The sequence below is a fragment of the Paenibacillus sp. AK121 genome, from assembly GCF_019042715.1.
Taxonomy (GTDB): Bacteria; Bacillota; Bacilli; order Paenibacillales; family Paenibacillaceae; genus Paenibacillus; species Paenibacillus polymyxa_C.
The window spans coordinates 57,672-288,357 of sequence record NZ_JAHPJM010000005.1; the positions used below are offsets into that span (position 1 = coordinate 57,672).

The window sequence follows — 230,686 nt, forward strand, 5'->3', positions numbered from 1 at the left end:
TCTACGAAATTATTGAAAAGACCCCTTGAAAAGTAGCTCCCAGCCCTTTATATTCGATGTACATCCAAGTTTTTGAATACACCGATGAGGTTTGTTGGAATTGTAAAGGAGATGCACGTATGCTTTTGGAGCCACTCGGCTTTTTATTTTTTTCTACACTGGAAGGAGTAGCTGTTTTTGCGCTGATTTTAAGTATCTTTAAAGTTAGAATGACTCCCTATCTATGGCAGGCTATTTTTGTAAACCTGATTATGAACCTGCAAAGCTATTTGCTCCGAGAGGAATTTTCACTTTCATATTTGGTACCTGTCATTAATATGCTACTTTTTATTTTTTTACTTGCTACGGTGGTGAAGATCCCGATTGTTTGGTCAGGTATTATGACAGTTACCGGTTATTTTGCATATGCCGTTATTCAATCGGTACTCCTGAAGGCTATGTTCGGTAACCTGCCGATTTCTGAGCTGCAGAACGGGTCCTTGAAGGGCTATCTGTTACAAGTGGTTAGCGCAGCAACAGGACTACTTATTTCATTTATATTGTATCGAAAAGAGATCGGCTTTTCCCCAAATTTCAAAAAGCTTAAGTTCAAAGAGGAATATGGCATTGTTATTACCTTGATAATTCTGTCTCTCATTTCAACCTCTATTGTGCTTTACTATAGCGAAGTATGGTTGAGTATGATATTTTTTGCACTGGTATCGGGATTTTTTATCTACTATGCAGTCGGAAAGGAATACCGAGATGATTGAAACGATGGCCTTCAAACTTGCTAACCAGATTAAACGTATTGTGCCTGATCATCCGGCCTCCGTCCCAGTGCTTAAATACGCACTCGCTCTCATTCTGAATGCGTCTATGATCATCTTGTTGACACTATTCGCCTCATTCTTCACGGGGCGGATGGTAGAAGCTGCAACGATTCTCGTTGCTTTTGCTTTGCTGCGCCAAGTATCTGGTGGTATTCACTTGAAAACGGGTATGGCATGTGTGTTGGTGACCTCTGTAGCTTTTACATACATATCTTGCATTTCCTTAAATAATGGGTTGACAAACCTGTTTACCGGAATCGCGCTCATTCTTGTTTTATGCTTTGCCCCGTCCAGAATTGAAAAGCAGTCGCGCATTCCAGTCCGGTTTTATCCCCTCTTGCGATTGTTATCCTCCTTGCTTGTATGTACAAATTTTGTTATTGGTTCTTCTGTAGTGGCTGTTGCTTTTTTGCTTCAAAGCCTAACATTGATTCGGGGAAGGAGGTGAGTGGAATGATGAAAAAAGTAGTATACGGGTTAGCCACATCGTTGTCTATGTTTGCGACATTTGCTGTATCGGTGGCAAGTTATGTGTATGTTTATCAAGGGGATACACCCGAAGAACTGCTGAAATAAGCAAAATGCAGATTAGAAAAAATAATACATAAAGCTGCTTTAAAGCAGCTTCTTTTTATGCAAAAAAACAGGCGCTCTACGAAAGAGCGCCCGAATGGGAGAGGAGAAACCGGACGAAGAGCTTATGGGGAAACGTAAGTCTTCTCCGCGGTTGTCTACGACATTGGTTGAATGCCGATATCCTAAGGATGCCCAGGAGATGGTTTTTTATACCTGCTTCATCACTAAGTTTTTCAAACGGCGGTGCATGTGGTACGATAACGTCATAATCTTTATATGGTTATGAACACATATAGAAAATAGGTGAGTTTCAGCGTGAGAGTGGTATCGGGTAGTGCCAAAGGAAGGCCGTTAAAGGCAGTTCCCGGCACCGGGACGCGACCGACCACGGATAAGGTCAAGGAAGCGCTATTTAGCATGATAGGTCCTTATTTTGATGGAGGAGTCGCGCTTGATTTGTTTGCTGGCAGTGGCGGCCTGGGGATAGAGGCGCTTAGTCGGGGAATGGACAAGGCAGTTTTTATTGATATGGAATCCAAAAGCATTGATGTCATTAAAGAAAATTTGCGAAAAACTGGATTGGAAGGAAAGGCAGAAGTGTTCCGCAATGATGCCGGACGAGCGCTCAAGGCGCTGGCAAAACGTGGAGCTCTTTTTGATGCTGTTTTTCTGGACCCGCCTTATCGTCTCAAGCACGGGGATGAATTGATGAGCCGCATGGCAGAGTTGGACTTGCTTCGTTCAGGTGCAATCATCGTGCTGGAGTATGAATCGGGACATGAGTATCCGATAAGTTTCGGACCGTTTGAACAGGTTAGAAAAGCGGTCTATGGTGAAACGGCGTTATCCATTTATCACTTTGCAGATGATGCTTTGTCAGACGCCGAAGGACATACAGAAGCCGAAGGGGGCAAATTCGGCATCACCGAATCAGACGGGGAGGACCATCATGATTGAGCACAAACCACGTGTTGCCGTATATCCGGGAACCTTTGATCCCGTGACGATGGGGCATCAGGATATTATTCAAAGAGCGGCCCGACAGTTTGATTTACTGATTGTCGCGGTTCTTAACAATATTAGTAAAAATCCGCTGTTTTCACTTGAGGAGCGAATGGAGCTGCTGCGGACGGTAACTCGCGATATTCCGAACGTTGAAGTGGACAGCTTTCGTGATTTGACAGCTAATTATGTACGTCAAAAAGGGGCTCAGGTTATTGTCAGAGGAATCCGGTCAGTGACCGATTTTGAATATGAGCTGCAATTGGCCTCTACAAATCATAAGCTGAACCCGGATGCGGAAACGATCTTTATGATGACCAATCCGGCTTATTCATATCTGAGTTCCAGTATGGTGAAGGAAATTGCGCATTTTGATGGCAAGGTCGTAGATCTGGTGTCACCAGAGGTGGAAGACGCACTGCGTGCCAAGGTTAGCGCGAATCGCGGTGGCTCCACCATGAAGTCATAAAGGAAACGGCGAGCAGAGCAAGTATAATCGTACTTAGAAGTACGACGGACAGTACGGTCAGTTGCCAGGGGTACATGGATGTTCCTTCTATTTGTGTTAATAAACTGCTGGCTCTGACCATGACAGATTGTACACCAGAGTCATTTACACTTTCCGAAAAAGAAGATACAGAACTGCGACTGATGTAAGCAGGAATTGTATTACTGACAATGTGGCTAAGCGGAGTCCATACCGCCAAGGTCAGTCCAAAAGCAATGATCCCATGGAGCACTCGTGATAAGGTGAAGGTGATGCCCTTGTCGGAAGGTCTGGTGACGGCGGTAATTTGAAGCCAGCCGCACAAGCCGCCCCAGCCCAACACAGCGCTGATCAGCGCTGCTTGTGTACGGAGATCGTTGGGCAGACGGCTGATTTCATAGGAACCCAGATGGATTTCCATCCAGGCAGGCCACACCATAGAAAGCGTCCCTTGACCTGAGTATAGGGTCAGCAGCCGAATCAGTACGGAAAAGAAAATAATGAATCCACCTGTCACCATCAGCGTCTGTACAGCATGGGATACGGTTTCGCCTAACAGTTTTCCAAAACTGCGACCGTCCCGTTCTTTGGCAGAGCGGGTAGCTTCCCATGCGGATCGGATCAGGGAGGTGGTAGGGCGGGAAACAGAAGCGCGCCGGATGGCAGCTGGCGTTTCCCGTTTTTTCGATTTTCTGGACGATTCAGGTAATCTGGCTGTGATCCAGCCTGCCAGCAGCCCAGAAATCCAGTGAACGGCAAGTAACAGCCCACCTACAGCAGCATTGTGCAGCAGTCCTGTGCCAATGACGAGCAGGATCGTAATCGGATTGCAGAAATGAGCGATAGCGGTCAGACGTCGAAGCTGAAGCGGGGTCATATCCTCCTGCTGTGCCCATTGGCGTACCGCTTCCGCAGCAGCCGGGAATCCCGCAGTTAGGCCGAGGGCCAACACCCAGCCGCTTCGTCCCGGCAGCCGAAACCAAAATCGCATGAACGGCTCCAGCAGAACACCTAGACCATGTACCAGACCAAAGGCGATGAGCATTTCAGATAGCATCAAAAAGGGCAGCATGGCCGGGAAAATAATGCTCCACCATAACTTAAGCCCCTGGGTAGAGGCTTGAAATACTTCTTCTGGTGAGGCGACAATAGCCACTACAAGCAAAATGGCTCCGAGGCCAAGCAGCAAGGTTGTCCAATAAGGAGCAGGGCGGGCTTCCTTTTGCATCAAAGAGTTCACCTCTCATAAATATACTAAGGAGAGTCGGATGCTGTCTCCAGCGTTTATTCACGTTCATTGTCTGGGTAGAGGTTGCTCGTACACGTTGTCGTAAACAATGTATGCTTTTTTGGAAGGCTTGAGAACAGGTGGTGCAAAGGCACTTGGGTAAGATAGGAGAAGTTAGGCTGCAAGGGGGAGAAGCAATGATGCAAATTAACCGGAAAAGAGCCTTTTTTACAACCGGTTATGTCTTAATACTGGCTGCAATGGTCTATGTGCTGGTTTATATGCCAACCCCTTATCTGATCTATGGACCAGGTGGGGCAAACGAGATCAAACCGATGGTTAAAGTACAGGAAGGGGATAGCAGCGAACGGGGGAGTTTTATGATGACGACGGTATCGGCGAGATATGCCAATGTCATCATGCTAGCTATGTCCAAGCTGGACAGCAACTCGGAGATTCAGCGCAAAGAGGATCGTCTGCATGGCAGAAGTGAAGATGAATATGCAGCAGAGCAGGTATGGTATATGGGGGATTCCCAATCTTCCGCGATGGAGGCTGCCTATACCCGTGCTCATGTTCCCTATCGCATTGTGCCGGATTATGTGTATGTATTTAAGGTTCCGGGACCAAACAGCGTGTTTGAGCCCGGAGATGAAATATTAGAGTTGAACGGTACGAGGGTAACTGATAATCATTCCATTCGGAAGGCCTTGGAGGATGAGAAACCGGGAACGCTGGCTAAAGTGAAGCTAAAGCGCGATGGAAAGTTGCTGGCAGTGCAAGCTCCATTAACAACCATCACGGACAGTGAGACGGGAAGAGAACGTTCCGGGTTTGGTGTCAGTATTGCCACGGTACAGAAGGTAGAGCCGAAGGATGGACGTAAAACGATTCATTTTACATCCACGGATGTCGGTGGTCCTTCAGCAGGTTTGATGTTTACTATGGAAATCTATAACCAGCTGACACCAGGTGACTTAAGTAAGGGATATCGTGTAGCCGGTACGGGTACTATTGATAAGGACGGTCAGGTTGGAGCGATTGGTGGTGCCAAGTATAAAATTGTCGCTGCTGACCGTCAGGGCGCGGAATTGTTTTTCGTCCCGGCAGATAATTATAAAGAGGCAAAAGCCAAAGCAGAGCAAATCGGAACCCAGATGAAGCTTGTCCCGGTTCGCAAGCTTGGCGATGCGCTGAATTATATGGAAAAGCTGCCTATTAAACCATAACGGGGGGCCGCAAGTAATCAGCATACATGTGACGGATGGCGGGACGCGGCATCCCGGCTGCATGTATGGCGGCGGCGGCAGTATCCCAGTCCAGATGGGCATGTGACCCGGCAGACGGCTTGACCCATACTGGCAGGGCGGCTGTGTCTTTCATTTGTGCCAGCAGCTTGCGTCCAGCCCTGTTAAAGCCGAGCACGCGGATATAGCCGGGACCTTTCGCCAGCTCAGCGGGAATCATATCGGCTTTGGCATGATTCAGCAAAATATGTGTACACATTCGCTGAAGCTTCGTACGAGTATAGCGTTTTGTCTTGACAGCGGCAAACAGAGCCTCCACAGAGGGCTGGGGCAGCGTGTACAGCGATTGCTGCAGACGGTGCTCCAGTCCTTCGGTGACCTCGTGCAGCTCCGCCAGCTGCTGCGGGCTCCGCGTGATCAGGGCGTTCAGCAGTGGCTGGCAGAACGCTTCCCAATGCAGCGGCGCGTGTTCTTCTTGCCACTCGCGCTGCAAAATCTCCAGGGTCGCCGCAGGTACGTACGGCGATGCGGCCTCCGGCCCGCCGTCCAGCAGTAGACGGCGGATGGCCGTGGCGCTGGCGATGACTCCGTCCGCAGGCGCCACGGCTTCATGGTAGCCCGATCCCGTGCGGGCTACCGTGAAGGGCTTGATCGTGCTGCCCAGTCGTTCCAGCGCAATCAAGTAATGCAGCCCCAGCGTATTGTTGGGCTGTTGCATAAGAGCGGCGAGCGCAGCGCCGTCCGCTCCTTCGGCCGCCAGCGCGGCTGCGGCTCCCGCGTAGGCGGCGGGATAGCTCGCGCCCTTGCTCAGGCGCTGGGCGATGCCGGCCTTGAGTTCGGCCGGCTCTGCCGCCAGCACGCGAGCCAGCGTGTGCAGCGGTGCGATGTCTCCGCTCTCGCTGCCGAAGCAGAGCGCGTCGACGATGCCCGTCGCGCACAGCAAGGTCACCGCGCCGCGGGCAAACCATTCTGCGGGCTGGACAGCATAGGCTACAGGCAGCTCCAGAACCAGGTCTACGCCCATGGCGAGTGCCATTTCGGTGCGCGACCATTTGTCTGTAATCGCGGGTTCGCCCCGTTGAAGGAAGGGACCACTCATCACAGCCACCGTGCGCTGTGCACCAGTGATACGAAGAGACTCCTTCCAGTGATGGACATGTCCGTTATGCAGGGGATTATACTCTACAATGATACCGAGTGTTTTCAAAACTGTATGTCGGCTCCTTTCTTTAGTAGCTTATTTGATAACTATTTTGAGTGGTTTACTACCAGTGAATGCATGTTTTCAGGGCAGCTATCTGGTATTTCATCATGCACTTCAACAAGACCATTGAGACCTAGAGCAAAAAGCTTTATACTCGCATTATTGTACACGAAGAGTGGCGGGGGTACGAATACTCACAGGTACATGATGAATACAACACATTTTTTCATCCGCATAGATCTTACCGAACCATTGGAAAACTAATGGATTTGTAAGTGGTGTAAAGTGAAAGGTGTTGACAAACGACTCGATCAGTCGTTATAATAATTTTTGTTTGTTTGGAGTGATAGTGATGCAACTATTTTTTCGCAAAGTAGCAACAAGTGACGGTCCCTTTCCTATCCGTGAATCTCTTAATGTGAGTGAATTGGTGGATGATCGTGCTGATGTTACAGCCGTTTCCCCGCTGGAGACCGACTTGGTCGCCGTTAGTCTGGGCCAAGGCTCGATGAGTGTGGAAGGCACGTTGACCGCAGGTCTGGACATGCTTTGCTCACGCTGTTTGAGCCCGATGCACGAGGATTTGAAAATTGAATTCCGTGAACGGTTTAAGCAAACCTCATCTTCAAGTGTTGAAGAGGAGGATGAAGATGGCGATTTTATCGCAGTGACGGAGGATTCCTTCGACATTGCACCGTATTGTGAAGAACTGTTTGTACTGCATGTGCCGTTTGCGCCTGTATGCAGTGAGGATTGTCAGGGCATCGCGCCAGCGGCCGGACAAGACTGGAGCCTTGGCTCCGACGACAGTAACGATAGTGATACGGAAAAGATTGATCCGCGTCTGGCAGGGCTTAAGGATTTTTTTAAATGAGAATTGAGTTCAATTCTGAAAAAAATCATCATCCGCTTGTGCCGGGAAGTTATTGAACCGATACGTGGATGTTGCATGCTTGATTCACCGGCTGTAAGATCATTGTCTTCTGGCATTTTCTTTCGGTCTTGAATGAGATAAGAAGTCATACCCGTTATGCGGGGTTGATCTGTTTAAGGAGGTGGGAATAATGGCAGTACCTCAACGGAGAACATCCAAAACTCGTCGCGACAAACGTCGTACTCACTTTAAACTGGAAGTACCAGGTATGGTGAAATGCTCCGAATGTGGCGAATTGAAACTTGCTCACCATGTGTGCAAAGTTTGCGGAACGTACAAAGCTAGAGAGATCATCTCTCAATAATGTCCGATAAGCGGATTCTTTGGAATATTCGCAGAGAAAGTAGCGCTTCACTACAGTGAGGCGCTACTTTTTTTATCAGCATGCTTTCTTTTTGCGTCAGCATGCTATATACTGTTTTAGTACCAGGTTCTAAGAAAGAAGGGCCTAAGAGGTTCCTTTATACATACAAGAAGACAAACCGGCTTGAAGTTTAGCCGTTAGAACGTAAAGTAACCTGAACTGTCGGCTGAACGGCAGTTTACTGTAGGGAAAGGAGGCGTCACTGATATCGAACGTTTGCCGAAGAGACAGAGACAGCAACGGCTGACTCAATTAATTGATGATAATCCGTTCGTGACGGATCAGGAATTGACAAGACAGCTGAAGGTAAGCATTCAGACCATTCGGTTGGACCGGATGGAACTGGGGATCCCGGAATTGCGGGAGCGGCTAAAGCTGATGGCTGAGCGCTCCTACGATCAGGTTCGTTCCTTGCCTTTACATGAAGTAATTGGGGACATCGTTGATCTCCAGTTGGATCGAAGTGGTATTTCGATTTTTGAAATTAAAGAGGAACATACTTTTTCACGCACAGGCATTGCACGAGGACATTATGTGTTTGCGCAGGCCAATTCATTGGCCGTTGCCGTAATTAACGATGAGATAGCATTGACCGCTTCAGCGGATATTCGCTTTGTTCGTCCGGTTCATTTGGGTGAAAAATGTATTGCCAAGGCATATGTACGCTCAAATCCAGAACAAAAAGGAAAGGCCAAAGTGGAAGTGTTTGCCTACGTAGGAGAAGAAATGGTGTTCCAAGGCAACTTTGTCATTTATCGCTCCACGGAGGAAGAGTATAGCGAAGGAGGAAGTCAGCATGCGGATCGCCATTGATGCCATGGGGGGAGATAATGCTCCTGAGGCGACAGTAGAGGGCGCGTTATCTGCGGCGGCGGAATGGAAGGATACAGACATTACGCTGGTTGGTGACCGGGAACGGATTGAATCGGTTTTGAACGGCAGGGCGCTGCCGACGAACCTCACCATTCGCCATGCGTCCGAAACGATAGATGCGCAGGACGAGCCTGTAAAGGCAGTGCGGCGTAAAAAGGATGCCTCAATGGTCGTAGCGGGTCGAATGGTTAGAGAAGGTGAAGCGGATGCCATGATATCCGCAGGTAATACAGGCGCTCTGATGACTACAGGATTGCTAGTGGTTGGAAGAATGGAGGGCATTGAACGTCCGGCTCTCGCGCCGATGATACCAACGATTGATGATCAAGGTATACTGGCGCTGGACTTGGGGGCCAATATGGATGCCAAGCCTGAACATCTTGCCCAGTATGCACTGATGGGGAGCTTGTACCGTCAGAAGGTTCACGGATTGGCTTCTCCAAGAGTGGGTCTGCTGAATGTTGGGACTGAAGCAGGAAAAGGCAATGAACTGACAAAATTGGCATTTCCACTTATTGAGCAGTTACCTGTCAATTTTGTGGGGAATGTTGAATCCCGAGATGTGTTAACCGGAAATTGTGATGTATTGGTGTGTGACGGATTCGCCGGAAACATTATGCTAAAATCGCTAGAGGGAACAGCCGGAGCGATATTTTCTCTCCTTAAAGAGCAGTTTACCAAATCTTTAAAGACCAAGCTTGCAGCGGCCTTGATTATGCCTGAACTTCGGGGTCTGAAGGGGAAACTGGATTATAAAGAGCACGGCGGGGCTCCTTTGTTGGGGTTGAGCGGACTCGTCTTAAAAAGTCACGGTTCGTCTGATGGCATTGCCGTCAAAAATGCGGTAAGGCAGGCTCGTACGGCCTTGCAAAACCGGTTGGTGGAAAGTATATCCAAGGAAATCAGCAGGAAGTGAGTGACGATATGAATAAATTACGGCCGGTTGGTGTTATCGGAACAGGGAAATACGTACCTGAGAAAATTCTGACCAATAAAGATTTGGAAGAAATCGTTGAAACAAGTGATGAGTGGATTGTTAGCCGTACAGGGATTCAGGAGCGCCATATTGCTGCTCCAGAGCAGGCTACATCTGATTTGGCTTATGAAGCAGCAGTTAAGGCGTTGGAGTCTGCGGGTATGACGGCACAAGATCTGGACCTGATTATAGTAGCTACGGTTACACCAGATATGGCATTTCCGTCAACTGCTTGCATTCTTCAGGACAAGTTGGGGGCCAAAGGCGCAGCGGCTTTCGATTTGTCTGCTGCATGCTCGGGTTTTGTGTACGGGCTGGCTACGGCAACGAGTTTCATTAAGACAGGTATTTATAACAATGCGTTAATTATTGGTGCAGACTGCCTTTCCCGGATTACAGATTATACTGACCGCAACACCTGCGTTCTTTTCGGAGATGGAGCAGGAGCTGTAGTGATTGGTGAAGTACCTGAAGGTAGAGGATTCCAATCCTTTGATCTGGGGGCTGAAGGCGCTGGAGGCACCTTGCTCAAGTTGGAAGCTGGGGGCTCACGTTTGCCTGCGAGTGCGGATACACTGGAAAATAAACAGCACTATATTTACATGAACGGACGCGAAGTGTTCAAGTTCGCGGTTCGCGTTATGGGAACAGCAACGGTTGATGTGTTGGAGAAAGCTGGGATGTCCAAAGACGACATCGATCTGTTCGTTCCGCATCAAGCCAATATCCGAATCATCCAATCCGCAATGCAACGTTTGGATTTGCCAGAGGAAAAGGTAGTTATTAATGTTAATAAATATGCGAATACATCCGCAGCATCTATTCCTCTCGCTCTTGTGGAAGCAGCTGAGGAAGGCCGCATGAAGGAAGGCGACCGTATACTAATGGTGGGCTTTGGCGGCGGTTTGACCTGGGGTGCGTCGGTTCTTATCTGGTAATTAAGTGGCAGTTTTGATATAATATTGAATTTGTCTGGTGTTTTACAGAAGAAGCATTGGATACAGAGAGGTGCATGCACGATGGGCAAAACGGCATTTATATTTCCCGGTCAGGGTTCACAAGCTGTAGGTATGGCTAAAGATGCTTATGAAGCAGTTCCAGCTGCAACAGAAGTATTCCGTAAAGCGGACGAACGTTTGGGTTTCGCGCTAAGCACACTGATATTTGAAGGGCCTGACACAGCCTTGAAGCAAACATCCAATACGCAGCCTGCACTGTTAACGGCGAGCATTGCGTTGTATGAAGCGTTCAAGGAAAAGGGCATCCGCCCTGATTATGTGGCTGGGCACAGTCTAGGAGAATACAGTGCGCTAGTGGCTTCCGGTGTTCTCACATTTGAGGATGCAGTTGAGACTGTTCGTGCACGTGGTCAGTTTATGGAGCAGGCCATTCCTGATGGACAAGGCGGGATGGCTGCTGTGCTGGGAGCTGATCGTGAAGCATTGGCAGCATTGTGCCGTGATATTACGGAGTCTGGCCAACTGGTTGAATTGGCCAACATCAACTGTCCCGGACAGATTGTTGTATCCGGTACAAAGGCGGGTGTAGCTGCCGTCGCTGAACGTGTGAAGGAAGCAGGCGGTAAGCGTGCTATTACTTTGGAGGTCAGCGGACCTTTTCATTCGTCATTGATGAAGGAAGCGGCGGACAAGCTCTCCGGTAAATTGGAGACTGTGAAATTTGCTGAAGCCCAGATTCCGGTTGTGACCAATGTGACAGCAAAACCTGTACGTGAGGGAAGTGAAATTCGCCAACTGTTGGTGGAACAGGTCTATTCTCCGGTACTATGGGAAGACAGCGTAGCATGGTTACTGGAACAAGGTGTGGACACCTTTGTTGAGTTTGGACCGGGAAGTGTTTTGACCGGACTGGTTAAAAAGATTGACAAAACGGTTAAGCTGTATAACATGAGTAGCCTGGAGTCGTTTGCTTCTATAACAGAAGCCCTGGAAGCCCGCTAAAAGTATTAATGATTGCCTTTACGGGTTAAATACTTGCAAGGGAGGACTATGATGTCTAAGCCATTGAGTGGAAAAACAGCGCTGGTTACGGGAGCGTCGCGCGGAATTGGCCGTAGTATCGCACTGGCGCTGGCTGAAGCAGGGGCTAATGTCGCAGTAAATTATGCTGGTAGCGAAGCGGCTGCGACTGAGGTAGCAGAGCTGATTCGTGCCAAAGGTGTAGAAGCTATTACAGTTCAGGCTAATGTGGGACGTGCTGAAGAAGCTGATCAGTTGATCAAGGATGTAATTGGCGCTTGGGGCAAGATTGATATCCTGGTGAATAATGCTGGCATAACAAGAGATAATTTAATCATGCGGATGAAAGAAGAGGAATTCGATCAGGTGATCGAAACGAATCTTAAGGGTGTGTTTAATTGTCTCAAGGCGGCCACACGCCCAATGATGAAGCAGCGTTCTGGACGAATTATCAATATCTCTTCCGTTGTTGGTGTACTTGGTAACGCAGGACAAGCCAACTATGTCGCTGCTAAAGCGGGAGTGATTGGTCTTACTAAATCCTCTGCTAGAGAGCTTGCCTCAAGAGGAATTACAGTGAACTGTGTGGCTCCTGGATTCATTGATACTGAAATGACACAGGTGCTGGCTGATGATTTGCGTGACAATATGCTTAGCGGTATTCCGCTGGCCCGTCTTGGACGGCCTGAGGAAATTGCAGATGTGGTGCTATTCTTGGCCTCGGATGCTTCCTCATATATGACGGGCCAGACTTTGCATGTGGATGGCGGCATGTATATGTAGTTCTTGTTGCCAATCCGCATGCCCCGATGGAGAGTAGTTAATGAAAACTCTCTTCTATGGCATTTTAATTGTAATTTTCGTATAATACCATAAGGAGGAGGTGAGCCGGATGTCCGATGTATTGGAGCGCGTAAAACGCATTGTCGTTGACCGTTTGGGAGCCGACGAAGCCGAAGTTACACTTGAAGCATCTTTTAAAGATGATTTAGGCGCTGATTCTCTCGATGTAGTTGAATTGGTTATGGAATTGGAAGATGAGTTTGATATGGAAATCTCTGATGAAGATGCAGAGAAAATTACAACTGTAGGTGAAGTTGTGAAGTACATACAATCTCATACCTAATTCATGTCATCAAAAGTCCCGTTCTGTTACAGGCGGGACTTTCTCCTAATTATACAGATTGAACTAAAGACGGAATTGTCGCGTGTTTTTGACTTCATCTCAGCTTCACTTCGTCAAGGGCTGAGTATAATGCGGCATTACTAACTTTAGTTGATTCTATATTATTTTTGTACACAAGCGTGTGCGAACTAAAAATACAATTTGCAGTAGACATAGAGGTGATTATCTTTGAAACAACGTGTTGTCATAACAGGAATGGGTGTAATCACTTCGCTGGGACAGGATTTGAACACACTATGGGATAATCTGATGGCTGGAAAATCTGGTATCAGTAAAATCGAAGCTTTTGATACAAGTGAATACACTACGAAAATAGCCGCTTCCATTAAAGATTTTAATCCAGAGGATTATATCGATCGTAAGGATGCGCGTAAAATGGACCGCTTTGTGCAGTTCGCGGTTGCTGCTAGTAAATTGGCGCTTGAGGACAGCAAACTCGTAATCGGAGAGAATGTGGATGCTGAGCGTGTTGGTGTATCTGTTGGTTCTGGTATTGGCGGATTGGGCACTTGGGAAGATCAGCATAATGCACTGATCGAAAAGGGACCTAAACGCGTAAGCCCTTTCTTCATTCCGATGATGATTGCTAATATGGGTTCCGGTCAAGTTTCGATCTCACTCGGTGCTAAGGGTCCCAATACATCGCCAGTTACGGCTTGTGCCACAGGTAGTCATGCTATCGGTGATTCCTTCCGCATGATTCAGCGCGGTGACGCTGACGCTATGATTTGCGGCGGTGCCGAAGCAACGATTCGTCCGATTGGTATTGCTGGATTTTGCTCCATGCGAGCGATGTCCACACGTAACGATGAGCCGGAAAAGGCAAGTCGTCCATTTGATACCGAACGGGACGGATTTGTTATGGGCGAAGGCTCTGGTGTACTGATTCTGGAATCGTTGGATCATGCTTTGAAGCGTGGTGCACATATTTACGGCGAAGTGATTGGCTATGGTCTTTCAGGCGATGCCCATCATATGACGGAGCCTGATCCAGAGGGAGCAGCACGCTGCATTAGAATGGCGATCCGTGATGCTGGATTGAATCCTGAAGATATCGATTATATCAATGCACATGGTACATCTACGCCGGTTGGTGACAAATCGGAGACGGAAGCAGTTAAGAAAACGCTTGGAGAGCATGCCTATAAGGTAGCGATCAGTTCAACCAAGTCGATGACAGGGCATCTTCTGGGTGCAGCGGGAGGCGTTGAAGCCGTAATTTGTGGTCTTGCGCTCCAACATCAGACAATTCCGCCAACAATTAATTTGGATAATCAAGACCCGGCTTGTGATCTTGATTATGTACCTAATAAGCCGAGAAAAGCGGAACTGAATGTGGTTATGTCCAATTCCTTTGGTTTTGGCGGTCACAATGCTACGGTTATTCTAAAAAAATATGAAGCGTAAGGGGTCAGTTCGTTGAGTGGAGACTTGAAGCAATTACAGCAGAAACTTCATATTCAATTCAACAATCGGCAGCTTCTGAAGCAGGCTTTTACGCACGCTTCCTACGTAAACGAACATCGGTTCAGTCAGCATGCAGATAATGAGCGTCTGGAATTTCTGGGTGACGCTGTTCTGGAACTGACGGTGTCTGAGCAATTGTACAATCAGTACCCTAACCGGCCCGAAGGCGAACTAACCAAGTTGCGTGCAGCTATTGTCTGTGAGCCTTCTTTGGTGAAGTTTGCTGTCGGGCTTGAGTTTGGGCAGTATGTATTGCTTGGAAAAGGTGAAGAGCTGACAGGCGGACGTACTCGTCCTGCTCTGTTGGCTGATGTGTTCGAGGCGTTCGTAGGCGCGCTTTATTTGGATCAGGGTCTGGAAGCCGTCCGGTCGTTTCTAGAACGTTATATTTTTCCTCAAATTGTATTAAACGGTAAGCTTCAGATGAGTGATTTCAAAACAGAGCTTCAGGAACTGACGCAGCATCATAACATGGGGATGCTTGAATACAAGATTGTCGAGGAACGCGGACCTGCCCATGAACGCGAGTTTGTAGCCGAGGTATATATGGACAGCGAACGGCTGGGGGCAGGTACAGGACGCTCCAAAAAGGAAGCTGAGCAGCAAGCGGCGGCAGTTGCTTTAAACCGTTTGAAGCTGGCGGAATCGTAATCGGTACCTGAGCGGCCCGAACGGGTGACGCAAGCAGAGGACACAAAGTAAGAGCAAAGGGCAGTCCGCGGGGAGTCCCGGCCCATAATGGCGAATGGACTGCGTTTTGCTCTTTTTTCGTGGCTTTACTGCTGTAAAGTGAACGTCGATACTGTGCTTTTTTCAAATTAGTCTTATGCTACAATAAGGATAATTCAATCAATCAGGTCAATGAAGTTGTACAAGCATATTTGAATGTTAGAGGTGAGATTGAGCATGTTTTTAAAGCGCATTGAGCTGGCGGGCTTCAAATCGTTTGCAGATAAAACGGAAATGGAATTTGTCCGCGGCATTACGGCAGTCGTCGGACCCAATGGGAGTGGAAAAAGTAATATTTCCGACGGAATTCGTTGGGTGTTGGGCGAACAGAGTGCCAAATCACTGCGTGGCGGCAAGATGGAGGACATTATTTTTGCAGGTAGTGATGCTCGTAAGGCTGTTAATTACGGTGAAGTATCACTTACGCTAGATAATGAAGATCAGGCATTGCCTCTGGATTTTGGTGAAGTGACGGTAACGCGACGTGTGCATCGGAGTGGGGATAGTGAATATTTCATTAATCGTCAATCATGCAGACTTCGGGATATTACTGAGCTGTTTATGGATACAGGGATTGGTAAAGAAGCTTATTCGATTATTGGGCAAGGACGTATTGAAGAAATTTTGAGTACCCGATCTGAGGATCGACGGGGTATTTTTGAGGAAGCCTCGGGTATCGTAAAATATAAATCACGTAAAAAAGATGCAGTTCGCAAGCTGGATGAAACAGAGCAAAATTTGCTGCGTATTCACGATTTGGTCAGTGAACTAGAGGATCAGATTGGACCTCTTAAGGAGCAGTCTGAAAAGGCGATTCATTTTAAAGAGCTGCGCAGTGAATTAAAATCAAAAGAAATTTCGATGTACGTCCATCAAATTGAACAAATTCATACTTCATGGAGCGATGCGACTTCCAAACTAGCTTTGTTGCAGCAAGAGCAGCTTCAGTTGTCTACAGTAGTGTCCCGCCATGATGCGATGCTGGAAAACGATCGTAATGAATTACGGCAGCTGGAAGAGCAAGTAGAACGTCTGCAAAAGGATCTGCTGCAATACAGTGAAGCTACGGAAAAAAGTGAAGGATACGGTGAATTGCTCAAAGAGCGCACACGCAATTTGGAGGCCAATCGGGAACAATTGATCTTATCCCTCAGCACAAGTGAATCACGGCATTCCGAACGCAAAAGCGAACTGGATCAGCTGAACGAAAAGCTGTCAGCGCTGAATGTAGAGCTGGACGAGTTGCGTGCGCGTCTGTCTGATGAAGAGGCCAAACTGATTGGCGTCACAGGTGGAATCAGCCAGGAGCAGGAAGAAAGCCTAAAGGGTGGTCTGCTGGAGCTGATGAATCAGATGGCGCAGGCGCGTAACGAAATTCGTTATACCGACCAACAGAAGGAAGCGTTGGAACGCCGAGTGAATCGCGTCAGTGATGAATCCGGCAAATGGGAAGCCCAAAAAGTCGAACTTGAACAGCGCAAAAAAGGGTTGGAAGCGACGATTCAGAAGCTGGGACAGGAAATTAGCAGTTTGCGCAGTGGCTATATTCAGGGAAGTGAACAGTACCAGGCCCTGCAAAAACTACTGGAAGAAAACCAGGGCACGGTTCGTAAATGGGAACAAAAACGTGAGGCTCAAATTTCACGGCGAGATACGATGAAAGAAATGCAGGATGACTTTGACGGCTTCATGCTCGGAGTTAAAGAGGTGTTAAAGGCTTCACGCAAAGGAACTTTGCACGGTGTGCATGGAGCAGTAGCGGAGCTGATTCGGGTACCTGAGCATTTAGAGCAGGCGATGGAAACCGCTTTGGGCGCTTCAGTTCAGCATATTGTGATGGAAAATGAATCGGTATCCAGACAGGCGATCAGTTTTCTAAAGCAACGTCAATTGGGCAGAGCGACATTCTTGCCTATGGACGTTATCCGCCCGCGTCAGATTGGTGCTGGAGAACGTCAAATTGTGGAAAGCGCAGAAGGCTTTGTCGGGATCGGTGCAGATCTTGTTCAGTACGATGATCGATATGCCGGAATCGTAGGCAGTCTCTTGGGGAATGTGGTCATTGCCCGTACGCTGGAAGATGCCAATCGTATTGCGGCCCGTTGTCAATATAGATATCGTGTTGTCACGCTGGAAGGCGATGTTGTCAATGCAGGTGGTTCCATGACTGGGGGGAGCCAGTTCAAGAAAAATGCTAATCTGCTGGGCCGTAAACGTCAGCTGGATCAGTTGGATCAAGACATTCTAGACACGGAACAGCAAATTGCCAGGTTGCGCCAGAGTGCAATAGATACCAAACGACAGTTGGAGGAGACACAGACCCGTCTGGATGAATTGCGCCAGGGCGGCGATGTGAAGCGGACCGAAGAGCAGCAGATGGCAATGGAGCTCAAACAACTTGAGCATGAACTTCGTCATGTTCTGGAGCAGGTAGCTGCGTCTGGCCAGGAGAAAAAAGGCTTTGACCAGGAAATCAAGGAGTTGGAAGCTTCCCGTGCAGAAGCACTGGTAAAGTTGGCTGCGCTGGAGGAAGAAGAGAAGAAAACGCATCAAGCCATTCACGCTGCCGAATTTGCGCGTAAAGCGAATGAATCAGCCAAAGAGCAGTTGCAAGGAGAGCTCACCAATCTCAAGGTAAGAGAAGGCAAGCTGGACCAAGAGCGCTTTTCATTGGAAGAGCAGATTCGCAGACTGCGTGGGGATTATGATACCCTTGGTAAGGATTCAAGACAAAACAAGACCTTGCTTGCTTCCATCGAAGCGGATTTGCTTACCAATGAGCAGGAGACCGTGAAACAAATTGAGAATCTCAATCAATACCGTTTGAAAAAGGAAGAAGCTGCAGAGCAATTGGAATTCAAACGGGCTGCACGCAGCAGCTTGTCCAAAAAACTGGAAGCTGCTGAGAATGACACAAAAGAACAGCGAATTCAGCTTAAGTCGGTGGAGGAACTGCTTCGCCAAACAGAAATTGGAGTAAACCGACTTGATGTGGAACTGGAAAATGTTTTGAAAAAATTAAGTGATGATTATGAACTCAGCTATGAGCTGGCCAAGCAGCGTTACCCTATACCGGAAGATATTGAAGGTACGCAGAGTGAGGTGGAAAGGCTCAAACGCGGGATATCTGCGCTGGGTGAGGTCAATCTGGGTGCTATTGAGGAATACCAGCGTGTACATGAGCGCTATACGTTTCTTGATGAGCAAAAGTCTGATTTGGTAGAGGCCAAGACAACGCTCTATCAGGTTATTCGTGAAATGGATGATGAAATGTCCAAGCGCTTCAAGACCACGTTCGATGCGATTCGTCGCGAATTTGGAACGGTTTTCTCCAAGCTGTTCGGAGGCGGACGTGCAGACCTTGTGTTGCTTGATCCGGAACGTTTGCTGGAGACGGGCATTGACATTGTAGCCCAGCCTCCAGGCAAAAAACTTCAAAACTTACAGTTGTTGTCAGGCGGTGAACGGGCTCTAACAGCAATGGCTTTATTATTTGCCATTTTACACGTTAAACCTGTTCCATTCTGTGTACTCGATGAAGTAGAGGCAGCATTAGACGAAGCAAATGTGGTGCGTTTTGCTCAGTATTTACGGGAATTCTCAGAGCAGACACAGTTTATCGTAGTTACACACCGTAAAGGCACCATGGAAGAATCCGATGTGCTGTACGGGGTTACGATGGAAGAAGGCGGGGTTTCTAAACTCGTATCTGTCAAGCTGGACAACGATGAAGCTGAGATTGCCTGACATCAAATAACATACTTTCAGATCAACGGAGGGAATCCATGAGTTTCTTTAGAAAATTGAAGGAAAGCATCGCAAGTAAAACGGAATCGGTCACAAAGCAGTTCAAAGACGGTTTAGAAAAAACACGTAAAGGTTTCGTCGAAAAAGTAACGGACCTGATGATTCGCCGTAAAAAAATTGATGAGGAATTTTACGAGGAACTGGAAGAAATTCTGATCGGAGCGGACGTAGGCGTCAATACCGTTATGAACCTCATTGAAGACTTGCGGGGAGAAGTGAAAAAACGCAAAATCGAGGATGCGTCCGAGTTACAGCCTGTACTGTCGGAAAAGCTGTCTGAGTTGCTGCGGGGGAATGACAATAGTCAGCTCAAAATGAATCCAGACGGGATTACGGTCATTCTATTCGTAGGCGTCAATGGAGTCGGAAAAACAACGACCATTGGCAAGTTGGCTCATCGTTTTAAACAAGAGGGCAAAAAAGTATTGTTGGCTGCTGGAGATACATTCCGGGCGGGCGCGATTGAACAGTTGGAGGTTTGGGGCCAACGGGCAGGTGTAGAGGTCATCAAACAGCAATCTGGTTCTGATCCAGCTGCGGTTATGTTTGATGCCGTACAGGCTGCCAAGCAGCGTCAAGTAGATGTTTTGTTATGCGATACAGCAGGACGTCTTCAAAATAAAAGCAATCTAATGGAAGAATTGAACAAGATTTTCCGCGTTATCCAGCGTGAAATTCCAGACGCTCCTCATGAAGTGTTGTTGGTACTTGATGCGACGACTGGACAAAATGCACTTAACCAAGCCAAGCTGTTTGGTGAGAAGAGCGGCGTAACCGGTCTGGTACTGACAAAATTGGATGGAACAGCAAAGGGCGGGATTGTTGTTGCTATCCGTCAGGAATTGAATTTGCCTGTTAAGCTGGTGGGCTTAGGTGAAAAAGTGAATGATCTTCAACCGTTTGATTCAGAACAATTTGTTCATGCATTGTTCGCCGGTTTGATCCAAGAAGAGGCTGTCGAAGCTGGCGAGGAAGAGCAGAACTAATCCGTTTGATTAGACTTGCTTATAAGTCTGGGACTAAGCAGTGCTCCTGTTGCCGCGTAAGTCCGCCCAATTGTATAATGAAAGCAAAAGGTTTGACGATGCCGGATAAATTTCTTGTATAAAAATATTACTCAGGAAGCCGGGTGAAAAACGATGGCAAACACCTATACTTATTCCCGCCGGGAAGAAGTAGCTAACGCGATTACACATGGTATTGGAGCCGTTTTAAGTGTAGCAGCGCTTGTGCTACTCATTGTTTTTGCTAGCATGAAAGGAACTGCTTGGCATGTCGTAAGCTTTACAATTTACGGGATTACAATGCTGTTGCTGTATACCAATTCCACGTTGCTTCATAGCCTGCGTGAAGGAAAATTGAAGGATTTGTTCGAAATATTCGATCATTCTTGTATTTACCTGTTCATTGCAGGTAGCTACACCCCTTTTATGCTCGTTGCCTTGCGAGGTACTCTGGGATGGACGCTATTTGGAGTGATTTGGGGGATCGCTTTGTTTGGTGTACTGTTCAAGGCGTTCTTCACCAAACGCTTCCTGTTTATGTCTACTGTGTTTTACATTATAATGGGCTGGCTCATTACAATTGCCTGGAATCCCCTGATGGCCATTGTTCCCGCCGGAGGGATGACGCTATTGTTCGTGGGTGGTCTTATGTATACGCTGGGCACGATTTTTTATGTGTGGCGGGCATTTCCATATCACCATGCGATCTGGCATCTGTTTGTTTTGGCAGGCAGCATACTTCATTTTCTGGCTGTTCTGCTGTATCTTACTCCAGTAAGGGTTTGAGTGAGAGGGGCAAAAAAGTCGATCTATTCTCCCGTTTAAGGGCAGTGGATCGGCTTTTTTTTGTATGACAAGGGATAACGCTTGACATCTTCTTTTCTTTTATGTATGATAAGGAACGTTGAAAAGAACTGTAAAGTGTTTTTCCTTGACGATGGAGGTATACACGATGAGTCAGGAGAATCGGCTGGAAAAGACAAACCGGATTAACCGACTGTTTGACTTCTATGAACCTCTACTTACAGAGAAGCAACAGATGTTTTTAAAATATTACTTCCATGATGATTTTTCTTTAGGGGAAATTGCATCGGAATTTCAAATTAGCCGTCAGGCAGTCTATGAACATATTAAACGTGCTGAACAGGTATTAGAAATGTATGAGGAAAAGCTTGGATTGCTAAGTAAGCATGAACGTAGAATCCAAGATTTAGAGGAACTGAATGCGACATTATATGATGCATTCGGAAAAGTTGGTAAGCCCGATAAGGATACATTGCAACATGTCCAACAAATTGTAAATCGCCTGCAGGAATTGTAGGATATATAAATGAAGAACTAACAACCCTGGTAGACAAGGAGGTGCGAAAGTATGGCATTTGAAGGATTATCGACTCGCTTGCAAAATGTATTCAGTAAATTGCGCGGCAAAGGAAAAGTGTCTGAGGATGATGTAGCTCAGGCGATGCGTGAAGTGCGATTGGCTTTGCTTGAAGCGGACGTTAACTTCAAGGTTGTAAAGGACTTTATTGCCAAGGTAAAGGAGAAATCCGTTGGTAAGGAAGTGATGGACAGCTTTACGCCAGGCATGGTCATCATCGACATTGTAAACAAGGAATTGACCGAGTTGATGGGTGGCAGTCAGGCTAAGCTTGCCAAAGCAAACAAACCGCCTACAGTCATTATGATGGTGGGTCTCCAGGGCGCAGGTAAGACGACGACGTCAGGTAAACTAGCGAAGTTGTTGCAAAAGCAAAACCATCGTCCATTGCTTGTAGCTGGTGATATTTACAGACCTGCCGCGATCAAGCAGCTTCAGATTCTCGGTGAGCAGATTAACGCACCTGTATTTACATTGGGAGATCAGACAAGCCCGGTGGAAATCGCAAAACAGGGTTTGCAGCATGCTAAGGATAATGGTAATGACTATGTTATTATAGATACTGCCGGTCGTCTTCATGTTGATGAAGAACTGATGGAAGAGTTGCGCCAGATTCATACTAATGTCAAGCCGGATGAAGTTCTGCTGGTTGTAGATAGCATGACAGGACAGGATGCAGTTAACGTTGCGGAGCACTTTAACAATAGCCTTGAGTTAACGGGAGTTGTACTGACAAAGCTGGACGGCGACACTCGTGGGGGCGCGGCCTTGTCGGTTAAAGCTGTGACAGGATGCCCGATCAAGTTTGCTACATTGGGTGAAAAGCTGGATGCAATGGAGCCATTTCACCCTGAGCGGATGGCTTCACGGATTTTAGGCATGGGTGACATGCTGTCCCTGATTGAAAAAGCGCAGTCCAATATCGACGCGGATAAGGCGAAGGAAATGGAACGGAAAATGCGCAATGCCGAGTTTACTTTCGAGGATTTTCTGGAGCAAATGGATCAGGTTAAGAAGCTTGGCCCAATCGACCAGATTCTCGATATGATTCCTGGTATGGGCAACATGAAGCAAATGAAAGACATCAAAGTGGATGACAAACAGATGGGCCGGATTGAGGCTATCGTTCATTCGATGACTAAACAGGAAAAGCAAAACCCAGACATGATTAATCATAGTCGTCGCAAGCGGATTGCTGTAGGCAGTGGAACATCGCTGGCTGAGGTAAATCGTCTCATTAAGCAATTTGACGAAATGCGCCGTATGATGAAGCAGTTCTCAGATATGATGGGTCCTAAGGGTGGCAAAAACAAGGCTCTGAAACAGCTGAAGAGTATGGGCAAAGGTATGAAGTTTCCTTTCCGCTAAAAGGTCGATAGGCCTTTGGAGTTATAGGATAGCAATATACAGTCTACTTTTTGAAGGAGGTGAATTTTCGTGGCAGTTCGTATTCGTCTGAAACGTATGGGTGCACATAAAGCTCCTTTCTATCGCGTCGTGGTATCTGATTCCCGTTCCCCGCGTGACGGTCGTTTTATCGAAGAAATCGGTTACTACAACCCTATTACAGTACCAGCGGTTGTAAAAATTGATGAAGATAAAGCGCTGAAATGGTTGCAAGATGGTGCACAAGCATCCGACACTGTTCGCAACTTGCTTAGCAAAGCGGGCGTGTTGAAAAAGTTTCATGAGCTTAAAACACAGAAATAAGGTGCTGATACGGAGGGTCAACCATGGAAGAATTAGTGATAATCATTGCTAAGGCTTTAGTCGATCATCCGGATGATGTGACCGTGAAGACCTTGGAGAAGGATCGACTTGTAGTGTATGAACTTAGTGTACATCCTGAGGATGTGGGCAAGATCATTGGCAAGCAGGGACGTATCGCCAAGGCGCTTCGCACTGTGGTTGCATCAGCAGCCGTTAAGATGGATAAACGGGTTACCGTAGACATCATATCTTAAAGATATACGAAAGTGGGTTAGGATGTATGTCCTAACCCTTTTTCGTACATGATGAAGATGATATGGAGCGGAGCCGATTATATGCAGGAGGAACACGATGCAGCAAATGTTTAATGTCGGGAAAATTGTGAATACACATGGAATTCGCGGTGAGCTAAAAATATTAACGACAACTGATTTTCTTGAGGATCGTTTTGCCAAAGGCAGCGAGCTATTGATTGTTCCAGCAGATGGCAAAGCACCGATTCCCGTAACTGTAGAAACAGCTCGTTTTCAAAAAAATATGGTTGTCGTAAAATTTAAGGAATATCACAACATCAATGATGTTGAGAAATATAAAGGTACTTTGTTAAAGGTCTCTGCTGAACGGTTAGGAGAATTGGAAGAAAACGAGTTTTACTTTCATGAAGTAGTCGGTATGGAAGTAGTAACGGAAGACGGAACTAAGCTCGGTGAGGTAAAAGAAATTTTGACACCGGGAGCGAATGATGTATGGGTAGTCCAAATGCCTAAAGGTAAGGAACTGCTATTGCCGTATATAGAGGATGTTATTTTGGATGTAAACGTGCGCGAAAAACGGGTTACAGTACGATTAATGGAAGGTCTGCTGTAATGCGGGTGGATGTACTGACCCTGTTTCCAGAGATGTTTGATGGCGTTTTTAATGCAAGCATTCTGGGAAAAGCAAGGGATAAGGGGATTGTATCACTGCAAGCGGTTAATTTTCGCCAGTATGCCGGCAACAAGCATGGGCAAGTGGATGATACGCCCTATGGTGGTGGAGGCGGCATGGTTTTGAAGCCAGACCCTATTTTTGCTGCCGTGGAAGCGCTGTTGGATAAATCAGAGCAATCAACATTTGAAGCTGCCGTTGAAGGTATTGGAGATGAAGATGCCGAACATAACGCAGACATAAAAACTCCGCGTATTATTTTGATGTGTCCACAAGGAGAGACTTTTACGCAAAAAAAAGCGGAAGAGCTTGCCAAAGAGGACCATCTTATTTTTATATGTGGACATTATGAGGGTTATGATGAGCGTATTCGAGAGCATCTGGTGACGGATGAGCTTTCGATCGGAGATTATGTATTGACTGGTGGCGAGCTACCAGCCATGGTCGTCATTGATAGTGTGACACGGTTGTTACCAGGAGTGTTGGGTAATGAAACGAGTGCGGTAACAGATTCGTTTAGTACAGGACTGTTGGAATACCCACATTATACTCGGCCTGCTGAGTTTCGGGGCTGGAAAGTGCCGGATGTACTCTTATCAGGGCATCATGTCAATATTGACTCTTGGAGACGACAAGAGGCGTTACGTCGTACGATGGAACGTCGACCGGACTTGCTGGAACAGGCTGAACTGACAAGCAGGGAGCGCGCGTGGATTGAGGAGCAGCACCAATTGGACAGTTCGAGGGACAAGCGATAAAGCACTATTAACATGAGTGGATTTGAAAGCAGGCAGGGACCTGTTTTATAATGAAGTCAATTAAATAATGTTTGGTCAAATCCCTTTTTGTTGTTGCAATGCGGTAACCTCCATGATACAATACATCTGTTGTGTGTAATACGGTGGTCCTCTGTGGATGATGAAGGAAACGGAAGAGTTTCCAGAAGAAACATGAACACCTGTACGGAAGGAGGGAGTCATAGATGAATATCGTCCAAGCGATTACTGAAGAACAACTGCGTAAAGATCTGCCTAACTTTCGTCCTGGTGACACTTTGAAAGTGCACGTGAAGGTTATCGAGGGAACTCGTGAGCGTATCCAGTTGTTTGAAGGTGTAGTAATTAAACGCCGTGGTGGTGGAATCAGTGAGACTTTTACAGTTCGTAAAATTTCTTACGGTGTAGGTGTGGAAAGAACTTTCCCGCTTCATTCCCCAAAAATCGATAAAATCGAAGTGGCTCGCCGTGGTAAAGTGCGTCGTGCGAAGCTTTATTATCTTCGTGAACTGCGCGGTAAAGCAGCGAGAATTAAAGAAATTCGTCGTTAATACAACGAATAACGAAAGGGGCTTGGTTACAAGCTCCTTTCGTTTTTTCTACGTACATAGGGAACTGTGGATTATTGACCGTAAAGAGAGGACAGTGAGCTATGGAGCAAGAAGTAGGACAAGGAGCTGTGCAGCAGCCAACTGATCAGGATGGTACGCCCAAGCGTAAACCAAAAAATGAGATTTTTGAGTGGCTCAAGGCCATCATTATTGCGTTAGTGCTTGTCTTTTTAATCCGCTGGCTTCTCTTTAAGCCTTTTATTGTGGATGGTCCGTCAATGCAGCCTAACTTTCATACCGGAGAACGCGTCATTGTAAATGAGATTTTGTATGATTTTCGTGCTCCTAAACCGGGTGAAGTGATTGTGTTCCATGTCCCGGAAGAAAAAAGAGACTTCATCAAGCGCGTCATTGCCGTTGCGGGTGATACGGTCAAGGTAGAAGGTGACACGATTACAGTAAATGGTAAGCCGATCCAAGAACCTTATCTCAAGGCTCCTTTGGAAGAAGCACATCAAAATGGCGAACTTTACAACAAGTTTACCAATTTTCCAAATGAAAAGTTTAAGAATGGAAAAGTGCCAGAAGGGCATATTTTTGTTATGGGCGATAACCGTTCCAATAGTACAGACAGTCGGATGATTGGATATATTGATTTGAAGGAAGTCGTGGGCCGGGCTGATGTCATTTTTTGGCCTGTGAAGGATATGCAGTGGATTAACCACTAGAAATAACTAATAAGCAGCATAGCTGCCGTAATCCTAACTATGACCCCAAGGGTGAAAGTAGGAGTTACGCTCAATGGGGTGATGACGGTGACGATTCAATGGTTTCCTGGTCATATGACCAGAGCGCGCCGCCAAATTGAAGCAAAATTAAAGCTGATTGATTTGGTTATTGAGCTGATTGATGCTCGGTTGCCGCTTTCCAGCCGAAATCCAATGATTGATGATATTTTGCAAGGCAAGCCGCGAATGATTATTTTGAACAAGGCAGATTTGGCGGACCCTGTAGTATCACAGCAATGGATTGCCTACTTTAAGGAACAGGGGCATGTAGCCTTTCCAGTAGATGCCACGACAGGGACGGGGCTCAAAGAAATTCCGGTTCAGGCCAAGCTGTTGCTTAAGGAAAAAATAGACCGGCAGATTTCGAAGGGAATGAATCCGCGTCCTATACGTGCTTTGATTGTCGGTATTCCGAATGTCGGCAAATCGACATTGATCAACCGAATGGCAGGACGTAATATTGCAGCTACGGGTGATCGCCCCGGAGTAACGAAGGCACAACAGTGGATCAAGACCGGAGAAATTGAATTGCTGGATACACCAGGTATTTTGTGGCCTAAATTTGAGGATCAGAACGTGGGCTATCGTCTAGCAGTTACAGGCGCGATCAAGGAAGAAATTTTAAATGTAGAGGACATTGCCTTTTTCGCGACAAAATATCTTGTTCAATATTATTGGGATGCCATGGCAGAACGTTTTGAGCTTACCGAACGCCCTGAGGATACAGAAAATCCAGATGATGTTGTGAACGTTATGGAGGCTATCGGACGTAAGCGTGGCTGTATTGTTAGTGGTGGACGTGTAGATCTCGAAAAGGCGTCAAAAATTATTTTGCGTGAGCTACGTGCAGGGAAGCTGGGACGATTCAGTTTAGAAGCACCATATTGATAGAGCTGGTACATCTGATACAGAACATTGCATTTTGTGGCAAGGAAGAACCTTCCCCATCTCTCCGGAGAGGAGGAAGGTTTTTTGGTATGTAAAGGTAGATAGAAAAGGGTTTTGAACAGTAGAGGTCTGTGGTAAGCTGAATTCAATTGTTAGAGCTACGGCATGATGAAGCTTAAACTACGTAAAGATGGGCAGGTATTGAATATGGAAGCTAAAGAGAACGCAGTAAAGGACATGCTGCACTATGAAAAAAAATGCTGGGAACAATCTTGTGAGCGGATTGCAGGTATTGACGAGGTAGGGCGTGGATGTCTGTTTGGAGATGTTGTGGCGGCAGCAGTCATTTTACCAGTTGGTGAGTTATTGGAGGGGGTAGACGATTCCAAAAAATTGACGGACAAGAAAAGAGAAGCCTACTACGAACTGATTATGGAGAAGGCGATTGCTGTAGGAGTTGGTCATGTAGACGCGCGGATGATTGATGAAATCAATATTAAACAAGCGGCTCGTTTAGCTATGAAAAAGGCTGTTGAGGCTTTACATGTGTCTCCTGATTATTTACTTGTGGATGCAGAAAAGGTAGATGTACCTATTCCTCAGCTATCCATCATTAAGGGAGATGCGAACAGTCAGTCTATTGCGGCAGCTTCTATCATTGCCAAGGTGACTCGTGATCGGCTATGCAAAGGTGAATGGGATGCGAAATATCCGGAATATGGGATTGGTATACATAAAGGTTATGCTACCAAGTTGCATAGAGAACAAATTTTGGCGCTAGGGCCTACAGAAATGCATAGACGCAGCTTTTTAGGCAATTTGTTGACTGAGCAACCAACGTTGTTTGATCTGTAGATACTTATTATGAATCAGGACAATACCGATATAAAGTATATCTAATATTACAGACCCTTTTGAGTAGGGGGAGAGTGAGAGGAGGGGCGATATGAACATCGGATCTGTATTCCGGGGATTACTTGGAGATGTGAAGGCGGGAGAGGCGAAAAAACTTGATATGCAGCCAGGCCAGGTCGTAAGAGGAGTCGTATTAAAGGTGTCTGAGGACGGCGACGAGGCTGTATTGCAAATACAGGGTTCTCAAGTCAGGGCAAAGCTGGAGACCCCTCTTCAACCTGGACAGACTGCAACGTTTCAGGTACAACCGGCTTCTTCCAGCGGAATGACTGTGCTTAAGCCTCTGAATGATGCTGCCAATATGCCACAGCAAACCGTAGCGCTGACAGACGTATTGGAATCGGTGGGACTGCCGGATACAGCTCAAAACAGGGAGCTTATACAGGCAATGCAAAAGAATGGTGTGCCGTTGACATCGGAAAATGCGGCTTCTTTGCAAGAAGCCTTGTCGAAGCAAAGCGGCAATGTACAATTGGGAACGTTTGTGCAGGCAGCGGCAGTTGCCTTTCAGCGGGGACTTCCATTAACGGCCGAAAGCATAAATGGATTGCGTCAAACAATGTTTGGGCCTCCTTTAAATGATTTGTTGTCATCGTTGGAGCAAGAACTTGAAGCGGTGTTAAAGCAGCAAGGACAGGGAACGCCTACTGACCGTTCAGTAGGGGAAGCAACCACAATAAAAAGCACTGACCGAACGTCAGTTAGTCCAACAGGCACTTCTTCTGTGGTGATTGCAGAGGGACAGGAAGGCCAAGCTTTAACATTGTCCAAGGATGCTTCTGCCTCTGCTGCTACAAAACAGGCAGAAACAGGACAACAAGTCACAGGCGGCAAGGAATTGTTAAAAGGGACTCAGGCAGCCAATCTCGCTGCTACAGTAAGCGAAGCGAGTGTTTTGGCTACAGATTCGGATACTTCGGCGGGATCTACTGCATTTGCATCCAACGGGACTGCTTCAGAAAAACCGCAAGCAGTTAGCGGGCGAGGAGCGACAGTGGTATTGGATGCTGGTGCCAATGCGCCTGAATCGGGCGCTGCTGATGCATTAAACGGCTCCCGCGTCAAAGCGGAGCAACAACAGCAAGCCACTGCGGCAGGTACGCAGCTTAAGGATGCCGATGGTGCTCCAACCCCGGCCACGGCAGAGTCTACGGGGACGAAGTCTGCCTTAAACGCAGTCACGGCAGACCGTCCTTCCGCACAGCAAGCCGCTGGCTCTACGCTACCATCCGCGACGAACAACGCTACTGTGCCAGAGGCGCCGCTCCAGCGGCTGCGCCTCCTGCTGCAAGAGCTACGTGCAGCAGTGCCACCCGAACTGAGCACGGCTGCGCCAGATCAGTCCTCAGCAGAGGTAGCGCAGCCAGCGGCTGGCGCTTCGCGGACTGCGGATGCCGCTGCTTCTCAGTCTGCGGCGCCCAGCATGCAGCTCAGCCCCACGGAGGATCCGTGGGTAGGCCGTGTGCTGAAGCTGCTCGGTGCAGAGCACGAGCAGCAGGTACACCGCTCGACTGCGCAGCTCGCGCAAGGGGCAGCGGCACGTACGGAGCCGCCTGAGGGAGTGTTGCAGACGCTGCCGGGTTTAGCGGCTACGACAGACAACTCCGTGACAGCGGCCGCAGACACCGTTAAAGGGGCGCTACTACAGCTAATGAGCAGCGACGACCTGCCGCCCGCTTTGAAAGAGGCGGCTCAGCAGGTTGTACAGCACCTGACAGGCCAGCAGCTGCTGCTAAATACAGACCGAACGGCGCCTTTTGCACAAGTGCACATGTTTATACCGTTTATTGGACCGGACGGTCGCGAAACAGCTACAATCCAGATTCAGTCCCGCCGTGGCAAGCGCGGAGAGCTGGATGCCTCCAACTGTCGACTTTGGTTTGATTTGGACATGAAGGGACTTGGTCCGACGCTGGTGGATGTGCAGGTTGTAGATCGGATTGTAAGTCTCAAGCTTCATAATGATCAGGAATGGGCGGCTTCGCTATTAACGAGTGGGCGTGAGTCCATTCGTACCGCGCTGGAGTCGCTAGGCTACCAACTTCTAACACTGCGTACCGAGCCTATGCCCACAAGGGCTGAACAGAGCAGCCCCGCCTCTTCAGAGGTACAAAGCTATGTGCCTCAGCCGTACAAAGGAGTCGATCTTAAAATATGAAAGAGCCCTTGGAATCTCCTTCTCCTTCCATGAAGAAGGCGGTCGCCCTTAAATATACACCTGGTGAGAGCGAAGCGCCGATCGTCGTTGCCAAGGGGAGCGGCCGCATTGCGGATAGCATTTTGGAAAAAGCCAAAGAACATGGTGTTCCTGTTCAGGAGGATGCTGCGCTGGTTGAAGTGCTGTCCAAACTTGATTTGGACGAGCAAATCCCTGCTGAACTCTATCAGTTGGTAGCAGAGGTGCTAACCTATATATATCAAATGGATCGGCTTGCTCCAAGGGATGACTGGTGATGGGAAATGAAATGAAGACTAGAGGCAAGGACCAGCGGAAAGCCAAAGGAGCGATGGGCGAAGAAGCCGCGGCTTTGTTTTTAGAAAACTTGGGTTATCGTATCTTGGAGCGCAATTGGCGATGCCGTAGTGGAGAAATAGATCTGATTGCCAAGCAGGAGCACATACTCGTATTTATTGAAGTACGTAGCCGAAGCAGCTCTAAATATGGAACACCAGCCGAATCAGTTACTGCACGTAAAATAACCCAGGTTCGCCAAACAGCCGCAGTATACTTGCATATGAACGGAATGGGAGAATCTCCAATCCGTTTTGATATGATTTCTGTACGATTATCTGCTGAAACGGCTGTTGTTACGGACCATTTTATAGATGCCTTTTAAAAAAGTAAGAACTTCTTTGGATGTTGGAACACAGGACTGAATTCATATGTACAGGTTGACAGAAAGGAAAGCTGCAGGTATATTTTATTGAGAATAGTTATCATTTTCATTCTATAATGAATATCTAGTCGTTGTACCTGTGAAGGAGGATTTACGTGACAAAGCATACCTTTAGTGAACATGTCATAGATGTAATTCAGGAACGCCGGACGATTAAACGATTTAAACCTGACTCTATCCCGGTAGATACGATTAAAGAACTACTGAACGTCGCTGTATGGGCTCCTAATCATAAAATGCGTGAGCCGTGGCGTTTTCTGTTGTTTGCTGGTGAGGGACGGAAAAAGCTTGCAAAAGCCATTGCAGCCGATATTGGTAAAGACAACAAGTTTGAGAGTGGAATTCTGCACAACCCGATTCAGCTTTTAGTGGTGATGGAAGAAGATCCGCGTCAAGCGGTTTGGGATGAGGATTTTGCAGCAGTCAGTGCGCTTGTTCAAAACTTTATGCTTGCTGCATGGAGCAAAGGGATCGGAACGTTTTGGGTGACAAAACCATTTCTGTATTCGCCTAAATTCCGTGATTGCTTGGGAATTCAACCAGGTGAGAAGGTAATTGGAATGATATATGCAGGCTATCCTGAAGTTATCCCGGAATCAAGACCACGTACTCCAGTAGCCGATAAGCTAACCTTAATTGACAAATAATCTGTCCGCAGATAAGCTTAGTTGAGGATTTGAAATTAGGGTTGAGAGCTAATTTAGAACATTATATTTGCAATAAATGAAGATTTGGAAGCACCTTTTTTCATATAGGCAATGATTCCCGAGAGGGACATTTCAATATGAGGAGAGGTGCTTTTTTGATATGTATGGAAAATTACATGAAGCTTGTCTATATGGATAGATGGCGTTCGGACCGGACGGCCAAGCGACCAATCAAAATTGTACTGCCAATGAACAAGTCATAATCCATTCCTATGACCATTATCCCAAGCAGAGCATATACCGTTGCGTGAGCAAGAAGCGCTGATCAGTAATAATGGAGGATTACAGCGATGTATTGGGTCAGCTACACGCCAAACGTGCGTTAGTTATCGCTGCAGCAAGAATGCATAATATTCTGCTGATCCATAAAAGCGTCAAATTTACGGTCAGCGGATCTTCTCCAATCGTGCAGCTCTCGGTAATTCTATTCGTTCTCACGGAGTTCCTTGATCTTCATTTGTAGCGTGGCAATCCGCTTGAGCAGCTCTCCGTCGTTTTTCGTTCGCTCACTTCAATCAAGTTTTAGACCATAGCCCTGACATCGCGGGGCTTTTTTTATTGCCTAGTGATAAAGATAGTCACTTTTTCCAATCCGTTTGTCTGTTTCGATTCTATAAAAACTAGCATATTCTATATTATCAAAAAAGAAGGGAAGTTGATTCGAATGGGAAAAGTAAATTCTTCTAGAAAAATTCTGAAACCTACGCGTCGCCTAAGAACTAAAGCAGGTACCGCATTCATTTTTAGTCTCAACAATGTAGGTCCGAATTTGTTCCAAAGTCGCTTGAACCTGGCTGGGTTTGTTAATTCCTCAAGTAGGGTACTTGTCTCGATCACGGAAATTGGTATTTTTGGCGGTCAAGTTAAGCCGTTTCAAGGAGCTGCTACCATGACGATCCATAACGTCGTTCCGCATGACGACGGTATAGTAATTGTACGTGGGAATACTGGCTGGGGTAGTCCCCTCAATATACGACTTTCAGTCGTGGTTTTCTAATCGTTCAGACCTGCTGAACGCACTTCTCACGGGTGAAAACTGAAAACTCCCGCCACTACGCGGAAATAAAATGTCGAATTCGGGCAGCGTACAGAGCAAAAAAAGTCCTGACATCTCAGGATTTTTTTTGTTCCTTCAATTTCTCATCAGACTTACCTAGCCTTCATTTTCTTCTCTTCGCGCCGACCCAAAGGGAGACGGCTTACTTGTCTTCTTTTTTAGAGTTACATCATCGTGGAAAGTAAACTCGACAATACATCGTTCCTGATAAATTTTAAATTGATAGTATTTATGAAATTATAAGAAAATCACAAATGTGCTTAATAGAGCCTACAAGAAAAAAAGTGATCTCCCGCCGAAAGGAAAACTGCTTAGTATCGCCAAATCTTTGATATTGCTTAGTTTTTCAATGCGTGACAATGTATCATGATATCCTTCTTATGGGACCGCCGGGTTGTTAAAAACGATGCTCATCCGCAGGAGAGCCCTTGGAACCTTCTTCTCCTTCCATGAAGAAGGCGGTCGCCCTTAAATATACGCCTGATGAGAGCAAAGCGCCGATCGTCGTTGCCAAGGGGAGCGGCCGCATTGCGGATAGCATTTTAGAAAAAGCCAAAGAACATGGTGTTCCTGTTCAGGAGGATGCTGCGCTAGTTGAAGTGCTGTCCAAGCTTGATTTGGGCGAGCCCCGGAATCAAGACCACGTACTCCAGCAGCCGATAAGCTAACCTTAATTGACAAATAATCTGTCGTCAGATAAGCTTAGTTGAGGTTGAAATTAGGGTTGAGAGCTAAATTTAGAACATTATATTTGCAATAAATGAAAATTTGGAAGCACCTTTTTTCATATAGGCAATGATTCCCACAGAGGGACATTTCAATATGAGGAGAGGTGCTTTTTTGATATGTATGGAAAATTACATGGAGCTTGTCTATATGGGATAGATGGCGTTCTGATCGAAGTTGAGACTGATTTGTCCAATGGCTTGCCTCAGACCGCGATTATCGGATTGCCGGATTCAGCGATTCGAGAGGCAGTAGAGCGTGTGAGAGCAGCAATCAAAAACTGCGGTTTCAAATATCCGTCCCAGCGTGTCACGATTAACTTAGCTCCTGCAGATTTGCGTAAGGAAGGCTCATCTTTCGATCTTGCTATCGCTTTAGGCTTGCTGACAACCAGTGGACAGGTTGTCTTACCAGTAGGGGAACGAACGCTGTTTATTGGCGAGCTGGCACTGGATGGCAGCATTCGTCCTGTAAATGGGGTGTTGTCTATGGTTGATCTGGCCAAGCGAGAAGGATTCGATTCCGTGCTGCTTCCTCAAGAAAACGCAAGCGAGGCTCGTCTAATTGCGGATATACGTATTTACGCTATACGCCATCTGGTGGATCTTATCCCGGTTAATGATCATGCACAAGGCACCCCGGACGGCCAAGTGACCAATCAAAATTGTACTGCCAGTGAACAAGTTATAATCCATTCCTATGACCATTTACCCCGAGCAGAGCACATACCGTTGTGTGAGCAAGAAGCGCTAATCAGTAATATGGAGGATTACAGCGATGTATTGGGTCAGCTACACGCCAAACGTGCGTTAGTTATCGCTGCAGCAGGAATGCATAATATTCTTCTTATGGGACCGCCGGGTGCTGGAAAAACGATGCTCATCCGCAGGTTGCCCTCGATCCTGCCGCCTTTGACTGAAAAGGAGTCGCTAGAAGTGACCAAGGTATACAGCGCAGCAGGAAAATGGAAGGACTCATCGACCCATCTCATGCATGTTCGTCCCTTCCGTGCGCCTCATCATACAATCTCTGCTGCTGGCTTGGTGGGCGGAGGAGGCATACCCAAACCAGGAGAAATCAGTCTTGCACACCGAGGGATTTTATTTCTGGATGAGTTGCCTGAGTTTAGCCGTCATGTACTAGAAGTGCTGCGGCAGCCTCTGGAAGACCACCATGTTACAATCAGTCGTTCACGTGCAGTGTTTAAGTATCCGGCGCATTTTTTACTTGCAGCTTCTTTGAATCCGTGTCACTGTGGCTTTTTCGGTAATAACACGGAACATCAGCGCTGTACCTGTTCACCTGCAGCAGTAGCTCGATACCGCTCACGTATTTCCGGTCCATTGCTGGATCGAATTGATCTTCAGCTTGAGGTATCACAACCGAAGGATTGGCGGGAGGAAAAAGGATCACTGTCGTCTGCTGATATGAGAAAGCAGGTGTTGGCTGCTCGAGCAATACAAATCCGCAGATACAGCAAGCTTCCTTTTTCATGGAATAGTGAGCTGTCCGGTCAGATGCTGCGTAAATATGCGGTTTTAGAACAAAATGCAGCGGAGTTGCTTGACCAGACGATGGATGCACTTGGTTTAAGCATGCGTGCGTATGATCGAATTCTCAAGCTGTCCCGCACCATTGCAGACTTACATGAGTCAGAGAAAATTACGACTTCACATGTGGCTGAAGCTATTCAATACCGCCAGATGGATAGAGCAAATTCCAATTTTCCCGAAATGTAAAAAGGCGATAAAATAGCAGATACAGTACATCATTTTTATGAAAAAGTTTTTCCAAAGGGTATGTATACGAGAGAAAACGGAAATAAGGACAAAAAAAAGCTCCAGGCAAAAAGACCTGGAGAAGCAAAAAAGATTATGACAATAGTGATTATACTATGAGTATATCAATTTCGTATATACGATTATGCATCATCTCCCATGTTACTTGATGGAAAAACAACAAGCCCCTCGACCAATACGGTTGAGGGGCTTGTTGTGAAATTTATTCTAACTCTATGTTACAAAACGTTCAGCTTGACTTCAATATTACCGCGGGTAGCGCGGGAGTATGGACATTGTTCGTGTGCGCCTTCCACCAGTTTTACCGCAGTTTCATGATCAACGCCTTTGACCAGAACGTCGAGGTTTACTCCGATTCCGAAGCCGCCGTCTTCGACTTTGCCAAAATGGACCGTAGCTGTGACTTCGGTACCTTCATGTTTAACACGTTGCATGCGAGCGACCATATTTAAAGCACTGTCAAAGCAAGCAGAATAGCCTGCTGCGAATAGCTGCTCTGGATTCGTACCTGTACCGCCGGCGCCACCCATTTCTTTTGGAGTATCAATATCTAAACGAAGTTCAGGGGAAGAAGACTCGATATAACCGTTACGTCCACCAACTGCTTTTACTGTTGTTTCATACATTTTTTGTTGAATGGTCATCATAATCCAATCACTGCCTCTCGCTCAATTTGTATTTTACACAATTTAATTTATCAAAATAATTATTTTTTGTAAAGTATTTTATGCAATTAGAATGTACTTTGCTATATAATGTGCTAAAATAATGACGAAAGTAGGTGACTAGACAGCATGGAAAACAATTCCAATGAACACGCGGCTTTGAAACTTGATAATCAGTTATGCTTTGCCATATATGCATGCTCCAGAGAGATTACAAAGCTGTACCAGCCTTATCTGGAAAAGCTTGGTGTAACGTACTCGCAATATTTGGTACTTATCGTGCTCTGGGAACGTGAAGAGTGTACAGTGAAGGAATTGGGTGAGGCGTTATATTTGGATTCCGGCACACTAACTCCACTATTAAAGAGGTTGCAGAATGCCGGGCTGATCGATCGGAAGCGTTCCACTCAAGATGAGCGTAAGGTGCTGATTTCTTTAACCACAGAGGGAAGAACGTTGCGGGATAAAGCCCTGTCTGTACCAGGATGCATACAGGAAAAAACAAGTATGACTCATGATCAATTTGGGTCACTTCTGCTTCAGTTTAATGATCTGCTCGATCGTGTTCATCAAGCGAATGTACAAATTGAAAAATCATAACAGGTACTTTCGGTTGCTCTTGTGAATTTACGGAATGAGTTGTTCTTAACTGAAAGAAAAAATGCTATTTAAAGTCTAATGAAATAAAGTGCCTCTCATGCGGATTAGGTAATCCCATTTTGTGGAGGTGCTTTTTTGTGTGAATTTGTATTAAAAAGCAAAATCCAATAATATCCAAACATTCGATTTTGGGAATGATAATGATATCAAAATACTGTAATTCATGAGGTTGAATTATAAGGAAAGCGTTTTAAAAACATGTTACAATGATGTAGGTTTAGTATAGATTTCCTTGTGAACCGCCCTTGTTGCAGTCATGTTGATAGGAGGATTCCAGAATGAATATCCATGAATATCAGGGTAAAGAAGTATTAAAGCAGTACGGAGTGGCTGTACCGAACGGCAAGGTTGCCTACACGGTGGAAGAAGCCGTTGCTGCGGCAGAATCGCTTGGAAGCGCTGTTACGGTCGTAAAAGCACAAATTCATGCTGGTGGACGCGGTAAAGCGGGTGGCGTAAAAGTTGCCAAAGGCTTGGATGAGGTGCGGACTATTGCTTCTGAAATTTTGGGTAAGGTGCTAGTGACACATCAGACCGGACCTGAAGGTAAAGAGGTCAAACGTCTTTTGATTGAGGAAGGCTGTGATATTCGCAAAGAATATTACGTAGGCGTTGTCGTGGATCGCGCGACTGGACGCATCGTATTGATGGCCTCCGAAGAAGGCGGTACGGAAATCGAGGAGGTGGCTGCGGCTACTCCGGAGAAGATTTTTAAAGCAGTTGTTGATCCAGCAATTGGGCTTCAGGTGCATCAAGCTCGTAAGCTGGCGTATGAGATTAATATTCCCAATGAGCTGGTGAATAAAGCGGTCAAGTTTATGCTGGCGCTTTACGAAGCTTTTGTGGACAAGGACTGTTCGATTGCAGAAATTAATCCCCTAGTCGTTACGGGTGATGGGAATGTACTGGCGCTGGATGCCAAATTGAATTTCGATTCTAATGCGTTGTTCCGTCACAAGGATATTTTGGAATTACGTGATTTGGATGAAGAAGATGAGAAGGAAATTGAGGCATCTAAATATGATCTAAGCTATATCGCTCTGGACGGAAATATTGGCTGTATGGTCAATGGTGCGGGGTTGGCAATGGCCACGATGGATATTATCAAATATTACGGTGGTGATCCGGCCAATTTCCTGGACGTTGGTGGCGGTGCAACGACGGAAAAAGTAACCGAAGCGTTCAAAATCATTTTGTCCGATCCGAAGGTAGAAGGTATTTTCGTCAACATTTTCGGCGGGATTATGCAGTGCGACATCATTGCGAACGGCGTCGTGGAGGCTGCCAGACAGTTGGGGCTGACTCGTCCGCTTGTTGTCCGTCTTGAAGGGACAAATGTTGAGCTCGGCAAACAGATTTTAGCGGAATCCGGTTTGAATATTGTGGCAGCCGATTCCATGGCCGATGGTGCCCAAAAAATCGTTGAACTTGTTCAATAGCCTGTTTGCATTCCGATATGCCGAATAAACGATAGGGGATGTGAAGATCGTGAGTATTTTGGTCGATAAGCATACAAAGGTGATTACACAGGGGATTACGGGAAAAACGGCGTTGTTCCATGCCAAAGGTGCACTTGATTACGGTACACAGATGGTAGGTGGCACCTCTCCAGGTAAGGGAGGCACCGAGGTAGAAATTACACTGGAAAACGGACAACAGGTCAAACTGCCAGTGTTTAACACAGTAAGCGAAGCCAAGGAAGCTACGGGCGCAACTGCTAGCGTCATTTATGTGCCGCCGGCTTTCGCAGCGGATTCCATTTTGGAGGCTGTGGATGCGGAACTGGACCTCGTGATTTGTATCACAGAGGGGATTCCGGTACTTGATATGATCAAGGTCAAACGTTTTATGGAAGGTAAAAAAACCGTTCTGATTGGCCCTAACTGTCCGGGCGTTATTACGCCAGGAGAGTGTAAGATTGGTATCATGCCAGGTTACATTCATCTGCCTGGTCATGTAGGCGTTGTGTCACGTAGTGGTACTTTGACCTATGAGGCAGTGCATCAGTTAACCACTCGAGGTATAGGTCAATCTTCAGCGGTTGGTATTGGCGGTGACCCGGTTAAAGGTTCGGAATTCATCGATATTTTACATCGCTTCAATGAGGACCCCAACACTCACGCTGTCATTATGATCGGAGAAATCGGTGGTACAGCTGAGGAAGAGGCTGCCGAGTGGATCAGGGATAATATGACGAAGCCAGTCGTTGGTTTTATCGGTGGTGTGACTGCGCCTCCAGGCAAACGGATGGGGCATGCAGGCGCCATTATTTCTGGCGGAAAAGGAACGGCAAAAGAGAAGATTGCAACGCTTGAAGCCTGCGGGATCAAGGTGGCACCGACTCCTTCCGAAATGGGCTCGACACTGGTAAGTGTGTTGGAAGCACGTGGCATTTTGAACTTGTGTACGACACATTAAATCGTGTTTCTTCATTAATATACAGGCTGTAAATCAACATCGAAATTTGCTGCTGGCTAGTGTATAATGAAAGAAAGGTAAGCAACCTTTTTATCTTCTGAAACAGGGGATGAAAAGGTTGCTTTTTTTTGCGTTGAGACAGGCTTGTCAGGGAAACGCTTGCAAAATGATCCGTTGTGCCACAAAATAAGGAAGGGTTCGCTCTTCCATGAATGGGGGAACCACAGTTTGGAAGAAAGATGGCTTTTATTAGGTCTACATGAGTTAGAGGGAATCGGAAGAAGAACTATTCAGCGTATTTGGTCGAGTGATTATCGATTGCATGAGCTACTGCATTTTAGCGAACAAAAGTGGATTGAGATAGGCTTAAGTCCCACACAGGCACGCATTGCGGCACAGTGTTACGATGAAGAATGGGTGCATGAACGATATCAGCGAATTCAATCCAGTGATATTGGTATGATAACTTATGTGGACGAAGATTACCCCTTATTAATGAAGGAAACAGTTGACCCTCCTTGGGTAATGTATACAAAAGGGGATAAATCACTTTTGCACACATGTTCTGTAGCCATGGTAGGAACTCGCGTTCCTACTGCGTATGGTCGTAGAGCAGCGGAGATACTAACAGAGGAATTATGTAATGCTGGGATTACAGTGGTTAGTGGATTGGCGAGAGGGATTGACAGTATTTGTCACGAAACAGCCCTGCGCCAGGGAGGCAACACGATTGGTGTACTTGGAACAGCAATTGACCAAATTTATCCTCCCCAAAATGCCTCTTTGTTTGCAGAGATGGCTAGTAAAGGTCTAATCGTATCGGAGTATCCTCCAGGTACGAGGTCTCATCCCGGGATGTTTCCACAACGTAATCGCATTATTGCCGGGTTAACGAAGGGGACGCTCGTTGTAGAAGCAGACGCTAGAAGCGGTTCCTTGATTACAGCGGATGCTGCGCTGGAGGCAAATCGAGATGTGTTTGCTGTTCCTGGACCCATTACGTCACCGAAGAGTAAAGGCACGCTGAACTTGATTAAGCAAGGAGCCAAAACGGTCACTGAAGCTTCGGATATTATTGAGGAGTATGAAGCAGATTTGCGTACAAGGCAGGTTTCTTCATACAATAGAGAACAGAGTCTTAATCTTAAGAAAGTCTCCAAAGCATCAGAAAGTGAGACTTCTGAGGAAAAGCGCGTAGTGCTGCTGCTGGAACAAGGAACCATGACACTGGATGAACTGCTTGATGCTACGGCATGGGATTTTGGACTTTTACACGCAGTTCTGTTATCGTTAATCATAAAAAAAAGGATCGCTCAGCTAGCGGGCACAAAATACAAGCTTATTTAGTCATTGTTTTTGTCAAATCCTTAGTTAGTAAATGCGTAAAATTCAATTTTAAACATAGGTGGAGGGAAATTAGCGTTTATTCGCATCGCGGATTCCTACTCCTTCCCCACTTCCTGAAATGTGTTGAATTTATAGCTCGTATTAACGAACTATAGCTCACCACATTTCAGGAAGTCTATCATATTCATGTGTGTAATTGAGAGGAGGAAGAGCCTATGGCGGATTCACTCGTCATCGTGGAATCGCCTTCCAAGGCGAAGACGATCGGCAAATACTTAGGCAGCAAATATATCGTCAAGGCTTCCATGGGTCATATCAGGGATTTACCTAAGAGCCAGATCGGTGTAGAGGTTGAAAATGATTTTAATCCCAAATATATTACCATTCGAGGTAAAGGCTCAATACTAAAAGAGTTAAAGGATGCCCGAAAAAAAGTAAAAAAAGTATATCTGGCGGCTGACCCGGATCGCGAAGGCGAGGCTATTGCTTGGCATCTGGCGCATGCGCTGGAACTGGACGATACGGCGGATTGTCGTGTGGTGTTTAATGAAATAACGAAGCAGGCTGTCAAAGATGCTTTTAAAACCCCCCGCAAGATCAACATGGATTTGGTCAATGCGCAGCAGGCACGACGGATATTGGATCGGCTTGTCGGTTATAAAATAAGTCCATTGCTCTGGAAAAAGGTAAAGAAGGGTCTGTCTGCTGGGCGTGTACAGTCGGTTGCAGTGAAAATTATTCTGGACCGGGAAAACGAGATCAATGAGTTTGTACCGGAAGAATACTGGACGATCACAGCTAAATTAGCTATTAAAGACAGCACTTTTGAAGCGAAATTCCATAAGCTACACGGCGAAAAGAAAGAGCTCTCTAGCGAAGCGGATGTACAAGAAGTGTTAGAAGCTATCGGAAAATCGTCTTACAAGGTGCGCGATGTGAAAGAGAAGGAGCGTTTACGCAATCCGTCTCCTCCATTCACAACAAGTTCCTTGCAGCAAGAGGCGGCTCGAAAGCTCAACTTCCGGGCATCTAAAACGATGTCTGTAGCGCAGCAGCTGTATGAGGGTGTGGATTTAGGAAAAGAAGGGACTGTGGGTCTGATTACGTATATGCGTACGGATTCCACACGGATCGCCACTTCGGCTCAAGAGGAAGCGAAAGAGGTCATCGTTCAAAAATATGGCGAAGATTTTGTGCCTGAAAGTCCTCGTCAGTATTCAAAAAAGTCGGCTAATGCTCAGGATGCGCATGAAGCGATTCGTCCAACCTCCGCCTTGCGTGATCCGGAAACTGTTAAGCCTTTTATGAGTAGAGATCAGTTCCGATTGTACAAACTGATATGGGAACGTTTTATGGCGAGTCAGATGGCTTCCGCTATTATGGATACTTTGTCCGTTGATATTGAAGCAGGCGAGGCGATATTCCGAGCAGCCGGTTCAAAGGTTCGCTTTCCAGGCTTCATGAAAGTGTATGTGGAGGGGAATGACGACGGTAAAACCGAAGAAGATAAACTGTTGCCGCCACTCCAACCCGGCGATAAGCTGAAAAAGGAATCGGTTGAACCAAAGCAGCATTTTACACAACCGCCTCCTCGCTATACGGAAGCACGACTGGTGAAGACGCTGGAGGAATTGGGTATAGGACGCCCGAGTACGTATGCACCGACGCTGGAAACCATTCAGAAGCGCGGTTACGTCGCTATTGAGGAGAAGAAATTCTTCCCTACCGAGCTGGGAGAGTTGGTCATCGAGCAGATGGAAGAATTTTTTCCAGAGATTCTGAATGTAGAATTTACAGCCAATATGGAAGGTGATCTTGACCACGTCGAAGAAGGCGAAGGTGATTGGGTCAAGGTGTTGAGTGACTTTTACGAGTCATTCGAGAAGCGTCTGGAAGTGGCTGAAGAAGAAATGAAAGAAATTGAAATTAAGGATGAAGTATCCGACGTCATCTGTGACAAGTGTGGCAGCCCCATGGTGTATAAGCTGGGCCGCTTTGGTAAATTTCTGGCCTGCTCTGCTTTCCCGGATTGTCGTAACACCAAGCCAATTGTCAAGGATATCGGGATGAATTGTCCTACATGCGGTGAGGGACATGTCGTCGAACGACGAAGTAAAAAAGGACGTGTCTTTTACGGATGTGACCGTTACCCAGAATGTGATTTTGTATCCTGGGATAAACCGTCCATTAAGCCTTGTCCAAGTTGCAGTGGCCTAATGGTCGAAAAACGTACTAAACAGGGAACGAAGCTCAACTGTACCGTCTGCGATCACAGCGAAATGCTGGAAGAGAGCGATGAGAGTGTAGAGACTTCTTAAGAACAAAGATAGCAGGGGGATTTAAAAGTGAGTGAACTACAAAAGGTAACGGTCATCGGAGCAGGTTTGGCGGGCAGCGAAGCTGCCTGGCAAATTGCAAGCCGTGGAGTGCCAGTTAAGTTATATGAAATGAGACCGGTTGTAAAAACACCCGCGCATCATACGGATAAATTTGCCGAATTAGTATGTAGTAATTCCTTGCGCGCGAACGGTCTGACGAATGCAGTAGGCGTACTGAAGGAAGAGATGAGAATATTAAACTCTTTGGTTCTGAGTGCGGCAGACCGCCATGCTGTTCCGGCTGGTGGGGCATTGGCAGTGGATCGTGATGGATTTTCCGGTCATATTACAGATACGCTTCATCAACATCCTTTGATCGAGGTCGTTAATGAAGAACTCCAGGAACTCCCGCAGGACGGTATCGTGGTCGTTGCAACGGGACCATTAACTTCTCCAGCTTTGTCAGAACAGATCAAAACGCTGATGGGAGAGGAATATTTTTATTTCTACGATGCGGCAGCTCCGATTGTAGAGAAGGACTCCATCGATATGAGCAAGGTCTATCTGGCTTCCCGTTATGATAAAGGAGAAGCAGCTTACTTAAATTGTCCCATGAACGAAGCGGAATTTGATGCTTTCTATGAGGCCTTGATTACTGCTGAGGTGGCACAAGTCAAGGAGTTCGAAAAAGAAATCTACTTCGAAGGATGTATGCCTATCGAAGTAATGATGCAACGTGGGAAACAAACGGCATTGTTTGGACCGATGAAGCCTGTAGGCCTCGTAAATCCACATACAGGAGAACTACCCTATGCAGTTGTTCAGCTTCGACAAGACAACGCTGCAGGTACGCTATATAATCTGGTTGGTTTCCAGACTCACCTCAAATGGGGGGAGCAAAAGCGTGTGTTTTCAATGATTCCGGGACTTGAAGAGGCAGAGTTTGTACGTTATGGCGTGATGCATCGCAATACCTTCATTAATTCTCCACAGCAGCTTCACCCAACTTATCAGTTCAAGGGAAGAAGTAATCTATTCTTTGCCGGACAAATGACTGGTGTAGAGGGTTATGTAGAGTCGGCGGCCTCAGGTCTGCTGGCTGGTATAAATGCGGCACGAGCAGCACGTGGGCAGGAAATGTTCGTATTTCCTGCGGAAACGACACTAGGCAGCATGGCACGATATATTACAACTGCTGATTTCAAACATTTCCAACCGATGAATGCAAACTTTGGTCTGCTTCCAAAGCTGGAGACACGCATTCGTAACAAAAAGGAAAAAAATGAAGCTCTCGCTAATCGCGCGTTGGAAAGTTTGCGCGGTTATATCAACCAAACGGGAGTTATGTCAACAGAAGTACAGGCATAAGGATGAAGGAAAAGGAGGAGCGCGTTATGGATATGTCCTTTCATGCTACCACCATCTGTGCTGTACGCCATAATGGCAAAGGAGCTATTGCGGGTGATGGGCAGGTAACGTTCGGCAACAGTGTTGTGATGAAGCAAACGGCTAAAAAAGTGCGCAGATTGTATCGTGGGCAGGTCGTTGCGGGATTTGCGGGTTCGGTGGCCGATGCTATCACATTGTTTGAAAAGTTTGAAAATAAGCTGGAGGAACATCACGGCAATCTTCAAAGGGCTGCTGTAGAACTGGCCAAAGACTGGCGGCAGGATCGTGTACTACGCAAGCTGGAAGCGCTGATGATTGTGATGGACTCATCCGGGATGCTGCTCATTTCTGGAGGCGGAGAAATTATTGAACCTGACGATGATGTGTTGGCCATTGGCTCAGGTGGTAATTTTGCATTGGCAGCTGCCCGTGCTTTCAAACGTCATGGCTCTGGTATGGAAGCAAAGGACATGGCACGGGAAGCGTTAGAGGTTGCTTCGGAAATATGTGTGTATACGAACAGTCAGATTATCGTGGAAGAATTGTAAGTCGGCTCTGAGTATTCAAGGGTGGAGGAGTGCAAAATGAATAATCAATCGTTGACGCCCAGACAAGTGGTATCCGAGCTGGATAAGTATATTGTCGGACAAAAGGAAGCTAAAAAATCAGTTGCTGTTGCCTTGCGTAATCGTTATCGGCGTAGTAAACTGCCGGATGATATTCGGGATGAAATTGTGCCTAAAAATATTTTGATGATCGGACCGACAGGTGTGGGTAAAACTGAAATTGCACGTAGACTTGCACGGCTCGTGGGAGCTCCTTTTGTCAAGGTAGAGGCCACCAAATTTACAGAAGTGGGTTACGTCGGTCGTGATGTAGAATCCATGGTGCGGGATCTAATGGAAACCTCTATCCGTATCGTCAAGTCGGAACGAACAGAGAATGTGAAAGACAAAGCGGAGGACATGGCAAATGAACGGATTGTCAATATCCTTGTACCTGCAGAAAAGTCAAATAAATCGCAACGTAATCCTTTTGAAATGCTGTTTGGCAATAACACAGGGACTTCGGTAGAAGAAGAACCACCACAACAGGACGGAACCTTAGCAGAGAAGCGACGCAAGGTTAAATTTGATCTGTTGTCCGGTAAGCTTGAGGATGATGTCATAGAGATTGATGTGGAGGATACCGCACCCAATATGCTCGATATGTTTGCTGGGCAAGGGAATGAACAAATGGGTATGAATATGCAGGAGATGTTCGGAAGTTTCCTTCCTAAGCGGACGAAGAAGCGCAAGCTACCAATCAAGGAAGCTCGCAAGGTACTGATTCAAGATGAAGCAGCCAAGTTGATCGATATGGATGATGTGATTCAGGAGTCTGTGAAGCGTGCTGAGCAATCCGGTATTATTTTTATTGATGAAATAGATAAGATTGCCAGCCAAGGCAAGGGAAGTGGCCCTGATGTGTCGAGAGAAGGAGTCCAGCGCGATATTTTACCTATTGTCGAGGGCTCTACCATTATGACCAAATACGGCCCGGTAAGAACAGACTACATTCTGTTTATTGCTGCTGGGGCTTTTCATGTGGCTAAACCGTCAGACCTGATCCCAGAGCTTCAAGGTCGTTTTCCAATCCGTGTGGAGCTAAGTAGTCTGACCTTGGATGAGTTTGTGTCGATATTGACGGAGCCTAAAAATGCGCTGACCAAGCAATACACCGAGTTGCTCCGCACCGAGGAAATAGAAGTCGAATTTTCTGCGGAAGCGATTCGTGAGATCGCTAGTATTGCCGAGTCCGTTAATCGCAACACCGAAAATATCGGCGCACGGCGTTTGCATACCATCTTAGAGAAGCTACTGGAGGATCTGTCATTTGAAGCCCCGGAGCTTACATTGGATCGTATGATCATTACCCCGGAATATGTGCGTGAGAAGCTGGGAGATATTGCCCAAAACAGGGACCTTAGTCAGTATATTTTATGAACAGGGTGTCTAAAAATAGGGTGTGTGGTCCAGAATAACACTATCTTGCACCGTCGTTTAGTCCTAGACACAGGTTAAGTTGATGATTTTTCTGTCTATTCCAAAAGTAGGACGTATAATCTTTTACAGGTGTAAAGTGCTAAGAAAACATTCATTTTCTTGAAAAAAACCTGAAAAATTTAACATTTTATGCATCTAAAGCCCTCTTTTTTAAAAAAGATAGGGCTTTTTTCTTATTGTAATTAGGTCCCAACTCTACGAAACTTAGAATATATGACAGAAAGTTAAGATTTTCTACTTAAGACCTAAAAGAAATGTATAATTATGAAATTTTATTGTCGAAAAAAAGTGAAAAATCTTGTTTTATTGAATCTTACTTTGGAGTAGACGCTGGAGGGAGGAGCTAAATGAATCTGCTGGGTGATGTAAGCTTTCAAAAGCTTCAGGCAGGTGTACAGGCGGCCAATACGAGACAACGTGTGATGGCCGATAATATTTCCAATGCGGATACCCCGTATTTCAAGCGTTCGGAGGTTTCATTTGAAGAACTGCTTCAGCAGCAAATGGGCGGTGATGTCACGCCACTGCGTGGAAAAGTAACCAATTCAAGACATTTTCAAATAGGACCTGTGAACTCCATTCCTGATGCCACGGTCACTAAAGATGGGTACTCAGTCATGAATAACAACATGAACAACGTAGATATAGACAGAGAAATGAGTCTTATGGCTGAAAATCAACTAAGATATAATACCTACATCCAAGAAATTAATGAGCGCATCAAAATGATGAGAACAGCGGTAGAAGGGAGATAGGACGAGGTGAAGATTAACAACGGCTTTGATATTAGTGCATCTGCTCTTACGGCCCAACGGTTGCGGATGGACGTTATATCGAGCAACATTGCCAACGCAGAGACAACTCGGGCGAAGGTGGAGAATGGACAAGCAATTCCATATCGAAGAAAAACGGTTGTTTTGGAGCCGAACCAATCTGGCTTTGCCGATGTTTTGAAGGCTCAAATGGAAGGAAGTAGTACAAGCGCCGCTGGCGTTAAAGTTTCGCAAATTCAGGAAGATCAGTCACCTTTGAAGCCAGTGTACAATCCGGGTCATCCGGACGCTGATAAAGATGGCTATGTATATATGCCTAATGTAGACATAATGAAAGAAATGGTCGACATGATTTCCGCAACACGCTCATACGAAGCCAATGTAACAGCTCTGAATGCTTCAAAGGCGATGGTTTCCAAAGCGCTTGAAATCGGTCGCTAAGTTCCAGGACTACTAACTACTTAATAGGGAGAGTAAAACATGATTCAGAACGCCATGTTTAACGTACAGACACCGGTAATACAGCAGATTCAATCGCCTAACAATGAGTTGACGAAAGCGACGCCTTCCGAATCCTTGAAGGATTTTGGCTCCTTCCTAAAGGATGCTCTCAATGAAGTAGGGCAGCAGGAAGCCGCTACACACCAGATGTCCGACCAATTCATGGCAGGCAAAGTTGATGTGGATCAGGTCATGATCACTTCACAACAAGCGCTGCTTTCCCTGCAGCTTACTACACAGGTCCGAAACAAAGCGATCGAAGCCTATCAGGAGATCATGCGTACACAGATGTAAAGTGAGGGTTTAGCAAAGTTTCGGATGGGGTGACGGAGTGAACGAGAGAATCGCCCAATACCGGGATAAGATTTCCGGGTATTGGAATAATTTCAGCAAAAAACAGAAGATATTACTTGTTTCGACATTAGCATTCATCATTATCGCCATTGTAGTGCTAACGATGCAGTTTACCAAAACTGAGTATGAAGTGGCCTTCCAGGATCTAAATGCAAATGATGCCGCTGGGGTCATTAAATATCTCGATTCTGCGGGTATACCGTATCAGCTTAATGCTGGTGGGACACAAATTTCAGTCCCAACCGCAAATGCAGATAAGGCGAAGGTAGATGTTGGGTCTCAAGGCCTGATACAGAAAGGGTCAATCGGCATGAGCGCCTTTGACCAGTCCTCCTCGGCCATAGGTATGACGGAGAACGAGTTCAATGTGAAGTACAATAACGCATTGAACGGCGAAGTACAGCAACTGTTGGAACGGATGGATGGTGTCCAAAGCTCCAAAGCTGTCATTAATATGCCAAAGGAAAATATCTTTGCCGGACTTGAAGAAAAGGACAAAGCATCTGCTTCGGTTCAAATGGAATTCGAACCTGGCTTTACCCCCAATCAACAAGCGATCGACGGATATTTTAACCTGGTAAAAACGGCTGTACCGAATTTGCCAGTAGAAAATATTACGATCACGAATAAGGAATATGAGTTGATTCCAACGGCCAAGGGCGGCCAAGGTGGACTCACAAGTGGTGTTCAGGAAAACATGGCTCTACAGAAGAAGTTTGAGAGCGATGTAAGGAATAATGTTCAACAATTTTTGTCGAAAATTGTTGGAGACGACAAGGTAAACGTGCTGGTTATGTCCCAGCTAAATTTCGACAAAGTAACATCAAAGGAACAAATGGTCACACCTGTTGACCAAACGAAAATGAAGGGTATTGAAATTAGTGCCCAACAAATCCAGGAAAGTTATACGGGTAGTAGTGGACAAACCGGAGGAGTTGCAGGGACAGGAACGCAGGATGTCCCGGGTTACCCTGGAGGAGCCAATTCCGGTAATACCAGCTCGGATAAGAGCTCAAGTACGATTAACTACGAAGTTAACCGAATTGCAAGGGATATTATCCAAAGTCCATACACTGTAAAAGATTTAACCATTAATGTAGCAGTTGAACCACCAACAGGTCAGCAAACGTTGGATACTGCAACTCAGACAGCAATTCAAAATATTTTGGTTAATATTGTAAGAGCATCACTGGCGAATTCCGGTACTACTTTTACAGACGCTGATTTGGCTAAAAAGGTTTCAGTGTTCTCGCAAGCTGCTCCGGCGCCTACGAGTACCAATACATTCTTTTCAGCTTCCAACCCGTGGATGTGGGGCATCGGAGCTGCAGTTCTGGCACTGTTGGCGGGTGTAATCTTCTTCATCGTACGCAGCCGTCGTAATCAGGAAGAAGAGTTGGATGAAGAATTGCAACTCATGCCAACGCCGACGGAATTCCCGTCCATTACCATGGAAAGTGTGACAAATGAAAGTCAAGTGCGTAAACAGCTTGAAAGTCTGGCGAAAAAGAAACCCGACGAATTCGTCAATCTGCTTCGTACATGGCTGGCTGACGAATAGAGGTGAGTTCATTGGCAAAGGCAAGCAGTCAAGGTTTAACGGGAAGACAGAAAGCAGCTATTCTTTTGATCACAATGGGGCCAGAAGTATCTGCTCAAATTTTCAAGCATTTGCGTGATGAAGAGATCGAGCAACTTACATTGGAAATTGCCAATGTACGGAAGGTCGATGCCATTGAAAAGGACTCCATTATGGCCGAGTTTCATCAAATTTGTCTGGCTCAGGAGTACATTTCCCAAGGCGGTATTAATTACGCTAAAGAAATATTGGAAAAAGCGCTTGGATCGCAAAAAGCAGTTGAGGTCATTAACCGTTTGACAGCGACATTACAGGTGAGACCTTTCGATTTTGCTCGTAAGGCTGATCCGAACCAAATATTGAATTTTATACAAAATGAGAATCCGCAAACCATTGCTCTCGTGCTTTCATACTTGCAGTTTGAGCAAGCGGCGGCAATTCTATCGTCCTTACCACAGGAAAAGCAGGCAGATGTGGCCCGGCGTGTTGCTGTCATGGACAGTACATCTCCGGAGGTCATCTCTCAAGTGGAGAGAGTATTGGAGCAAAAGCTCTCGGCAACTGCAACGCAGGATTACACGAATGCAGGTGGTATCGAGTCTATCGTTCAGATTTTGAATGGCGTAGACCGCGGAACCGAGCGTACAATTCTCGACTCGCTTGAAATTCAAGACCCTGAACTGGCTGAGGAAATCAAGAAAAGAATGTTCGTATTCGAGGATATTGTCAATGTGGACAACCGGTCCATTCAACGCATTATCCGCGATATCGACAATGCAGACTTGCAATTGGCACTTAAAGTGTCCAGTGAAGAAGTACGCGATGTGATTTTCCGAAATATGTCGAAACGTATGGCAGAAACCTTCAAAGAGGAAATGGAGTACATGGGACCGGTGCGGCTGCGTGATGTGGAAGAAGCACAAACACGTATCGTTTCAACGATCCGCAGATTGGAAGAGGCCGGTGAGATTATAATCGCACGCGGCGGAGGAGATGACATCATTGTCTAACTTGATTAAATCTTTCCAATATGTGCCTGTAGAGGCTTTGAAAACGATTGATGTGGCACATACGTACGTGCCAGAAACGACGGATGAAGAAATCACAACTGAATATGCGGAGCCAGAGCCTCAGCGAGATTATGAGGCAGAACGGCTCCGAGATGAAATGTTGAATGATGCTAAGGACTTTGCCGAACGTCAGGTACGCGAGGCGGCTGAAGAAGCGGAACGAATGCTTCAGGAAGCACAGCAGCAGATTGAAGATTGGTGGCAGGAACGACGCGAGCATGACGATCAGTTGATTCAGTCGACAAAAGCAGATGGATTTCAACAAGGATATGAAGAAGGCCAGAAGCTGGCTGAGGCTGAGCTTCAGACGAAATCGGAGCAGATGATGGAAGAAGCACAAGATATTCTGCGTCAGGCCTATGAGATTAAGGAACAACTGATTCAGGAAGCAGAGCCTTTTCTGGTTGAACTGAGTAGTGCGATTGCCGAGAAGGTCATTGAAAAACAGCTTAGTCTTGAACCGGAATATACAATTGAGTTAATTCGCAAAAATTTGGCTCGTAAGCGAGAAAAAGGAATCATTACATTGTGTGTGTCGCCTCAGCATTTCGCATTTGTGCAAGGTGCGCGGGAAGAATTGTCATTAACTGTCGATTCGCAGGCAGAACTGCAAATTATTCCTGATGGTACCGTAAAGGATCGCGGTTGCGTCATCCGTTCTTCCTTTGGAAGCGTGGACGCCCGGATCGATACGCAATTAGCTGAGATTAAAAAGGAACTACTGCGTCTGGCACATGAAAATGAGGAGCGAAGACATGAAGGGGCTTAATGCGCAGCGCTACATGGATCATTTGCGACAGCTGGACCCCGTTCGGGTGAATGGCAAGGTTACACAGGTTATCGGCTTGATGGTTGAATCGGAAGGTCCGGACGCGAGTATCGGGGATGTTTGTTATATTTATCCAGGCAAAGCGGCAAAGCCATTGCAGGCAGAGGTTGTTGGCTTCAGAGACAATAAAGTGCTTCTGATGCCACTTGGAGAACTACAATCCATTGGTCCTGGTTGTGATGTCGTAGGAACAGGGAAGCCACTGAATGTGCAGGTTGGTTCGGAGCTGTTAGGCAAAGTGCTGGATGGTTTGGGTCAGCCTTTGGACGGATCACTGATTCCCTCGCGAATGGCGAGATATTCAACCTTCAATATACCGTCCAATCCGCTGAATCGTCCGCGTGTGCAGGAACCCATAAGTATCGGAGTACGTGCAATTGACGGGTTGCTTACGATTGGCAAAGGACAACGGGTTGGTATTTTTGCGGGTTCGGGTGTAGGTAAGAGTACTTTGATGGGTATGATTGCCCGTAATACGGAAGCAGATGTGAACGTAATTGCCTTGATCGGAGAACGTGGACGCGAGGTGCTGGACTTTATTGAACGGGATTTGGGTCCTGAGGGACTAGAACGCTCTGTAGTCATTGTGGCAACTTCCGACCAACCTGCGTTGATCCGCATTAAGGGTGCACTTATTGCAACGACGATAGCGGAATATTTTCGGGATCGCGGGTTGAATGTCATGTTAATGATGGATTCAGTTACCCGATATGCGATGGCCCAGCGTGAAGTCGGTCTAGCGGTGGGTGAGCCACCAGCAATGAGAGGGTACACTCCATCTGTGTTTGCTAGTCTGCCTAAGCTTCTGGAACGCGCAGGGACAGGTCCTACTGGCTCCATAACTGCTTTTTATACAGTGCTGGTTGATGGTGACGACATGAACGAGCCCATCGCGGATGCGGTGCGCGGGATATTGGATGGACACATTGTCTTGAACCGTGGGATTGCGAACAAAGGACATTTTCCCGCAATTGATGTGTTAGCAAGTATTAGCCGGGTCATGAAGGACATTGCACCACGAGATCAGATAGACGCTGCCGAAAACATTAAGCGCTTGATGGCCATTTACAAAGATTCAGAGGACCTGATTAACATTGGGGCTTATCAACAGGGTTCGAATGCAGAAATTGACGAATCTATGGAGCGCATACGGGATATATGGGATTTTACAAGACAAAGAACCGATGAAAAGGCTGAGCTGGACGAAGTACGAGAACGTTTGATTTCTGAATTTACGAGGAGATGAAGGTTGAACGATGAGATTTCAGTATTCCTTTCAAAAAGTTGTAGACTTGAAAACGAACGAAAAGTCACAGGCCGAATGGCTGCTTTCCAGTGCTGTTGGACAATTGCAGGTTGAGGAGCAGACATTAACACAGCTTATAGGCGAAAGGAATCGGGTCATATCAGCCATTCAAAAGGCTGCCGAAGATTGCGCGCCACTCTCTAGCATTCAGGAATTACAAGCTTATGTCAATCATCTGGACCAATGTATTACACGCAAGCATAGGGATGTTCAATATGCGCAGCAAAATGTGCAAAGCAAACAAACCGTTTTGACCGATAAAATGCTGGATGAACAAGTTTGGCTGAAAGCAAGAGAGAAGGCCAACGTGAAATTCCAACAGGAAATGCTCCTGCGCGAGCAGAATGAGCTGGATGAAATGGCTTCCGTGCGATTTGCCATGAAAGCCCGGTAAGCGGAACGTCATAGGATACGCATATCAGCTGCCTGAGGAGGAAGACGATGGCACAGAAGTTAGCAGAAAATGAACTGGATATGGATTTAGGAAAAGAATCAGGCGGGGGATTTGAGCGGTTTATGTTTTTCCTGATTCCGATTGTTTTCACAATCGTTCTGGTCGGGGTCTTGCTTACACTGTTCAATATGGACTTCAGAAGCGAAATGATCTCATTAGGGAACAAAATACCAATTGTTAAAAATTGGATTCCCGAACCGAAGGATAAGGCAACCCAGACAAAAGAGGCAGATCAGAAGGCACAGTCTGAAAGTTCTGAAGCAACCATTCAACAGTTAAAAGCGGATTTAGCTAAGCAGACGGAAGAACTTAAAAAGGCTACCGCTGCTAAGACGACACAAGATAAAAAGGTTACTGAACTTCAAAATCAGGTCAATACACTGCAAACGCAACAGGAACAACAGTCGCAGACGGGTCAACAGGGACAGGTCGGGCAGCAGGGACAAGCAGGTACGCAAACTACAGACGGAACAACAAATGAAGATCCTTATGTAAAACAGACCAGAGAACTTGCCAGCATGTATGAAGGAATGACGGCAAGTAAAGCTGCACCGATCATGGAGAATCTGACCACGGAAGAGACCGTACAGCTCTTAAGCTACATGGACCCTGCCAACAGTGCGAAGATTTTGCAAAAGATGGACGCTAAAAAAGCAGCAGATATTACGATGGCTCTGAAAAACGTAACGCCATCTACGGATTTATCGGTAGTTGCGTTGCAGTCTCGTCTGAAAAAGGATCAAGGTACTACCGCCGGAACGACGAGTAAAAGTCTGCAAAGCACTCAAATCAGTAGCACATTTGCTTCCATGGACAAGAAAAGCGGTGCCGAACTTATTTTACAAACTTACAAAATCAGTCCGGATAAGGCATTAAACATATTAAATACAGTAGATGATTCGACACGTGCTTCTTTACTGCAATATATGTCTGCCAAGGATGCAGGTCAGACCGCGAAAATTTTGAATAAATTGATGGGGAGTAAGTAATTTGAATTGAAGGGAGGTGAAAAATATATGACCCTTATTTCTCAAAGTGTATCTCTTAGCTCTAGTCAAACAGCTAGCAGTGCGACAGCATCAACAACAAGTACAGCCACGGCTGCTGGAGCAACCACGGGTGCCTTTAATCAAACACTGACGCAAATGATGACAGGCGGGCAAACGGGCTCAGCAGGAACAGATGCAAATGGTTCTCCATTAGTTATGGTACTACCACTTATTGCAAGCGGAGAATCCACGGAAACTCCAACCGAGCCGCTGGTTGAAACATTAGCTCCTTTGCTGCAAAATCTCGAGAAATTGGATGATCAGGTAGTTGCCGATCCTGCGCTGCTTGCAACTCTGCAATCGTGGATTCAGCAAGTACAACAGTTTTTGCAAGGCAATGGAACAAATCAACAGGCAGATGGTGGGGAAACGGCAGAGGCTACAGGCTTGACAGCTTTGGCAGCTAATCCGGCAACTCTTCGGTTTGCATTGCAGGACGCTTTGTCACAACTTGCCAATGTAGCAGAACAGGCTTCGGGAGACCAAAAGACTAAGGTGACACAGTTACTACAATCGCTGCAAGGCGCAACGGCTGGGACGGGAGCTATTTCCGATGAGCAGTGGCATGGAGTATTGAAAGCTGTGGAACTTGCTGATAGTGGAGATTCACAAGCGGCCCAGCCTTCTGCACAACGAGCAAATGGTGCTCAGACGTTAACTGCAGCAACTACAAACAAACAGGTTACTCCTCAGCAGCAAGCAAGTCAGGGTGAAACTAGCCAGCAAGGCTCAGAAGGACAGCGTTCATCAACGAATCTTCTCGTTCAGTCCGCAGTTAAACCTACTGTAACGGATGAAGCAGGTACATTCGTAGATGCAGCTGAGCAAGCGGATCCGGCATCAACTGATAATCAGACTCCAGTGATCACGACTGCGGGGCAGCTTTCAGTACAAGCGCAGGGAACAACACCTTCGGCTCCAGCTCAACCCGTCGTACATGTACGGCAATTTGCCAAGGAGATGACTGAGTTTGTAGTACAGAAACTTGATATTGTAAAGCACACTGGTTTGACAGAAGCGACCATCATGCTTCGTCCAGATCATCTGGGCCAGCTGGAGGTTAAGCTAACGATGCAAAATGGTCATCTGGTTGCCCAGTTCATGACTGAGCATAGCGGAGCGAAGGATTTGCTGGAACAGCAAATGTCGCAGTTGCGCACGAGTCTTCAGAGCCAAGGTATTCAAGTGGATAAAGTAGAAGTTACGCACAATGAGTCGCTATCCTCCCATATGTATCAGGATGGACGTGGATCTGGGGCTAATCAGCAGCAATCCAACCAACGTTCTAAAGCTCGAGGTAGAGAAGAGAGCGAGGATGCTGTGAAGGTAGCTGAAATGACAGAAGAGCTTCGTAACTGGACAGCAGAACAACGCGCAGATGACATGAATCGGACAGGCTCCTTTACAGCACAAGCGTAATGATGGAGGTGAGAACACAATGACGACTACAGACAGCAATGTATCCACCAGTAACGTCTGGCCGAATTACAATGTGAATAATGTCAAAACAGCAAGTGCCAAGGATACTAAAACGATGGGTAAAGATCAATTTTTAAAAATCTTGATCACTCAACTACAAAATCAGGATCCAATGCAGCCTTTGGAGGATAAAGAATTTATCGCCCAAATGGCACAGTTTTCCTCGGTGGAACAACTGATGAACATTTCTACGCAGTTGAATGCATTGGGACAGTCTTTGGGTACAGCTTCTGGTTTAATAGGAAAAGAAGTCAGTTGGATTGAGCCGGGGAAAAAAGATTCCATTACAGGTGAGACAGGCGCAGGTACGGTGAAAAGTGGAATCGTAGATTCCATCGTTATTCGCGACGGTGTGCAGTATGCCAAAATGGGAGCGGCTGAGGTGGCATTAAAAGATGTAACATCAGTGAGTCAGGCTAATACAACGATTCCCGCTACAAATACATCGGATACTTCATCTTCTTCCTCTACTGGAAGCGGTGAGAACTCATGAATGACAGGATAACGGTCGGACGCCTTTTTCCTACCAACGTTCCCCCGGCAGCGATTTCTCAAAACCGATTAAATTCGGTAACAAAGGATACCAAACCATTTGGTCAGGTGTTGCAGGAACAGGTGCTCAAGCTCAGCAACCATGCCGCCAAGCGACTGGAGCAGCGAGGAATAGAGTTGAGAAGTGACCAAATGGCGAAAATTAACTCTGCTGTGGATAAGGCTGCTGCCAAAGGCGCTAAAGAATCTTTGATTTTAATGCAGGATATGGCTTTGATTGTTAGTGTGCCTAATCGAACAGTTGTTACCGCGATGGATAAGAAGTCCATGGAGGATAACGTATTTACGCAGATAGATAGTGCTGTAATTATTTCATAAAAAAATATACGAAGTGGCTGGCCCGAATAGGAAAGCCATGAAAAAGCCGCGGATCGACTGATGCGGTCAACTAAGCAAGCAATCAGAGGAGGATTTATACTCAATGTTGAGATCAATGTATTCAGGTGTATCGGGCATGAAGGGCTTTCAAACAAAGCTGGACGTTATCGGTAACAACATTGCAAACGTAAATACTACAGGCTTCAAGTCCAGCCGAGTAATGTTCAAGGATATTTTGAGCCAAACCAGCTCGGGCGCAAGTGCACCTGATGCTACGACAACTGCAGGTCAAAATGCCAAGCAGGTAGGTCTAGGGGTGTCCGTCAGCTCGATTGATACGATGCATCTCCCAGGTAGTGCAATGACTACCAATAATCCAACGGATTTGCGGATTAACGGTGACGGTTTTTTCCTGATCAAAATGAATGATGCACAGGAAGTCCCTTATCTGACTCGTGCGGGTGATTTTCACGTAGACGCAAACCGAAATCTGGTGACTTCCGATGGATTTTTTGTAGGGGATGCAGGTGGCGACCCAATCACACTTGCTGACAACGTTACATCGTTCTCCATCTCGCAGGACGGCACGATTGTACAGCAATTAGATGATGGTACAGTAGATAATGGCACGCAAATTGGTATAGCCAGAGTTACTAACCCGGAAGGTTTGGAGAAAATTGGAGGCAGCCTGTATCGTACAACGGTCAACTCCAACATTGATGCACTTGAGCCTGGAGCAGCCAACTCAGAGGGGCGTGGAGCTATCATCGCGGGTCAGCTGGAAATGTCCAACGTTGACTTGACAGGCGAATTTACCGAAATGATCGTAGCTCAGCGTGGATTCCAAGCGAACTCGCGTATCATTACGACTTCGGATGAAGTGCTTCAGGAAGTTGTAAACTTGAAACGATAATCTCATTTAAACGCGGAGGAGTAGAGGCTCCTCCGCACCTATCAGGAGGTTGGTGTTACGATGATCCCGTTAACGCGGCTGAACGGCTCGCCTATGTGGCTTAATGCGCTGCTCATTGAGACTGTGGAGGAAACACCGGATACATACGTCACTTTGGTGACGGGGAAACGGTTGATTGTATTGGAAAAAGCGGCAGATGTCGTCTCCTTGATCAAGGGTTACAGCCGTGAAATCGGCATGCATGCCGCCACGATAAAAGTGCAACAAATGGAGGAAGACGAATGAAGAAGATGCTGCCATGGCTCATTACAATTTTACTCGCGATTACTTTGATTGCAGGCGCGGCCTTTGTACTTATACCAGCGCTTAGCGGGAAGAAGTCGGAAGTCATATCGAATGCGCAAGCCGCTCAAGCAGAACAACTTCCAAGATTGTCAGCAGATGAATTGGTGGAAGTAAGCTCTGAAATTACCGGTATCAAAACAAATTTGGCAGACGCAGATTACATTGTGCAGATGAATCTTGCTTTTCAATTGAACGATGCCAAAGCCAAAGAAGCTTTTGAAAAAATCAAGGACATTAGTATTAAGCCTATCGTTATTCAATTACTTGCAGACACCAAACCTGATGAGCTCAGAACGGCTAAAGGCCGGGATCAGTTCAGTGACAAGCTGACGGATCTCATCAATAAGTCGCTCCCTGAAGGTCACCTGGGGAACGCCAAAATTACAGACTTTTTGCTGGCAGCCATTTGATTCCAGGTGATCTTGTCAGGAACACGTAAGGGGGTGAATAACATTGGTGGATGTACTGTCACAAGGGGAAATTGATGCCCTTTTAGCAGCTCTCTCGTCCGGTGAAATGGATGCGGAAGAACTCAAAAAGGAAGAAACCCAAAAGAAAGTTCGCGCTTATGATTTCAAGAGGGCGCTTAGGTTTTCCAAGGACCATATACGAAGTCTGACGCGGATACACGAGAACTTTGCACGGTATCTGACCACTTATTTTTCAGCACAGCTTCGTACTTTCGTCCAGATTAATGTCGTTCAGGTGGAGCAGCTTCCATATGATGAATTCATTCGCTCCATTCCGAAAATGACCATTCTAAACATTTTTGAAGCTGAACCACTGGAAGGCCGAATGGTGCTTGAGGTTCACCCGAACGTAGCTTATGCCATGCTGGACAGGCTTCTCGGAGGAACAGGTTCGGCACCAACCAAGGTTACCGCGTTGACCGAAATCGAGACGACGATCATGGAGCGAATTTTCAGCCGTACCTTTGATAGCCTGCAAGAGGCTTGGAAAACGGTACTCGACATTGAACCACGTCTAGAGGCTATGGAAACAAATCCGCAGTTCATGCAGATTGTTTCGCCGAATGAGACGATTGCTCTGATTTCGCTTAGCACCAAAATTGGTGATACCACAGGGATGATTAACCTCTGTATCCCGCACGTGGTATTGGAACCTATTATGGCCAGACTGTCCACGCACCAGTGGTTTACATCCGAAAAGAAATCAAGGGCGCCTGAAGAGATAGACGCCTTGAGATTACGGGTCACCAAAGCAGAGCTTCCTATTATTGCGGAGTTGGGTGAATCCCGGATAAATGTAGCTGAGTTTTTGGGCCTTTCGGTAGGGGATGTCATTTCATTGAACAAGCCAGTCAAAGAAGGACTATCCATCCGGGTAGGCGAGAAATTGAAGTTTATGGGAAGTCCCGGCATGGTAAGAGATCGTGTTGCCGTACAAATTGATGAAATTGTCAACGAAGGAGTTGAAGAAATTGACGAGTAAAGACTATTTGTCCCAGGAGGAAATTGATGCCTTGCTGAAACAGTCTGAAGCGGGGACGGATTCTACTCCCGCAGGCAAGACCGTTGACGATTTTCTGACTTCTCTGGAGCAGGATGCTCTCGGGGAAATCGGTAATATAACGTTCGGCAGCGCAGCTACGGCTCTTTCCACACTGCTCGGTCAAAAGGTGGATATTACGACACCTAAAGTTTCAATTATTACACGTTCTGAATTTGAAACTGCATTTCCAAAGCCGCACGTAGCCGTACATGTAAATTATGTCGATGGATTTGAAGGCATTAACTCGCTTGTAATTAAAAAGCGTGATGCGCAGGTTATAGCGGATTTAATGCTTGGTGGTGAAGGAAATCCGGCAGATGAAGAATTGAATGAAATTCACATCAGTGCCGTGCAGGAAGCGATGAACCAGATGATGGGATCGTCTGCGACCTCTATGTCTACCATGTTTAATCGTTTTGTTAATATCTCTCCACCAGGGATTGATATTTTGGATCCTCTGCACGGTGATGGAGTATCCAGCCTGCCAGATGAAGAGACGCTGATCACAGTATCCTTCAGGTTATTGATTGGAGATCTAATTGACTCTACACTGATGCAACTGTTACCTGTTAATTTCGCCAAAAAGATGGTGAGCATCTTAATGAATGGCGGAGAGGATGACGAGCAACCGCAAGCGTCCGCACAGCAGGCAGCTGCAACAGCTGCTCCCGAAGCGCCGACACAAGCTAGTACTCCGCAGCCACCGTCTGCACCAGCCTACCAACAGCCGCCTGCAGCCGCGCAGGCGCCGCAAGATGCAGGCTATGGGCAACAACCGCCAATGTATCCTCAAGATCCGGGATATGGGCAGCAGGGCGCTCCAGGGTATGGAACGCCGGGATATGGAATGCCAGCAGGTGTGCCGCCGCAAGTGCCTTATGGAACACCTCATCATTACGGGGCTGTACCGCCGGGACGTAATGTAAATGTGCAGCCTGTACAATTTTCTAACTTGCAGTCCGGTGGATTTCCGCAAGTGGATGAAAACAATTTAAATTTATTGATGGACATTCCCCTTAGAGTCACCGTAGAATTAGGAAGGACCCAAAAGCAAATTAAAGATATTCTGGAGCTCTCACAAGGTTCAATTATTGAACTGGACAAGCTTGCCGGGGAGCCGGTGGACATTATGGTTAACAACAAACTGATTGCCAAGGGCGAGGTTGTCGTAATCGACGAGAACTTTGGCGTGCGTGTAACGGATATTGTAAGCCAATGGGACCGAATTCAAAAATTACAATAAAAGCATAATTTAGGGAGGATTTATTTCAGATGGCAAACCGTATTTTGATCGTGGACGATGCTGCATTTATGAGAATGATGATTCGGGACATCCTGTCCAAAAATGGATTTGAAGTAGTAGGAGAGGCCCAGGATGGATCACAGGCCATTGAAAAATTCAAGGAGCTTCGTCCTGACCTGATTACGATGGATATCACGATGCCTGAGATGGACGGCATTGCCGCTCTGAAGGAAATCAAACAAATTGACCCGAACGCAAAGGTTATCATGTGTTCCGCGATGGGTCAGCAAGCTATGGTAATTGATGCCATTCAAGCTGGCGCAAAAGATTTTATCGTTAAGCCATTCCAATCGGATCGGGTTATCGAAGCCATCAACAAGACACTGGGTGTGTAAGGCGCATCCAGTATGGATACACAACAGGGTGCCTCTGACGCTTTGAGTACATCTAGCAATATAGGAAACATTGCTTGGGTCCTTTTCGTGCTAATCTTTATCATCGTACTGATCGTGTACTTGATACGGTTTTTGAGTAAAAGAAATCAGAGCTGGTTTAGCAACCGCTCCGTTCGCATACTGGGAGGCGTGGGGCTTGGCCCCAATAAATCCCTTCAGCTTGTTGAAGTTGGTAGCAGTGTGTACCTCATTGGTGTGGGAGAAGATATCCGGCTTGTTGACAAAGTATCCGATCCTGAAGAAGTGGAGCAAATTTTGGCCGCACTGGAGCAGGAAGCTTCTCTGCAGCGCGGCCCAATTGCCCCGCTATTCGCTAAAATTGCGGATAAGCTTCGCCGGAACAACGCGGCACAGCAGCAGCAAACTGAAGAGGAAACATCTTTTCATGAGATGTTTGAATCCAAGCTTCGGCAGATGCCGAATCGCAAGGATAAACTTGAAAAGTTGCGCAATGAGGAGAATACTACAGATCGGTCGGGAGATTCATGAGAAAAAAGATTATACTAGCATGTTTGCTGCTTGTCTTGTTCAGCTTCATTTCGGTGACGGCGGCCTCTGCGGAACCGATTCCGAACATTGATATTCAAGTCGGCAATTCGGACAAAGGACAGCCCGGTGCCACCTCGCTGTCTATTATTTTACTTATTACTGTCATTAGTGTAGCGCCCGCGTTGCTTGTACTTATGACGAGTTTTACGCGTATCGTGATTGTACTTGGCTTTGTGCGAACTTCACTGGGAACTCAGCAGATGCCGCCCAATCAGGTGCTTGTTGGACTGGCCTTGTTTCTCACCTTATTTATTATGGCGCCGACCTTCTCAGCTATGAACGAAACTGCGCTTCAGCCGTATCTCAAGGGGGATATAACACAGTCTCAGGCACTAGATAAGGCATCAGTACCGATTAAGACTTTTATGTTCTCTCATACACGTGAGAAGGATCTACTACTCTTTATGAAATACACCAAGATGGAAAAACCAAAAAACTATCAAGATATTCCACTAACGGTGATGGTTCCGGCATATGCAATCAGTGAGTTGAAAACAGCATTTCAGATGGGCTTTATGATTTTTATACCCTTTTTAGTTATAGACATTGTAGTGGCGAGTACACTCATGGCTATGGGGATGATGATGCTACCACCGGTAATGATCTCGCTTCCTTTTAAAATACTGCTCTTTGTACTTGTAGATGGTTGGTATTTGGTAGTCAAATCATTACTTCTGAGTTTTAATACATGAATACTTTCTGCAAGGACAGCAATCAAGGAGGACGGCAATGACTTCGGAGTTTATTATTTCCCTGGCTGGGCAAGCGGTGTACATTGTACTCAAGGTGAGTGCTCCGATGCTGATATTGGGGCTAGTCGTGGGTTTGATCATCAGTATTTTTCAAGCAACAACCCAAATTCAGGAGCAGACACTGGCCTTTGTTCCGAAGATTGTCGCCGTATTGCTGGCATTGCTTTTGTTCGGACCCTGGATATTGACCTCATTAGTGGACTTTACGTATAACATTCTGGACAATTTGTACAAATATATAGGTTAGGCTGAAAGTTATGAACATATTGTTGCAGAGTTTTCCTGTTTTTTTGCTGATTTTTTGTCGGATTACCTCGTTTTTTGTAGTAGCCCCCATTTTTTCAACCCGAGGGGTACCTAATATCTTTAAGGTGGGAATTTCAGGATTTCTAGCTTTGGTCGTGTATCTTACTTATGGTACACATCAACAGGTGCCGACCGATGTAGCGTATGTGCTGTTAGTAGGGCGTGAGGTGCTGATTGGGTTGTTGCTGGGGTTTACTGCATATTTCTTTATGACAGCGATCCAAACTGCAGGTTCTTTTATTGATCTTCAGGTGGGCTTCGGGATGGCCAATGTGCTTGATCCTATGACAGGAGCTTCATCGCCTTTGACAGGAAATTTTAAGTTTGCTATAGCTGTATTGTTTTTTTTGAGCATAAACGGGCACCATCATCTGCTAAATGCTATTTTATACAGTTATGACTGGGTACCGCTGACCAATGATTTTTTTATAAAGTTGTATGGTGGCAGTGTAACCGAATTTCTGGTGCGTTCTTTTGCGGAATCATTTATGTTAGCCTTTCAAATTGCTGCTCCTATAGTAGTAGCTACCTTTTTAACGGATGTGGGACTTGGCTTTTTAGCTAAAACAGCACCGCAGTTTAACATTTTTGTCATTGGTGTGCCGCTCAAAATTTTTGTTGGATTGTTCATGTTACTGCTTCTCATGCCAAGTTTTGCTTTTATATTCGAAAGATTGTTTTCTGTGATGTTCGAATCCATGCGCAACTTGTTGGATATTATGGGTAATCGTCCTTAATGTCTGGTCTGGAGGAACGTAGTTTGTCATTTAAATATGCTATGAACCTGCAGTTGTTCTCAGGGGAAAAAACGGAAAAAGCTACACCCAAGAAGAAACAGGATGCAAGACAAAAAGGGCAGGTTGCCAAGAGCATGGAGTTGCCCGCTGCTGGTGTCCTGCTGGTTACGTTTTTTTGCCTCATGATTTTCGGCGGGTATTTTAAGGATCATGCGGTCCGCTTGTTTCGGGATATTTTTGTGAATCGGCTGTCTATGGAAGTAACACCGAATACAACGCTGCTGATGATGGGTGAGTATGGTGTGCAAATCTTAATTATGCTGGCTCCTATTTTTATTGGTGCCATTGTTATCGGGGTAGTGGCAAATTACATGCAGGTGGGTTTTTTATTGGTTGGAGAGGGTATTACACCCAAATTTAGCAAAATTGACCCCATTAAAGGCTTCAAAAATATTTTTGCCATGAGGTCATTGGTTGAATTCCTGAAATCCGTTTTAAAAATGACTGTAATTGGTTATCTGGTGTACAGCGTACTCTGGAAAACAAAGGCTGACCTACCCAAACTAGCTGAAATGTCGGGCGACCAGATGTTGAGTTTTACAGCTTCCTTAACAATGGAACTAGGACTCAAAATTGGTGTGGTGCTGTTCATTTTAGCGATATTGGATTATATGTATCAACGTTATGAGCATGAGAAAAATCTGAAAATGTCCAAACAGGACATCAAGGATGAGTACAAGAAAATGGAGGGTGACCCGCTAATCAAAGGGAAAATTCGCGAGCGGCAGCGCCGTATGGCTATGCAGCGTATGATGCAGGAGGTTCCTAATGCAGATGTCATCATCACCAACCCTACGCACTTTGCTGTGGCTTTGAAATATGACGGTTCGGAGATGGAAGCGCCGCAGATTATTGCGAAAGGACAAGATTATGTCGCGCTCCGAATTAAAGAAATTGCCAAGCAAAACGGCGTTATAACGATGGAAAACAAGCCGCTGGCGCGGGCGCTGTTTCAAAGAGCCGAAATCGGGGATGCGATACCAGCTGATCTTTTTCAGGCCGTTGCCGAAGTGCTGGCGTATGTATATAAATTAAAAGGTAAAGTGAAATAAAGGGATCGGAGGCCAAGAGACCCGTGAAAATAAAAGAAATAACCGTCCTTGCAGGCGTCATCGGTATCGTTCTTATGATGATTCTCCCGATCCCTTCATGGCTGCTGGATGTTCTACTCGTCATTAATATTTCTATTGCATTGATGATTTTACTTGTTTCAATGAATACGAAGGAAGCTTTACAGTTCTCTATCTTTCCTTCATTGCTGCTCATTACAACGCTGTTTCGTTTGGCGCTCAACATTTCTACGACCAAACTTATTTTAGGTGAGGGTCATGCCGGCGAAGTAGTTGCTACGTTTGGTAGCTGGATTGCAGGCGGCCAAATTGCCGTTGGCTTTGTTGTCTTTCTCATTCTTGTGGTCGTACAGTTCATTGTTATCACCAAAGGATCGGAGCGGGTAGCAGAAGTGGGCGCACGCTTTACATTGGATGCGATGCCAGGTAAACAAATGAGTATTGATGCTGATTTGAATGCAGGTCTGATTAATGAGCAGCAAGCCCGTGAACGACGCAGTAAAATCGAACGGGAAGCGGATTTTTACGGAGCAATGGATGGTGCGAGTAAATTCGTTAAAGGCGATGCGATCGCCAGTATTATCATTTTGATCATTAACCTGGTGGGCGGCTTTATTATCGGTATGGCCGTTCAGGGAAAAGGATTTCAAGAAGCGCTGTCAACGTATTCTGTTCTCACGATCGGTGATGGATTGGTCAGCCAGATTCCCGCGCTGCTCATATCCACGGCATCAGGCTTGATTGTTACGCGGGCTACGTCGGATGGCAACTTAGCAGAAGATTTAACCGGACAGCTCTTTTCATATCCAAAATTGATCTACATAGTGGCTGCCACCATTGCATTATTGGGCCTTTTCACGCCTATTCATATCATTACAACTCTTCCACTTGCGATTCTATTGTTTTTTGCAGCCCGAAGAATGCAGGGCAATATGGAACGCAAGCAAATTGCTGATGAACAGCTGGAGGAGGAGCAACAAATCGAAGAGGTGCGTAGTCCGGAAAGTGTCATTAACTTGCTTCAAGTAGATCCGATTGAATTTGAATTTGGGTACGGGTTGATTCCTTTGGCGGATACACAGCAAGGCGGTGATTTACTGGATCGTATTATTATGATTCGCCGTCAATGCGCCTTGGAGCTGGGGTTGGTTGTGCCGGTCATTCGTATTCGGGACAACATTCAGCTCAAGCCTAACGAATATGTAATTAAAATTAAAGGCAATACGGTAGGCGGCGGAGAACTGTTGTTGAATCATTATCTGGCTATGAGTCCGGGATACGACGACGACTCTATTACAGGGATTGAAACGACAGAACCGGCTTTCGGATTGCCTGCACTCTGGATTGACGAGAACACCAAGGATGTTGCTGAGCTGTCAGGTTATACGGTAGTTGATCCACCTTCAGTTGTAGCTACTCATCTAACAGAGACGATCAAGAAACATGCCCATGAGTTGCTTGGCAGACAGGAAACACGTTCGCTGGTTGACAATCTCAAAGAGAATTACCCAGTGCTGGTGGACGACCTTATTCCTTCTGTGCTTGCGATTGGGGACGTACAAAAAGTGTTGGCCAAGCTGTTGAAAGAAAAAATCTCTATACGCGATATGGTGACTATATTCGAGACACTGGCTGACTATGGTACTTATACAAAAGATCCAGACGTGCTGACTGAATATGTTCGCCAAGCGTTATCACGTCAGATTACGCAGCAATTTGCACAGCAGGGAGAAACGTTGCGCGTTATTACCGTGGGACCAGGATTGGAGAAGAAAATTGCTGAGAGTGTGCAGCAGTCGGAGCAAGGTAGCTATTTGGCTCTTGATCCGGTGTCAACGCAAACGGTGTATCAAAGGATGATGGAGCAAATCAATCGTCTCATTCAATCTGGACAGCAGCCTATTGTGTTAACGTCACCGACAATACGTATGTATTTGCGGCAAGTGATGGAGCGGACGATGCAGGATGTCCCGGTGCTGTCGTACAGTGAGCTGGAGCCGAACGTTGAAATTCAAAGTGTCGGGGTGGTGAACTTATGAGGGTGAAACGATATGTAGTGGATACCATGCCAGAAGCCATGCTGCAAATCAGGGGTGACTTAGGAACAGATGCCGTCATTTTAAGTACAAAGGAAGTGAAGGTCGGCGGTTTTATGGGGATGTTCAGTAAAAAGAAAATTGAAGTGGTTGCTGCAGTTGAGGAGCAGCAACCTCCAAAGCCTCGGCGGGCTGAACGCTCGTCACACCAGCTTGCCCAGGCTTCTTCGCCTCTAATGAACACCCCTGAGAAGCCGGAAAAACCATTAGTCCCTGTGGTCCCCAGACAAGCAGCTCCAGAAGCTTATCGACGGGTTACACAACAGATAGCCGGTAGTTCCAAAGAAGGACAAGCTGAATTAACGGTTAATACAGAACAAGCTGCATCAGCAACTGAGCATTTGTCGCCTAGGTCTGCTAATAACCTGGAGACTATATCTCAGGCATTTGATCAAGAAGTATTGCTTTCGAACCTGAAATCATCCAGTGAGCTGCATAAACGGCCAATCGAAGCAAGTGTTCCAGACAAGAGTGGAGCTGAGGAAAATCAGGCTTTGCTTAATGAATTACGGGAAATGAAAGCGATGATGACTCGGTTTTCCAGAAACTCTTCGATGGAAAGTACTTGGCCGGAGGCGCTGCAAGAGATTTGTGAGCATGTATTGGAACAGGAAGTGGAACGTGATTTACTGGAATATTGGATCGAACAGGTATATGTGCGTCGAAGTGAGCACCCTTTTGCACCTGAAACTTTTGATTGGGAGCAAGCCTTTCGTGAGGAAGTGACCAGTTTTATACAGACAAGACTGGATAAAGGAATTTCCCAAGACACCAAAATTGTGTATGTTGCAGGCCCTACCGGAGTAGGAAAAACGACAACCATTGCGAAGTTGGCTGCGGAACAGTTGTTCAAGCATCATCGCAAAGTTGGATTTATTACTTCTGACACGTACCGAATTTCAGCCGTCGAGCAACTGCGTACATATGCAACGATTTTAAATGTACCGCTTGAAGTTGTGCAATCTCCCGGTGACGTCCAAAGAGCTATCCAACGTCTGGAGCATTGTGACTTGATCCTCATGGATACTGCAGGGCGAAATTATCGTAATGAACTGCTTGTATCAGAGCTGCAAAGTCTGCTTTCACCTATTAATGAAAGTGAGACGTATCTGGTACTCAGCCTGACATCCAAAAGCAGGGATATGCTTAATATAACTGGACATTTCAGTAAGTTTGGTCTTGGTAAGGTTGTATTTACCAAGATGGATGAGACAGGCAGTTGTGGCGGAATGTTTAATCTTTTGCACCAGTTTCCGATGCAGTTGGCCTATATTACTAATGGACAAAATGTTCCTGACGACCTGCTTCATCCCGATGCAGAAATGGTGACAAATATGCTGCTTGGAGCCCAAGGATCACCAGAAGTTATCGGAGATTCCATATGAGTGATCAAGCCCAATCACTTAGACAGATGGCCCCATCCTTAGAAAAATATCGATTACCCCCACGTAATCGTCACGCAAAAATTATAACGATTACCAGTGGTAAAGGCGGGGTGGGCAAATCCAATTTTACGCTGAACTTTGCTTTGGCCCTGCAATCTCTTGGTCGAAAGGTACTTGTGTTTGATGCTGACATCGGTATGGCTAATATTGATGTGTTGATGGGGGCCCACTCACAATACAATCTTCTTCATCTGTTAAAACGTGAAAAATCCATTGATGAAATTATTCAAACGGGTATAGGTGGTTTGCCTTATATTGCCGGAGGTTCAGGCTTAAGCGAACTGTTTGCCTTATCAGATGAGAATCTGAATTATTTTGCCGAAGAAGTAGAAAAAATGGCAGCAGACATGGATTATATCCTTTTTGATACAGGTGCAGGTTTATCCAAGGAAAATCTTAAATTTATCACTTCAGCTGACGAATGTATGGTAATAACCACCCCAGAGCCGACGTCCTTAACAGATGCGTATGCACTAATTAAAGTCGTGAACGGGTTGCAGAAAGATACGGTATTCAAAATTATAGTCAATCGTGCCGATAACGATAATGAGGCCCGTCAAGTTGCTGATAAGATCGCACTTGTTGCGAAACGCTTTTTGGAGATCGAAATCCCGCTGCTTGGACATATCAGTGACGATACTCATGTCATGCAGGCAGTCAAAAGACAAATACCTTTTATGGTTGCTTTTCCGGGATGTACGGCTTCAAGAGATGTACTGAATCTGGCACACCGTTTTGCAGCAATGCCACAGGTTCCACAATCAGGTGCATTGAGTGGAATTAAAGGATTTATGCAAAAATGGTTGCGGCGTTCTATGCATTGATTTTTGATGAGAGGAAACAGGGGTGTTTAACATGTGTGCTTACCGGGTGCTGGTTGTAGATGATTCGGCCTTTATGCGCAAAATTATTACAGATCTAATTGTAAGGGATGAGTCGTTCAACATCGTAGGTACAGCCGCCAATGGCAGAGAGGCTGTAGAGAAAGTGAAAGAATTGCAGCCTGATTTGGTCACCATGGATGTCGAAATGCCTGAAATGAATGGTCTTGAAGCGTTGCCACTGATTATGGCAGCCCATCCGCTACCTGTCATTATGCTGTCAGGCATCAATGAACAAGGCATGAAGGAGACCATCATGGCTTTGGAGGCAGGGGCTTTTGATTTTATAAGAAAGCCTTCCATTGCTCATGCGCAAGATATTGAGCAGGTGAGCAAGGCATTGCTCGAACAGATGCATACTGCTATGCAAGCAGTACGCAGCCGCTTGGAGCGCAAGGAAGCTAATGAACGCAAAGCTGCATTGGAACAAGCGAAAAAAACGCCAATGGAAAAGCCACCTGGACAGGCTGTGACTGAGAAACGAGCTGGAAGTCAAGCTTCGGCAGACAAGCCTCCTGTTGTTCCGCTTGCTTCTCCACCTGCTGCATCGGCTCAGCCAAAGAAAGATGCTGGGAAGTCCGTCCCAACAGCTGCCAAGCAGGAAACTAAAAAACAGCTGTCTGGAACAGCTGCTACAGCTGATCGCATAGACAAGCCAGCTGTTCAGCCAAGGAAACCAGTGCAAGCACCTCATGTGCAGAAGAAAGAAGACTTGTCCATGGGTACGGGAATAACGTCGGGACAACTGAAGAGCTCTGAGCCGACCGCTGGCAAATCGATGCAGGGTAAGGATAAAGCAGGGTTGGTCAAGCCGGAATCACGGAAGACGGTAACTTCATCAGCTTCTTCCACTCCTGCGGCTACAACGCCTCCAGTAACAGCACCTACAGTTCCAGCCGCACCAAAGGGATTGTCACTTAAAAAAGGTGTACACACGTCCAGCTTTCGAAAACTGGTGGCGGTCGGATGTTCTACGGGCGGACCACGGGCGCTGAAGACGCTGTTGGAGCGCATCCCTGGGGATTTTCCAGCTCCAATCGTTATCGTTCAGCATATGCCGCCAAACTTCACTCGTTCGCTAGCCCAACGGTTGAATACGTTGAGTCCACTACGAGTGGTGGAGGCTGAGCAGGGGATGACGCTGGAGACGGGAACAGCCTACATCGCTCCAGGGGGATATCAGCTAAGAATTGTGCCTGGAGCCGGTGGTAAATACACTGTGTCACTGAAGATGGAGGAGGCTCGCAATGGTCACCGTCCTTCCGTAGATACGATGTTCGAATCACTGCTCTCGTTAACCTCGCTGGAAAGACATCTAGTATTGCTTACTGGAATGGGGAGCGACGGGGCTAAAATGATGAAAAAGCTTTATGACGCTGGGGTTCAATCCACATTTGCTGAAAATGAGGAGACTTGTGTAGTGTACGGAATGCCCCGCTCAGCAGTTGAATTAAAATGTGTGCGCCACCTTCTGCCAATGCAGGAGATCGCCCCCAAGCTTGTACAAGTTGTGAAATAATCGGAGTGTAACTCATGGAGGAGGTGTCTCACAATGGACATGAACCAATATTTAAACATGTTTATTGATGAGTCGAATGATCATCTGCAATCTCTTAACGAAAATATGCTTCAACTGGAAAGCAACCCAACCGATCTAGGCATCGTTCAGGTGATTTTCCGTTCTGCCCATACCCTCAAAGGAATGGCTGCTACGATGGGGTTTGAAGACCTGGCATCGCTCACTCACCAAATGGAAAACGTTCTTGATCTGGTACGTAACAACAAGCTGGCGATGCATGAATTTATATTCGATACCTTATTTAAAGGTTTGGATGCCCTGGAATCCATGGTGCAGCACATTACAGAGGGAGGCGATGGAAAAGCGGATGTCTCCTCTATTGTATCTTCATTACAATCCATCGTGAGCGGGGATTTCTTAAAGTCCGGCTCAAATGCCGCCGCTGAGGAGTCTCCTTCTGCAAAAGCGGGCACTAACGATAGTGCTGGATTGGTTTTGGACCAATTCCAGTATTCTGTACTGGAGCAATCGATTTCAGAAGGGCATCGTGTTCACTATATACAGGTAACAATCAGTTCAGAGAGCCAGCTGAAGGCAGCACGTGCCTTTATGGTATTTAACACATTGGAAAACTCTGGTGAAATTGTCAAGGCCTATCCATCCGTACAGGATATCGAGCAGGAAAAATTCGAACAAAGCTTCTCGTTATATTACATAACGCAGAAAGAAGTTGGGGAGCTGGAAAAGGAAATCGCGGGTATCTCTGAAATTGACACTGTCTCAGTGGTACAACTGGATCAGGAATCCCTTAAACAAATGAGCGAAGTTAATGCTGGACTCGCTGAGACAGCGGCGGTACAGGAAGCACCTGTTGCCGTGCAGCCAACCGCTCCATCCCAGCCGCAGTCTCCAGCTGCGGCCTCTGTCGCCAAGCCAGCCGCAGGTAAAGCGCCAGTAGCCAAGACGGCTGCTCCTACGCACAACCGTACGATTCGCGTAGATATTGAACGTCTGGATGTACTTATGAATTTATTCAGCGAGTTGCTCATTGACCGTGTGCGTTTAGAACAGTTAGCCAGTGAGGCTTCCAATCCAGCACTGACAGAAACGGTTGAGCATATGAGTCGTGTGAGCAGTGATTTGCAAAATGTTGTTCTTAAATTGCGGATGGTACCTGTAGATACTGTTTTCAACCGTTTCCCGCGTATGGTTCGCGATCTGGCCAAGTCGCTGGATAAAAAACTGGAATTGGTTATTACTGGAGCAGAGACTGAAATGGATCGGACTGTTATCGACGAAATTGGCGATCCTCTGGTGCATTTGCTTCGTAACTCCGTGGATCATGGCATCGAGTCAGTGGCCGACCGGATTGCAGCTGGCAAACCAGAAACTGGAACGGTTCAACTGCGTGCTTTTCATAGCGGTAATAACGTATTTATCGAGATTGAGGATGATGGGAACGGGATTAACCGTGAAAAGGTACTAAACAGTGCTATTTCCAAAGGGATTTTGACAGCAGAACAAGCAGCTTCAATGACCGACGAGGAAGCTTATCAAGTATTGTTTGCTCCAGGCTTTAGTACAGCTGCAGTCATTTCAGACGTATCAGGACGCGGTGTCGGTCTGGATGTTGTTAAATCCAAAATCACTGCTTTGGGTGGTAATGTTACGGTTCACTCCACATTGGGCCAAGGCACTAATTTCTCTGTACAATTGCCGCTGACTCTATCCATTATTGCAGCCATGATGATACAGATCGGTTCAGAAAAATATGCGATTCCTTTGTCTTCCATTGTGGAAACTGCGATCGTCAAACGTAAGCAAATCCGTTCTGTGCATGGCAATAAGATGATTGCTTTCCGCGATTCTCATATCCCGCTTATCTCCTTGAGTCAGCTGTTTGAGGTACCGGACTTCAACGAAGATGAAGAAGAAGAGACAGAGGTCGTGGTCATCCGTAAGGGAGACCGTCTGGCAGCTCTTTCCGTACAGGACTTTTTGGGACAAAGTGAAATCGTCCTTAAAAATCTGGGCAAGTATCTTCCAAACATCCAAGGAATTTCAGGTGCTACGATTCTGGGTGACGGTCAGGTTGCTTTGATCATTGACCCGAATGTTTTCATTAAATAATGTCTTCATTAAAAATGAAAGAAATGTGAGATTGCTGACATCAATAAGGAGGGTTTTTAGACATGGGAGAAGAAATTAAAGTTATCGTATTTAAGCTTGGTGAAGAAGAATACGGTGTTGAAGTAGAAAAAGTCCAATCTATTGAACGCATGGTGCCGATTACACGAGTTCCGAGAACTTACGATTTTGTTAAAGGCGTATTCAACATGAGAGGCGTGGTTATTCCGGTTATTGATCTTCGTGGCCGTTTTGGATTACCTGAAGCCGAGTATACCGATCAAACCCGTATTATTATCGTTGCTGTGGGCGAGATGCAAGTCGGCTTTATCGTGGATTCAGCGAATGACGTGATTGACCTGAATACTGACAACATTGAGACACCACCGGAAGTAGTCGGCGGAGTTAAGGCGAAATACCTTCGCGGAGTTGCTAAAATTGGTGAAGAACGTCTGCTGATCATGCTCAACTTGTCCGAAGTTTTGAACCGTAGCGAGATGAACCAATTAGAAGGCTTAGAGGATTAATATATGGAAAATCTGGGAAATCTCGAAGACTTCAAGTTGGATGTATTGAAAGAAGTCGGCAACATTGGCTCGGGGAACGCTGCTACAGCGCTCTCCCGGCTTCTCAATAAACCGATCGACATGGGTGTGCCCAAAGTGCAAATGCTGCCTTTTGAGGAAATTGCGGACAAAGTCGGCGGAAATGAACAGCTTGTTGTTGCAATATTTTTTAGGGTCGAAGGGGAAGCACCTGGTAATCTATTCTTCATATTGCAACCTCAGGCGGCAAAAAGCTTACTATCCCGTTTGGCGAATATTCCTTCGGATGACGAAGATAGCTTTAACGAGATGGAGCATTCAGCCCTGTCGGAGATCGGTAATATTTTAGCAGGCTCCTACCTTTCTTCGTTGGCGGATTTCACACGTTTATCCATGTACCCGACAGTCCCTGCGCTGGCACTGGATATGGCAGGAGCTATTCTCAGCTACGGACTGCTGCAGTTTGGGCAAATGGGGGATGCTGCTTTATTGATTGACACATCGTTTCTGGAAGGGCAGAATCAGATTGAGGGTCAATTTTTCCTGATTCCTGATCCAGAATCGTTCGGGAAAATCTTTAGGTCGTTAGGAGTCCCGATGAACGATGATTGAGGATAAAAGCATCATTAAAGTCGGCATGGCAGATTTAAATGTTACTAGCAACCCGAACTCGATTCGCACGACAGGACTTGGCTCCTGCGTCGGATTGACCCTCTATGATCCTCATTTGAAGCTGGCAGGCATGGCACATGTGATGTTACCGTCCTCGGATATTGCCCGTGAAGGGCAGCTGAATATTGCCAAATATGCGGATACCGCATTGCCAGAGTTGTTGGAGCGAATGTTGAAACTGGGTGCTGAGCGGCGCAGACTGATTGCCAAAATGGCAGGAGGAGCGCAGATGTTTGCCTTTGCCGGTAGTGGAGACACCATGCGGATTGGCCCGCGCAATGTAGAATCCTGTAAGGAAATGCTTGTAGATCTGGGCATTCCTTTGATTGCGGAAGATACAGGTGGCAATTATGGACGAACGATTGAGTTGGACTCTGAAACTGGCGTTTTGAATATTCGAAGCGTACAAAAAGGTGTAAAGGAATTATAAACATGTTATTTGGTAGCTTACGCATTAATCTTTGGTCTGGAGTAGTCGGATTTATTCTGACTTTTGTGTTGTCCGTTGGCAGCAATCTGCTGACCACGAGCTTAATTCGTGGCTTAATCGCCTTCGTTTTTTGGTTCCTACTTGCATTTGTGCTGCGCTGGACACTGAGTGTAGTGGCGCGGCCAGATTTGGGGAATGCCCAAGACCGGGCAAGCTCTCAGGTAGACGGCGTAGGGGGAAATCTGGACCTGACGACACCAGACGAAAATGAAAACCTGAATGAATTGCTAAAACCGAAACCAGACCAGACGGACGAGGGGAATAATGGTTTCGCACCTTTAAACCCACCTAAGCTGGTTTCCAACAAGGACCCTGAAGAATTGGCCAAGGCCGTTCGTCACCTGACAGACAAATAAGGAGGGTGAAGCCGATGAACGAGCGAAAAGCCGCTCATTTGAACCATTCCGACCTGTGGGAGCAATGGAAAGAACACGGTGACAAGGAAGCGAAGAAACAGTTAATTGAAAAGTATCTTCATATTGTGGAGTATGTGTCGGGCCGTCTTGCAGTAGGCTTACCTAAAAATGTATCCAAGGATGATCTGGCGAGCAACGGTGTTATGGGTTTGATTGATGCTTTAGAGAAATTTGATTATGAGCGTGGTTTGCAGTTTGAGACTTATGCTTCTTGGCGTGTTCGTGGAGCAATTTTGGATGGCCTTCGTCAAGGAGATTGGGTTCCTCGTTCAGTTAGGGAAAAAGCGAAAAAAATCGAAGACGCCTACCAGCATCTAGAACAAAGATATTTACGCACAGTAAGCGACGAAGAGATGAGTCATTATTTGGACGTCTCCGAGAAAGAGTTTCAAAGTATGATCCAGGAGGTCGCCGTGATGTCGATTGTTTCACTGGAGGACCCGATCCGCGAAGAAGAGTCGGAAACACGGCTTTCCCTGTTGGTGGACGAAAAGGCGAAAAATCCGGACCATAAGGTCAATGAATTCACACTTCGTGATGCCTTGGCACAAGGCATTGATAAATTAACTGAAAAAGAGCGTATCGTTGTTTCTTTATTGTATTACGAGGATCTGTCACTCAGCGAAATTGCTGAGGTCATGTCACTTTCTCCTTCGCGAATTTCTCAGTTGCATTCCAAAGCAATATTACGTCTGAGAGCGACACTGGACAAACAACGGGATTTGCTAATGCGTAAAGATTAACGTACGGGAGGTTACAGTAACAGTTAGACGGAAGGAGCACCCATGTGGAGAAGCAGTATGCTTTGGATCAGTTTTTAAAAGTGGTTGTCTCACCTGACAAACAATCCGCCTACTTGGAGTTTGCCAAACGTGAAGAAGGCTTTGCCTGTTCTGTGCAAGAATTAGAACGTTTTCTAAGCAACCAAAAAATATCCTACGGTGTAATTACCGATGCAATTCGCACATTTGTGGCAAATCCGGAAGATCATTTCTTCGGGAAATTACTGATTGCTCAGGGAAAGCAGCCGATTCATGGTACAGATGGGAAAATAAATCTGGCCGATATTGTGACCGGTGAAGATGCACATAAGCCACTTGAAACTGTGGATGGACGGGTGGATTATAAAGAATTAACTCGTTTAAGAAATGTAAAACGTGGACAACTGATTGCCGAACGGGTGGATCCTCTGCCGGGTGTACCAGGGATTGCTGTAACCGGAGAGGAAATTCCTTTTCTTCCAGGTAAAGAGGCGCGTTTTAAAGTTGGCAAAAATGTAGTGATCCATCCGGAAGGCGTTGCGATGTATGCGGCTATTGATGGTTTAGTGACTACAACTGAAAAGGGCAAGCTTAATGTGTTCCCTGTGTATGAAGTGAACGGGGATGTCGATTATAGCGTCGGTAACATTGATTTTGTTGGAACCGTCGTCATTCGCGGGAATGTCTTGACAGGTTTTCGCGTTCGGGCGGCTGGTGACATTCGTGTCATTGGCGGTGTGGAAGGCGCTGAAATTGAGGCGGATGGCTCAGTGGAAATCAGCGGGGGTATTATCGGATACCATAAAGGATTCGTGAAAGCTGCACAAAATGTGAAATGCTCGTTTATACAAGATGGTAACGTGATCGCGGGAGCCGATGTACTTGTATCCCAGAGTATCATGCATTCCCAGATCAAAGCGAGTAATAATGTAATCTGCGAAGGGACAAAAGGGCTTATCGTAGGTGGCAGTGTACAAGCTGGTAAAAAGGTAGTGGCTCGTACCGTCGGTAATACGATGTCCACAGCTACCAATATCGAAGTGGGTGTGCTTCCCGAACTGCGTGATGAGCTGACAGAACTCCGCGCACGATTGAAGCAGCAGACAGACAGCCAGGATAAAACGAACAAGGCTCTCACAATATTGGATCAGCTAGCGGCTGCCGGTCAGCTCGCACCTGATAGAATGGCTATGCGAATCAAGCTGACATCTACTAAAAAATCCAATGAACAGGAACTTTTGGAAACCAAGTCCAGAATGCTTGAAATAGAACGAACTTTAGAAGATACGAGCCGCGCCCGGGTAGAAGTGAAAAATGTGATTTATGGTGGCTCTAAGATAGTTATCGGCAGATATACAAAATTTATTAAAGATTCTTTGGAAAGAATGGCGTTTTATTACCATGAGGGAGATATCAGCATGTCCTCCTACATGTAATTCATTACACTGATAATAATTCAATTTATTATATTTCTTGGTAGTCTGATACGGATGCCCAATCGGAAAGGGTGTGGTCCAATGAGCTTGAAGGCTGTTGAATTGCAAATTGCTGTACCTCGCACTAGTGAAGCAGGGAAATACCATAGTGAGTCTCAGCAGCGACCGATGAATGACCAGGCATTACTTGGACAAAAGACTGCGCTGGAGACGGAGAACATGCGTCAGCGAAGCGGTGCCATAGACCAGTCTGCAGAAACATTCGTCGGTGAGAGGCAAACAGGTGAGCAGAGCAGAGATTCTTCCCAGCAGAGTCGCTCCCGCTCAGATGAGACTGAGCTGCCTAAGGAGCATCCGGCAGAGCATCCGTATAAGGGACATCATATTGATTTTTCGCTCTGATCCGATGGGTGGAGAAGCGTTATAAAAGGAGACGATGGGCAGTGGATCAACCATGGATTTATATTGTTCTGCTGGGAGCCGCAGCTGTTGTCTACGCCTGGCTTATGCCAAAGCGCCAGCCAAGCCGGGGAACAGAAGAGGCCGTCGTTCAAAAGGTTGAGGCTACATTGGAGCAATATATGGCCGATATTGAAAACGACAATGACGAGTTGATTGAACTCGTATCTGGTATGAAGCAGGAGCACGCGGTTAAGCAGGCAGCATTACAGGAGCAAGTAGCTGAGCTTCGGAATCGTATTGTGGAGCTTGAGCGTCAGGCAATGCTTGCGACCATCTCTATGCCAAACTCAGATTCAGAAGCTTCTATCGTAACTTTGGAGGAGCAAACGGCATTGCAAGAGCCTCAAACTGAGCAGGAACAAGAGTCCATCCGAGATCGTTATCAAGAGTTGTTCGCGATGCATGAGCAAGGCAAGTCGGTGGATTATATAGCCAAGCAATCAGGCATCCAGCGAGGCGAAGTACAGCTCATATTACAACTCGCGGAACGGGAGGATGTGACATGATCAAAAACCGCTCATTTATGTTAGGCATGGGTACGGGGCTTATAATGGGGGCATTGTTGTTGCAACTGGCAATAATTGGTCAGGGGCAGTCGCAGCAATCTTCGACAGACCCGAAAAACATGACGCGAGAACAACTAGAGAAGGCAGCAGCCGAGTTAAATCTTCAGATCAGTGACAGTTCTGATCCGAAAATGACAGAAGAGGAATGGCGCAATAAGCTGATCAAGGAAGGCAACAAGACTCCCGTTGCACCTCAAAAGGCTAAACCAGCTCAAACGCCTTCAACACCAAAGGTACCTGCAAACAGCACATCCTCGGCTGCTTCTAAGCCTTCGACTAGCACGTCGGTACCACAAAGTCCGAACAAGCCACAAACTCAAAGAGCTGGCACTACAACCACTCCCGATATTCCCAAGCAGCCTGCCACCCCACAAGTGCAATATAGCATTGCATCGGGGAGTAATTTAAGAAGTGTGGCATCTGGATTGGAACGGGCTGGAGTCGTATCGGATGCTAGTGCATTTGAGGCAGCAGCTAAGGCTAAAAAAATCAATACCAAAATTCGTACAGGCACCTATCAGTTTGTTAAAGGTGAGGATTTCAGTTCTATTATTACTAAAATAACGAAGAAGCCGTCCAACTGACCTAATCGGGAAGAGGACGGCTTTTTATTTTTTTCGATGCGAATAAAGAATTTTCTTAGTGTTTAGTTCAAAAGCGGGAATGACCCCCCATAATGGCTTACAACATAGTCTATTGCAATTCAGAGCTAGTGGACATAAAAAAAGACCCCTGAAGAATTCAAAGGTCATCTCATGGCGGCTTACACCAAGATGTATTGTTAAAACTGCCCTCAATCCGGATCAATGTAGCTCTAGCGAGGAGGGGGGATTATCGCCTTAATTCTCGGGTATAAATATTTGCCGAAATCCGGCCGTCATGAGGCGCCGAATCTGGACGTCATCGGCATGTGCCTCGCGCCGATCGCCTTCTCCATGCTGGCGTATGGTGTAAGCGAAGGCGGCACCAGCTGGTCCAAGGCTTCGACGATCACGGGCTTGACCATCGGCGGCATTGCGCTCATCCTTTTCATCTTCGTGGAACTGGCACAGAAGCAGCCGCTGCTGGAGCTGAAGGCGTTCAAATCGTCTGATTTTACACGCAGCATCATCTTGACGTGGATCGTACAGCTCGCGTTGTTCGGCGCAATGCTGATCGTACCGCTGTACCTGCAAGGCGTCATGCACTACACCGCCCTTGAAACCGGCTGAATCCTGATGCCTTATGCGTTATGCGCCGGAATCGGCAACCCGATCAGCGGCCGGCTGTTCGACAAAATCGGCGCGCGTCCGCTCGCCTTCGCCGGTCTTGCCGTCCTATCCATTTCTCTATTCATCTTGTCCAATATATCTGTGGATCCTTCGCTCTGAGTTATTATCTTATGCATCTGCACCATGGGTCTCGGAATGGGCTTCTCCATGATGCCGCTCAACACGCATGTTCTTAACTCTGCACCTCACCGCCTGGTGAGCCGAGTCACACCATTGACAACAGCAGCTCAGTAAGTTGTTCTCTCGTTGCGGTCGTGGGTCTGACGGGTTATCTGCCGTCGCAAATCACTTCCCACACCGCAAATGCGGGAGCGGACGCGAATCCGCTGAATGCTGTCGTTACGGGTTATGGCGATACGTTTTTCCTATCCGCGTGCCTTACGGCTGCGGCTGTAGCACTGTCGCTCCTTTTGCGTAAACCGCAGCAGCAGGAAGAAGGTACCGCCGACGGGGACAACCCGGACCCGGCGATGATGGGTCACTAATCGCGAATCGGTATGATTTTATTCGTGTGCAAAAAGCCTTGGCCGTTAGTCGGTCAAGGCTTTTTGCTGGTACGCCCAGCATGGCGTCATCTATATATAAAAGACTAGCACAGATGCGGCTAATAGGGCACATATTGGAACTATCCTGCCCGTTCAATGCAGTGCGAGAGTCTAACACTTTATTTTCACAAACATTTTGCTAAGAAGCCAGGCAGATGGAAGTGTACAGGACGTTTTTCACACGGTTTCGACTATTGTCGAAAAGCTGGTTGCAACGCTGCAAGTGTTATGGTATATTAATTGACGGTGTTAAAAACGCACGTCGGTTAATTTTATGGAGGGTGCTTCCAATAGGAAGTCTTTATAAAAAATGATGTCGGCGGAGGACACACAAAAAAACCAAACTTAGGAGGTGCGTGAAGATGGCAGTAATCTCCATGAAACAGCTTTTGGAAGCTGGGGTTCACTTTGGTCACCAAACACGTCGCTGGAACCCGAAAATGGATCGTTATATCTTCACTGAAAGAAACGGTATTTACATCATTGACTTGCAAAAGACAGTGAAAAAGGTTGAGGAAGCTTACAACTTCGTAAAAAGCATTGCAGCTGAGAATGGTACAATCCTGTTCGTAGGCACGAAGAAACAAGCACAAGATTCCGTTAAAGAAGAAGCAGCTCGCGCTGGTCAATTCTACATCAACCAACGCTGGTTGGGTGGTACACTGACTAACTTCCAAACCATTCAAAAACGTATTGATCGTTTGAAACAATTGGAAGCTTGGGAAGAAGATGGTACATTTGCTGTTCTTCCTAAAAAAGAAGTTATCATTCTTCGCAAAGAAAAAGATCGTCTTGAAAAATTCTTGGGTGGTATCAAAAACATGAAGGGCCTTCCAAGTGCTCTGTTCATCATTGATCCGCGCAAAGAACGTATCGCGGTTGCTGAAGCTCGCAAATTGGGTATCCCAATCGTAGGTATCGTTGATACAAACTGCGATCCAGACGAAATCGACTATGTTATCCCAGGTAATGACGACGCGATCCGCGCTGTTAAATTGCTGACAGGTAAAATGGCTGATGCAGTTATGGAAGCTAACCAAGGCGAAGAAACTACAGCATAATATTTCCGATCGGAAATACCTATACGAATTAAATGAAAAGGGTGGTTGGTAGGTGGAAAACCTCTCACTACCCTTTTTTTAAGGAATAAAGCTCGTATATACCACTGAAAATTAAATTTGGAGGGAAATAATATGGCAGTTAATGCTAGCGCAGTAAAAGAGCTTCGTGAAAAAACAGGCGCAGGAATGCTGGATTGTAAAAAAGCGCTTGAAGAAGCAAATGGTGATTTGACAAAAGCGGTTGAAGTTCTGCGTGAAAAAGGACTTGCAGCTGCAGCCAACAAAGCAGGCCGTATTGCTACTGAAGGCGTTGTTGAATCCTACATCCATGCTGGCGGCCGTATCGGCGTGCTGGTAGAAGTAAACTGCGAAACAGACTTCGTAGCGAAAACTGACCAGTTCAAAGATTTTGTTCGTGACATTGCAATGCATATCGCTGCATCGAACCCTCGTTATGTTCGTCGCGAAGAAGTGCCACAGGAAGAGATTGAAAAAGAAAAAGAAATCCTGAAAGCACAAGCTTTGAACGAAGGTAAACCAGAAAAAATCGTTGAAAAAATGGTTGAAGGCCGCATCGGTAAATTCTACGAAGAATTCTGCTTGCTGGAGCAATCTTTCATTAAAGATCCAGACAAAACAATCTCCACACTGATCAACGAGAAAATCAGTACGATTGGTGAAAACATCTCCGTACGCCGCTTTGTTCGTTTCGAACTGGGTGAAGGTCTGGAGAAAAAAGAAGACAACTTCTACGAAGAAGTTATGTCCCAAGTGAAACAATAATTACCAACGATCGGTAAATGCATATGAATAAACAGAAATGGAACACATCAGTGTTCCATTTCTTGCAACAGGACACCTATCCTGTTACATAAATAATATATGAAATTGGAGGGTGATCATTTGGAAAAACCTGTATTTAAACGTGTTGTTCTGAAAGTTAGTGGGGAGTCGCTGTCAGGTCCTAACGGTTACGGTATTGATGCGGATACAATTGCGTCGATTGCTGAACAAGTTAAGGACGTGGTGGAACTAGGAGTAGAAGTTGCTATTGTGTGCGGAGGCGGTAATATCTGGCGTGGTATTGCTGGAAGTGCCAATGGGATTGACCGGGCAACGGCAGATTACATGGGCATGCTTGCAACCGTGATGAACTCATTGGCTCTACAGGATGCTTTGGAACAGATTGAAGTGCCTACGCGTGTACAAACGTCCATCGCAATGCAACAGATTGCAGAACCTTACATTCGCCGTAGAGCTATTCGTCATCTGGAAAAAGGTCGGGTCGTAATTTTTGCTGCAGGTACGGGTAATCCGTTCTTCTCGACTGATACTACAGCTGCTTTGCGTGCCGCTGAGATCGAAGCAGAAGTAATTCTGATGGCTAAAAATAAAGTAGATGGTGTGTACTCCGCCGATCCGTTTAAAGATAGCACAGCTGAAAAATATGAGCAGCTCACGTATTTGGATGTGCTTAACAAAAATCTCGGTGTCATGGATTCTACAGCTTCCTCGCTGTGCATGGATAACAATATTCCGTTGATTGTCTTTGCTATTACAGAGCAAGGTAACATTAAACGTGTCGTACTGGGTGAAAAAATTGGTACGATCGTCAAAGGGAGTGTAAATTAATGCCACAATCTGTGAAAAAGAGCGCTGAAGAGCGCATGCAAAAAGCAATCCAGGCATTGCAACGTGATCTTGCATCTTTGCGTGCAGGACGGGCAACACCAGCATTACTGGACCGTGTGCAGGTTGAATATTACGGCGCAATGACTCCAGTCAATCAGCTGGCGAATATCAATACACCTGACAGTCGGACCTTGATGATTCAGCCTTGGGACAAATCTTCTTTGGCTGATATCGAACGCGCTATCCAAAAATCCGATTTGGGTTTGACACCTTCGAATGATGGTAACACCATTCGTCTGAGTATTCCTGCTTTAACGGAGGAGCGCAGAACTGATTTGGTGAAGCTGACGAAAAAGAGCGGTGAAGAAGCGAAAATCGCTATTCGTAACATTCGTCGTGATGCAAACGATGATATTAAAAAAATGGAGAAAAGTGATATTTCCGAGGACGAATCTCGTAAGCATCAGGAAGATATCCAGAAGACGACTGATAAGTTTATCGCTGAAGTGGATAAAGTTTTAGCTGCAAAAGAAAAAGAAATTATGGAAGTTTAAAAAGATTGGCAGCCCCTCCCTTACGGTGGGGTTTGTCTCTTTTCAAGCCTGAGGCACATTTTCAGAGAATGCTGGAGGAACTGGAATGATCAAACGGGTTCGGTCTTGGTGGAACGGGGAACAAAAACAGCAAACACCGGCCATTTCAAAAGACAATATTCCGCAGCATGTTGCTGTCATCATGGATGGGAACGGCAGATGGGCCAAACGGATTGGAATGCCGCGGATTGTAGGGCATCAAAATGGAATGAAGGCAGTGAAACGCACAGCAATTGCAGCGGATGAACTGGGTATTAAGTATTTAACTTTATTTGCTTTTTCAACTGAGAATTGGACGCGTCCAAAGGACGAAGTTGATTTTCTAATGAAACTGCCTCAAGAATTTTTGGCAATTGAGCTGGATGAGCTGATTGAAAAAAATGTGCAAGTGCGTATGATGGGGAATAAGGAACATTTACCTTCCCATACCGTTGAAGCGCTGACTGAAGCGACTCGACGTACTGAAAATAATACCGGACTTGTACTTAATTTTGCATTAAATTATGGAAGTCGGTTGGAAATCACAGAGTGCATGCAAGCATTGGGCCGACAAATTGAGGATGGAAAGCTGAAGCCGGAAGATATAACATCTGAGCTAATTGGCAACACGTTGCTTTCTACTGGTATGCCAGATCCTGATTTATTGATTCGAACAAGCGGGGAACTTAGACTCAGTAATTTTATGCTTTGGCAGCTTGCATATAGTGAGTTGTGGTTTACTGATATTTATTGGCCCGAGTTTAAAAAAGAGCATTTATACGAAGCAGTGATCGAATATCAGAAAAGATCACGACGGTATGGCGGACTGAAGTAAATGGAGGATGAAAGCCGTTGAGACAGAGATTAATTACCGGTATTCTGGCAGGCATATTCTTTTTGGCAATGGTCCTGTGGGGCGGCTTGGCCTACCATTTGCTTATATTGGTGATGGCCCTAATCGGATTTTATGAGTTCGCACGAATGACGCAGGTATCTCCTTTTGGAGGTACGGCAATGCTTGGCTACGTAAGCATATTAGCATTTGTATTCCCATATCAATCTTTGGGTTTACACTCACCGCTATCCTTTGCCAGTTTGCTTTGGTTGGTAATGATAGTGTTTATGATGATCACGGTAGGAACGAAAAATAAAATCCCAATTCAAACGGTAGCTATACTATTTCTTGGTACTGTATATATAGGATTTGGATTTTCGTATATTGCGGAATCACGTCATATGGAACATGGACTGTTATGGACTTTTTTGTTGTTGTCTTGTATTTGGGCAAGTGATGCAGGGGCATATTTTGTAGGCAAAATGGTAGGAAAGACGAAGCTATGGCCTGCGATTAGTCCAAACAAAACGGTCGAAGGGTCCATTGGCGGAGTTGTTTTAGCTTTGGTTATAGCTCTGGTATTCGCTGGATTATCAGGTGGACTGCTGCCCTGGGGTAAAGCCTTCGGCATCGGTTTGTCATGTGCTGTTGTGGGACAACTGGGCGATTTGGTACAATCTGCATACAAACGAGTGTACGGCATTAAAGATTCTGGTAATCTGCTGCCAGGACACGGTGGTATACTAGACCGCTGCGACAGCTGGATTGTCGTTTTTCCATTTGTACATATGCTGATGCTGCTTCCATGAGTCTGGTATTACAACTTATGCTCAGGATCAACCTTTATGTTGTTCATCCTGCGCTATTAGAAGGATGGTAGCAGTTGCATAGTTGCCTGGGTAACAAACAATGAGCTCCTGATAAAAGTGATTTTCAGGATAGGAAGGTGCATCATGAAAAGAATTACGGTACTTGGTTCAACCGGCTCTATTGGAACTCAAACGCTGGATGTGGTGTCCATGCACCCAGATCAGTTCACTGTTGAGGCTTTAGCAGGCGGCTCCAATATAAAGTTACTTGCTGAGCAAGCACATCTCTATCAACCTAAAAAAGTGTCTGTTGGTACTCAGCAGTTAGCAGATGAAATTCGTCCTTTACTGCCTTCTGGAATCGAACTACACTGGGGAAATGAAGGACTCGTTGAGCTGGCCGCGAACACAGAGGCGGATATGGTTGTGACGGCTGTAATGGGCAGTGTCGGATTGCACTCCACGCTGGCCGCGATTGAGGCTGGAAAACAGATCGGTTTGGCCAACAAAGAAACACTGGTTACTGCTGGTCATCTGGTCACTGCGCGAGCTCGGGCGAAAGGAGTGCCGTTGCTGCCGATTGACAGTGAGCATTCAGCTATTTTCCAATGCTTGAATGGTGAGCGTATGAAAGATGTGGCACATATTACCCTCACAGCATCAGGCGGTTCTTTTCGAGATTTGACAAGAGAACAGCTGCGTGAAGTTACCGTGGAAGATGCACTTAAGCATCCTAATTGGTCAATGGGGGCCAAAATTACAATTGATTCAGCAACGATGGTAAACAAAGGGCTGGAAGTCATTGAGGCACATTGGCTGTTCGGACTTAGCTATGAGCAGATCCATGTGCTGCTTCATCCGGAAAGCATTATTCACTCCTACGTCGAGTTTCAGGATACAAGCATTGTTGCTCAACTTGGGAACCCGGACATGAGAGTACCCATTCAATATGCATTGACTTATCCTGAGCGGATGAAGTCTCCGGCAAAGCCTCTGTCACTGGCTGAAGTGGGAAAACTCCACTTTAAGGAAATGGATTTTAATCGTTTTCCTTGTTTAAGGCTTGCCTTCGAATGTGGTAAAATGGGTGGTACAGCACCGACCGCATTTAATGCTGCTAATGAGATTGCTGTTGCCCGTTTCTTGCGTGGAGAAATTTCTTTTCTGCATATTGAAGCTATTATTGAACAGGTGCTCGAACAGCATGTCAATATGGCTGATCCTGATTTGTCTGCGATTGAAACCTGTGACCGCGAAACTCGTAGTATAGCTGCGAGGTTGTAGGCTAATGTTGGGGTCAAGAACGAATTGTGATTCTCTTGTGCGGGTTCGGAGAATAATGATAATCTAGGAAGACAAACTTGATCTCATTGAAAGGGGGACGGAAACGATTGGAAACGATTCAAATAGTGTTGATGACGGTGCTCATGTTTTTCGTCATAGTGACGGTGCATGAATGGGGGCATTATTATTTTGCCAAACGCGCCGGGATTCTGGTACGGGAGTTTGCGATCGGTTTCGGTCCGAAACTGTTCTCTTATAAAAGAAACGAGACACGATTTACACTACGGTTGCTGCCGTTCGGTGGTTTTGCCCGCATGGCGGGAGAGGATCCGGAGGTCAATGAAATTGAAACCGGACAAACGATTGCTGTACGCGTAACAGATGGCGTCGTTAAGACCATCTATTTGGACCAACTGGATAACCGCAAGAATGTTGTGCGCGGTGAAGTGTTGGATATTGATCTGGAACAAGCGCTAACTGTAAAATTAGATGTGGATGGCGAAGATCAGCAATATACTGTGCACCCACAAGCGATGATGGTAACCAAAGGACAATCCATTCAAATTGCACCGAAGGATCGACAGTATGGGAGTAAAACAGTGGGACAGCGTGCGATGGCTATATTTGCTGGACCACTGATGAATTTTATTCTTGCCTTTATTCTGTTTGGTCTGCATATCCAGATGGTTGGCATACAAGTGGACAACCCAACTTATGTTCAAATTAGTGAAATTACAGCGGGTATGCCTGCTGCTGAAGCTGATTTGCATAAGGGAGATATCATTGAATCGGTGAACGGAGTTGCAATTGGTGCGAATGTTGAAAACATGATCAAGCTGATTGCAGATTCTCAAGACAAGCCGATGAAGTGGACAGTTCGCCGTGATGATAAAACCTTTGATCTTACCATTACACCTCGTGCAATGGAAGGACAAAAGGGTGGCAAGGTGGGCATTGTGCCTGAACTTCCAAAACGCCAAGCAGGTGTTGGGGAAACATTCAAATTTGCCGGACAATCCATGGTCAGAACGACAGATATTATTTTTCAAGGATTTAGCCAGCTTATCCAACGTTTTTCTATCAATGACCTGGGAGGCCCCGTACGTACTTTTGAAGTGACGGGACAAATTGCTAAGCAAGGCATTGAGCAGTTGACATATTGGACTGCGATCATGAGTCTTTATCTGGGGATATTCAATCTATTGCCTATTCCGGCTTTGGATGGAAGTAGACTTGTTTTCCTTGGGGTTGAGGCGGTAAGAGGACGTCCTGTTGATCCGAGCAGGGAAGGAATGGTCCATTTCGTTGGTTTTGCTATGCTATTCCTACTTATGATTGCGGTCACGTATAACGATATTTTACGCTTAATTAATGGTTAATTAGAGACGGACATTATAAAAATGGTCTGTATGGGAGGACATGCATTTCTATGTCGAACGATAAACAGTTTGTCGAGGAAATCACGCCGCAGAGCGAAGATTTTTCCCGATGGTATATTGATGTTATTAAAAAAGCAGAACTGATGGATTACTCGCCGGTTCGCGGGTGTATTGTATTCCGTCCCGATGGTTTTGAGATTTGGGAGCACATTAAGGAAGCTATGGACGTACGTTTCAGAGAAACGGGACATCGCAATGCTTATTTTCCAATGTTTATCCCAGAAAGCTTTTTCCAAAAAGAAAAAGAGCATGTGGAGGGATTTAATCCTGAACTGCCATGGGTGACTGAGGCTGGTGGGGAAAAGCTGGAAGAACGTCTCGCAATCCGTCCAACTTCGGAAACCATGATCGGTCATATGTACTCCAAATGGATTCAATCCTATCGTGATCTGCCTGTGCTCATTAACCAATGGGCTAATGTGGTGCGTTGGGAAAAACGTACGCTGCCTTTCTTGCGAACAAGTGAATTTTTGTGGCAAGAAGGTCACACAGCTCATGAAACAGAAGAAGAAGCACGTGAAGAAACGATGAAAATGCTGGAAGTTTATCGTGAGGTCATCGAGGAAGTTCTAGCTATTCCGGTTATAACTGGACAGAAAACACCTTCTGAAAAGTTCGCAGGTGCGAAGGATACATTTTCACTGGAAGCGATGATGAGAGATGGACGTGCGGTACAAGCTGGAACATCCCACTATATGGGAACTAACTTTGCCGTAGCATTTGACATTAAATATTTGAGTCGTGAAAACAACCTGGAATTCGCGCATACGACATCTTGGGGAACAAGTACACGTTTGATCGGTGCATTAATTATGGTCCATGGAGATGACCGTGGTCTTGCACTGCCTCCTAAAGTGGCACCTACTCAGGTTATTATGGTTCCTATTGGACCACCTAAGAAACGTGATGCAGTTATCGCTCGTGCAGATGAATTGTTTGCTGAGTTGAAACAAGCGGGTGTCCGTGTTAAAATGGACGACCGCAGTGATGTAAGTCCAGGCTGGAAATTTAATGAATATGAAATGCGCGGTGTACCGGTTCGTCTGGAGATCGGACCTCGTGATATGGAAAACGGTGTCTGTGTTCTTGTATCCCGTATCAGCGGTGAGAAAAAAATTGTACAACAGGACAATCTGCTTGAAGAAGTACACGCGATGCTCGCACAGGTACAACAAGAGATGTTTGACCGTGCGAAGAACTTCATGGAAGAAAACTTCTATTCCGTCGATACGTTGGATGAAATGAAGACTCTCATGGAAGAAAAACGTGGCTTTACTTTGGCTGGTTGGTGCGGATCTGAAGAATGTGAAGACAAAGTTAAAGAAGTGACAGGCGCTACAAGCCGTAACATACCGTTTAAAACAACTGAGCAAAAGACCACATGTTTGTGCTGTGGCAAACCAGCCAAGCATACAGTAGTGTTCGCACGGGCGTACTAATAAAGAAGAGCAATACCCTATACTTACTTCATTCTCTTCGCCAACAGGAATAGCTGTTACTGGATAATATTCCGGACTATCTATATCGTTGTGATGAGGGTTGAAGAAGGCTACGAAAAGCTTTTGCGGTCGGAGATGTTTTAGACGCAGAAGCTTTTCATGTTTTCAGAATGGTAGATTGGAAATTGGGGGGAGAGCCATGGGCGGAGCTGAAGAAAAGAGAAAGCGGCTGGAGCTGCTGATGAAGCAGGTTGTAATGCCGGCGGGAGTGGTTGATCCTTATTTTTTGGACGGTTGGATTGATCAGGTTGAGATTAGCCGTACCAACAAGGATTGGAATATCACTATTGCCAAAGAGACACTGGTCCCCGCTCAGGTGTATCGTACGTTCTGTATTCAAGTACAGGAAAAAATGAGCCATATCGCTAAAATCACATTCCGCTTTCAGTACAGTGAGCAGGTTCAACCTGGTGATATTATCGGTGAATACTGGAAGCTTTTTTTAGAGTGGGTGCACCGTGAAATTCCATCTGTTAACGGTTGGATGAACCGGGCTGTGCATGAGTGGGAAGACGGTCTATTATTACTAACAATGAGCGATAGTATGTCATTGGAACTGGCGCGCAAAAAGCAGATAGATCAAGCTATTATTAAGTTTTACGATAAATATTTTGGGATCTCTATGCGCATTAAAGTCCAGGTGGGTGAAAGTAACCAGGAGGCATTACAGGAATTCCAGGAAAAGAAGATGCAAGAAGAACGCGAAGTTATTCAGCAGATGATGGAAAGTATGGAATCCGAGATGCCGCCTTTGGAAGAAGAAGAAGGAGACGTACGGCTTCAATTTGGTTATGACATCAAAGAACCGGCTATTCCGATGCAAGAGATTCAGGACGAAGAAAAGAAAGTCACCCTACAAGGAACAATCTTCGGTTTGGACAGTAAAGAATTGCGCAATGGCAGTACATTGTTTACGTATTATTTGACCGACTTTAGTGATTCCCTGCAAATGAAAATGTTTGCTAAAACTAAAGAAGATCTAAAAATTCTCAGTCTGTTGGCTAATGGTAAATGGGTCAAAGTGCGGGGAAGAGTTGAATATGACCGTTTTATGCAAATTCCCGAGCTGGTTATGATTCCTTCCGATCTAGTTGAAGTACAGGCTCCACCCGGACGTAAGGATAATGCAGCGGAAAAACGGGTTGAGTTTCATCTGCACACAAAGATGAGTGCAATGGATGCTGTCGCCTCGATTGATCAATATGTCAAAACAGCCGCCAAATGGGGGCACAAGGCGATTGCGGTCACCGATCATGGCGGTGTGCAATGCTACCCTGATGCCGCTAAGGCTGCAAAGAAAAATGGCATTAAGATGATCTACGGTGTTGAGGCCAATGTGGTTAATGATGCTGTTGAGGTTGTAATGCAGGCACAGCCATTAAATTTGAAAACAGCGACTTATGTCGTTTTTGATATTGAAACCACCGGTCTATCAGTTACACAAAATAAAATCATAGAGATTGCTGCTGTTAAAATGCATGAGGGCAAGGAAATTGATCGTTATGCAACCTTTGTCAATCCGCATGAACGTATACCATACAACATTCAGCAACTGACCAACATTAACGATGAAATGGTCAAGGATGCGCCGGATGTGGAACCTGTTATGAAGGAGTTCGTAGCTTTTGCTGGCGATGCTGTATTGGTTGCCCATAATGCGCGGTTTGATATCGGCTTTATCCAGGCCACCCTTCGAAAGATGGGTTTGCCCGAAATGACCAATCCGGTACTGGATACGCTCGAACTGGCTCGTTTACTGTTTCCAACAATGAAAAACCATCGTCTGAATACGTTGACGAGCAAATATAAAGTGGCACTAGAAAGTCATCACCGTGCTATTGACGATACAGTCGCACTGACTGAAGTGCTGAATGGCTTGCTGAATGATGCGGAACAAATTAAGGGATTAAAAATGCTCGATCGTCTGAATGATTATGTAGGTAAGGATCTATCGACTGTTCGTCCTTTCCACTGCTGCATTTATGCTCTCAATCCGGTTGGTAAAAAAAATCTGTACAAGCTGGTTTCCATGTCTCATACCGAATATTTCAAGCGTGTGCCTTGTATTCCTAAATCGAAATTGTCTGAGATGAGAGACGGATTGCTTATTATTTCTGGCTGTGAAAAAGGAGAATTCTTCGAGGCTGTGTTGAACAAGTCCGAGGAAGAAGCCGAGGAGATTGCACAGTTTTATGATGTGCTGGAGATTCAACCTTTGACGATGTATATGCATCTGGTGGAAAAGCAGCTTGTAAGCGGGCCTGATGCACTAAAAACGGCCATTCGCAAAGTATGCGACATAGGAAAACGCCTTGATAAGCCCGTAATTGCTACAGGCAATGTTCACTATTTGGAAACTCGCGATAAGCTGTACCGTGATATTACTATTCATGGCATTACTGGTTTTAGCCCGCTAAAGGACATCCGAAAGCCAGATGCTCATTTGCGGACAACGGATGAAATGCTGGCAGAGTTCGAGTTTTTGGGTGAGGAAAAAGCGTATGAAGTCGTTGTGAAAAACACTAGTGAGCTGGCAGAGCGTTTTGAAGAACTGGAACTGTTCCCCGACAAGCTTTTTACGCCATTGCTGGACGGAGCAGACGAGGAAATTCGTAATACATGCTATGAGACGGCTCGATCCATTTATGGTGAATCCTTACCTGAGGTTGTTGTAGCTCGCCTTGAAAAAGAATTGGAACCTATTATTAAATATGGTTTCTCCGCTAACTATCTCATTTCTGAACGTCTGGTTAAAAAGTCTAATCAGGATGGATACTTGGTAGGTTCACGGGGTTCTGTTGGTTCTTCTGTAGTTGCTACTTTTCTCGGTATTTCTGAGGTAAATCCACTGCCCGCCCATTATATTTGCGGTAATTCTGAATGTAGACACAGCGAATGGTTTTTGGATGGAAGTGTGCCGAGCGGTTTTGACTTGCCAGATAAAAACTGTCCGAATTGCGGTGGCAAGCTCAAGGGTGAGGGACAGGATATACCTTTTGAAACGTTCCTCGGTTTTAAAGGAGATAAAGTTCCCGATATTGACTTGAACTTCTCTGGTGAATATCAACCTGTTGCCCATAACTATACAAAAGTACTGTTTGGTGAAAAAAGTGTTTTCCGTGCAGGAACCATTGGTACAGTTGCTGAGAAAACGGCGTTTGGCTTTGCCAAAAAATATGAAGAGGCACATCATAAAAAATGGCGTGGAGCCGAGCTGAACAGGTTGGCTTCTGGTTGTACGGGTGTAAAACGTAGTACCGGACAGCATCCGGGCGGGATCGTTGTTGTTCCCGATTATATTGAGGTCGAGGACATTACACCGGTGCAGTATCCGGCTGATGATACGAGCTCGGAATGGAAAACGACGCATTTTGATTATCACGCTTTTGATGCGAACTTACTCAAGCTCGATATTCTGGGCCATGATGATCCGACCATGATGAGAATGCTTCAGGATTTGACCGGGGTTGACCCTACGACCATTCCAATGAATGATCCCAAGGTGATGAGCATGTTCAATTCCACGGAGGCACTCGGTGTAACACCGCAGCAGATTCGCACGCCTGTCGCCACCTATGGTGTACCAGAGATGGGGACAAAATTTGTACGCCAGATGCTGGTAGAGTCGCAGCCGAGTTCTTTTGCCGATTTACTGCAAATATCCGGTTTGTCTCACGGGACGGGTGTATGGCTAGGGAATGCACAAGAGTTGATTAAAAATAATACATGTAACATCAAGACCGTAATTGGTTGTCGGGATGATATCATGCTGTTTTTGATTTACAAGGCGGGGATGGATGCAGGTCTGGCCTTTAAAATTACGGAGAGCGTACGTAAAGGTAAAGGACTTAGTGCCGAATGGATTGAAGAAATGAAAAAATGCAAGGTGCCGCAGTGGTACATTGATTCCTGTCTAAAAATCCAGTACATGTTCCCGAAGGCGCATGCTGCAGCCTATGTTATTTCAGCCGTGCGTACAGCATATTTCAAGCTGTATCATCCGATCGAGTATTATGCAACTTACTTCTCAGTACGTGCAGCCGATTTTGATATTGACCTGTGCTGTCAGGGGTATGATGCGATCGCACGGAAGATTGTCGAAATTGAGCAGCTTGGTTTTCAGGCGCCACCTAAAGAAAAAGGGATGCTTCCAATCCTGGAGATGGCTTTGGAAATGACGGCTCGCGGGTTTAGCTTTAAATCCATTGATTTGTACCGTTCCGAAGCTACTCGTTTCAAAGTGGACGGGGACTCGCTCATTCCTCCGTTCGGAGCTCTTCAGGGTATTGGAGATAATGCAGCACGTAACATCGCAGCTGCCCGTGAACAAGGTGAATTTTTGTCCGTTGAGGATTTTCAACAGAAATCGAAGGCTAGTAAAACGATTGTCGAAATGCTGTCCCAGATGGGATGCTTTCGAGGTCTGCCAGAGAGTAATCAGTTGTCTCTGTTTTAATCTGAACCATAGTAGTCAAGCTCTGGCACTTGTCACATAACTACGGTTATGTTATAATTTTTTTGGTAATCATGGAGATAAAACCGTTGCTAAAAGAGTGGGGAAACCCACTCTTTACTGTTTGATATACAGGTACAACGTGAAAAAAAGGTTATTTTTGGGCAGGCAACCGGTACGCCGGTTTATTTGCAGTGAGCCCAAAATGAACATTACATCAAATGAAAATGAAAATGCCGGTGATGGAGAAGCATTGCCCACGGCAAGAGGGTATCTCTTTTTCACCACAGGAAAGTTCACTTTTGGAGGTTATAATCTTTGAGCACACCAAAGATCAAATCAGTAGTAGAAGAAATGGCCCAACCTTACCTCGATGAGCATGGTTTTGAACTGGTCGATGTCGAGTATGTCAAAGAGGGTAGCAATTGGTTTCTTCGCGTTTTTGTAGATAAAGACGGAGGAATTGATCTGGACGACTGTAGTATGATCAGTGAATATTTGGGTCAAAAGCTGGATGAAAATGACCCTGTTTCTACAGCATATTTTCTGGAAGTGTCTTCACCAGGCGCCGAAAGACCGCTGAAAAAAGCGGAGGATGTCACTAAAGCGGTAGGCAAAAACGTATTCGTTACTACATACGAGCCGATTAACGGTCTGAAGGAATTCGAAGGCCGTTTGCTTTCTTTTGAAGATGGGGAACTTACCGTCCAAAGCGGACAAAAGAAGCATACCATACCTTATGACAAGGTAGCTGGTGCAAGGCTCGCGATCATATTTTAATTCAGATTTGATTGTTGCTGTTTGACATGTACTACATGTTTTTTTGCCTCGTGTGCCGACCAGTACGCAGGTGCCATCATTTGAAAGGGGGAGCAGTAATCCATGAGTATGGATTTTATTGAAGCAATGAACGAGTTGGAAAGAGAAAAGGGGATCAGTAAGGACGTGCTGTTTGAGGCCATTGAAGCAGCCCTGATTTCCAGCTACAAACGGAATTTCAATACCGCACAAAACGTGCGTGTTGATATGAACCGCAACTCGGGAGTCATTAAGGTATATGCCCGCAAGCTGATTGTTGAGGAGGTATTGGACCCTCGCACCGAGATTTCGTTGCCAGCAGCCCGTGAGATCAACCCACATTTTCAGTTGGAGGATATCGCTGAAATTGAAGTCACACCACGTGATTTTGGACGGATTGCTGCACAAACAGCGAAGCAGGTTGTGACTCAGCGCATTCGCGAAGCGGAACGGGGATTGATCTACAACAAGTTTGTGGACAAGGAAGAGGATATTGTAACAGGAACTGTACAGCGCCAAGACCCACGTAATATTTATATTGATCTTGGCAAGGTGGAAGCAGTTCTTCCGTTGAGCGAACTGATGCCTAATGAGAAATTTAACCATTTGGATCGGATTAAGGCTTATATTACCAAGGTGGAGAACACAACCAAAGGACCGCAAATTATGCTGTCCCGATCACATCCGGGTCTGCTTAAGCGTTTGTTCGAACTCGAAGTACCTGAAATTTTTGACGGTGTTGTAGAGATTCGTTCCGTAGCGCGTGAAGCAGGCTTCCGTTCTAAGATCGCAGTTCATTCTCGTAACGCCGAGGTTGATCCGGTAGGTTCTTGTGTGGGACCAAGAGGAACGCGGGTGCAGACCATTGTAAACGAGCTGCGTGGCGAAAAAATCGACATTGTACGCTATTCTGATAATGTTGATGAATACGTGGCTAATGCTTTGAGTCCGTCCAAGGTGCTTGAAGTACAGGTATTTGAAGAAGAGAAAATGGCTCGCGTTATAGTACCTGATTATCAACTTTCTCTAGCTATTGGTATCAAAGGGCAAAATGCTCGCCTTGCTGCTAAGCTTACTGGCTGGAAAATTGATATTAAGAGTGAAACACAGGCGGAGGAAGAGCTCGGCAGACCGAGAACATCCACCGATGAAATGCATCAGGATTCCGTTTCTGTAGATTAAGCGGAGTGTAGGGGGGTTAATGCATGAAACAGAGAAAGATACCTTTGCGCAAATGTGTCGCCTGTCATGAAATGATGCCAAAGAAACAGTTAATCCGTGTCGTCAAAACCCCTGAAGACGAAGTGATGATTGACTTGACTGGCAAAAAGTCGGGACGCGGCGCTTACTTGTGCGGCAAAGCCGCCTGCTTCAAGCTGGCTCAAAAGAGCAAGGCACTGGATCGAGCATTGAAGCACTCGGTCCATCCTGATATTTATGAGCAGCTAAGTCGTGATTTTGCTGCCGTCGAGGAAGAATTCCTGGCGGCACAAGGCAGCGTGCAGGATGAATAAGGCGCTGTCTGGATTGGGGCTTGCCATGAGAGCTGGCAAGCTGCTAACAGGTGATGAGATCGTTTATAAAGCGATCAGGTCTTCAGAAGCCAAGCTGGTCATTCTTGCGAAAGATGCTTCAATGAATACTCAAAAGAAATTCCGCGACAAATGCGGGACGTACAAAATCCCCTTATTGATAGGATTTGACCGGGAAAGCTTGGGAAGCAGCATCGGCAAACCTGAACGGGTCGTGCTGGCTGTGACGGATCAAGGATTCGCGAAATTGATCATGAAACATGCGGGGATAATGTCGGAGGTGGAGTATATTGAGTAAACAAGAAAGCAAAGACAAAGTGCGGGTATACGAATACGCCAAATCGTTGAACATGAGCAGCAAAGAAATTATCACCATTCTTAAACGGCTGGATATTCCCGTAAACAACCATATGAGCGTCATGGAACATGATGCCGTAGGTAAAGTGGAAAACTTTTTTAAGAATATTAAATCCAATGCTGCGGTCAAGCAAGGCGAAGCAGGCACGGCGCAAGTAAGCTCGAATCAGACCGGTTCAAGCCAGAATAGTAATCATTCAACGGAGCAAACCAAAAATCAACAGGAAAAGCAGGTAAGTATGAATAGGACAAACAACAACCAAAACAGTAACCGAAGTAGCGCTCCAAAAGCGCAAAGCAGTCAGCAGGGCGGTCAAAACCGCAGTCAACAAGGTTCTAGTAGACCAAGCGGCCAGCAAGGCACTCAGAACCGCAGTAATGGTCAACAGCAGGGAGGACAACAGCGTACCGGTAGCAATAACACAGGTTCGCGTCCTCAGGGAAGCAGCCAGGGTGGTGCGGCAGTAAGAACTTCTTCTTCCGCAGGAAGCAACAATTCCAACCGCAGTGGTGGCAACCGTACAGGTGGTAACTCCAACAACAGCGGTAACCGTTTCGGTCAAGGACGTTTTGACGATAACCGTCAAGGCGGAGGACGGGGTGGTAACGGTGGCCGTGGAGGAAACAACCGCGGTGGAAACAATCGTGGCGGCAAATTCAACAACCGTGGTAAAGGTCAACAACAGGAGCGTCGCGAGAAAATTGACAACACGCCTAAGAAAATTATTGTGCGTGGTGAGATGACTGTAGGTGAAACAGCCAAGCTTCTTCATAAGGATGCGTCAGAAGTCATCAAGAAGCTGATTATGCTCGGAACAATGGCGACCATCAACCAAGAACTGGATATGGATACCATTCTCTTGCTTGCTGGTGACTTTGGCGTCGAGGTAGAAGTGAAAATCCCAGTGGAAGAAGATCGTTTTGAAACTGTGGAAGAAAATGATGATCCAGCGGATTTGAGAACACGTCCACCGGTTGTAACCATTATGGGTCACGTCGATCATGGTAAAACAACTTTGCTGGATGCCATTCGCTCCACAAATGTAACAGGTGGCGAAGCTGGTGGTATTACACAGCACATTGGTGCATACCAAGTTGAAATTAACAGCAAAAAAATCACTTTCTTAGATACACCGGGTCACGAAGCCTTTACCGCTATGCGTGCACGTGGTGCTCAAGTAACAGATATGACGATTATTGTGGTTGCAGCTGATGACGGTGTTATGCCACAAACGGTTGAAGCCATTAGCCATGCAAAAGCAGCAGGTCTACCAATAATCGTTGCTGTAAACAAGATCGACAAACCGGATGCCAACCCGGACAAAGTAAAGCAGGAACTTACAGAATATGAATTGGTGCCCGAAGAGTGGGGCGGCGATACAATTTTCGTCAACGTTTCCGCTAAACAAAGAATGGGTCTGGAAGACTTGCTCGAAATGATCCTGCTCGTAGCTGAAGTGAATGAGTACAAAGCGAACCCTGATAAACGGGCACGTGGTACTATTATTGAGGCTGAGCTGGATAAAGGTCGCGGTTCTGTAGCCCGTATTCTCGTTCAAAACGGGACACTGAAAGTCGGCGACGCATTCGTAGCAGGTAACTGCTTCGGACGTGTACGTGCCATGGTCAACGATAAAGGCCGTCGTCTTAAGGAAGCAGGTCCTTCCACACCAGTTGAAATTACTGGTTTGACAGAAGTTCCACTTGCAGGCGATCCGTTCATGGTGTTTGAGGATGAGCGTAAAGCTCGTGCTATCGCTGATAAACGTGCGATTACACAACGTCAATCCGATCTGGGCAGTAATACCCGCGTAACGCTGGATGACCTGTTCCAACACATCAAGGATGGCGAGATGAAGGATCTGAATGTCATTATTAAGGGTGACGTACAAGGTTCTGTCGAAGCGCTGAAAGGCTCCTTGAACAAGATTGAAGTTGAAGGTGTACGCGTCAAAATCCTTCACAGTGGTGCAGGTGCAATCACCGAATCCGATATTATTTTGGCTGCGGCATCCAATGCCATTGTTATTGGCTTTAACGTTCGTCCTGATAATCAGGCGAAATCTACAGCAGAAGCTGAAAAAGTGGACATTCGTCTACATCGAGTCATTTACAATGTCATTGAAGAAATCGAGCAGGCTATGAAAGGCATGCTGGACCCTGAATATAAAGAAAATGTGATTGGTCACGCTGAAGTTCGTAACGTGTTTAAAGTTACTAAAGTCGGTACGATTGCTGGTTGTATGGTAACGTCTGGTAAAATTACTCGTTCAGCAGAAGCACGTCTGATCCGTGACGGTATCGTTATTTTTGAAGGTAAAATCGACTCACTGAAACGCTTTAAGGACGACGCAAAAGAAGTTGCCCAAGGTTACGAATGTGGTATCACCCTTGATGGTTATAATGATGTTAAGGAATCCGACATTATTGAAGCGTTCGTCATGGAAACAGTGGAGCGCTAACGGCAGAGAGGTGAGCACCCATGGCTAAAATACGTACAGGTCGAGTTGGCGAACAGATTAAGAAAGAACTAAGCCTACTCATACAGACCGAATTAAAAGACCCACGTATCGGTTTTATTACGGTGACTGGTGTCGATGTCACAAACGATTTGTCCCAAGCGAAAGTATACTTGAGCGTACTTGGAGATGAAGAACAAAAAACTTCTTCTCTAAAGGCGCTGGACAAAGCGAACGGTTATCTTCGTTCTGAACTTGGCAAACGGATACGGCTTCGCCATATTCCTGAGCTGATTTTCAAAATTGACGAATCTATTGCTTATGGCAGCCGAATTGAAAAGCTGTTGAGTGATATCGACAAGGATGAGAAATAGGTTTTTGTTAGTCTGAAGAACCATGAACTGAATGTAAAGGAGACGGCAATGCATACCTATGAACAGGCGCTTCAACAAGCGAAGGAATTTATTCTGGAGCATGATGATTACCTGATCGTATCGCATGTACAGCCGGACGGAGACGCAGTCAGCTCCACCGTAACGGTGGGCTGGCTTCTCTCATGTCTGGGGAAGAAATTTACCATGCTGAATGAGGGACCTATTCCTAAACGCATGGATTTTTTATGGCATGCCGATGAGATTATGGATATGAGTCAACAACCGCCAGAACGGAAATACAACCGAATCATTTGTGTAGATTGTGCGGATTACCGTCGTGTTGGTTTGACAGAGCAGTTTTTTACGGAAGATGCCATTATTCTGAATATTGATCATCATCCAACGAACGACGCTTATGGTGCGATTAATGTGATTAAGTCAGATGCTGCGGCAACAGCGGAAATTCTTTTTGATTTATTGGAAAAGTTTGCAGTAACTTGGGATGTAGAAGTAGCAACAGCTGTATATACAGGGTTGTTAACGGATACGGGAGGCTTCCGCTACTCCAACACTTCACCGAAAGTGATGTCTACGGTATCGCAACTACTTGCTTATGGTGTTGATGGCCCATTTTTGTCCGAGAAATTGCTTGAGGAAATGACATTTCCCCAAATGAAAGTGCTGACCAAAGCATTGCAAACGCTCACGATGTCGGAGGATGGTAAAGTTGCTTGGGTCGTTGTAACACCTGATGATATGACGGAATGCGGTGCTGTAAATGAGGACTTGGAAGGTATCGTGAATTATCCAAGAAATATTCGTGGGGTTGAAGTAGGCATTTTCTTTAAAGTTATTAATGATCAAGCGACCAAGGCAAGTTTGAGATCGGCAGGGAACGTTGATGTAGCTGCGCTCGCCCAATCGTTCGGGGGCGGTGGTCATGTACGTGCGGCTGGCTGTCGGCTAGAGGGTAAGCTAGAAGATATCATTGAGACCGTTGTAGGGCGGGTGAAGTCTGAGCTATGAACCCAATAAAGAAGGGACAGGCAACTTGGGAAGGTGTTCTACCTGTCTATAAACCTGCTGGATTTACTTCTCACGATGTCGTGGCCAAGGCTCGCCGTTTACTGGGGATGAAGCGAATCGGACATACTGGGACGCTAGATCCGCAGGTAACTGGTGTTCTGCCCTTGTGTCTGGGACGCGCCACCCGAGTGGTGGAGTACATGCAAGAGCGGCCCAAGGAATACCGGGCTACACTGCGATTAGGCATTGCCACTGATACCGAAGACCTGACTGGGACAATTACAGAAGAGAGCGAACGTCCGGTTGAGGTTACCGAAATGGAAGCCAAAGCGGTTCTGGAACGTTTCGTTGGTACGATCTCCCAAGTCCCACCCATGTACTCTGCTCTCAAAATAGATGGAAAACGTCTATACGAGCTGGCTCGAGAAGGCAAAACTGTGGAGCGTAAAAGCCGTGAAGTGAGCATTTATGAGCTGGAAATGACAGGATTTGCGAAGATGGGGTCGCATGTGGATATTTCTTTTCGTGCTTTGTGCTCCAAAGGTACTTATATCCGTACACTATGTGTTGATATTGGCCGTGAATTGGGATATCCTTCAACAATGGTTAAGCTGGAGCGAACCATGTCTGCGGGAATTTCTGCGGAACATTGTTTAACATTTGAAGAAATTGAGCGCTATGTAGCCGAGGGTAGCCTGGGTGAGCGGCTTATCGCCACCGATAAAGCGATTGACTATATGCCTGAGCATACAGTGGCTGAAGCTAAGGCAGCTGCGGCTCTGCAAGGCCAACGCCTGTCGCTGAGTATGATTACACCACCAGTGACAGACAACCAACCTTTCCGATTATATAAAGAGGATAAAACGTTTTTAGGCATATATGGACGGGATGAATCAGGTGCAATCGCCCCAATTAAAGTTTTTTTAAGTTTATAGAATTTATAAAATTACAGCGGTGCTGAACCATACTATAAACGCCAGAAATCTTCCCCAAGGCACGGCTTGGCTTCCGTGAAATTATGCTGATAGACGTTTTTCACCTTGAATTGTGCTATAATTTTTGACGAAGTTAGTCAAATGATGTGAAATGCAGGTGAATGAATATGATTACCGTATCGTTATCTTATCCTTTGAGTGATGAGTTATTGCAGCAATGGGGACGTCCACAAGTCACGGCGATCGGCCAGTTCGACGGCCTTCATCTGGGACATGCAAGCGTAATACGTAAGGCTGTCGCGCTCGCTCATGAACAGAATGTGCCAGTATCTGTCATGACATTTCACCCTCATCCGAAGGAAGTCATGAAAAAAGGCGATTATGAAGGTTATTTAACACCGCTTGCGGATAAGCAGACTATTCTGTCCGATATGGGTGTGGATGTACTTTATATTTTAAGTTTTAACGAAGAGTTTTCCAAGGTTAGCCCGGAGGCTTTTATAACAGACGTGCTGCTTCCATTACAAATTCGAACGGCGGTAGTAGGTTTTGATTTTAGGTTTGGCCACCGGGGAGCTGGGCATGAGGATACGCTTCGGAAGCTGGGAGGGCAGCTGATGTCTGTTTACACTGTACCACCGTTCGAACTGGATGGGGATAAGGTAAGCAGCTCCGGCATTCGCCGTGCTTTACAGACGGGGGATTTAGCACATGCGTCGCGCTGGTTGGGACGCCCTTATCGTATCCAGGGTACTGTGATGGATGGAGAGAAGCGCGGACGCACAATTGGTTTTCCGACAGCTAATCTCAAGCTGAATGATTCATATGTCATTCCAGTTAAGGGTGTGTACGCTGTACGGGCGCTCGTGGGTGATCATTGGATAAATGGTGTAATGAATGTAGGAGTTAAGCCTACGTTTCATGAAGGTGTGCTGAATCCGTCGTTTGAGGTACATCTTTTTGATTTTAATCAACAAATTTATGGGGAGCCTGTGCTCGTTGAGCTTCACCATTACATCCGTCCTGAACGCAAATTCTCTTCAGTGGATGAGCTGATCAGCCAAATTGGCAATGACGCACAAACGGCTAAAAAGCTGTTGGGCTAATTTATTTACATAAGACAGGCGCTGTGTTATACTGACTTATGTTGTGTAAACAACGATGAACCTTAGCTTGGTTGTCCGCTTTCACCGGCGGTTACGAGGCTAATGGCGATTATAATGAAGGAGGTGAACAGGATGGCATTGACTCAAGAGCGTAAACAGCAATTGATCGAGGAGTACAAAACTCATGAATCCGATACAGGATCACCTGAGGTACAAATCGCTATCCTTACTGAAAACATCGTCAACTTGCAAAGTCACTTTCGTTCGCACAAGAAAGACCATCACTCCCGCCGCGGGTTGTTGAAAATGGTCGGTCAGCGTCGTAAACTTTTGGCTTACCTGAAGAAGACTGATGTTAAACGTTACAGTGCGTTGATCGAGCGTCTCGGACTGCGTCGTTAATTTTCAGACATGTAATGAGAAAAGAAGCCTGGTTGTTCACCGCTTGTCCCTGCTAAGGCGACGGCGGACAGCAGCCGGGTTCTTTTTTGAAATGAGGAATCTTTTTTTGAATTACATATCCTATTTTGTCTGTGAGCTTCTTATGAATAAGACCTGCGCAGGAAATACTGGATGTGTATAGAACTTTTACAATGAAATGAAATGGAGGGATACCATGGAGCAACGCGTAGAAATGCAACTCGGCGGAAGAAAGCTGGTGCTTGAAACAGGACGTCTTGCAAAACAAGCCAATGCGGCAGTTAAGGTGAGTTACGGAGAAACAGTTGTGCTGTGTACTGTGACCGCTTCCCGTGAACCGAAAGATTTGGACTTTTTTCCGCTGACCGTGAACTATGAGGAAAGATTGTATGCTGTGGGGAAAATTCCTGGCGGATTTATTAAGCGTGAAGGACGCCCGAGTCAAAAGGCGATTTTATCCAGTCGTTTGACAGACCGTCCAATTCGCCCATTGTTCCCTGAAGGTTTCCGTAATGATGTGCAGGTGTTAAACCTAGTCATGAGTGTTGATCAGGATTGTGAACCTGAAATTGCAGCCATGATTGGAACCTCGGCAGCACTCAGTATTTCGGATGTTCCTTTTAACGGTCCAATTGGCGGGGTTGCTGTAGGTCGTGTAAACGGACAATTTGTAATTAATCCAGATATTGCACAGCAGAACGCGAGCGATCTGTATCTCGTTGTAGCTGGAACAAAAGATGCCATTATGATGGTAGAAGCAGAAGGCGATGAGATTCCAGAGGAAGTTATGCTCGAAGCTATTATGTTCGGACATGATGAAATTAAGAACATTGTGGCAGTTATTGAACAATTGGTGCAAGTAGCAGGTAAAGAGAAAATGCAGGTTAAGCTGCATGCTGTTGATGAAAAAGTGAACAGTGAAGTACGTGCTTATGCAGCTGATCGTTTGGTGGAAGCTGTTAAAATTGCAGAAAAACATGCCCGTCAAGAGGCGATTGATGCCGTTAATGAAGAGACCGTTGCCCATTTTGAAGCACAATACATAGAGACACCTGAGCTTTTGAGTGATGTGAGCGAAGTTCTCTATGATATCGTTAAGGAAGAAGTCCGTCGTCTGATTACGCATGATAAAGTGCGTCCTGATGGTCGTAAGCTTGACGAAATTCGTCCAATTGAAAGTGACACTAGCATTTTGCCGCGTACGCACGGTTCAGGCTTATTTACACGCGGGCAAACGCAGGCGCTTAGCGTTTGTACTCTTGGTGCTCTAGGGGATGTACAAATTCTAGACGGTATTGATCTGGAAGAAACCAAACGCTTCATGCATCATTACAATTTCCCTCCATTCAGCGTAGGTGAGGCTCGTCCTTTGCGCGCGCCAGGTCGTCGTGAAATCGGACATGGTGCTCTTGGTGAGCGTGCGCTTTCCAAAGTAATTCCTTCCGAAACTGAATTTCCGTACACGATCCGTCTGGTTTCCGAAGTACTGGAATCGAATGGATCGACCTCACAAGCTAGTATTTGTGCAAGCACACTGGCTATGATGGATGCAGGTGTACCAATTAAAGCTCCAGTTGCAGGTGTGGCCATGGGATTGATTAAGGATGGAGATCATGTTTCCGTACTGACAGATATCCAAGGTATGGAAGATCATCTGGGCGATATGGACTTCAAAGTTGCTGGTACAGCGGAAGGCGTAACTGCCATTCAAATGGATATTAAAATTGACGGTATTGACCGCAATATTTTACAGGATGCGCTCAAGCAAGCCAGAGAAGGACGTTTGTTCATTCTTGGCAAAATGATGGAAGCGATCCAGAAGCCACGTGAGCAATTGTCTCCGTACGCTCCAAAAATTATGACAATGCACATTAACCCGGACAAAATCCGTGATGTTATTGGAGCTGGTGGTAAAATCATCAACAAGATCATCGAAGAAACCGGCGTGAAAATCGATATTGAACAAGATGGTCGTGTGTTCATCGCTTCTACAAATCAAGAGATGAATGAGAAGGCGCGTTCCATTATTGAAGGTATCGTAAAAGAAGTCGTGGTCGGCGAGATTTACATCGGTACAGTCAAACGAATTGAAAAATTCGGCGCATTTGTTGAAATTTTACCGGGTAAAGATGGTCTGGTTCATATTTCTCAACTTTCTACTGAGCGTGTAGCCAAAGTTGAAGATGTCATTGCTATTGGTGATACGATTACGGTGAAAGTAACTGAAATCGATCAGCAAGGTCGCGTCAATTTGTCCCGTAAGGCAGTACTGACGGCTGAAGCTCCTGCTAAGTCCTAGGTTGTGAGACCGCAAACTACTGAAATAGGGAGTCTATACGTTTGTACAGAATAAGGGATTTGAATAGCATAAATTAAGCTTTTGGAAAGAGGCAGAGCTACGTTTCTGGCTCTTTTTTCATACATATGCACAAGCTGCACCCAAGTGGGCTTCTATAGCTTACTACGTCATAGATCTTGTCCTCCCCGCATACAATGTGGACAAACGAGCGGGAGGATGAAGGAATGATGAGTAGGGTGAAACGAGCGGTGTGGGTGGTAGCCACTTTAGCCGTCACACTGGTAATCGGGCAGTTTAGCGGGGTTCGTGACTACGCTAGTCAATTACGCAATGGAAACGCTACAGGAGCCGAAGAGCTTGAAGCTACACCCACGATGGCGGTGACAGCTTTGCCTGATAATGCGCTTATGCAGCGACTAAGGACAGAAGCAGCACGTCAGCGGAGAGAACCAGTTGATGCCAAGGTCGACAGGGTATGGAAGGCTATTCCAGGTTATAACGGACTGGAGGTCGATTTGGATGCTACCTATCGCAAAGCCATTGAAGCTCCAGATCGGCCTATTCAATATGTATATCGCCAATTGGCACCCAAAATACATTTAAATCAACTGGGGAATGTCCCAATTTACAGGGGCAATCCTGAAAAACCGATGGTATCCTTCATGATCAATGTAGCATGGGGGAATGAGTTTATCGTGCCTATACTGAATACATTGGATCAGGAGAGGGTTAAGGCTACATTTTTTCTTGATGGAAGTTGGCTGAAGAAAAATCCTGAACTTGCCAAGGAAATTCAAAGAAGAGGGCATGAGCTTTCGAATCATGCTTATTCTCATCCCAATATGAGTCGTTTGAGCCGAGCCAGAGCCGTACAAGAAATCGAAAAGACGGAAATGCTTCTTCAAGAAACTTTGGGTGTCAAAAATAATTGGTTTGCCCCTCCATCGGGGGATTTTAATCAACAAACAGTGGATATAGCCGCAGAGCATGGACTCAAAACTGTGTTGTGGACATTGGACACCGTAGATTGGAAACATCCGTCACCGGAATCGGTGGTTCATAAAATCAACAGCAAGGTTGAGTCAGGCTCCCTGATATTGATGCACCCAACAGATTCTTCGGCTGCTGCTCTCAAAGGTATGATTCATGCCATTCGTAGTAAAGGACTTGTGCTTGGAACTGTCAGTCAGACGCTTTCCCCTGATCGGCAGCTACCAGCTCCGGTTGAGTGAACGTCTTTTTTCTGTTAGGATTGAACATTATGGCAAAGTATGCAATTCAGTTTAGGAGGGCCAAGCGTGGAAAGAATTCAACTCAAAAACGGCCTAAGAGTGGTCATCGAAAAAATTCCAACCGTGCGTTCTGTTTCTTTCGGCATCTGGGTTAAAACCGGTTCCCGGAACGAAACACCGGACAATAGCGGTATTTCTCATTTTATTGAACACATGCTTTTCAAAGGAACAGAGCGTTTTAGTGCTAAAGAAATCGCTGAGCAATTCGATGCCATCGGAGGAAATGTTAATGCTTTCACTTCGAAGGAATATACGTGCTATTATGCGAAAGTGCTAGATGAGCATCTACCGATCGCAGTCGATGTACTGTCTGATATGTTCTTTAATTCCAAATTGGATCAGGAAGAGCTCGCAAAAGAGAAAAATGTGATTTTGGAGGAAATCTCCATGTACGAGGACACACCGGATGATATGGTGCACGATCTTGTATCTCGGGCAGCCTATGGCGAACACCCACTGGCTTATCCGATTCTCGGAACCGAAGATCACCTGCTAGCTATGGATAGCTCACATCTCAGCCATTATATGAAGGAGCACTATACAATCGACAATACAGTTATCAGTGTAGCTGGTAATGTTGACGATCGTCTTGTAGAATTGCTGGAGCAACATTTTGGGCATTTCGATAATCACGGAACCGTTTCGCCACTGACAGTACCTGCGTTTAACGGTCAGCTCTTGTACCATGAGAAAGCAACGGAGCAGAATCATATTTGTCTATCTCTGCCTGGATTTGCAATAGGCGACGATCTCCAGTATGCTATGGTTTTGCTGAATAACGCGATCGGCGGGGGCATGAGCTCACGTTTATTTCAGGAAATTCGTGAAAAACGCGGACTGGCTTATTCGGTCTATTCCTATCATAGCTCCCATGCCGATAGTGGAATGTTCACAATCTATGCAGGTACCGCTCCTAAGCAAACAAAGGATGTGCTCGATTTGACGCTGGAGCTGTTACGAGATGTGGCTATCAATGGTTTGGACGCTAATGAGCTTCGTAAAGGCAAGGAGCAGCTAAAAGGAAGTCTGATCTTAAGCCTTGAGAGTACGGGTAGCCGGATGAACCGTCTTGGAAAAAATGAGTTAATGTTGGGTCAGCATTATACGCTGGATCAAATGATCGAACACATCGAACAAGTGACGGCTGATGATGTGAACAAAGTGCTGGATCTGATGTTTTCGGAGCCGTTTGCTCTGTCAATGGTCGGAGCGAGCGATTCAGCGGTTAAGGATATGAGGAGGGACTATTTTGTTAACTTACGTTGAAATTAACAGACTCGGGGGCAATGAAGATATTGAGCTCCCCCGCAAAATGTCAGAGCTTGCATCGGGATTTGACTTGTATGCAGCAGTACAGGAGGATTTGGTTCTGGAACCTGGCAAACGTTGTCTCATTCCAACTGGATTTGCAATAGCTATGCCAGCAGGATTAGAGGCACAAATCCGTCCGCGTAGTGGACTGGCTCTCAAGCATGGTATTACTTGTCTTAACACGCCTGGAACGATTGATGCAGATTATCGTGGAGAGATTAAGGTGCTTCTTATCAATTTAGGCGAGGAACCGTTCACCATTACGCGCAATGAGCGAATTGCACAAATGGTATTTCAGGTTGTGCCTGAGGTGGAGTTAAAACAAGTAGACCATTTGTCTGAAACTGTGCGCGGTGCTGGAGGCTTTGGTCATACAGGACGCTGAGTCTACGGTTCACTTGCATGCAGTGTAATACAATTGTCCAATTTGTAGGAAGCTTCAATATTACTCGCTTAAGAGTAAGCATACACATAAAAGTCGTTCCGTAGAGGGGCGGCTTTTTTTGTGTTTTTTCACCCCTTCCCGGGCATCTGCATAGAATAAAAGCATATCGTGTCTCGGAAAGGAGTGATCCGGATGCTAACAGGAATGCGCATCGTTGTTTTGGGTGGCGATGCGAGGCAGCTTGAGGTAATCCGCAAATGTGTCGACATGGATGCTACTGTCACTGTGGTCGGCTTTGACAAGCTCGAAGTACCACTCAAAGGAGTCACATTAGAGCCATTGTCTGTCAAGCTGCTGGAATCGTCAGACGCACTGATTCTGCCAGTGGTGGGATGCGATGAGGAAGGCAACGTGAATGCACTTTTCGGAGCACAAAAGCTCCAGTTTCTGAATGAGCATGCTGCTGCTCTTCCACCGCATTGCGTTGTATATACAGGGATGGCGCGAGCGTACTTAAAAGAAATTTGTACCAGGCATGAATTGAAGCTGGTTGAGCTGCTGGAGAGAGATGATGTGGCCATATACAATTCTATACCTACGGCTGAAGGCGCACTGATGATGGCAATTCAGCATACTGATTTTACGATCCATGGTGCAGATTGTATGGTTCTAGGCATGGGACGGACTGGATTTACCATGGCAAGGGCACTACAGGGGTTGGGAGCCAAAGTGAAAGTTGGAGTACGGCGGGCGGAGGATGCAGCGAGAGCCGTGGAGATGGGTTGGAAGCCTTTTATGACAAGGGATTTAGCGAATGAGACAAAGGGAGTTGACTTGATTTTTAATACGATACCCTCTATGATTATCACAGCGCAAATTCTGTCTAAATTGCCACTGAGTACCGTGATTATAGATCTTGCTTCCGCCCCGGGCGGTTGTGATTTCCGGTATGCGGAAAAGCGTGGAATTACGGCTATGCTTGCCCCCGGTCTTCCCGGTATTGTTGCTCCCAAAACTGCTGGTACCATTATAGCGAATACGCTGGTGCAGTTGTTAATGGAAGATAATCCTGATCGGGGGGATGCACAATGAGTTGGCAAGGGAAAACGGTAGGTTATGCTATTACAGGCTCACATTGCACATTTGAAGAGGTAATGCCTGTTATACAGCGCTTTGTTGATGAGGGTGCGAAGGTCGTTCCCATTATATCCAATACCGTACTAACAACGGATACTCGCTTCGGTACTTCGCAAAGTTGGCAAAAACAGTTGAAAGATATAACAGGGAATGATATCATTTCTACAATTGTGGAGGCTGAGCCACTGGGACCCTCCCAAATGCTCGATGTGCTGGTGATTGCACCTTTGACGGGGAATTCGATGAGCAAGTTAGCGAATGCGATGACGGACAGTCCGGTTTTGATGGCTGCCAAGGCGCAATTACGCAACGGCCGTCCACTTCTTTTAGCCATATCTACTAATGATGGACTTGGTCTAAATGCTGCCAATATCGCCAAGTTACTAGTAGCCAAGAACATCTTTTTTGTGCCGTTCGGACAGGATAATCCAGTTAAAAAGCCGAACTCGCTTGTAGCCAATATGGAATTGATTCCGGAGGCTGCCTATGAAGCATTGCAGGGCAGGCAGATTCAGCCGATGATTGTGGAACGCAAGACCCCATGAAGTACTATAATTAACTGCTGAGCATCCCTCGCCTAGAAGATGATTCGATAATCCATCGGGTCTAATTTCTTGTTGGCGGTGGATGCTTTCAGAATAAAAAATGGTTTTTAGTCGAGAAGGGGAGATACACCAGATGAGCAATAGAAAGTTTAATGTAGCTGTCGTTGGAGCGACAGGCGCTGTAGGGGAACAGATCGTAAATCTACTGGAAAAACGCGATTTTCCTGTGGACAAAATCAAATTTCTTTCTTCGCCTCGTTCTGCCGGCACGTTAATTAGCTTTAAAGGTCAGCAGATTCCAGTAGAGATTGCTACCCCCGACAGCTTTGAAGGAATCGACATTGCTTTGTTTAGTGCAGGCGGAGACGTGAGTAAGGAACTGGCGCCGCATGCTGTTCGTCATGGGGCAGTTTGCATTGACAACACCAACGCATTCCGAATGGAACCGACAGCTCCTCTTGTAGTACCTGAGGTGAACAGCGACAAAATTGCCGAGCATCAGGGAATTATCGCGAACCCGAACTGCTCCACCATTCAGATGGTAGCTGCTTTGAAACCATTATATGATCAGTATGGCATTTCTCGTATCATAGTATCCACGTACCAGGCCGTTTCCGGCGCTGGAAGCCGTGCTATTGATGAATTGAATCGTCAAAGCGCAGCCATTCTTAACGGTGATGAAGTTCAGCCAGATTTGCTGCCGGTAGGTTCGTTGCCAGTAAAGCATCAGATTGCTTTCAATGCTATTCCGCAAATTGATAAATTCCAGGATAATGGTTATACACTGGAAGAAATGAAAATGGTACGCGAAACGAAAAAAATACTAGGTGACGATTCTGTAGACGTAACGGCAACGTGCGTTCGTATTCCTGTTGTATATGGTCACTCGGAATCTGTCTATGTAGAGCTTAAAAATGATTATGATCTAGAAGAAGTTCGTAATCTGCTGGCTTCCGCACCTGGAGTAACGCTGGTAGACGATCCTACTGCCCAGCTTTATCCGTTGGCATCCGAAGCTGCAGGAAAACCTGACGTATTCGTAGGGCGTGTACGTCGTGATTTGGGCAATAGCCGTGGATTGAATTTGTGGGTCGTATCCGACAATCTGCTCAAGGGAGCGGCATGGAACGCGGTGCAAATCGCGGAAATTATTGCTGCAAAGGCGGAGTAACGTTCCTAAAGCAGGGAGTAATATGGGGGAAAAATAATGGGTATTTTGGTGCAAAAATTTGGGGGAACCTCGCTGTCCACACCTGAAGCGCGTCAACTTGTGCTGGCACATGTGAAGCGGGAGCTGGAACAAAATCTTCAATTGGTTGTTGTTGTGTCGGCCATGGGGAGAAAAGGAGAGCCCTATGCAACGGACACGCTGCTGGATTGGGCGGCTTCTAACGGTGACAGTCTTCCTAAGCGCGAGCGGGATTTACTGCTGTGCTGTGGTGAAATCATTTCTGCCGCTACGTTATGCAGCCTGATGGAGAAGGAAGGTATTCCTGCTACGGTGCTGACTGGAGCACAGGCAGGCTTTATTACGGATGATCAATATGGCAATGCTCGCATTTTGGATATCAAGCCAGACCGGATTGTGGAAGAGCTGAACCAAGGCAGAGTTGTCATTGTGACAGGTTTTCAGGGACAAACTGCTGATGGTGATATGACTACCCTTGGTCGGGGAGGCAGCGATACGTCAGCTACGGCGCTGGGGGCTGCTCTACATGCAGATATGGTGGATATTTATACAGATGTGAATGGTATATTAACCGCTGATCCGCGTATTGTGGAAAATGCGAAGCCGCTTGCACATGTTAGCTATACAGAAATTTGTAATATGGCTCATCAGGGAGCCAAGGTGATCCATCCTCGTGCTGTTGAAATCGCCATGCAGGCGAATATTCCGGTACGGGTTCGCTCAACCTTCTCCGAAGGAGAGGGGACGTTGGTTACCCACCCAGAAGGCTTTAAAGACGTGCAGGCAGATATCGTAGACCGTTTCGTGACCGGTATTGCGTATGTCGGCAATGTTACTCAAATTACTGTTGAATTAAAGTCAGGTTTGGAGCACTTGCAATTACAAGTGTTCAAATCTATGGCTGAACATGGAATCAGCGTTGATTTTATTAACGTAACTCCATCAGGGGCGGTTTATACCGTATTTGATAATGATGGAAGCAAAGCGGTTGAAGTACTTAACGGTTTAGGACTAGAGCCTAAGATACTGGCCGGATGTGCTAAAGTTTCGGTCATAGGCGGTGGTATCAACGGGGTACCAGGTATTATGGCGACAATTGTGGAGGCATTGACAGAATCAGACGTACAGATCCTTCAATCGGCAGATTCCAACACCACGATCTGGGTACTTGTTAAAAAGGAAGATATGGTGCAGGCTGTACGCGCATTGCATAATAAATTTGAACTCCATCAATAGGCGCATTGTCCGTGCTCGGACTTGCAAAAAAAGGAGGCAGCATGGTGAACTTCGGCAGATTGATTACCGCAATGGTGACACCTTTTGATCAGCAAGGAGAGATTGACTGGACTGCATTGTCCTCGTTGATTGATTACTTAATAGAAGAACAGCATTCAGAGTCACTTGTTGTATCTGGAACAACAGGGGAGTCTCCTACCCTGAGCGATGATGAAAAAATTAAGTTGTTTGCATTTGTTGTAGAAAAAGCAGCTGGGCGATGTAAAATTATTGCCGGGACGGGAAGCAATAATACACGTCATTCCATCCATCTCACCCGTGCTGCGGAGCAGGCGGGAGCAGACGGTGTGCTGCTGGTAGTGCCATATTATAATAAACCGAATCAGGAAGGGATGTATCAGCATTTCAAAAGTATTGCAAACTCCACATCCCTTCCAGCTATACTGTATAATGTTCCAAGCCGTACCGGAGCCAGCCTGACAGCTGAAACGACACTGCGACTTGCACAAATTCCGAACATTGTAGGAACCAAAGAATGTGCATCACTTGCACAGGTCACACAGATTGCAGCGGCAGCACCAGAAGGCTTTCTGGTTTATTCCGGGGATGATGCATCTGGACTGCCAGCCATGGCTGTAGGTGCTTATGGCATTATCAGCGTAGCGAGCCACGTGGTAGGTGCAGAAATGAAGCGGATGTTGGATTCATTTGTAGGGGGACGCGCGCAGGAGGCAGCCAAACTGCATCAGCAGTTGTTCCCGATTTTTAAGGGCATGTTCGGCTGTCCTCATCCTCTACCTAATCCGGTGGCTGTAAAGTATGCATTAGAATTACGAGGGATTAAGGTAGGTTCAGTTCGGTTGCCGCTTATTCCTCCTACCGAAGATGAAGCGAAGTTTATTAAGAATTTATTTACCCGCTAAAAAGAAATTAGCTGTAAGATGTTTATAAATATAAGGAGTACCCTTGTTAAGGGCAGTCGGTAGGTGCAACACCGACTCGGTTATTGTCTGACAAGGTCCTCTGGCATGAAGGGCGTTCTTATAGAACGTCCTTTTTGCTATGCTGTTAATCAGGTATGTAGATAAAATGACACTTACTTATGGTTTGGGAAGGCAATGGGAAACCTAGCGTAACGAACAGGATGACTTGTTTTTTCGTATTTTAATCATGTATAATGGGGTCAAGTGACTGGGTGCGGTATTTTTTTGAAAATTAAATAACAAATCAAGGTACGACGTCCAACTACCATAGGAGGTTTAGATTCATTTGTCTAAAAAAACAAACAACGATAAATTGATGATTTTCGCTTTGGGCGGCGTCGGTGAAATCGGGAAAAATATGTATGTCGTTCAATACGGCAATGACATTGTCGTGGTGGATTCCGGTCTGAAATTTCCGGAAGAGGACATGCTTGGCATCGATATCGTTATTCCTGATATTTCCTACCTTACAGAGAACCGCGACAAAGTAAGAGGCATTGTGCTGACTCATGGTCACGAGGACCATATTGGCGGTTTGCCTTACGTGCTGAAACATTTGAATGTACCTGTATATGGTACCAAATTGACGCTGGGACTGGTGGAAAACAAGCTGAAGGAAGCGAATCTGCTTGGTGAAACCAAACGTATTTTGATCAATGCTGATTCCGAAATCAAACTGGGCTCCACATTGAAAGTAACATTCTTCAAAACCAACCATAGTATTCCTGATTCAGTAGGTGTTTGCATTGATACTCCTGAAGGCGCTGTTGTTCATACAGGAGACTTCAAATTTGATCATACTCCGGTGAACGGACAATATGCAGATTTGCAGCGTATGGCTGAGATTGGCACACGTGGCGTATTGGCTCTATTGTCAGACAGTACCAATGCCGAAAAACCGGGCTTTACACCTTCGGAAAAGAGCGTTGGCATTGTGTTGGAAGATATTTTCCGCAAGTCGAGACAGCGTGTGGTCGTAGCCACTTTTGCTTCGAACGTACATCGCATTCAGCAGGTCATTAATGCTGCTGAGGCAACCGGACGCAAAGTAACGGTGATTGGTCGCAGCATGGTTAATGTCGTAGGTATTGCTTCTGATTTGGGCTACTTGGAAATTCCAGATGGAATGCTGATTGAGCCTGAAGAAGTGGGCAAAATGTCAGCGGATCGCGTAGTTATTCTCTGCACAGGTAGTCAAGGTGAACCGATGTCCGCTTTGACAAGAATGGCTCGTTCTACGCATCGTAAGGTAGATATTCTTCCAGGGGACTCAGTGATCATCGCAGCTACTCCGGTACCAGGTAATGAAAAATATGTTGGACGCACTATTGATGAGCTGTTCCGTCTGGGTGCCAATGTATACTACAGCGCAGCTAATCCTGGTATACACGTTTCTGGACACGGCAGCCAGGAAGAACTCAAGCTGATGCTGAATCTGATGAAACCAAAATTCTTCTTGCCAATTCACGGTGAGTTCAGAATGCAACGTCGTCACGCTCTTCTGGCTGAAGGAGTGGGTATCGAGCCTGAAAATATCTTTATCACGGATATCGGTGAAGTCATTGAAATTCAGAATGGCGGAGCACGCAGAGCTGGTAAAGTTACAGCAGGTAACGTACTGATCGATGGACTAGGTGTAGGAGATGTAGGAAATATCGTGTTGCGCGACCGCAAATTGTTGTCACAGGACGGTATTTTGGTAGTGGTTGTCACACTGAGCAAGCAAGATGGCACGATTAAGTCAGGCCCAGATATCATTTCCCGTGGTTTCGTGTATGTTCGTGAATCAGAAGGTTTGCTAGATGAAGCAAATCGTATTGTTTCAAGTACACTGCATAAGCTCATGAGTGAAAATGTAAATGAATGGGCTTCCCTGAAGACAAATGTCAAGGATGCACTGGGTCGCTTCTTGTATGAGCAAACTCGTCGCAGACCGATGATTCTGCCAATTATAATGGAAGTGTGATTCGATTGAAATATGTTCAAAAACTTGAATTAAAAACTTAAGTCACAGGCACACAGTCGCCTCTCTTCCCGCAGGAAATATTGGACGGTTTCCGCGGAAAGAGAGGCTTTTTTTGATTTTAGGGTCGAGGAAAGGCATGGAGGTGGGTATAAAATATTCCATTTCCATCCCATACTATAGGGTGAAGACGGGGCACATAGATGCGTATAGCGAAAGGAAGATCACCCATATGGAACATTACAGCAATTTATCTTCTGGCAACGAGGAAACGGAAGCGCCAGAACAACCAGAGGTTGGACAAAGACCCGTTTTACCTGCTATGGAGGCTTTACAGCAGCTGGGTCAAACCTCCATGCCCGGAAGCGAGTCCAATATTTTTTGTATGACGATTATCGGTCAGATTGAAGGACACCTCATCTTACCGCCTCAAAACAAAACAACAAAATATGAGCATATTATTCCGCAGTTGGTAGCGGCAGAGCAAAACCCACGTATCGAAGGATTAATGATTTTGCTGAATACAGTTGGTGGTGATGTAGAGGCAGGACTGGCTATTGCAGAAATGATCGCATCGATGAGTAAACCAACAGTGACCATTGTTATAGGAGGTGGACATAGCATCGGTGTGCCGATTGCTGTATCTTCTACGTATTCTTATATTGCCGAGAGTGCGACGATGACCATTCATCCAATTCGTATGAGCGGCCTGGTCATCGGAGTCCCACAGACTTTTGAATATATGGAAAAAATGCAGGAGCGTGTCGTCCGCTTCGTCGTTTCTCATTCTCGCATTACAGAAGAGCGGTTTAAGGAACTGATGTTCAAAACTGGTGAATTAAACCGCGACATTGGTACAGCGGTCGGAGGAATTGATGCAGTAAAATACGGTTTGATGGATGCGGTTGGTGGTATAGGAGAGGCGCTGAAACAGTTGAATACCATCATTGAGACGCGCCGTCAGCAGAACGGCATGACAGGGACTCCACAGCAGACTCCATATGCCCCTTTTTCACCCAATGCTACAGGCATCCCTACAGGAACCCCTTCAAGTGAGCACAGTAAGGAGCTACCCCAATGACATTATATACTGTAATGCCAATGGAATTGGTGTGGGAAGGGATGTGGAAGGAAGGAGAGGAGCTTGTAGAGGTCCGGGTAGACGGTCTGCTTATGCAGGTACAGCCGCTTGAAAGTCGTCGGGGGATCATAGTAAGGCTGTTGGATTGTCCGTTGGAAGCCTACCTCAATCCTCGTTATGGACCAGGTCAGGTCATCGAGTGGTCATAGAAGCTGTCGAATAGTACAGAAATAGGTCATTTGCTGCTGAAAAAGAACATATGTGCGGATAGCGAGTGACGTGGTATAATATTCTTCTGGGGGGTGACCTTGTATGTCCAGAAGAAGAAAAAGAAAAAAGAAAGCCATATTTGGTGGAGTTTTAAAATATGAAATTTACGGCATTATGCTGATTACATTGGCGGTCATTGCGTTGTCGGGTGAAGCGGCGGTTGGTCGGTCGCTATCCAAGATGTTTGGGCTTGTACTGGGGAAATTCTATTTTGTGATCCCCCTGATTGGCATTTATTATGGTCTGATGGTGATGATTCACCGCAAGTGGCCGAACCAGTGGAACTCACGGAAGACGGGTTTGCTGTTGTTGGTATTTGCCTTTACACTTATGAGTTCTATTTCATCTATGGAGCAGCGTTTGGGACCGATCAACGCGCTTCAGCCGGGCGGAGTGATGACCCAGATACATATAGATATGCGTGAGCAGTTGCTGTCGCCTGATCAGCAAGGCCATACCTCCATGCTGAATAAGGATATTAGCGGGGGCTACGTTGGCGCATTACAGCTTACCGTTCTGTTGTGGCTGTTTGGTCTCACAGGAGCTAAGCTGATCATGATTGTCATGTTCGTCATTTGTTTTATGCTGATGACTCAACTGTCTTATGTCGATTTAGTGCGGATTGTAAAGACCAAACTGCTGACAGCCGGGGGAAGCGTGCGGAAAAAATGGACTGGAAAAGCCACTCCGCTTTCTGCATCAAGCAAGGGCAGCGGAAATAGAAAACCCAAATCTGAGCCTATTCCTGCCTATGAGGAGGATATGGATGATGACTTTGATGAAATGCAGCCTGCAGCACGCAAGCAGCCCATTTTCTTTCAGTTGTTTGGCCTTAAAAATACAGATAAGGCGGACAAGGAAGAGCAACCTGCCCATGTGGATGAAGATGAACATGATCTTCTATATGAGGCTGGGGACGTGCAGCCTCAGTGGAGAAATGGCAATCAGGGAGAAGAACTGTCTGACGTGATCGAACACGCTGAACAGGAAGCCTCAATTCCGGTAAAAAGATCGCCAATCATTAGGGACTTCTTCGAACAAGTGAAAAATGAGGAAAAAAGATCAGAGGCTGAACTTGAAGACTCCCTGACAGGTGGAGTGCGGAACGATTCCATTATTGATGAACACCTGGATAGTAATTTTATGGATGCTGATGCGGATATGAATAGAAATGATTCGGCAACAATCCATGGGACATCAGAAGAAGCTCAGGAACTGGCTCAGACGATTGCTAACGGGGTGACAGGCGAAGAAGCTGAAGGGACCAATGTAGCTATTCCAGCTCCACCACCGCCTAAGCCGTACAAGCTCCCATCGTTTCGTTTGCTTGCCAAACCGCAAAATGCAGGCAAAGGCATGGGACAAAAGGATTACATGCAAACAGCACGCAAGCTGGAGGCCACGCTGGAGAGCTTCGGTGTTCGGGCGAAAGTGCTGGAGGTTGTACGTGGTCCAGCCGTCACACGCTATGAAATCCAGCCAGACATTGGTGTGAAGGTTAGCCGGATTGTGAGTCTAACGGATGACATTGCACTTGCGCTTGCTGCAAAGGATATCCGTATGGAGGCACCTATTCCCGGCAAGTCCGCCATAGGGATAGAAGTTCCGAATAATGAAGTTTCTATCGTAACCATGCGTGAGGTAATGGAGACGACAGTTTTCCAGGAATCAGTTTCCAATTTGTCGATTGCATTTGGACGTGATATTGCAGGACAAACGATTGTCGGTAATTTAGCCAAGATGCCCCATCTGCTTGTAGCTGGAGCTACGGGTTCAGGTAAATCGGTGTGTATCAATGGGATCATCACGAGTATTTTGTACAAAGCGAAACCGGATGAAGTGAAATTTCTGATGGTCGATCCCAAGATGGTAGAGTTGAACGTGTATAACGGAATTCCCCATTTATTGGCTCCGGTCGTGACTGATCCAAAGCGTGCCTCACTGGCATTGAAGAAAATTGTAGTTGAAATGGAAAAAAGGTATGAGCTGTTTTCCAAATCAGGCACCCGTAATATTGAGGGTTACAACAATTTGATGAAGGATAACCCGGATGCATTTCTGCCTTACATTGTCGTTATTGTGGACGAGCTGGCAGATTTGATGATGGTTGCTGCAGGAGATGTGGAGGATGCGATTGCGCGACTTGCCCAAATGGCGCGTGCAGCAGGCATCCATCTGATTATTGCAACACAAAGACCTTCAGTTGACGTAATTACAGGGGTTATTAAAGCCAATATTCCTTCACGTATTGCCTTCGGCGTTTCTTCGCAGGTGGATTCCCGCACCATACTGGATATGGGTGGTGCTGAGAAACTGCTCGGACGTGGTGACATGCTGTTCATGCCGATGGGTGCTTCCAAACCAGTCCGTGTTCAGGGAGCATTTATGAGTGATCAGGAAGTGGAAAACATTGTTAACTATGTACGTGAGCAGGGTGAAGCGCAGTATGATGAAACGCTTGTGCCGGAGGTGGAAGAGGTATCCACTGATGCGGATGAAATGCTGGATGAGCTGTATGATCAAGCTGTCAACATCATTTTAGAGGCTAAACAAGCTTCCGTTTCGCTCCTTCAGCGCCGTATGCGGATCGGTTATACGCGTGCTGCCCGACTGATTGACTCCATGGAAGCTCGCGGGGTCATCGGTCCTTACGAGGGAAGTAAGCCCCGTGAGGTACTTATCTCAATGGAACAATATCAGCAAAATAAAGTTAGCTCCTGAGCATTATCTTTTACAGCATTTCATTAAAACGCTGTTTGTACGCATGATGAGTTGTTAAGTATGACAACTCCATGCACGCAAATAGCGTTTTTTTGTGATGTTTTTTTGAGGTTTGGAACTGCCTGCTAAAAGAAGATTAAAAGGGTGAATAGCTTCTAGCGGAGCTTGTCATAATAAACGTAGCCATCCTGATAATCCCACAAAAGAAAGGTAGAGCGCAGCATATGAAAAAGACAATGGTCTGGATTTGCACGGGTATCCTCGCAGCCTCGGCTATTACGTACACAGGACTTTTTAAAAACGACTCTGCACAGGAGCGAGCAGAGTCGCTGAGCACGCAGCAGAAAGTAACAGCGGCGCAGCCTGTTCAGCCGACATTCAGTTCAGAAGCGGTTGATTTTGGTTCTTATGGCCAGGATGTTTATGAGCTGCAATCACGATTGAAGTTGCTGGGTTTTTTTGGTGGGAAAGTGGACAGCCATTTTGGCAGTAGTACACTAAAGGCTGTCAAGGGTTTTCAAAAGGAGTTTGGAATCAGACCCGATGGAGTGGTTGGTGCGAAAACCAAATTAAAACTGGTGAATGCTACTCCACACTGGAAGCCAACGGAAACGCCAATGCATCGTAACAATCAAGGATCCGATCAGGGACAGGCAGCGAACAATAACAATAAATCAGATCAAAATGAAGAAACGATGGGATCGGCCAACACCATGGGGCTTTCTGAAAACGATCTTAAGATCATGGCCAATGCGGTCTACGGTGAATCCCGCGGCGAGCCGTTTGAAGGACAAGTTGCCGTGGCGGCTGTCATTTTGAACAGGGTCAAGTCGCCCAGTTTTCCAAACACACCGTCTGGGGTAATCTTTCAGCCGGGGGCTTTCACTGCTGTAGCAGACGGCCAAATCTGGCTCACGCCGAATGAGACTGCACAAAAGGCGGTACGTCAAGCCCTGAATGGCTGGGACCCAAGCGGAGGATGTCTCTATTATTTTAACCCTAGAACAGCCACCTCCAAATGGATTTGGTCCCGTCCGCAGGTGAAAACTATCGGGGAACATATTTTCTGCATGTAAAACGCCGAAGCAGCCGGGAGCTTGTCTCCGGTTGCTTCTTGGCTTTTGCATAGTTAGAATAAAGATTGGTACACTTTACCTCTTTATAGGAAAGAGATGTACAACAGCTAATGCTAATCAAAGGCTAGACGCAAATTGACGTCACAAAGGAGTTTTGGACTTGAACAAAACAGGTTTCGAGCGTGGTACACGCAGACAACTGAGGATTCATGTGCTGCCGACCAAGCGCTTTAAGACGTTTGCCATATCACTGTATGTAGGTACTCCGCTACGTGAGGAAACCGTAACTCGTGTGGGACTGGTACCTTTCGTTCTGCGACGGGGTACAGAATCATATCCGCAGACTACACAATTTAGAGAGCAGTTAGAGCAATTGTATGGTGCGGGTTTTGGATTCGATGTATACAAACGTGGAGATTATCAGATCGTTCAATTTCGTATGGATACGATTAATGACAGTTTTGTAAACAGTCCAGATAGTTTACTGGATCGTTCGTTTGCTTTCCTAGGAGAGGTTCTGACGAAGCCTGCATTGGAAAACGGTGCATTTCAAACAGGATATGTACAGCAGGAACGAGAAAATGTTCGTAAGAAGCTGGAATCTATAGTTAACGATAAAATACGTTATGCTGGGGAGCGCTGTATGGAGGAGATGTGCAAGGATGAGCCTTATCGTCTGCATCCTCTTGGTCAGCGATCTGATCTGGACAGCATAAGTGCACAAAGTTTATACGAGGCTTATGGAGAATGGCTGAATAATGCCAGCATGGATTTATATGTTGTGGGTGATACCACGCTGGAAGAAGTTGAAAAGTTTGTTGATCGCTATTTTCAATTAAATCGCTCGACGGAAACGGAATATGTACTCGAACAGCCCAAATCGGTAGAACGTGATGTGCAAACTATAGTAGAGCGTCTCGATGTGAACCAAGGCAAGCTCAACATGGGACTGCGCACCCCTATTACGTATGGCGATGAACGTTACGCTTCCGCTCTGATGTACAATGGCATTCTGGGCGGGTATCCGCATTCAAAGCTGTTTGTCAATGTGAGGGAGAAGGAGAGTTTGGCGTATTACGCTTCGTCACGGTATGACGGGCATAAAGGCATTGGCACAATACAATCCGGTATCGAAATTCCTAATTATGAGAAGGCGGTTACTATTATCCGCAAGCAACTGGAAGATACGCAAAATGGAGCGATTACCGAGCTAGAAATGACCCAGACGCAGGCGATGATACGCAACTTGCTAAAGGAAATGCAGGACTCCGCTTTTGAAATGATTGCCTATGATTTTAACAGACAGCTTTCCGGCAAAGAGCGGACGGTAGAGGAACTGCTAAGCCAGGTGGAGGCAGTCAAGGTGCAGGATGTTCAGGATGCCGCCCGGACGTTCCGACTGGACACTATTTATTTCTTGAGAGACCAGAAGGGGGAATAGCGTTGGAGCATATATCGTATGAGCATTTGCAGGAAACGCTGTACTATGAAGTAATGGATAATGGCTTGCACGTTTATGTGTTGCCCAAACCGGGCTTTCAGAAGACGTATGCCACATTTGCGACTAAATACGGCTCAGTTGATAATCATTTCCGGGTAGAAGGTCAGCAGCCCGTCAAAGTGCCAGATGGCATAGCCCATTTTTTGGAGCATAAAATGTTTGAAGAGCCTGAAGGCGATATTTTTGCTACCTTTTCCTCTAATGGAGCATCGGCGAACGCATTTACGAGCTTTGATCAAACAGTATATCTGTTTTCGGCAACCGAACGCATTCAAGAAAATTTGACCACGTTAGTCAATTTTGTTCAGCATCCTTACTTTACAGATGAAAATGTGGAGAAGGAAAAAGGCATTATCGGTCAGGAAATCAATATGTATGAAGATAACCCCGACTGGCGGAGTTACTTTGGTTTGATTGAGGCATTGTACAAGGTCCATCCGGTGCATATTGATATAGCAGGTACTATTCAATCCATCAGTACAATTACAAAGGAAACATTGTACAGTTGCTATGAAGCTTTTTACCATCCAAGTAATATGATTCTTTTTGTAGTAGGTGGAGTGGACCCAGCCGAAGTAATTGAATTGGTACGTAATAATCAGGCGAAAAAGGACTATAAGCCGCAGGGAGAGATCGAGCGGATTTTCGATGATGAACCCACTACAGTTGCAGAACCACGGCGTGAAGTAAAGCTGGCCGTTTCTTTGCCAAAGCTGCTTTTGGGATTCAAGGAGACCGAAGTAGGTCTAACGGGGGAAGCATTGCTTCGTCATGATCTAGAAACCAAGCTGATGCTTGATCTCTTGTTTGGTTCCAGTACACAGCTATATCAGAAGCTCTACGATGAGGATCTGATTTCGGACAGTTTTGGCCATGAGTACAACAGTACGCAACAGTATGCATTTTCTGCGATCGGTGGGGATACCAAAGATCCTGATCGGCTGTTGTCTAGGATAAGAGAAGAGGTAGAGTCTGTTCAGAAGCAGGGCTTTGCAGCAGAACATTTTGAACGAGCGCGCAAAAAGAAGATCGGCGGTTATCTACGCACACTCAATTCTCCTGAAAATATTGCACATGAGTTTACAAGACATCGCTTCCGCGGCAGTGACTTTTTTCAATTGCTTCCGGTTTATGAAAGTATCACGCTCGAGGATGTAAACCGCCGTCTGAAAGATCATATACAGTGGGATCAAATGGCAATATCGCTGGTGGTGAGTCCGTAATGTCTAGGGAGAGGGAACCGATGACCACCGAGGGCGGAGAATTAAAGGCTATTGGTGATACGACTGTGCTGATTACAGGAGCAAGTGGTGGAATTGGTGCGGCTATTGCCGAGCGTTTTGCAGCAGTAGGGATGAATGTGGTCATTCACTACATGAAGTCCCATGAAAAAGCAAATGAAGTTGCCCGTCGTTGCATGACTTATTCAGGCAAGGTAATGACTGTGTCAGCCGATCTGCGGAGTAAGGAACAGATTGAACGCATGCGGGAAAAGCTGGATAATCACGGAATGAAGCCAGATATTCTAGTGAATAATGCTGGAATATCTCATTATGGGCTACTTTCAGATGTTTCAGAAGAGGAATGGGACGAAGTGATGGCTGTGAATGTTAAGGGAACTTTTTTATGTACGCAGGCTTTTATGCCGCATATGATTTCCCAACGCTATGGCCGTATTGTGAATGTTTCGTCTGTGTGGGGCATATGTGGAGCTTCGTGCGAGGTATTGTACTCCACTACCAAGGGAGGCATTAACGCTTTCACTAAAGCGCTGGCTCAAGAGGTTGCGCCTTCTGGCGTAACAGTGAATGCTGTGGCTCCAGGGGCAGTAGACACGTCGATGTTGGATCATTTGGATGCAGGCGAAATTAACAGTTTGGAGGAAGATATCCCTGCCGGACGATTGGCGCGGCCTGATGAAATATCGTCCCTGGTTTATTTTCTTGCGCTTCCTGAGTCAGGTTATATTAATGGCCAGGTCATAAGTCCTAACGGAGGATGGGTGACTTAAGGAATACAGCGCATGGAGGAATTCACCAGTATAGTAAGCGTCTGTGAAGAGCATATTACAACTGTTGATTTTAAATCTGAATCATCTAAGGAGGATTTAAGTATGTCAACAGTTGTTCAGAATTTTGATGTTTGGAAAAAGTTCCTTGGTCAGCGTGTAGAGCAAGCGGAGAAGCTGGGAATCAGTCAAGATACCATTGCAGAGCTTGCTTACGAAATCGGTGATTTTCTGGATGAGAAGGTCGATCCAGCCAACCACTCCAACCGCGCACTGAAAGAACTGTGGGGAGTTGCCGATGAGAACGAGCGTCACACCATCGCCCGGCTAATGGTTAAATTAGCCAAGAGCAACGCATAAGCAGGAACCAACATGAAAAGCTCCCTTTTGGGGGGCTTTTCTGTAATGGTTACAGAGCTGTTCTTGTAATTCCATTGTAATTTATATATCATAAACGTGATTGAGGCTTACAACACAATATAGCCTATTAAATTTCAATAATTGGTTTTGTCGAATGATGCTATCTTATGATACAATTATGCTTTGATTTGGCATTGTTGACGGTTTGAATGTGAATGAGGTGCTAACGTGACGGAAGAGACGAAACAGTGGTACATGGAATACAAGATACATAAAAATCGACCCGGACTGCTGGGGGACATTGCTTCCATGCTTGGTATTCTGGGGGTTAATATACTGACGATTAACGGTGTTGAAGGCGAAAGACGGGGGATGCTTCTCGAAACAGACGATGACGAGAAAATACGCATTCTCGGAGATACGTTAAAAAAAGCCAGCAACATTACAGTCACGGCCTTACGTGCTCCGAGACTGGTTGATATATTGGCAGTTAGACATGGCCGTTACATTGATCGGGATTCAGATGATCGTAAAACTTTCCGCTTTACACGCGATGAGCTTGGGTTGCTGGTCGATTTTTTGGGTGAAGTATTAAAGAGGGATGGCAATCAGGTAATTGGTCTTCGCGGGATGCCGCGTGTGGGTAAAACGGAGTCCATTATTGCCAGTAGCGTATGTGCAATGAAGCGATGGACTTTTGTGTCGTCGACGTTATTACGACAGACGGTACGCAGTCAGCTTTCTGAGGAAGAAATGAATCCAAACAATGTGTTTATTATTGACGGCATTGTGAGTACAATTCGATCAAATGAAAGACATTATCACCTGCTTCAGGAAATTATGAGCATGCCAAGTACCAAAGTGATTGAGCATCCTGATGTATTTGTGCGTGAATCGGGATACAGCTTTGACGATTTCAATATCATTATTGAACTTCGCAATAATCCGGCTGAGGAAATTATTTATGATACCTTTACAGCCAGTTATACAGAAGATCTTTAAATAAGTGTAATTACACAAGGAGATGATGACATGTCAGAACTGGGTCAGCAATTAAAGGAGGCCCGGCTGCAAAAAGGATTGAGCCTTGACGATGTTCAGGAAATGACGAAGATACGCAAACGTTATCTGGAAGCCATTGAGACGGGCGATTACAAAGTGCTGCCGGGAAGCTTTTATGTCAGAGCTTTTATTAAAACATACGCCGAAACGGTCGGGTTGAATCCCGATGAGCTTCTGGAAGGGCACCAAAGCAATGTGCCTGAACCTGAACCGGAAGCGGTCATGGAGCCTGTTACACAGAAACGCTCCAGCCGTCCCGCGACGATTGGCAATCTTAAATGGTTGCCTACAGCGTTAATGTGGCTTTTTCTAGTTCTCATTGTTGGGGTTATTTATGCTTATTGGGTGAGTAACAACCATTCCACTCCAAAAACAGCAGAAAACACAACGCCGATTACAACACCAAGTACACCAAGTACAACACCTAACACAACGCCAAGTACGACACCAAACACGTCTACTCCAAATACAACTACGACACCGAATAATGGTCAGACAACGGCACCAAATGGTGCTGGCGGGCAGACCCCTGATACGGGAAAAACCGGGGAAACCCAGCCAGGTGGTACGGGAACTACAGATGCGACGACTCCAAATACTGGTCAGCAGCCGGATACGACTACGCCAGCGCAGGGAGTAACGGTGGCTCAGGATGGTAAGCAAGGCAAGACGACGATCTTCAAAGTCTCCAGTGCAACGGGGGCCACGGTCAAGGTTGATATTAAGGCAACGGGCGAAAGCTGGCTTGAGGTGTACAAGGGACAAAATTCCCGTGGAGAAAAGCTGAGCTATGGTATGACTAAAAGTGGAGATGCCATGTCTTTTGATATCGGTCCAGAAGGCTTATATATCAAATCAGGACGGTCTTCTGCCACGGATATTTCCGTTGCCGGTCAACCGATAACCGATAATAAATCGACGACTCGCGTGTTGATACAGCAAGGAGAAGCTTCTTCCTCTGGAGCGAGTACTGGGGTGACTGGTTCAACGGATACGACGACAAATGGTAGTACGGATACTACACAAAGTGGGACAGATTCTAGTACAACTACTGATGGTGAATAAACGCCTTGTTGCGGTGAAATACTAATGACTGTAATTCTTGGAAAGTCAGTCAGTTCATTTTCCGCAAAGTGAGGTGTATACGTTATGACCGTCAGCTGGATTGTGACTGGGCTCGGGATTATTGTCAGTTTACTGGGCTATTATCTAACACCGAATGCATGGGGCTATGGCATATTAGGCTTTGGTCTTGCTCACATTGTGCTTGGAATTTTGGATATGTTTAGAAATCCAACACGAAGTCACTATTAGAAATGTTAAACTGCAATTGTAATAAAGGCGTTTTTGTCGGGGGACTGGCAAGAACGCCTTTTTAGTGAACGGATTATTGGATTTTTGTAAATGACTAGCCTATAATTAGATATTGAACTTTGTTGTGGAAAGGAAAGTGAAACGATGGCTTCAGAAAATTCATTTGATATCGTCTCCAAAATGGATATGCAGGAGTTAACAAATGCGGTTCATCAGACGGAGCGTGAAATTGAAACGAGATTTGATTTCAAGGGGAGCAAAAGTAGCCTCAAGCTTGAGAAAGATGCCCTTACGATTGCATCGGAAGATGAATACAAGCTGAATGCGGTGATTGATATTTTGCAATCTAAAATGGTCAAACGAGGTCTATCCCTTAAAAACGTGGAATTTGGAAAATTGGAACCAGCTTCTTTAGGTTCAGTGCGTCAGCGTCTTTCTCTTAAGCAGGGAATTGATCAGGATAACGCCAAAAAAATTAATATCCTTATTCGGGATTCCAAGCTTAAAGTGAAAAGTCAGATTCAAGGTGATCAAATTCGAGTAACTGGAAAAAATAGGGATGATTTACAAGCCATTATTCAATTGCTGCGGAAAGCCGATCTGCCGTTGGAGCTTCAATTTACAAACATGAAATAAGCCGTTTTCTCTCATAGATTTTGTAGGACTAAACGTTGCTTGATGTGCAGCAGGTTATTTTGACATGCGTTTTGCGCCATATTATACTTGTAACGAAAATGCAGACATTGAGGTGTATAACGCTCGTCGAAAGCGATTTACATAGGATTGAATTTAATCCGAAAGCTGCCATTTGCAATCAAGTACGATAATCAGGGGAGAGTGTGTTGTGAATTTACCCAACAGAATTACAATAACGCGGATTTGCCTTATCCCGGTGATGATGCTGGCTTTGCTGGTGGATTTTGATTTTTATCCGCCACCGATTGAGATCGGTGCATTCACGCTGCCGTATAATCAGCTGATTGCGGCTATCATTTTCCTTGTAGCAGCCAGCACAGATGGCCTTGACGGATATTTGGCTCGTAAAAATAATATGGTCACCAATTTGGGCAAGCTGTTGGACCCCCTTGCTGATAAGCTGTTGGTAACTGCTATATTGGTTTCTTTGGTGGAAATGGGAAAAATTGATTCATGGGTTGTCGTTGTGATTGTCAGTCGTGAGTTTGCGGTTACGGGTCTGAGACAGATCGCCTTATTGGATGGCTCTGTGGTTGCTGCAAGCAATTGGGGGAAATTAAAGACGATCATCCAGATCGTTGCTATTGTAGCACTGCTCATAAATAATTTCCCGTTTGTTTTTCTGGGTATTCCGTTTGATTTAATAGCGATATGGGCAGCTGTGTTAATCACCATTTATTCGGGTATTGATTACTTTGTAAAGAATATCCATTTGCTGAGCTCCTCTAAAGTTTAACAGGATAAATCTTATGGAAACAGCAATAGGGACTTAACTTATTGCTGTTTCTTTACATAATTCCCACATTATACGCATCCTAGGAGGACGAATTGATGAAAGCTGAAATCATTGCAGTAGGAACAGAGTTATTACTTGGACAAATAGTAAATACAAATGCCCAATATTTGTCACAAGAGCTAGCTACTATCGGAATTGATGTATATTTTCAGACTGTAGTTGGCGATAACATGGATCGACTTCAGGAAGCGGTACGTCTTGCTCAGAAGCGTGCGGATATTATTTTGTTTTCTGGTGGGCTGGGGCCAACTCAGGACGATTTGACAAAAGATGCGATAGCGGCTGTACTGGGGCGAAAATTGCAGATAGATCGTCTTGCCATGGACAAGCTGGATCAGTTTTTCCGTAACCGTGGGGTAGAAATGACCGAGAATAACCGCCGCCAGGCGCTTTCTATTGAAGGAGCCACTCCGCTTGAAAATGAGACGGGTTTAGCTATAGGGGATGCCATTGCACAGGACGGTAAATTTTATGTGGTTTTGCCCGGACCACCTAAGGAACTTAAACCTATGTTTGCAAATCATGCTAAACCATGGTTGCTTCAGCAGGCATTAAGCGGTGAGGAGATGCCGATTTATTCGAAAATGCTAAAATTCGCAGGGATCGGTGAGTCAGCTCTTGAAACGCGCTTGTTAGATCTGATCGAATCCCAGACGGACCCCACGATTGCTCCTTATGCCAAGGAAGGGGAAGTCACGATCCGTATATCCACCAAGGCGGCCAGTGAGAGTGAAGCTTTAATTAAGCTGACGGCTACGGAAGTACAAATTCAGCAGCGTCTTTCCGAATATATGTATGCAAGTGAGGATGTTACGCTGGAGAAGGTGATTGTAGATTTAATGGCCAAGCGCGGACTCACTGTGAGCGCAGCGGAAAGCTGTACAGGCGGTATGCTGATGGAACACATCACTTCTATACCTGGCAGTGCTGTTATGTTTCAAGGTGGCATCGTGTGTTATTCCAATGAAATGAAGATGAAATTGCTCAATGTGCCTTATGATTATTTGGAAGGGGATCATGCGCCAGGCGCAGTGAGTAAGGAAGTAGCCCTTGTGCTTGCAGAGCAGGCAAGAATGATTATGGACAGCGATTTCGGACTTTCTGTTACTGGTGTAGCTGGGCCCGGATATTCCGAGCGGAAGCCAGTCGGCCTGGTGTATATTGGTATTGCTGAGCGCGACAAGGAAACGGAAGTATATGAGCTGAATTTAAGTGGTAACCGTGAGACCATCCGTTTGCGATCCGTCAAAGCTATCCTGTACAGATTGTGGCGCCGATTGGTAGAGAACGAGAAACTCTCTTAATTATCGATGAGTTGTTTTAGATAGATATTCATGATATAATATTCTTATTCGGAAGAACCGTTGCAAAGCTTTTTGCCAGCGGTTCTTTTTTCGTTTTAAGAGAAAGGTATAATTATAGAAGAGAGCTGCGGGAAATAAAAAAAACGAATGTATGTTCGAAAAAATGCTTGGCAAGCGTGTCAAAACAAGGTATTATTAAAGTACAAACAATGAAGGATGTGAGTTTATTGTCAGATCGTCGTGCTGCGCTGGATATGGCGCTCCGTCAAATAGAAAAGCAATTTGGTAAAGGTTCCATTATGAAGTTGGGTGAGTCTACTCACATGCAAGTGGAAACAATCCCCAGTGGTTCGATTGCTTTGGATATTGCGTTAGGAACGGGCGGCTTTCCAAGAGGCCGGATTATTGAAGTATATGGACCGGAATCATCCGGTAAAACGACAGTAGCTCTTCATGCTATTGCAGAGGTGCAAAAAACAGGCGGACAAGCCGCCTTTATCGATGCCGAGCATGCGCTTGATCCGTCGTATGCGAGCAAGCTGGGTGTCAATATTGATGAGTTGTTACTATCGCAACCAGATACAGGTGAGCAGGCATTGGAGATTGCCGAAGCTCTTGTGCGTAGTGGGGCAGTGGACATTATCGTCGTTGACTCTGTAGCGGCACTTGTACCGAAGGCAGAGATTGAAGGCGAAATGGGAGATTCCCATGTCGGTCTTCAAGCGCGCTTGATGTCACAGGCATTGCGTAAGCTGTCTGGAGCCATTAATAAATCGAAAACCATTGCTATCTTTATCAACCAGCTCCGTGAAAAAGTAGGTGTTATGTTCGGTAACCCTGAAACTACACCGGGTGGACGTGCCTTGAAGTTTTACTCTACGGTACGTTTGGATGTTCGTCGTATCGAAAGCTTGAAAATGGGTAACGACATCGTGGGTAACCGTACACGTATTAAAGTCGTGAAGAATAAAGTCGCACCTCCTTTCCGTCAGGCTGAAGTGGATATTATGTACGGTGAGGGCATTTCCAAAGAAGGAAGCTTGATCGATATCGGTACGGAGCACGACATTGTCGACAAGAGCGGAGCATGGTATTCCTACGAAGGCGAGCGCCTTGGTCAGGGACGTGAGAATGCAAAGCAATTTTTGAAGGAAAATCCGAACATTGCTAGTACGATCGAGCAAAAAATCCGGGTGGCCAGTAATTTGATTACAACAATTGCTCCACCGACAGAAGAAGAGTTGGCGCAGGAGGCCAAGGAAGAACAGGAATTGCTGGAGCTTGAATAAAGCTTGCCTGAAACTTCGCTTCTGATCTGCCATGTGAACTGTAGCCTAGGGATTATGGTACAGTCCGTTTAAATAGCATGATTCTGATGCCCTGCACAGTTGTGCAGGGCATTTTTGCATCAAATAAAGTCTGCTTTGTCAGCAGAATCTAACTTTTGCGTAGCAGGTGATCGTAGGCTGCTTTCGTGAATTTCAAAGTGAGGGAAACATATTGCAGTTGGACGATAAAGATGAATACACTTCGGAAGAAAATAAACAGCAAGGGATTTCTCTTTTTCCAGATCATGAGGAATTGATGATTACTAGAGTGGAGCAGGGACAGGGACGCAAGCGTGGAAGATACATCATTCATTTTGGTCCATACTCACTGTCTGTCTTGGAAGATGTAATGATCAAGTACAACATGTTCAAAGGAACGTCATTCGTCAAAAAAGAACTAGAAGATATCGTTCTGGCAGATGAAAAACAACAGGCTTATGTACATGCGCTGCGCTATTTGGGGCAAAAGCCTCGTACACGTCAGGAAATTGCCCAGCGTTTAGCGCAAAAGGAAGTGGATCAGGCTGTTATTGATGAGATACTGGTACGATTGCAAAGGGAGAAGCTTGTAGATGATGATTTATACGCTCGTCAGTGGGCAAGACAGCGTATAACAAGCCAACGTAAGGGTAAGATGTGGATCAGGCAAGAACTTCGTCAGAAGGGCATCTCTAAAGCCTCTATCGGGGAAGCATTAGGTGAGATCACCGACAATGAGGAGTGGGAGAGTGCATTGTCGGTTGGACGTAAGAAATGGAATCAGGTACGTGGTGATATAATGGATAAAAAAAGGAAAACATTCCCATTTCTTATGAGACGCGGCTATTCAGGGGATATGACACGCCGCGTGGTTAATCATCTCAGTGCGGCCGAGCAAGACGGAGCATTCGAAGACGAGGAATTACTGCATTGGGAGGAATAAGTTGCAAAACGGTAGCTGAACCTTTGGCTAGATAAGCCGGTTATTATATGGACAGCTGCACGGTAGTCTACTAATGTTTGCATTCCCTTGACAATGCCATTTGTCAAATAATAAAATATATATGAAACGATATTTGTGGAGTGCCCTTTTTCCTTCCAAAAAAGCGGAACCCACAGTAAAGTTCTCATCGCCAAATAACAAGTGATGCCGCTATGCCAGGCGGAATTGTACGTGTGAAAGCATGTGCATATGAAATGAAGCGACCTTGTGTCGTTATCTTAGTTTGACGATCAAAGTAAATGTGACAATTTCAAAAAGTCCCAAGGAATGCCTTGGAGGAACCAACGGGGAGGTGAACAGTATGATGACTGCGATCTGGTTCGTTCTCGTTGCTGTAGCCGCGTTATTCTTTGGGTTCGGGATTGGTTATTTTATTCGCAAATCTATTGCAGAAGCTAAGATCTCCAGTGCGGAAGAGGCTGCCGCGCAAATCGTGGAGAACGCGAAAAAAGAGGCAGAAGCGCTGAAGAAGGAAACGGTATTGGAAGCGAAGGATGAAATTCACCGCATCCGTGCCGAAGCTGAAAAAGAAACTCGTGAACGTCGTAATGAAATTCAACGACAGGAACGAAGATTGCTGCAAAAAGAAGAATCGCTGGATAAAAAATTGGAATCGCTGGAACGCAAAGAAGAACAAGTGGCCAACAAAGAGAAACGAATCGATGAAACCCAGCAGCAAATTGATTTGATTTACAAGAGCCAGGTAACTGAGTTGGAGCGTATTTCTAATCTTACGATGGAGGATGCAAGAAGTATTATTCTGACCAACGTAGAGCAGGAAGTTCGTCATGAAACAGCTCAGATGATTAAGGAAATTGAACAGCAGGCCAAAGAAGAAGCGGATAAAAAGTCTCGTGAAATCATCACACTGGCCATCCAACGCTGTGCGGCAGATCATGTAGCAGAAACGACGGTTTCTGTTGTGACATTGCCGAATGAAGAAATGAAAGGCCGGATTATCGGACGCGAAGGCCGTAACATCCGTGCACTTGAAACCCTTACAGGAATCGACCTCATTATTGATGATACGCCGGAAGCTGTTATATTGTCCGGATTTGATCCGATTCGTAGAGAGATTGCGCGTACTGCACTCGAGAAGCTCGTAGCGGACGGACGGATACATCCGGCTCGTATTGAAGAGATGGTGGAAAAATCCCGTAAAGAGGTGGACGAACGAATCCGTGAGTATGGTGAACAGGCCACCTTTGAAGTGGGTGTGCATAGCTTGCATCCGGATTTGATCAAGATCTTGGGACGTCTTAAGTTCCGTACGAGTTATGGACAGAACGTATTGAAGCACTCGATGGAAGTTGCATACTTGACAGGTCTGATGGCCGGGGAACTGGGCGAGGACGTTGTACTGGCAAGACGAGCAGGTTTGCTGCATGACATCGGGAAGGCGCTGGATCACGAAGTGGAAGGATCACACGTTGAAATTGGCGTGGAGCTGGCGAAGAAGTACAAGGAACACCCGGTCGTTATCAACAGCATTGCTTCACATCACGGCGACTGCGAAGCGACTTCAGTGATCGCCATGCTGGTTGGAGCGGCAGATGCCCTATCAGCAGCAAGACCAGGAGCACGGCGTGAAACGCTAGAGACGTACATCCGTCGTCTTGAGAAGCTCGAACGCATCTCCGAATCTTTTGAAGGCGTTGAAAAATCATACGCAATTCAAGCTGGACGCGAGGTTCGTGTCATGGTACAGCCAGAGAAAATTGATGATGCGGAAGCATTCCGACTGGCTCGCGATATTACGAAAACGATTGAGAATGAACTGGATTATCCAGGACATATTAAGGTTACCGTTATTCGCGAGACTCGTGCGGTAGAATACGCAAAATAAAAGCATTTCAATGAAAAGTGGCCGCTGCTTGTAGGGCCACTTTTCATTATGTAAGGCAGACTAGGGAGGGTTTTCTATCAACGTATTATTTATTGGAGACATCGTCGGCAGTGTAGGCAGAAAGGCACTGAGGGAGAATCTCCCTTCGCTAAAATCAAAATACAACCCGCATGTTATTATCGTGAACGGAGAAAATGCAGCTTCGGGAAGAGGGATTACTCAAGCCATCGCTAGAGAGTTCTTTGATTGGGGCGTTCATGGGATTACGATGGGGAATCATACATGGGACAATAAGGAAATATTTGATTTTATAGATGATGAGCCGCGGATCATCCGTCCCGCTAACTTTCCACCAGGGACACCAGGCCGGGGTTATACTGTGGTAAAAGGTGGGGGGAAGGAACTAGCCATTGTTAATCTGCAAGGTAGAACCTTCTTGCCGGCTATTGACTGTCCATTTCGTGCAGCGGATGACATTGTAGACGAGCTCCGCAAAAAGCATAAACATATTCTAGTAGACTTTCACGCTGAAGCCACCTCCGAAAAAATTGCTATGGGTTGGCATCTGGATGGACGTGCATCCATAGTGGTAGGGACACATACACACGTACAAAGTAATGACGATACGATTTTGCCACAAGGAACTGCGTATCAGACAGATGCGGGAATGGTAGGTCCTTATGAGGGCGTGCTTGGTATGCAGAAAGAGGCTGTATTACAGAAATTTCAGACCCAGCTTCCGGTACGCTTTCAAGTGGACATGGGTAAATGGCACTTTCATGCCATCAGTGTAGAGCTCAATGATCACGATGGAAAAGCCCGCAAAATTGAGAAAATCAGGCTTAAAGAAGACGAATGGCGGATGGATTAACTTTGTTGTGAGCTACTTAAGGAAAGAATAAGGAAAACTGTCACCAAAAAGCAGGAATTTTTTGCTGACCCTCGAATAACATCTAATAGTGGAATCAAACCATCATCATTCCCAGGGGAGGTACTTACTATGGATGTATTAAAAGTATCAGCAAAATCCAATCCCAATTCAGTTGCAGGCGCACTCGCAGGAGTACTGCGTGAACGCGGAAATGCAGAATTACAGGCGATTGGAGCGGGTGCACTAAACCAAGCCATTAAAGCGGTAGCCATTGCCCGGGGATTTGTCGCACCAAGCGGAGTGGATTTGATTTGTATTCCTGCTTTTACAGACATTGTTATTGACGGAGAAGATCGGACTGCAATCAAATTGATTGTAGAACCAAGATAATAAATGGAAGTTGCCTGAGCCTGTTTACGTTTTGTAAACGGGCTTTTTTGCTTTGTGGTTTAGTTATTATGGTTTTCAAAATAAATTTGTGGGCTTTAATCCAATGGAGGTATGGTACATGAATGATAAGTTTGAAGCGAATTGGCCAGTTGTTGACCTGCACTGTGATGTGTTATGTAAAATGCAGCTCGATTCGCAGGTGGATTTCAGTCATTCATCGCTTGATGTCACAAAAGAGCGTTTGCTAGAAGGCAACGTAAGATTGCAAACGTTCGCTATTTATATATCACAGGTATTGGGCACGCCAAGATTTGAGCATGTGGTTCGTCAAATTGAACTGTTCAGGCAGCATGTTACCTCTAGCTCAGGCGGGTTAAAACCTCTACTGTGGAGAGAGGACTTGGCAGCACTCAAAAATACGTCCGCTGTACGTCAAGTGGAGCAAGTACAGCATACAGGCGTAGAGAAGCAAGCAGGGAAGATGACGAATGGGTATGAGAGTGGGACGAATCGTACAGAGCCAGCTTGGGCGTTACTCTCACTCGAAGGGGTAGATGCGCTGGAAGGAAATCCGTTTTATGCGGATGTATGCTATGCCATGGGAATACGATTGATCGGTCTGACATGGAATTATGCAAATTGGGCTGCTGACGGTATTATGGAGCTTAGAGAAGGCGGCTTGACCCGCAAGGGACGTGATTTGGTTCATCGCTGTAATAGTATGGGACTGCTGCTAGATGTATCACACTTGTCCGTACAAGGCTTTTGGGAAGTGATGGAGGAGGCGGCCTTGCCGCCCATCGCCTCGCATTCGAACGCCTTTGCGAAATGTGCTCATCCCCGCAACTTGCGAGATGAACAGATTCGGGCACTGATCGCCCGTAACGGACGAATTGGATTGACCTTTGTCACGATGTTTCTGAAAGAGCAGGGTACAGTGCACGCTGAGGACCTGCTACCGCACATTGATCACATTTGTTCATTAGGTGGCGAAAGACATTTGATGTTTGGCTCTGATTTTGATGGTATCGAGGCCCATGTGCGAGGACTGGAACACGCGGGGAAATATCCGGCTTTTGCAGAACTACTGTTGAAGCATTACTCTGAGGAGCTGGTCAAGGGATGGCTGGGAGAACATGCACTGGACTATTTGCGAACGAATCTGCCATCTAAAATGTCTTCTTAAAATAGCTTAATATAGCAGTTGCTTTCGGCTGAGCATTTTCTTGACAAAGCGAGAACGATTACGAAATAATTGGAGCATCCGAGGATTGCATGGGGCTAAAATAACGCTTTCCGAAATTGGACATACGTAGGAGCGAGTCTGACAGCACCATGCTATACCGCCATACTAGAGGGGAGCTCCGTTACATCATGTTGATAAAAAAGGTTACCTGGCTTGAACTCTTTTATGATTTATTGTTTGTAGCAGCTGTGTCCAAGGCGACTCATGTTTTACTACATGTTGAGCATGGCAGTGTTGGTTGGCATAATTTAGAGAAGTTTATTTTGATTTTTATTCCGATCTGGTGGGCATGGGTGGGGCAAACTGTCTATAACAATCGTTTTGGTCAAGACAGTATAACGCATCGAATGTTTATGATCCTGCAATTATTTTTTGTGTTAATCATGACTGCCAGCTTGAATGTAGATTTTGATGCGTACTATGCATCTTTTTTTGTTGGCTATATTGGTTTAAGAGGTTTGACTGTCGTTCAATATTTGCTTTCGGCCTCCAAAGAAACAGCTCATAAACAGGAAACAGCTCGATTTTTTGGAACCTATCTTTGGGTCGGTATAGTCATCTCTAGCTGCTCCCTTTTCTTCGACTCGTGGGTTCGATATTTGATTTTATATACTGGCATTGCGGTGGATATCCTCGTTCCTTTGATCGGTCGTAAAAAGCTGGTGATCACACCTATCCATACAGAGCATCTTTTGGAGCGATTTGCACAGTTTACTTTAATCCTGCTTGGAGAATCAGTGATAAGTATACTTTCTGTTTTACAATCCGATCATTTCACAGTCTCCTCCATTGTATTTGCTGCTTTGACATTTGTGCTAGTCATTGCAATCTGGTGGCAATATTTTGAGAATATAGAGAAGCGCGTAGACAAATCAAAACAAACAGCAGGACAGACTATTATTTATGGCCATTTGTTTATTTATCTTTCTCTTAGCATGCTTGCGGCTTCCATACAGCTCTTATTTTTGGGGCAAGCAGCCTATACTTTTGTACTTTGCTTTACTTTTGCTTCTGTTTTTATTTATTTTTTGTCAGTTTTGCTGGTATTCCATCAGTACAGATTAAGTCACCTTAAACCTCGTCTCAGAGTCATTCTTTTCTTAACTGGAATTCTCTGTGTCCTGTTTATTCTGAATATATTTATTGTAGTTCCTCATCTCATCGTAGCTGCGATCATGCTTTTCTTTCTCCTGTTTGCTAAAATGACGGTTTGATCCAAGTTTTATAGGGACGATATGTATGGCTGGTTAGGGCGAAAAAGGGAACTTTATGTGCTATCCTTTTCTTTCTTGTCGAAATAGGAGTATAATAGCATAGATGTGTAAAGTATTGTATAGAGAAAAAGGAGTGACCACACGATGACTAAAATCGTACCTGTCGGTGTTTCCGCCCGTCATATTCACCTGACTCAAGAGCATATTGAAATCTTGTTCGGAGCAGGCTATCAATTGACTGAATTTAAACCTTTGTCCCAACCAGGACAATTTGCTGCAAATGAAACGGTAGCTGTAATTGGTCCTAAGGGCCAATTTGATAAGGTTCGCATTTTGGGACCTGCTCGTCCCGCTTCTCAACTGGAAATCTCTCGGACAGATTCCTTTGCTATTGGTGTAAAGGCACCTGTACGCGAATCCGGTAGCATTGATGGTACACCAGGAATTACAGTAAAAGGACCAGCTGGTGAAGTGGAACTGCAAGAGGGCGTTATTGTAGCAGCCCGTCATATTCATTTCCATACATCTGATGCAGCTAAGTGGGACATTAAAGACAAGCAATTGCTGAAAGTACGTGTAGGCGGCGAACGTGGCCTTGTATTTGAAAATGTTCTTGCACGTGTGTCCGATTCTTTTGCTTTGGATATGCATATTGACACGGATGAAGCGAACGGAGCCGGTGTGAAAAACGGTGACACTGCTGAAATCGTAGACTAATACACGTATTTGATACACAAGTTGTAAAAGTCCGATTCTTGCAAAAGAGTCGGGCTTTTTTTATATGCTCTACATACACAAATCCTTACCTATAAACATAGAAAACTTTAGCATCACACTGCATCTGAATCGTATCCGGGGATGATCTATGGCTATGGCCTATAAATCATGCTATAATTTAGTGTAATGCCTTTTTCAAAGGTTTTTTTGGAGCTAAAATAAAATAACCAATGCCTAAAGATACAGTAAAATCACAAATGAGCTCGTGAAATAGATGGTGTAAGGAGTGACCAGGGAATGGCTAAGGAAACAAAAGATTACTCCAAATATTTTGATTTCTCGGATGCGAAGATTATTTCTGAAGATGAGCACAGCAAAAAGATTCGTATTCGTGGACGTGAAATCAACATTATGGCGGAGCCAAACCATAGGAAAGAAAAGCAGCGTGGTAAAGAGGACGTCCAGGTATTGTATGATAACGCAGTCCCGGACGAGCTAAAACATATCGGTGAGGGCAAGCATTATATCGTATATACATTCGGTTGCCAGATGAATGAGCATGATTCTGAAACCATCAAAGGCTTGCTGGAGCAAATGGGCTACCAGGCAACCGAGGATCGGAAGCAAGCAGATATCATTTTACTGAACACTTGCGCTATCCGTGAAAATGCAGAAGATAAAGTGTTTGGTGAGCTGGGTCACCTCAAGCATCTCAAAACAGAAAAGCCGGGACTGCTGCTCGGTGTGTGTGGCTGCATGTCGCAGGAAGAGAATGTTGTGAACCGGATTATGCAAAAACACGGTTTTGTTGATATGATCTTTGGTACCCATAATATTCATCGTTTGCCTCAGCTTGTCAAGGAAGCCCTCTTTAGCAAAGAAATGGTGGTTGAAGTGTGGTCCAAGGAGGGCGACATTATCGAAAACCTGCCGAAGAAGCGTGAGGGTATGCGGGCTTGGGTAAACATCATGTATGGCTGTGATAAGTTTTGCACTTATTGCATCGTTCCTTTCACACGTGGTAAGGAAAGAAGTCGTCGGCCAGAGGATGTTATTGCTGAGGTACGGGATTTGGCCCGTCAAGGATTTAAAGAGATTACCCTGCTGGGTCAGAATGTCAATGCCTATGGCAAGGATTTAAAAGATATGAATTACAGATTCGGGGATCTGATGGATGATATGCGCAAAATCAATATTCCGCGTGTACGTTTTACGACCTCACATCCGCGTGATTTTGACGACCATTTGGTTGAAGTGATTGGTAAGGGCGGCAATCTGGTGGAGCATATTCATCTGCCTGTACAATCCGGTAATACGGATATATTGAAGAAAATGAACCGAAAATATACTCGTGAGCGTGTTTTGGAGCTGGCAGCGAAGATAAAAGCGGCTGTTCCGCATGTTTCTCTGACAACAGATATTATCGTAGGTTTCCCGGGTGAAACAGACGAACAGTTCGAAGATACACTATCTCTGGTGCGTGAAGTGGGCTATGACTTTGCCTACACATTTATTTATTCACCACGTGAAGGCACGCCAGCGGCTTCGATGGAAGATAATGTGCCTATGTCGGTCAAAAAAGAGCGTCTCCGGCGTCTGAACATTGCTGTGAATCAAAACAGCCTACGCTTTAATAGTCGATTGCGTGGCGAGGTGGTTGAAGTGCTGGTGGAAGGCGAGAGTAAAAATGACAGTAAAGTGCTTGCTGGTCGGACTCGTTCCAATAAGCTGGTTCATTTTGAAGGTTCTAAGGACCTGATTGGTTCCTTTGTCCAAGTAAAAATTACAGAGCCTATGACCTTTTACATTAAAGGTGACTTGGTTCAAACGCCAGTAGCGGTTAACGGATAAAAAGAATAGTCTAGCGGGCTGCATGCGGTTTGATTAAAGGGCTGCGTGCAAGACCATCTAAGTGAAAAAAGGAGCGATGGACAATGACAGAGGAGCGGTTGCAACAAACAGAACTTCAATCGGCGGCGCGCCAGCATGATCATTTGGTCAATCGCGATATGATATTGGCAAAGGCCAAAGAGTTGGCGGGTATTCTGGGCAGCAGTGAGGAAGTACAGGTGTTTCGGAAAGCAGAAGAAAAGATTCAGGATCATGAGCGCATCCAGCAACTGATTGCAACGATGAAGAAGAAGCAAAAGGAAATCGTAGCATTTGAATCTTTAAAGAATCAAAAAATGATTGCCAAAATAGAGGCTGAACTTCAGGAGCTACAGGAAGAGCTTGACGGTATTCCAATTGTAACGGAGTTTCAGCAGAGCCAGGTGGAAATTAATGAGATGCTGCAAATGGTGATCACAGCCATCCGTGATACGGTTGCTGAAAAGGTGAACGTAGAAGAGGGAAAGACTACTTCCTCCTCGAATTGCAGTGACTAGAATAAGATTTATGGTGTGGAGGCTTAGCTTCCACGCCTTTTTTTCGAAAGCAATTACTCATTGTAAATGTTCATGAGATACCAAAAGAAATGCGACATCATAGATGGGATGAAAGCGAGGGAATTGTAAGTTGCGTAAGATGCTAGAGGGTGAAGAAAATACTTTTTGGGAGTACTTAGGATGTGAGCTGATTGCAGCTGATGCTAACGAGGCACATATCGCTTTGGAGGCTAAACAACACCATACCAATGTGATGGGGATTGTACATGGGGGGGTGCTCACAACATTGATGGATCAGGCGATGGGGATGGTCAGTATGGCTTCACGAAATATGGATTCATGTGTAACAACGAATCTTAACGTTCATTTCTTGTCAGCCATGAGACAAGGACGGCTGGAGGTTAAGGCACGGATTGTTCATCAGGCAGGCCGCACCATAACCACTCAGGCAGAAGTGAGGGATAGTGAAGGTACGCTCGGTTGTACAGCTACAGCAACCTTCCGAGTATTGCGTCAACAAGCAAGTGATTCAGGCAAGGCCTGACGCTTGACAAAATTTTTTATTATGTCATAATGAATTTATCAAAACGATATAATATGGTGATGCCAATGGATAGCAATCGTATAAACGAAGAGGCGCAGAAGGCGTCTTATAACATTAAGAAATACCGTACCCCGGATGGTGCTCCGGCGGATATCGTAATGTTTACTTTAACGAAGCGTGAGCGCAAGACAGTAACAAAAACATTGCCGATTCGTGAGCTGAAAGTAATGCTCATCAAGCGCCGTAGTTGGCCGTTTGCGGGACGCTGGGCGTTGCCTGGAGGGTTTTGCCAAGAAGATGAATCCATATATGGAGCGGCCAAGCGGGAACTGTTAGAGGAAACGGGTGTAGATGGCGGGCATCTGGAGTATTTGGGCGTATATAGTGGACCAGGTCGTGATCCGCGTGGGTGGATTATATCGCATGCGTTTTTTGCACTGGTAGAGGAATGGATGCTGGAGCAGCGCCAGGCGGCCGATGATGCTTCTGAGGTTGGGTTATTTACGATCAGAGAAGCGTTGGAGGAATTGGAGCTGGCGTTCGATCACCGGGATATCATAGTTGATGCTTATCGCAAAATTCAGTTGCAGATGCTTCAGACAACGATAGCCAAGCAGTTTTTACCGCCACATTTTACACTGGGTGAATTGTATCAGGTGATTCAGAGCGTCGTACCGGATTTCGAAGAGCCGAATTTTATTCGCAAAATAACATCGACTCGTAGCAGACAGGGAATACTGGAAGAGGTGCGGGATGAGAATGGCAAACCGCTCAGTTCCAATCAGTATTCACAAAGACCGGCCCAGTTGTATCGCTTTAGTGATAGAGTACCGCGTTTATCCATCTATACGTAACTTTTATTGGAATAGGTCACGCATAGAGCGTACAACCTCACTTTGATGATAAGGAGCTGACTGTACGATGAAGGCACTGATTGTTATTGATTACACGAAAGATTTTGTGGACGGTAGTCTGCCTGTGGGGCAACCTGCAATTGAGCTAGATGAACGGATCACAGCTATTACGCAGGCCTACGTGGATCAAGGGGACTTTGTTGTCATGGCTGTGGATTTACATGAGGAGAACGACCTCTATCACCCGGAGAGTAAGCTGTTTCCTCCACATAATATACGTGGAACCAACGGACGACAATTGTATGGTAAACTCCATAGCCTTTATAAGCAACAAAGTGATCGTATCTATTGGTTGGATAAAACACGGTACAGTGCTTTTGCTGGTACGGATCTGGAACTCAGGTTGCGCGAACGCGGGATTCTGGAAGTTCATTTGATTGGTGTGTGTACAGATATATGTGTGCTGCATACAGCTGTAGATGCTTACAACAAAGGTTTTGCTATTACCGTATACAAGGACGCTGTGGCGAGCTTTAATCAGGCGGGACATGATTGGGCTTTGGGCCATTTTGAGGGAAGTCTTGGAGCCACGGTGCGGTCGGCTGAAGATACGCTTTTGCTCCAGAAGAAGTAAAATAACTGAACGATTGTGCACCAATGTCCGATAACAAATTAGAGCCGGATATTGCTGAATCTGGGCAGATAAGACGGTATGCCGTCACCAATCCAGGGACAGTCAGAGAGGATGATACGATGAAGTCAACGAGCCTCGCATTACATACAGATAAATATCAGATTAATATGATGTACGCCCATTGGGTGAACGGAAGTCACCAACGTAAAGCTGTGTTCGAGGCGTATTTTCGTAAGCTTCCTTTTGGCAATGGATATGCCGTGTTTGCTGGTCTGGAACGCATTGTGAATTACATTTCAAACTTGCGGTTTACAGAAGAGGACATTCGCTATCTGTCAGAGCAGGAGGAAAAGTACGATCCCATGTTCATGGAGGCATTGCGCCAGTTTAAGTTTGGCGGAACGGTCCACTCGATGAAGGAAGGAGCGCTTGTTTTTCCGAATGAGCCTCTGGTACGTGTTGAAGGAACCATTATGGAAACGCAGCTTGTCGAGACGGCATTGTTGAATTTTATGAATTACCAGACACTCATTGCGACAAAAGCATCACGTATCAAACAGGTGGCAAGTGACGATACACTGCTCGAATTTGGCACACGACGTGCGCAGGAGGCAGATGCAGCTATTTGGGGAGCACGTGCTGCTTATGTTGCAGGTTTCGATGCGACTTCTAATATGCTGGCAGGCGAACACTTTGGGATTCCGACAAAAGGGACACATGCCCATTCATGGGTACAAACCTTTATGACGGAGCAAGAGGCGTTCGACGTGTATGCGAAGGTTTTACCAGATCAGGTTACGCTACTGGTAGATACCTTTGACACGCTGGAGAGCGGTGTTCCCCATGCGATTCGGACAGCAAAGATGCTGGAGAGTCAAGGAAAGCGTATGAATGCCATCCGTTTGGATAGCGGTGATTTGGCTTATCTATCTATTCAGGCACGGGAAATGCTGGATGCTGAAGGTTTGGATTACGTACAAATTGTAGCTTCCAACGATTTGGATGAAAATACGATTTTCAATCTAAAAGCCCAAGGGGCACGTATTGATGTGTGGGGTGTAGGAACACAGCTGATCACAGCTTCAGATCAACCTTCACTGGGTGGAGTGTACAAGCTGGTTGAGCGGGAAGTAGACGGTGAAATGCTGCCGACGATTAAAATCTCGGGTAACCCGGAAAAAGTATCTACACCAGGCAAAAAGGATGTATACCGTATTGTGGATAAGAAGAAAGGGAGAGCTGTAGCTGATTACATTTCTTTCCCGGATGAAGAACGTCCGCGTAATGGTAAGCGCCTGAAGCTGTTTAACCCTTTGCATCCATATATGAAGAAGTATGTAGAAAATTACGAAGCTGTACCGATGCTTGAACCTATTTTTGTAAATGGGCAGAAGGTATACGAGCTTCCTGAACTGGATGAAATTCGTGCCTATCATGCATCACAGTTGAAACTGTTTTGGCCAGAATATTTGCGGAAGCTGAACCCTGAAATTTATCGCGTAAATCTTAGTGAGAAGGTATGGGAGCTGAAGCAAAAGCTGATTGACAGCTACATGCAGCCCGAAGTTGAAGAAAAGGAATAATGTGAAGAGGCACCTCATCTATGTATGGGGTGCCTTTTTTGTATCTACAATGTGTAAATAGGAGCTTATTTATAAATTTCTCTCATTACATGACGCAGCTCAGGGACAATAATGCGTTCCATTGCCAAACGAACGGCTCCGCGGGAGCCAGGCATAGAAAACACAGCTGTCTGGCCCACAGTGCCCGCTACAGCCCGGCTTAATATAGCTGCTGATCCAATGTCCTCAGCAAAGCTTAAGTAACGGAAGATTTCTCCAAACCCAGGTAATTCCTTATCCAGTAGAGAGGAGACGGCTTCATATGTAGTATCACGCGGAGAGATGCCAGTACCACCTGTTAAAAGTATAGCCTCGATGTCCTCATGTGCCGCAGCTTCGGCTACCAACTGCCGGATTCCTTCATAGTCGTCCTTGACGATAACATATCGAACAACCTTGTACCCATTCGTTTCTAGTAGTTCCTTGAGCAGTCGTCCCCCAGTATCGGTTTCCATGGTACGTGTATCCGAGACGGTCACGACCATGCAGTTAACCTGTTGCGGAGATTCCTGTCGGTGCTCCTCTACAGATGTTATATTCATTACAATGTTCACTCCTTGATCAGTGGTTAAGCATACTCTTTTTTTACAATAGAGGAATGACAGACTGGATGCAAGTCAGAAACGAAGGCTAAAAAGTTATGTGATTAATATCCTTGCGCTTACACCTTGGAATATAGTACACTTCCTTACATAAGTCGGGATTTTCTGGGTTTATTTTGTTGAAAGCGCGAACATCAAATGATTAATTTCAAGGTTCAGCGGGTAATAGTACAGCAGGATCAACAACTGGGAGGTAATGTATTATGAATCATTCATACCAAAAATGCGTGGATGCTTGCCTGGAATGTATGAACGCTTGCAATGTATGCTATGTAGCAAGTTTGAAGGAATATGATCTAGCTATGCTGCGTGAATGTATTCGAGTGAGCAGGGAATGCGCAGAGATATGTGGGTTTGCTGCTCAAATGTTGCAGCGCGGAACGGATTTTGCCGAGGAAATCTGTGAGCTATGTGCCAAAGCCTGTGAGGTATGTGCTGCTGAATGCAGCAAGCATTCCCATAATCATTGCAAACATTGTGCAGAAGCCTGCCGTCATTGTGTTGAGGCCTGTCGCCAATTGGTGGCAGTGTAATTACATATACAGAACTAGTCCCTGAAGAGGGAATAAAAGGTTGCTTTCTACTAAATAGGTTTGTATAATGGTGGGAATTAACGTCAAGGAACGGGAGAGTAGCAACGGAACCGTATCATTACAGCGAGCCGGAAAAGGTGGAAGCCGGTATGAAATCCGATGTGAAGCGCACCCGGGAGACGGTTGATCCAACGATAAGAGCTTCTAGTAGATCAGCCCGGCAGACACCGTTATTTGTCAATGGAGTGAAATCGCGATTTTGTGTAAGCTAGCTTTAGCTATACAACCGATTTACGAAGAGTGGTACCGCGGGATATCGAAGTTCTCGTCTCTTGATTATATCAAGAGGCGAGGGCTTTTTTTGTTAGATCTTATAAAAAGAAGGAGAGAGGAACATGGTGTTGATGATTGCTACCCAAGCTATTGTAGCTCATACGGGCTTGGAGGAGAAAGAAGTTTTATCTTTATTCGAGGTGCCTCCGCAGCCTGAATGGGGAGATGTGGCGTTTCCCTGTTTTGTGCTGGCTAAAAAATTTCGAAAGTCTCCACAGCATATTGCAATGGAATTGGCAGAGTTAGTAAGCCGTGAAGCGGGTCTAACTGCTTCAGCATCGGGTGCCTATGTAAATATTATATTGGATCGATCTGCTCATATTCCATCGATGCTTGCTGAATTGAGCAAGGCTGAGTTTCTCAAGCCCAATATCGGATATGGACAGCGAGTAGTGATTGATATGTCCTCGCCTAATATTGCCAAACCATTTGGTATCGGTCATCTTCGCTCTACTGTTATTGGTGCCGCCTTGTATCGCATACTTGGTGAAACCGGATATGTGCCGATTAGTGTGAATCATCTAGGGGATTGGGGAACACAATTTGGCAAGCAAATTGCGGCCTATAAAAGATGGGGCAATGAGGAGCAGCTACAACATGATCCGATCGGGGAATCGTTGAAGCTATATGTCCGTTTTCATCAGGAGGCCGAGCATGATCCGTCTTTGGAGGATGAAGGCCGCGAGTGGTTCCGACGTTTGGAGCAAGGGGATACTGAAGCTCAACAACTGTGGGAGTTTTTTGTTGAAGTCAGTCTGGGAGAATTTGACCGTATGTACCAACGTCTTAACATTTCGTTTGACCATGTGTTGGGGGAAAGTTTTTACAATAATAAGATGCAGGCAGTTGTTGCCCAATTAAGAGCAAAAGGACTGCTGGAAGAAAGTGATGGAGCACTTGTGGTTCGTCTGGAAGACGAGCAACTGCCGCCGTGTCTTATTTTGAAAAAAGATGGGACTACCATTTATCCCACCCGTGATCTGGCAACAGCGATTTATCGTCATGAAGTGATGAAGGCTGATCGCCTGCTGTATGTCGTTGGCGGGGAACAGAAGTTACATTTCCAACAGGTATTTGCGGTGCTGAAGCATGCAGGGGAGATATGGGCCGAGCAATGTGAGCATGTACCGTTTGGTTTAATGCGGTTTGCAGGCAAAAAAATGTCCACAAGACGCGGCAAGGTGGTGAAACTGGAGGAAGTGCTGGATGAAGCTGTAGCGCGTGCTCAAGCCATCATTACGGAGAAAAATCCCAATTTGCCGGAACAACAGGCAATAGCTGAAGACGTTGGCATCGGAGCGATTATTTTTGGCGATTTAAAAAATAACCGTCTGAATGAAGTGGATTTTTCGTTAGAGGAGGCACTGACCTTTGAAGGTGAGACTGGCCCTTATGTGCAGTATACTCATGCGCGCATACGCAGTCTTTTGGAGAAAGCTCGCGCCCGCTCTGATGTTGAGTCTAATTCCAGTGACAACGTCCTTGCCCAAGACGGGCATTCTCCTGATTTGAATATCGTTTCGGATGAAATGCTGGGTGACGCAGGCTGGGCGCTGCTTAAGCAGTTGGATCGCTATCACGGGCAGCTAATACGTGCTGCTAGGCAACTGGAACCTTCGGTTATTGCGAGATTTGCATTAGATACAGCACAAGCGTTCAACCGTTTTTATACTAAGGAAAGGATTGTCGATGGTGGACAGTGGCGCATTCAGTTGGCGGAACAGACCGCGGATATGCTGGCAAGTACACTGCGACTTCTTGGACTGAAAGCCCCTAACCGGATGTAAGCTACCACAAGTGGGTATTTTTGTTAGGTACGCTGCTGCTTTTGCTAGCTAAATTACTGCGAGTCAGCTCTTTTTCTCTAAAAGGTGCTGCAAAAGGAAAACTGTCATAGACACTTTTGGATTTGCATGGAGATGGTGAGCAGAAAAGAGCAAGACGGGTTACACTATTCGCAGGGTATTCCATTGTTTTGCAACCAATTTGTGCATATTTGAAACATTTGATGGTTTTATTGCGTCCGTAAGTATAGAAGCAAAGTAAACATGGAGGTGTATCTCATGATTAAACATAAAAGCGTGGCAGCTGCGCTGCTTGTCGTCTGTTCATTGGCTGTGGCTACGTCGGCTTCTGCTTTTCGTGATATAAAGGGAGCTGAGCAGGAGAAGATCGTAAGTTCACTTCAGGACAAAGGAATTATTCAAGGGATAACCAAGGATAAATTTGCACCAGATCAAACACTCACGTATGCACAAGGAGTACACTTGGTTGTTCGTGCGATGGATCTTCAGGTTATGCCTGATTTCACAACGGGCTCCTTTGCAAACATTCCGGCTTCCGCATGGTATGCCGATTCCTACCGGATTGCAGTCCAGCACCAAATCCCTCTGTCACCGGATATTGATCCGAGCACCCGTATGACAAGGGAACAATTCGCGAATATTCTGTATAAAGCCGTGAGTGCAACGGGTGAATATCCTACGGTCCGTATGTTCATTAATGTAGCAGATGGCAAAAAATTGGACCAAGAGTCGAACGAAGCAGTGCAATTTCTCCTGTTGACCAAAATTGCAAAATTGGACGAGGAGAGCAACTTTAACCCGGATCGTAAAGTAACACGGATGGAGGCAGCAGAAATGGTCTACCATGCATCCGAGTTTGTACAAAGTCATAAACCGGTGCAAGCCACTCCGGAAAATCCAGCTGAGCCTGTAGATCCGGTCCAACAAACCAATATTAGTATGAACATAGAGAAGGCGAATGATCAGCAGAACAAAGTGACCATCACCCGTCTGCAGGCACCTAATCCAGGTTACGGCATTGAAGTGGATCACATCGACTACGTAGATGATACGAATGCAGTCATTTACTACAAGCTGACTAGTCCAAAACCGGGGGAAATGAATATTCAAGTCATTACGGATACCCACACCAGTACATTGGTAGACAGTAAGTATAAGGTTACGCTCAAAGCAGTCGATGGAACTGTGCTTCCGCCCACGGGAACAGGCACGTCTGTAGCTAAATAAAACTTTAAGCCATATGTCAATATATAAAATAAAGCCAGCGAGTTCCCCCATAAGAATGGAGACCGCTGGCTTTTTAATGCTAAATGTTAATTGTAAGCCCAAGCTCTAGTATTATTTAAGCTTTAAATGCGATTTTGCCTGTAAGTAAGTCATTTTGCGCAGAAGATGTAGCTGAGGAAGACACAGATTCAGCTGCAACCGTTCCTGACTGGAGTTGATACATTTGGAAGTAACGTCCGCCTTGGGCCATAAGCTCGTCATGGCTACCCCGTTCAACAATTTCACCCCGATGCAGCACCAAAATTTGGTCTGCACTACGAATGGTGGACAAACGGTGGGCAATGATAAAGGTCGTACGTCCCTTTTTAAGCACCTCAAGAGCAGATTGGATGAGTGCTTCCGTTTCGGTATCAATGTTGGCGGTAGCTTCATCCAGAATTAAAATGGCAGGATCAAAGGCTAACGCGCGAGCAAACGAAATAAGCTGGCGTTGCCCGGCGGATAAGGTACTGCCTTTTTCAATAACAGGCTCATCAAATCCTTGGGGCAAATGGGCTAACAGTTTGTCGGCTCCAACGTCATGCAGCGCTTTATTTACCTGCTCTCTTGTAATTCTGCTGTCTCCGAGACTGACATTAGAGGCTACCGTGCCTGTGAACAAATATGGATCTTGAAGAACAATACCCATATGATGGCGAAGCCATTGCTTAGGAATATTTTTGACAGGCGTTCCGTCAATGGTGATCGTCCCTTTTTGCGGATCATAGAACCGGAATAGCAGGTTGATAATCGAACTCTTACCTGATCCGGTATGCCCGACAAGGGCAACCGTTTGACCAGGCTGTGCTGTAAAGGAAATATGCTTAAGCACATCATCCTTTTTGTAGGCAAAGGAAACGTCGTTAAATTCTACCTGGCCTTTGTAACGCGGCATAGTACCGTCTGTCACTGGCTCTCCAGTTTCGTCCATCAACTCAAATACACGTCCTGAGGATACGATGGAAGTATCCAGTACGGCGAGCTGGTTGACCATACCCGTAATAGGTTGGAACAATCGACCCAACACATCGACGAAGGCATACAATACCCCTAATGATATCGCACTACCTGTAGTGCCAAGCGCTGCAGATCCAAAATACCACAACACGACAGCGAAGGCGAGGTTTCTCAATACGTTGACCAAATTATGCGAAGTAAAAGCGTTCAAATTCAGCATTTTATTCTGATGCTTCATATAGTCATCATTCAACTCTTCAAACTCTTGCTGTGTTTGTTTCTGATGCCGGAATACGCGAATAATGGACATCCCCTGAATGGATTCATTGATAATCGCATTAATCTCACTGAGTCTGGACCGTATGATCGTGTTATAGCGGGTTGCAACCTTGCGGTACAATATGATCCATAAGATCAGTAATGGTACAATAAATAGAGAGATCAGACCCAGTCTGAAGTCCAGTAAAAAGAGTGCAACATATACCCCTGTCATCGTTACAATCCCTGAAGTGAAGTTGGAGAGTACAGCCACAAACAAATCTTTGACTGCCTCCGTGTCATTCGTAACACGGGATACGACCTTGCCTGCGGGCAAGTTATCAAAAAAGTAAACTGGCAAGCGCTGAATGTGTGCGTAGAGATCAAGTCGAAGCTTCTGAATGACCTTGTTCGCCGAGGATTGCAGCCAGTATGTTTTGCCGAATTCGGCAAAAATCGAAACGACCAAAAAGAAGCAATACCACCCAATCAGCTGAAAGATGCCGGGCATTTCTGGTTTATAAAAGCTATACAGCTCATCAGCGGTTAAAGCCTTGGCTTTGTAACGAAAGGTGTCGGAGCCGCGTGTCACGGTCAACGTACCGTTCGTAAAGGATCGGTTACCATCCGCTACTTGGACAGAGCCATCGACAAATACAAAAGATTTGCCAACTTGTAAAATCCTCGCTTCGCGCCCTTTGGCCTCCCCGGCTTCAAAGCGATCTTCACGTTTAAAATGGGTTCCAGCATAACTTACAGCGCCGTCCACACTAGTCGTCTCATAAAATGGTTTTTCAATAGCGAGCATATGGTCGTCAATCATCGTTTTGGCGATGAAGGGACCGGCCAGCTCGGCGGCTACTCCAATAGCCAAGGCGATAAGAGCGGCAATAAAACCCGCTTTGCTCGTCAGTGCATACTGGAACAGTCTTTTGCCGATATTGGGTTTCATTAGGATACCTCCCCTGAGGTCAGATCAGATTCCACTTGTTGCCGTTCATATTGTTGTCGGTACCATCCGTCAGCCTGAAGCAGCTCGTTGTGGGTTCCTTCCTCAATAATGCGTCCTTGCTCCAGCACGACGATCCGGTCTGCATGCTCTACAGCCGATAGACGGTGAGTGGAGATCAAGGTTGTTTTACCCGAGCGCTTATGCCGGATATTGTCAATAATACGTGCTTCCGTGCGAGCATCTACTGCTGACAGTGCATCGTCGAGCACTAGAATATCTGGATCACCGATAAAGGCGCGCGCAAGCGAAACACGCTGCTTCTGACCGCCGGACAGGGCGATGCCTTTTTCTCCGACCAGTGTATCCAGCCCATCGGACAGGGTACCCAAATCTTGGTCAAAGGCAGCCGTACGGATTGCTTCCATGATGTCGCCATCATCTGCCCCGGGCTTCCCGAACTGAATGTTCTCGCGCACCGATTTGGAGAACAAGATTTGTTCTTGCGGCACGTAGCCAATCCAGCTGTGTAATTGTTCTACTGCAATGTCCTCCAGCCGGGTGCCGGAAATTAAAATATCACCACTGCCAGTCGGATATTCATGCAATAGCTGTTTGAGCAAAGTGGATTTCCCGCTGCCTGTTCGACCAACGACACCTAGTGTTTCTCCGCGTTTGAGCTCCAGGTTCACATGTGACAGATTGTCAACAGTGGAGGTAGGATAACGGAAAGTCACGTCTTTCATGGTGATGGATTCGGGACGATCCACTGGAACAGGTTGAGCTACATTCTGAACGTCTGGCTGGACATCGAGAGTTTCATTGACCCGGTCCAGAGAAGCGCTACCGCGCTGCATAATGTTAATTAGCTCGCCAATAGCAAACATCGGCCAAATCATCATTCCTAGATACATGTTAAAAGATACTAGTTCGCCTAGCGTGATATCGTTATGAAATACCAGATAAATACCATACCCGAGACCGATAACGTAGCTAAGTCCTACACATAAACGGATCGTTGGTTCAAAGAGAGCATCCATCCGGGCTACTGCCAAGTTTTTACGGAACACATCCTCAGTAATATCGGCAAAACGTTTTTCGTCCATTCGTTCTTGCACATAAGCTCGAATGACACGGATACCTGCCACCGACTCCAACACTTGGTCGTTCATATCGCCAAATGCATCCTGTGCCAGTGTGTAACGCTCATGTACGGCTTTACCGTAAATACTCATGGCCAGCGCAATAAAAGGAAGGGGCAGAATGGCCGCCAGTGTTAGCTTCCAGCTAATCAGGGTGCCCATGGCAACCAATACAACGGTAAGGTAGACAGTGGAGTCTGTTAATGTCAACATACCGAAGCCTGCTGTACTTGCTACAGAGCGAAGGTCGTTCGTGGCACGAGCCATCAGATCACCTGTACGATTGCGTTCAAAAAATGGAGGGGTCATCCGCAGCAAATGATTCATAAAACGTGTGCGCAATAAGCGCTCCACCAGATTAGCACCACCAAACAGCTTGTGCATCCATATGTACGTAATGTAGTAGATGACGGCAAGAATCCCTATGATGTACAAAATATAACGCCAAAGCGAGGACCAGGAAATCGAACCACGTACAATCTCATCAATGGCGCTGCCTAGCAGCCGAGGTGGAGCGAGCTCCAAAACGCCAACCGCAATCAGCAAAAACAATCCAATAGAGTATCGGCTTCGTTCTCTTTTAAAAAACCAGCCTAAATTTTTGAGTACTGAAAACAAGAGGAATCCCATCCTTTCATGTCAAGTTCATTCGAGAGTTGTGTACCATTTTGAAGAAACAACAGCGGCTTGCTGCCACAAGTATAATTCGGCAACAGGCGCAAAAAAGGCATACCGTCCGCAGACGATATGCCTTAAATCTCAATATCATATGGCGCGCAGGTATTCTCAGCATACTCGCCACTGAAAAACTGCTTAAACGCAGGCAGCCACTCGTATTAAACCATACAACAGGAATGGCCCAATTCTGAAGGATGCGACAGGGGAGATGCTCCGGTATGAAGTTGTTGTGTTTGTAGATGTGGGTGAAATACAATCATAAATTTTAGCACCGGAAACACTCCTTTCTTCCTCAAAATGGGTTCATTCTTACATGAGTTATCGTTCAAATTGGTAATAAATTTCAAAATGGATCTCGTATGGTTGAATCTTAACACCCTCTTTTGCGAATTGTCAAACCTTTTTCAAAAAAATGTATATGACTTGTCCAGGAAGACGCATGGGGAGAGACGGTTGGTCGTTATTCCAAAAGATGCTATGATATAGTTGGCAAGACGTCATTTGTACAAGGAGATGAGCATAACGCATGAGCATACAGGTAACTGAACCTGCGGCACAGTGGTACATTAAGGAGCTTGGTTTGAATCGTGGAGATTCCATCCGTTTTTTTGTTCGCTATAGTTCCGGCGGTGGGTTGCATCCAGGCTTTTCTCTGGGAATTGCCGTAGAGCCTCCGCAGCACCCCGCATTACAGCATGAAGCGGCTGGCATTACGTTTTATATGGAGGATCAGGATTACTGGTATCTGAAAGGCCATCATCTGGAAGTGAAGTATTTGAAGGAACATGACGACATTATTTACACCTATGAAAAGGATGAACAAGCTTAATGCCTCCACGTTAAAAATAGCGTGCCAGTAATAGTTTATGGACATGAAAAGCGGCGGAGTATCGTGTGGCAGGAGATGAAGCTGCACATGATACTCCGCCGCTTTATTGTGGTTAGGGCAGGATGTTGTATGTTAAGGGTTGTTAAACATCGGACCATCGACTGCAAAATCAAAATCATCAATATCGTACACATGTACAGGTACGGAAGCTTCGATAATGCGGTGGATCCAGTCCAGTTGATCAGTCAGGATGGGTAATGCTTCACGCTGAGCTGTCAACACCAGTTCGGTTTCAATCGGATCAAAATATTCTCCGTAATGCGCCGTATCAACTGCATTAATGACAATGAGTGATGTATTGGCATCGAATAGGATCGGCAAGCTTTTCGCCCAAGGCATCTGAAGGGCACGTCGAATTTTTTTCTGATTCAACGGTTCTTCAAAATAACTGATCAGCTCACTTACCTTTCGCTTCACATGTTGATCGTCCATAGGGTTATCCATGAGAGGCTCTGTGCTGTCCTGGAATTCGTACAGCTCTAGCAGTGATGTGTAGGGCACTATATATTCCACAGGGGCGGGAGATGTAAGCAACTGGCCGTATATAGCCACCATTACAGCTTCCGTTACAAATTGTCGAGACATCGGTCAAGCCTCCTGCATTTACCAAATTATGCGATATGAGTATAACACAAAGCGGGACTGAATTCAGCCAGATATGCAGATTGCTATCATTCATTTGTATATTTGTTGAACGGCTCTTTTCAATCCTGTGTCTAGAAATTTAGGAGCGACCGATTAATAAGGAGAGCAGCCCGGCAGCAATCAGAGGTCCAACCGGAACCCCTTTAAAGAAGGCAACGCCAATGACGGTCCCAATCAGTAGACCTGTCACAATAATAGGCTGTCCGGACATCAGAGTTACTCCGCGGCCGCCTAGGTAGGCTACCAGAATTCCGATACCAATCGCGAGCAGGGACTTCCAGTGCAGGAAGGACTCTGTCACCTGATTGATGCTGATTTTACCGCTGGCTAGCGGGGTCATGACCCCAATCGTCAAAATAATTATTCCGATCGTTAGGCCATACTTTTCAAGCCAGGGGAAAGCAGTATGAAAGCTGGTTACCCGCAGCAGTAGTAGTACAACCATAGCAATCGTCACGGTTGAGTTGCCACTGATAATTCCAAGGCCGGCTAGTACCAGTAAGATAAGTGAGCTGTAATCCATTCAGTTGTTCTCCTTCGATCGTTTAACTTTGGATATGTTCGGCGATTTGACGCCCGTGCCAGCGACCTGTTTCAATAAACACTTCATTTGCATTGCTGCCTGAAGCGATGACCCCGGCGACATATATACCTGGGATGTTAGTTTCCATCGTGGCTGGATTAAATTCAGGTTTGTCCAGATCCTCAGCCATGTGGACGCCGACAGACTCCAGTAGTTTTCGTTCTGGGTGAAATCCTGTAAGTGCCAGTACAAAATCGTTTTCGAGCTGGAACGCTTCTGTGTTCATCGGAGTGACGATGACATGATCTGCATGAATTTCGGTAATGCGTGCGCCTAAGTGAAGCGTGATCTTCCCTTTTTGTACCATACTGTCGAACAATGGACGAACCCAAGGTTTGATATATGGAGACAACTCGTTGCGACGATAAACCATATCAATCGTAGCCCCGACCCGCACCAATTCCATTGCTGCATCTACCGCAGAGTTACTGCCGCCGATGACTGCGACCCGGGTTCCTGTATAGGGATGGGCTTCGCTAAAATAGTGAGTGACTTTATCCAATTGTTCCCCAGGAATGCCTAAATAGTTCGGATGATCAAAATATCCCGTAGCCACTACGACATAGCGTGTCGAATAGCTCTTGGTTATTTCCCGTTTGCTTAGGGTATGTACGGTAAATGTACCGTCTTCCTGCCGCTGAATGGATTGAGCCTCCTCATAGTGCTGAATGTCCAGGTTATAATGTGAGGCTACTTTGCGATAGTACGCTAGTGCTTCATGACGAAAAGGCTTGTCATTGGGAGTGCTGAACGGAACATCACCGATTTCCAATAGTTCGGCGGTGCTAAAAAACTGCATATTTGTCGGATACAGAAAAATGGAGTGAACGATGTTGCTTTTTTCAATAATGATCGTTCGCAAACCTCTGCGGCTGCATTCGATTGCAGCGGATAGTCCGCAAGGTCCGCCACCGATAATGATTACGTCGTGCATTTGGATGAACCTCCAGTTATATTGGTTTATTTCGTCAAACGGATCTCAGAATTGATGCAAATAGCACAGTATGTGAGAAGTTTTCAAATAATAATCCTACCGTAATGTGTGCATAATATCCAGCCGTTTTCAGAAAGAGATAATGTGAGGGAAGAATTGACAGACACTTTTAACATACATATAATTAGATGAACATCTATTTAGGTTAAGCGAATTCGCTTGCTTAGCAAACCTGTAGTAGTGAAAAGAGGTGCAGTTACAATGCAACTAGATAAAATGGTCAATTATCATAAAGCACTTGCGGACCCGACACGTATGCGAATATTACTCCTTTTATCCCGTGGGGAGATGCATGGCCAAGCTTTGGCGAAAAAGCTGAACCTATCACAGCCTACAGTTACGCATCATGCTTCCAAACTCCGTGAGGTTGGGTTAATTAAGGAACGACGTGATAAAAACACGGTGTATTTTACACTGAATCCAGAGCTGATTCGGCAGCATGCCGAGGCGACTGTGCGTTTTATCTTTGAAAAAGGAGAGGAAGAGGAAGATATGTCCGAACTGAATGAAACGTTGGAAGCAACGGTTTTACGCAATTTTTTTGCCAAGGACGGCAAGTTACGTCAAATTCCTGCCCAGTATAAGAAAAAATTGATCGTACTTCAGATGCTCGCCGAAAAGCTGGAGCCAGGCCGCATCTATCCTGAACGTGAACTAAACGAATGGATCAAGCAATACCATGAGGATTTTGCGACGATTCGGCGTGAACTGATCATGCATCAGTTTATGTACAGAGAGCGGGAAATGTACGAATTGAATCCGCGTGAAATGTGGACACGATGGGATCAAGTGCGTTAAACGAAACTTGAAATAGTTTAAAATATTTGAAATCAGCCTTGACAGACAATTGATGGACTTGTATGATAAAGGAAATTTTAGGAGGAGGCGATGTTATATGCGTACGAACATGAGTGGATGGGTTCAGCAGCAGAATGACTTGTCTCCCGCACGGACGATGCACGGCTAAAGACTGTTAGATCTATAGTCTTTGCTCAGCAGTTGGTTGGACAGTAGAACCAACGAAATCCGCAGGGAGTGATTCCCTGCGGATTTTTTTATGGTCAAGTGTTTTGTTATCCGTTTGTTGGTTTTGGGAGTGGTCTATGTAAGACTGCTTGCATATGTGAACGAACGGATCACATCGCCTGAACTGTATAGCCTCCGCAGGGGTTTCCCTGCGGATTTTTTGCGTTGTTTGCTTGCGGAGAGAAAATGTACACCTATCGAGTAACGTTACATCCAGAAAAATTAAACATAATTTCAGGAGGAAAATAATGAGTATACACGAATACGGTTGGTCTGATTACTGGAACGGTTTTTGGGACCAATGGAAGCAAAGCTATGAGGAACGAGCAGGAAACACGCAGATACGTCCTGCCCGCTTGATTGCCGATTATGGGCAAAAGGTGAAGCTTATTACGATGGATGGGGAACGCTGGGGAGCTGCTTCAGGTAAGCTAAGGCATGCTATGGTTGATCCAGCGGAAATACCAGCTGTAGGGGATTGGGTGGCCATCACCACGTCGGACGAAGTATCGGATGCAGTAATCCATGCTGTCTTGCCACGCAAAAGCCAAATATCTAGACAAGCCGCGGGCTTTGAGACGAAAGAGCAACTCATCGCAACCAATGTAGATACGCTTTTTCTTGTTAATGCGTTGAATCATGATTTTAATATGCGCAGATTAGAACGGTATTTAATAATGGCCTGGAATAGCGGCGTAAACCCGGTTGTCGTGTTGAGTAAGAGTGACCTTTGTGACGATGTCGAACAGCGGGTTGCAGAAGCGGAGGGAGTTGCTCCTGGAGTACCTGTTATCGTTATTTCTGCTTTGCAGAACGAAGGCAGAGAGCAGCTGGAAGCGTTTCTTCAACCTGGCTGTACGGTTGCTTTGACTGGCTCTTCTGGTAGTGGCAAATCCACAATAGTGAACTGGCTTTCCGGAGCAGAAGTTCAACTGACACAGGATGTGAGGGAGGAAGACAGCCGAGGCAGGCATACAACCACACACCGACAACTTTTTCCCATTGCAAAGCAAGCTGTTTTGCTGGATACACCCGGGATGCGCGAGCTTAATCTGTGGGATGATTCCAAGGGTGTAGCTCATACCTTTGCCGATATTATGGAAACCGCGCAGCAATGTCGTTTTGCCGATTGTAAGCATAAGGGAGAAGCTGGCTGTGCGGTGGAGGAAGCTATCCAAAAAGGGGAATTATCAGAATCTAGAGTAAACAATTATCGCAAGATGCAACGGGAACTAGAGTATCAGGCACGCAAGGAAGCAGACCGACGTAGAAAGGATAGCCGTTCAAGTACAACTCCGGGCCGTAAGGATCAGCGAAGCGGTTGGCGACGTGATGTGGAGTGGTAAGTCGAGCTGTTTTGTAACATCATTTGTAGAAAAATAAGAAAATCTATGTGGTAGTCGGCATATGGTGTAAAGGGGTGAACATATGCCGAACTACAGCATTGTGGTGGATTTATCGGATCGTCGTCTATATTTAAAAGATGGAAGTCAGATCGTTCTTAGTTATCCAGTCGGTATTGGGAAGGTGGCTACACAGATACCGCATGGGCAGTTTACGATTATTAACAAACAGCCCAATCCGGGCGGTCCTTTCGGAGCGTTCTGGATGGGGCTGTCCAAGCCGCATTATGGCATTCACGGCACCAATGAGCCATCGTCCATTGGCCAGATGGTGTCACATGGCTGTATTCGAATGCAGAATAAGGATGTGCTGGAGCTTCAGGAGAAGGTAAGTATAGGAACGCCGGTCACGATACAGCCATAACGTCTAGACGATATAGGATTCCTTTGGCTGCCTAGTTACGATTTGGGTTGAATTTGGACACGGGCTTCAATCCGATTGGAGCCCTCTTTGTCGTCTGCGGATTTAACTAAAGATCCCGCAAGACGTTCTCCATTTGTACCGTAAGCCTGTTTGGCGTTGGTCCACATATCTTCGTTTGGTTCGAAACTTATGACCAGGGTGTAGCGGTTGGCAAGGCTCGGCTTTTTGACCCTCATGCTGAAGGAACCATCAGGCATGACCTTGGTTTGATCATCGTAGCCAAACTGCCATCGTCCCGGAAAATCAATTGTGAGCTTGACGTCCGAACCCTCGAGCAAATTGCTGCGTGCATATACATGATAATAATTTCCTTTCTGCTTCACATCAGGCTTAATCCACACTTGAGGGCTACCGTAGTCCTTTGGTTTGTTCCAGACAGGCTTGATTAGAGGGACATGTCGATCTTGTTCAGGATCAAACTCAGCACCTATCCGAATTTCTTGCAAAAGTTGTTCGTTTTCTTCGTATTGATATACATAAGGGCCTTCTAATTTATTGCCACCACTACCATACAAATTTCGTATTTCTTTGTCTTGGTCATCCGGGCGAAATAGAACAGTCAGATCCATACTACCCTGTATACCAGGTCGGTGCACTTGGAGTACAAAACTTCCGTCCTTTTGAATAGTTGCCTCGTCCGTGTATCCGGTTAACATAGAGTTTTTGACTGCAAGATTCCCTTTGATCCGTGCTCCAGAAGGCAGGTTAGAATGTCCTGTAACCTTCACTGTATTTTTATCAATACTTATGTCACCTGATATTTCGACATAGCTACTGCCTTGCTGATGGACAGGTGCATCGTTGGCGGCTCGTTCATCAAGGGATGATGCAGCTTGGTTCGGATTACCTGTCACGGTATAGGCACGTGCTTCAGCTTCGTGTTGGGCCATACTTCGAGTTGAGGCTTTCTCCCTGCTGCATGCAGCCAGCATAATTAGGATGAAGAACATACATAAAAGGTTCCAGCTTATTTTGGTCATCATGTGCTTACTCATGGTTTTTGCTCGCTCCTTGTCCGTAGCTTCCAGGCTATACTGATAAAACTTTCGAAACTTTATGTATTTACCCTATTTAAAGGGTATGTAATCCCGCATGCTTTATCCTAGTCAAAGCGTGCGTGTTTAAACAACAGGTGGAATGGTTAAAAATGGATAGCCTGACCATCCCCTTGAAAAGCAGGGGCAGCTTGCTGTAAAGGAGCCTGAGTCATATGTCCATTGACCGTTTTATCTTAAAAAAGCTGGACAACTGCCGGGAAGAGCATACACGCGCTAATTTACTAGAACTGTTTAGAATACGAATTGAGAAGGCGCAGAATAAGGAACGAGGCGGTAAAAAGGGTTATCGCAGAATACTATAAATAGAGTCCGATCAAATGCATAGGCTGAGGTAAGTCATATGTAGCATGTTTCAAAACCGCTGATTTGGAGAGGGTGCCGAAATGCCCCTCTCTTTTTTGTGTCTAATGCAAACAAAAAAAAGTCCCTCTTAATAGAGGGACAATGCCAATGAATCATTTTCACTAACGCTATGCAGGATGGCTTCACAACCGACAATCTCTATACTGATCAAAGAGTTAAGACATTTTTGAAGGGCACGCTTGCCGCTGGAGATTTTGTTCTCCAAAGTATTACTTAGAAGTTTTAAGGTTTTTTGTACCGGTTGCTTATTTTCTTGATTGAAGTATACGGGAATACGTTTGTTTTGAAATGTAATTAATGTTCTCACAAAAATCACCTCACCTGAGTTATTTCATGGCTTTATTGTAGTGCCCGTTTCTTAAAATTACCTTAAAAACACCTTATAAAAACATAAAGGTCTGAAAAATTTACAAAGTGTTCACAACAATTTGGGTAACAATCGAATTTAGTTCTAACTAATCGACAAAATAACGTAAGCACGCAAATTAAATTTTGTAAATACCTATTTTTGATTCATATGACTCTAGCATTAATTTTAAGCATGCCTAAAGTCATTGTTTTATTTTGAGCGTGGGTATTTTGTAACAAATTGACAGTCTAATAGACGGATGCTACAGTTACGATAGCCATATTTCCGTAGAAATAGGCTTTTTGCGTGAGTATTGCTGTATAAATTAAGGATCGGGAGGGATGACAGATGATCCTGACCGTGCTTTCAGGACGACAGGAAACAGAGTGGTTTGATATTGAGGTGGCTGATGAATACTCGGTGGAACATTTAAAATTGATGCTGGGTGTGCGTATTTTTGGTGAGCCTCCGGCTGAAGGCATGCAATATATTATGGAAGCAAAATTCCCAGAAGGGCTTTGGTTCAGAGTGGAGGATAACCAGCTACTCACAGGAGCAGGTTTGCGGGAAGGCTGTACTGTGCGCATTCAGCGAGCTTTTTCGACAACTCAGGACGAGGCGCCTGTATATGGAAGGCGTTCTTTGTTTCAAACTGAAAAAAATGGGTAAATACACACATGAAATAATATGAAACCTTGGTAAAATGAAATAGTAAGCGAAAAGGGGGACTTTTGTCTTGAATGTATTATACCAGCGATCCCCGAGATTAAGACCGGCCCTCCGGGAGGAGAAGCTGGAGATTTTGCGGCCTCCGGCTGAGCCGAGCAAGCCGTCTTTTTCTATTATATCTATACTTATTCCGTTAATGATGACGTTGGTGACTGTAGGCTTTTACGTATATATGAGCAGAACAGGCAAGATGGGCAACAGTAACTATTTGATGTTCCAAATGGTTACTGTGGTCATGATGCTTACATCTTATACGATTCCTTTTTTCGTCTATTTAAATAATAAGAAGGAATATAAGCGCAAGTTGGAGGAGCGGGACCGAATGTATCGGGAACAGCTCCAAAAGCATCGTGAAGAACTCGAAATGAAACGCGAAGAGCAAATTCGCACACTATATGAAATTCACGGTGATCCGCAAATATGCACTCAAATCGTAAAAAACCGCAACAGTTCTCTTTGGGAACGATCCCCAGAGGATGAAGATTTTTTGCAGGTACGTATCGGGACCGGACAAGTTCCCTTTCATATTAAACTACAAATTCCACGACCTGACGGTTATGACCGTGATCCCTTGTTGGGGGCTGCAGATGAACTGGAGGAAGAATTTCGTTTGGTGGACGCTGCTTCCATCACATTACCGCTGTTTCAATCCAAAGTGGTTGGATTGGTCGGCGAGCGGGAGCATACCCTGGCTGCGTTAAGAGTCATCTTGGCACAAGTGACGGTTCGTCATTCGCCGGATGAAGTGAAAATTGCCTCCTTCTATGATGAGCGAGAGGAAAGTGAATGGTCTTGGATGCGCTGGCTCCCGCATGTGTGGGATGATGACCGAATCCAGAGAATGATGTCAGACCGCAGTAGTAGCGCCCATCAATTAGCTGACTTTCTGTTTGCCAGATTGAACCGCCGAAAAAATAATCGCAATGACCGTCAGGGCAAAGGTATGGAAGCGCCGTGTTATGTCATTGTTTTATCTGATACCCAACTGATTGAGGAAGAACCTTTGCTGCCGTTGTTGCTAGAGGACGGCCGAGCCATAGATGCGTGTACGATTGTGCTGGCTTCTCGTAAAGAGGCTTTGCCAATGCAGTGTCAGCTGATTGTGGAGGCTTCCAAGGAACAGGGTGTATATGCCCTTAAATCAGAATCAGCGGAGGTTGAACAGCAAAGTTTTAAACCGGATCGTTTGTCCAAAGAGGAAGCCGATGCATTGGCGCGGTACATGGCGCCTATTCGTTTGAAGCGTTCTTCGGCTTCTGATATTCCCGCTGTTCTGCCTCTTTTTGATATGATGAGTGTAGCAAGTGTGGAAGAACTGGATGTGGCAGACCGGTGGCGACGTAACCGCCATCCTGATACATTACCCGTCCCGATGGGCGTGCGGGCAGGCGGCAAAAAGATTATGATTAACCTGCATGATAAAATAGAGCGTCAAGGTCATGGTCCCCATGGCTTGATCGCCGGTACGACAGGTTCAGGGAAGAGTGAGGTTATTCAGTCTATCGTAGCCTCGCTCGCTGCTGAGTTTCACCCGCATGATCTTGCTTTTATGCTGATCGATTACAAGGGTGGAGGCATGTCCAACACGTTCGTTAACTTGCCGCATGTTGTGGGCACGATCACGAACCTGGACAATAATTTGATTGAGCGTGCTAAAATATCTCTTAAAGCAGAACTAGTTCGTCGACAGAAGATATTGAACGATGCGGGCAATTTACAACATATTGATGAATATTACAGACTACTCCGGCAGCGGCAGGAACAACCGCTGCCTCATCTGGTTATTATTATTGATGAATTTGCACAGTTAAAGCGGGATCAGCCAGAATTTATGGACGAGCTAATCAGTATTGCCGCAATTGGGCGGACATTAGGTGTCCATCTGATTTTGGCGACTCAAAAGCCTGCTGGTGTTGTAGATGATAAGATTTGGAGTAACTCCAGGTTCCGGATCTGCTTGCGGGTGCAAAGTGAAGGTGATAGCCGTGATATGTTGAAAATACCGAATGCCGCGTGGATAACGAAGCCGGGACGAGGATATTTTCAAGTGGGTAGCGACGAAGTGTTTGAAGAAATGCAATTTGCTTGGAGCGGTGCGCCGTATATAGGCAACAGAGACATTTCTTCTGCCTTACCTGTTCATGAAGTGAGACTGAACGGGAAACGTGAAGCGCTATTGACGGGTGGCGAACGGGCAAGCTCAGGCTTAAAAGGAGAAGAAGCTCCCAAACAGCTTCAGGTATTTATTGATTATATTGCAAAAGAAGCAGCTAAGGCAGGAATCGAACGTCTTCAGGGACCGTGGCTTCCGCCGCTGCCAGAAATGTTGGATTTAACTAATCTACCGCAATGTACCGAAATAGATAGTACATCATCATCCTTGGAGCTCAAGTCTCTTATTGGGCTGGTCGATGATTTGCCGAATCAACGGCAGGAGCCGATGTATGCGTCGCTGGATCATGGTCATTGGGCTGTGTATGGCATGCCGGGCATGGGGAAGACGACTTTTTTGCATACGTTGCTGATGTCCGCGGCTCAGCGTTACGCTGCGAATCATTGGAACGGTTATATCATTGATATGGGTCGAACCATGCGCGACTTTGGAGAGCTTCCACAAATCGGTGCTGTTATGATGGCCGAGGAGGATGACCGGATTAAACGGTTGTTCCGCTATCTGTTCAAGATGGTGGCCCTACGCAAGGAAATGCTTTCTGAGGCTGGCGTCAAAACAATAAGTTCTTTTCGACGTTCTGCTGTCGAGGATGTTCCGCAAATTGTCGTAGTTATTGATGGATACCTTAATTTTCGAAATGCCTATCCGGATGAAAATGAACTGCTGGAATCTCTTTTGCGTGAAGGTGGCAGTCTAGGTATCACGTTTATCATTACAGCGAACCGGATTACCGATGTGTTTGAGAAGTTCCGCAGTAACATACCTAATGCTGTTTCTTTCGAATTGGCTGATCCTAGTGACTACTATTATGCGGTAGGACGACCAGCCAAAACACCAGGACCGTTAATTCCGGGTCGGGCTCTGGTTAAAGGGCATGTTCCTCCGCTGGAGTTCCAGACGGCACTCCCTTCACCAGGAGAAGATGAGGCGGAACGATCAGCACAACTGCGTCGCAATATCGCTGGCATTGTGCAGGGATGGAAGGGCAAGCACGCACCCGCCATTCTCCCATTGCCTGAGCGGGTTCCACTGTTGGAATTACTTCAGCAGTGGGATCGGACGAGTGGACCATCAGGTGCGCTTCCTTATGAAGTACCTGTAGGCCTACAGAGTGACGATCTTGAGCCTTTTCTCCTGAATTTGAAAGAAGGGCCTAATTTTATCGTAGGTAGTCCAATGGAGGGTGGAAAAACCTCCTTCCTGATGAGTTGGATTATTTCGCTCGCTTATTACACGTCACCGGATCAAATGCAAGTCTATACGATCGATACACGCTATGGAGGCGGGGGACTATCCCGATTACGACATCTTCCTCATGTCAAGGCTGCTGCCGAAAGCGAGGAGGAAATGGGACCTCTGGTACAACAGGTGCATGATATCGTTCAACAACGGAGCAAGGATGGGAATGATCCCGAACTGCTCCTGGTCATTGATGATGCGGATATGTTAAGCAAGCAACTGAACGATTTTATGATAAAGGATCAGCTTTCCGCCATTGTACGGTTGGGACGTGATCGCAATGTGCATGTCGTGCTATCGGGTGTGCCATCTGATTTCCCTACCTTTGGTGTGGACTGGTTTAATGATGTCAAGGCAAGCCAAAGCGGTATGCTTTTTGGAACACTGGATTCGAATGATTTATCGTTCTTTCGTATCCCTTATTCGGAAGCAAATGCTGCTGCTGGTGGCCTAAAAGTCCTGCCTCCTGGGCAGGGATACTACGTACGACGCAAATTTACCAGGATAAAAGCGGCGATTCCCTTCTCAGAGCAAATGAGCTGTGAGGATTGGATAACGAAAATTCGTGACCGATGGCATGTTGTAGTTTGAAGGGAGGTGGCTCATAATGTTAACGTTTCAAGCTTCCAAGCAGAAGTTAATAACCCTCAAGGCAAAGGAACTGTTTTTTCTGGCAGGCGTATTGGGTTCTGACAGACTGCTTGGGGTGGAAGATCCGTTTAAGGGCTATCTAGCAGAGGAGTTGGCGGAAGAGTGGGAGCAGGTTAAAGCTGCTCTTCTGGAAAAGGGTTATCTGAAGCAGGCCGATAAGGGCAAAGAGCTGGCTATGCCTCCTACCGTTTTTTCAAGAGTTGCTATCGCGGGATTATCCAACAGGGCTTGCCGTATACGCTATGTAAGGGGAGGTAAGCAGTTTGAAGGCTATCTTCATTGCACGAATGAGCGTGTGGTGGAGCTTGTGAAATCTGTTGACGAACCCGATGAATATCGTCTGTACGATCTGGGTAATGTGGAAAAGGCTTGCGAAACATTGATTGATAAAATGGGCTGGGTTGATCGGCTTGTACCTGAATCTCCCGCGCTTATGTTTTCCAAGCAGGCTTTTAATAAAATTTACGAGCAATCTGCTGGAGAAAGTTTGTCTCAAATCAGCAGTAAGCTAACCGAAGCTAGCGGAGATGAAGAGGGGGCGATGAGACTGGCTCAGTCTTTGAGTTCCCGTGTAGCCGAGGGAGAATTGCAATTGCTGGTCTGGAACGGCAGAGAGTGGGAGTCACAACGGGCAGCTTTTGTCCTGTGTCCTGCAATGAACTGGATATTTCGGATGAGCTCTGCGGGTAACGGAGACTGGTTGATTGCAGCTATGGCTTCAAGAGAACAGTTTGTGGATTTATTATTGAATTGGTTGAAACAGTCGGCAGTGACTGAAGAAGTGACAGAAGAAGGGTGATGGATATGCGCATTCGAGTTGAACCGGATGTGCTTCGGGGGCTTAGCGGGCAGCTACAGCATGCGGCGGAGCAAATTCAACAGTTAACAGCAGGTTTGGAGCAGGCGTTACAATCGCTGGATTGGGATGTATCTGCACGTGAGGCGATCTTGAATCAGTGGATGCAAGCCAAGCGGATGTCAGAACAGATTCATGCTTATCTCCATACATCAGGTACACAACTGAACCGAAAGGCAGAGCAGTTTCAGTCTGTTGACCACAACTATCAAACGATTCTGCCATTTGCCAGCCAACCATTGGGACGACCCGTCACGATGCTCGATTGGTCGAATCAACAATCACCGTCTATTCTGCCTGGGCAAGCTTCGGAAGGAAGCAGTCTAATTTCCAACCCGCAGTCTGTCGTACATGCTATTGCAGGTGTACAGCCTTCGGATGTAGGCACCCTGCATCAGGATATTCTGAAGCAGGCGTCTTCTAGCAGTCCGCAGGATTGGTATTTTACTGACCCGTCTATAGCAAGAGATCAGCCTGTCGCTTAGTTCGGATCGTTCCGAGATGATCTGGATCGACTTGTAAATCCATATGAATTTGTTATACCATTCCCGGTTTTATGGGACTAATATGGGACTTATTAGGTGGTTGTTTTATTAAGATTGTACTGTTAGATGCTGCTTTCTAGTTAAAAAGTGGGATTATTGCAATTAGGTCCTTTGCCTTTTGTAGGGAATTAAATAGCCATAGTACAATTTGAACCAGCTAAACAAAAACATTTTTTATCATCAAGGAGGACGCAAAAAATGGCAGGACGCATTTTAATTACCCCAGAACAGGTTGATCAGGTAGCTAACCAATTTAAACAAAGTGGTGAGCAAAGCCAGCAGATCGTTTCCAGCTTGACTCAATCCATCTCCGGTATGGAAGGTCAATGGGAAGGTATGACTAAACAACGCTTTTTCCAAGAGTTCCAAGAAGCTAGCAAACAAATGCAAGCTTTCGTAACGACTTTGAATAGCATTAGCCAAGAATTGACAGCTATCGCTAACAAATTCCGTACGGTTGACCAAGCAAAATAAGTTGTCATGCCTGATCGGCATTAACTTATCATATATCACTCTATAAAGAAGCAATATGTGAACCCATTCCTCACGGTTTGGCACAGATTGTACAGGAAAAACCGGGCGATCTTCGGATACCCGGTTTTCTTGCCATCCATAGACGTATATAATAAGGTGAGGAAAACTAGCATACTGAACGATATAAGGAGAGGGATGTTTCATGTCTTTTCAACCGAATCCGGGAGACGAATTGATCATAAACGGCACAGCTTATGTGGTTGGACGACATCCCGCTGCACCCGGTTTAGCCTATGCACAAGCAGGGAGGCAGGGAATTGTATACCAGCTGATTGCCAAAAACGGAGCACCGCATGAGGCGAAAGCCCTTAAAGTGTTTTTTCCGAAGTTCCGCATCCCGGCTATGGTTTATCAATCTGAGCATATGGAAACATACGGGGATATTCCCGGTTTGCAGGTATGCAAGCGTGATGTGCTCACTCCAGAAAGAAACGGAAGTCTGATCGCTGAGCAGCCTGATTTGCTGTACGCGGTGCTGATGCCATGGGTTCATGGTATGACATGGTTCGATTGTCTCACAGATCAGCGTCAGCTTGAGGCTTCCGATAGTCTGGCTTTAGCCAGAGCACTGGCAGGGATCGGTTCAGCGATGGAGCAAAAAGGATTGGCTCACTGTGATTTATCGGCGCCTAATGTTATGCTTCCGTTTTTTTCTGAAGTGGAACTGCCTGAAGGCACGTCAGCTGTCGAATTGGTAGACGTGGAGCAAATGTATAGCACCAAAATGGATCGTCCAGATGCACTATTGGCAGGATCGCCAGGGTATGCTGCACATCGTACCGTTCACAGCGGGTTATGGAGTGCATATGCAGACCGTTTTGCAGGGGCTATCATTATTGGGGAGATGCTAGGCTGGTCTGACCGTGTGGTGGTCGATAAAGCGTGGGGCGAAAGTTATTTTGATCAGCATGAAATGCAGACGCCTTGCGAACGTTATTTTATTTTACGGAAATCGCTTGAATCCCGTTGGGGCAGCAAGGTGGTAGAACTATTTAGTCGTGCCTGGGATAGTCAGGATTTAAGTAGTTGTCCTACCTTTGGCGAATGGTTGGTTGTACTTAATGCGGTTACTGAGCAGGAAATTCCTGTTGAGACTATAGAAACTGAGCCAGCTGTGACAGAAACAATAGAATCGGCGGCGGGGTCCTCAAGTGAAACGGTATCCTCTTTGGCAACCCCTGCACCGCTCAAAGCTGAACAGGCTGCATTGCTAAATCAGGATGTCCTAGAGCAGGGAGAGCGTGGAGTAACGGACAAGCTGTTTCGACAGGCGCGTGAACTGGAGCAGCAGAACAAACCTGCTGCAGCGTTGGAAGTCTATCGTTCGTTGTATCACTTTGTAGAAGACGGCAGTCCTTTGCATGTGGAGGTGTCGGCTGCGATTACAGGACTGGAGGAGCAGTTGAATCCCAAGATGCCAGAGCAACCTGAAAAATCGAAAGCCTGGTATCGCTCCAAAATGTTTATCGTTACAGCTTCGGCCGCAGTTGTTCTTTTGGCAGCCGGAATCCCAACTGTGAGTATTCTTGCAGATCAGTCTAATCAGCGACAAATCGAGGCTACAAAGCAAGAAGAGGCATTGAAGGCTGCAAAAGCGGCCGAGGAAAAGTTGGTAGCTGAGCAGGAGGCCGCTCAAAAATCGCTAACGGAGAAACAACGGCAGGAAGCTGAACAGCAGGCCAAACAACAGGCTCTTGCTGCTCAAAAGCAACAGGAAGAGCAAAAGAAACAACAAGCTCTGATCGCTCAACAGGTTAAATATGAAGCTTATCTCGCCCAAAAGGAACAAAAAAAGCAGGCTGCTGCCAAGTTGGCGAAGCAAAAAGCATATGATCAACAGGCAAAGTATGAAAAATACCTGGCCTTGAAAAAGGAGCAGGAAGCTCGTGCCGCCAAGGAAGAAGCGGCTCGTAAAGCAGCAGCTGAGGCGGAACAAAAGCGAAAAGACGCTATACAGGCACGTAACAAGGAGAATGTTCTCCAGCTTATTTCCTTGTACAACAAGGCGTATGCTTCTCAGGAAGGTGGAAGCACGACGAAGGCAAAGAGCTTTGCCAAACGTTTTAGAGCATTATATGACAGTAATCCTTCTTATTATCGTTCAGTAGGTGAAGTGGGCTATCGGGCTTCCTCTATTTATAACTTTTTAGGAGATACGAATTTTAGACTGCCTAAAATTTGATGTTTCATATGTTTATATATGGAAGAATGATAGATTAGGAAACAGAGACAGATCGAAGGTAACTGAGGGGAGCATGTACAAACCATGAACTATACAATACAGGCTTCACAGCGTACTCCCGCCCTGATCATTTACCTGATTGACATCAGCGCGTCGATGAACATGCTGATGGAAGGGCGGCGGCGTATTGACGTTGTATATGAAGCTATATCGCTAGCGATTCGACAAATGGTTTTCCGATCGACCAAGGGAAATCGGTTGACTGCGCGCTATCGGATTGCAATTTTGGCTTATAGTGACGACGTGTATGACCTGCTGAATGGTGTCAAGGGAATTGATGAAATTGCGGCCATTGGTTCGTTGCCTGATTTGACACCCAAACGATTCTCAGATTCAGCAAAAGCCTTCTTGCAAGCTGAACGTATTTTGCAGGCGGAATTACCAGGGATGCAGGATTGTCCTGCACCTTTGGTCTGCCATATGACAGATGGTGTTTCCACAGGCGATGATCCGGAACCGATTGCGAAGCGCATTATGAACATGAGTGTACCAGACGGCAATGTACTGGTGGAAAATATATTTTTATCCGACAGGTTGCTGGAAACGCCTATTCAGGACCCACGTCGCTGGAAAGGGCTGACGCATAATACGCCGTTGCAGGATGAACATGCTGTGAAATTACGTAATATGTCTTCTGTACTTCCTGAAAGCTATCGGGAAATGCTGTTTGAGGCAGATTATCAGTTAGGTGAAGGAGCCATTATGATGCTACCTGGAACCTGTGCGGAACTGGTGTCCATTGGTTTTCAAATGTCAGCGGCAACGCCTGTACGGTAAGGAGGTAAAAGCATGAATCCACTGCTGTCCCTGCTCCCCACGAGCAAAAAAAAAGGATTGAATGCAAGGCTGACTCAGCAATTTGCTTACATAAGCTCTCAGACAGGCGATCAGCCTTTATCATCTCATCACAGTCGCTTTATGTGTCGTTATGGCTATGGAAGGTCTGCCGAATCTGCCAGCATGGGGGAAAGCGGACAGGATTTTGCCGCAGTACGTATTCATAAATCTGTCTGTTGTTTTGTCTTGTGTGATGGTGTCGGGCTCAGTTACCGAGGAGATTTTGCAGCCCGCTATCTAGGGTCTTCTTTACTGGATTGGATGGAACAGAGGCAGGATCTGTCTGCTAATCAATTGAAGGAGTATCTTGAGCGTCTGGCAGGTGCAGCTACTGAGGAACTGGATCGGCAGCCTCTGGATCACGAATCAGGCTTAATGCGTTCAGTACTGGAAGATAAACGTCGTCAGGGAAGCCAGTCCATGTATATTTGCGGTAAAATCGAACTGCCGAAACGAGGTACCCGTGGTCGTCTCCGACTTGCCTGGCAAGGAGATTCACGTTTGCGATTGTGGAACGGTGCGGAAGAAATCAGCGAACTGTTTGATCATACCTTCTCTACTGCGGAGCGCTGGTCTACAAGCCGTGGGCCGATTGGAGGGAAGCCGCATTGGTACGAAAGAAGCATACTCGCAGATATGCCAATGAGATTACAAGTATATACGGACGGTTTGTCCGATTTAGATCCTATTCGCGAGCCTGTCCCTGATGAGCAGATACAGGTATTGCTGGATGCGTCTCATACCGGGGGACTTGATGATGATGCTGCATTTATTGAGCTGCAGTGGTAAATGAATAAGCCAAAGGACGTATACATCCATTATTTATGGTTGTAGAACGTCCTTTTTTTGATCAATCCATAGAAAATTACGAATAGGCAAGATATTTACGGAATGTAGCGAGAGAGAAGAAGAAAAGAAGTACTAATGCACGAAATATTCGATCTTTTCCTGAATATCGCAACAGAACAGCAAAAAATGCGCAAAAATGGTGATTATAAAGTATACCCTTTTGGGTAATCTTGTGATTATACAGATTATTGAAAGGGAGCGATACATATGAGCTACACATATGCAGGAGGCGCACGGTTTAAAGGTAAAACTGCTCTAATTACGGGGGCTGGCTCTGGCATTGGTAAGGCAACGGCCATTCAAATGGCTAGAGAAGGAGCAAATGTCGCTCTTTTTGACGTAAGTAATGATCGTATTTTGGAGACGGAAAGAGAAATTAATGCCATACGTGAAGGGGCAGCCCGGGCTTTTGACGTGGACATTGCCGATCCGGTGCGTGTGGAAAAAGCAGTTCTGGAAGCGGTTGAATTGTTTGGCGGACTGCATATCATTTTTGCCAATGCGGGGATTAACGGGGTCGTCGGACCGATCGAGGAGCTGAGCATTGAGGATTGGCGGCAAACATTGTCAACGAATCTGGATGGAACCTTCCTGACGGTGAAGTACACAATACCACATTTGAAAAAGAACGGTGGCGGCAGCATTATCATTACAAGCTCGATTAATGGAAATCAGCGTTTTACCAGCTTTGGGATGTCAGCCTACAGCACATCAAAGGCAGGTCAAACCGGTTTTGCTAAAATGGCAGCCCTGGAGCTGGCCAAGTTCCGTATTCGTGTCAATGTCATCTATCCAGGGGCTATTTCGACGAATATTGATGAAACCACTGAGAAATCAGAAGGGTTAAAGCAGATTACCATCCCTGTGCAATTTCCTGAAGGAGATCAGCCGTTGGCAGATGGACCGGGGCAACCCGAGCAGGTTGCTGATTTGGTGACATTCTTGGCATCTGATCATTCGCGTCACATCACTGGCGCACAAATTGTGATTGACGGGGCAGAGTCGTTATTGTTTTAGAACAAAACCTTAAGTGTTTTTTATATTGCAGCCTATTGATATTTTTTTGATCAATGGGCTATATTTACACAGTTGCCTTATAAATATACTGGCTAAATCTCTGGAATGGATTTACTTTATTTTATTTTATTTGATAGAAAAATAAGGGTTAGTAGAATAAACAGATACAATGAACAGTTTTTTTTGAATACGACTTAAGTGCATGAGCACTAAATAGTTGGATTGCTCAGCATCTAAATTCCTGATTGTTTACAGATAGATAAAGCAAATAGCACAACCGAAGAAAATGAATCCTTGCTTTACGTAAGAAAAAGCTAGTTTGTAGTCGCGTCATCCAGACGATGGTAGTTTTTCACCTAATTAAAGGAACACTCGACCCAATAAAGCTCTTTATAGAGCTCTAGAGTCCAAAATCATAACTGGGGAGGATAACGTATTATGCAACTTCAATCCTATTGAAGAGGAGTGAGAACTAAAGTCCTCAAACTATCTTCCTGGTTTTTATCCAGACCTAGGAAGGCCGTAGCATAATAAACATTATTTTGCTTCCAAAAGTAGTAGGTTTGACTTTTGAGCTTTGATTTGTCGTTGCTGGAATAGAGAGGTCCAAAGTAGATGTGGTTGTTGTCGGCGTAAGCCGAAATTTCAACCCCACTAATCTCCAGCTTACGAATGAACGAGAGCTTAGTCGTTTCAAAAAGCGGCACTTTACTTTGATAGAACAAAATTTCGTCATTCGGGTCATCATAAATTGTGGAATTGTACGGTGCACGATAGGTGTTCCACAGAGCATCTGCAGTTTGTCTAAACGAGTAACTAGTATTCTGATCCTCCGCCCTCAACAAGATCAAGTCATTCAGCGTAAGGTGAGTGTTCAGCAAGCTGTCCGGAAATTTCACTTTAAAGCCTAGAATATTCTTCACTGCAAGTAAATCCGTCTCATCGTACAGAGGAAATGAATTCCCTTCTCCGTCGTAACGAACACGTTGGACTTGCTGTGGGAAAGTGAAGGATTGTACAACCTTTTCAATTTCTTTTTGCGTGAGCTTCTCCCAATTGATTGCATACGATACACCGTTATCCTGCCAGACAAAGCTGTTGGCTGCTTTTCGATTATGCTGAGAGCCTTGCCTTTTCGTGAATAACACGCCTTTTACATTTCCCAATGTAACCTCACTTTGTTGGAAAAACTGAGTTTGTGCTAACTTTTGTGAGTTTGGGGCACCCAACAGTAAATTATGTTCCAACATATTTCCTTTCCCTTTGGAAGCCAGCATTTCTATAAATTGCTCATTTTTGCTGCCAAATTTCGATACGAACATTATGGATACGATATTAAGAAGATTAGCTTGGTTGGCATCAGAAAAGAGCCTACTCAAATCTACAATTTCAAGCTGATAACCCTCGGGCAGATGATCAGGAACTTTAAAATCAAATTTTTTAAATTGGATTGCCCGATCCAGACTATGAAACCATTGAAACGAGCTGTTCAGCCTGTCAATTTTGAACGAGGAAGTGTCTCCTGCTTTAAGGACTGTGCGAGCATTCATATCAGGATCGGCGATCTCTTCTGTATGCGTCAAATTGGTGAGAAGGATAGCACTCAAGAAGAGCAACAAGAGAAATACCACGGCAAATAGCTTGTACAAGCGTCTTTTGTTTTTGAAGATCAATGTAAGTCTCCTTTTCATTTTTGTTACCATAGAAAAATTTGATAGATTCCCCGGTAGGAAGTAGTATCTCAATTGCCAGTAAGGAATTAGCTCTGTGCTTTATAGTATGATTATAGAAAAGTATACCATATAAAGGTTATTCATGGTAAACTAGATTGGCTTCTTTGAGGGATGAAGGAAATTTGGATGTGAAGAAAGGGGAATCTAGCCACGATAGTCATTCAGCGTTAAAAATAAGGAATATCAATCTAAAACAGATAAGGAAGAATTATATTGAAGAAAACTTTTCTTAGTATTGTTGTTCTGCTTATACTTTCAGGAAATATGGCTAGTGCAAAGGCGAAGCCCATTCAATTAAACGCAAATGGGAATCTTCTTACTAATATGAAAAGTCCCATTGTTTTAAACAATACTAGTTTTGTACCTGTACGTGTTATAGAGTCTTTAGGAGGCTATAAAGTCGCTTGGAATAGCAAAAGCAAGACGATAATTGTGACTCATGATAGCGATAGTCTGCAGCTAACTGTTGGTAAAAACGTTGCCCTCAAGAATCATAAAGAAATAAGCCTTAGCACTCCTCCAGTTATGAAAGACGGCACGACTTATGTTCCTTTGAGATTCATTAGCGAGAATTTTAATGCTATTGTAGATTGGGACTCTAAGAACAATGGTATTGCTATTATAAAACCTGATCAAAATGCACAAAAGCTGATACAAAGTGGTGATTTGGCAAAAGCTAGATTGGGGGTTATTGGACTACAAAGAGTTCAATTCTATGTATCCAAGGATCGACCTGAAGGAGACAGTTTCAGCTATATTTTCCCAGAGAATGATTTTTCTAAGATGTATTTTATTTGGAGTGATAGTATTTATTATTACGAGTTGAAAAATGGTTATATGAGCTTAGCTTGGGAGGGAAAAAAGACTTTTTCTAAGCTGGATGGAACACACAGTTCTTTGTCTAAATACTTGGGGGGAGACATAGAAAGTATATGGGGTGAACAACCAGCTGTAACTAAACGACTTGTTTTCTTTAATGATAACTCTGGATCAGTTGGGATGGTCGGTGAATATGGGATTATAGACACAAAGGGGAATGTAGTTGTATCCCATAAAGTACAGGATGCTAAACAGCTTGCAGACTTAATTGTTAATGTGCAGGAGGAAAAGAAATAATTAAGTGTCTTACCCTATTGTCCAATTGAGCAAAATGATTGTATGTTATTATGGAGATGCATTTAGTGAACCTGGAGGTCCTGACAGGGAGACAGTTGAGCATGTACTGATCCATAGCGCAAACGCTGCAAACGATACCACAAGCCAAGCATTTTCTTTAGTAAGCTACGTCAGAGGGATTCCTGGTCTTGGAAATACAGCAGAAGCATTCCGAATTCGGGGCGCTTCTTGTTCCTATTCTATTTCCTAGTATTTCGTTTATGGTCCAATTAATAGGATAAGATAACCGGTGGGAAATGACACGGCTAAGCTACTCGAAGGGGGACTGCCCCGTCTCTTGAACTTATCGCGAAGACTCTTGACGCTGTGCTAAAGGTGGTCTGTATTACTATTGGTCTGAAGACTTTGGTTCAGGCATGAAAACAATCACGGCACGCAAAGACAAGAAAAACCACCGAGAATAGGTATGGAAGCCTAGGAATCCAGTGGTTTTTCATTTCGTATTGAACTGAAATCTCGCCGTGGTTGCCCACCGGCCTTTGTCGGGTAGCCGTGATGCGCTAACATCGCGGCTACTTTTATTTATATCCATTATACCACAAATACATGAGGATGAAATGTCTGCTTATTTATGCAGGTATTTTTATTGTATACGATTATTCGAAGAAAATAAGTGAACTAGCAATACAAAAAGTCTTTTCCCTCAGTGACAGGTATGCTTTACTACTCCTCTAAAGACTTGTATATATAATAAAGTAACCAATCGAATTATATTACCACGTTTTCAAAAGGGGATGGTATATGAATATGCTTAATAGTAAATTTAAGGAAATTGGTTTATCTAGTGCTATTTTCGTTATTTTAACTATTGCTTTTGTTTGTTCTTATCAAGTTTATCAAAATGTAGAAACTGTCCATAATTACTTTTCTCCTAAAATAATCTCAGTTATGGCTATTGAAAAAGAAACTGATGAATGGAACAGTATTAAATTTGATGGTCAAGATTACGTCAAATTTGATAGTGTTTTTTGGGATAAGACAATCATAAATGATGCAAACAGTGCAGGTATTGTTAGAGTTAAAGATGAACAGGGAGATATCGTGATTGATGAGTTTCAGGTGTCTCCTGGCAATAGCAAACAACTGATCGGTTTAAATAATGATAAACAATATTACTTTGAGATCAAAGCTGCAAAAGGACAATTCACCATTAATGCAATATAGTGAAAGAAGGGCATCCCTTGGGGGATGCTCTATTTTCGATTTTTTAATATGAAAAGAAAATAAAGTATTTTCTTAGTGCTTAGGTTAAGATAAGTTCCCTGTTTAAGCACTACATGCTACCCGCGTACGCTCTTTAATAGGTGATTGGAAATGGAATATAATGAGGAGGACGTAGCCCAAGCGAAGGCGCGGGAGCGTTCTTTTTATTGAACTAACTGACAGGATAGTTCAATCATTTCTCGAATATTTTCTGAGTTGGATAATTTAATGAACTTTGTGAATATAACGTTATCTGAAAGATACGAAATAATTATTTTTTGAAGGGATGATTAAATTGAAGCAAGGGATATTAGTTTTTCTAAATGGAACTTCAAGTTCCGGAAAGACCTCCATATCGACTGAACTGATAAATCAGAAAGAGATCCTTTTTTATCATTTATCAATTGATGATTTTTTTAATAATTACTATGATTTTATTAATAATAAATTTCCAGATGATCCTCCAAAAGAAATAGATCATCAAGTTGTCTCACAAATACTTGATGATTCCATATTCTCAGTGTACCATTCGACAATTAAATTGTTATTAGAATTGGGTTTTAATGTAATAGCAGATACCATAATCGACAATGACAAGAGGTTTAATGAGTTTCTTGATCAATTTTTCGATCATTCTACGTTATTTATAGGTGTAATATGCTCGGAAGAAGAACTCATAAAAAGAGAGCAAACAAGAGGAGATAGACAGATTGGACTAGCAGCTTCACAGTTCAGCAAAGTATATTGCATTGATGAATATGACCTCGAAGTAAATACGGAAGAGATGAATCCAATAGAATGTGCCGAAAAAATATTAAGTTTTATTAAGTTCAATAAGGATTACTCGGTATTTAAGAAATTAAGTAAAAGAAATGTTAGTGTTTCCTAGATGGCGTATCCATCAGATAACAACCTATTCAAACATTGGGACTATCGCCCCTCGGTCTGCCCGAGAGATTTCGGAATTAAGCTAACGAGGAACGTTAGTTCAATAAATAGGCTTTTACCACTTTTGAGCAACATGCTAAAATACCGTAGTACCTGTTAACCTCTGAGTCTAATGTGGAACTTAGAAAGACTTCTATAAAGTATTTGTGGTAACTGGTACCGTATTAGAAGGAATTAGCCCTTAATAGGCGTATATATAATTGTGCAGTGACCTCTCAGGGAACAACCGCCCAGAATAGGTTTGGAGCCGGCAGGACATCCTTCTGGACTTCTTTAACAGAAATGAGGAGCTCCATATTTTGGCGCTGCACATTTGATGATTATTTAACCTGTCGAAATGACAGGTTTTTTTGCGTAGAAAAGTAGAGAACTTAATAGATAAAGAAGGGAATTGTTTCCTTCTGTCGAAAGAACTTAACAGAAGCCCTTTAAAGTTGTTGAGGCGGATTCTCGACCTCTCAGTTTATTATGGGTAATGCACCGAATCTAAAACCTGACATACTACATTGGGTCCATTGCGGAGCTCTTAAGAAAACTTGGTTAATCTGGTGCAAATGATTCGAATAGGTGATCATAAGTTGAATGATTTTATGCTTACGGATACGAGCATTATTGAAGACCAAGACAACTCAAGAGCTTTTTATCCCTTCTATGTTGGAATAGATATTGGTTCGGATTTCCATGTTGCTGCTTGCATTCCATTTGAAAAGTTCCGCAGTGAGAAGAAATGGAAACGTAGTGAAACAATGAAGCTTAACTCGGATAGCCAAGGGATTACAAAGTTTATCCATGCTTTAGAAGATATTCAAGCACAATTCGAGTATAAATCCCAGGATTTCTTTATATTACTGGAACCAACTGGTGGGCATTATTCATATTTAGTTGTTAGAGTTCTATTAGATCGAGGCTACTCTATATATCAGGTTGAAAATAAAGCTGTAAAGGATTTCGTGAACGCCAGCTAGGGCTTAATGAAAAATCCGATGAAATTGATGCTAGAATCATGGCCTATATGGGATGGCACAAAACCCTTCATCCTGATATTCGTTCGGCGCGTATAGTTCGTCCTGTAAGTGCAGAGCAGGTTTTATACCGCACATTAACTAGGGATCGCTGGTTGCTTACTACTCAATTAACGAGAGGTAGGAATCAAATCCAGCAATTATTTTCAGTAACCAATCCTGAACTTAAACGAGCTTTTAAAAAGACAGGTGCGTTGGTATTATCCCCTTCTAGTAGACAAGAGAGAAAAGACATCTGTTAAGATGGACTTAATCTTGTTGAACGGAGGGGATTTTTCATGGCTAAAAAGGGACAATCATTCCGGCAATACTCCTTAGATGTAAAGATGGAGGCAGTCCGGTTGGTGAACGAAGAACATATGAGTATTCGTGAAGTGACGAAACAATTGGACATTCGTAATAAATCCCAAGTGCAAAGCTGGGTGATGAAACATCGAGCGGGGGAGAACCTCCAGCCAACGACCACAAGGCAGGGACGACCCAAAACGAAATTTTCCAGTATGGAAGAGGAGATGGCGTATCTACGGGCGGAGATTGAATATTTAAAAAAGCAGTATCCAAATCTACACAAGGAGTGACGAGGAAAGAAGCGAGGTTTGAAATTATTGAGGGAATGCGGACACGATATTCGTTGAAATGGTTACTTGAATTAGCCCATGTTTCTCGGGCAGGATATTATAAATGGAGAAAGAATCAGCAAACAACCCAGCAGCGTAAGCAAGAAGAAGAGCTTCTGGAATCGCATATGTTGTCGATCCACCGGATCCATCCCTATTTTGGTTATCTCCGGATGACCGTTGCTTTACGTAGAGAAGGTATCTTGGTCAATCACAAAAAGGTGTACCGCCTAATGAAGAAATTAGGGATCCGTTCCGTCATTCGAAAGAAGCGGCGCTTTTTTGGCAAACAGGCATCTGTGGTAAATGCCAACCGATTAGATCGACAATTTCAGGCAGATGCTCCTTTATCCAAGCTGGTTACCGATATTACATACATACGAGCTGGAGAGCGGTTTGTATATCTCTCTGTCATTCAAGATCTGTTTAACAATGAAATCGTGGCTTGGCGTCTTTCGGAACGAAATGACCTTGCTCTAGTTAGCGAGACGCTAGACGTTCTAAGTAAGAACGTGAACATGGAGGGTGTCATTCTCCATTCAGACCAGGGTTTTCAGTATACCTCCAAGCCGTTTAACCGCAAACTTAAGCGGCTTGGAATGCTTGGGAGCCATTCAAGGCGTGGAAATTGCCTAGACAATGCCTGTATAGAATCCTTCTTCTCCCATCTTAAAACAGAGAAGATTTATTTAACGAAACCCGGAACCCTAGCGGAGGTAGAACAACACGTACGGGAGTACATTTCTTTTTATAATGAAAATAGATTTCAGAAAAAATTAAACAACCGTTCCCCGATTGAATACCGAGAAACGGTTGCTGCTTAAAGATGTCTTTTTAGTTCTGTCTACTTGACAGGGGTATGACCACGTTAAGTGTCCTCAAATTAGCTCTGAAGTATCCTGCAGCGCAAGAAATGGCCCAGGTAACTCGAGATGAACTTAGGCAAACTCTAATAACAAATGGTGCAAGAACTACTGCTACAAAAGCCTCTATGACCTTGGCAGAACTGTTACCCAACACATTAGCCTTGAACATTCCACACCTAGCTGAACGGTAAACGTAGCTTATTGAAGAGACCTTGCGTATAGATGAAGCGATAAAAAGCATGGATAAACAGATAGCTTCCTTGCTTTATGGGAATAAAGAAAAAGGATATAAACCTCATCCTTATACAATGATACTTATGTCCTTCCCTATCATGAGTGAATCTAAGGCCTGTACATTTATCGGTGCATTGGTGATAATGAACGTTTCTCAACATATTTAGAGCTTAAAAAGTACCTTAGTGTAGCTGCGGAGAATAAAATCTCGGGAACATCCGTTTTTAAGAGTAGGCAGACATACGAGGGTGTTAGAGATACTCGCAGAGTTCGATTCTTAATGACTTTGCTACTAATATCTCCAAAAATAAGTGAAAATAGTTTTCGTGTTTACTATAAACGATTAGTTGACAAGGAATGGCAAAGAGAAAAGCAAACACGCGAGCAAAATGGGAGTAATCCTTGACGATGATAAAGTAAGATTAAAGATCCCAGCTAATTTAGAAGATTACGAACGCCAAGCGGATGAGTTAGCAGATGACGATGTCTTAAGAACGACCAGTATCTTACACTGCCTTACACTGAACATAAATAGCTCATTGCATGTAAAATTGGAAATAATAATCTTCCGAATTTCGGTAATGGGCTCATTTACATTTTTCTAAACGCTACACTACATTAGACTGACGTTGCTTCATTAAGCTAACGGGCAGGAGAGTTCCAATACGTAGTATTATTTAGGGGGAATCGATTCGGGAATAAATACTAGGACAAGGAGCGTTGTAACATGAAGATGATCAAAAATTTCGCGTTAGCCGTTGTGAGTCTTATTAGTGATTTGTGGCTTGGGTTAGGAGTCAAGCCAGAGGTTTATGATAACCGAAGCAGTGTGAAAACTAAAGCCGGTTATATTTTATTTGTTTTGATGGCCGCATTAATTGCAATAACAACTGTTGTATGGGTAAGTTCTCGGATTTATTAAATCAGTTGGTCTCTGCACTAACGGGCATATTAGTTCAACAAGTAATCTTATTTCCGAAAAAACATGTTAAACAGTATTTTACTAATCTCATGAATTTGATTTGTAACAATTTACTTCGTCTATCGTTAAATAATTAGGGTCGAATAAAGATAGGAGGGTTTATTTGAAGAATACTGTCTTGTTATTCGTTATGGCACTAACTCTTATATGTGTAGTTGGTTGCACGGGTGTTCAGCAAAAAAACAAAGACCTTGAGGGAGAGAAACCACCAAAAGTTCAAATTCAGATTGATAAACGAATGTACAAAGCAAAACTCGGCACATATTGCTGGACAACGTCATGTGTGGATTTAGCTGGTCCAGTTGAACTTTTAAAAGGAAAAGAACCGATTCTAGTAAAGCCTGGTGTTGTTGTAAAATTCATTATGAATTATGAGCCCCAACCGAATAAATTTCATGTCGAGCAATTCTATGAAGGAAAACGTACAGAAGTTTTATTGAAAGAAAATAGTTTTCAAGCTCCTACAGAAAAAGGGACATATTTTTATTCATACGGGGTATGGTGGATGGATGAAGATGTAGAGAACCAATCTCGTGGCGATGCATTTTATCATTTTGCTTTAAAGGTCACCTAGAGATTAAGATAACTAATGCTACACGATGGTATCATAAGAACAGGCTGCCGTAATATCGGCTGCCTGTTGAGCTAACGGGCAGGATAACGCAACAAATTTACTGTTCCTACGTATAGCAAATAATTAGGAAATCAACTCGATGAGAATTGTAGCCAAAGGGCAACAGTTTGCAGGGGAGCGAAATGAAGTGACAATAAAAAGACCGTTTGGTACTGGGTCATTTGCAATAGTTGTTCTAACTTTAGGTTTTTTATTTAATTTTAAATTTCAAAACGACTTCATGTTGAGCCATTATCTGTTTAAGTTATTCAATTGGGATATATATACGAATGAAACCGAGGGGTATCACATTCCATTTATGGCTGCTATTGTATTTTGGTTACCAGCAGTGATAATTTCGAGAAAATATCCAAATAATTTTGGAACTTCCTTGTGTTATAGGGTGGGAGGGGTTATGTTTATTCTTAGTATTATAGTGTTTGCCGTTTACTTGTTTGGAACTCTTGTATAGAAACAAGCGATGATTAAGGTTCGTCGTTTGGTTAAGCTAACAGAGAACGTTAGTTGAATGACAACAGTGGCAAGGTAACAAAAAGTAGCTCCTGCATTGCCTGCAGGAGTTACTTTTTGTTGTGTATTAAATTTGTTTCAATTATTGATGAAATGTGGCGTTCCTAAAAGCATGATTTTTGACATGCCACATCGGGGCGGAAGCGGGTCTGAGTTGGAGGGGGGGACATCATTCTCGTCAATCATGCGGTTGGGAATAGGGGATGCACATCCGTTGCTCGACTATGAGCAAGATTTGAGCCGTTACGAGAAATGGTATTTTTGTATGACGGTGAATTAAGCTAACGGGCAGGTTTGTTTAGAAAGTCCCTGATTGTATTTATCTATGCTTAATGCTATTCTAAACCATAGAGATGCAAACAAAGGAGCATAAACCTTATCATGTGGATTACTCTGTAAAGATTAACAATTCGAAAGGATGCCTGTAATAGTGAATACACTATTTTATTAGGCGTGCTTTTTTTAATCTTACAGGGTATGCAGGGGAAGGTGTATCATAAACCCATGCTGCGGATACCTGATGGTATCCGCTTTTATTCGTGGGAAACTGCGTCTCTATTGATTCCTACCTGCTTATCCTCCTACTAGCGAATGGAGGAGCTTTATGATGAGATCGAAGTTAGTTTTGATTGAGGGATTGCCAGGATGCGGGAAAACAACAACTGCTCAACTCGTTTATGAAATTCTTACGGAAATGAACATTACATCCCAGCTGTTTTTAGAAGGAAATCCAGAACATCCTGCTGATTATGATGGAGTCGCTTTCTTTAAGAAAAATGAATGCGATGAATTATTGAATACACATGAAAAGTTTAAAGATTTGTTGAGTAATCTCATGATTAAACAAGGTAACGATTACATCCTAGAATATCGGAAAGTGAAAATTGAATACGGGCCAAATTTTCCAGATGAATTGCTTCATGCAGTTTTCAAACATGATATTTATGAATTATCGCTAGATCAAAACAGGAAACTGATAACCGAACGATGGATGAAGTTTGCGGACCGTGTTTTAAATGGTGCGGACACTTTTGTTTTTGATTGTTGTTTTATTCAAAACCCTGTAACAATGGGGATGATTAAACATGATGCGAAGAAGGAAGACGTTATAAGTTACGTTATCGAACTGGAAATAATTGTAGCTCCACTAAGTCCATTGTTGATTTACGTAGATCAGAACGATCTTGATCATTCTTTCAGAAAGGCTGTAAAGGAAAGACCTCAGGAATGGTCAGAGGGATTTATTGAATATTATACGAATCAAGGGTATGGTAAAAAACAAAATTACAAAGGGTTAGAAGGAACGCTGCAGGTTCTTAAAGCAAGAAGGGAACTAGAAGAAAAAATTTTTAATGGCTTAAACATAACCAAGATAAAAGTTGATAACTCTTCTTATAATAAAAACGATTATAAACAAGTTTTAAAGGGCATTTTATCAAATTATTATAAACAAACAAACTAACGAGAAATTGGATTCTAATGATCGCTGCAGGAATCATGTATCAAAGGAACAGTATCGAGTACGCCAGGAAATGTGAAGGCGTGGAATCAAAGTTCTGGAGCAACATCAACTGGAGGATCGTATTACGGCCAAGTATCTTTGTCGGGGATACACACACGAACTAAGATTTCTCTGGAGCAAAGTCAAAACAGACACAGATATGCGGCTGGGAGAATATTTAGGCGTGGACATAAGCTCATTAAGTGTCTGAAGCTTATTCAAGATGGGGGGATTTGTCCAGACCAAAGAGTTTGTCCGGATCCCCTTTGTTCAGTGAGCTACGGACAGGAAAACCAACTGAATACATAAATGAATGTGTTACAGAGCGATGCAAATCGCTCTTTTTGTCGTGCCCAGGTATTTCTGCCGTAGCCAAGTAATTCAGCTTCACATGGATCATCTTTTTTTGAAAAATCTATCATATATCACTAAAGCGACGACTATAGTAAACACCTGGATTAAAAACTGTGGCACCAAGATTAAAAAATCCATTTAATTTCCTCCTTATTAAGTTTTATTCTTAGCAATGCTGGACATAAACTACGATCCTAAACGATGTATAACTTTTATCCTAAATTTCGATTTTAACAAAAATAGTATTATATGATCGATTAATAGTTATTTACTATAAAATGATTGAAAAAAACACTAGAATATTTAACAAATTATCGCTATAACAGTCGCGAGTCTTACAAATATTAAAAAATGAGTGATTGATTCTAAGTTGGATTTGGCAAAAGTACATCCAAAGATTTTACTTACATAAATCAAAAAATCAATGGAAAGAGGGAATTTTGAATGAAGAAGAAATGGTTTACGCTACTTGCTACACTTACAATGGTGCAGCATTAGGTACTTCTGTATCCGCTGCATCTGTTGTTCCGTCGGCTGATACTTCAGTTTCGGTTTCTGCTTCAGAAACTTTAACAAAAGATCAAACTACATCCCAAGCTGCTGTCGATCAATCCGAGCAAGAGGCTCAAAAAGTTGTTGCAAAATACTTAACTGCTGTGCACGAAAAGAATTTTTCGGATGCAGTAAGTCTAGTCAAAGATTCGTGGTATCTCAGTGAAGAAAAACAAATTCAGAAGTATGAGGAATACAGTAATAGAACTGATTTTGATAAAATTGAAGTTGTTGGTACCCAAAAAGAGTCCAATTCGAGTGTAGCAGTTACAATCTAAGAGGATGGGAAAAAACAAAATTTGAAAGTAATCAAAGATGGTGAAGAGTGGAAGTTGGTTCTTGGTGATGGCAATCCTGCAACCGTTAAAGCACTGAATCCATCTGAATTTTCTATAAATGCAACTGTAGACTATTATAGACTTAGTGGGGTTAAATATGGAACTGTACTAATTGGGGACGACGCTTTTTCTGTTGGTGCATCCCATTCGGCAACAATCAAAGGATGGCAAGACACAGGTATTAGTGACGTAGAAGCTACTAATAGATATGAGATTGTGCAAGATGTATGGAATGGATGGAAAGAATGGAGTGTCCCAGAGAAAATATTTGGAAACAGTTCTGAAAATGTTTCAAAAACCTGATACAGTAGAACTTTTGATGGTATCCCGGCAGGTAGTGGATATCATATCAGAATCACTGGACTAACCCAACCAAAAGGTTACGGTGCAAGCGGAGCAGGGAATGTTTACGTAAACTAAAAGGTGAATTTAAGAGCAGGTTCCTTTTTGCTGAGCCCTTTTTTTTCTTTTTTTACTATTTTTTACAGCTATACTATTTTGTAAAGGGAGGTGAGTGAAATTTGAAAAAAACAATAGTATTTTTTGTTATGTTAATTGTAGGTCTAGTTGTAACCGAGCAGGCAGTTGATATTCTTACGACTCGTGGACGTGGTGAATCAATTTACAAGATGGGTATGTTAATCCCTGCCCAAGATTTTTATCTATATTTGTACGGTTCCATTTTTTTATTGTTAGGGATTTTGCTTATTTTGTCTCCTTTACTATTTAAAAAATCTTTTATAGCCAAGAAGAGCGTCTAAATGCAAGGAGATCTGTAGCTTTGTTCCTCAGGTCTTTTTGCTACTTTGTTTTTATGGAGGTAGCTATATGGCTTTTCTAGAGGATAGTTCTAAAAAAGAAGAAATTCGAGAACGTTATGAGCAATTATGGAGTGAACTTTTAGTTAGAGATGAAGAAGAAGCAGAAAAGGTTTTAGAAAAATTGGAATATAGATTCCTTCCGACTAGCCAGAAGATAATAAGACCATTTAAGACTCATCTTACTTGGATTATCCCTCTTGGCGTGATTATATTCTTTGTTTTAGCTTACGTCATATTTATTTATATTGCATTATGGGTAGAAGATTAGTTAGTAGGTGCTCTTGGAAAATCAGAATTTTTCCAGGAGCATTTTTTATTATGGTTTAATAAATGGGATCTGCTTGATATGACCGGCCTTTATAGCATAGGAGCGGATTAATTCCGCTCTTTTTGTATGATCTCTTTAAAAGTATAACCGCTATAAATGAGGAAATAGGATTCTCCAATTAGAAAAAGTAACTTATGCCACCATGTTTCTTGTGACATAAATAAAAATAGGATAATTCCAACTGAGATCATAACCATAATCACTTCTACAACCGTGTCAGTTACAATACTGGTTCTATGCTTATTTTGGTATTTTTCGTACAACGTCCGACCGATCAAACGGATGGCGTATATACCCATCAACCAATCATAAATATAATGGGGTGGATTATTATATACAAGTCGCACTGTTAGGGTAGCCAAGAAAACTATCAAAATAAGAAAAATTGGATTCTTCAGCTTCGTCAGCATAGTTCTCTCCTCCCACTCCATTTACAATTATTATACAATATCTTTTGAAAAATTTATAAAATAAACATACTTTGCAAAGGAAGGTAATTCATCGCGATAAAAGGGTGTTTCTGGCTCAATCTAGGAGCCCTCTTTTTTTTGAGCCGGTTGAAACCCTAAAGGCTGGTAAAACGCTAATCATCATGTATACCTGCATAGAGCAGAACCATGTTCCGCTGCGTTCCATCATCGTGCTATCGAAGTGGAAGTTGAAGAAGATGGTTGACAGCAGCTGAGAGCGCATTTTACAAGGACGTCTTAGTTTCCTATCCGTAAGCTTCAGGAAGTTGATATGGCTGAAGAACAGGAAATTGGTAATTCCGTGAAGGTAAGAGGACATGTTTACGAGAATTAAGATTAGATGCAAAGAGATCTGAAGCTTTGTTCTTCAGGTCTTCTTGCTACTTTGTTTTCTATGGAGGTTGCAAATGGTTTTGCTAAAAGATAGTTCTACTAAAGAAGAAATTCGAGAGCAATATGAACAAATTTGGAGTGAACTTTTAAATAAAGATGAGAAAAAAGCGGAACATGTTTTAAAGAAATTGGGATATGAGTTGTTGCCTACCCGTCAAAGAATCCTAAGATGGTGGGGGAAAATCCTGTCTCCATTAAAAAAACGTTTTATCTGGATTATCCTTTTTAATGTGATTGGGTTCTTCCTTTTAGCTTACGTACTATTTATATACGTATCATTGTGGATTGAAGATTATTAAAGACGTTTCTGGGGAACCAGAAGCGTCTTTTTTTATGATCCGGTTGAAACCTAAAGGCTGGTTTTACCAGCCGGGGTATCTGTAGCAAATAGGCTGGCTTATCGGCAAGTAAGGGAGCGAACAGGACAAGAGTGGGGAAGCTGGCACATAACCGCACAAATGTGCGGGCTTTTGTTAAATTAGAACGTAAACAATTGTACCAACTACAGATATAGCCATCATCAATAGTGAAGTAATATGTTTTTGTGAACTTCGAATATATTTCCATTGGAAGATAGATCGAACACCGAACACTATAATAAGTAATACGCCAATCCAAACATATTTATAAGGGGGTTCATTAACAAAAAAAAGTGATAAAAATATACCAATACCCCCAATCACAACGAACCACCTGTATGGGATAAAACCATCCGTGTCTGATATCTTCTCATCTGTTTTGCTGATAATTTTATCCAGAACAAATTGAATCACAGCTGCAATAAATAATACAAGATAAAAGCTCACTTGTATCACCTTCTTTTTCCATTTATTCAACTGTACTACACCAATACAAATTTTTCATGCATAATAAACATATGATCTAATTCCGCCCTTTTCTTCTGATTTCAAAAATATTAACGCACACACCAATAAGTAAATATAGCTCCGCAAGCAGAAAAATTAATTGATCTGACCATGAAAAGTCTTTAGTTGAAAATATGGATATGATAACTCCGAATGAAATGAGTAGCATAAATAATTCTACAATCCTATCAGTTATCCTACTGATCTTCTCATTTTTCTGATATGTTGCATGAATAGCACGTACAATTAAACGGATTATTAATGATGCTAACAACCAGTTATAAAGAAGTATTCGGATAATTATATGAAATTCGCAGAACTAGACTAGCTATGAGCCATACCAAAAGAAGAAAAGTTAAATAATAAGGATTTTTTAGCATCGTTCTTTCCCCTCACCGAATTTACAGTTATACAATTATTATACAATATATTAGAAACTTTTCGGATAATTCATACGTCTTATGTATGGGTACTTATTGAAAAAGGAGGTAATTTATCTTGAAAAAGGTTATTGTGTTTGTGTTTTTCTTCGTACTTACGTTTCAAACCTGGGCGATTGCTGATGCCGCCAATCCGATATCCGTTAACGCGGTGAATGTGAATGGAAAGTTTATAGCAACTGATGTTTCACCTATTATTAAGGACGGGCGTGTTTTGGTCCCTATACGCACACTTGCTTCACTTGGGGTAACCTATCAATGGGATAATAATAGCCAATCTGCTCTCATCACAAAAGGCAAAGATCAAATTAAGCTGACGGCCAACAAAAAAGAAGCATTTAAAAATAACAAAGCGATTCAGGTTGATGTGCCGGTACAAGTGACTCAAGGAAGGATATTGGTGCCTATCCGTTTTGTGTCGGAGAATTTTGGCTACAAGGCAAGCTATGAGAAGATTCGGTCTATTTTATTTATTCAAGACGGTAATTATAAGGTTGATCAAGAGAGCCTACAGGCAGAAGATTTACAAACCGCTCGTCAGGCTGCTATATCGCTGCCGGTTCAATTTTCTTTCAAATCGCTTTCTTCTTTAGAAGAGCCGGGGGCTAACAAAGAATATACTTACGTTTTCCCAAGAGGGGATTCATCCAGATACATGTATTTTAGCAATGATTGGTCAGCTGGTAATACGGTAGTTGAAATTAAGGATGGAGTTGCTAAGGCAGTTTGGCAATTTACATCAGGAAATGGTCTGGATGATATTGTATCCAGTGCTGGCCAAAGACCAAGTTATAATTACGTTGAATGGGTAACTGATATTATGATGTTTAATGATGAGAATGGGAATATCAAAGCTGTATACAAAGATGATAAAGGTCAACAAAAGGAGATTACTGCAAAGGCGAAATCCTATATAGATGTTATCCAATCTATTCCTAATGAGACGAGAAAACAATAGCTACTACTGATTCAGTTTATTAAGGACGTCCTTAGCAAGGGATGTTCTTTATTTTGCTTTTGGATTCAAAATATAAGCATTGTTGGGTTTTAAGTGAATTTCAAATTTGGAGGCTAGTTAGGTATGAAAAATATCTTTCTTTCATCGATGCTTACTTTAAGCATGCTCTTAACGTTTGCTATCCCGCTTTCTGCTGCACCGTCGATTCAATTGGTCATAAATAGTGAGGTGGTACATTCAGATGCTCCCCCTGTTTCTGTCGCAGGGAGAACTATGGTTTCTTAACAAGAATCGCGTTGTTGTGCCTTTGCGCTTCATCAGCGAAGCCTTTAAAGCAGAGTTAGAATGGAAAGCGGACAAAAATATGGTCATTATTCGGAGTGCTGACCAAGTAGAAAAATACAAGAAGTTGTATCAAGGTACGGATTTAGTGGCGGCACGTAAAATCGCTGTAGACCTTCCTTCTAACGATGAAAATAAGCTGGATAATACCGAAGAGGGCGTTTATTATCAGTTTGTTTTTCCCGAAGGGGAGGCATTGAGATATTATTATATTGTTGGAAACCTACTTACTTATTATGAAATTAAGGATGATGTGAAACATCTAGTATGGGAAGGCGTAGAAAAAGCTCCAGAAAAGTATACGAAAGAAAAAGGGAAACGACCACCAGTAGATAAAACAGAATATTATTTTTTACAGGAACGTGTGGATAGTAGTGTTACCTATGGAAAAGTAGGGTCAGGGAAGTCGGTAACACAACGTTTACCAGCCAATGTTACAGGATTACATGATATTATTGTACCTATTTCCGGTGAAGTAAGGAAAGATCAAATGAAATAGAGTATGATTCAACTTCATCTAAGGACGACCTAGTGTACTAGTGACGTCCTTTGTCTCGCTTGTGGCTTAAAACTAGCGCCAAAACTGAAGATTATAAAAGTCCCATCTTTATTTCCGCTTATGCTTATCTAAAATTTCTTGAAACTTATCTGCATTATAAATGTCGTTATTGACCTTCCACGTGCCATTCTCTTTTAAAAAAATGAGTTGGCCTTCCAAGGTGATTTTTTTATTTTTATCCTTCAACACAAGAGTTGCAGAATATGTTAAGTCAATGTTTTTTTGGTTACACTTTTCTCTTGAAATTGAAGGTCTTCAATTGATAAAGTGGTTTTCTCAAGCGAAGCAATTTCCAGAGGAAGAGCGATTTTGCGATTATCGACTTGTTTTTTTAAAAAATTTGTTGTCATTAGTGGTTCCAATTTACTTTTTCTTTGTTTTATCCAATTCGGTGTAATCGATTTATTATAATCACTTACTTCAAATTCGGTTTGTTTAAATTCCGTAGCAATCTGTGTAACATTTAGAATCTCAGTATCATTTTTATTTTCTTGAGTAATTGGATTGTATGTTTTCTGTTGTGAATTTTTCGTGGAATTTGCTGGTTCTTGATTGGAACAACTTATAGCTGTTGTTAACAATATTGTGGATGTTAGAAGGTAAATGGATTTCTTCATAAACAAATCCTCCTATATAGCTATAATACTTGTTAATTTTACCATGAAATACACTTAAATCATATAAAGTTAGAGAATAAACTCAGCAACTTTGCAAATTGTATCGTAGCATAGGCCATTTCAATCAAACCAGCAACTGGCTGTCAAGGAAGGAGCGAGGTTGCGAGACCTCAAGACAGTAATTATAAAGTGGACCAAGAGAACTTACAGGCTGAAGATTTACAAGCAGCTCGTCAGGCTGCCATATCGCTGCCGGTTCAATTTTCTTTCAAATCGCTTTCTTCTTTAGAAAAACCGGGGGCTAACAAAGAATACACCTACATTTTTCCAAGAGGAGATTCTTCCAGATACATGTATGGAAACAATGTTGGTAATACGGTAGCTGAAGTTAAAGATGGAGTGGATGTTTAATGATGATAAGGGGAATATCAAAGCTGTATACAAAGATGATAAGGTCAACAAAAGGATCTCACTGCAAAGGCGAAATCCTATACAGATATTGTCCAACCTATTAATAGCTAATTCTATTCGATTTATTTAAAGTCTATAAAGTTCAGCTTAGTTTGGAAGGCTGCAAAAACATATTATTGAGGTGGCTAATCAAATCATGAATAAATTTTCAAGAGCGGCTTTTGCATCTGCAATATCTTTTAGCGTACTTGCAAGCTGTGTTTCTGGTGTTTCTGCGGCGGCTTCCAAGTCGATTATTGTACAGATAAATAACAAGCCTGTGTCAGGAGATGCAGAGCCATATATTGAGAATGGTTCCACGTTGGTGGCATTGAATATGATAAAATCGATTCCAGGTGTAACGATCAACTGGGATAATACTTCTAAAATGGTAACTGTAGATAATAACGGAACAAAATCAACACTGGTGGCTGGCAAAAAAGAGGCAATGGTAGGTGGTGCAAAAGTAACACTGTCTATCTCTTCTGTAATGAAAAATGGTCGTGTTATGGTGCCGCTACGTTTCATTGCAAATGCGTCCGGTTCTCAAGTGTACTGGAATGCTCCAGATCGTACAGTTTACGTAGTTAAACCGACAGAAGATATACTGAAAGAAATCCAATCTAGTGATATTTCTGTAGTTCGTCATAGTGCATACAGTCTTCCACGTATTGTCAAAGTTAATGTACTGTCAGGTGAAGAAGGGGATAGTATGGCTTATATTCGCTACTTCCCAAAAAAACAATCCAGTGAATTTTTTGAACAACATATGGACATTGTGAATTACTATCGTATCATTGACACACATGTAGAACTCCTCTGGTCTGCAAGGCTGAATCTGCAACAGGAAGCCAAAAATGCAAGTCTGCCTTTCCTCAACAACAAAATTATTGAACAAAGCGGCAAAATGCCGATGATCCCAAAAGGGTTCATTTATTATAACTATAGTGTTCCGGGCGGCACCACGTTCGGGACTATTGATAAAACTGGTAAAAAAACTCTTCTAGGTGAAGCAACCGAAGATCAAGCAAAGCAAATGTTTTTCTCTATCCCAGAAGAAGAACAACTATAAAAGATAATTGTCAGAATGGATACATGCAATTCTTTTTTTAGACAGAAAGGAAAGGGAGGACTGATTGTAAAGTATATTACTTGATTATATGTACAGTTGACTAGTACTTTACCTTTAATATATTACATATACAAGTGACGTAGGAATAACGACACGTTGTATACTAAGGAGGAATATATGAAATCCGCGCAGATAATGACTGTAGGTGCAATAATGGTGTTGGCCATTTCAGGGTGCAGTGGTAATGCAAGTTCAAATCAACAACTGCCTCAGAACGAAGTGAAAAATATTGAGGTTAACAACACAAAGGAAGGTGTGAAAAAAGTTGAAGAAAAAGTAACTATAGAAACATCTAAAGCAACTGACAAAAAGATGAATTCTGTAGATTATTCACAGTATTATAATAATCAAGATAAATTTAAGGTTGTAGTTTCGGGAAAACAGATTGTATGGAAAAATAAAGATATTACTTTTACCGCAAAATTAACTAAGGCTAAGGGGGAAGAAGCCGCCGAAGCCAATGAAGTTGTGGATTCTATGAAAATAAAAAGTAAGCGCGGAGAGCAACTTATCAAGCTCAACCCACGACCTTTGAGAGTTAATTCACTTTCCTTATCCAAAAACAACCAGGTAGCTCTCCATGTAAGCGATCATGAGGGGAGTAGACTTGTTCTAATTAATTTATCTGAGGGGGCTCAAACTATTGTAAACATGTTTGAGATGAATAGTGACGGAGCAGGAAGTGAAAAGATTGATGCATATAATTGGTCACCAGATGGAAAAAAGATTGCGTTTGGAATCGGTGATCTAGGTTCAAGTTATATCGGAGTATACGATGTAGAGCGTAAGAGCTATACGCATGTGTCCGATAAGGATTTTACACTGATCTCCTCTATAGTTTGGCATAAAGATGGGAAAAGCTTTGACTTTGTTAGTAAAGGTGACGATTCTCCACAAGCAATACTCTATACTTACTCGGAAACAAAAAAATCCATTTTAGAAAGTGGGGCTTTATCTAAGAACGATGAACAGAAGCTAGCTGAATTAACATCGGAATTTTGATTGGACATATACAATGTTGATAATTGACACCAAACATTTACAATGGTTGAAGTATAAATTAAGGTGGGAGTTGCTTATGAGGATTTCCATGAGTAAGGTTCTAAAACGTTATGCAACGATTCTATTGAACTACGCAATAGTTATAGGGGTATTTTACGCTTTGGGATATAAGATGAGAGCTATGGGTATCTATGCAATTCTGACAGGAATTGTGACTGGAGCAATAATCAACTTGGCATTATCAAAGCAAGAGAAATGAACCTATGTATCCCTTGATTACATCAAAATCAGGGGATTTTCATTTGATTAAAAGGTCTCGTGAGTTTCTGCATGTGACCTCTATATCATTGCTGGTGGGACTGCACATGGGGAAATGAATTAGTCATGTCAACTCATTGAACCTTTTACTTGGATCAATCCAATCATTTCAGGATGTCGTTCGTCTAACCTGTCTCAATATGTGTAAGATATGCTTAATTTTCGTTATAAACATTAGTTGCATAATATATTGACAGATGGTTAATTTTGGAGAAGAATAGAGGGTGATTTTTTGAAAAAATGGAATTTTTATGTGAAGGGTGGTTATGACTTGAAGCATACACCTACGATTTCAGCGGAGTTTGAGGATTATCTAAAACAAAATGATATGACGTTGAGTCAATTTGCCGAATATTCAGGGGTTCATCAAAGAACGCTTAGTAATTGGATTACTCAGCATCGTCCTGTTTCTGTCCAGCAGCTAGACCGAATTACTGTGGCTATGGATTTGCCAGAAGGCTATTTTTACGATCTATACATAGAAAATTATATCATTGAACTTTCTCCGAATTTTAGGCGAATCGAGCCATTATTGTATCGTTGTGCGGAGTTGGACAAGCTGGATGCAATCCGTCGAATGGTTGGTCATATTATGGACAATCCGCTGTATGCGTCCAGACTATTTGATATTGCAGAAGAATTATTTGAACAGGGAAGACATGCTGCTGCGCTGCTGCTTTATGAGAATGTCGCAGAAGTGGAGAAATATCAGCATTCTGAACGCTTGGCCATATGTCAATATCGCATATTTACGATTCAAGTTGGAGACGATCAAGGTCTTAATCTCAAGGCAGCGACATTATTTGAACCTTTCGTGGAACGACTGGATGAAATAGATCAGCTTGATGCCTTAAAGGATTTGGCGAATGTGTATCGCTCTTTGCGTTTATGGGACAGGCTTGATGTGATTGCTCGCAAAATGAAAGATAAAGCTGAAATCCAATACACATTGGAGCATCAGCAGAAGAAGCGAAACCATGCGCAACTTGAAAAGAAGCTGAGTCGCCCCCTGTTTGTGTATATTACCTATGCCGATTTATTGTGTGCCAGTGCATATGAGGCCAAAGGCGATTATGATCAGGCATTAGAATATACATATGCCTACGCTAATTTAGATTGGGTCAAAGAGACGGACAAGGATACTCTGCATTGGATTAAACAGTTTCAAGATTGGGCAGAAGGTAATATTTACACCTATAAACTATTATCTGGAGATATAAGTGTACTAAACAATTATGTTGAATATATTGCTGCATCGCCAGATGCTTCTGAAAAAGAAATGGTTACAAAGCTGTTGAATGTTATGATGGCAGCAAACCGATATCAAGTTGATGTAGATGACATACTTAAACAGTTTGAAAAGGAGATTGATTCGATTACCCAACCACAACCATCTGTGGATATATACACTCATCAAGTGGTTCCAGAACAATCAACACGTTTTAAATATGAGCTGGCTAAATACTACTTAAATAAAGGTAATTACTCATATGGATTTAAAAACTTACTAGACGTGTTATCTAAATCATTAGTCATTAACAAAGAAGCTTTTTTCATTAGCTGCATAAAATTATTTGAGCAGTTCAAAAAATTTGCAGACTTCAGAGTGTGTACGAAGTATGAGAATTTAGTTAGAGAAGGGCGGAAAGAAAGATTATTTTATTATTAGTAGTAATCAATCATTTCTCAGTGTTGATTCCAAGCTGAAAAAATAAATGTATATGGAAAATGCAGAGAAGACTATTGCTGTGCAAGTAAAGCGGTCACTTTTCCCACAGATTTTAACCCACGCCTGACTTTATTCAGGAAATACGGAGGGGGTAGCAATGGAAGTAACATCCGACTGCATAGTGAAATAATAGTTGGGTTGGGTTTTAAGCTCAGTTTGTAGGAGTCTGTTGTATTTTATATATAAACATATGCCGACAAAAAGTGCCTCTGGAATATTCCAGAAGCACTTTTTTTGTTAAGCGTATTTTAAAAAAATCCAAAAATTTACGTTTTGCATTAGAATATGACACAGAAGGGGGAATCATGCTGATGAATCCAGGTGTGACTTTACTTCGTGTCGAACGGGCCAGAAAAAGACTGTACCAAGTGCAGAAAAAGTATGGGTTTTTAACGCATCCTAGAGTAATTGAACAATCTATGAAACTGGATGAACTATTGAATCAATACCAAACCTGCAAAATGAAATCTTAGCTAATGTGTGTGCATGATGCATTTTAAAGGAAGACGAACTCCAATCTCCAAACTCCAATAAAGATCCTAAATTCTATACTATGAAGAGGTGGTAGCGCTGTTGAACAAACGGAATCCTGTAACCCCTTTTGGATGGAAAATCAAACAAAAGCTAGTTGAAATTCAAATGGACCAGAGAACTTTTTGTGACACCTATCATATTCCTGCTAGCCGCTTATCCAATCTCATTCATGGAACACGCAAGGCCAAAAAATATAGAGAACAAGTATGTCAGTTGCTTGGGATCGAAGAATAACCATCACTCTCCTACAGGAATACAGGACAACCTCATAATATGTAAGCTAGAGTGCAAAGGAATCCAGGTTTATTTAATATAGATTGTACATAGGATGCTTAATACAAGGAGTGGATGAAAATGTTCTCTAGAATGGCAGAGCAGAAGATTGCCGAGGCGATGGCCAAAGGCGAATTTGATCATTTGCCGGGAGCGGGCAAGCCACTGGTGATTGAGGATTTGTCACATGTTCCAGAAGAGCTGCGGATGTCGTACAAGCTGTTGAAAAATGCAGGTATTTTACCAGAAGAGCTACAGCTGCAAAAGGAATGTGTCCAGCTACGTGACTTGCTTCACGCTTGCCATGAGGCAGGAGAGCAACAGCGGATCAGTCGCAGGCTGACTGAAAAATCGCTTCGTCTTCGGATGCTGCTGGAGGAAAGAGGGATGAATACGTCGTCTGTATTTTATGAATATGAGTCTGCTGTGCGTCAGCGACTGGAGGAATAGAAGCGAGAGGAGCAAAGGGCGGAGTGCCCTTGCCCGTACATTTTGCTTTCCGTGCTTTGTCCCATTACCGTTGCAGTGCAGATAATTTCATGAGGCATTGCTTCGTTAGGATGACGGGTTCTTTGGGCAGTTTGTCCAAATGAAAGCCAGCGATTAAATCCACAGCCTTCACAGGCTCGGGAGTATCCAGCAGCCCGGAAAAGTAGGCGAGCCAGCCAATGACGGCTTCCGGTGTAACTCCTTGCCGACGCATGGCTCGGAGTGCTACGCCACCATGTCGCTTGGCCAGTCTTCGTCCATCCGGACCCAGGACAAGGGGAACATGTGCAAAACGCGGCGGCTGCAAGCCGAGAGCTTGGTATAACAATAGCTGACGGGGAGTCGAATCAAGAAGATCATAGCCGCGCAGCACATCGGTCATATGCATATCCGCATCATCGACGACGACGGCAAGCTGATAGGAAAACATGCCGTCTGCCCGTTTGATGATAAAATCGCCCCCCTCCGCTGCAGCGAAGGATACGTGACCAGCTACCTGATCATAAAAAGAAATAATAGCATCTGGATGTTGCGGTACTTTAAAACGAAGTGAAGGGAGTTTATGCTGTGCTCTAGCCAGGGCTTCATGAGAGCTAAGATTACGACATGCCCCTGAATATGCGGGTCCTTCACCAGACAGTCCGTGCGGAGCATGGGCGGCAGCCATAATGTCTGCCCGACTGCAAAAACAAGGATACAGTAAATCTTGCCCCTGAAGTTTCTCCAATGCAGATTGGAAGCGTTCCAGCCGCTGGCTTTGAGTGTAAGGACCGTAGGGACCGCCAATATCGGGTCCTTCGTCCCAATCCAGCCCGATCCAGCGCAAATCCTCCATAATTCCTTGCGCCAATGTGCTGCGAGCTCGCGTCATATCAATATCTTCCATACGTAAAATATAGGTTCCGCCCAAGGAACGAACATGCAGCCAGGATAATAAGGCGGTGCGAGCATTTCCTAAGTGTATCCACCCCGATGGTGTTGGGGCAAAACGTCCTCTAATGGGTTGAGTTTGTAATTCCATACGAAAGTTACCTCGATTCTGTATCCCGTGTTTCTATATTCCGTCCTTCAGCAATCCTTATTAACCATATTATAAAACGATCTTGGCGCGAGTGCATCTCGACAGGTATAGGAGCTAGCACCAGAAAGTATGCATACTTGCGATGACCAGACGGGAAATTTAAATATCTGTATAATAGATTTAGAAAACTTAGGCACAACAGGTCGAGGTGAAATCCCTGTACTGGGCACCAGCTTAACATTTTTACTCGTTTTTCAATAATTACAGGTAGTGAAAAATTCACAATAATAAAGGAATTCAAACTTAGATTCTACGCCACAAGCGTATCATTGGAGAGATTTCATTGACAGATAAACAGTTGCCTATTATGCAAGTCATCCCCGAGCTTAAACATGCGTTACTATCTCATTCAGCGGCGGTACTGATTGCACAGCCGGGAGCGGGGAAAACAACAGTAACACCATTAGAACTGTTGCATGAGCCGTGGCTGGCGGGGCAAAAGATAATCATGCTGGAGCCGCGACGTTTGGCAGCACGTGCGGCAGCAGCACAAATGGCGAAAGCACTGGGTGAGTCCACCGGGAAGACCGTGGGTTACCGCGTTCGTATGGATACCAAGATAGGGCCAAGCACGCGGATTGAAGTGGTTACGGAGGGTGTGCTGACCCGGATGCTGCAACATGATCAGGCTTTGGAGGGAGTCGGTCTGATTATTTTTGATGAGTATCACGAGCGAAGCCTGCATGCAGATTTGGGCTTGGCACTTGCCCTGCAAAGCCAGGCGCTGCTGCGACCGGATTTGAAAATATTAATCATGTCTGCCACCCTGGAGGCAGAGCCTGTATGCAGACTGTTAGGAGATGCACCCTTACTGGAATGTCCAGGCACCGTGTTTTCAGTAGAAACCTTGCATATGCCCAAGCCTTCGTCAACCTCATTAGAGTCCTTTACAGCGGAGATCGTAGAAAAAGCGCTTCATGCTCATGAAGGCGATCTGTTGGTGTTTTTACCAGGGGCTAGAGAAATTCATAGAACGGAACGAGAGCTGACGTCCAGAAATTTGTCAGCACACGTCAAGATCATTCCGCTGTACGGCAGTATGAAGCTGGAGCAGCAGGATGAGGCAATACGACCGTCGGTTCCGGGCAGCCGAAAGGTTGTACTGGCCACCTCAATTGCCGAATCCAGCTTGACCATCGCCGGGATCACGGTGGTAATTGATAGCGGACTGTCACGGGAATCGGTATTTTCCGCGCGTACCGGCATGAGCCGTTTGACCACCGTCAAGGTGTCCAAGGCCTCCGCGGATCAGCGGCGCGGACGGGCGGGCCGTCTCCAGCCGGGCGTGTGCTATCGGCTGTGGAGCGCGCAGGAGCATGCCGCGCTCCCAGATGCCAGCCGCCCGGAAATCGCGGCGGCCGATCTGGCTTCACTCGCACTGGAGCTGGCGGCCTGGGGCGTGCGCGAGCCTGCCGAGCTGGCCTGGCTGGATGCCCCGCCTGAGGCGGCGTACCGCCAGGCCACAGTTCTGCTGCGTCAGCTTGGCTGCCTGGAGGCCGCGGCCGATGGTACAGCAGGCGGCATTACTGCGCATGGGCGCGAGGTATCTGCCTTGGGCACGCACCCGCGCCTCGGGCACATGCTGCTGCGCGCAGCAGCTCTTGGCTTGGCTCCGACTGCCAGCCGTCTGGCGGCGCTGCTGCAAGAGCGGGACCCGTTCCGTGCTCATGGCGGAACGGATTTGCGCCCGCGGCTGGATGCTCTGCGCGAGGCGGCTCACGCCCGCAGTACGCATAGCTTGCTGGGGGCGGCAGACGATACGGTGATTCGACGTATCGTGCAGGAGAGTCGGCAGCTGCTAGTCACGCTGCCGGACGCAGCCGCAGCGCAGGACGAGCCTGACGGCTCCGCGGCCTGCGGGCTGCTGCTGGCCTTCGCGTATCCGGATCGGATCGCGCAGGGCAGAGGGGATGGCCGCTTTTTACTCAGCGGCGGCCGGGGGGCGCGACTCCGACAAGTGGAGTGGATGTCGCATTCGCCCTATCTCGTTGCCGCCGAAGTAGACGACGAGGGAGCAGATGGTGCCATTCAGTTGGCGGCACCGATTGAACTGCAAGAGCTGATCCAGCATTGCAGCGATTTACTGCTGGAACAAGCCAACGTATATTGGGATAGCTCCGCTTCAGCCGTGAGAGCCCGAAAGGTAATTCGGCTGGGCTCGCTCATCTTAAAGGAGACGTCTTACGAGCGACCTCCGGCAGAGGAAATCGCGGCTGCCTTAATGCAGGGGGTCCGGGAACGTGGTCTCAAGCTGCTGTCCTGGAATCGGCAAACTCTTCAGTTGCAGGCACGTTTGATTTTTATGCATTTCTCAGCACCCGAGGAATGGCCAGACAGCTCGGAATCTGCGCTACTGGATTCACTGGAATCGTGGCTGTTGCCTTTTGCACTTGGAGCCAAAAATATAGCCGATCTGCAACGACTGGATGGTAATGAATTGCTGCTGGGCAGGTTGAATTGGGAACAGCGGCAACAGCTCGAACAGGAAGTACCGACGCATATACGTGTACCCAGTGGTTCACGTATTCCTGTCGATTATTCGCAACCTGAGGCTCCTGCACTGGCCGTGAGACTACAAGAACTGTTTGGCATGAAGGATACGCCCCGTATTGGACGCGGACGTGTGCCGATTGTGCTGCATTTATTATCACCTGCCCAGCGACCTGTGCAAGTGACATCTGACTTGTCCAGCTTCTGGAGCGAGACTTATTTTGAAGTTAAAAAGGACCTAAAAGGCAGATATCCCAAGCATTATTGGCCGGATGATCCACTAGAAGCTGTGGCGACTAACAGAGCAAAACCTAAGCGATGATCGGAAGCCGAACTTGAAGTAGACATCATTGCGAATTTTGTAAAATCGTTTAAACGTCAGGATAGTGGGGTAATAAAAAAACGAACCACTCAACAACAACATATTGGGAGGTAACTATCATGGCTAATAACTTAAACGATTATAATGAAAAGAAAATTGTTGGTGTTTTTGATACCGAGCAAGAAGCATCTCGTGCGATTGGACAATTGCAGAGCAAAGGAATCCCAAGCAGTGAAATTTCTGTGATTACACGTGACCGTGACGACCTCAGGACGATTAGTGAGGAGACAGGCACCAAAGCACCAGAGGGCGTGGCTACAGGAGCGGCTACCGGCGGTGTTGTAGGCGGCGTCGCTGGCTTGCTGGCAGGCATCGGGGCTCTGGCGATTCCGGGTATTGGACCTATTCTTGCTGCTGGACCTATCGCGGCTACCCTTACGGGAGCAGCTGTCGGAGCGGGAGCAGGTGGCTTGGTCGGTGGACTGGTTGGACTGGGCATTCCAGAAGATGATGCTCGTCAATACGAGACATACGTCGATCAGGGCAAGATTTTGGTTCTGGTAGATTCCGCTGATCACCACCGGGATGTATATGATATTTTCCGCACCAACCGTTCTCTGAATGCGGATCGTTACAGAACATATGATGATACGGTGGCGGATACGCGGACAGATGCGTACACAGATACTAGAAGGAACCTGTAACCATCACATGGCTGGTGGAAACGTAATTTACAATAATTTGGCTCCGTCCTCTTTTATAGGTTTTCTAAAGCAGCAGTCTCCCCGTGAGGAGACTGCTGCTTTTATGTGCTAGCTACTGATTGAATATACCTAAGATAGATGATGCTTCGCTTGGCATTGGCACCATTATCCCTCTATATATTTTTACAGGATTGTCGTTATAATAGATTTATAAATTGCTAGATGTAACAGGAGAGTGACATGAGTCAAAAAGAGAGAATTTCCGAAGTCGCTTTGCTGAGAGGGTTGGCTTTTGCAGCCGTTGTTCTTCAGCATTCCGTCGCACACTATGCGGTTGCGCCGGGGGCGCGCATCCAGGACGGAGTTGTAATGACCCTATTACTGCTGTGTTCCAAATTTGCAGTACCTGTGTTTGTGTTCATTACTGGAATGGTGCTATTTTACAATTATGATGGGGCCTTAAAATATGGAACGTTTTTACGCAAACGATTCATGGATATCATCGTTCCTTATATCATATGGTCTCTTTTATACGAGTTGGGGAATCAGCTTGCCCAAGGTGGAGGATTTATTCACCCGTTAGATTTTTTACAAAAGCTGTTGAACGGGAAAAGCAGCTATCATCTGTGGTACATCATTATGATTATCCAATGTTATGTGTTATTTCCCGTGTTTCGTTATGCTGTACGTCGTTTGTCTGCGCTACTGCCGTCAACATGGCGACCCGCTACATTGGCTGGATTCGGCGTCCTCTATATTTTGCTTATGTTGGCGGTGGGACCCGTATATCAAGTGATGGATCAGCTCCAGCTTCCCGTCATTTCTTCTTGGTTTACCATATACGCTGACCGGAATGTGATCTATTTTTTCTTTTATTTTATATTAGGAGCGGCAGCTGGGATGAATGTCAAGCGTTGGAATGCTTGGGTTATCAAGGCGCAGTTGATATACTGGCTGCTCTTTATCGTGATTACAGGATACTTGCTGTATGAGATGATCGGTCAATTCCAGATGCCGCGAGGTACGGTCCTTTCTTTTAACTATTTGTCTCTGCTGCGTCCGGTTATGGCTGTATATTGCATCACGTCTATTTTTGTAGCTTATCGGGTAGCAACGTGGATTGCTCACAAGGGAGGACGTGCGGCGCGGATGCTGACCGTCATGGGAACGTTGTCCTATGGAGCATATCTGATGCACGCCTTTATGCTGCGCGTAACCTACTATTTTGATGGAACGTTGTTTACAGATTGGAGTCACGTTCTTCGTACACTGGCTTCATTCGTTCTCTGTATAATCTTTTCTCTTGTTGGAACATGGTTGCTGGCACATTTGCCTTTGGGCAAATGGATCGTGGGGCTTCGAATTCGTCCCCGCCCGGCTGGAAGTCCGCCAGCCTTCCAAAAGCAAGCTTGATTCAGCGATAAAGTTACATTATTTCACAAAAAGTATCCCGAAGCTTTCAGAAGAAGGCCGAGGGATACTTTTTTAAGTGTTATTATGTTGTTTCAACATATGAAAAATTCACAATAGAAAACCATAAAATCACTCCTCAGCACTATGCACACTACTCTATAATGCTTCATTCCATAGCTCTCGTCACCTTCAAGCAGGTCTCAAGGGACGGAGAGTTCTCGTAAACTCTCATATTTATGAAAGGAAATAGTCTATGGACGCAGAGTGGTTTATAATGGAAGATATGAGACTTGAATAAGGTGTAGAGGAGGTTGTGAAATGGCGTTTATGATATCCCAGCGGGCTTTTATCAAAATTTATCTGATCACAATGGTAGAGAGGCATCGCGGATATGGATATCAGATGCTCGAATCGATGAAAGATGAGTTTAGTAGTTTCGGATATGTTCCGCCTCAAAGCGAGGTGTACCGGGCACTGCATGAACTGGTTCAGGAAGGTGTTTTTTATCGTACCAAACGATTAAAAGGAACAGACCCGCGTGTAGATTTTCAGGAGATTGTGCTTTATCATTTTACAGACGATGGGGAGGAGAAAGCCCGATTGTACAAAAAGCAGGTCAAAGCTGATCTGGACCGTTGCTTAGGTATGCTGCATAAAGCGGAACAAGACAACTATTCCTAACTACGAAAGGATGAGAATGATGGGTAGAAAGCTGAAATGGGGAATTTTAGGCACGGCGGAGATCGCCAAAATCGCTGTAATTCCGGCGATTCAGCAATCCGAACGCGGAGAAGTACTTGGAATTGCTAGTCGTAATGCGGATAAAGCCGCTGAGGCCGCCCGGGAGTTCGATATTCCGAGAAGTTATGGAAGCTATGAAGAGCTGTTGGCTGATCCCGAAATCGGAGCGGTGTATATACCATTGCCAAACCATCTGCATGAAGAGTGGACCATTAAGGCAGCGGAGGCCGGGAAGCATGTTTTGTGTGAAAAACCATCTTCGCTTAGCTCGGCCGGGACAAGCCGCATGATTGAAGCATGTCGCCGTGCCGGAGTGACATTTGCGGAAGCTTTTATGTATCGCTATCATCCCAAACATCGAAGAATTAAGGAAATCATCAATAGTGGGGAAATTGGTGACATTCGCGGTATTCATTGTACTTTTACATTTAACAATACTGATCAGGCAGATAATGTACGCTTTAATAAAAGCATGGGCGGCGGCTCGTTATATGATGTGGGCGTGTATCCGATCTCAGCCGCTCGTATGTATTTGGATCGGGAGCCGGAGGCAGTGACGGTACATGCTTTATTTTCCCCTGAGCATGATAACGTTGATATGATGGCCTCCGGTCTGCTGGAATTTCCGGGTGGAGTCAACCTTACTTTCGATTGTGGTATGTGGGCAGCCAATCGTTCCAATATGGAAATTCTCGGCAGCAAGGGTACGATTGCAATGCCCAAGATGTTCGGTTGGGAAAGAACATCTGTCGTACCGCAAATTTTCGTTCACGTTGGTTCGGTTACGCGTGAGGAACGTCTGAAAGGTTTTAATTCTTTTGAACTGCAAGCAGATGCTTTTGCCGAAGCGGTGCTTGACGGTATTCCGTTGCCATATGAGCCAGAAGATGCGGTAAGCAATATGAAAGTAATCGACGCTTGTATTGAGTCAGCTCGCAGTCGAAAGCGGATAGAAATTGGGTAAGCGAGACCATCGTATTTCCGGAAGACATAGAAAAGCAGCCGGTCCCAAGGACAAGCTGCTTTTTTAGATGAACCAATACATAGATATTTTTAATGAGTTTTTGTACATTCGAGCATCACATATTTTCATCATAATCTGTGACATCACGCTTGGCGGCTGTCGCAGGCGAGTTTGATGTGCCGTATTTTTCCACCGCGTCCCATGCGCCCGCATCATCAAATCGTCCTGCATTCCGTTGGCGAACCTCACCTGCACCTTTGGGCGGCGGAGTCATAACCTGTTCCTCGATTGGACGATCATTCGATAATTCTCGTGTTGGAGTGTGCTCGACTGTATAGGCTGTATATGGAATGGCTTGCAACCGTTCAAAAGGAATTTCTTCCCCGCTCTCCACACATATTCCATACGTCCCATCCTGCATCCGTTGCAGGGCTGCATTGACCTGCTCCAACTCGTTTTCCAGCGACTCATTAATCGCCAGATCACGAGAACGTTCAAAGGTTTCCGTCCCTATATCGGCGGGGTGGTTATCATAGGACGAGAGCTCACCTGTGGAATCTGTCAGTGTTTCTCCCAATTGTGTGTTTTCCTGACCGTTTTGTTTAAAATGTTTTTCTAAATCATTTTTCTGCTCCAGTAACATATGTTTCAGCTCTGCAAGCTGTGAATCGTTCAAATGGTTCATGATCATCTCTCCCCTTCATGGTCTGTATGAGTGGTGTGTATGCTCTTTTATACCCGTTCATAGACCTGAGCAATCAGCAGAGACTTTTATTCCCAGCCTAGAATGTGATATAAAAAGAATAGTGTGTTAAGGAGGGAAAACCGATGGATGAACATATGAAGCGTCGTCTGGATAAGCAAAAGCAGTTGTTTAAACAACTGGGCATTCAGCTGGACGCGCTCTCCATTCATGAGAAACAGTTTAAAAATAAAATGCGCGGCTATGATCCGGATGAGGTGGATGCCTTTCTGGATGAAGTGATCAAGGATTATGAACGCTTTTATGCCAATATAGCCGACCTGATGGACAAGTGGCAGGAGCAGCAGGCAACCATACGTGATTTGAAAAATGCACCCAAGCCTGCAGCCGACTTTAATGCACTTGACCGTCGTCAACTGGAGGATATCATTAAGCAGTTGGAATATAGTGTGCGCCAATTAAAAGTGCGAGTACGCCCAGAAAATGACTATTTTCCAGAGTAAGGAGTAGTAAGCACTGTGTCGCTGCCTCTAATGTGGTATGATGGAAACATGCATTTTATCAAACATTTAATGAGGCACACATATAAAGGTGGTTAACATGAGTACCCATTTTTCCGTTAGTATCCATTGTCTGCTTCTTCTGGCTGAAGGGGCACCTGAGCGAATGACTTCGTCACTTATTGCTTCCAGCATTAATACAAACCCGGTAGTTGTGAGAAGAATTATGAGCCGACTCAAGCAAGCTGGTCTGGTGGATTCGTCACCGGGAGCGCGCGGCTTTCGTCTAAGCATGTCGAGTTCAAACATCAATCTGAAAATGATCTATGAAGCGACCAAGGATGAAGGCCCGCTGTTTGCCATCCATACCGACAGCAATCATAATTGCGAGGTTGGCAGGAACATAGACGCTTTATTGGATGGTTTATATACGGTGGCAGAGCAGAAAATCCAGGCGTTTTTCGAGACCGTTACGTTGCGAGATCTGGAGCAGGCTCTCAAACAGCGGGTTGGACAACAAAGTTCATCCGTGTAAAAGACGCCAGTAAGGAGAAATTGATATGAAAATCATCGTACTTTCAGACACCCATATGCCACATAGAAGCAAAACGCTGCCTAGTCGGCTTGTACAGGAGCTAAAAGACAGTGACCTCATTCTCCATGCTGGAGACTGGACGGATTGGTTCGTATATGAACGTCTAGCTGAATTTGCGCCTGTACAAGGCATTGCCGGAAACAATGATGGAACCGACATCGTGGAGCGTCTAGGCTATCAACGTATTGTTGAAGCCCAAGGCAAGCGGATTGGTATGGTTCATGGTCACGGCTGGCGCGGCTCGACAGAAAATATAGCACTGAATACGTTTAAGGGAGAAACGCTGGATTGCCTGATTTTTGGACATTCTCATATTCCTGTGGTCAAAAAGATAGATAATCTGCTTGTCCTTAATCCGGGGTCTCCGACGGACAAACGCGGTGAAGACGAATATTCATTTATCGTGCTGACGATTGAAGACGGGCAGATGGAAGCACAGCTTGTTCTTTATCCAGATAAACATTGATTTAAAAACCAACAACTGTTGATTAAAGGGGAAGTTATGGCTATTTTTGATTTAGAACCTATGAAGCATCATGTGTTGATTTGTAATGGAGGCACATGTATGCGACATGAGGGTGAAGAAGTTACCCAAGCAATTCGGGATGAAATTCGTAAACAACATGCAGAAGCATATATTCACACAACCAGAACTCGTTGTAATGGGCGCTGTCATGATGCGGCGGTTGTAATCGTATACCCGCAAGGGGATTGGTATGGTCAAATGACTCCGGCCTCAGGTACAGAGCTGGTGCAGAAGCTCGTAGCGGGAGAGAAGCTGGAGCCTCATCTTTTTCATGAATGTACACGTAAATCCAGCTCGCAATAATCCAGTCAACTATTAATAAGAACATGAGTAGAGAAAATCTTTCGGAGATTTTCTCTTTTTTGCGTTTAATCCCCAACCTGAAAGGTAAAAGTATACTGTGGACACAATCCGATAGGGAGGGAAGAAAGATGACCCCATTTGAAGATAATCTGCATGGTAAGAATGAGCAAAAAGACCAGACGGGGAAAGGAACAACAGAGTCTAAACATCAGGAACAGCCGATTAATCGTGATCATGCAGAGCAGTATCCGACAGAGCAGGAAAGCTTGTTTGACCGTTTTGAAATTGAACAGACGGTAGATGCCATTCCCGTAGAGGATTTAAAGATGGAAAGACAGGAGGAGAGAGACAAGGATGCAACCAAACACACCTCTTCCAGTGAGAAAAAATATAAGGACGGCGTATAATTTTTAACCAACTGGTAATATTTAAAAAGAAATCTCTTGACTTCAAGATATGTAGGATGTATATTAAGTTACGAAAAGTAATTAATTTTTCTCAGGAGGTAACAAAATGACTAAAGACTTCTTCACAGCGCTGAAAGACAGACGCTCCTATTATGGCATTAGTAAAGAACAAGTAATTTCTGACCAACGGATTCAAGAGATCGTAGAGGAAGCTGTGAAGTATACACCTACCTCTTTCAACTCCCAAACTTCACGCGCGGTAGTGTTGCTCGGAGAGCATCATGACAAACTGTGGAATATTACAGAAGATATTTTGCGGGAAGTGGTAGGCAATGAAGAACAATTCAAATCTACTGCTGAGAAAATGAACGGTTTCCGCAGCGGTTACGGAACAGTGTTGTTTTTTGAAGACAACAACGTGATAGCTGGTCTGCAACAACAATTTGAAGCGTATGCGGACAATTTCCCAATCTGGGCCAACCAATCTAACGGCATGCTGCAACTGGTTGTATGGACGGCTCTGGAGCAAGAAGGACTGGGTGCATCCCTTCAGCACTATAATCCTTTGATCGACGAAAAAGTGAAAAACGAATGGAACATTCCTGAGCATTGGAAACTGATTGCTGAAATGCCATTTGGTAAACCGACATTCCAACCAGGTGACAAGGAATTCCAACCTATTGAAGAACGCGTAAAAACATTTAAATAATGATCATAATAGTATGATTTTTCAGGTTTAACCTGAATACAGCGCTGCGGATTATCCGTAGTGCTGTTTGTCGTTTCATTTTTTGGTTATCTAACCATTTGGATATATGAAGAAGAGAGGTTATTTCATCCGTATGTAGGTGATATTATGTTTGAAATTGGATGAGAAGTTTACATAAGTGTGATTGCTTTTTTGGCAGATGTTTAGCATTTGCGCGTATTTGAAGGAGGTATTAGGACATGAAATACGATTGCATTATTGTCGGTGGGGGGATCGCCGGATTGCAAGCAGCAATTCAATTGGGCAGATACAGCAGTCATCGGGTGCTGGTGATAGATTCGGGCTATGGTCGATCTACGCTGTGTCATCAGTATCATAACATTTTGGGTTTTCCTGATGGGATTTCTGGTGAAGAGCTGCGAGGGCTTGGACGTAGTGAAGCCATGAAGCTTGGCACTGAATTTGTTGATGGCAAGGCGGTAAAAGCGACCAAGAGAGATGAGCTTTTTGACATTGAAGTGGAGGCAGGGGCAGTATATACGTCAAAAACGCTGCTATTGGCCACAGGGCTGACGGATCGCTTTCCAAAGCTGGGAGGGCTACAAGCCTGCCTGGGCAACAGTGTGTATGTGTGCCCCGACTGTGACGGGTATGAGGTTCAGGATCGCAGTACAGTCGTCATGGGGGCGGGCAAAGCGGGAGCTTCCATGACCTTGATTTTATCAGCACGTACCGATCACCTTGTCTATGTCAATCATGAGCGTTCAGAAGTACCGAACGAGCTGATCGTGAAGCTGCGGGAAAAAGGGATTGAATATAAGGAAGCAGCCATTTCTGAAATTATCACGGGACAACCGGGCTGTTTTGAAGGAGTACGGCTGGCTGACGGACAAGTGATTGGAGCAGAGCGGGGGTTCTTAGCCTTTGGAAGCAACCATGTTCATTCAGAGCTGGCGGAGCAACTGGGCGTACATCTGCTGCACAACAAGCATATTGAGACGCATCCCCGCAGCAAAATGACAAACGTGGAAAATGTATGGGTGGCCGGAGACTTAGGGGCTCATGCCGAGCAAGCGACGGTTGCGATGGGAGAAGGAGCTATGTCAGCGATCTGGATACACAAGGTATTATCTGGTATAAAAACAAAAGTACCGCAACTCTGAGAGCTGCGGTTTAGAACGATGGGCGTGTACTAGGTTGAAGATGAGGCTCGAAGCGTCTTAATTGATCGCTCATGCCATACTTGCGTAAGATTTCCATCTGTTTGTTACCGATGAGATCAAAATGAGGATAGGGCTGACGCTGATGTATATATTGGGGGTCCAATCCGTTATGCTTGCACCATAAGCGCAGCTTATCCAAGTCAGAGCACCCCACCTTGGTGACAGTTGTAATGCCTGGAAAGCGGTCATCCAGCCAGTAATGCGTTAGAAAAGCAATCTGGCCACGACTGACCTCTCTTTTCCAGCTCATCAGTTCCTGCCGGGTAATGCCAAATGCCATCGATCTCATCCTTTCCTGGCTCATATCTGAAAACATGAGCTACTGCGCGGTTGTCCCATTATTTTCGTCCTATTGCTTGTATTATGATCCACATGGAGTAACACAATAACAGGAGAGCGTAATTGGCGATCTCCTGTTAGCGGTTTAAAGCCATCTTTCGGCCCAGCTCTCCACACCATTCAATGCATCACCTAGCTCTTTACCCTTACGTGTCAGCGAATATTCGGTCCGCACAGGCCGCTCTGTGATGACATTGCGAAGGATTAGGCCGGAAAGCTCTAGTTCCTTGATGCGCTCGTTCAGCATGCGTTTGCTAAGATCAGGTATGGAAACTTGAATTTCACTAAATCGTTTGGGATGTTCCATCAAAGTATGAATGATGAGAGCGGTCCATTTTTTGCTGATGATCTGAAAGGACTGTTCCACCTTACCGCACAAAAGCTTAGGCTTCCTGTCGTCGCTCATCTGAATCCCCTCAATTTCATTGTTGTTTTAAACAGTATACTAAAAGTAACTCTGTATACCAATAGTAACTATAATGCATTGTATCAACTGTGACAATTTTAACAGTTTTTTCTCTTTCCTATCGTCAATCATACCACAGAAAACGTTATCATTACAGGATATATCGAATGTTCACGATTTCGCTAAAATTTGATTGACTTGCCCCTTATTTTGGGTGTATTATGGGTTACGTTAATTCCTCAGGTAACTTTTAATAACCTCATCTTTTATAATGGGAAGAAGGAATATTTCATGGATTCAATGACATTTGTCTTATTTGGAGCGACAGGGGATTTGGCTAAACGCAAAATTTACCCGGCCTTGTATAATTTGTTTGTAGAAGGTAAAATTCCGGCTTCCTTTTCTGTAATTGGGATGGGGCGTCGTGAAGTGGCGGACGAACAATTTCAAAGTAATGTAGAGCAATCTATTAAGGATTTTTCCAGACATGTGAATGATGACCGTGCACAGATGGATCAGTTCTTAAGTGCTTTCCGTTACTGTGCATTGAACGTTAACCACCCGGAAGATTATAAAAAGCTGCTACAGCTTGCTGAGCAACGTGAAAATGACTTGGGAATTCCGGGGAACCGCATGTTTTACTTATCGGTGGCACCGGAATTTTTTGATGTGATTGCCCACAATATTCGGGAAAGTGGTTTGGCTGAAACAAAGGGATGGAAACGACTTATTATCGAAAAACCATTTGGGCATGATTTGGAATCGGCACGCGAGCTGAATGATCGCCTGAGCAGAACCTTTGCTGAGAATGAGATTTATCGTATTGACCATTACTTAGGTAAGCCCATGGTTCAAAACCTGGAAGCTTTAAAATTTGCTAATCCATTGCTTCAAGGGGTTTGGAACAATCAGTACATTGCCAATGTGCAAATTACCGCTTCTGAGACTGTAGGCGTAGAGGAGCGAGCAGGATACTACGATCACTCCGGTGCTATTCGTGATATGGTGCAAAATCACATGCTGCAGGTGTTGATGATGACGGCTATGAACAAGCCGGGACATATTACGGCTGATCAGGTGCGGGATGAAAAAAGTAAGGTGATGGACGCGCTTCGTGCCCTTGATCCTTCTGATATTGCTTCCAACGTGGTTAGAGGACAATATACCGCAGGTGAGATCAACGGAAAAGCAGTTCCTTCCTATAAAGAGGAGCCGGACATTGGACCTGATTCGCAAAATGATACGTTCATTTCAGCTCGCCTTTGGATTGACAATGAACAATGGTCGGGTGTGCCGTTCTATATTCGTACCGGTAAACGCATGAAAGAAAAATCCACTCGCATCGTTGTGGAATTCAAAAAGGACAATACAGATCCTTATGCTGCTCAAGGGCAGCCGACCGATCCGAACTTGCTGATCATTCATGTTAACCCGGATGAAAAGGTAACGCTCCGTCTGAACAGTAGAGATCCGCTGAACAATGGTCAGCTGGAGACGGTTCTGATGAATTATCATTCCGAGGCCAAGGATGTCCCAGAAGCTTATGAACGCCTCATCTTTGATGCGCTGCGCGGCGATTCGACCTTTTTTGCTCATTGGAATGAAGTGGAGCTTTCATGGGTGTGGGTTCAACCCGTACTCGAAGCTTTTACCCGTGGTGAAGTCCCGCTTCACACATATGCGGCAGGCTCTTACGGTCCAGAAGCTTCAGATCAATTGTTGGAAGAACAAGGCTTTACATGGTGGTTGGACGAAAAGTCCGAAAGCTCTAAAAAAGCAGTCGTTCGTGCTTAGTCCAACAAAAAAAGTTTGTACAGAAATATATTTTTGCTACGGCAGGAGGCCTTTATAATGCAAGTAGGATTAATTGGTTTGGGAAAAATGGGTTTGAATCTTGGTAAAAACTTGATCGATCATAAGCATGAAGTTGTGGCTTACGACGTCAATGCAGCCGCAATTCAAGAAATGAAGGAGTATGGAGCTGCAGGTGCTTCTACTTTGGAAGAGCTTGTACAAGCAACTCAATCCCCTAGAGTGCTGTGGATTATGGTTCCTCACCAAATTGTTGATTCTGTGCTGGATCAGCTTCAACCAATGTTGTCCAAAGGGGACATCATTATTGAAGGCGGTAATTCTCATTACAAAGAGTCCATTGCTCGCCATGCTCGTCTGAAAGAATACGGTATCAGCTTTATGGATGCAGGAACTTCCGGCGGGATGGAAGGTGCACGCAATGGCGCTTGTTACATGATCGGTGGCGATCCAGAAGCTTGGGCGGTTGTTGAGCCGATTTTCCGCGATACAGCGGTGGAAAATGGATATTTGTATGCTGGTAAATCTGGTAGCGGACATTTCTTGAAAATGGTTCATAACGGTGTGGAATACGGTATGATGGCTTCCATCGGTGAAGGTTTTGAAGTGCTGGAGAAAAGCAACTTTGACTTTGATTATGAACAAGTAGCGCGTGTGTGGAACAACGGTTCCGTTATTCGCTCTTGGCTGATGGGCTTGACTGAACGCGCATTTTCCAAAGATGCGAACCTGGACGAAATCCGTGGGGTGATGCACTCTTCCGGTGAAGGTAAGTGGACTGTTGAGGAAGCGTTGGACCTTCAGGCAGCAACTCCGGTTATTGCTTTGTCCTTGCTAATGCGCTACCGTTCGCTGGATGCTGATACATTCAACGGCAAAGTAGTTGCTGCGCTGCGTAATGAATTTGGCGGCCACGCTGTAGAGAAGAAGTAATAACGATATAAGTTAGTATCTATCCCCGTAGCTTCATGACTGCGGGGATATTGCTATATATTTTTTTGCTCATCAGGTTTTTGTAAAATCCTCGCTTATGCATATTTTTCCTTGTATATCCGCACAATAGGTAAAAAAAGGCGGAAGGATGAATTGCATATGTGCAAAAGATTTTCGTTATCGGCTGATTTGGATGAGGTAAGGGATCATTTTGGTATACAACGTGTGATGTATTATTATAAAACACGTTATAACATGAGTCCCACCCAGCATGTTCCAATTGTGCTGTATCAGGATGGAGAACGGGTGCTTGATGAATTTCGCTGGGGATTTATTCCTTATTGGGGTAAGGATTGTGTTAATGCAGACCTGAATACTGTTCGGGTAAATCCTAGTTATCGGAAGATGGCGGAAACCCGCCGCTGTATTATTCCTTGTAATGGTTTTTATTATTGGCGAAAATTAGGCAAACGCATGTGTGCTGTCCGAGTGGTATTGCCGGAACAGAAAATGTTTGCGGTCGCGGGGCTCTATGAAATATGGCAGGATAGCCGAAAGGAGCCGTTACGCACCTGTACGATGATGACAGTTCAGGCCAATACGGATATACGTGAATTTGACAGCCGGATGCCCGCTATTTTGGAAGCAGACCAAATAGATTCATGGCTAGATCCGTCGATCCAGAACATTGATGAGCTGCTGCCCTTATTACGCACGTATGAGCAAGGTGGTATGAGCATCTATCCGGTGACCCCGCTGGTGGCCAATGATGAACATGATAGCCGTGAATGCATTCAGGAAATGGATTTACAGTGGTCCTGGATTAAACCTTAAATGTATGAAGATTTGTATCCATTATTGATCATAAGATTCCCGCCACCTGCATAGGTATGTATTGGGGAACAAGCGTCATAATCCGGGGAGAGGGGAAACGGCCGAAGGAGTATCTCATATGGGATGGAGGCGATTGGAATGAGTAACGATACACTCATCCAGCTGCTGGTGCTCATGGTGACGATCATCGGTCTGGTCCAAAACCGGTAACTGACAGGTTCCAGAAGGCGGGAGAATTGCCGTAGGCAATCTTCCGTTTTTTTTGCATTAAAAGGCTCGCAGATTCAGGAAGCTTGCGATACAATAGATGCTGGGCTACAGGTGACAAGACACCTGAATATACGTCTACATACGATGCATTTTTAAGGGAGAGCGAATCATGAGTGAATTAACTTCATTACCCCCAGCTAAAAAAAGAAAATTGCTATTTAGCGCAGGGCTTAGCTGGCTGTTTGATGCTATGGATGTGGGACTGCTTTCATTTATAGTGGCAGCTTTGGCTAAGGAGTGGCATCTCGGATCTGAGCAAATTGGACTGCTGACTGCAATGAATTCAATAGGAATGGTGTTCGGGGCCGCTTTGGCGGGGATTTTGGCAGATCGTTACGGTAGACGCGCTATATTAGTGTGGACACTGTTGATCTTTTCCATTGCCAGTGGCTTATCCGCTTTTGCGACAGGTCTCGGAATGCTGCTGGTGCTGCGTTTTATTGCTGGTGCAGGCTTGGGCGGGGAATTGCCTGTTGCTTCGACGCTGGTGTCAGAATCAGTGCCTGTAAAAGAACGAGGAAGAGCAGTTGTGCTGCTGGAAAGCTTTTGGGCGGCAGGCTGGATTCTTTCGGCTCTTATTGCTTATTTTGTTATTCCGAAATACGGTTGGCAAATGGCATTTATTCTCGGCGCAGTACCTGCGCTGTACGCTCTTTATCTACGCAGAGCTATTGATGATTCACCGCGTTATAAGCAGCAAAGCGTCAAACTTCCGCTGCGTGCACGATTGGCTTCGATTTGGTCGGGACCCCATCGCAAGTCTACGCTAATGCTGTGGATTTTATGGTTTACAGTTGTATTTTCATATTATGGCATGTTCCTGTGGCTGCCAAGCATGATGTTTATGAAGGGATTTGAACTGGTTAAAAGCTTTGAGTATGTCCTAATCATGACACTTGCACAATTACCAGGTTATTTTACCGCTGCCTATCTGATTGAAAAGCTGGGTCGCAAATTTGTACTGATCATCTACTTGTTGCTCACGGCAGTGTCCGCTATTTGGTTTGGAACATCGGAAACGGCAGGGATGTTGTTGGCTGCTGGTATCTGCTTGTCCTTCTTTAATCTCGGTGCATGGGGAGCCATGTATGCTTATACCCCGGAGCTGTACCCAACGTCTGCTCGTTCTACCGGTGTGGGTATGGCAGCTGCATTTGGTCGTATTGGCGGTGTGATCGGGCCTTTTGTGGTCGGTATACTCGTAGGACAAGGCATAGCGTTACCATCTATCTTTGCGATTTTTTTCGTAGCGATCCTGATCGGAGCAGCTGCTGTATGGTTGCTGGGTACCGAAACTAAAAATCAGGAGATTGACTAACCTTTACATTCACCTGTGTAAACATTCATAATACAAGAGAGAGGAGTGACCTGAAATGGAGCATACCTTTCTGCTCAAGGCAGACTGGAACGGGGGACGCAACAGCGATGGGCGTATTGAGGCCGGACAGTTGCGGACAGCGATTTCGATTCCGGCTGAGATGGGAGGCCCTGGTGTGGGCACCAATCCGGATGAAATGCTGCTCGGAGCAGCTGCTACCTGCTATTTGATTACTTTGGCGGCGATGATGGAGCGTGCCAGTCTCCCGGTGGTATCACTGGCACTGGAATCCGAAGGGATTGTCGATGTAACGAACAACATTTTTACATATCGCCGAATCGTGCATCGTCCACGAGTTCTATTGTCCGTCGATGCAACAGAATCGCAAATCGAACAAGCATTGCGCCTTGCAGAGCAGGCTGAAACCTCATGCATGATCTCGCGTGCTGTAGCAGGCAATGTAGCATTGTCTACAGAACCTGTGGTGGAGCGCGCCTCTTAAAGCAGTATCTGTAACAGGAGCAATCATTCAATTGCCCGTCATTTTTTTAATCCAAGGAGGACACAACCATGACAGCACAACAAAAATTGCTCGTATTCGCAGGCTCTTACGCCGAATTGGAAGGTAACGGAGTTTATTCGTATACTTTTAATGAACAGACAGGAGCCCTGACACTACAGGGTGAGTTCTCCGGCTTGAAAAATCCTACATTTCTAAATGTAGACGTTAAAAATCGGAAGCTGTATTCCATTGGCGAGACGACTTCCGCTGCAGGAGCGAAGGCAGGCGAAGCCTCTGCTTTTGAAATTGACCCGGTTAAAGGCACATTTACTTTGCTGAATCGCGCGGAAAATGTAGGCTCCACAACATGCCACATTCAACGTGATCCATCCGATCGTTACCTGCTTGTAGTCAGCTACCACGGAGGTATGGTAGGACTGGTATCTCTGACTGAGGACGGGCGTATCGGTGAATTGCTGGATGTAAAACAGCACGAGGGTAAAGGAGCGCATCCTGAGCGTCAGGATCGTCCACATCCACATTCCAGTTTCTTTAGCCCGGACGGCCGCTTCCTGTTCGTACAAGATCTTGGACTGGATCTGATCCGTATTTATACCATTGATGACAGCAAAGGGCAACTGGTGCTGCACGGTGAAACGAAAACCCATGCAGGTGCAGGCCCACGTCACTTGACGTTCCACCCGAACGGTAAATTTGCTTTTGTTATTAACGAAGTGGATTCTTCCATTACTTCTTTCGCATATGATGCAGAAGCTGGCAAGCTTACTGAGCTTGAGAGCGTACCGACATTGCCGTCTGACTTTACTGGCGAAAACACAACTGCAGAAATTGCGATTTCACAGGATGGCGCTTATCTGTACGGTTCCAACCGTGGACATGATAGCATCGTGGTGTACGCTGTAGATGGAGCCACTGGCAAGTTGAGCTTGGTTGAGCATGTATCTGCCGAAGGCGAGCATCCGCGTCATTTTGCTTTGACACCTAATGGTGACTATATGCTCGTGGCTAACCGCGACACCAACAATATTGTTACCTTCAAAGTGGACAAAGCAAGCGGTCGCTTGACCTACACTGGACAACAAGTAACCGTGTCCAAACCAGTATGCGTGCAGCCTTTTTACTTTTCCGTGTAAAAATAGGGCAACATCAGAATTAATTAAGTAACGGTATGCGGCTTGTGTTCGCTACGAGAACGGATTATTCTTCCGATCGCTGTTGCCCCCGGATTTCTTGGTTGTATGTTCAAGGGGAGAAATCCGGGGACAAAGGCGAATACTCCGCTTCTTCATAACAATTCCGTCCTCTCCGCTGCTTTATTTCTGTTGGCAACCATTTGTTTATACAGAAAAAATGAATATGCATATGTTGATGGTTTCGGTGAATTAACCAGGCATAAAAATTTATTAGTAGAAACGGCTCGTAGGATAACCTGCAGCCGTTTTTATTTTAGCGCTTAGTCACTTCTAAGAAAGGTCATTACCTACAAAATTATTCTGAAGTTTTAAGATCACAAATAAGATACGAATAATTTCGGTAAGAAAAGGGTACATATGTTATAAGCAGAACAGTTATCCCATTTGTAAATTTAGGACAGGCACTGTGACTCCATATAGAAGTTGGATATTTTATATGAAAATTTACATTTTAGCCTGAGCATCGGTACTAGTTTGCTAGATGGTTGTTGTTTTGAGACAAACTTATGAAAAATGAGGATGACAAGGATAATCTGAGTACGAAGCGGACAGATGGGTTTGGAGCAGCGATCGGAGAAACCATCTATTTGCGCAGTGGGCTACAAACATTGCACGTATTCTAAAAAGAGAGAGGGATTCAAATGAAAATAATCATTACACAAAAGGAAGCTGCCGACAAAGGAATCTGGACAGAGATTATGGGGATGTTTGCTGTAACCAAAGAGGACGAGGTATGGCAAAATGAAGAGTTTATTCTCACCGAGGAACAGGCACGTCAGGTGGGATTACTAAAATAACAAAGGTAAATAGGACATGTCATCAAGTTTTAAGACCAAGTCTTAAAAAATCGTAACTTATTTTTTATGTATCTGATACACTTTTTAACCGTTCAAAGTTTATGATAGGTACACAAGGGTAATGAAGCTTACAGACACCGTGTACATACCCAAACGGCAAGGAGAGATCAGACATGATGAAATTAGCTTCGAAATGGACCGTATTGACTTTGATGATGATGCTGATTACAACGGCAGGGGCAACAGCGCAAGGCTACACACCTGTAGCAGCTGCTGAAAATCAGGAGACCGTATATAAACCAAATGGACATTCGCGATGGACAAATTTATTTGTCAGCAGATCCGATTGAATGGTACGAAGGCGCAGCAGCAGACAAAGCATTTGTGGAGCATGAAGGAAATACAGGATTGGACGGAGCGCCGGATGGCTACTACATCGTAAACAATTCCGTGCAAAATGACGTGTATCAGGTTGCACCAGATGCTTCGGTAGAGGTGCAGATTTATGATCACACAGGGAATATAGAAGATACAGACGTGCAATGGAACGAATCCATTCCTTTGGCACAATTTGAGAAGGATTTTGCCAAAAAGGATGTTCTGGACCTCAGCCAATTTCCATACCATGTTACGCTTCGTGACGGTAAGGTTGTAAAAATCGTGCAGCAGTTCATTCCTTAAACAATAAGCTTATACAGACACGTACTTCTTACTTGATCACAGATCAGGGAAGTACGTGTTTTTTATATTTTGTAACAAAAAAAGAGGATATCCATCCCATAAAGGGTGCGGATATCCTCTTCTCTTCATATATATAATTAGAACGATTTTGCTGCGTCTACTGCACGTTGTACGGCAGAAGCAACGATCTCTTGTGCTTGGTCAGGAGCTTGGTTATGTCCTTCCAGTACAACCTTCACGATGTCTTTTACGCCGAAGAAGGTTAAGATGTTACTCATGAAGTTCAAAGACATTTCAGCAGCAGCAGCAGGCCCTTCGGAATAAACGCCACCTCTTGCATTCAACAGGGCTACTTTAGTGTCAGTTACAAGACCTACAGGACCTTCAGCAGTGTATTTGAATGTTTTACCAGCTTGGTTCAGGTAGTCAATGTATGTGTGCAGTACAGCTGGAATAGTCATATTCCAGAGTGGGAAAGCAAATACGACTTTGTCTGCTGCCAAGAATTGATCCAGGTAACCATTAGCGATGTTTGCCAGGCGAGCTTCTTCTGCATTCAGCTCCATGCCTCTTGCGGATTTGAACGTACCGTTGATCATGTTAGCGTTCAGATAAGGAAGTTCGACGGAGAACAGGTCCAGCTCAGTGATTTCATCAGATGGGTGAGAAGACTTGTAGCTTTCCACGAATGCGTTATACAATTTAACTGTTGCGGATTCTTCAGCTGTACGATCATTAGCTTTGACAAATAATACTTTAGACATGATTTTATTTCCCCCTAAGTAAGTTGAATAAGTAAGTTTAGTTAGTAAGTTACCACGTAATATTACAATATAAAGATAATATCTGTCAACACTTCTATATTAAATTTACTTTGGACAGCTACTTTATTTTTTACACTGTAAAATTTGCGTGTTTCTTTTGCAAAATATCATTTTTGCGGTAAAATTTAAATGTAAAGTCTAATGAAGAGAATGCTTGGATAGGCGAAGAAGGAAATGAACATGGTGCCAGCAAGATATAACACCATAGTTGAACGAAAAAAGGTGAGTAGCTTGAAGATAGGTTTTTTTGATTCGGGATTGGGTGGAATTACAGTATTGTCTGAGGCGCTAAGACGCTTGCCAAACGAAAATTTTGTTTACATGGCGGATACGCTTCATGTTCCTTACGGAACGAAAACACCCCAAGAGGTGCTTGGTTATGTCAAGGCTTCGGTACAAACGATTCTAAAAGAGGATATTAAGGCATTGGTGATTGCCTGCAATACGGCTACAAGTATCGCGGTGGCAGAGCTAAGGAAGGAATATAAATTTCCGATTATCGGAATGGAACCAGCAGTGAAACCAGCGGTCGAGATGAACCGTGCCAATGGTAAAAGAGTTCTGGTGCTGGCGACACCGTTGACTTTAAAACAATCTGGTTATGCAGCACTGGTATCCAGAGTTGACGATCATGGAAGTGTGGACTCACTGCCTTTGCCGGAGCTAGTACAATATTGCGAACAGTTGAATTTTGACCGAACAGAATTGTTCAATTATTTTAACCATAAGCTGTCTTCGTTTAACCTAGATATTTATGGTACGGTCGTATTGGGATGTACACATTATCCATTCTATAAGGAAATTTTGAGAGAACTGCTGCCTTCTCATATTCAGCTCATTGATGGGAGCCACGGAACGGTCAAACGCTTGAAACAGGTGCTGTCCGAGCGTAATTTGCTGGCATCCCCGGTAAAAGTGGGTCAACCGCAGGACGGACACGTCACTTTTCTATGTACCAGTCAGGATGAGACCTATGTCCAGAAGATGGAGCGGGCGCTTGAAATCTATGCGGAGCATGAAAAAATCTATTTTTAGGGAAAGAACGGCTGGCGAACAGGTGGGCTAGATCAGCAATCTGAAGCGCCAGCCGCATTATTTATGGATCAGATGTATAGGGAGGTTTTACATGGACATTCAACTCATCCTGAATGAGCTTTATGAAGCAGGCGTGCTTGAAAGCCGTATGCAAAATCTCAAACCGCTGACTGGCGGAACTTCGAGTGAAGTGGTTGTTGTTATGGACGGTACCAGACCACGATATGTAATTAAACAAAATGATCCCGCGATTGTAAAAGCCGAGGCAGAATTTTTACTTACCTATGCACAGATTGAGAAGCTATCTCGAGTGATTTATGTAGATTCCCTACATCGTTATTTGGTATATGCGTTCAAGCCAGGATTCACTAGGCAATATAGTGAAGGAAATAAGGGTGATTTGCTGCTCAGTCTGGCGACAGAAGTCATTGCACACTACAAATCCCTTGGAGAAGAACGCGAGTATGGTCATTCGGATCATCCGTTTGTGGAATGGAGAGATTTTCTGCTTCACAGAACAAAAGAATCCGAAAAGATTATACAAGACGTTTTACCCCCAGAGAATCATCGGTTCGTCCATACTTTTGTGGCCGGATCGCCGCAACGGAATCTTAAATATTTGCTTCATGGCGATTTCGGAGTACATAATTTTGTGTTTGCAGAAAATGGTACATTGACAGGTATTATTGATCCTGATCCAGTAGTGGGAGAGCCTCTGTATGATTTGATATACGCCTTTTGTTCTTCACCGGATAGGCTGACCGTCGATACCATTTTGCCAGCGGTAGAGATGCTTAGGCCAGAGATGACAGGGGAATATGAGCTGAACAGGGAAGTGCTACAGGGATTATACTTTCGGATAGCTACCTGCATTCGCCATCATCCGGGAGATTTAGGCCAATATACAGAAGCGTGGAACTACTGGCTGAACAGGGTTCACTGAAAGGAATAGAAAGCATGAATATACAAGGATGGAATCACATTTGCTTTTCAGTGTCTAATTTGGAGAAGTCTATACAATTCTATCAGAATGTACTGGATGGAAAACTACTCGTTAAAGGACGTAAGCTGGCTTATCTGGATTGTCTAGGAATGTGGTTGGCTCTCAATCTGGAAGAGGATATTCCGAGAAATGAAATTCATCATTCCTACACGCATATTGCATTTTCGGTAGCGGAAGCGGATTTTGAAAGTATGCTTAACAAGCTGAGAACACTTAATGTCACCATTTTGCCTGGACGGGAGCGGAATGAACAGGATAAAAGATCAGTCTATTTTACAGATCCAGATGGACATAAGTTCGAATTCCACACAGGACAATTGCAGGATCGCTTGGAATATTATAAAAATGCTAAAAAACATATGACTTTTTATGAATGAGTAAGCGTTATCAAAAAATGATGAGCAAATTTTGATTTTACATACGGGAGCGGAGGAATACAGAAGTATGTCATTGTCGCAGGAAAGTGGCTCCAAGCAAGCGCAGGCCGTCAAAACGATGACGGTTTTCGCAATTACTTGGCCGATCTTCATAGAAATGCTGTTTCATATTTTGATGGGTAGCGTGGATACATTCATGCTGAGCCATGTTTCAGATGAGGTTGTATCGGCTGTCGGTGTATCCAGACAGTTGATTGAATTTACGATTATACTCTTCAATCTGCTTGGTCTTGGAGTAGGTGTGATCATTGCTCAGTTATTGGGTGCGCAAAAGCATGTGGATGCAAGCCGTGTTACCGCATCGGCACTAACCTTTAATCTGGTATTTGGCCTGGCGCTAAGTTTGATGTTTATCGTAAGCCGGGATTTTTTATTATCCTTCTACCATATTACTCCGACAATCAAGGAAAATGCAGAAATCTATATGATGCTGGCAGGGGGTTCGCTGTTTCTGGAAGCCCTTATGCTAACCGCAGGACCGGTCATTCGCTCGCATGGTTTTACCAAAGATACGATGATCGTAGGCATCGGCATGAATATATTGCATGTTGTGGGGAATGCATTGCTCATATACGGCTGGTTTGGTCTGCCGCAAATGGGAGTGGCGGGAGCAGCGATTTCAACGGTTATTAGCCGCGTCGTAGCATGTGTGTGGATTTTTATCCTGCTGTACAAACGTGTAAGTGCGCCCATTCGTATCCAATATTATGTACAGCTTCAATGGAGCAAGCTGGTGGCGATCCTCAAAATTGGTATTCCTGCCGGGCTGGAATGGCTTTCTTATCAGCTTAGTCAAATGATGGTGACCCGATTTGTCAGCTTTATGGGTACAACAGCGATTGCAACTCACTTCTATACGAATACGATTGTGTATTTTTTTATGGTATTTGGAATGGCCGTCGGCGAGGGAACCGAAATTATTGTGGCTCGCCTGATTGGAGCTGGAGACAAGGAAAAAGCATATCATCAACTTTTACGTAGCCTGAAATGGTCACTAGTCATTACGATTGCTGTGATCGTGGCTGTATCCTTTTTCCGATATGAAGTGATGGCAATCTTTACGGATGAGCCAGCGATCATTCAATTAGGGGCAGCGATTTTGTTGTTCTGTATATTGCTAGAGCCGGGCCGTGTGTTTAACCACGTGGTCATTAACTCCTTGCGAGCAGCAGGAGATGTTCAGTTCCCGTTAATGATGGCCATCATTTCAATGTGGGGGATTAAAATCCCGTTAGCATATGTGCTAGGCATTCATATGGGATATGGTGTGCTGGGTGTGTGGATTGCACATGCATGCGATGAATGGGTACGAGGTATTTTTCACTATTTACGCTGGAAAGGCCGGAAATGGCAACACAAATCGCTGTTATCTAAGGCTGAGTTACAAGCGGAATCAGCATAAAGGTCATAGAGATACTAGAGCAGACATTTTCCGATTGAATTGGTTGATGTCTGTATTTTTTTTGCAAAAATAAGAAAATTGAGATGTTCAAACTTTTCAAAAATTGCTAGAATATAGTAACCTCGAACACAGTAGAGGTTTTCAAAGTTTCAAAGACGGATGGTTTCCGATTGAATCCATGAAGGAGGGAATAAGATGGAACGTAAAGTGCATATCATTCCTTACCAAGTGATCAAGCAGGAGCAACAAGTGAATGAAATACCGCGAGGGGTGGAGCTCATCCAGGCTCCTGCGGTATGGAACCAGACTCGAGGCCGAGGAGTAAAGGTAGCGGTGCTGGACACGGGCTGTGATTCGGACCATCCGGATCTGAAGGCACGCATTATTGGTGGCCGCAATTTCACGGATGATGATGAAGGTGATCCGGAAATTTTCAAGGATTACAACGGTCACGGTACACATGTGGCAGGAACCATTGCGGCAACGGAAAATGAGGATGGTGTCGTAGGTGTCGCCCCGGAGGCGGATTTGCTCATCATCAAAGTGCTAAACAAGCAGGGTTCCGGTCAATATGAATGGATTATCCAAGGTATCTATTATGCGATTGAGCAAAAGGCAGACATCATCTCGATGTCGCTTGGCGGCCCTGAGGATGTGCCTGAACTTCATGAAGCAATAAAAAAGGCTGTAGCCAGCCAAATCCTGGTCATCTGTGCAGCTGGAAATGAAGGAGGCGGTGACGATAGAACGGACGAGCTCGGCTACCCCGGCTGCTACAATGAAGTAATCAGCGTAGGTGCTATCAACTTTGACAGACATGCCTCAGAATTCAGTAATTCTAATAATGAGGTGGATTTGGTTGCACCAGGAGAAGATATTTTGTCCACCGTTCCGGGCGGAAAATATGCGACCTTTAGCGGAACTTCGATGGCTACTCCGCACGTAGCAGGTGCATTGGCGTTGATTAAACAGCTGGCAAATGCAAGCTTTGAGCGTGAACTCACCGAACCGGAATTATACGCCCAACTCATCAAACGCACGATTCCACTCGGCAATTCTCCTAAGCTGGAGGGCAACGGACTGCTGTACTTGACAGCAGTGGAGGAGCTTTCCCGTATTTTCGACACGCAACGCGTAGCGGGAATATTGAGTACAGAATCGTTGAAGGTTAAATAAGTCGTAACCACGGATTATAGCGACTCTCCTAAGCGGAGAGTCTTTTTGTGCGCTTCATATATTTGGCACACCTCCATTTACATCGCGTTCATATGTCGGGTAACATGTATTTTAAGGAAATAGTATAGAATAAAAAGTGGGGAATTAGCATGGATCATATGATTGAAAAAGCCAGCCAGCTAAGACATAACAGGCCAAGGAAGCGCGTAAGCTTCTATTAGAGGCGCTGGAGCAGGAGCCTAAAGATGCGGAGCTATGGTATCAGACAGCCTGGACGCATGACTCATTGGGCTTGGAGAGGGAGGCGGTTCCCTTTTATGAAAAAAGTCTAGGTATGGCACTATCCGCAGAATCCAGGAGAGGAGCCATCCTGGGATTAAGCAGTACATATCGTGTACTGGGAGAATACCACAAAGCCAAAGCGTGGCTGGAAACCGGGATAAACGAATTTTCGGACTACAGACCGTTTCGGGTATTTTACGCTATGGTGTTATATAATCTGGGAGAATACGGGAAGGCCATGGAGGGGCTGCTCATGGAGTTAGCTGAAACGACCGCTGACATATCCATACAGGAGTACTCCCGTGCAATTCAATATTATGCTGATAAGTTGGACCAGATCGAGGAATAAGTAGGCCGGAGCGAGGGCATAAGTGCATTGTGTATATGCGTTTCCTACATAAAAAAATCACAGTCAGAGAGCATGAAGCCTCTTTATCTGACTGTGATCGTTTGCTTATTTATTGTCTAGCTATAGGACCGTATCTGGATGAGCTATGCTGCGGTTACTGCGCACCTTCAGTAACAGCGATTTCTTTCTCCAGATTTTCTCTGGACAGGTTGGCGGTCAAGTAATCCGGTGTATCGGGTAGCACAAGATGTAGATTGGATTTTTGGCAAATGCGAATTGTGCACTTGTCGACAACAAAATCAAAAACATGCCCGCCTCCAGTGCGTTCATCATTAATAAAATGGAGATGAAATCCGGCTACTCCAATCCCTTGGGCATAAGCAGGGGTCCAAAAGCCTGTGATCACGCCGGAAGCGTCATTAAAAGTAAAGGTAGGCTGCGACTTGGTTGCTTCGATAAAAGGTTTGTAAGGCTTCACTTGATGAGGCACGGTACGTGTCTTTACTTCACGAAAAGTGCCATCCATACGGAATGCATAGAACAGATTCCGGCTTGGAAACAGCTTTAGCAGCAGAGCTTCCAGCTCTTCACGGTGCATGGGATGATCAACAGTATATGTGAAATCTTCGCGGAAAAAGGTGACGGTGGAAAACGGAGTGGTTTCTTCCGGTTTTACGCGATGGGCCGTACCGTCTGGAAGCAAGTGATAAAATTCACCATCGAACGCGATCATCTCGCCATTCAGTTGATCAAAGGTACCGAGTCCAAAATCCCCGTGCTTTTGCAGCTCCTCAAAGGCAACAACTCCGTCATAAAGACCATCTAATAAAGCAAGCATGGTGGACGTTTGGTAAATATCATGATCAGTTTCTTGCTTGGTTTCCAGTTCTGCAACGGTCATGGCAATACACTTCCTTATTATAATTGTATGCATTTATTTTTGTTCTTTTTCAATAATAAACGTAAAATTTCAGTAAATAACATAAATAACTCAAAAAAATCATTAAAAAAACCTCAAACTTCCTAATTGTCACAAAGCCGCCACGAGTGATCCGTAGTCAAGACTAGTTTAATTGGTTTGGCAGCAGCTTGCGTCCCAATTGGACATTATCCTGATAGTCAATCGGGATATCAACGACCACAGGACCATCCGTAAGAAGTGCCTGCTGCAATACGCTTTCCAGTTCTTCAGGAGAGTGCACGCGTAATCCGGTAGCCCCAAAACTTTCTGCATATTTGACAACATCGACATCTCCAAATTTTACGCCAGACGTTCTACCGTATTTAATCTGCTGTTGAAAGGCAACCATGTCATAGGTACCATCTCTCCATACGATATGCACAAGCGGAGAGTTAAGGCGTACAGCGGTTTCCAGCTCCATGGATGAAAAAAGGAAACCTCCGTCTCCAGAAATAGAAACGACTTTTTGACCAGGGTTGACGAGTGTAGCAGCAATCCCCCAAGGCAGTGCTACGCCCAATGTCTGCATTCCGTTGCTGAATAGCAGGCGCCGCGGTTCATACGAACGGAAATAACGTGCCATCCAAATGTAGTGTGAACCGACATCACAGGTGACTGTGACGTTATCATCAATCAGGCTGCGAAGTGTGCGAATAAATTCCAATGGATGAATCAGAAAATCATGCTTGTGGGCTGGAACAGCTGCTTGCTCGTTCAGATCATGGCGTAGACGATTCAATTGGTCGCAGGAGGATTTAGGTAGCTTTAAGGTAGGTAACTCTTCTGCGAGGCCACTCACAATCAGGCCTATGTTCCCGATTAATTCGTAGTCTGGTTGATAATCATGATCAATATCGGCTTGATGGTCATCCAGATGAATGAGTGTTCGGTTTGCCGGAATGTTCCAGTTTTTTGGGTCGTATTCGATAGGATCATAGCCAATCGTCAGTACCAAATCTGCGGCTCCAAGAAGCATATCACCCGGTTGGTTTTGGAACAGCCCCACTCTTCCAAAATAGTGGTCTTCCAGTTCACGGGAGATGGCTCCAGCGGCCTGGAAGGTTTCGACAACAGGCAGATCTGTATCTCGAATAAGAGCACGGATAGCTGCGGTGGCTTCAGGCGTGCTGGCTTTCATACCTAGAAGAAGTACAGGCAGCTTAGCTTTTCTAATTTGGTCTGCGACTTGTTTGATAAGCTCGGCAGGAGCGGTTCCAAGTTGGGGAAGGGAAACCTTCTCAATGACTGTTACTTCGGATGACGAAGTCAACACGTCCTGCGGCAGGCTGACAAATGTGGCTCCAGGCTGGGCTGAGGTCGCAATCCGAAATGCATTAGCAATTGCTTCGGGTACATTATCGGGGTGTTCTACTTCAACACTGTATTTGGTGATGGGTTCGAATAGTCCGGCATTATCCATAGATTGATGTGTGCGTTTCAAGCGTTCGGATCTTGGGACTGCACCCGCAATGGCGACGACAGGATCACTTTCTGCATTCGCGGTGACAAGTCCTGTCGCCAAGTTAGACGCGCCTGGACCTGAGGTAACAATGCATACGCCTGGTTTACCGGTTAATCGACCGACCGCCGCTGCCATAAAGGCGGCATTTTGTTCATGACGACATACGATCAATTCGGGCCCCCGATCTTGAAGAACATCAAAAACAGAATCGATTTTGGCACCTGGAATGCCAAAAATATGGGTAACCCCTTGCTTGATCAAGCAATCGACAACAAGGTCGGCTCCTTTTGTATCGGATATAGTTTTAGTTTCAACAGCTTGCACTTTTGTACTCAATGCTACCACCTCTTCTTCTTCGTCTGTGAAATAAATTAATGAAATACTTTCAATGTAAATCAATGGATGTATATTGCAATTATAATACAATAACTGGTATTTTCAAGAAAGAAATTTTCAGAAAAAAGAAGAAAATCGTATAAAACGTTTTCAAAGTTTGATTTATCGCGGAAATTAAAATTTGTGGAATTTTCTTGTGGTTTCGGTTATCGAGAAGGGTTAAGAACAGATCTCCCCAAAGGGGGGGAGATCATTTTTATCCGCTCACATGATAAAAATCACTTTCCTCTACAAAGGATAGCGGTTACAATGTAATTGTTGTTAACGTAAACATTAAATTTAAGGTGAAGTAAACCAGTATGACATGATGTACAGGTATCATTTTATAGCTGTATTGCCCTGTACAAATCATATGGATTTCTTACTGCTATGGACAATGTAATTGTTAAAAGGAAAGTAGTGTCTCGGGTATTTTTGTTAACGTTAACAAATAGCTAAGAAACATGATTATAGAAGGGATGAGAAAGTAATGACCAAAACGTTTTTAGACGAAAACTTTTTGTTGAGCAATCCAACGGCTGAAACCTTGTATCATCAGTATGCCAAGGATATGCCGATTATTGACTATCATTGTCATTTAAGTCCACAAGAAATTTATGAAAATAAAAAATTCAAGAATATTACGGAAGCTTGGTTGTACGGTGATCATTACAAGTGGAGACTTATGCGGGCCAATGGGGTCGAGGAGCGATTGATCACGGGTGATGGTGAAGATTATGACAAGTTTCTGGCTTGGGCCAAAACTGTTCCTACATTGATCGGTAACCCGCTGTACCATTGGACGCATTTGGAGCTTCAACGCTTTTTTGGTGTCTATGAGTTGCTGAATGAACAGAATGCACCTGTGATCTGGGAAAAGGTAAACCAAAAGCTGCAAGGACCAGGCTATGGGGCACGTGATTTGATTGTGAACTCAAAGGTAACTGTGGTGTGCACCACGGATGATCCGACCGACCATCTCGAATACCACAAACAAATTAGCAAGCTGACCGATTTCCCAGTAGCTGTGTTGCCAAGTTTCCGCCCCGACAAAGCTTTGGAAATTAATCGTGAAACCTTCCAGCCATGGGTGGCTCGATTGGGTGAAGTCAGCGGATTGGATGTTTCCGGGTTTGAAGGATTTTTGAATGCGATGGCAAGCCGGGTGCGCCATTTTCATGCTGCCGGAGGTCGGGTATCTGATCATGCGCTGGATACTGTAGTTTTTGAAGAAACAACACCGGAGGAAGCAGCAGCCATATTTAGCAAGGCGCTGGAGGAAGGCCATGTGACTCCTTTGGAAGAGGCGAAATATAAGTCGTACGTTCTGGTCTTCCTTGGCAAACAGTATGCAGAACACGGCTGGGCGATGCAGTACCATATTCATGCGCTGCGTAACAACAACACTGCGATGTTCCGTCGTTTGGGACCGGATACAGGCTATGATGCTGTAAATGATGGCTCCCTCGCTCGTCCACTGGCAGCATTGCTGGACGCACAGGAACTGGCAGGAGGATTGCCGAGAACCATTTTGTATTCGCTTAATTCGGTTGACTATCCAGTATTGGCAAGTCTCGCAGGCAGTTTCCAATCCGGCGGTACAGTAGGGAAAATCCAGTTTGGTACCGCATGGTGGTTTAACGACCATATCGAAGGCATGCAGGAGCAGATGAAGCTGCTGGCTAATTACGGAGTGCTGTCCCGCTTTATTGGCATGCTGACGGATTCCCGCAGCTTTCTATCATACACACGTCATGAATATTTCCGCCGTATCCTTTGCGATTTAATCGGAACGTGGGTTCAGGAAGGCAAGGCCCCTGAGGATCTGGAACTGCTCGGAGCCATGGTACAAAATATTTGCTACAATAACGCCGAGCAATATTTTAACTTCCCAACGGTTGTTCATAGTAAGTGATGCTACTCTCTAAAGTGAGACCTCACTAACTTCAGAGAAAAGGAGCTCTTGCTAGGAGCTTGTACCAAACTCCCGGCAAGAGCCATTGAAAAACAAAATAGATATCAATGAATATGTGAAAATAATTACAAGTATAGAGGAGTGTGTAGGTATGGGAGTGCCTATCGTGCAGGAGAGCGTCCAAACTGACAACAAGACAGGTGAGCATATTAGCCTGAAAGAAAAGATTTCGTATGGTATGGGTGACTTTGGAAACGGATTCATGTTTGATTTGGGGCAGCTGTATTTGCTGAAATTTTTTACGGATGTAGCAGGGGTCTCTGCTGGAGCCGCCGCAGGCATTTTCTTGGTCAGCAAACTGTTTGCCGCCGTCTGTGATCCTATTGTCGGGTCCTTTGTTGATTATCGCAAACATATCGGTACACGTGGAAAATTTAGACCTTTTCTTATCGTTGGAAGCGTTATCCTTGCAATTCTTACGATTCTTACCTTTATTTCGCCGAATATTTCACCCACAGGCAAACTCATTTACGCCTACGCGTCCTATATGATCTGGGGGATCGGCTACTCTATTGTTAATATTCCATACGGCTCGCTGGGTGCTGCCATTACGCAGGATACTCAGCAACGTGCTTCGTTGTCATCTTTCCGTCAGGCAGGATCACTAGGCGCATTATTCGTAACCAGTGTCGTGGTCATGCCGCTTATTTTATTGTTTCCTAACCATCATGTCGGCTATCCGGTGGTCATGGGGATTATGTCATTCATTGGTGTGATCGCTTTCATCATATGTTACCGTGGAACGAAAGAACGTATCATTAGCCAGTCCGGGCCAAAAGAGAAGCTATCTTTAGGCGTGATTGTGCATACCTTTACGAATAATAAACCCTTGCTGGTACTCGTTTTAATGACGATTTTCACCATTTCCGCTTACAATATCAAGTCCGCACTGTTGATCTATTTTGCCGAATATAATTTGGGGCATGTAGAATTAATGGCATATATGAATTTTATTATTATCGGTTCGTCGCTGCTGGGTGTATTATTCCTGCCCAAACTGGTACGGCGCTTTGGTAAACGAAAAACAGCCATCTTGGGAATGCTGGTTAGCGTCATAGCCGATTCCATTAACTTTTTGATGCCTTCCAACGTATATATTTTCACAATTCTTGCGAGTATTTCGTTCATTGGTATTAGTATTCCCAACGGGGTTACCTGGGCATTTGTGTCCGATATTATTGATTACGGCGAATGGTCATCCGGGGAGCGCAAGGAAGGGATTACCTATTCACTATTTAACTTTTCACGTAAATTGGCTCAATCCTTGTCTGGCTTTCTATCGGGTATTGGCCTGGCGCTTGTCGGGTATGTACCGAATGTGGTTCAATCCTCTGGAACGCTGCTTGGAATCAAAGCCTTGCTTTGTCTTTATCCGGCTGTTGCCTTGGCTTTGGCCATGCTGGTAATCGGTAAAATGTACAAGCTGACGGACAGCAGACATGCAGAAATGGTTCAAGAATTACAGCGTCGACATGCGGACAACCGCGTATAATTTGTGAAAGTCTTCTTTTCCGGGCGGCTCCTGTGGTATGGTGGGTATATAATCTTTTTAGAGCCTCTCTAAGGAAAGGATACGTATATGGCAGCTACTATTAAAGACATTGCCAAACTGGCTAATGTTTCCCATACAACCGTCTCCCGGGCGCTCAATAACAGCCCGCTGATTAAAGAAGATACGAAACGCAAAATTATGGAGTTGGCAGAGCAACTTAATTACATTCCAAATTACAATGCTAAAAGCCTGGTTCTCCAGCGCTCGCATACGATCGGCCTGTTTTTCACCAGTATTTCTGAAGGCACCAGCTCCAGTTTTTTTGCGGATACCATCCGTGGAGTTAATAACGTCATCGGGGTGGATTACAATCTGTTTGTGCGAGGAATTGACGATTACGCTGATTTTTCTGCTATTCATCGCAAGCGTTTTGATGGCATCATTCTGATGAGCCAAAGCGAAGCGGACAACCCTTTTATTTATCATGTACTAGGTCAAGGCATCCCGCTAGTTGTACTGAACCGGCAGGTGTCCGGAGCTGGGATTGTAAATGTGATTTCTAATGATAAGGAAGGCTCCTATGAAGCTGTTTCCTTTCTCATTGAAAGCGGGCATGAACGCATTGCGATCATCGAGGGGGTAGAAGGCTTCAAATCGACCCAGCAACGCCGCGAGGGTTTCATGAATGCATTAATTGATCGTGGTAAGCCAATCCGACACGAATATATCGTGCAGGGTCACTATGATACTGAAAGCGGAAGTCTGGCAATGAAG

Annotated in this window: 233 protein-coding genes, 2 pseudogenes and 1 other annotated feature (1 of these 236 running past the window's edge); of the genes and pseudogenes, 213 read left to right on the forward strand and 22 right to left on the reverse strand. The window is 45.0% G+C overall.

What is annotated here, in order from left to right; translation table 11 throughout:
* Positions 1-119 precede the first annotated feature (119 nt).
* From KSP24_RS10855 to coaD, 5 genes are all read left to right on the forward strand, one after another.
* The gene (locus KSP24_RS10855) at positions 120-752 is read left to right on the forward strand and encodes a hypothetical protein (RefSeq protein WP_058710937.1); all 633 of its coding nucleotides are present in this window, start codon (positions 120-122) and stop codon (positions 750-752) included.
* The gene (locus KSP24_RS10860) at positions 745-1,260 is read left to right on the forward strand and encodes an accessory gene regulator ArgB-like protein (protein ID WP_013370625.1); all 516 of its coding nucleotides are present in this window, start codon (positions 745-747) and stop codon (positions 1,258-1,260) included. Before KSP24_RS10855 ends, KSP24_RS10860 begins: the two co-directional genes overlap by 8 nt.
* Before the next feature lie 5 nt (positions 1,261-1,265).
* Entirely contained in the window at positions 1,266-1,388 is a 123-nt protein-coding gene (locus KSP24_RS10865; protein WP_013370626.1) for a cyclic lactone autoinducer peptide, read from the forward strand.
* Between the two features lie 315 nt (positions 1,389-1,703).
* A complete protein-coding gene (gene rsmD, locus KSP24_RS10870; protein WP_216975135.1) occupies positions 1,704-2,345 on the forward strand; it encodes a 16S rRNA (guanine(966)-N(2))-methyltransferase RsmD in 642 nt (213 codons plus the stop codon).
* Positions 2,338-2,859: a pantetheine-phosphate adenylyltransferase gene (gene coaD / locus KSP24_RS10875; protein WP_013370628.1), complete on the forward strand. Its 522-nt coding sequence runs from the start codon at positions 2,338-2,340 to the stop codon at positions 2,857-2,859. The genes rsmD and coaD overlap by 8 nt, the downstream gene beginning before the upstream one ends.
* Here the strand turns inward: coaD and KSP24_RS10880 are convergent.
* Positions 2,822-4,105, reverse strand: a complete 1,284-nt coding sequence (locus KSP24_RS10880) for a nucleoside recognition protein (protein WP_216975136.1) — start codon at positions 4,103-4,105, stop codon at positions 2,822-2,824. The two genes, coaD and KSP24_RS10880, sit on opposite strands and share 38 nt — an antisense overlap.
* A gap of 197 nt (positions 4,106-4,302) precedes the next feature.
* Here KSP24_RS10880 and KSP24_RS10885 point away from each other — a divergent pair, with 197 nt between their 5' ends.
* Positions 4,303-5,334, forward strand: a complete 1,032-nt coding sequence (locus KSP24_RS10885) for a SepM family pheromone-processing serine protease (RefSeq protein ID WP_216975137.1) — start codon at positions 4,303-4,305, stop codon at positions 5,332-5,334.
* Here the strand turns inward: KSP24_RS10885 and KSP24_RS10890 are convergent.
* On the reverse strand, positions 5,324-6,559 hold the full coding sequence (locus tag KSP24_RS10890) for a nucleotidyltransferase (protein WP_216975138.1): 1,236 nt from the start codon (positions 6,557-6,559) through the stop codon (positions 5,324-5,326). The two genes, KSP24_RS10885 and KSP24_RS10890, sit on opposite strands and share 11 nt — an antisense overlap.
* Before the next feature lie 349 nt (positions 6,560-6,908).
* Between KSP24_RS10890 and KSP24_RS10895 the strand changes: the two genes are divergently transcribed.
* From KSP24_RS10895 to KSP24_RS11040, 30 genes and pseudogenes are all read left to right on the forward strand, one after another.
* Positions 6,909-7,430, forward strand: a complete 522-nt coding sequence (locus KSP24_RS10895) for a YceD family protein (RefSeq protein WP_216975139.1) — start codon at positions 6,909-6,911, stop codon at positions 7,428-7,430.
* Between the two features lie 190 nt (positions 7,431-7,620).
* On the forward strand, positions 7,621-7,794 hold the full coding sequence (gene rpmF, locus KSP24_RS10900; RefSeq protein ID WP_013370634.1) for a 50S ribosomal protein L32: 174 nt from the start codon (positions 7,621-7,623) through the stop codon (positions 7,792-7,794).
* A 276-nt stretch (positions 7,795-8,070) separates the two neighbouring features.
* The gene (fapR, locus tag KSP24_RS10905) at positions 8,071-8,667 is read left to right on the forward strand and encodes a transcription factor FapR (protein ID WP_014599659.1); all 597 of its coding nucleotides are present in this window, start codon (positions 8,071-8,073) and stop codon (positions 8,665-8,667) included.
* A complete protein-coding gene (plsX, locus tag KSP24_RS10910) occupies positions 8,651-9,643 on the forward strand; it encodes a phosphate acyltransferase PlsX (protein ID WP_025676841.1) in 993 nt (330 codons plus the stop codon). The genes fapR and plsX overlap by 17 nt, the downstream gene beginning before the upstream one ends.
* Before the next feature lie 8 nt (positions 9,644-9,651).
* Complete coding sequence (locus tag KSP24_RS10915; RefSeq protein WP_013370638.1) at positions 9,652-10,641, forward strand: beta-ketoacyl-ACP synthase III; 990 nt, start codon at positions 9,652-9,654, stop codon at positions 10,639-10,641.
* 81 nt (positions 10,642-10,722) lie between these two features.
* The gene (gene fabD / locus KSP24_RS10920) at positions 10,723-11,664 is read left to right on the forward strand and encodes an ACP S-malonyltransferase (protein ID WP_025676844.1); all 942 of its coding nucleotides are present in this window, start codon (positions 10,723-10,725) and stop codon (positions 11,662-11,664) included.
* Between the two features lie 51 nt (positions 11,665-11,715).
* On the forward strand, positions 11,716-12,465 hold the full coding sequence (fabG, locus tag KSP24_RS10925) for a 3-oxoacyl-[acyl-carrier-protein] reductase (RefSeq protein WP_013370640.1): 750 nt from the start codon (positions 11,716-11,718) through the stop codon (positions 12,463-12,465).
* A gap of 109 nt (positions 12,466-12,574) precedes the next feature.
* A complete protein-coding gene (locus KSP24_RS10930; RefSeq protein ID WP_007429985.1) occupies positions 12,575-12,808 on the forward strand; it encodes an acyl carrier protein in 234 nt (77 codons plus the stop codon).
* A 228-nt stretch (positions 12,809-13,036) separates the two neighbouring features.
* Entirely contained in the window at positions 13,037-14,275 is a 1,239-nt protein-coding gene (fabF, locus tag KSP24_RS10935; protein ID WP_013370641.1) for a beta-ketoacyl-ACP synthase II, read from the forward strand.
* A 12-nt stretch (positions 14,276-14,287) separates the two neighbouring features.
* Positions 14,288-14,986, forward strand: a complete 699-nt coding sequence (gene rnc, locus KSP24_RS10940) for a ribonuclease III (RefSeq protein ID WP_013309856.1) — start codon at positions 14,288-14,290, stop codon at positions 14,984-14,986.
* A gap of 255 nt (positions 14,987-15,241) precedes the next feature.
* A complete protein-coding gene (gene smc / locus KSP24_RS10945) occupies positions 15,242-18,811 on the forward strand; it encodes a chromosome segregation protein SMC (RefSeq protein WP_058710930.1) in 3,570 nt (1,189 codons plus the stop codon).
* A gap of 38 nt (positions 18,812-18,849) precedes the next feature.
* Positions 18,850-19,857 (forward strand): signal recognition particle-docking protein FtsY, encoded by a 1,008-nt coding sequence (ftsY, locus tag KSP24_RS10950; RefSeq protein ID WP_013370643.1) that lies wholly within the window; start codon positions 18,850-18,852, stop codon positions 19,855-19,857.
* A 153-nt stretch (positions 19,858-20,010) separates the two neighbouring features.
* Positions 20,011-20,661, forward strand: coding sequence for a PAQR family membrane homeostasis protein TrhA (gene trhA / locus KSP24_RS10955; RefSeq protein ID WP_013370644.1), 651 nt, complete (start codon positions 20,011-20,013; stop codon positions 20,659-20,661).
* A 166-nt stretch (positions 20,662-20,827) separates the two neighbouring features.
* Positions 20,828-21,196, forward strand: coding sequence for a YlxM family DNA-binding protein (ylxM, locus tag KSP24_RS10960; RefSeq protein WP_013370645.1), 369 nt, complete (start codon positions 20,828-20,830; stop codon positions 21,194-21,196).
* A 51-nt stretch (positions 21,197-21,247) separates the two neighbouring features.
* A complete protein-coding gene (gene ffh, locus KSP24_RS10965; RefSeq protein ID WP_013370646.1) occupies positions 21,248-22,624 on the forward strand; it encodes a signal recognition particle protein in 1,377 nt (458 codons plus the stop codon).
* A 69-nt stretch (positions 22,625-22,693) separates the two neighbouring features.
* Positions 22,694-22,966, forward strand: coding sequence for a 30S ribosomal protein S16 (rpsP, locus tag KSP24_RS10970; protein WP_013370647.1), 273 nt, complete (start codon positions 22,694-22,696; stop codon positions 22,964-22,966).
* A 23-nt stretch (positions 22,967-22,989) separates the two neighbouring features.
* A complete protein-coding gene (locus KSP24_RS10975) occupies positions 22,990-23,220 on the forward strand; it encodes a KH domain-containing protein (RefSeq protein WP_013370648.1) in 231 nt (76 codons plus the stop codon).
* 97 nt (positions 23,221-23,317) lie between these two features.
* Entirely contained in the window at positions 23,318-23,833 is a 516-nt protein-coding gene (gene rimM, locus KSP24_RS10980; protein WP_013370649.1) for a ribosome maturation factor RimM, read from the forward strand.
* Positions 23,833-24,651, forward strand: coding sequence for a tRNA (guanosine(37)-N1)-methyltransferase TrmD (gene trmD, locus KSP24_RS10985; RefSeq protein WP_013370650.1), 819 nt, complete (start codon positions 23,833-23,835; stop codon positions 24,649-24,651). Before rimM ends, trmD begins: the two co-directional genes overlap by 1 nt.
* Positions 24,652-24,875: 224 nt before the next feature.
* A complete protein-coding gene (gene rplS / locus KSP24_RS10990) occupies positions 24,876-25,220 on the forward strand; it encodes a 50S ribosomal protein L19 (RefSeq protein WP_007429998.1) in 345 nt (114 codons plus the stop codon).
* A 101-nt stretch (positions 25,221-25,321) separates the two neighbouring features.
* Positions 25,322-25,948 (forward strand): signal peptidase I, encoded by a 627-nt coding sequence (gene lepB / locus KSP24_RS10995; RefSeq protein ID WP_025676859.1) that lies wholly within the window; start codon positions 25,322-25,324, stop codon positions 25,946-25,948.
* An 87-nt stretch (positions 25,949-26,035) separates the two neighbouring features.
* Positions 26,036-26,896, forward strand: a complete 861-nt coding sequence (gene ylqF, locus KSP24_RS11000) for a ribosome biogenesis GTPase YlqF (RefSeq protein ID WP_014599660.1) — start codon at positions 26,036-26,038, stop codon at positions 26,894-26,896.
* Positions 26,897-27,064: 168 nt separating this feature from the next.
* Complete coding sequence (locus KSP24_RS11005) at positions 27,065-27,751, forward strand: ribonuclease HII (RefSeq protein ID WP_025676862.1); 687 nt, start codon at positions 27,065-27,067, stop codon at positions 27,749-27,751.
* A 91-nt stretch (positions 27,752-27,842) separates the two neighbouring features.
* Positions 27,843-29,969: a prolipoprotein diacylglyceryl transferase gene (locus KSP24_RS11010; protein ID WP_216975140.1), complete on the forward strand. Its 2,127-nt coding sequence runs from the start codon at positions 27,843-27,845 to the stop codon at positions 29,967-29,969.
* Positions 29,966-30,265 (forward strand): EscU/YscU/HrcU family type III secretion system export apparatus switch protein, encoded by a 300-nt coding sequence (locus tag KSP24_RS11015; RefSeq protein WP_013370655.1) that lies wholly within the window; start codon positions 29,966-29,968, stop codon positions 30,263-30,265. Before KSP24_RS11010 ends, KSP24_RS11015 begins: the two co-directional genes overlap by 4 nt.
* The gene (locus KSP24_RS11020) at positions 30,265-30,648 is read left to right on the forward strand and encodes a YraN family protein (protein WP_013370656.1); all 384 of its coding nucleotides are present in this window, start codon (positions 30,265-30,267) and stop codon (positions 30,646-30,648) included. The genes KSP24_RS11015 and KSP24_RS11020 overlap by 1 nt, the downstream gene beginning before the upstream one ends.
* Before the next feature lie 155 nt (positions 30,649-30,803).
* Positions 30,804-31,355, forward strand: a complete 552-nt coding sequence (locus KSP24_RS11025; RefSeq protein WP_040101582.1) for a nitroreductase family protein — start codon at positions 30,804-30,806, stop codon at positions 31,353-31,355.
* Positions 31,356-31,566: 211 nt separating this feature from the next.
* Positions 31,567-31,779 (forward strand): annotated as a pseudogene (locus KSP24_RS25645) (ATP-binding protein); the annotation flags it as partial.
* A gap of 1,142 nt (positions 31,780-32,921) precedes the next feature.
* Positions 32,922-33,140, forward strand: a complete 219-nt coding sequence (locus KSP24_RS11035) for an EscU/YscU/HrcU family type III secretion system export apparatus switch protein (RefSeq protein WP_216975243.1) — start codon at positions 32,922-32,924, stop codon at positions 33,138-33,140.
* A gap of 177 nt (positions 33,141-33,317) precedes the next feature.
* Positions 33,318-34,937 carry a YifB family Mg chelatase-like AAA ATPase gene (locus tag KSP24_RS11040; protein ID WP_216975141.1) on the forward strand — a complete coding sequence of 540 codons (1,620 nt, stop codon included), beginning with the start codon at positions 33,318-33,320 and terminating at the stop codon, positions 34,935-34,937.
* 278 nt (positions 34,938-35,215) lie between these two features.
* On the opposite strand, the gene KSP24_RS11045 is transcribed toward KSP24_RS11040, so the two are convergent.
* Positions 35,216-35,644, reverse strand: coding sequence for an organic hydroperoxide resistance protein (locus tag KSP24_RS11045; protein WP_013370662.1), 429 nt, complete (start codon positions 35,642-35,644; stop codon positions 35,216-35,218).
* Positions 35,645-35,791: 147 nt separating this feature from the next.
* On the opposite strand from KSP24_RS11045, the gene KSP24_RS11050 reads away from it, so the two are divergent.
* The 104 genes from KSP24_RS11050 to KSP24_RS11565 all read left to right on the forward strand — a co-directional run bounded on the left by KSP24_RS11050 (position 35,792) and on the right by KSP24_RS11565 (position 142,993).
* Complete coding sequence (locus KSP24_RS11050) at positions 35,792-36,262, forward strand: MarR family winged helix-turn-helix transcriptional regulator (protein WP_216975142.1); 471 nt, start codon at positions 35,792-35,794, stop codon at positions 36,260-36,262.
* 338 nt (positions 36,263-36,600) lie between these two features.
* Positions 36,601-37,761 carry an ADP-forming succinate--CoA ligase subunit beta gene (sucC, locus tag KSP24_RS11055; RefSeq protein ID WP_025677605.1) on the forward strand — a complete coding sequence of 387 codons (1,161 nt, stop codon included), beginning with the start codon at positions 36,601-36,603 and terminating at the stop codon, positions 37,759-37,761.
* A gap of 49 nt (positions 37,762-37,810) precedes the next feature.
* Entirely contained in the window at positions 37,811-38,740 is a 930-nt protein-coding gene (gene sucD / locus KSP24_RS11060) for a succinate--CoA ligase subunit alpha (protein ID WP_013370665.1), read from the forward strand.
* Between the two features lie 228 nt (positions 38,741-38,968).
* Positions 38,969-40,087 carry a DNA-processing protein DprA gene (gene dprA / locus KSP24_RS11065; protein WP_216975143.1) on the forward strand — a complete coding sequence of 373 codons (1,119 nt, stop codon included), beginning with the start codon at positions 38,969-38,971 and terminating at the stop codon, positions 40,085-40,087.
* 215 nt (positions 40,088-40,302) lie between these two features.
* Positions 40,303-42,405: a type I DNA topoisomerase gene (topA, locus tag KSP24_RS11070; RefSeq protein ID WP_013370667.1), complete on the forward strand. Its 2,103-nt coding sequence runs from the start codon at positions 40,303-40,305 to the stop codon at positions 42,403-42,405.
* Between the two features lie 27 nt (positions 42,406-42,432).
* Positions 42,433-43,773, forward strand: a complete 1,341-nt coding sequence (gene trmFO, locus KSP24_RS11075; protein ID WP_013370668.1) for an FADH(2)-oxidizing methylenetetrahydrofolate--tRNA-(uracil(54)-C(5))-methyltransferase TrmFO — start codon at positions 42,433-42,435, stop codon at positions 43,771-43,773.
* Between the two features lie 26 nt (positions 43,774-43,799).
* Complete coding sequence (gene hslV, locus KSP24_RS11080; RefSeq protein WP_013370669.1) at positions 43,800-44,342, forward strand: ATP-dependent protease subunit HslV; 543 nt, start codon at positions 43,800-43,802, stop codon at positions 44,340-44,342.
* Between the two features lie 36 nt (positions 44,343-44,378).
* Positions 44,379-45,779 (forward strand): ATP-dependent protease ATPase subunit HslU, encoded by a 1,401-nt coding sequence (hslU, locus tag KSP24_RS11085; protein WP_017427922.1) that lies wholly within the window; start codon positions 44,379-44,381, stop codon positions 45,777-45,779.
* Between the two features lie 407 nt (positions 45,780-46,186).
* A complete protein-coding gene (gene flgB, locus KSP24_RS11090) occupies positions 46,187-46,594 on the forward strand; it encodes a flagellar basal body rod protein FlgB (RefSeq protein WP_040101576.1) in 408 nt (135 codons plus the stop codon).
* A 6-nt stretch (positions 46,595-46,600) separates the two neighbouring features.
* A complete protein-coding gene (gene flgC, locus KSP24_RS11095; RefSeq protein WP_013370672.1) occupies positions 46,601-47,053 on the forward strand; it encodes a flagellar basal body rod protein FlgC in 453 nt (150 codons plus the stop codon).
* 39 nt (positions 47,054-47,092) lie between these two features.
* The gene (gene fliE, locus KSP24_RS11100) at positions 47,093-47,407 is read left to right on the forward strand and encodes a flagellar hook-basal body complex protein FliE (protein ID WP_007430020.1); all 315 of its coding nucleotides are present in this window, start codon (positions 47,093-47,095) and stop codon (positions 47,405-47,407) included.
* Between the two features lie 37 nt (positions 47,408-47,444).
* Entirely contained in the window at positions 47,445-49,028 is a 1,584-nt protein-coding gene (gene fliF, locus KSP24_RS11105; RefSeq protein WP_013370673.1) for a flagellar basal-body MS-ring/collar protein FliF, read from the forward strand.
* Positions 49,029-49,039: 11 nt separating this feature from the next.
* Entirely contained in the window at positions 49,040-50,056 is a 1,017-nt protein-coding gene (fliG, locus tag KSP24_RS11110) for a flagellar motor switch protein FliG (protein WP_013370674.1), read from the forward strand.
* On the forward strand, positions 50,049-50,885 hold the full coding sequence (locus KSP24_RS11115; RefSeq protein ID WP_025677618.1) for a FliH/SctL family protein: 837 nt from the start codon (positions 50,049-50,051) through the stop codon (positions 50,883-50,885). The genes fliG and KSP24_RS11115 overlap by 8 nt, the downstream gene beginning before the upstream one ends.
* Positions 50,872-52,191: a flagellar protein export ATPase FliI gene (gene fliI, locus KSP24_RS11120; RefSeq protein WP_016820950.1), complete on the forward strand. Its 1,320-nt coding sequence runs from the start codon at positions 50,872-50,874 to the stop codon at positions 52,189-52,191. Before KSP24_RS11115 ends, fliI begins: the two co-directional genes overlap by 14 nt.
* A gap of 10 nt (positions 52,192-52,201) precedes the next feature.
* On the forward strand, positions 52,202-52,645 hold the full coding sequence (gene fliJ / locus KSP24_RS11125) for a flagellar export protein FliJ (RefSeq protein WP_013370677.1): 444 nt from the start codon (positions 52,202-52,204) through the stop codon (positions 52,643-52,645).
* 47 nt (positions 52,646-52,692) lie between these two features.
* The gene (locus KSP24_RS11130; protein ID WP_025677622.1) at positions 52,693-53,694 is read left to right on the forward strand and encodes a magnesium transporter MgtE N-terminal domain-containing protein; all 1,002 of its coding nucleotides are present in this window, start codon (positions 52,693-52,695) and stop codon (positions 53,692-53,694) included.
* A 27-nt stretch (positions 53,695-53,721) separates the two neighbouring features.
* Complete coding sequence (locus KSP24_RS11135; protein WP_216975144.1) at positions 53,722-55,173, forward strand: flagellar hook-length control protein FliK; 1,452 nt, start codon at positions 53,722-53,724, stop codon at positions 55,171-55,173.
* Positions 55,174-55,192: 19 nt separating this feature from the next.
* A complete protein-coding gene (locus tag KSP24_RS11140) occupies positions 55,193-55,726 on the forward strand; it encodes a flagellar hook capping FlgD N-terminal domain-containing protein (RefSeq protein WP_025677626.1) in 534 nt (177 codons plus the stop codon).
* On the forward strand, positions 55,723-56,103 hold the full coding sequence (locus KSP24_RS11145; protein WP_025677627.1) for a TIGR02530 family flagellar biosynthesis protein: 381 nt from the start codon (positions 55,723-55,725) through the stop codon (positions 56,101-56,103). Before KSP24_RS11140 ends, KSP24_RS11145 begins: the two co-directional genes overlap by 4 nt.
* Positions 56,104-56,206: 103 nt before the next feature.
* Positions 56,207-57,016 carry a flagellar basal body rod protein FlgG gene (gene flgG, locus KSP24_RS11150; RefSeq protein ID WP_129549101.1) on the forward strand — a complete coding sequence of 270 codons (810 nt, stop codon included), beginning with the start codon at positions 56,207-56,209 and terminating at the stop codon, positions 57,014-57,016.
* Between the two features lie 60 nt (positions 57,017-57,076).
* Positions 57,077-57,301: a flagellar FlbD family protein gene (locus tag KSP24_RS11155; protein ID WP_013309896.1), complete on the forward strand. Its 225-nt coding sequence runs from the start codon at positions 57,077-57,079 to the stop codon at positions 57,299-57,301.
* Positions 57,298-57,771 carry a flagellar basal body-associated FliL family protein gene (locus tag KSP24_RS11160; RefSeq protein WP_216975145.1) on the forward strand — a complete coding sequence of 158 codons (474 nt, stop codon included), beginning with the start codon at positions 57,298-57,300 and terminating at the stop codon, positions 57,769-57,771. Before KSP24_RS11155 ends, KSP24_RS11160 begins: the two co-directional genes overlap by 4 nt.
* Before the next feature lie 43 nt (positions 57,772-57,814).
* Entirely contained in the window at positions 57,815-58,813 is a 999-nt protein-coding gene (gene fliM, locus KSP24_RS11165; protein ID WP_013370685.1) for a flagellar motor switch protein FliM, read from the forward strand.
* Positions 58,803-60,116, forward strand: a complete 1,314-nt coding sequence (fliY, locus tag KSP24_RS11170) for a flagellar motor switch phosphatase FliY (RefSeq protein ID WP_013370686.1) — start codon at positions 58,803-58,805, stop codon at positions 60,114-60,116. The genes fliM and fliY overlap by 11 nt, the downstream gene beginning before the upstream one ends.
* A 29-nt stretch (positions 60,117-60,145) precedes the next feature.
* The gene (locus KSP24_RS11175) at positions 60,146-60,511 is read left to right on the forward strand and encodes a response regulator (protein WP_013370687.1); all 366 of its coding nucleotides are present in this window, start codon (positions 60,146-60,148) and stop codon (positions 60,509-60,511) included.
* A 12-nt stretch (positions 60,512-60,523) separates the two neighbouring features.
* The gene (locus tag KSP24_RS11180) at positions 60,524-61,060 is read left to right on the forward strand and encodes a flagellar biosynthetic protein FliO (protein WP_025677629.1); all 537 of its coding nucleotides are present in this window, start codon (positions 60,524-60,526) and stop codon (positions 61,058-61,060) included.
* Positions 61,057-61,812: a flagellar type III secretion system pore protein FliP gene (fliP, locus tag KSP24_RS11185; RefSeq protein WP_016820959.1), complete on the forward strand. Its 756-nt coding sequence runs from the start codon at positions 61,057-61,059 to the stop codon at positions 61,810-61,812. The genes KSP24_RS11180 and fliP overlap by 4 nt, the downstream gene beginning before the upstream one ends.
* A gap of 37 nt (positions 61,813-61,849) precedes the next feature.
* Positions 61,850-62,119, forward strand: coding sequence for a flagellar biosynthesis protein FliQ (fliQ, locus tag KSP24_RS11190; protein ID WP_016820960.1), 270 nt, complete (start codon positions 61,850-61,852; stop codon positions 62,117-62,119).
* Between the two features lie 10 nt (positions 62,120-62,129).
* Positions 62,130-62,915, forward strand: coding sequence for a flagellar biosynthetic protein FliR (gene fliR / locus KSP24_RS11195; protein ID WP_025677630.1), 786 nt, complete (start codon positions 62,130-62,132; stop codon positions 62,913-62,915).
* Entirely contained in the window at positions 62,915-64,027 is a 1,113-nt protein-coding gene (gene flhB, locus KSP24_RS11200) for a flagellar biosynthesis protein FlhB (RefSeq protein ID WP_049825469.1), read from the forward strand. The genes fliR and flhB overlap by 1 nt, the downstream gene beginning before the upstream one ends.
* A 23-nt stretch (positions 64,028-64,050) precedes the next feature.
* Positions 64,051-66,084 (forward strand): flagellar biosynthesis protein FlhA, encoded by a 2,034-nt coding sequence (flhA, locus tag KSP24_RS11205; protein WP_025677632.1) that lies wholly within the window; start codon positions 64,051-64,053, stop codon positions 66,082-66,084.
* Complete coding sequence (gene flhF, locus KSP24_RS11210) at positions 66,081-67,526, forward strand: flagellar biosynthesis GTPase FlhF (RefSeq protein ID WP_216975146.1); 1,446 nt, start codon at positions 66,081-66,083, stop codon at positions 67,524-67,526. Before flhA ends, flhF begins: the two co-directional genes overlap by 4 nt.
* A complete protein-coding gene (locus tag KSP24_RS11215) occupies positions 67,523-68,410 on the forward strand; it encodes a MinD/ParA family protein (protein WP_216975147.1) in 888 nt (295 codons plus the stop codon). The genes flhF and KSP24_RS11215 overlap by 4 nt, the downstream gene beginning before the upstream one ends.
* A 31-nt stretch (positions 68,411-68,441) precedes the next feature.
* Positions 68,442-69,986 (forward strand): chemotaxis protein CheB, encoded by a 1,545-nt coding sequence (locus tag KSP24_RS11220; RefSeq protein WP_014599666.1) that lies wholly within the window; start codon positions 68,442-68,444, stop codon positions 69,984-69,986.
* A gap of 33 nt (positions 69,987-70,019) precedes the next feature.
* Positions 70,020-72,116, forward strand: coding sequence for a chemotaxis protein CheA (locus tag KSP24_RS11225; RefSeq protein WP_216975148.1), 2,097 nt, complete (start codon positions 70,020-70,022; stop codon positions 72,114-72,116).
* Between the two features lie 62 nt (positions 72,117-72,178).
* On the forward strand, positions 72,179-72,640 hold the full coding sequence (locus KSP24_RS11230) for a chemotaxis protein CheW (RefSeq protein WP_013370696.1): 462 nt from the start codon (positions 72,179-72,181) through the stop codon (positions 72,638-72,640).
* Between the two features lie 3 nt (positions 72,641-72,643).
* A complete protein-coding gene (locus KSP24_RS11235; protein WP_040101562.1) occupies positions 72,644-73,270 on the forward strand; it encodes a chemotaxis protein CheC in 627 nt (208 codons plus the stop codon).
* Positions 73,263-73,760, forward strand: coding sequence for a chemotaxis protein CheD (locus tag KSP24_RS11240; protein ID WP_040101561.1), 498 nt, complete (start codon positions 73,263-73,265; stop codon positions 73,758-73,760). Before KSP24_RS11235 ends, KSP24_RS11240 begins: the two co-directional genes overlap by 8 nt.
* Before the next feature lie 2 nt (positions 73,761-73,762).
* On the forward strand, positions 73,763-74,176 hold the full coding sequence (locus tag KSP24_RS11245) for a hypothetical protein (protein WP_216975149.1): 414 nt from the start codon (positions 73,763-73,765) through the stop codon (positions 74,174-74,176).
* A gap of 14 nt (positions 74,177-74,190) precedes the next feature.
* On the forward strand, positions 74,191-74,979 hold the full coding sequence (locus KSP24_RS11250; protein ID WP_025677638.1) for a FliA/WhiG family RNA polymerase sigma factor: 789 nt from the start codon (positions 74,191-74,193) through the stop codon (positions 74,977-74,979).
* A 44-nt stretch (positions 74,980-75,023) separates the two neighbouring features.
* Positions 75,024-76,433, forward strand: a complete 1,410-nt coding sequence (locus KSP24_RS11255) for a flagellar assembly protein A (RefSeq protein WP_216975150.1) — start codon at positions 75,024-75,026, stop codon at positions 76,431-76,433.
* Positions 76,434-76,514: 81 nt separating this feature from the next.
* Entirely contained in the window at positions 76,515-76,835 is a 321-nt protein-coding gene (locus KSP24_RS11260) for a hypothetical protein (protein ID WP_040101558.1), read from the forward strand.
* 41 nt (positions 76,836-76,876) lie between these two features.
* Positions 76,877-77,401 carry a DUF6115 domain-containing protein gene (locus KSP24_RS11265; protein ID WP_064963102.1) on the forward strand — a complete coding sequence of 175 codons (525 nt, stop codon included), beginning with the start codon at positions 76,877-76,879 and terminating at the stop codon, positions 77,399-77,401.
* Entirely contained in the window at positions 77,398-78,045 is a 648-nt protein-coding gene (locus KSP24_RS11270; protein ID WP_216975151.1) for an endolytic transglycosylase MltG, read from the forward strand. Before KSP24_RS11265 ends, KSP24_RS11270 begins: the two co-directional genes overlap by 4 nt.
* 276 nt (positions 78,046-78,321) lie before the next feature.
* A complete protein-coding gene (locus KSP24_RS11275; protein ID WP_216975152.1) occupies positions 78,322-78,672 on the forward strand; it encodes an efflux MFS transporter permease in 351 nt (116 codons plus the stop codon).
* 967 nt (positions 78,673-79,639) lie between these two features.
* Positions 79,640-80,338, forward strand: a complete 699-nt coding sequence (rpsB, locus tag KSP24_RS11280; protein ID WP_013309916.1) for a 30S ribosomal protein S2 — start codon at positions 79,640-79,642, stop codon at positions 80,336-80,338.
* 132 nt (positions 80,339-80,470) lie between these two features.
* A complete protein-coding gene (gene tsf, locus KSP24_RS11285; RefSeq protein WP_013370709.1) occupies positions 80,471-81,121 on the forward strand; it encodes a translation elongation factor Ts in 651 nt (216 codons plus the stop codon).
* Positions 81,122-81,241: 120 nt separating this feature from the next.
* Positions 81,242-81,970 (forward strand): UMP kinase, encoded by a 729-nt coding sequence (gene pyrH / locus KSP24_RS11290; RefSeq protein WP_013309918.1) that lies wholly within the window; start codon positions 81,242-81,244, stop codon positions 81,968-81,970.
* A complete protein-coding gene (frr, locus tag KSP24_RS11295; RefSeq protein WP_014599669.1) occupies positions 81,970-82,524 on the forward strand; it encodes a ribosome recycling factor in 555 nt (184 codons plus the stop codon). Before pyrH ends, frr begins: the two co-directional genes overlap by 1 nt.
* Positions 82,525-82,609: 85 nt before the next feature.
* Positions 82,610-83,377 carry an undecaprenyl pyrophosphate synthase gene (locus KSP24_RS11300; protein ID WP_013370712.1) on the forward strand — a complete coding sequence of 256 codons (768 nt, stop codon included), beginning with the start codon at positions 82,610-82,612 and terminating at the stop codon, positions 83,375-83,377.
* 17 nt (positions 83,378-83,394) lie between these two features.
* Entirely contained in the window at positions 83,395-84,186 is a 792-nt protein-coding gene (locus KSP24_RS11305; protein ID WP_040101556.1) for a phosphatidate cytidylyltransferase, read from the forward strand.
* A gap of 144 nt (positions 84,187-84,330) precedes the next feature.
* Positions 84,331-85,470, forward strand: a complete 1,140-nt coding sequence (locus KSP24_RS11310; protein ID WP_014599671.1) for a 1-deoxy-D-xylulose-5-phosphate reductoisomerase — start codon at positions 84,331-84,333, stop codon at positions 85,468-85,470.
* 107 nt (positions 85,471-85,577) lie between these two features.
* Positions 85,578-86,849 (forward strand): RIP metalloprotease RseP, encoded by a 1,272-nt coding sequence (gene rseP, locus KSP24_RS11315; RefSeq protein WP_013370715.1) that lies wholly within the window; start codon positions 85,578-85,580, stop codon positions 86,847-86,849.
* Between the two features lie 50 nt (positions 86,850-86,899).
* Entirely contained in the window at positions 86,900-88,348 is a 1,449-nt protein-coding gene (gene proS / locus KSP24_RS11320; RefSeq protein ID WP_013370716.1) for a proline--tRNA ligase, read from the forward strand.
* A gap of 199 nt (positions 88,349-88,547) precedes the next feature.
* The gene (locus KSP24_RS11325) at positions 88,548-92,864 is read left to right on the forward strand and encodes a PolC-type DNA polymerase III (protein WP_013370717.1); all 4,317 of its coding nucleotides are present in this window, start codon (positions 88,548-88,550) and stop codon (positions 92,862-92,864) included.
* A 315-nt stretch (positions 92,865-93,179) separates the two neighbouring features.
* A complete protein-coding gene (gene rimP / locus KSP24_RS11330; protein WP_013370719.1) occupies positions 93,180-93,641 on the forward strand; it encodes a ribosome maturation factor RimP in 462 nt (153 codons plus the stop codon).
* 102 nt (positions 93,642-93,743) lie between these two features.
* Positions 93,744-94,841, forward strand: coding sequence for a transcription termination factor NusA (gene nusA, locus KSP24_RS11335; protein WP_016820980.1), 1,098 nt, complete (start codon positions 93,744-93,746; stop codon positions 94,839-94,841).
* Between the two features lie 23 nt (positions 94,842-94,864).
* Positions 94,865-95,173, forward strand: coding sequence for an RNase P modulator RnpM (gene rnpM / locus KSP24_RS11340; protein ID WP_216975153.1), 309 nt, complete (start codon positions 94,865-94,867; stop codon positions 95,171-95,173).
* Positions 95,166-95,489: a L7Ae/L30e/S12e/Gadd45 family ribosomal protein gene (locus KSP24_RS11345; RefSeq protein WP_007430068.1), complete on the forward strand. Its 324-nt coding sequence runs from the start codon at positions 95,166-95,168 to the stop codon at positions 95,487-95,489. Before rnpM ends, KSP24_RS11345 begins: the two co-directional genes overlap by 8 nt.
* Entirely contained in the window at positions 95,482-98,010 is a 2,529-nt protein-coding gene (gene infB, locus KSP24_RS11350; protein WP_016820981.1) for a translation initiation factor IF-2, read from the forward strand. Before KSP24_RS11345 ends, infB begins: the two co-directional genes overlap by 8 nt.
* A 20-nt stretch (positions 98,011-98,030) precedes the next feature.
* Positions 98,031-98,381: a 30S ribosome-binding factor RbfA gene (gene rbfA, locus KSP24_RS11355; RefSeq protein WP_013370723.1), complete on the forward strand. Its 351-nt coding sequence runs from the start codon at positions 98,031-98,033 to the stop codon at positions 98,379-98,381.
* A gap of 48 nt (positions 98,382-98,429) precedes the next feature.
* Positions 98,430-99,407: a DHH family phosphoesterase gene (locus KSP24_RS11360; RefSeq protein ID WP_016820982.1), complete on the forward strand. Its 978-nt coding sequence runs from the start codon at positions 98,430-98,432 to the stop codon at positions 99,405-99,407.
* Positions 99,404-100,342 (forward strand): tRNA pseudouridine(55) synthase TruB, encoded by a 939-nt coding sequence (gene truB, locus KSP24_RS11365; RefSeq protein ID WP_216975154.1) that lies wholly within the window; start codon positions 99,404-99,406, stop codon positions 100,340-100,342. The genes KSP24_RS11360 and truB overlap by 4 nt, the downstream gene beginning before the upstream one ends.
* Positions 100,343-100,509: 167 nt before the next feature.
* Positions 100,510-101,448, forward strand: a complete 939-nt coding sequence (locus tag KSP24_RS11370) for a bifunctional riboflavin kinase/FAD synthetase (RefSeq protein ID WP_216975155.1) — start codon at positions 100,510-100,512, stop codon at positions 101,446-101,448.
* Between the two features lie 132 nt (positions 101,449-101,580).
* Positions 101,581-101,850 (forward strand): 30S ribosomal protein S15, encoded by a 270-nt coding sequence (rpsO, locus tag KSP24_RS11375; protein WP_007430074.1) that lies wholly within the window; start codon positions 101,581-101,583, stop codon positions 101,848-101,850.
* Positions 101,851-102,064: 214 nt separating this feature from the next.
* Positions 102,065-104,167 carry a polyribonucleotide nucleotidyltransferase gene (pnp, locus tag KSP24_RS11380; protein WP_016820985.1) on the forward strand — a complete coding sequence of 701 codons (2,103 nt, stop codon included), beginning with the start codon at positions 102,065-102,067 and terminating at the stop codon, positions 104,165-104,167.
* 224 nt (positions 104,168-104,391) lie between these two features.
* On the forward strand, positions 104,392-105,399 hold the full coding sequence (locus tag KSP24_RS11385) for a polysaccharide deacetylase family protein (RefSeq protein WP_216975156.1): 1,008 nt from the start codon (positions 104,392-104,394) through the stop codon (positions 105,397-105,399).
* A 66-nt stretch (positions 105,400-105,465) separates the two neighbouring features.
* On the forward strand, positions 105,466-106,725 hold the full coding sequence (locus tag KSP24_RS11390) for a M16 family metallopeptidase (RefSeq protein ID WP_216975157.1): 1,260 nt from the start codon (positions 105,466-105,468) through the stop codon (positions 106,723-106,725).
* On the forward strand, positions 106,709-107,155 hold the full coding sequence (dut, locus tag KSP24_RS11395) for a dUTP diphosphatase (protein WP_016820988.1): 447 nt from the start codon (positions 106,709-106,711) through the stop codon (positions 107,153-107,155). Before KSP24_RS11390 ends, dut begins: the two co-directional genes overlap by 17 nt.
* A 192-nt stretch (positions 107,156-107,347) precedes the next feature.
* Positions 107,348-108,247, forward strand: a complete 900-nt coding sequence (gene dpsA / locus KSP24_RS11400; RefSeq protein WP_016820989.1) for a dipicolinate synthase subunit DpsA — start codon at positions 107,348-107,350, stop codon at positions 108,245-108,247.
* The gene (locus KSP24_RS11405; RefSeq protein WP_016820990.1) at positions 108,244-108,837 is read left to right on the forward strand and encodes a dipicolinate synthase subunit B; all 594 of its coding nucleotides are present in this window, start codon (positions 108,244-108,246) and stop codon (positions 108,835-108,837) included. Before dpsA ends, KSP24_RS11405 begins: the two co-directional genes overlap by 4 nt.
* Before the next feature lie 133 nt (positions 108,838-108,970).
* A complete protein-coding gene (locus KSP24_RS11410; RefSeq protein WP_016820991.1) occupies positions 108,971-110,008 on the forward strand; it encodes an aspartate-semialdehyde dehydrogenase in 1,038 nt (345 codons plus the stop codon).
* 36 nt (positions 110,009-110,044) lie between these two features.
* Complete coding sequence (gene dapG / locus KSP24_RS11415; RefSeq protein ID WP_216975158.1) at positions 110,045-111,262, forward strand: aspartate kinase; 1,218 nt, start codon at positions 110,045-110,047, stop codon at positions 111,260-111,262.
* 41 nt (positions 111,263-111,303) lie between these two features.
* Positions 111,304-112,185: a 4-hydroxy-tetrahydrodipicolinate synthase gene (gene dapA / locus KSP24_RS11420; RefSeq protein WP_031463334.1), complete on the forward strand. Its 882-nt coding sequence runs from the start codon at positions 111,304-111,306 to the stop codon at positions 112,183-112,185.
* A gap of 346 nt (positions 112,186-112,531) precedes the next feature.
* Positions 112,532-114,211 (forward strand): ribonuclease J, encoded by a 1,680-nt coding sequence (locus KSP24_RS11425; protein WP_013370737.1) that lies wholly within the window; start codon positions 112,532-112,534, stop codon positions 114,209-114,211.
* Positions 114,212-114,440: 229 nt separating this feature from the next.
* Positions 114,441-115,289: a ClpP family protease gene (locus KSP24_RS11430; protein WP_216975159.1), complete on the forward strand. Its 849-nt coding sequence runs from the start codon at positions 114,441-114,443 to the stop codon at positions 115,287-115,289.
* Positions 115,286-115,498 carry a YlzJ-like family protein gene (locus tag KSP24_RS11435; RefSeq protein WP_013370739.1) on the forward strand — a complete coding sequence of 71 codons (213 nt, stop codon included), beginning with the start codon at positions 115,286-115,288 and terminating at the stop codon, positions 115,496-115,498. Before KSP24_RS11430 ends, KSP24_RS11435 begins: the two co-directional genes overlap by 4 nt.
* 103 nt (positions 115,499-115,601) lie before the next feature.
* The gene (locus KSP24_RS11440) at positions 115,602-118,280 is read left to right on the forward strand and encodes an FtsK/SpoIIIE family DNA translocase (RefSeq protein ID WP_216975160.1); all 2,679 of its coding nucleotides are present in this window, start codon (positions 115,602-115,604) and stop codon (positions 118,278-118,280) included.
* A 224-nt stretch (positions 118,281-118,504) separates the two neighbouring features.
* Positions 118,505-119,356: a spore cortex-lytic enzyme gene (sleB, locus tag KSP24_RS11445; protein WP_040101546.1), complete on the forward strand. Its 852-nt coding sequence runs from the start codon at positions 118,505-118,507 to the stop codon at positions 119,354-119,356.
* Between the two features lie 160 nt (positions 119,357-119,516).
* Positions 119,517-120,797, forward strand: coding sequence for an EF-P 5-aminopentanol modification-associated protein YfmF (yfmF, locus tag KSP24_RS11450; RefSeq protein ID WP_040101545.1), 1,281 nt, complete (start codon positions 119,517-119,519; stop codon positions 120,795-120,797).
* Positions 120,798-120,799: 2 nt separating this feature from the next.
* Entirely contained in the window at positions 120,800-122,080 is a 1,281-nt protein-coding gene (gene yfmH / locus KSP24_RS11455; protein WP_216975161.1) for an EF-P 5-aminopentanol modification-associated protein YfmH, read from the forward strand.
* Between the two features lie 20 nt (positions 122,081-122,100).
* Complete coding sequence (gene ymfI, locus KSP24_RS11460) at positions 122,101-122,868, forward strand: elongation factor P 5-aminopentanone reductase (protein ID WP_216975162.1); 768 nt, start codon at positions 122,101-122,103, stop codon at positions 122,866-122,868.
* A 102-nt stretch (positions 122,869-122,970) separates the two neighbouring features.
* Positions 122,971-123,225, forward strand: coding sequence for a DUF3243 domain-containing protein (locus KSP24_RS11465; RefSeq protein ID WP_013370745.1), 255 nt, complete (start codon positions 122,971-122,973; stop codon positions 123,223-123,225).
* Positions 123,226-123,453: 228 nt separating this feature from the next.
* A complete protein-coding gene (locus KSP24_RS11470) occupies positions 123,454-124,227 on the forward strand; it encodes a DUF3388 domain-containing protein (protein WP_013370747.1) in 774 nt (257 codons plus the stop codon).
* Between the two features lie 30 nt (positions 124,228-124,257).
* Entirely contained in the window at positions 124,258-125,352 is a 1,095-nt protein-coding gene (locus KSP24_RS11475; protein ID WP_216975163.1) for a helix-turn-helix domain-containing protein, read from the forward strand.
* Between the two features lie 84 nt (positions 125,353-125,436).
* The gene (locus KSP24_RS11480) at positions 125,437-125,601 is read left to right on the forward strand and encodes a hypothetical protein (protein WP_013370749.1); all 165 of its coding nucleotides are present in this window, start codon (positions 125,437-125,439) and stop codon (positions 125,599-125,601) included.
* Positions 125,602-125,745: 144 nt separating this feature from the next.
* Entirely contained in the window at positions 125,746-126,237 is a 492-nt protein-coding gene (locus KSP24_RS11485) for a YajQ family cyclic di-GMP-binding protein (RefSeq protein WP_013370750.1), read from the forward strand.
* Positions 126,238-126,445: 208 nt separating this feature from the next.
* On the forward strand, positions 126,446-127,033 hold the full coding sequence (gene pgsA, locus KSP24_RS11490) for a CDP-diacylglycerol--glycerol-3-phosphate 3-phosphatidyltransferase (protein WP_090735454.1): 588 nt from the start codon (positions 126,446-126,448) through the stop codon (positions 127,031-127,033).
* A 95-nt stretch (positions 127,034-127,128) separates the two neighbouring features.
* On the forward strand, positions 127,129-128,397 hold the full coding sequence (locus KSP24_RS11495; RefSeq protein ID WP_058710513.1) for a competence/damage-inducible protein A: 1,269 nt from the start codon (positions 127,129-127,131) through the stop codon (positions 128,395-128,397).
* A 227-nt stretch (positions 128,398-128,624) separates the two neighbouring features.
* Complete coding sequence (gene recA / locus KSP24_RS11500) at positions 128,625-129,686, forward strand: recombinase RecA (RefSeq protein WP_025679773.1); 1,062 nt, start codon at positions 128,625-128,627, stop codon at positions 129,684-129,686.
* 211 nt (positions 129,687-129,897) lie between these two features.
* On the forward strand, positions 129,898-130,647 hold the full coding sequence (locus KSP24_RS11505) for a regulatory protein RecX (protein WP_058829500.1): 750 nt from the start codon (positions 129,898-129,900) through the stop codon (positions 130,645-130,647).
* 361 nt (positions 130,648-131,008) lie between these two features.
* The gene (rny, locus tag KSP24_RS11510) at positions 131,009-132,553 is read left to right on the forward strand and encodes a ribonuclease Y (protein ID WP_013309958.1); all 1,545 of its coding nucleotides are present in this window, start codon (positions 131,009-131,011) and stop codon (positions 132,551-132,553) included.
* A 76-nt stretch (positions 132,554-132,629) separates the two neighbouring features.
* Entirely contained in the window at positions 132,630-133,424 is a 795-nt protein-coding gene (locus KSP24_RS11515; protein WP_058710511.1) for a TIGR00282 family metallophosphoesterase, read from the forward strand.
* Between the two features lie 129 nt (positions 133,425-133,553).
* Positions 133,554-133,814: a stage V sporulation protein S gene (locus KSP24_RS11520; RefSeq protein ID WP_007430104.1), complete on the forward strand. Its 261-nt coding sequence runs from the start codon at positions 133,554-133,556 to the stop codon at positions 133,812-133,814.
* Positions 133,815-133,932: 118 nt separating this feature from the next.
* Positions 133,933-135,000, forward strand: a complete 1,068-nt coding sequence (locus KSP24_RS11525) for a dipeptidase (protein ID WP_129549119.1) — start codon at positions 133,933-133,935, stop codon at positions 134,998-135,000.
* Positions 135,001-135,188: 188 nt separating this feature from the next.
* Positions 135,189-136,274: a low temperature requirement protein A gene (locus KSP24_RS11530; RefSeq protein ID WP_216975164.1), complete on the forward strand. Its 1,086-nt coding sequence runs from the start codon at positions 135,189-135,191 to the stop codon at positions 136,272-136,274.
* A 144-nt stretch (positions 136,275-136,418) separates the two neighbouring features.
* The gene (pduL, locus tag KSP24_RS11535) at positions 136,419-136,991 is read left to right on the forward strand and encodes a phosphate propanoyltransferase (RefSeq protein ID WP_016821010.1); all 573 of its coding nucleotides are present in this window, start codon (positions 136,419-136,421) and stop codon (positions 136,989-136,991) included.
* 297 nt (positions 136,992-137,288) lie between these two features.
* A complete protein-coding gene (miaB, locus tag KSP24_RS11540) occupies positions 137,289-138,842 on the forward strand; it encodes a tRNA (N6-isopentenyl adenosine(37)-C2)-methylthiotransferase MiaB (RefSeq protein WP_216975165.1) in 1,554 nt (517 codons plus the stop codon).
* Between the two features lie 83 nt (positions 138,843-138,925).
* Positions 138,926-139,378 (forward strand): YlbF/YmcA family competence regulator, encoded by a 453-nt coding sequence (locus KSP24_RS11545; protein ID WP_064963087.1) that lies wholly within the window; start codon positions 138,926-138,928, stop codon positions 139,376-139,378.
* Between the two features lie 139 nt (positions 139,379-139,517).
* Positions 139,518-139,922 (forward strand): PaaI family thioesterase, encoded by a 405-nt coding sequence (locus KSP24_RS11550; RefSeq protein ID WP_064963226.1) that lies wholly within the window; start codon positions 139,518-139,520, stop codon positions 139,920-139,922.
* Positions 139,923-139,987: 65 nt separating this feature from the next.
* Positions 139,988-140,776, forward strand: a complete 789-nt coding sequence (locus tag KSP24_RS11555) for an NUDIX domain-containing protein (RefSeq protein ID WP_013370763.1) — start codon at positions 139,988-139,990, stop codon at positions 140,774-140,776.
* 67 nt (positions 140,777-140,843) lie between these two features.
* Complete coding sequence (locus KSP24_RS11560) at positions 140,844-141,410, forward strand: cysteine hydrolase family protein (RefSeq protein ID WP_025679786.1); 567 nt, start codon at positions 140,844-140,846, stop codon at positions 141,408-141,410.
* Between the two features lie 119 nt (positions 141,411-141,529).
* Positions 141,530-142,993, forward strand: a complete 1,464-nt coding sequence (locus KSP24_RS11565) for a nicotinate phosphoribosyltransferase (RefSeq protein ID WP_025679787.1) — start codon at positions 141,530-141,532, stop codon at positions 142,991-142,993.
* Positions 142,994-143,058: 65 nt separating this feature from the next.
* Here the strand turns inward: KSP24_RS11565 and KSP24_RS11570 are convergent, their stop codons facing one another.
* Positions 143,059-143,574, reverse strand: a complete 516-nt coding sequence (locus tag KSP24_RS11570) for a MogA/MoaB family molybdenum cofactor biosynthesis protein (protein WP_025679788.1) — start codon at positions 143,572-143,574, stop codon at positions 143,059-143,061.
* 263 nt (positions 143,575-143,837) lie between these two features.
* Between KSP24_RS11570 and KSP24_RS11575 the strand changes: the two genes are divergently transcribed.
* The 3 genes from KSP24_RS11575 to KSP24_RS11585 all read left to right on the forward strand — a co-directional run bounded on the left by KSP24_RS11575 (position 143,838) and on the right by KSP24_RS11585 (position 147,532).
* Positions 143,838-144,167 (forward strand): four-helix bundle copper-binding protein, encoded by a 330-nt coding sequence (locus KSP24_RS11575; protein ID WP_016821017.1) that lies wholly within the window; start codon positions 143,838-143,840, stop codon positions 144,165-144,167.
* A 77-nt stretch (positions 144,168-144,244) separates the two neighbouring features.
* Positions 144,245-144,503 (forward strand) — a binding site (T-box leader).
* A 59-nt stretch (positions 144,504-144,562) separates the two neighbouring features.
* Entirely contained in the window at positions 144,563-146,287 is a 1,725-nt protein-coding gene (gene argS, locus KSP24_RS11580; RefSeq protein WP_216975166.1) for an arginine--tRNA ligase, read from the forward strand.
* 276 nt (positions 146,288-146,563) lie between these two features.
* Positions 146,564-147,532 carry an S-layer homology domain-containing protein gene (locus KSP24_RS11585; protein WP_216975167.1) on the forward strand — a complete coding sequence of 323 codons (969 nt, stop codon included), beginning with the start codon at positions 146,564-146,566 and terminating at the stop codon, positions 147,530-147,532.
* Between the two features lie 115 nt (positions 147,533-147,647).
* On the opposite strand, the gene KSP24_RS11590 is transcribed toward KSP24_RS11585, so the two are convergent.
* Together KSP24_RS11590 and KSP24_RS11595 are read right to left on the reverse strand one after the other, a co-directional pair.
* Positions 147,648-149,738 carry an ABC transporter ATP-binding protein gene (locus KSP24_RS11590; protein ID WP_216975168.1) on the reverse strand — a complete coding sequence of 697 codons (2,091 nt, stop codon included), beginning with the start codon at positions 149,736-149,738 and terminating at the stop codon, positions 147,648-147,650.
* Positions 149,738-151,495 (reverse strand): ABC transporter ATP-binding protein, encoded by a 1,758-nt coding sequence (locus KSP24_RS11595; protein WP_216975169.1) that lies wholly within the window; start codon positions 151,493-151,495, stop codon positions 149,738-149,740. Before KSP24_RS11595 ends, KSP24_RS11590 begins: the two co-directional genes overlap by 1 nt.
* 586 nt (positions 151,496-152,081) lie before the next feature.
* Here KSP24_RS11595 and KSP24_RS11600 point away from each other — a divergent pair.
* Positions 152,082-152,384 (forward strand): HesB/YadR/YfhF family protein, encoded by a 303-nt coding sequence (locus tag KSP24_RS11600; RefSeq protein WP_013370773.1) that lies wholly within the window; start codon positions 152,082-152,084, stop codon positions 152,382-152,384.
* Positions 152,385-152,516: 132 nt separating this feature from the next.
* Here KSP24_RS11600 and KSP24_RS11605 read toward each other — a convergent pair whose 3' ends face one another.
* The 3 genes from KSP24_RS11605 to KSP24_RS11615 form a co-directional block, all read right to left on the reverse strand.
* Positions 152,517-153,029, reverse strand: coding sequence for a hypothetical protein (locus tag KSP24_RS11605; protein ID WP_013370774.1), 513 nt, complete (start codon positions 153,027-153,029; stop codon positions 152,517-152,519).
* A 139-nt stretch (positions 153,030-153,168) separates the two neighbouring features.
* Positions 153,169-153,612, reverse strand: a complete 444-nt coding sequence (locus KSP24_RS11610; protein WP_013370775.1) for a DUF441 domain-containing protein — start codon at positions 153,610-153,612, stop codon at positions 153,169-153,171.
* 22 nt (positions 153,613-153,634) lie between these two features.
* A complete protein-coding gene (locus KSP24_RS11615; protein ID WP_216975170.1) occupies positions 153,635-154,606 on the reverse strand; it encodes a YpdA family putative bacillithiol disulfide reductase in 972 nt (323 codons plus the stop codon).
* A gap of 261 nt (positions 154,607-154,867) precedes the next feature.
* Here KSP24_RS11615 and KSP24_RS11620 point away from each other — a divergent pair, with 261 nt between their 5' ends.
* The 3 genes from KSP24_RS11620 (at position 154,868) to KSP24_RS11630 (ending at position 157,459) form a co-directional block, all read left to right on the forward strand.
* Positions 154,868-155,464: a DUF2087 domain-containing protein gene (locus KSP24_RS11620; protein WP_013370777.1), complete on the forward strand. Its 597-nt coding sequence runs from the start codon at positions 154,868-154,870 to the stop codon at positions 155,462-155,464.
* 476 nt (positions 155,465-155,940) lie between these two features.
* Positions 155,941-157,038, forward strand: coding sequence for a ribosome small subunit-dependent GTPase A (gene rsgA, locus KSP24_RS11625; RefSeq protein ID WP_216975171.1), 1,098 nt, complete (start codon positions 155,941-155,943; stop codon positions 157,036-157,038).
* An 82-nt stretch (positions 157,039-157,120) separates the two neighbouring features.
* Positions 157,121-157,459, forward strand: coding sequence for a L,D-transpeptidase (locus tag KSP24_RS11630; protein ID WP_216975172.1), 339 nt, complete (start codon positions 157,121-157,123; stop codon positions 157,457-157,459).
* Positions 157,460-157,494: 35 nt separating this feature from the next.
* Here the strand turns inward: KSP24_RS11630 and KSP24_RS11635 are convergent, their stop codons facing one another.
* A complete protein-coding gene (locus KSP24_RS11635; RefSeq protein WP_013370780.1) occupies positions 157,495-158,514 on the reverse strand; it encodes a hypothetical protein in 1,020 nt (339 codons plus the stop codon).
* Positions 158,515-158,729: 215 nt separating this feature from the next.
* Between KSP24_RS11635 and KSP24_RS11640 the strand changes: the two genes are divergently transcribed.
* Entirely contained in the window at positions 158,730-158,879 is a 150-nt protein-coding gene (locus KSP24_RS11640; protein ID WP_023988262.1) for a hypothetical protein, read from the forward strand.
* 128 nt (positions 158,880-159,007) lie between these two features.
* Here the strand turns inward: KSP24_RS11640 and KSP24_RS11645 are convergent, their stop codons facing one another.
* On the reverse strand, positions 159,008-159,247 hold the full coding sequence (locus tag KSP24_RS11645; RefSeq protein WP_013370782.1) for a hypothetical protein: 240 nt from the start codon (positions 159,245-159,247) through the stop codon (positions 159,008-159,010).
* 390 nt (positions 159,248-159,637) lie between these two features.
* Between KSP24_RS11645 and KSP24_RS11650 the strand changes: the two genes are divergently transcribed.
* From KSP24_RS11650 to KSP24_RS11690, 9 genes are all read left to right on the forward strand, one after another.
* Complete coding sequence (locus KSP24_RS11650; protein WP_013370783.1) at positions 159,638-159,958, forward strand: hypothetical protein; 321 nt, start codon at positions 159,638-159,640, stop codon at positions 159,956-159,958.
* A gap of 67 nt (positions 159,959-160,025) precedes the next feature.
* The gene (gene essC, locus KSP24_RS11655) at positions 160,026-164,021 is read left to right on the forward strand and encodes a type VII secretion protein EssC (protein ID WP_216975173.1); all 3,996 of its coding nucleotides are present in this window, start codon (positions 160,026-160,028) and stop codon (positions 164,019-164,021) included.
* 16 nt (positions 164,022-164,037) lie between these two features.
* Entirely contained in the window at positions 164,038-164,880 is an 843-nt protein-coding gene (locus KSP24_RS11660; RefSeq protein ID WP_013370785.1) for a hypothetical protein, read from the forward strand.
* A 5-nt stretch (positions 164,881-164,885) separates the two neighbouring features.
* Positions 164,886-165,422: a WXG100 family type VII secretion target gene (locus KSP24_RS11665; protein WP_013370786.1), complete on the forward strand. Its 537-nt coding sequence runs from the start codon at positions 164,886-164,888 to the stop codon at positions 165,420-165,422.
* 258 nt (positions 165,423-165,680) lie between these two features.
* The gene (locus KSP24_RS11670) at positions 165,681-165,956 is read left to right on the forward strand and encodes a WXG100 family type VII secretion target (protein ID WP_007430133.1); all 276 of its coding nucleotides are present in this window, start codon (positions 165,681-165,683) and stop codon (positions 165,954-165,956) included.
* Between the two features lie 202 nt (positions 165,957-166,158).
* Entirely contained in the window at positions 166,159-168,198 is a 2,040-nt protein-coding gene (locus KSP24_RS11675; RefSeq protein ID WP_216975174.1) for a serine/threonine-protein kinase, read from the forward strand.
* 84 nt (positions 168,199-168,282) lie between these two features.
* On the forward strand, positions 168,283-169,035 hold the full coding sequence (locus KSP24_RS11680) for a vWA domain-containing protein (RefSeq protein ID WP_013370788.1): 753 nt from the start codon (positions 168,283-168,285) through the stop codon (positions 169,033-169,035).
* A 12-nt stretch (positions 169,036-169,047) separates the two neighbouring features.
* Positions 169,048-169,884, forward strand: a complete 837-nt coding sequence (locus KSP24_RS11685) for a hypothetical protein (RefSeq protein WP_137078367.1) — start codon at positions 169,048-169,050, stop codon at positions 169,882-169,884.
* Positions 169,885-170,151: 267 nt separating this feature from the next.
* Entirely contained in the window at positions 170,152-170,961 is an 810-nt protein-coding gene (locus KSP24_RS11690) for an SDR family oxidoreductase (protein WP_090735419.1), read from the forward strand.
* A 452-nt stretch (positions 170,962-171,413) separates the two neighbouring features.
* Here the strand turns inward: KSP24_RS11690 and KSP24_RS11695 are convergent, their stop codons facing one another.
* Complete coding sequence (locus KSP24_RS11695; protein ID WP_216975175.1) at positions 171,414-172,634, reverse strand: peptidase M56; 1,221 nt, start codon at positions 172,632-172,634, stop codon at positions 171,414-171,416.
* Between the two features lie 273 nt (positions 172,635-172,907).
* Here KSP24_RS11695 and KSP24_RS11700 point away from each other — a divergent pair, with 273 nt between their 5' ends.
* The 15 genes from KSP24_RS11700 to KSP24_RS11765 all read left to right on the forward strand — a co-directional run bounded on the left by KSP24_RS11700 (position 172,908) and on the right by KSP24_RS11765 (position 184,720).
* Positions 172,908-173,810 carry a copper amine oxidase N-terminal domain-containing protein gene (locus KSP24_RS11700; protein ID WP_090735413.1) on the forward strand — a complete coding sequence of 301 codons (903 nt, stop codon included), beginning with the start codon at positions 172,908-172,910 and terminating at the stop codon, positions 173,808-173,810.
* An 801-nt stretch (positions 173,811-174,611) separates the two neighbouring features.
* Positions 174,612-175,034: a hypothetical protein gene (locus KSP24_RS11705; protein WP_216975176.1), complete on the forward strand. Its 423-nt coding sequence runs from the start codon at positions 174,612-174,614 to the stop codon at positions 175,032-175,034.
* 334 nt (positions 175,035-175,368) lie between these two features.
* A complete protein-coding gene (locus tag KSP24_RS11710) occupies positions 175,369-175,962 on the forward strand; it encodes a chloramphenicol phosphotransferase CPT family protein (RefSeq protein WP_216975177.1) in 594 nt (197 codons plus the stop codon).
* Between the two features lie 637 nt (positions 175,963-176,599).
* A complete protein-coding gene (locus KSP24_RS11715) occupies positions 176,600-176,986 on the forward strand; it encodes a hypothetical protein (protein ID WP_155742209.1) in 387 nt (128 codons plus the stop codon).
* Between the two features lie 335 nt (positions 176,987-177,321).
* Positions 177,322-178,484, forward strand: a protein-coding gene (locus tag KSP24_RS11720; protein ID WP_367949311.1) for an IS3 family transposase whose coding sequence is annotated in 2 segments (ribosomal slippage) — positions 177,322-177,586 and positions 177,586-178,484 — 1,164 coding nt in all. Because the reading frame shifts where the segments join, the coding sequence is not laid out codon by codon here.
* Between the two features lie 409 nt (positions 178,485-178,893).
* On the forward strand, positions 178,894-179,166 hold the full coding sequence (locus KSP24_RS25650; RefSeq protein WP_330706941.1) for a transposase: 273 nt from the start codon (positions 178,894-178,896) through the stop codon (positions 179,164-179,166).
* 321 nt (positions 179,167-179,487) lie between these two features.
* Entirely contained in the window at positions 179,488-179,682 is a 195-nt protein-coding gene (locus KSP24_RS11730; protein WP_216975178.1) for a hypothetical protein, read from the forward strand.
* Positions 179,683-179,845: 163 nt separating this feature from the next.
* Positions 179,846-180,316, forward strand: coding sequence for a hypothetical protein (locus tag KSP24_RS11735; protein WP_254207755.1), 471 nt, complete (start codon positions 179,846-179,848; stop codon positions 180,314-180,316).
* 139 nt (positions 180,317-180,455) lie between these two features.
* The gene (locus KSP24_RS11740; protein ID WP_058829522.1) at positions 180,456-180,827 is read left to right on the forward strand and encodes a hypothetical protein; all 372 of its coding nucleotides are present in this window, start codon (positions 180,456-180,458) and stop codon (positions 180,825-180,827) included.
* A 666-nt stretch (positions 180,828-181,493) separates the two neighbouring features.
* On the forward strand, positions 181,494-182,348 hold the full coding sequence (locus KSP24_RS11745) for a P-loop NTPase family protein (RefSeq protein ID WP_216975244.1): 855 nt from the start codon (positions 181,494-181,496) through the stop codon (positions 182,346-182,348).
* A gap of 85 nt (positions 182,349-182,433) precedes the next feature.
* On the forward strand, positions 182,434-182,598 hold the full coding sequence (locus KSP24_RS25720; protein WP_483311488.1) for a YhjD family protein: 165 nt from the start codon (positions 182,434-182,436) through the stop codon (positions 182,596-182,598).
* 583 nt (positions 182,599-183,181) lie between these two features.
* Positions 183,182-183,571: a hypothetical protein gene (locus KSP24_RS11750; RefSeq protein ID WP_254207756.1), complete on the forward strand. Its 390-nt coding sequence runs from the start codon at positions 183,182-183,184 to the stop codon at positions 183,569-183,571.
* Positions 183,572-183,592: 21 nt separating this feature from the next.
* A complete protein-coding gene (locus tag KSP24_RS11755; protein ID WP_249930778.1) occupies positions 183,593-183,934 on the forward strand; it encodes a hypothetical protein in 342 nt (113 codons plus the stop codon).
* A 218-nt stretch (positions 183,935-184,152) separates the two neighbouring features.
* Complete coding sequence (locus KSP24_RS11760; RefSeq protein ID WP_216975179.1) at positions 184,153-184,392, forward strand: hypothetical protein; 240 nt, start codon at positions 184,153-184,155, stop codon at positions 184,390-184,392.
* Between the two features lie 67 nt (positions 184,393-184,459).
* Positions 184,460-184,720 (forward strand): hypothetical protein, encoded by a 261-nt coding sequence (locus KSP24_RS11765; RefSeq protein ID WP_013370805.1) that lies wholly within the window; start codon positions 184,460-184,462, stop codon positions 184,718-184,720.
* A gap of 107 nt (positions 184,721-184,827) precedes the next feature.
* Here KSP24_RS11765 and KSP24_RS11770 read toward each other — a convergent pair whose 3' ends face one another.
* Positions 184,828-185,190, reverse strand: a complete 363-nt coding sequence (locus KSP24_RS11770) for a hypothetical protein (protein ID WP_137078374.1) — start codon at positions 185,188-185,190, stop codon at positions 184,828-184,830.
* Between the two features lie 467 nt (positions 185,191-185,657).
* Between KSP24_RS11770 and KSP24_RS11775 the strand changes: the two genes are divergently transcribed.
* Positions 185,658-185,942 carry a hypothetical protein gene (locus tag KSP24_RS11775; protein WP_216975180.1) on the forward strand — a complete coding sequence of 95 codons (285 nt, stop codon included), beginning with the start codon at positions 185,658-185,660 and terminating at the stop codon, positions 185,940-185,942.
* Between the two features lie 174 nt (positions 185,943-186,116).
* On the opposite strand, the gene KSP24_RS11780 is transcribed toward KSP24_RS11775, so the two are convergent.
* Positions 186,117-186,479, reverse strand: coding sequence for a DUF4181 domain-containing protein (locus KSP24_RS11780; RefSeq protein ID WP_228392898.1), 363 nt, complete (start codon positions 186,477-186,479; stop codon positions 186,117-186,119).
* A 528-nt stretch (positions 186,480-187,007) separates the two neighbouring features.
* On the opposite strand from KSP24_RS11780, the gene KSP24_RS11785 reads away from it, so the two are divergent.
* Positions 187,008-187,907 (forward strand): copper amine oxidase N-terminal domain-containing protein, encoded by a 900-nt coding sequence (locus KSP24_RS11785; RefSeq protein WP_216975181.1) that lies wholly within the window; start codon positions 187,008-187,010, stop codon positions 187,905-187,907.
* Positions 187,908-188,148: 241 nt separating this feature from the next.
* A complete protein-coding gene (locus KSP24_RS11790; RefSeq protein WP_254207757.1) occupies positions 188,149-188,748 on the forward strand; it encodes a stalk domain-containing protein in 600 nt (199 codons plus the stop codon).
* Between the two features lie 266 nt (positions 188,749-189,014).
* Here the strand turns inward: KSP24_RS11790 and KSP24_RS11795 are convergent, their stop codons facing one another.
* Positions 189,015-189,425: a hypothetical protein gene (locus KSP24_RS11795; protein WP_254207760.1), complete on the reverse strand. Its 411-nt coding sequence runs from the start codon at positions 189,423-189,425 to the stop codon at positions 189,015-189,017.
* Between the two features lie 189 nt (positions 189,426-189,614).
* Between KSP24_RS11795 and KSP24_RS25235 the strand changes: the two genes are divergently transcribed.
* The 8 genes from KSP24_RS25235 (at position 189,615) to KSP24_RS11835 (ending at position 195,313) form a co-directional block, all read left to right on the forward strand.
* Positions 189,615-189,836 (forward strand): hypothetical protein, encoded by a 222-nt coding sequence (locus KSP24_RS25235; RefSeq protein WP_254207761.1) that lies wholly within the window; start codon positions 189,615-189,617, stop codon positions 189,834-189,836.
* 196 nt (positions 189,837-190,032) lie between these two features.
* Positions 190,033-190,947: a copper amine oxidase N-terminal domain-containing protein gene (locus KSP24_RS11805; protein WP_013370814.1), complete on the forward strand. Its 915-nt coding sequence runs from the start codon at positions 190,033-190,035 to the stop codon at positions 190,945-190,947.
* Positions 190,948-191,124: 177 nt separating this feature from the next.
* Entirely contained in the window at positions 191,125-192,009 is an 885-nt protein-coding gene (locus KSP24_RS11810; RefSeq protein ID WP_216975182.1) for a TolB family protein, read from the forward strand.
* An 88-nt stretch (positions 192,010-192,097) separates the two neighbouring features.
* Complete coding sequence (locus KSP24_RS11815; RefSeq protein WP_216975183.1) at positions 192,098-192,268, forward strand: hypothetical protein; 171 nt, start codon at positions 192,098-192,100, stop codon at positions 192,266-192,268.
* 330 nt (positions 192,269-192,598) lie between these two features.
* Positions 192,599-193,996 (forward strand): helix-turn-helix domain-containing protein, encoded by a 1,398-nt coding sequence (locus tag KSP24_RS11820; protein WP_216975245.1) that lies wholly within the window; start codon positions 192,599-192,601, stop codon positions 193,994-193,996.
* A 365-nt stretch (positions 193,997-194,361) separates the two neighbouring features.
* Positions 194,362-194,529 (forward strand): aspartyl-phosphate phosphatase Spo0E family protein, encoded by a 168-nt coding sequence (locus KSP24_RS11825; protein WP_013370820.1) that lies wholly within the window; start codon positions 194,362-194,364, stop codon positions 194,527-194,529.
* A 100-nt stretch (positions 194,530-194,629) separates the two neighbouring features.
* Positions 194,630-194,824 (forward strand): Rha family transcriptional regulator, encoded by a 195-nt coding sequence (locus KSP24_RS11830; protein WP_040101527.1) that lies wholly within the window; start codon positions 194,630-194,632, stop codon positions 194,822-194,824.
* Positions 194,825-194,938: 114 nt separating this feature from the next.
* On the forward strand, positions 194,939-195,313 hold the full coding sequence (locus tag KSP24_RS11835; RefSeq protein WP_040101526.1) for a DnaJ family domain-containing protein: 375 nt from the start codon (positions 194,939-194,941) through the stop codon (positions 195,311-195,313).
* A gap of 64 nt (positions 195,314-195,377) precedes the next feature.
* Here KSP24_RS11835 and gluQRS read toward each other — a convergent pair whose 3' ends face one another.
* Complete coding sequence (gluQRS, locus tag KSP24_RS11840) at positions 195,378-196,373, reverse strand: tRNA glutamyl-Q(34) synthetase GluQRS (RefSeq protein ID WP_216975184.1); 996 nt, start codon at positions 196,371-196,373, stop codon at positions 195,378-195,380.
* Positions 196,374-196,716: 343 nt separating this feature from the next.
* Here gluQRS and hrpB point away from each other — a divergent pair, with 343 nt between their 5' ends.
* From hrpB to KSP24_RS11865, 5 genes are all read left to right on the forward strand, one after another.
* A complete protein-coding gene (hrpB, locus tag KSP24_RS11845; RefSeq protein WP_216975185.1) occupies positions 196,717-199,245 on the forward strand; it encodes an ATP-dependent helicase HrpB in 2,529 nt (842 codons plus the stop codon).
* Between the two features lie 119 nt (positions 199,246-199,364).
* On the forward strand, positions 199,365-199,949 hold the full coding sequence (locus KSP24_RS11850; protein WP_013370825.1) for a general stress protein: 585 nt from the start codon (positions 199,365-199,367) through the stop codon (positions 199,947-199,949).
* Between the two features lie 240 nt (positions 199,950-200,189).
* Complete coding sequence (locus tag KSP24_RS11855) at positions 200,190-201,362, forward strand: acyltransferase (RefSeq protein WP_216975186.1); 1,173 nt, start codon at positions 200,190-200,192, stop codon at positions 201,360-201,362.
* Positions 201,363-201,680: 318 nt separating this feature from the next.
* Positions 201,681-202,043, forward strand: coding sequence for a replication termination protein (locus KSP24_RS11860; RefSeq protein ID WP_013370828.1), 363 nt, complete (start codon positions 201,681-201,683; stop codon positions 202,041-202,043).
* A gap of 19 nt (positions 202,044-202,062) precedes the next feature.
* Positions 202,063-203,067, forward strand: coding sequence for a Gfo/Idh/MocA family protein (locus tag KSP24_RS11865; RefSeq protein WP_013370829.1), 1,005 nt, complete (start codon positions 202,063-202,065; stop codon positions 203,065-203,067).
* 115 nt (positions 203,068-203,182) lie between these two features.
* Here KSP24_RS11865 and KSP24_RS11870 read toward each other — a convergent pair whose 3' ends face one another.
* Positions 203,183-203,752 (reverse strand): TraR/DksA C4-type zinc finger protein, encoded by a 570-nt coding sequence (locus KSP24_RS11870; RefSeq protein ID WP_040101522.1) that lies wholly within the window; start codon positions 203,750-203,752, stop codon positions 203,183-203,185.
* A 143-nt stretch (positions 203,753-203,895) separates the two neighbouring features.
* Here KSP24_RS11870 and KSP24_RS11875 point away from each other — a divergent pair, with 143 nt between their 5' ends.
* From KSP24_RS11875 to KSP24_RS11905, 7 genes are all read left to right on the forward strand, one after another.
* The gene (locus tag KSP24_RS11875; protein WP_013370831.1) at positions 203,896-204,273 is read left to right on the forward strand and encodes a DivIVA domain-containing protein; all 378 of its coding nucleotides are present in this window, start codon (positions 203,896-203,898) and stop codon (positions 204,271-204,273) included.
* Between the two features lie 97 nt (positions 204,274-204,370).
* Positions 204,371-204,805 (forward strand): Rrf2 family transcriptional regulator, encoded by a 435-nt coding sequence (locus KSP24_RS11880; protein WP_013370832.1) that lies wholly within the window; start codon positions 204,371-204,373, stop codon positions 204,803-204,805.
* Positions 204,806-204,830: 25 nt separating this feature from the next.
* Positions 204,831-205,331 carry a metallophosphoesterase family protein gene (locus KSP24_RS11885; RefSeq protein WP_013370833.1) on the forward strand — a complete coding sequence of 167 codons (501 nt, stop codon included), beginning with the start codon at positions 204,831-204,833 and terminating at the stop codon, positions 205,329-205,331.
* A 36-nt stretch (positions 205,332-205,367) separates the two neighbouring features.
* The gene (locus KSP24_RS11890; RefSeq protein WP_040101520.1) at positions 205,368-205,694 is read left to right on the forward strand and encodes a (2Fe-2S) ferredoxin domain-containing protein; all 327 of its coding nucleotides are present in this window, start codon (positions 205,368-205,370) and stop codon (positions 205,692-205,694) included.
* A gap of 128 nt (positions 205,695-205,822) precedes the next feature.
* Positions 205,823-206,101, forward strand: a complete 279-nt coding sequence (locus tag KSP24_RS11895; RefSeq protein WP_064963291.1) for a hypothetical protein — start codon at positions 205,823-205,825, stop codon at positions 206,099-206,101.
* A 106-nt stretch (positions 206,102-206,207) separates the two neighbouring features.
* Positions 206,208-206,810, forward strand: coding sequence for a nitroreductase family protein (locus KSP24_RS11900; protein ID WP_040101518.1), 603 nt, complete (start codon positions 206,208-206,210; stop codon positions 206,808-206,810).
* Between the two features lie 239 nt (positions 206,811-207,049).
* Complete coding sequence (locus KSP24_RS11905; RefSeq protein ID WP_216975187.1) at positions 207,050-207,973, forward strand: NAD(P)/FAD-dependent oxidoreductase; 924 nt, start codon at positions 207,050-207,052, stop codon at positions 207,971-207,973.
* Positions 207,974-207,983: 10 nt separating this feature from the next.
* On the opposite strand, the gene KSP24_RS11910 is transcribed toward KSP24_RS11905, so the two are convergent.
* Positions 207,984-208,313 carry a hypothetical protein gene (locus KSP24_RS11910; RefSeq protein ID WP_064963289.1) on the reverse strand — a complete coding sequence of 110 codons (330 nt, stop codon included), beginning with the start codon at positions 208,311-208,313 and terminating at the stop codon, positions 207,984-207,986.
* A 144-nt stretch (positions 208,314-208,457) separates the two neighbouring features.
* On the reverse strand, positions 208,458-208,778 hold the full coding sequence (locus KSP24_RS11915) for a winged helix-turn-helix transcriptional regulator (RefSeq protein ID WP_064963288.1): 321 nt from the start codon (positions 208,776-208,778) through the stop codon (positions 208,458-208,460).
* 291 nt (positions 208,779-209,069) lie between these two features.
* On the opposite strand from KSP24_RS11915, the gene zwf reads away from it, so the two are divergent.
* From zwf to KSP24_RS11955, 9 genes are all read left to right on the forward strand, one after another.
* Positions 209,070-210,572 carry a glucose-6-phosphate dehydrogenase gene (zwf, locus tag KSP24_RS11920; protein ID WP_014599692.1) on the forward strand — a complete coding sequence of 501 codons (1,503 nt, stop codon included), beginning with the start codon at positions 209,070-209,072 and terminating at the stop codon, positions 210,570-210,572.
* A 57-nt stretch (positions 210,573-210,629) separates the two neighbouring features.
* Positions 210,630-211,523, forward strand: coding sequence for a phosphogluconate dehydrogenase (NAD(+)-dependent, decarboxylating) (gnd, locus tag KSP24_RS11925; RefSeq protein ID WP_013370842.1), 894 nt, complete (start codon positions 210,630-210,632; stop codon positions 211,521-211,523).
* Positions 211,524-211,682: 159 nt separating this feature from the next.
* Positions 211,683-212,357 carry an SOS response-associated peptidase gene (locus KSP24_RS11930; RefSeq protein ID WP_216975188.1) on the forward strand — a complete coding sequence of 225 codons (675 nt, stop codon included), beginning with the start codon at positions 211,683-211,685 and terminating at the stop codon, positions 212,355-212,357.
* A 379-nt stretch (positions 212,358-212,736) separates the two neighbouring features.
* Entirely contained in the window at positions 212,737-213,945 is a 1,209-nt protein-coding gene (locus tag KSP24_RS11935; protein WP_216975189.1) for an MFS transporter, read from the forward strand.
* A 55-nt stretch (positions 213,946-214,000) separates the two neighbouring features.
* Positions 214,001-214,447, forward strand: a complete 447-nt coding sequence (locus KSP24_RS11940) for an OsmC family protein (protein WP_058829540.1) — start codon at positions 214,001-214,003, stop codon at positions 214,445-214,447.
* Between the two features lie 68 nt (positions 214,448-214,515).
* A complete protein-coding gene (locus KSP24_RS11945; RefSeq protein WP_216975190.1) occupies positions 214,516-215,601 on the forward strand; it encodes a lactonase family protein in 1,086 nt (361 codons plus the stop codon).
* 701 nt (positions 215,602-216,302) lie between these two features.
* Positions 216,303-216,458: a hypothetical protein gene (locus KSP24_RS11950; protein ID WP_013370850.1), complete on the forward strand. Its 156-nt coding sequence runs from the start codon at positions 216,303-216,305 to the stop codon at positions 216,456-216,458.
* Positions 216,459-216,631: 173 nt separating this feature from the next.
* Positions 216,632-216,808 carry a hypothetical protein gene (locus KSP24_RS25240; RefSeq protein WP_254207764.1) on the forward strand — a complete coding sequence of 59 codons (177 nt, stop codon included), beginning with the start codon at positions 216,632-216,634 and terminating at the stop codon, positions 216,806-216,808.
* On the forward strand, positions 216,789-217,139 hold the full coding sequence (locus KSP24_RS11955) for a hypothetical protein (RefSeq protein ID WP_254207765.1): 351 nt from the start codon (positions 216,789-216,791) through the stop codon (positions 217,137-217,139). The genes KSP24_RS25240 and KSP24_RS11955 overlap by 20 nt, the downstream gene beginning before the upstream one ends.
* A 137-nt stretch (positions 217,140-217,276) precedes the next feature.
* On the opposite strand, the gene KSP24_RS11960 is transcribed toward KSP24_RS11955, so the two are convergent.
* Positions 217,277-217,903, reverse strand: coding sequence for an FMN-dependent NADH-azoreductase (locus KSP24_RS11960; RefSeq protein ID WP_016821060.1), 627 nt, complete (start codon positions 217,901-217,903; stop codon positions 217,277-217,279).
* Positions 217,904-218,143: 240 nt separating this feature from the next.
* On the opposite strand from KSP24_RS11960, the gene murI reads away from it, so the two are divergent.
* From murI to KSP24_RS11990, 6 genes and pseudogenes are all read left to right on the forward strand, one after another.
* Entirely contained in the window at positions 218,144-218,998 is an 855-nt protein-coding gene (murI, locus tag KSP24_RS11965; RefSeq protein ID WP_216975191.1) for a glutamate racemase, read from the forward strand.
* 91 nt (positions 218,999-219,089) lie between these two features.
* Complete coding sequence (locus tag KSP24_RS11970; protein ID WP_216975192.1) at positions 219,090-219,941, forward strand: aminoglycoside phosphotransferase family protein; 852 nt, start codon at positions 219,090-219,092, stop codon at positions 219,939-219,941.
* A gap of 14 nt (positions 219,942-219,955) precedes the next feature.
* A complete protein-coding gene (fosB, locus tag KSP24_RS11975; protein WP_129549137.1) occupies positions 219,956-220,378 on the forward strand; it encodes a metallothiol transferase FosB in 423 nt (140 codons plus the stop codon).
* Between the two features lie 67 nt (positions 220,379-220,445).
* Entirely contained in the window at positions 220,446-221,840 is a 1,395-nt protein-coding gene (locus KSP24_RS11980; protein ID WP_013370856.1) for an MATE family efflux transporter, read from the forward strand.
* A 195-nt stretch (positions 221,841-222,035) separates the two neighbouring features.
* Positions 222,036-223,016 carry a S8 family peptidase gene (locus KSP24_RS11985; RefSeq protein WP_216975193.1) on the forward strand — a complete coding sequence of 327 codons (981 nt, stop codon included), beginning with the start codon at positions 222,036-222,038 and terminating at the stop codon, positions 223,014-223,016.
* A 149-nt stretch (positions 223,017-223,165) separates the two neighbouring features.
* Positions 223,166-223,647: pseudogene (locus KSP24_RS11990) on the forward strand (tetratricopeptide repeat protein).
* Between the two features lie 154 nt (positions 223,648-223,801).
* On the opposite strand, the gene budA reads toward KSP24_RS11990, so the two are convergent.
* Positions 223,802-224,548: an acetolactate decarboxylase gene (gene budA / locus KSP24_RS11995; protein ID WP_013370859.1), complete on the reverse strand. Its 747-nt coding sequence runs from the start codon at positions 224,546-224,548 to the stop codon at positions 223,802-223,804.
* Positions 224,549-224,711: 163 nt separating this feature from the next.
* A complete protein-coding gene (gene alsS / locus KSP24_RS12000) occupies positions 224,712-226,415 on the reverse strand; it encodes an acetolactate synthase AlsS (RefSeq protein WP_216975194.1) in 1,704 nt (567 codons plus the stop codon).
* A gap of 520 nt (positions 226,416-226,935) precedes the next feature.
* Between alsS and uxaC the strand changes: the two genes are divergently transcribed.
* The 3 genes from uxaC to KSP24_RS12015 form a co-directional block, all read left to right on the forward strand.
* A complete protein-coding gene (gene uxaC, locus KSP24_RS12005; protein WP_216975195.1) occupies positions 226,936-228,360 on the forward strand; it encodes a glucuronate isomerase in 1,425 nt (474 codons plus the stop codon).
* A gap of 151 nt (positions 228,361-228,511) precedes the next feature.
* Positions 228,512-229,912, forward strand: coding sequence for a glycoside-pentoside-hexuronide (GPH):cation symporter (locus KSP24_RS12010; protein ID WP_013370862.1), 1,401 nt, complete (start codon positions 228,512-228,514; stop codon positions 229,910-229,912).
* A gap of 87 nt (positions 229,913-229,999) precedes the next feature.
* Positions 230,000-230,686, forward strand: partial view of a LacI family DNA-binding transcriptional regulator gene (locus tag KSP24_RS12015; RefSeq protein ID WP_025679019.1) — the 5' portion only. 318 nt of this gene lie beyond the right edge of the window; 687 of the gene's 1,005 nt are visible here — the first part of the coding sequence; it begins with the start codon at positions 230,000-230,002; the stop codon falls past the right edge of the window.

What these genes read in the sequence shown, in the direction of transcription:
- KSP24_RS11485 (WP_013370750.1), top strand. Translation starts at nt 125,746, where the DNA reads ATGGCTTCAGAAAATTCATTTGATATCGTCTCCAAAATGGATATGCAG.
- KSP24_RS11230 (WP_013370696.1), top strand. Translation starts at nt 72,179, where the DNA reads ATGGGAGAAGAAATTAAAGTTATCGTATTTAAGCTTGGTGAAGAAGAA.
- smc (WP_058710930.1), top strand. Translation starts at nt 15,242, where the DNA reads ATGTTTTTAAAGCGCATTGAGCTGGCGGGCTTCAAATCGTTTGCAGAT.
- rpsB (WP_013309916.1), top strand. Translation starts at nt 79,640, where the DNA reads ATGGCAGTAATCTCCATGAAACAGCTTTTGGAAGCTGGGGTTCACTTT.
- KSP24_RS11570 (WP_025679788.1), bottom strand. Translation starts at nt 143,574, where the DNA reads ATGAATATAACATCTGTAGAGGAGCACCGACAGGAATCTCCGCAACAG.
- KSP24_RS10860 (WP_013370625.1), top strand. Translation starts at nt 745, where the DNA reads ATGATTGAAACGATGGCCTTCAAACTTGCTAACCAGATTAAACGTATT.
- KSP24_RS11905 (WP_216975187.1), top strand. Translation starts at nt 207,050, where the DNA reads ATGAAATACGATTGCATTATTGTCGGTGGGGGGATCGCCGGATTGCAA.
- KSP24_RS10930 (WP_007429985.1), top strand. Translation starts at nt 12,575, where the DNA reads ATGTCCGATGTATTGGAGCGCGTAAAACGCATTGTCGTTGACCGTTTG.
- KSP24_RS11880 (WP_013370832.1), top strand. Translation starts at nt 204,371, where the DNA reads ATGAGTACCCATTTTTCCGTTAGTATCCATTGTCTGCTTCTTCTGGCT.
- budA (WP_013370859.1), bottom strand. Translation starts at nt 224,548, where the DNA reads ATGACCGTTGCAGAACTGGAAACCAAGCAAGAAACTGATCATGATATT.
- fliQ (WP_016820960.1), top strand. Translation starts at nt 61,850, where the DNA reads ATGACTTCGGAGTTTATTATTTCCCTGGCTGGGCAAGCGGTGTACATT.
- KSP24_RS11585 (WP_216975167.1), top strand. Translation starts at nt 146,564, where the DNA reads ATGATTAAACATAAAAGCGTGGCAGCTGCGCTGCTTGTCGTCTGTTCA.
- KSP24_RS11790 (WP_254207757.1), top strand. Translation starts at nt 188,149, where the DNA reads ATGCTCCCCCTGTTTCTGTCGCAGGGAGAACTATGGTTTCTTAACAAG.
- KSP24_RS11440 (WP_216975160.1), top strand. Translation starts at nt 115,602, where the DNA reads ATGTCCAGAAGAAGAAAAAGAAAAAAGAAAGCCATATTTGGTGGAGTT.
- KSP24_RS11180 (WP_025677629.1), top strand. Translation starts at nt 60,524, where the DNA reads ATGGATACACAACAGGGTGCCTCTGACGCTTTGAGTACATCTAGCAAT.
- flgG (WP_129549101.1), top strand. Translation starts at nt 56,207, where the DNA reads ATGTTGAGATCAATGTATTCAGGTGTATCGGGCATGAAGGGCTTTCAA.
- KSP24_RS11635 (WP_013370780.1), bottom strand. Translation starts at nt 158,514, where the DNA reads ATGAGTAAGCACATGATGACCAAAATAAGCTGGAACCTTTTATGTATG.
- ymfI (WP_216975162.1), top strand. Translation starts at nt 122,101, where the DNA reads ATGACCACCGAGGGCGGAGAATTAAAGGCTATTGGTGATACGACTGTG.
- hslU (WP_017427922.1), top strand. Translation starts at nt 44,379, where the DNA reads ATGAATAATCAATCGTTGACGCCCAGACAAGTGGTATCCGAGCTGGAT.
- KSP24_RS11545 (WP_064963087.1), top strand. Translation starts at nt 138,926, where the DNA reads ATGACAGAGGAGCGGTTGCAACAAACAGAACTTCAATCGGCGGCGCGC.
- KSP24_RS11815 (WP_216975183.1), top strand. Translation starts at nt 192,098, where the DNA reads ATGAGTAAGGTTCTAAAACGTTATGCAACGATTCTATTGAACTACGCA.
- flhF (WP_216975146.1), top strand. Translation starts at nt 66,081, where the DNA reads ATGAGGGTGAAACGATATGTAGTGGATACCATGCCAGAAGCCATGCTG.
- ftsY (WP_013370643.1), top strand. Translation starts at nt 18,850, where the DNA reads ATGAGTTTCTTTAGAAAATTGAAGGAAAGCATCGCAAGTAAAACGGAA.
- KSP24_RS11640 (WP_023988262.1), top strand. Translation starts at nt 158,730, where the DNA reads ATGTCCATTGACCGTTTTATCTTAAAAAAGCTGGACAACTGCCGGGAA.
- KSP24_RS11660 (WP_013370785.1), top strand. Translation starts at nt 164,038, where the DNA reads ATGTTAACGTTTCAAGCTTCCAAGCAGAAGTTAATAACCCTCAAGGCA.
- tsf (WP_013370709.1), top strand. Translation starts at nt 80,471, where the DNA reads ATGGCAGTTAATGCTAGCGCAGTAAAAGAGCTTCGTGAAAAAACAGGC.
- rsgA (WP_216975171.1), top strand. Translation starts at nt 155,941, where the DNA reads ATGAGTATACACGAATACGGTTGGTCTGATTACTGGAACGGTTTTTGG.
- KSP24_RS11650 (WP_013370783.1), top strand. Translation starts at nt 159,638, where the DNA reads ATGATCCTGACCGTGCTTTCAGGACGACAGGAAACAGAGTGGTTTGAT.
- KSP24_RS11175 (WP_013370687.1), top strand. Translation starts at nt 60,146, where the DNA reads ATGGCAAACCGTATTTTGATCGTGGACGATGCTGCATTTATGAGAATG.
- KSP24_RS11345 (WP_007430068.1), top strand. Translation starts at nt 95,166, where the DNA reads ATGAATAAGGCGCTGTCTGGATTGGGGCTTGCCATGAGAGCTGGCAAG.
- KSP24_RS11220 (WP_014599666.1), top strand. Translation starts at nt 68,442, where the DNA reads ATGTGTGCTTACCGGGTGCTGGTTGTAGATGATTCGGCCTTTATGCGC.
- murI (WP_216975191.1), top strand. Translation starts at nt 218,144, where the DNA reads ATGGTGCCAGCAAGATATAACACCATAGTTGAACGAAAAAAGGTGAGT.
- flgB (WP_040101576.1), top strand. Translation starts at nt 46,187, where the DNA reads ATGAATCTGCTGGGTGATGTAAGCTTTCAAAAGCTTCAGGCAGGTGTA.
- KSP24_RS11300 (WP_013370712.1), top strand. Translation starts at nt 82,610, where the DNA reads ATGATCAAACGGGTTCGGTCTTGGTGGAACGGGGAACAAAAACAGCAA.
- sleB (WP_040101546.1), top strand. Translation starts at nt 118,505, where the DNA reads ATGAAAAAGACAATGGTCTGGATTTGCACGGGTATCCTCGCAGCCTCG.
- KSP24_RS11680 (WP_013370788.1), top strand. Translation starts at nt 168,283, where the DNA reads ATGAACTATACAATACAGGCTTCACAGCGTACTCCCGCCCTGATCATT.
- KSP24_RS11630 (WP_216975172.1), top strand. Translation starts at nt 157,121, where the DNA reads ATGCCGAACTACAGCATTGTGGTGGATTTATCGGATCGTCGTCTATAT.
- coaD (WP_013370628.1), top strand. Translation starts at nt 2,338, where the DNA reads ATGATTGAGCACAAACCACGTGTTGCCGTATATCCGGGAACCTTTGAT.
- KSP24_RS11765 (WP_013370805.1), top strand. Translation starts at nt 184,460, where the DNA reads ATGGCTTTTCTAGAGGATAGTTCTAAAAAAGAAGAAATTCGAGAACGT.
- KSP24_RS11985 (WP_216975193.1), top strand. Translation starts at nt 222,036, where the DNA reads ATGGAACGTAAAGTGCATATCATTCCTTACCAAGTGATCAAGCAGGAG.
- KSP24_RS11980 (WP_013370856.1), top strand. Translation starts at nt 220,446, where the DNA reads ATGTCATTGTCGCAGGAAAGTGGCTCCAAGCAAGCGCAGGCCGTCAAA.
- rnpM (WP_216975153.1), top strand. Translation starts at nt 94,865, where the DNA reads ATGAAACAGAGAAAGATACCTTTGCGCAAATGTGTCGCCTGTCATGAA.
- zwf (WP_014599692.1), top strand. Translation starts at nt 209,070, where the DNA reads ATGGATTCAATGACATTTGTCTTATTTGGAGCGACAGGGGATTTGGCT.
- KSP24_RS11855 (WP_216975186.1), top strand. Translation starts at nt 200,190, where the DNA reads ATGAGTCAAAAAGAGAGAATTTCCGAAGTCGCTTTGCTGAGAGGGTTG.
- KSP24_RS11045 (WP_013370662.1), bottom strand. Translation starts at nt 35,644, where the DNA reads ATGATGACCATTCAACAAAAAATGTATGAAACAACAGTAAAAGCAGTT.
- proS (WP_013370716.1), top strand. Translation starts at nt 86,900, where the DNA reads ATGTCGAACGATAAACAGTTTGTCGAGGAAATCACGCCGCAGAGCGAA.
- KSP24_RS11560 (WP_025679786.1), top strand. Translation starts at nt 140,844, where the DNA reads ATGAAGGCACTGATTGTTATTGATTACACGAAAGATTTTGTGGACGGT.
- KSP24_RS11495 (WP_058710513.1), top strand. Translation starts at nt 127,129, where the DNA reads ATGAAAGCTGAAATCATTGCAGTAGGAACAGAGTTATTACTTGGACAA.
- hslV (WP_013370669.1), top strand. Translation starts at nt 43,800, where the DNA reads ATGGATATGTCCTTTCATGCTACCACCATCTGTGCTGTACGCCATAAT.
- KSP24_RS11385 (WP_216975156.1), top strand. Translation starts at nt 104,392, where the DNA reads ATGATGAGTAGGGTGAAACGAGCGGTGTGGGTGGTAGCCACTTTAGCC.
- KSP24_RS11805 (WP_013370814.1), top strand. Translation starts at nt 190,033, where the DNA reads ATGAATAAATTTTCAAGAGCGGCTTTTGCATCTGCAATATCTTTTAGC.
- KSP24_RS11740 (WP_058829522.1), top strand. Translation starts at nt 180,456, where the DNA reads ATGAGAATTGTAGCCAAAGGGCAACAGTTTGCAGGGGAGCGAAATGAA.
- KSP24_RS11550 (WP_064963226.1), top strand. Translation starts at nt 139,518, where the DNA reads ATGCTAGAGGGTGAAGAAAATACTTTTTGGGAGTACTTAGGATGTGAG.
- KSP24_RS11245 (WP_216975149.1), top strand. Translation starts at nt 73,763, where the DNA reads ATGTTATTTGGTAGCTTACGCATTAATCTTTGGTCTGGAGTAGTCGGA.
- KSP24_RS11665 (WP_013370786.1), top strand. Translation starts at nt 164,886, where the DNA reads ATGCGCATTCGAGTTGAACCGGATGTGCTTCGGGGGCTTAGCGGGCAG.
- KSP24_RS11530 (WP_216975164.1), top strand. Translation starts at nt 135,189, where the DNA reads ATGTTGATAAAAAAGGTTACCTGGCTTGAACTCTTTTATGATTTATTG.
- KSP24_RS11690 (WP_090735419.1), top strand. Translation starts at nt 170,152, where the DNA reads ATGAGCTACACATATGCAGGAGGCGCACGGTTTAAAGGTAAAACTGCT.
- rimM (WP_013370649.1), top strand. Translation starts at nt 23,318, where the DNA reads ATGCAGCAAATGTTTAATGTCGGGAAAATTGTGAATACACATGGAATT.
- KSP24_RS11270 (WP_216975151.1), top strand. Translation starts at nt 77,398, where the DNA reads ATGATCAAAAACCGCTCATTTATGTTAGGCATGGGTACGGGGCTTATA.
- KSP24_RS25240 (WP_254207764.1), top strand. Translation starts at nt 216,632, where the DNA reads ATGATGAAATTAGCTTCGAAATGGACCGTATTGACTTTGATGATGATG.
- nusA (WP_016820980.1), top strand. Translation starts at nt 93,744, where the DNA reads ATGAGTATGGATTTTATTGAAGCAATGAACGAGTTGGAAAGAGAAAAG.
- KSP24_RS10975 (WP_013370648.1), top strand. Translation starts at nt 22,990, where the DNA reads ATGGAAGAATTAGTGATAATCATTGCTAAGGCTTTAGTCGATCATCCG.
- KSP24_RS11775 (WP_216975180.1), top strand. Translation starts at nt 185,658, where the DNA reads ATGGTTTTGCTAAAAGATAGTTCTACTAAAGAAGAAATTCGAGAGCAA.
- fabD (WP_025676844.1), top strand. Translation starts at nt 10,723, where the DNA reads ATGGGCAAAACGGCATTTATATTTCCCGGTCAGGGTTCACAAGCTGTA.
- KSP24_RS11730 (WP_216975178.1), top strand. Translation starts at nt 179,488, where the DNA reads ATGAAGATGATCAAAAATTTCGCGTTAGCCGTTGTGAGTCTTATTAGT.
- KSP24_RS11915 (WP_064963288.1), bottom strand. Translation starts at nt 208,778, where the DNA reads ATGAGCGACGACAGGAAGCCTAAGCTTTTGTGCGGTAAGGTGGAACAG.
- KSP24_RS11015 (WP_013370655.1), top strand. Translation starts at nt 29,966, where the DNA reads ATGAAAGAGCCCTTGGAATCTCCTTCTCCTTCCATGAAGAAGGCGGTC.
- KSP24_RS11895 (WP_064963291.1), top strand. Translation starts at nt 205,823, where the DNA reads ATGACCCCATTTGAAGATAATCTGCATGGTAAGAATGAGCAAAAAGAC.
- KSP24_RS11005 (WP_025676862.1), top strand. Translation starts at nt 27,065, where the DNA reads ATGAAGCTTAAACTACGTAAAGATGGGCAGGTATTGAATATGGAAGCT.
- KSP24_RS10885 (WP_216975137.1), top strand. Translation starts at nt 4,303, where the DNA reads ATGATGCAAATTAACCGGAAAAGAGCCTTTTTTACAACCGGTTATGTC.
- KSP24_RS11225 (WP_216975148.1), top strand. Translation starts at nt 70,020, where the DNA reads ATGGACATGAACCAATATTTAAACATGTTTATTGATGAGTCGAATGAT.
- KSP24_RS10880 (WP_216975136.1), bottom strand. Translation starts at nt 4,105, where the DNA reads ATGCAAAAGGAAGCCCGCCCTGCTCCTTATTGGACAACCTTGCTGCTT.
- fliP (WP_016820959.1), top strand. Translation starts at nt 61,057, where the DNA reads ATGAGAAAAAAGATTATACTAGCATGTTTGCTGCTTGTCTTGTTCAGC.
- KSP24_RS11215 (WP_216975147.1), top strand. Translation starts at nt 67,523, where the DNA reads ATGAGTGATCAAGCCCAATCACTTAGACAGATGGCCCCATCCTTAGAA.
- rpmF (WP_013370634.1), top strand. Translation starts at nt 7,621, where the DNA reads ATGGCAGTACCTCAACGGAGAACATCCAAAACTCGTCGCGACAAACGT.
- KSP24_RS12010 (WP_013370862.1), top strand. Translation starts at nt 228,512, where the DNA reads ATGGGAGTGCCTATCGTGCAGGAGAGCGTCCAAACTGACAACAAGACA.
- KSP24_RS11685 (WP_137078367.1), top strand. Translation starts at nt 169,048, where the DNA reads ATGAATCCACTGCTGTCCCTGCTCCCCACGAGCAAAAAAAAAGGATTG.
- KSP24_RS11795 (WP_254207760.1), bottom strand. Translation starts at nt 189,425, where the DNA reads ATGAAGAAATCCATTTACCTTCTAACATCCACAATATTGTTAACAACA.
- KSP24_RS11010 (WP_216975140.1), top strand. Translation starts at nt 27,843, where the DNA reads ATGAACATCGGATCTGTATTCCGGGGATTACTTGGAGATGTGAAGGCG.
- KSP24_RS11970 (WP_216975192.1), top strand. Translation starts at nt 219,090, where the DNA reads ATGGACATTCAACTCATCCTGAATGAGCTTTATGAAGCAGGCGTGCTT.
- KSP24_RS11310 (WP_014599671.1), top strand. Translation starts at nt 84,331, where the DNA reads ATGAAAAGAATTACGGTACTTGGTTCAACCGGCTCTATTGGAACTCAA.
- topA (WP_013370667.1), top strand. Translation starts at nt 40,303, where the DNA reads ATGGCGGATTCACTCGTCATCGTGGAATCGCCTTCCAAGGCGAAGACG.
- KSP24_RS11260 (WP_040101558.1), top strand. Translation starts at nt 76,515, where the DNA reads ATGAGCTTGAAGGCTGTTGAATTGCAAATTGCTGTACCTCGCACTAGT.
- KSP24_RS11405 (WP_016820990.1), top strand. Translation starts at nt 108,244, where the DNA reads ATGAGTTGGCAAGGGAAAACGGTAGGTTATGCTATTACAGGCTCACAT.
- truB (WP_216975154.1), top strand. Translation starts at nt 99,404, where the DNA reads ATGAACCCAATAAAGAAGGGACAGGCAACTTGGGAAGGTGTTCTACCT.
- KSP24_RS11235 (WP_040101562.1), top strand. Translation starts at nt 72,644, where the DNA reads ATGGAAAATCTGGGAAATCTCGAAGACTTCAAGTTGGATGTATTGAAA.
- KSP24_RS11130 (WP_025677622.1), top strand. Translation starts at nt 52,693, where the DNA reads ATGGCACAGAAGTTAGCAGAAAATGAACTGGATATGGATTTAGGAAAA.
- KSP24_RS11615 (WP_216975170.1), bottom strand. Translation starts at nt 154,606, where the DNA reads ATGCACGACGTAATCATTATCGGTGGCGGACCTTGCGGACTATCCGCT.
- KSP24_RS11240 (WP_040101561.1), top strand. Translation starts at nt 73,263, where the DNA reads ATGATTGAGGATAAAAGCATCATTAAAGTCGGCATGGCAGATTTAAAT.
- plsX (WP_025676841.1), top strand. Translation starts at nt 8,651, where the DNA reads ATGCGGATCGCCATTGATGCCATGGGGGGAGATAATGCTCCTGAGGCG.
- KSP24_RS11410 (WP_016820991.1), top strand. Translation starts at nt 108,971, where the DNA reads ATGAGCAATAGAAAGTTTAATGTAGCTGTCGTTGGAGCGACAGGCGCT.
- lepB (WP_025676859.1), top strand. Translation starts at nt 25,322, where the DNA reads ATGGAGCAAGAAGTAGGACAAGGAGCTGTGCAGCAGCCAACTGATCAG.
- KSP24_RS11600 (WP_013370773.1), top strand. Translation starts at nt 152,082, where the DNA reads ATGAGCATACAGGTAACTGAACCTGCGGCACAGTGGTACATTAAGGAG.
- gluQRS (WP_216975184.1), bottom strand. Translation starts at nt 196,373, where the DNA reads ATGGAATTACAAACTCAACCCATTAGAGGACGTTTTGCCCCAACACCA.
- KSP24_RS11140 (WP_025677626.1), top strand. Translation starts at nt 55,193, where the DNA reads ATGACGACTACAGACAGCAATGTATCCACCAGTAACGTCTGGCCGAAT.
- KSP24_RS11155 (WP_013309896.1), top strand. Translation starts at nt 57,077, where the DNA reads ATGATCCCGTTAACGCGGCTGAACGGCTCGCCTATGTGGCTTAATGCG.
- fliR (WP_025677630.1), top strand. Translation starts at nt 62,130, where the DNA reads ATGAACATATTGTTGCAGAGTTTTCCTGTTTTTTTGCTGATTTTTTGT.
- fabG (WP_013370640.1), top strand. Translation starts at nt 11,716, where the DNA reads ATGTCTAAGCCATTGAGTGGAAAAACAGCGCTGGTTACGGGAGCGTCG.
- rbfA (WP_013370723.1), top strand. Translation starts at nt 98,031, where the DNA reads ATGGCTAAAATACGTACAGGTCGAGTTGGCGAACAGATTAAGAAAGAA.
- KSP24_RS11705 (WP_216975176.1), top strand. Translation starts at nt 174,612, where the DNA reads ATGAATATGCTTAATAGTAAATTTAAGGAAATTGGTTTATCTAGTGCT.
- KSP24_RS11810 (WP_216975182.1), top strand. Translation starts at nt 191,125, where the DNA reads ATGAAATCCGCGCAGATAATGACTGTAGGTGCAATAATGGTGTTGGCC.
- KSP24_RS11575 (WP_016821017.1), top strand. Translation starts at nt 143,838, where the DNA reads ATGAATCATTCATACCAAAAATGCGTGGATGCTTGCCTGGAATGTATG.
- dpsA (WP_016820989.1), top strand. Translation starts at nt 107,348, where the DNA reads ATGCTAACAGGAATGCGCATCGTTGTTTTGGGTGGCGATGCGAGGCAG.
- KSP24_RS11860 (WP_013370828.1), top strand. Translation starts at nt 201,681, where the DNA reads ATGGCGTTTATGATATCCCAGCGGGCTTTTATCAAAATTTATCTGATC.
- KSP24_RS11745 (WP_216975244.1), top strand. Translation starts at nt 181,494, where the DNA reads ATGAGATCGAAGTTAGTTTTGATTGAGGGATTGCCAGGATGCGGGAAA.
- KSP24_RS11145 (WP_025677627.1), top strand. Translation starts at nt 55,723, where the DNA reads ATGAATGACAGGATAACGGTCGGACGCCTTTTTCCTACCAACGTTCCC.
- KSP24_RS11250 (WP_025677638.1), top strand. Translation starts at nt 74,191, where the DNA reads ATGAACGAGCGAAAAGCCGCTCATTTGAACCATTCCGACCTGTGGGAG.
- KSP24_RS11610 (WP_013370775.1), bottom strand. Translation starts at nt 153,612, where the DNA reads ATGGATTACAGCTCACTTATCTTACTGGTACTAGCCGGCCTTGGAATT.
- KSP24_RS11050 (WP_216975142.1), top strand. Translation starts at nt 35,792, where the DNA reads ATGGAAAACAATTCCAATGAACACGCGGCTTTGAAACTTGATAATCAG.
- KSP24_RS11135 (WP_216975144.1), top strand. Translation starts at nt 53,722, where the DNA reads ATGACCCTTATTTCTCAAAGTGTATCTCTTAGCTCTAGTCAAACAGCT.
- KSP24_RS11605 (WP_013370774.1), bottom strand. Translation starts at nt 153,029, where the DNA reads ATGTCTCGACAATTTGTAACGGAAGCTGTAATGGTGGCTATATACGGC.
- rplS (WP_007429998.1), top strand. Translation starts at nt 24,876, where the DNA reads ATGAATATCGTCCAAGCGATTACTGAAGAACAACTGCGTAAAGATCTG.
- KSP24_RS11900 (WP_040101518.1), top strand. Translation starts at nt 206,208, where the DNA reads ATGACTAAAGACTTCTTCACAGCGCTGAAAGACAGACGCTCCTATTAT.
- argS (WP_216975166.1), top strand. Translation starts at nt 144,563, where the DNA reads ATGGTGTTGATGATTGCTACCCAAGCTATTGTAGCTCATACGGGCTTG.
- KSP24_RS11160 (WP_216975145.1), top strand. Translation starts at nt 57,298, where the DNA reads ATGAAGAAGATGCTGCCATGGCTCATTACAATTTTACTCGCGATTACT.
- KSP24_RS11930 (WP_216975188.1), top strand. Translation starts at nt 211,683, where the DNA reads ATGTGCAAAAGATTTTCGTTATCGGCTGATTTGGATGAGGTAAGGGAT.
- dapA (WP_031463334.1), top strand. Translation starts at nt 111,304, where the DNA reads ATGGTGAACTTCGGCAGATTGATTACCGCAATGGTGACACCTTTTGAT.
- KSP24_RS11590 (WP_216975168.1), bottom strand. Translation starts at nt 149,738, where the DNA reads ATGAAACCCAATATCGGCAAAAGACTGTTCCAGTATGCACTGACGAGC.
- KSP24_RS11360 (WP_016820982.1), top strand. Translation starts at nt 98,430, where the DNA reads ATGCATACCTATGAACAGGCGCTTCAACAAGCGAAGGAATTTATTCTG.
- KSP24_RS11430 (WP_216975159.1), top strand. Translation starts at nt 114,441, where the DNA reads ATGGAACATTACAGCAATTTATCTTCTGGCAACGAGGAAACGGAAGCG.
- KSP24_RS10865 (WP_013370626.1), top strand. Translation starts at nt 1,266, where the DNA reads ATGATGAAAAAAGTAGTATACGGGTTAGCCACATCGTTGTCTATGTTT.
- KSP24_RS10915 (WP_013370638.1), top strand. Translation starts at nt 9,652, where the DNA reads ATGAATAAATTACGGCCGGTTGGTGTTATCGGAACAGGGAAATACGTA.
- fosB (WP_129549137.1), top strand. Translation starts at nt 219,956, where the DNA reads ATGAATATACAAGGATGGAATCACATTTGCTTTTCAGTGTCTAATTTG.
- rpsO (WP_007430074.1), top strand. Translation starts at nt 101,581, where the DNA reads ATGGCATTGACTCAAGAGCGTAAACAGCAATTGATCGAGGAGTACAAA.
- KSP24_RS11670 (WP_007430133.1), top strand. Translation starts at nt 165,681, where the DNA reads ATGGCAGGACGCATTTTAATTACCCCAGAACAGGTTGATCAGGTAGCT.
- rny (WP_013309958.1), top strand. Translation starts at nt 131,009, where the DNA reads ATGATGACTGCGATCTGGTTCGTTCTCGTTGCTGTAGCCGCGTTATTC.
- trmD (WP_013370650.1), top strand. Translation starts at nt 23,833, where the DNA reads ATGCGGGTGGATGTACTGACCCTGTTTCCAGAGATGTTTGATGGCGTT.
- KSP24_RS11875 (WP_013370831.1), top strand. Translation starts at nt 203,896, where the DNA reads ATGGATGAACATATGAAGCGTCGTCTGGATAAGCAAAAGCAGTTGTTT.
- KSP24_RS11020 (WP_013370656.1), top strand. Translation starts at nt 30,265, where the DNA reads ATGGGAAATGAAATGAAGACTAGAGGCAAGGACCAGCGGAAAGCCAAA.
- fliJ (WP_013370677.1), top strand. Translation starts at nt 52,202, where the DNA reads ATGAGATTTCAGTATTCCTTTCAAAAAGTTGTAGACTTGAAAACGAAC.
- KSP24_RS11325 (WP_013370717.1), top strand. Translation starts at nt 88,548, where the DNA reads ATGGGCGGAGCTGAAGAAAAGAGAAAGCGGCTGGAGCTGCTGATGAAG.
- uxaC (WP_216975195.1), top strand. Translation starts at nt 226,936, where the DNA reads ATGACCAAAACGTTTTTAGACGAAAACTTTTTGTTGAGCAATCCAACG.
- KSP24_RS11945 (WP_216975190.1), top strand. Translation starts at nt 214,516, where the DNA reads ATGACAGCACAACAAAAATTGCTCGTATTCGCAGGCTCTTACGCCGAA.
- KSP24_RS11950 (WP_013370850.1), top strand. Translation starts at nt 216,303, where the DNA reads ATGAAAATAATCATTACACAAAAGGAAGCTGCCGACAAAGGAATCTGG.
- KSP24_RS11885 (WP_013370833.1), top strand. Translation starts at nt 204,831, where the DNA reads ATGAAAATCATCGTACTTTCAGACACCCATATGCCACATAGAAGCAAA.
- KSP24_RS11675 (WP_216975174.1), top strand. Translation starts at nt 166,159, where the DNA reads ATGTCTTTTCAACCGAATCCGGGAGACGAATTGATCATAAACGGCACA.
- KSP24_RS11525 (WP_129549119.1), top strand. Translation starts at nt 133,933, where the DNA reads ATGAATGATAAGTTTGAAGCGAATTGGCCAGTTGTTGACCTGCACTGT.
- KSP24_RS11865 (WP_013370829.1), top strand. Translation starts at nt 202,063, where the DNA reads ATGGGTAGAAAGCTGAAATGGGGAATTTTAGGCACGGCGGAGATCGCC.
- frr (WP_014599669.1), top strand. Translation starts at nt 81,970, where the DNA reads ATGCCACAATCTGTGAAAAAGAGCGCTGAAGAGCGCATGCAAAAAGCA.
- KSP24_RS11960 (WP_016821060.1), bottom strand. Translation starts at nt 217,903, where the DNA reads ATGTCTAAAGTATTATTTGTCAAAGCTAATGATCGTACAGCTGAAGAA.
- sucC (WP_025677605.1), top strand. Translation starts at nt 36,601, where the DNA reads ATGAATATCCATGAATATCAGGGTAAAGAAGTATTAAAGCAGTACGGA.
- KSP24_RS11565 (WP_025679787.1), top strand. Translation starts at nt 141,530, where the DNA reads ATGAAGTCAACGAGCCTCGCATTACATACAGATAAATATCAGATTAAT.
- KSP24_RS11890 (WP_040101520.1), top strand. Translation starts at nt 205,368, where the DNA reads ATGGCTATTTTTGATTTAGAACCTATGAAGCATCATGTGTTGATTTGT.
- KSP24_RS11520 (WP_007430104.1), top strand. Translation starts at nt 133,554, where the DNA reads ATGGATGTATTAAAAGTATCAGCAAAATCCAATCCCAATTCAGTTGCA.
- KSP24_RS11825 (WP_013370820.1), top strand. Translation starts at nt 194,362, where the DNA reads ATGCTGATGAATCCAGGTGTGACTTTACTTCGTGTCGAACGGGCCAGA.
- ffh (WP_013370646.1), top strand. Translation starts at nt 21,248, where the DNA reads ATGGCATTTGAAGGATTATCGACTCGCTTGCAAAATGTATTCAGTAAA.
- KSP24_RS11370 (WP_216975155.1), top strand. Translation starts at nt 100,510, where the DNA reads ATGATTACCGTATCGTTATCTTATCCTTTGAGTGATGAGTTATTGCAG.
- KSP24_RS10895 (WP_216975139.1), top strand. Translation starts at nt 6,909, where the DNA reads ATGCAACTATTTTTTCGCAAAGTAGCAACAAGTGACGGTCCCTTTCCT.
- KSP24_RS11935 (WP_216975189.1), top strand. Translation starts at nt 212,737, where the DNA reads ATGAGTGAATTAACTTCATTACCCCCAGCTAAAAAAAGAAAATTGCTA.
- flhB (WP_049825469.1), top strand. Translation starts at nt 62,915, where the DNA reads ATGTCTGGTCTGGAGGAACGTAGTTTGTCATTTAAATATGCTATGAAC.
- KSP24_RS11480 (WP_013370749.1), top strand. Translation starts at nt 125,437, where the DNA reads ATGACCGTCAGCTGGATTGTGACTGGGCTCGGGATTATTGTCAGTTTA.
- trhA (WP_013370644.1), top strand. Translation starts at nt 20,011, where the DNA reads ATGGCAAACACCTATACTTATTCCCGCCGGGAAGAAGTAGCTAACGCG.
- KSP24_RS11770 (WP_137078374.1), bottom strand. Translation starts at nt 185,190, where the DNA reads ATGCTGACGAAGCTGAAGAATCCAATTTTTCTTATTTTGATAGTTTTC.
- KSP24_RS11620 (WP_013370777.1), top strand. Translation starts at nt 154,868, where the DNA reads ATGCAACTAGATAAAATGGTCAATTATCATAAAGCACTTGCGGACCCG.
- fliE (WP_007430020.1), top strand. Translation starts at nt 47,093, where the DNA reads ATGATTCAGAACGCCATGTTTAACGTACAGACACCGGTAATACAGCAG.
- KSP24_RS11850 (WP_013370825.1), top strand. Translation starts at nt 199,365, where the DNA reads ATGGCTAATAACTTAAACGATTATAATGAAAAGAAAATTGTTGGTGTT.
- KSP24_RS11465 (WP_013370745.1), top strand. Translation starts at nt 122,971, where the DNA reads ATGTCAACAGTTGTTCAGAATTTTGATGTTTGGAAAAAGTTCCTTGGT.
- miaB (WP_216975165.1), top strand. Translation starts at nt 137,289, where the DNA reads ATGGCTAAGGAAACAAAAGATTACTCCAAATATTTTGATTTCTCGGAT.
- fliI (WP_016820950.1), top strand. Translation starts at nt 50,872, where the DNA reads ATGAAGGGGCTTAATGCGCAGCGCTACATGGATCATTTGCGACAGCTG.
- pduL (WP_016821010.1), top strand. Translation starts at nt 136,419, where the DNA reads ATGACTAAAATCGTACCTGTCGGTGTTTCCGCCCGTCATATTCACCTG.
- ylxM (WP_013370645.1), top strand. Translation starts at nt 20,828, where the DNA reads ATGAGTCAGGAGAATCGGCTGGAAAAGACAAACCGGATTAACCGACTG.
- KSP24_RS10855 (WP_058710937.1), top strand. Translation starts at nt 120, where the DNA reads ATGCTTTTGGAGCCACTCGGCTTTTTATTTTTTTCTACACTGGAAGGA.
- gnd (WP_013370842.1), top strand. Translation starts at nt 210,630, where the DNA reads ATGCAAGTAGGATTAATTGGTTTGGGAAAAATGGGTTTGAATCTTGGT.
- pnp (WP_016820985.1), top strand. Translation starts at nt 102,065, where the DNA reads ATGGAGCAACGCGTAGAAATGCAACTCGGCGGAAGAAAGCTGGTGCTT.
- KSP24_RS11555 (WP_013370763.1), top strand. Translation starts at nt 139,988, where the DNA reads ATGGATAGCAATCGTATAAACGAAGAGGCGCAGAAGGCGTCTTATAAC.
- KSP24_RS11040 (WP_216975141.1), top strand. Translation starts at nt 33,318, where the DNA reads ATGTATGGAAAATTACATGGAGCTTGTCTATATGGGATAGATGGCGTT.
- KSP24_RS11910 (WP_064963289.1), bottom strand. Translation starts at nt 208,313, where the DNA reads ATGGCATTTGGCATTACCCGGCAGGAACTGATGAGCTGGAAAAGAGAG.
- KSP24_RS11870 (WP_040101522.1), bottom strand. Translation starts at nt 203,752, where the DNA reads ATGAACCATTTGAACGATTCACAGCTTGCAGAGCTGAAACATATGTTA.
- KSP24_RS11475 (WP_216975163.1), top strand. Translation starts at nt 124,258, where the DNA reads ATGTCAGAACTGGGTCAGCAATTAAAGGAGGCCCGGCTGCAAAAAGGA.
- KSP24_RS11435 (WP_013370739.1), top strand. Translation starts at nt 115,286, where the DNA reads ATGACATTATATACTGTAATGCCAATGGAATTGGTGTGGGAAGGGATG.
- KSP24_RS11035 (WP_216975243.1), top strand. Translation starts at nt 32,922, where the DNA reads ATGAAGAAGGCGGTCGCCCTTAAATATACGCCTGATGAGAGCAAAGCG.
- dapG (WP_216975158.1), top strand. Translation starts at nt 110,045, where the DNA reads ATGGGTATTTTGGTGCAAAAATTTGGGGGAACCTCGCTGTCCACACCT.
- KSP24_RS11940 (WP_058829540.1), top strand. Translation starts at nt 214,001, where the DNA reads ATGGAGCATACCTTTCTGCTCAAGGCAGACTGGAACGGGGGACGCAAC.
- KSP24_RS11835 (WP_040101526.1), top strand. Translation starts at nt 194,939, where the DNA reads ATGAAAATGTTCTCTAGAATGGCAGAGCAGAAGATTGCCGAGGCGATG.